Origin of the sequence: Pseudomonas monsensis (genome assembly GCF_014268495.2) — a bacterium.
Taxonomy (GTDB): domain Bacteria; phylum Pseudomonadota; class Gammaproteobacteria; order Pseudomonadales; family Pseudomonadaceae; genus Aquipseudomonas; species Aquipseudomonas monsensis.
This window is the reverse complement of sequence record NZ_CP077087.1, coordinates 4944165-5174850: the sequence shown is the minus strand read 5'-3', so window position 1 is coordinate 5174850 and position 230686 is coordinate 4944165. Positions and strand designations below refer to the sequence as shown.

The 230686-nt window shown below is 59.8% G+C and carries 192 protein-coding genes, 6 tRNA genes, 7 pseudogenes and 1 riboswitch (2 of these 206 only partly in view); of the genes and pseudogenes, 115 read left to right on the top strand and 90 right to left on the bottom strand.

Annotation, left to right across the window (positions count from 1 at the left end; translation table 11 throughout):
- The 4 genes from HV782_RS22785 to HV782_RS22770 all read right to left on the bottom strand — a co-directional run.
- Positions 1–2475, bottom strand: the 5' portion of a protein-coding gene (locus HV782_RS22785; RefSeq protein ID WP_217890329.1) for an RHS repeat-associated core domain-containing protein. Its footprint begins 246 nt before the window's first position; only the first 2475 of its 2721 coding nucleotides appear in the window; its start codon is at positions 2473–2475; the stop codon falls past the left edge of the window.
- A gap of 25 nt (positions 2476–2500) precedes the next feature.
- Entirely contained in the window at positions 2501–5197 is a 2697-nt protein-coding gene (locus tag HV782_RS22780) for an RHS repeat-associated core domain-containing protein (RefSeq protein ID WP_367616126.1), read from the bottom strand.
- A gap of 68 nt (positions 5198–5265) precedes the next feature.
- Positions 5266–9777 (bottom strand): SpvB/TcaC N-terminal domain-containing protein, encoded by a 4512-nt coding sequence (locus tag HV782_RS22775; protein WP_186746808.1) that lies wholly within the window; start codon positions 9775–9777, stop codon positions 5266–5268.
- A gap of 200 nt (positions 9778–9977) precedes the next feature.
- Entirely contained in the window at positions 9978–11501 is a 1524-nt protein-coding gene (locus HV782_RS22770) for a fumarate hydratase (RefSeq protein WP_085689500.1), read from the bottom strand.
- 586 nt (positions 11502–12087) lie between these two features.
- Here HV782_RS22770 and HV782_RS22765 point away from each other — a divergent pair.
- From HV782_RS22765 to HV782_RS22755, 3 genes are all read left to right on the top strand, one after another.
- The gene (locus HV782_RS22765) at positions 12088–13194 is read left to right on the top strand and encodes a GGDEF domain-containing protein (protein ID WP_123467290.1); all 1107 of its coding nucleotides are present in this window, start codon (positions 12088–12090) and stop codon (positions 13192–13194) included.
- Complete coding sequence (locus HV782_RS22760) at positions 13187–14122, top strand: iron-sulfur-binding ferredoxin reductase (RefSeq protein ID WP_128613704.1); 936 nt, start codon at positions 13187–13189, stop codon at positions 14120–14122. The genes HV782_RS22765 and HV782_RS22760 overlap by 8 nt, the downstream gene beginning before the upstream one ends.
- A gap of 206 nt (positions 14123–14328) precedes the next feature.
- Positions 14329–15078, top strand: coding sequence for an enoyl-CoA hydratase-related protein (locus HV782_RS22755; RefSeq protein WP_128613705.1), 750 nt, complete (start codon positions 14329–14331; stop codon positions 15076–15078).
- Positions 15079–15174: 96 nt separating this feature from the next.
- Here HV782_RS22755 and HV782_RS22750 read toward each other — a convergent pair whose 3' ends face one another.
- From HV782_RS22750 to pyk, 3 genes are all read right to left on the bottom strand, one after another.
- Complete coding sequence (locus HV782_RS22750) at positions 15175–16497, bottom strand: NHL repeat-containing protein (protein ID WP_186746811.1); 1323 nt, start codon at positions 16495–16497, stop codon at positions 15175–15177.
- A 31-nt stretch (positions 16498–16528) separates the two neighbouring features.
- Positions 16529–17812 (bottom strand): hypothetical protein, encoded by a 1284-nt coding sequence (locus HV782_RS22745; protein ID WP_186746813.1) that lies wholly within the window; start codon positions 17810–17812, stop codon positions 16529–16531.
- 241 nt (positions 17813–18053) lie between these two features.
- Positions 18054–19505: a pyruvate kinase gene (pyk, locus tag HV782_RS22740; protein ID WP_123467280.1), complete on the bottom strand. Its 1452-nt coding sequence runs from the start codon at positions 19503–19505 to the stop codon at positions 18054–18056.
- A gap of 173 nt (positions 19506–19678) precedes the next feature.
- On the opposite strand from pyk, the gene HV782_RS22735 reads away from it, so the two are divergent.
- The gene (locus HV782_RS22735; protein WP_123467278.1) at positions 19679–20065 is read left to right on the top strand and encodes a tetratricopeptide repeat protein; all 387 of its coding nucleotides are present in this window, start codon (positions 19679–19681) and stop codon (positions 20063–20065) included.
- A 233-nt stretch (positions 20066–20298) separates the two neighbouring features.
- The gene (locus HV782_RS22730; RefSeq protein ID WP_186746815.1) at positions 20299–20658 is read left to right on the top strand and encodes a PilZ domain-containing protein; all 360 of its coding nucleotides are present in this window, start codon (positions 20299–20301) and stop codon (positions 20656–20658) included.
- A 146-nt stretch (positions 20659–20804) separates the two neighbouring features.
- On the opposite strand, the gene HV782_RS22725 is transcribed toward HV782_RS22730, so the two are convergent.
- Positions 20805–21173 (bottom strand): DUF6124 family protein, encoded by a 369-nt coding sequence (locus HV782_RS22725; RefSeq protein WP_123467276.1) that lies wholly within the window; start codon positions 21171–21173, stop codon positions 20805–20807.
- Between the two features lie 455 nt (positions 21174–21628).
- On the opposite strand from HV782_RS22725, the gene HV782_RS22720 reads away from it, so the two are divergent.
- From HV782_RS22720 to HV782_RS22700, 5 genes are all read left to right on the top strand, one after another.
- A complete protein-coding gene (locus HV782_RS22720; RefSeq protein WP_225931033.1) occupies positions 21629–24763 on the top strand; it encodes a hypothetical protein in 3135 nt (1044 codons plus the stop codon).
- Positions 24764–24913: 150 nt separating this feature from the next.
- On the top strand, positions 24914–28570 hold the full coding sequence (locus HV782_RS22715; protein WP_186748180.1) for a Tc toxin subunit A: 3657 nt from the start codon (positions 24914–24916) through the stop codon (positions 28568–28570).
- 49 nt (positions 28571–28619) lie between these two features.
- Positions 28620–32699: a Tc toxin subunit A-related protein gene (locus tag HV782_RS22710; protein WP_186748181.1), complete on the top strand. Its 4080-nt coding sequence runs from the start codon at positions 28620–28622 to the stop codon at positions 32697–32699.
- Positions 32692–36417 carry an Ig-like domain-containing protein gene (locus HV782_RS22705; protein WP_186748182.1) on the top strand — a complete coding sequence of 1242 codons (3726 nt, stop codon included), beginning with the start codon at positions 32692–32694 and terminating at the stop codon, positions 36415–36417. The genes HV782_RS22710 and HV782_RS22705 overlap by 8 nt, the downstream gene beginning before the upstream one ends.
- Entirely contained in the window at positions 36418–36714 is a 297-nt protein-coding gene (locus HV782_RS22700) for a hypothetical protein (protein ID WP_148050917.1), read from the top strand. It begins immediately after the preceding gene.
- Positions 36715–36731: 17 nt separating this feature from the next.
- Here HV782_RS22700 and HV782_RS22695 read toward each other — a convergent pair whose 3' ends face one another.
- Genes HV782_RS22695 through HV782_RS22670 form a run of 6 tightly spaced genes read right to left on the bottom strand, consistent with a single transcriptional unit; the run spans position 36732 to position 43451 of the window.
- Positions 36732–38063, bottom strand: coding sequence for a DUF58 domain-containing protein (locus tag HV782_RS22695; RefSeq protein ID WP_186748183.1), 1332 nt, complete (start codon positions 38061–38063; stop codon positions 36732–36734).
- The gene (locus tag HV782_RS22690; RefSeq protein ID WP_186748184.1) at positions 38060–39061 is read right to left on the bottom strand and encodes an AAA family ATPase; all 1002 of its coding nucleotides are present in this window, start codon (positions 39059–39061) and stop codon (positions 38060–38062) included. The genes HV782_RS22695 and HV782_RS22690 overlap by 4 nt, the downstream gene beginning before the upstream one ends.
- Positions 39058–40221, bottom strand: coding sequence for a DUF4350 domain-containing protein (locus HV782_RS22685; protein WP_186748185.1), 1164 nt, complete (start codon positions 40219–40221; stop codon positions 39058–39060). The genes HV782_RS22690 and HV782_RS22685 overlap by 4 nt, the downstream gene beginning before the upstream one ends.
- Positions 40218–41765, bottom strand: a complete 1548-nt coding sequence (locus HV782_RS22680) for a DUF4129 domain-containing protein (protein WP_186748186.1) — start codon at positions 41763–41765, stop codon at positions 40218–40220. The genes HV782_RS22685 and HV782_RS22680 overlap by 4 nt, the downstream gene beginning before the upstream one ends.
- A complete protein-coding gene (locus tag HV782_RS22675; RefSeq protein WP_186748187.1) occupies positions 41752–42729 on the bottom strand; it encodes a stage II sporulation protein M in 978 nt (325 codons plus the stop codon). The genes HV782_RS22680 and HV782_RS22675 overlap by 14 nt, the downstream gene beginning before the upstream one ends.
- Positions 42726–43451 carry an RDD family protein gene (locus tag HV782_RS22670; protein WP_123467256.1) on the bottom strand — a complete coding sequence of 242 codons (726 nt, stop codon included), beginning with the start codon at positions 43449–43451 and terminating at the stop codon, positions 42726–42728. Before HV782_RS22670 ends, HV782_RS22675 begins: the two co-directional genes overlap by 4 nt.
- Before the next feature lie 181 nt (positions 43452–43632).
- Between HV782_RS22670 and sbcB the strand changes: the two genes are divergently transcribed.
- Positions 43633–45063, top strand: a complete 1431-nt coding sequence (gene sbcB, locus HV782_RS22665) for an exodeoxyribonuclease I (RefSeq protein ID WP_186748188.1) — start codon at positions 43633–43635, stop codon at positions 45061–45063.
- Between the two features lie 97 nt (positions 45064–45160).
- Here sbcB and mvaT read toward each other — a convergent pair whose 3' ends face one another.
- Entirely contained in the window at positions 45161–45538 is a 378-nt protein-coding gene (gene mvaT / locus HV782_RS22660) for a histone-like nucleoid-structuring protein MvaT (protein WP_038366705.1), read from the bottom strand.
- A 336-nt stretch (positions 45539–45874) separates the two neighbouring features.
- Between mvaT and purU the strand changes: the two genes are divergently transcribed.
- Together purU and HV782_RS22650 are read left to right on the top strand one after the other, a co-directional pair.
- Positions 45875–46723 carry a formyltetrahydrofolate deformylase gene (purU, locus tag HV782_RS22655; RefSeq protein WP_123467252.1) on the top strand — a complete coding sequence of 283 codons (849 nt, stop codon included), beginning with the start codon at positions 45875–45877 and terminating at the stop codon, positions 46721–46723.
- Positions 46724–46825: 102 nt separating this feature from the next.
- Positions 46826–47002: a hypothetical protein gene (locus tag HV782_RS22650; protein ID WP_186748189.1), complete on the top strand. Its 177-nt coding sequence runs from the start codon at positions 46826–46828 to the stop codon at positions 47000–47002.
- Positions 47003–47031: 29 nt separating this feature from the next.
- Here HV782_RS22650 and gpgF read toward each other — a convergent pair whose 3' ends face one another.
- The 5 genes and pseudogenes from gpgF to HV782_RS29060 all read right to left on the bottom strand — a co-directional run.
- A complete protein-coding gene (gpgF, locus tag HV782_RS22645) occupies positions 47032–48027 on the bottom strand; it encodes a glucosaminyl phosphatidylglycerol flippase (RefSeq protein WP_123467250.1) in 996 nt (331 codons plus the stop codon).
- The gene (gpgD, locus tag HV782_RS22640; RefSeq protein ID WP_186748190.1) at positions 48024–48800 is read right to left on the bottom strand and encodes an N-acetylglucosaminyl phosphatidylglycerol deacetylase; all 777 of its coding nucleotides are present in this window, start codon (positions 48798–48800) and stop codon (positions 48024–48026) included. The genes gpgF and gpgD overlap by 4 nt, the downstream gene beginning before the upstream one ends.
- Complete coding sequence (gene gpgS / locus HV782_RS22635) at positions 48793–49905, bottom strand: N-acetylglucosaminyl phosphatidylglycerol synthase (RefSeq protein ID WP_437180144.1); 1113 nt, start codon at positions 49903–49905, stop codon at positions 48793–48795. Before gpgS ends, gpgD begins: the two co-directional genes overlap by 8 nt.
- A gap of 207 nt (positions 49906–50112) precedes the next feature.
- Complete coding sequence (locus HV782_RS29065) at positions 50113–50877, bottom strand: methyl-accepting chemotaxis protein (protein WP_371043227.1); 765 nt, start codon at positions 50875–50877, stop codon at positions 50113–50115.
- A 93-nt stretch (positions 50878–50970) separates the two neighbouring features.
- A pseudogene (locus HV782_RS29060) lies at positions 50971–52002 on the bottom strand (HAMP domain-containing protein); the annotation flags it as partial.
- Between the two features lie 188 nt (positions 52003–52190).
- Between HV782_RS29060 and HV782_RS22625 the strand changes: the two are divergent.
- Positions 52191–53678, top strand: a complete 1488-nt coding sequence (locus HV782_RS22625) for a helicase HerA-like domain-containing protein (protein WP_128614081.1) — start codon at positions 52191–52193, stop codon at positions 53676–53678.
- A gap of 76 nt (positions 53679–53754) precedes the next feature.
- On the opposite strand, the gene HV782_RS22620 is transcribed toward HV782_RS22625, so the two are convergent.
- On the bottom strand, positions 53755–54210 hold the full coding sequence (locus HV782_RS22620) for a DUF721 domain-containing protein (RefSeq protein WP_123467243.1): 456 nt from the start codon (positions 54208–54210) through the stop codon (positions 53755–53757).
- A 309-nt stretch (positions 54211–54519) separates the two neighbouring features.
- Between HV782_RS22620 and secA the strand changes: the two genes are divergently transcribed.
- The 4 genes from secA to HV782_RS22600 all read left to right on the top strand — a co-directional run bounded on the left by secA (position 54520) and on the right by HV782_RS22600 (position 60354).
- Complete coding sequence (secA, locus tag HV782_RS22615; protein ID WP_128614080.1) at positions 54520–57258, top strand: preprotein translocase subunit SecA; 2739 nt, start codon at positions 54520–54522, stop codon at positions 57256–57258.
- Positions 57259–57380: 122 nt separating this feature from the next.
- A complete protein-coding gene (gene argJ / locus HV782_RS22610; RefSeq protein ID WP_123467239.1) occupies positions 57381–58598 on the top strand; it encodes a bifunctional glutamate N-acetyltransferase/amino-acid acetyltransferase ArgJ in 1218 nt (405 codons plus the stop codon).
- 179 nt (positions 58599–58777) lie between these two features.
- Positions 58778–59410 carry a glutathione S-transferase family protein gene (locus HV782_RS22605; RefSeq protein WP_128614078.1) on the top strand — a complete coding sequence of 211 codons (633 nt, stop codon included), beginning with the start codon at positions 58778–58780 and terminating at the stop codon, positions 59408–59410.
- A complete protein-coding gene (locus HV782_RS22600) occupies positions 59407–60354 on the top strand; it encodes a Nudix family hydrolase (protein WP_186748192.1) in 948 nt (315 codons plus the stop codon). Before HV782_RS22605 ends, HV782_RS22600 begins: the two co-directional genes overlap by 4 nt.
- A 113-nt stretch (positions 60355–60467) precedes the next feature.
- On the opposite strand, the gene HV782_RS22595 is transcribed toward HV782_RS22600, so the two are convergent.
- Genes HV782_RS22595 through HV782_RS22585 form a run of 3 tightly spaced genes read right to left on the bottom strand, consistent with a single transcriptional unit; the run spans position 60468 to position 64055 of the window.
- Positions 60468–61052, bottom strand: coding sequence for a cob(I)yrinic acid a,c-diamide adenosyltransferase (locus tag HV782_RS22595; RefSeq protein WP_186748193.1), 585 nt, complete (start codon positions 61050–61052; stop codon positions 60468–60470).
- 3 nt (positions 61053–61055) lie between these two features.
- Positions 61056–63092, bottom strand: a complete 2037-nt coding sequence (locus HV782_RS22590) for a sensor histidine kinase (protein WP_123467230.1) — start codon at positions 63090–63092, stop codon at positions 61056–61058.
- Positions 63093–63137: 45 nt separating this feature from the next.
- Positions 63138–64055, bottom strand: coding sequence for a putative 2-dehydropantoate 2-reductase (locus HV782_RS22585; protein WP_186748194.1), 918 nt, complete (start codon positions 64053–64055; stop codon positions 63138–63140).
- A gap of 140 nt (positions 64056–64195) precedes the next feature.
- Here HV782_RS22585 and HV782_RS22580 point away from each other — a divergent pair, with 140 nt between their 5' ends.
- Positions 64196–64681, top strand: coding sequence for a YajQ family cyclic di-GMP-binding protein (locus tag HV782_RS22580; RefSeq protein ID WP_003227548.1), 486 nt, complete (start codon positions 64196–64198; stop codon positions 64679–64681).
- A 139-nt stretch (positions 64682–64820) separates the two neighbouring features.
- Positions 64821–65663, top strand: coding sequence for a mechanosensitive ion channel family protein (locus tag HV782_RS22575; RefSeq protein WP_123467226.1), 843 nt, complete (start codon positions 64821–64823; stop codon positions 65661–65663).
- Positions 65664–65781: 118 nt separating this feature from the next.
- Here HV782_RS22575 and HV782_RS22570 read toward each other — a convergent pair whose 3' ends face one another.
- A complete protein-coding gene (locus HV782_RS22570; protein ID WP_186748195.1) occupies positions 65782–67131 on the bottom strand; it encodes an OprD family porin in 1350 nt (449 codons plus the stop codon).
- An 892-nt stretch (positions 67132–68023) separates the two neighbouring features.
- Here HV782_RS22570 and HV782_RS22565 point away from each other — a divergent pair.
- Positions 68024–68449: an HIT family protein gene (locus HV782_RS22565; RefSeq protein WP_123467222.1), complete on the top strand. Its 426-nt coding sequence runs from the start codon at positions 68024–68026 to the stop codon at positions 68447–68449.
- Positions 68450–68452: 3 nt separating this feature from the next.
- Positions 68453–68659 carry a SlyX family protein gene (locus tag HV782_RS22560; RefSeq protein WP_123467221.1) on the top strand — a complete coding sequence of 69 codons (207 nt, stop codon included), beginning with the start codon at positions 68453–68455 and terminating at the stop codon, positions 68657–68659.
- 72 nt (positions 68660–68731) lie between these two features.
- Here HV782_RS22560 and HV782_RS28785 read toward each other — a convergent pair whose 3' ends face one another.
- Positions 68732–69334: a cold-shock protein gene (locus tag HV782_RS28785; RefSeq protein WP_123467219.1), complete on the bottom strand. Its 603-nt coding sequence runs from the start codon at positions 69332–69334 to the stop codon at positions 68732–68734.
- A gap of 313 nt (positions 69335–69647) precedes the next feature.
- Here HV782_RS28785 and HV782_RS22550 point away from each other — a divergent pair, with 313 nt between their 5' ends.
- The 19 genes from HV782_RS22550 to nadA all read left to right on the top strand — a co-directional run bounded on the left by HV782_RS22550 (position 69648) and on the right by nadA (position 84713).
- Positions 69648–70118, top strand: a complete 471-nt coding sequence (locus HV782_RS22550; RefSeq protein ID WP_123467217.1) for a Dps family protein — start codon at positions 69648–69650, stop codon at positions 70116–70118.
- A 186-nt stretch (positions 70119–70304) separates the two neighbouring features.
- Positions 70305–70643: a ribbon-helix-helix domain-containing protein gene (locus HV782_RS22545; RefSeq protein WP_186748196.1), complete on the top strand. Its 339-nt coding sequence runs from the start codon at positions 70305–70307 to the stop codon at positions 70641–70643.
- Between the two features lie 132 nt (positions 70644–70775).
- Complete coding sequence (locus tag HV782_RS22540; RefSeq protein WP_025112785.1) at positions 70776–70997, top strand: FmdB family zinc ribbon protein; 222 nt, start codon at positions 70776–70778, stop codon at positions 70995–70997.
- 108 nt (positions 70998–71105) lie between these two features.
- The gene (gene aspS, locus HV782_RS22535; RefSeq protein WP_186748197.1) at positions 71106–72881 is read left to right on the top strand and encodes an aspartate--tRNA ligase; all 1776 of its coding nucleotides are present in this window, start codon (positions 71106–71108) and stop codon (positions 72879–72881) included.
- A 131-nt stretch (positions 72882–73012) separates the two neighbouring features.
- The gene (locus tag HV782_RS22530; RefSeq protein ID WP_186748198.1) at positions 73013–73759 is read left to right on the top strand and encodes a YebC/PmpR family DNA-binding transcriptional regulator; all 747 of its coding nucleotides are present in this window, start codon (positions 73013–73015) and stop codon (positions 73757–73759) included.
- Positions 73760–73899: 140 nt separating this feature from the next.
- Complete coding sequence (gene ruvC / locus HV782_RS22525) at positions 73900–74427, top strand: crossover junction endodeoxyribonuclease RuvC (protein ID WP_123467209.1); 528 nt, start codon at positions 73900–73902, stop codon at positions 74425–74427.
- Between the two features lie 114 nt (positions 74428–74541).
- Entirely contained in the window at positions 74542–75150 is a 609-nt protein-coding gene (gene ruvA, locus HV782_RS22520; protein WP_123467207.1) for a Holliday junction branch migration protein RuvA, read from the top strand.
- The gene (ruvB, locus tag HV782_RS22515; RefSeq protein WP_123467205.1) at positions 75151–76212 is read left to right on the top strand and encodes a Holliday junction branch migration DNA helicase RuvB; all 1062 of its coding nucleotides are present in this window, start codon (positions 75151–75153) and stop codon (positions 76210–76212) included. It begins immediately after the preceding gene.
- A 127-nt stretch (positions 76213–76339) separates the two neighbouring features.
- Positions 76340–76807 carry a tol-pal system-associated acyl-CoA thioesterase gene (gene ybgC / locus HV782_RS22510; RefSeq protein ID WP_123467202.1) on the top strand — a complete coding sequence of 156 codons (468 nt, stop codon included), beginning with the start codon at positions 76340–76342 and terminating at the stop codon, positions 76805–76807.
- Positions 76797–77492 (top strand): protein TolQ, encoded by a 696-nt coding sequence (gene tolQ / locus HV782_RS22505; RefSeq protein ID WP_007912733.1) that lies wholly within the window; start codon positions 76797–76799, stop codon positions 77490–77492. Before ybgC ends, tolQ begins: the two co-directional genes overlap by 11 nt.
- Positions 77493–77515: 23 nt before the next feature.
- Positions 77516–77968, top strand: a complete 453-nt coding sequence (gene tolR / locus HV782_RS22500) for a protein TolR (RefSeq protein ID WP_161794900.1) — start codon at positions 77516–77518, stop codon at positions 77966–77968.
- Entirely contained in the window at positions 77968–79044 is a 1077-nt protein-coding gene (gene tolA, locus HV782_RS22495; protein ID WP_123467200.1) for a cell envelope integrity protein TolA, read from the top strand. The genes tolR and tolA overlap by 1 nt, the downstream gene beginning before the upstream one ends.
- A gap of 17 nt (positions 79045–79061) precedes the next feature.
- Complete coding sequence (gene tolB / locus HV782_RS22490; RefSeq protein WP_171057245.1) at positions 79062–80342, top strand: Tol-Pal system beta propeller repeat protein TolB; 1281 nt, start codon at positions 79062–79064, stop codon at positions 80340–80342.
- A 52-nt stretch (positions 80343–80394) separates the two neighbouring features.
- Complete coding sequence (pal, locus tag HV782_RS22485) at positions 80395–80892, top strand: peptidoglycan-associated lipoprotein Pal (RefSeq protein ID WP_003178634.1); 498 nt, start codon at positions 80395–80397, stop codon at positions 80890–80892.
- Between the two features lie 6 nt (positions 80893–80898).
- Positions 80899–81738 carry a tol-pal system protein YbgF gene (gene ybgF / locus HV782_RS22480; protein ID WP_123467198.1) on the top strand — a complete coding sequence of 280 codons (840 nt, stop codon included), beginning with the start codon at positions 80899–80901 and terminating at the stop codon, positions 81736–81738.
- A gap of 166 nt (positions 81739–81904) precedes the next feature.
- Positions 81905–82552: a 7-carboxy-7-deazaguanine synthase QueE gene (queE, locus tag HV782_RS22475; RefSeq protein WP_186748199.1), complete on the top strand. Its 648-nt coding sequence runs from the start codon at positions 81905–81907 to the stop codon at positions 82550–82552.
- Position 82553: 1 nt separating this feature from the next.
- On the top strand, positions 82554–83246 hold the full coding sequence (queC, locus tag HV782_RS22470) for a 7-cyano-7-deazaguanine synthase QueC (protein ID WP_186748200.1): 693 nt from the start codon (positions 82554–82556) through the stop codon (positions 83244–83246).
- A gap of 62 nt (positions 83247–83308) precedes the next feature.
- Positions 83309–83384 (top strand) — tRNA-Lys (locus tag HV782_RS22465).
- 270 nt (positions 83385–83654) lie between these two features.
- Positions 83655–84713 carry a quinolinate synthase NadA gene (gene nadA / locus HV782_RS22460; RefSeq protein WP_003227499.1) on the top strand — a complete coding sequence of 353 codons (1059 nt, stop codon included), beginning with the start codon at positions 83655–83657 and terminating at the stop codon, positions 84711–84713.
- A 134-nt stretch (positions 84714–84847) separates the two neighbouring features.
- On the opposite strand, the gene HV782_RS22455 is transcribed toward nadA, so the two are convergent.
- The 12 genes from HV782_RS22455 to arcD (HV782_RS22400) all read right to left on the bottom strand — a co-directional run bounded on the left by HV782_RS22455 (position 84848) and on the right by arcD (HV782_RS22400) (position 99868).
- Complete coding sequence (locus HV782_RS22455) at positions 84848–85336, bottom strand: RDD family protein (RefSeq protein WP_186748201.1); 489 nt, start codon at positions 85334–85336, stop codon at positions 84848–84850.
- 96 nt (positions 85337–85432) lie between these two features.
- Positions 85433–85645, bottom strand: coding sequence for a cold-shock protein (locus HV782_RS22450; protein ID WP_003175786.1), 213 nt, complete (start codon positions 85643–85645; stop codon positions 85433–85435).
- 403 nt (positions 85646–86048) lie between these two features.
- On the bottom strand, positions 86049–87173 hold the full coding sequence (gcvT, locus tag HV782_RS22445) for a glycine cleavage system aminomethyltransferase GcvT (RefSeq protein WP_186748202.1): 1125 nt from the start codon (positions 87171–87173) through the stop codon (positions 86049–86051).
- 161 nt (positions 87174–87334) lie between these two features.
- On the bottom strand, positions 87335–88711 hold the full coding sequence (locus HV782_RS22440; protein WP_186748203.1) for an L-serine ammonia-lyase: 1377 nt from the start codon (positions 88709–88711) through the stop codon (positions 87335–87337).
- Between the two features lie 180 nt (positions 88712–88891).
- Positions 88892–91744 (bottom strand): aminomethyl-transferring glycine dehydrogenase, encoded by a 2853-nt coding sequence (gcvP, locus tag HV782_RS22435; RefSeq protein ID WP_186748204.1) that lies wholly within the window; start codon positions 91742–91744, stop codon positions 88892–88894.
- Positions 91745–91755: 11 nt separating this feature from the next.
- Positions 91756–92139, bottom strand: coding sequence for a glycine cleavage system protein GcvH (gcvH, locus tag HV782_RS22430; RefSeq protein ID WP_186748205.1), 384 nt, complete (start codon positions 92137–92139; stop codon positions 91756–91758).
- A gap of 364 nt (positions 92140–92503) precedes the next feature.
- The gene (gcsR, locus tag HV782_RS22425; protein WP_186748206.1) at positions 92504–94012 is read right to left on the bottom strand and encodes a transcriptional regulator GcsR; all 1509 of its coding nucleotides are present in this window, start codon (positions 94010–94012) and stop codon (positions 92504–92506) included.
- 542 nt (positions 94013–94554) lie between these two features.
- Entirely contained in the window at positions 94555–94917 is a 363-nt protein-coding gene (locus HV782_RS22420) for a DUF5064 family protein (RefSeq protein ID WP_123467181.1), read from the bottom strand.
- 62 nt (positions 94918–94979) lie between these two features.
- Positions 94980–95909, bottom strand: coding sequence for a carbamate kinase (arcC, locus tag HV782_RS22415; RefSeq protein WP_186748764.1), 930 nt, complete (start codon positions 95907–95909; stop codon positions 94980–94982).
- A 160-nt stretch (positions 95910–96069) separates the two neighbouring features.
- Complete coding sequence (locus HV782_RS22410) at positions 96070–97080, bottom strand: ornithine carbamoyltransferase (protein WP_128614871.1); 1011 nt, start codon at positions 97078–97080, stop codon at positions 96070–96072.
- A 69-nt stretch (positions 97081–97149) separates the two neighbouring features.
- Entirely contained in the window at positions 97150–98406 is a 1257-nt protein-coding gene (gene arcA, locus HV782_RS22405; RefSeq protein ID WP_186748765.1) for an arginine deiminase, read from the bottom strand.
- Positions 98407–98440: 34 nt separating this feature from the next.
- Positions 98441–99868: an arginine-ornithine antiporter gene (gene arcD / locus HV782_RS22400; protein ID WP_128614332.1), complete on the bottom strand. Its 1428-nt coding sequence runs from the start codon at positions 99866–99868 to the stop codon at positions 98441–98443.
- Positions 99869–100459: 591 nt separating this feature from the next.
- On the opposite strand from arcD (HV782_RS22400), the gene arcD (HV782_RS22395) reads away from it, so the two are divergent.
- Both arcD (HV782_RS22395) and HV782_RS22390 read left to right on the top strand, forming a co-directional pair.
- Complete coding sequence (gene arcD / locus HV782_RS22395) at positions 100460–101887, top strand: arginine-ornithine antiporter (protein ID WP_186746688.1); 1428 nt, start codon at positions 100460–100462, stop codon at positions 101885–101887.
- Positions 101884–102780, top strand: a complete 897-nt coding sequence (locus HV782_RS22390) for a DNA-3-methyladenine glycosylase family protein (protein WP_186746686.1) — start codon at positions 101884–101886, stop codon at positions 102778–102780. Before arcD (HV782_RS22395) ends, HV782_RS22390 begins: the two co-directional genes overlap by 4 nt.
- Positions 102781–102923: 143 nt before the next feature.
- Here the strand turns inward: HV782_RS22390 and HV782_RS22385 are convergent, their stop codons facing one another.
- From HV782_RS22385 to gap, 9 genes and pseudogenes are all read right to left on the bottom strand, one after another.
- On the bottom strand, positions 102924–104273 hold the full coding sequence (locus HV782_RS22385; protein ID WP_186746684.1) for a CoA transferase: 1350 nt from the start codon (positions 104271–104273) through the stop codon (positions 102924–102926).
- A gap of 191 nt (positions 104274–104464) precedes the next feature.
- A pseudogene (locus HV782_RS29055) lies at positions 104465–104992 on the bottom strand (methyl-accepting chemotaxis protein); the annotation flags it as partial.
- 330 nt (positions 104993–105322) lie between these two features.
- Positions 105323–106330, bottom strand: a pseudogene (locus tag HV782_RS29050) (methyl-accepting chemotaxis protein); the annotation flags it as partial.
- 519 nt (positions 106331–106849) lie between these two features.
- The gene (locus HV782_RS22375) at positions 106850–107239 is read right to left on the bottom strand and encodes a YbaN family protein (RefSeq protein ID WP_123467163.1); all 390 of its coding nucleotides are present in this window, start codon (positions 107237–107239) and stop codon (positions 106850–106852) included.
- A 163-nt stretch (positions 107240–107402) separates the two neighbouring features.
- Positions 107403–107999, bottom strand: coding sequence for a biliverdin-producing heme oxygenase (locus tag HV782_RS22370; RefSeq protein ID WP_186746679.1), 597 nt, complete (start codon positions 107997–107999; stop codon positions 107403–107405).
- A 111-nt stretch (positions 108000–108110) separates the two neighbouring features.
- Positions 108111–110696 (bottom strand): TonB-dependent receptor, encoded by a 2586-nt coding sequence (locus HV782_RS22365; RefSeq protein ID WP_186746676.1) that lies wholly within the window; start codon positions 110694–110696, stop codon positions 108111–108113.
- A 122-nt stretch (positions 110697–110818) separates the two neighbouring features.
- Positions 110819–111784, bottom strand: coding sequence for a FecR family protein (locus tag HV782_RS22360; protein WP_123467158.1), 966 nt, complete (start codon positions 111782–111784; stop codon positions 110819–110821).
- Positions 111785–111884: 100 nt separating this feature from the next.
- Positions 111885–112412 (bottom strand): RNA polymerase sigma factor, encoded by a 528-nt coding sequence (locus HV782_RS22355; protein WP_186746674.1) that lies wholly within the window; start codon positions 112410–112412, stop codon positions 111885–111887.
- A gap of 200 nt (positions 112413–112612) precedes the next feature.
- Complete coding sequence (gene gap / locus HV782_RS22350; RefSeq protein WP_123467154.1) at positions 112613–113614, bottom strand: type I glyceraldehyde-3-phosphate dehydrogenase; 1002 nt, start codon at positions 113612–113614, stop codon at positions 112613–112615.
- Between the two features lie 220 nt (positions 113615–113834).
- On the opposite strand from gap, the gene edd reads away from it, so the two are divergent.
- The 11 genes from edd to HV782_RS22295 all read left to right on the top strand — a co-directional run bounded on the left by edd (position 113835) and on the right by HV782_RS22295 (position 128003).
- Positions 113835–115661, top strand: coding sequence for a phosphogluconate dehydratase (gene edd / locus HV782_RS22345; protein ID WP_123467152.1), 1827 nt, complete (start codon positions 113835–113837; stop codon positions 115659–115661).
- Positions 115658–116617 carry a glucokinase gene (locus HV782_RS22340; protein ID WP_186746672.1) on the top strand — a complete coding sequence of 320 codons (960 nt, stop codon included), beginning with the start codon at positions 115658–115660 and terminating at the stop codon, positions 116615–116617. Before edd ends, HV782_RS22340 begins: the two co-directional genes overlap by 4 nt.
- 180 nt (positions 116618–116797) lie before the next feature.
- Positions 116798–117529: a response regulator gene (locus HV782_RS22335; RefSeq protein WP_123467146.1), complete on the top strand. Its 732-nt coding sequence runs from the start codon at positions 116798–116800 to the stop codon at positions 117527–117529.
- Entirely contained in the window at positions 117519–118988 is a 1470-nt protein-coding gene (locus tag HV782_RS22330) for an ATP-binding protein (protein WP_123467144.1), read from the top strand. Before HV782_RS22335 ends, HV782_RS22330 begins: the two co-directional genes overlap by 11 nt.
- Positions 118989–119690: 702 nt before the next feature.
- On the top strand, positions 119691–120950 hold the full coding sequence (locus tag HV782_RS22325) for a D-mannose isomerase (protein WP_186746669.1): 1260 nt from the start codon (positions 119691–119693) through the stop codon (positions 120948–120950).
- 118 nt (positions 120951–121068) lie between these two features.
- Positions 121069–122370 carry an ABC transporter substrate-binding protein gene (locus tag HV782_RS22320; protein WP_186746667.1) on the top strand — a complete coding sequence of 434 codons (1302 nt, stop codon included), beginning with the start codon at positions 121069–121071 and terminating at the stop codon, positions 122368–122370.
- Positions 122371–122523: 153 nt separating this feature from the next.
- Positions 122524–123432, top strand: coding sequence for a carbohydrate ABC transporter permease (locus tag HV782_RS22315; RefSeq protein WP_123467138.1), 909 nt, complete (start codon positions 122524–122526; stop codon positions 123430–123432).
- Positions 123425–124270 carry a carbohydrate ABC transporter permease gene (locus tag HV782_RS22310; protein ID WP_042607262.1) on the top strand — a complete coding sequence of 282 codons (846 nt, stop codon included), beginning with the start codon at positions 123425–123427 and terminating at the stop codon, positions 124268–124270. Before HV782_RS22315 ends, HV782_RS22310 begins: the two co-directional genes overlap by 8 nt.
- 2 nt (positions 124271–124272) lie before the next feature.
- A complete protein-coding gene (locus HV782_RS22305; protein ID WP_123467136.1) occupies positions 124273–125433 on the top strand; it encodes an ABC transporter ATP-binding protein in 1161 nt (386 codons plus the stop codon).
- A 193-nt stretch (positions 125434–125626) separates the two neighbouring features.
- Positions 125627–126976: a carbohydrate porin gene (locus tag HV782_RS22300; RefSeq protein ID WP_123467134.1), complete on the top strand. Its 1350-nt coding sequence runs from the start codon at positions 125627–125629 to the stop codon at positions 126974–126976.
- A gap of 172 nt (positions 126977–127148) precedes the next feature.
- The gene (locus tag HV782_RS22295; protein WP_123467132.1) at positions 127149–128003 is read left to right on the top strand and encodes a D-hexose-6-phosphate mutarotase; all 855 of its coding nucleotides are present in this window, start codon (positions 127149–127151) and stop codon (positions 128001–128003) included.
- A 709-nt stretch (positions 128004–128712) separates the two neighbouring features.
- Here HV782_RS22295 and HV782_RS22290 read toward each other — a convergent pair.
- Positions 128713–129573 carry a MurR/RpiR family transcriptional regulator gene (locus HV782_RS22290; protein WP_169842436.1) on the bottom strand — a complete coding sequence of 287 codons (861 nt, stop codon included), beginning with the start codon at positions 129571–129573 and terminating at the stop codon, positions 128713–128715.
- Positions 129574–129799: 226 nt separating this feature from the next.
- On the opposite strand from HV782_RS22290, the gene zwf reads away from it, so the two are divergent.
- The 4 genes from zwf to HV782_RS22270 all read left to right on the top strand — a co-directional run bounded on the left by zwf (position 129800) and on the right by HV782_RS22270 (position 133556).
- Positions 129800–131266, top strand: coding sequence for a glucose-6-phosphate dehydrogenase (gene zwf, locus HV782_RS22285; protein ID WP_186746665.1), 1467 nt, complete (start codon positions 129800–129802; stop codon positions 131264–131266).
- The gene (gene pgl / locus HV782_RS22280) at positions 131253–131966 is read left to right on the top strand and encodes a 6-phosphogluconolactonase (RefSeq protein ID WP_123467128.1); all 714 of its coding nucleotides are present in this window, start codon (positions 131253–131255) and stop codon (positions 131964–131966) included. Before zwf ends, pgl begins: the two co-directional genes overlap by 14 nt.
- 17 nt (positions 131967–131983) lie before the next feature.
- Positions 131984–132649, top strand: a complete 666-nt coding sequence (locus tag HV782_RS22275; RefSeq protein WP_007969324.1) for a bifunctional 4-hydroxy-2-oxoglutarate aldolase/2-dehydro-3-deoxy-phosphogluconate aldolase — start codon at positions 131984–131986, stop codon at positions 132647–132649.
- A gap of 196 nt (positions 132650–132845) precedes the next feature.
- Positions 132846–133556 (top strand): peptidase associated/transthyretin-like domain-containing protein, encoded by a 711-nt coding sequence (locus tag HV782_RS22270; protein WP_128614328.1) that lies wholly within the window; start codon positions 132846–132848, stop codon positions 133554–133556.
- A gap of 4 nt (positions 133557–133560) precedes the next feature.
- Here HV782_RS22270 and HV782_RS22265 read toward each other — a convergent pair whose 3' ends face one another.
- Both HV782_RS22265 and HV782_RS22260 read right to left on the bottom strand, forming a co-directional pair.
- A complete protein-coding gene (locus HV782_RS22265) occupies positions 133561–134742 on the bottom strand; it encodes an aminotransferase class V-fold PLP-dependent enzyme (protein WP_128614327.1) in 1182 nt (393 codons plus the stop codon).
- Positions 134743–134771: 29 nt separating this feature from the next.
- Positions 134772–135008 (bottom strand): DUF3820 family protein, encoded by a 237-nt coding sequence (locus HV782_RS22260; RefSeq protein ID WP_123467122.1) that lies wholly within the window; start codon positions 135006–135008, stop codon positions 134772–134774.
- Positions 135009–135214: 206 nt separating this feature from the next.
- Here HV782_RS22260 and HV782_RS22255 point away from each other — a divergent pair, with 206 nt between their 5' ends.
- The gene (locus tag HV782_RS22255; protein WP_123467120.1) at positions 135215–135682 is read left to right on the top strand and encodes a ferritin-like domain-containing protein; all 468 of its coding nucleotides are present in this window, start codon (positions 135215–135217) and stop codon (positions 135680–135682) included.
- 259 nt (positions 135683–135941) lie between these two features.
- Here HV782_RS22255 and HV782_RS22250 read toward each other — a convergent pair whose 3' ends face one another.
- Positions 135942–136412, bottom strand: coding sequence for a MaoC family dehydratase (locus HV782_RS22250; protein WP_186746663.1), 471 nt, complete (start codon positions 136410–136412; stop codon positions 135942–135944).
- A 41-nt stretch (positions 136413–136453) separates the two neighbouring features.
- A complete protein-coding gene (locus tag HV782_RS22245) occupies positions 136454–137398 on the bottom strand; it encodes an alpha/beta hydrolase (protein ID WP_186746661.1) in 945 nt (314 codons plus the stop codon).
- Between the two features lie 213 nt (positions 137399–137611).
- On the opposite strand from HV782_RS22245, the gene fadD2 reads away from it, so the two are divergent.
- Both fadD2 and fadD1 read left to right on the top strand, forming a co-directional pair.
- The gene (fadD2, locus tag HV782_RS22240; protein ID WP_186746659.1) at positions 137612–139300 is read left to right on the top strand and encodes a long-chain-fatty-acid--CoA ligase FadD2; all 1689 of its coding nucleotides are present in this window, start codon (positions 137612–137614) and stop codon (positions 139298–139300) included.
- Positions 139301–139664: 364 nt separating this feature from the next.
- Complete coding sequence (gene fadD1, locus HV782_RS22235; protein ID WP_123467114.1) at positions 139665–141362, top strand: long-chain-fatty-acid--CoA ligase FadD1; 1698 nt, start codon at positions 139665–139667, stop codon at positions 141360–141362.
- 216 nt (positions 141363–141578) lie between these two features.
- Here fadD1 and HV782_RS22230 read toward each other — a convergent pair whose 3' ends face one another.
- Positions 141579–141956, bottom strand: a complete 378-nt coding sequence (locus HV782_RS22230) for a hypothetical protein (RefSeq protein ID WP_041068691.1) — start codon at positions 141954–141956, stop codon at positions 141579–141581.
- 196 nt (positions 141957–142152) lie between these two features.
- Between HV782_RS22230 and HV782_RS22225 the strand changes: the two genes are divergently transcribed.
- From HV782_RS22225 to def, 3 genes are all read left to right on the top strand, one after another.
- Positions 142153–142344: a CsbD family protein gene (locus tag HV782_RS22225; protein WP_025112838.1), complete on the top strand. Its 192-nt coding sequence runs from the start codon at positions 142153–142155 to the stop codon at positions 142342–142344.
- A gap of 164 nt (positions 142345–142508) precedes the next feature.
- On the top strand, positions 142509–143459 hold the full coding sequence (locus HV782_RS22220) for a YihY/virulence factor BrkB family protein (protein ID WP_128615762.1): 951 nt from the start codon (positions 142509–142511) through the stop codon (positions 143457–143459).
- Between the two features lie 2 nt (positions 143460–143461).
- The gene (gene def / locus HV782_RS22215; RefSeq protein ID WP_103522058.1) at positions 143462–144001 is read left to right on the top strand and encodes a peptide deformylase; all 540 of its coding nucleotides are present in this window, start codon (positions 143462–143464) and stop codon (positions 143999–144001) included.
- A 36-nt stretch (positions 144002–144037) separates the two neighbouring features.
- On the opposite strand, the gene HV782_RS22210 is transcribed toward def, so the two are convergent.
- Complete coding sequence (locus tag HV782_RS22210; RefSeq protein WP_128615763.1) at positions 144038–144451, bottom strand: GNAT family N-acetyltransferase; 414 nt, start codon at positions 144449–144451, stop codon at positions 144038–144040.
- Between the two features lie 326 nt (positions 144452–144777).
- On the opposite strand from HV782_RS22210, the gene HV782_RS22205 reads away from it, so the two are divergent.
- The 6 genes and pseudogenes from HV782_RS22205 (at position 144778) to HV782_RS29040 (ending at position 150187) form a co-directional block, all read left to right on the top strand.
- Positions 144778–145719, top strand: coding sequence for a fatty acid desaturase (locus tag HV782_RS22205; RefSeq protein WP_186746656.1), 942 nt, complete (start codon positions 144778–144780; stop codon positions 145717–145719).
- A 52-nt stretch (positions 145720–145771) separates the two neighbouring features.
- Positions 145772–146563, top strand: a complete 792-nt coding sequence (locus HV782_RS22200) for a phosphate/phosphite/phosphonate ABC transporter substrate-binding protein (protein WP_186746654.1) — start codon at positions 145772–145774, stop codon at positions 146561–146563.
- Between the two features lie 184 nt (positions 146564–146747).
- Entirely contained in the window at positions 146748–147275 is a 528-nt protein-coding gene (locus HV782_RS22195; RefSeq protein WP_186746652.1) for a sigma-70 family RNA polymerase sigma factor, read from the top strand.
- Complete coding sequence (locus tag HV782_RS22190; RefSeq protein ID WP_186746650.1) at positions 147272–148285, top strand: ABC transporter substrate-binding protein; 1014 nt, start codon at positions 147272–147274, stop codon at positions 148283–148285. The genes HV782_RS22195 and HV782_RS22190 overlap by 4 nt, the downstream gene beginning before the upstream one ends.
- 582 nt (positions 148286–148867) lie before the next feature.
- Positions 148868–149644, top strand: a pseudogene (locus tag HV782_RS29045) (PAS domain-containing protein); the annotation flags it as partial.
- 3 nt (positions 149645–149647) lie between these two features.
- Positions 149648–150187 (top strand): methyl-accepting chemotaxis protein, encoded by a 540-nt coding sequence (locus HV782_RS29040; RefSeq protein WP_225931099.1) that lies wholly within the window; start codon positions 149648–149650, stop codon positions 150185–150187.
- Between the two features lie 127 nt (positions 150188–150314).
- On the opposite strand, the gene HV782_RS22180 is transcribed toward HV782_RS29040, so the two are convergent.
- From HV782_RS22180 to HV782_RS22170, 3 genes are all read right to left on the bottom strand, one after another.
- Positions 150315–150866, bottom strand: coding sequence for a hypothetical protein (locus tag HV782_RS22180; protein ID WP_123467106.1), 552 nt, complete (start codon positions 150864–150866; stop codon positions 150315–150317).
- A gap of 154 nt (positions 150867–151020) precedes the next feature.
- Complete coding sequence (locus HV782_RS22175) at positions 151021–152445, bottom strand: MFS transporter (RefSeq protein ID WP_186746645.1); 1425 nt, start codon at positions 152443–152445, stop codon at positions 151021–151023.
- A gap of 125 nt (positions 152446–152570) precedes the next feature.
- The gene (locus HV782_RS22170) at positions 152571–153011 is read right to left on the bottom strand and encodes a PACE efflux transporter (protein WP_186746643.1); all 441 of its coding nucleotides are present in this window, start codon (positions 153009–153011) and stop codon (positions 152571–152573) included.
- A 122-nt stretch (positions 153012–153133) separates the two neighbouring features.
- On the opposite strand from HV782_RS22170, the gene HV782_RS22165 reads away from it, so the two are divergent.
- Entirely contained in the window at positions 153134–154006 is an 873-nt protein-coding gene (locus HV782_RS22165; protein ID WP_123467099.1) for a LysR family transcriptional regulator, read from the top strand.
- Positions 154007–154168: 162 nt separating this feature from the next.
- On the opposite strand, the gene gntR is transcribed toward HV782_RS22165, so the two are convergent.
- Positions 154169–155200: an HTH-type transcriptional regulator GntR gene (gntR, locus tag HV782_RS22160; protein ID WP_128613974.1), complete on the bottom strand. Its 1032-nt coding sequence runs from the start codon at positions 155198–155200 to the stop codon at positions 154169–154171.
- A 216-nt stretch (positions 155201–155416) separates the two neighbouring features.
- Here gntR and HV782_RS22155 point away from each other — a divergent pair, with 216 nt between their 5' ends.
- Positions 155417–155950: a gluconokinase gene (locus tag HV782_RS22155; RefSeq protein WP_123467095.1), complete on the top strand. Its 534-nt coding sequence runs from the start codon at positions 155417–155419 to the stop codon at positions 155948–155950.
- 82 nt (positions 155951–156032) lie between these two features.
- Complete coding sequence (locus HV782_RS22150; RefSeq protein ID WP_128613975.1) at positions 156033–157388, top strand: GntP family permease; 1356 nt, start codon at positions 156033–156035, stop codon at positions 157386–157388.
- 181 nt (positions 157389–157569) lie between these two features.
- On the opposite strand, the gene alaC is transcribed toward HV782_RS22150, so the two are convergent.
- A complete protein-coding gene (gene alaC / locus HV782_RS22145) occupies positions 157570–158787 on the bottom strand; it encodes an alanine transaminase (protein WP_128613976.1) in 1218 nt (405 codons plus the stop codon).
- A 153-nt stretch (positions 158788–158940) separates the two neighbouring features.
- Between alaC and HV782_RS22140 the strand changes: the two genes are divergently transcribed.
- From HV782_RS22140 to HV782_RS22130, 3 genes are all read left to right on the top strand, one after another.
- Positions 158941–159603, top strand: coding sequence for a LysE family translocator (locus HV782_RS22140; protein ID WP_123467091.1), 663 nt, complete (start codon positions 158941–158943; stop codon positions 159601–159603).
- 68 nt (positions 159604–159671) lie between these two features.
- Complete coding sequence (locus HV782_RS22135) at positions 159672–160166, top strand: GyrI-like domain-containing protein (RefSeq protein WP_123467089.1); 495 nt, start codon at positions 159672–159674, stop codon at positions 160164–160166.
- Positions 160167–160490: 324 nt separating this feature from the next.
- On the top strand, positions 160491–160979 hold the full coding sequence (locus HV782_RS22130; RefSeq protein WP_128613978.1) for a GNAT family N-acetyltransferase: 489 nt from the start codon (positions 160491–160493) through the stop codon (positions 160977–160979).
- A 134-nt stretch (positions 160980–161113) separates the two neighbouring features.
- Here the strand turns inward: HV782_RS22130 and HV782_RS22125 are convergent, their stop codons facing one another.
- Together HV782_RS22125 and HV782_RS22120 are read right to left on the bottom strand one after the other, a co-directional pair.
- Positions 161114–161719 carry a pyridoxamine 5'-phosphate oxidase family protein gene (locus HV782_RS22125; protein WP_123467085.1) on the bottom strand — a complete coding sequence of 202 codons (606 nt, stop codon included), beginning with the start codon at positions 161717–161719 and terminating at the stop codon, positions 161114–161116.
- Positions 161720–161737: 18 nt separating this feature from the next.
- Positions 161738–162223, bottom strand: coding sequence for a GNAT family N-acetyltransferase (locus HV782_RS22120; protein ID WP_123467083.1), 486 nt, complete (start codon positions 162221–162223; stop codon positions 161738–161740).
- Between the two features lie 139 nt (positions 162224–162362).
- On the opposite strand from HV782_RS22120, the gene HV782_RS22115 reads away from it, so the two are divergent.
- The 3 genes from HV782_RS22115 to HV782_RS22105 are packed head-to-tail and all read left to right on the top strand — an operon-like array spanning position 162363 to position 164395.
- Complete coding sequence (locus HV782_RS22115; protein ID WP_186746641.1) at positions 162363–162788, top strand: YybH family protein; 426 nt, start codon at positions 162363–162365, stop codon at positions 162786–162788.
- Between the two features lie 40 nt (positions 162789–162828).
- Positions 162829–163173 (top strand): YciI family protein, encoded by a 345-nt coding sequence (locus HV782_RS22110; protein WP_007969364.1) that lies wholly within the window; start codon positions 162829–162831, stop codon positions 163171–163173.
- Entirely contained in the window at positions 163166–164395 is a 1230-nt protein-coding gene (locus HV782_RS22105; RefSeq protein WP_186746639.1) for an RNA polymerase sigma factor, read from the top strand. Before HV782_RS22110 ends, HV782_RS22105 begins: the two co-directional genes overlap by 8 nt.
- Before the next feature lie 151 nt (positions 164396–164546).
- Here the strand turns inward: HV782_RS22105 and HV782_RS22100 are convergent, their stop codons facing one another.
- On the bottom strand, positions 164547–165401 hold the full coding sequence (locus HV782_RS22100; RefSeq protein ID WP_186746637.1) for a LysR family transcriptional regulator: 855 nt from the start codon (positions 165399–165401) through the stop codon (positions 164547–164549).
- Positions 165402–165489: 88 nt separating this feature from the next.
- Between HV782_RS22100 and HV782_RS22095 the strand changes: the two genes are divergently transcribed.
- Positions 165490–165921 (top strand): multidrug/biocide efflux PACE transporter, encoded by a 432-nt coding sequence (locus HV782_RS22095; protein WP_128616035.1) that lies wholly within the window; start codon positions 165490–165492, stop codon positions 165919–165921.
- Between the two features lie 69 nt (positions 165922–165990).
- On the opposite strand, the gene HV782_RS22090 is transcribed toward HV782_RS22095, so the two are convergent.
- Positions 165991–166749 (bottom strand): SDR family NAD(P)-dependent oxidoreductase, encoded by a 759-nt coding sequence (locus HV782_RS22090; protein ID WP_186746635.1) that lies wholly within the window; start codon positions 166747–166749, stop codon positions 165991–165993.
- A gap of 120 nt (positions 166750–166869) precedes the next feature.
- Between HV782_RS22090 and HV782_RS22085 the strand changes: the two genes are divergently transcribed.
- Positions 166870–167766 carry a LysR family transcriptional regulator gene (locus tag HV782_RS22085; protein ID WP_186746633.1) on the top strand — a complete coding sequence of 299 codons (897 nt, stop codon included), beginning with the start codon at positions 166870–166872 and terminating at the stop codon, positions 167764–167766.
- Positions 167767–167886: 120 nt separating this feature from the next.
- On the opposite strand, the gene HV782_RS22080 is transcribed toward HV782_RS22085, so the two are convergent.
- Positions 167887–169500 (bottom strand): inorganic phosphate transporter, encoded by a 1614-nt coding sequence (locus HV782_RS22080; RefSeq protein WP_123467069.1) that lies wholly within the window; start codon positions 169498–169500, stop codon positions 167887–167889.
- Positions 169501–169750: 250 nt separating this feature from the next.
- The gene (locus tag HV782_RS22075; RefSeq protein WP_123467067.1) at positions 169751–170773 is read right to left on the bottom strand and encodes a transporter; all 1023 of its coding nucleotides are present in this window, start codon (positions 170771–170773) and stop codon (positions 169751–169753) included.
- Between the two features lie 276 nt (positions 170774–171049).
- On the opposite strand from HV782_RS22075, the pseudogene HV782_RS29035 reads away from it, so the two are divergent.
- From HV782_RS29035 to HV782_RS22065, 3 genes and pseudogenes are all read left to right on the top strand, one after another.
- Positions 171050–171739 (top strand): annotated as a pseudogene (locus HV782_RS29035) (methyl-accepting chemotaxis protein); the annotation flags it as partial.
- Between the two features lie 165 nt (positions 171740–171904).
- A complete protein-coding gene (locus HV782_RS29030) occupies positions 171905–172672 on the top strand; it encodes a methyl-accepting chemotaxis protein (RefSeq protein WP_437180224.1) in 768 nt (255 codons plus the stop codon).
- Positions 172673–172781: 109 nt separating this feature from the next.
- Positions 172782–173222 (top strand): hypothetical protein, encoded by a 441-nt coding sequence (locus tag HV782_RS22065; RefSeq protein ID WP_123467063.1) that lies wholly within the window; start codon positions 172782–172784, stop codon positions 173220–173222.
- A gap of 289 nt (positions 173223–173511) precedes the next feature.
- Here the strand turns inward: HV782_RS22065 and HV782_RS22060 are convergent, their stop codons facing one another.
- Entirely contained in the window at positions 173512–173817 is a 306-nt protein-coding gene (locus tag HV782_RS22060; RefSeq protein WP_064588817.1) for a PepSY domain-containing protein, read from the bottom strand.
- Between the two features lie 148 nt (positions 173818–173965).
- Positions 173966–175093: a glycerophosphodiester phosphodiesterase gene (locus HV782_RS22055; protein WP_123467061.1), complete on the bottom strand. Its 1128-nt coding sequence runs from the start codon at positions 175091–175093 to the stop codon at positions 173966–173968.
- A 221-nt stretch (positions 175094–175314) separates the two neighbouring features.
- Here HV782_RS22055 and HV782_RS22050 point away from each other — a divergent pair, with 221 nt between their 5' ends.
- Positions 175315–175641 (top strand): DUF2025 family protein, encoded by a 327-nt coding sequence (locus tag HV782_RS22050; protein WP_186746629.1) that lies wholly within the window; start codon positions 175315–175317, stop codon positions 175639–175641.
- A gap of 116 nt (positions 175642–175757) precedes the next feature.
- Here HV782_RS22050 and HV782_RS22045 read toward each other — a convergent pair whose 3' ends face one another.
- Positions 175758–176072, bottom strand: a complete 315-nt coding sequence (locus HV782_RS22045) for an antibiotic biosynthesis monooxygenase family protein (protein ID WP_186746626.1) — start codon at positions 176070–176072, stop codon at positions 175758–175760.
- Positions 176069–176776 carry a CTP synthase C-terminal region-related (seleno)protein gene (locus tag HV782_RS22040; RefSeq protein WP_186746624.1) on the bottom strand — a complete coding sequence of 236 codons (708 nt, stop codon included), beginning with the start codon at positions 176774–176776 and terminating at the stop codon, positions 176069–176071. The genes HV782_RS22045 and HV782_RS22040 overlap by 4 nt, the downstream gene beginning before the upstream one ends.
- A 15-nt stretch (positions 176777–176791) precedes the next feature.
- Here HV782_RS22040 and HV782_RS22035 point away from each other — a divergent pair, with 15 nt between their 5' ends.
- The gene (locus HV782_RS22035) at positions 176792–177733 is read left to right on the top strand and encodes a LysR family transcriptional regulator (protein ID WP_186746622.1); all 942 of its coding nucleotides are present in this window, start codon (positions 176792–176794) and stop codon (positions 177731–177733) included.
- Here HV782_RS22035 and HV782_RS22030 read toward each other — a convergent pair whose 3' ends face one another.
- The 5 genes and pseudogenes from HV782_RS22030 to HV782_RS22015 all read right to left on the bottom strand — a co-directional run bounded on the left by HV782_RS22030 (position 177734) and on the right by HV782_RS22015 (position 181775).
- Positions 177734–178267 carry a DUF1003 domain-containing protein gene (locus tag HV782_RS22030; RefSeq protein WP_186746619.1) on the bottom strand — a complete coding sequence of 178 codons (534 nt, stop codon included), beginning with the start codon at positions 178265–178267 and terminating at the stop codon, positions 177734–177736. It lies immediately after the preceding gene.
- A gap of 161 nt (positions 178268–178428) precedes the next feature.
- Positions 178429–178866: pseudogene (locus HV782_RS29025) on the bottom strand (methyl-accepting chemotaxis protein); the annotation flags it as partial.
- A gap of 108 nt (positions 178867–178974) precedes the next feature.
- Positions 178975–179658: pseudogene (locus HV782_RS29020) on the bottom strand (PAS domain-containing protein); the annotation flags it as partial.
- A gap of 275 nt (positions 179659–179933) precedes the next feature.
- Positions 179934–181031, bottom strand: coding sequence for a diguanylate cyclase (locus HV782_RS22020; RefSeq protein ID WP_437180140.1), 1098 nt, complete (start codon positions 181029–181031; stop codon positions 179934–179936).
- A 135-nt stretch (positions 181032–181166) separates the two neighbouring features.
- Entirely contained in the window at positions 181167–181775 is a 609-nt protein-coding gene (locus HV782_RS22015; RefSeq protein WP_186746615.1) for a TetR/AcrR family transcriptional regulator, read from the bottom strand.
- Between the two features lie 214 nt (positions 181776–181989).
- Between HV782_RS22015 and HV782_RS22010 the strand changes: the two genes are divergently transcribed.
- Entirely contained in the window at positions 181990–183045 is a 1056-nt protein-coding gene (locus tag HV782_RS22010) for an MBL fold metallo-hydrolase (RefSeq protein ID WP_123467046.1), read from the top strand.
- 129 nt (positions 183046–183174) lie between these two features.
- Here the strand turns inward: HV782_RS22010 and HV782_RS22005 are convergent, their stop codons facing one another.
- A complete protein-coding gene (locus HV782_RS22005) occupies positions 183175–183489 on the bottom strand; it encodes a helix-turn-helix domain-containing protein (protein WP_186746613.1) in 315 nt (104 codons plus the stop codon).
- 93 nt (positions 183490–183582) lie between these two features.
- Positions 183583–184350, bottom strand: coding sequence for an AraC family transcriptional regulator (locus tag HV782_RS22000; RefSeq protein ID WP_186746611.1), 768 nt, complete (start codon positions 184348–184350; stop codon positions 183583–183585).
- A 112-nt stretch (positions 184351–184462) separates the two neighbouring features.
- Here HV782_RS22000 and HV782_RS21995 point away from each other — a divergent pair, with 112 nt between their 5' ends.
- Positions 184463–185278: a sulfite exporter TauE/SafE family protein gene (locus tag HV782_RS21995; RefSeq protein WP_186746609.1), complete on the top strand. Its 816-nt coding sequence runs from the start codon at positions 184463–184465 to the stop codon at positions 185276–185278.
- Between the two features lie 63 nt (positions 185279–185341).
- A complete protein-coding gene (locus HV782_RS21990; protein ID WP_186746606.1) occupies positions 185342–186487 on the top strand; it encodes a hypothetical protein in 1146 nt (381 codons plus the stop codon).
- Between the two features lie 3 nt (positions 186488–186490).
- On the opposite strand, the gene HV782_RS21985 is transcribed toward HV782_RS21990, so the two are convergent.
- The 8 genes from HV782_RS21985 to HV782_RS21950 all read right to left on the bottom strand — a co-directional run bounded on the left by HV782_RS21985 (position 186491) and on the right by HV782_RS21950 (position 194230).
- Entirely contained in the window at positions 186491–187474 is a 984-nt protein-coding gene (locus tag HV782_RS21985) for a hypothetical protein (protein ID WP_186746604.1), read from the bottom strand.
- Positions 187475–187765: 291 nt separating this feature from the next.
- Positions 187766–187996 carry a DUF7683 domain-containing protein gene (locus HV782_RS21980; RefSeq protein ID WP_128614976.1) on the bottom strand — a complete coding sequence of 77 codons (231 nt, stop codon included), beginning with the start codon at positions 187994–187996 and terminating at the stop codon, positions 187766–187768.
- A gap of 42 nt (positions 187997–188038) precedes the next feature.
- Complete coding sequence (locus HV782_RS21975) at positions 188039–188272, bottom strand: DUF7683 domain-containing protein (protein ID WP_128614975.1); 234 nt, start codon at positions 188270–188272, stop codon at positions 188039–188041.
- Positions 188269–189462, bottom strand: a complete 1194-nt coding sequence (locus HV782_RS21970) for an S-type pyocin domain-containing protein (protein WP_128614974.1) — start codon at positions 189460–189462, stop codon at positions 188269–188271. Before HV782_RS21970 ends, HV782_RS21975 begins: the two co-directional genes overlap by 4 nt.
- A gap of 178 nt (positions 189463–189640) precedes the next feature.
- Positions 189641–190354 carry an HNH endonuclease gene (locus HV782_RS21965; RefSeq protein WP_186746602.1) on the bottom strand — a complete coding sequence of 238 codons (714 nt, stop codon included), beginning with the start codon at positions 190352–190354 and terminating at the stop codon, positions 189641–189643.
- A gap of 769 nt (positions 190355–191123) precedes the next feature.
- Positions 191124–192098, bottom strand: coding sequence for a DUF4062 domain-containing protein (locus HV782_RS21960; RefSeq protein WP_186746600.1), 975 nt, complete (start codon positions 192096–192098; stop codon positions 191124–191126).
- A gap of 69 nt (positions 192099–192167) precedes the next feature.
- The gene (locus tag HV782_RS21955; RefSeq protein ID WP_095126160.1) at positions 192168–193418 is read right to left on the bottom strand and encodes a ribonucleotide-diphosphate reductase subunit beta; all 1251 of its coding nucleotides are present in this window, start codon (positions 193416–193418) and stop codon (positions 192168–192170) included.
- Positions 193419–193969: 551 nt separating this feature from the next.
- The gene (locus HV782_RS21950) at positions 193970–194230 is read right to left on the bottom strand and encodes a DUF2790 domain-containing protein (RefSeq protein ID WP_027612631.1); all 261 of its coding nucleotides are present in this window, start codon (positions 194228–194230) and stop codon (positions 193970–193972) included.
- Between the two features lie 475 nt (positions 194231–194705).
- Here HV782_RS21950 and acs point away from each other — a divergent pair, with 475 nt between their 5' ends.
- From acs to argR, 7 genes are all read left to right on the top strand, one after another.
- Entirely contained in the window at positions 194706–196661 is a 1956-nt protein-coding gene (acs, locus tag HV782_RS21945) for an acetate--CoA ligase (RefSeq protein ID WP_123467028.1), read from the top strand.
- Between the two features lie 719 nt (positions 196662–197380).
- Positions 197381–198154 (top strand): ABC transporter substrate-binding protein, encoded by a 774-nt coding sequence (locus tag HV782_RS21940; protein ID WP_123467024.1) that lies wholly within the window; start codon positions 197381–197383, stop codon positions 198152–198154.
- Positions 198155–198245: 91 nt separating this feature from the next.
- Positions 198246–198935 carry an ABC transporter permease gene (locus HV782_RS21935; protein ID WP_128614309.1) on the top strand — a complete coding sequence of 230 codons (690 nt, stop codon included), beginning with the start codon at positions 198246–198248 and terminating at the stop codon, positions 198933–198935.
- Complete coding sequence (locus tag HV782_RS21930; protein WP_123467020.1) at positions 198932–199630, top strand: ABC transporter permease; 699 nt, start codon at positions 198932–198934, stop codon at positions 199628–199630. The genes HV782_RS21935 and HV782_RS21930 overlap by 4 nt, the downstream gene beginning before the upstream one ends.
- A 1-nt stretch (position 199631) precedes the next feature.
- Positions 199632–200744: a M14 family metallopeptidase gene (locus tag HV782_RS21925; RefSeq protein WP_123467018.1), complete on the top strand. Its 1113-nt coding sequence runs from the start codon at positions 199632–199634 to the stop codon at positions 200742–200744.
- Between the two features lie 27 nt (positions 200745–200771).
- Positions 200772–201536, top strand: coding sequence for an ABC transporter ATP-binding protein (locus HV782_RS21920; protein WP_003227281.1), 765 nt, complete (start codon positions 200772–200774; stop codon positions 201534–201536).
- 244 nt (positions 201537–201780) lie between these two features.
- Positions 201781–202761 (top strand): transcriptional regulator ArgR, encoded by a 981-nt coding sequence (gene argR / locus HV782_RS21915; RefSeq protein WP_123467017.1) that lies wholly within the window; start codon positions 201781–201783, stop codon positions 202759–202761.
- Positions 202762–202771: 10 nt separating this feature from the next.
- Here argR and HV782_RS21910 read toward each other — a convergent pair whose 3' ends face one another.
- A complete protein-coding gene (locus tag HV782_RS21910) occupies positions 202772–210568 on the bottom strand; it encodes a dermonecrotic toxin domain-containing protein (RefSeq protein ID WP_186746598.1) in 7797 nt (2598 codons plus the stop codon).
- A 305-nt stretch (positions 210569–210873) separates the two neighbouring features.
- Between HV782_RS21910 and HV782_RS21905 the strand changes: the two genes are divergently transcribed.
- The 7 genes from HV782_RS21905 (at position 210874) to astE (ending at position 218745) form a co-directional block, all read left to right on the top strand.
- Positions 210874–212094, top strand: a complete 1221-nt coding sequence (locus HV782_RS21905) for an aspartate aminotransferase family protein (RefSeq protein WP_123467013.1) — start codon at positions 210874–210876, stop codon at positions 212092–212094.
- Between the two features lie 204 nt (positions 212095–212298).
- Positions 212299–213318, top strand: a complete 1020-nt coding sequence (aruF, locus tag HV782_RS21900; protein WP_007951057.1) for an arginine/ornithine succinyltransferase subunit alpha — start codon at positions 212299–212301, stop codon at positions 213316–213318.
- Between the two features lie 51 nt (positions 213319–213369).
- Positions 213370–214395, top strand: coding sequence for an arginine N-succinyltransferase (astA, locus tag HV782_RS21895; RefSeq protein WP_123467011.1), 1026 nt, complete (start codon positions 213370–213372; stop codon positions 214393–214395).
- The gene (gene astD / locus HV782_RS21890) at positions 214392–215861 is read left to right on the top strand and encodes a succinylglutamate-semialdehyde dehydrogenase (RefSeq protein ID WP_185015815.1); all 1470 of its coding nucleotides are present in this window, start codon (positions 214392–214394) and stop codon (positions 215859–215861) included. Before astA ends, astD begins: the two co-directional genes overlap by 4 nt.
- Positions 215862–216027: 166 nt before the next feature.
- Positions 216028–217374 (top strand): N-succinylarginine dihydrolase, encoded by a 1347-nt coding sequence (gene astB / locus HV782_RS21885; RefSeq protein ID WP_123467006.1) that lies wholly within the window; start codon positions 216028–216030, stop codon positions 217372–217374.
- A 57-nt stretch (positions 217375–217431) separates the two neighbouring features.
- The gene (locus tag HV782_RS21880; RefSeq protein ID WP_123467004.1) at positions 217432–217722 is read left to right on the top strand and encodes a topoisomerase II; all 291 of its coding nucleotides are present in this window, start codon (positions 217432–217434) and stop codon (positions 217720–217722) included.
- A gap of 12 nt (positions 217723–217734) precedes the next feature.
- Positions 217735–218745, top strand: coding sequence for a succinylglutamate desuccinylase (astE, locus tag HV782_RS21875; RefSeq protein WP_186746597.1), 1011 nt, complete (start codon positions 217735–217737; stop codon positions 218743–218745).
- A 67-nt stretch (positions 218746–218812) separates the two neighbouring features.
- Here astE and HV782_RS21870 read toward each other — a convergent pair whose 3' ends face one another.
- A complete protein-coding gene (locus HV782_RS21870; RefSeq protein ID WP_123467000.1) occupies positions 218813–219322 on the bottom strand; it encodes a 6,7-dimethyl-8-ribityllumazine synthase in 510 nt (169 codons plus the stop codon).
- A gap of 103 nt (positions 219323–219425) precedes the next feature.
- Positions 219426–219597, bottom strand: a riboswitch (FMN riboswitch).
- Between the two features lie 198 nt (positions 219598–219795).
- Between HV782_RS21870 and ltaE the strand changes: the two genes are divergently transcribed.
- From ltaE to HV782_RS21830, 8 genes are all read left to right on the top strand, one after another.
- Positions 219796–220800, top strand: a complete 1005-nt coding sequence (gene ltaE, locus HV782_RS21865) for a low-specificity L-threonine aldolase (protein ID WP_186746596.1) — start codon at positions 219796–219798, stop codon at positions 220798–220800.
- Between the two features lie 146 nt (positions 220801–220946).
- Complete coding sequence (alaS, locus tag HV782_RS21860) at positions 220947–223565, top strand: alanine--tRNA ligase (RefSeq protein ID WP_186746595.1); 2619 nt, start codon at positions 220947–220949, stop codon at positions 223563–223565.
- A 90-nt stretch (positions 223566–223655) separates the two neighbouring features.
- Complete coding sequence (locus tag HV782_RS21855) at positions 223656–224897, top strand: aspartate kinase (protein ID WP_123466994.1); 1242 nt, start codon at positions 223656–223658, stop codon at positions 224895–224897.
- Positions 224898–225083: 186 nt separating this feature from the next.
- A complete protein-coding gene (gene csrA / locus HV782_RS21850; RefSeq protein WP_002554426.1) occupies positions 225084–225272 on the top strand; it encodes a carbon storage regulator CsrA in 189 nt (62 codons plus the stop codon).
- Between the two features lie 62 nt (positions 225273–225334).
- Positions 225335–225425: transfer RNA gene (locus tag HV782_RS21845), tRNA-Ser, on the top strand.
- 107 nt (positions 225426–225532) lie between these two features.
- A tRNA-Arg gene (locus tag HV782_RS21840) sits at positions 225533–225609 on the top strand.
- A 72-nt stretch (positions 225610–225681) separates the two neighbouring features.
- Positions 225682–225758 (top strand) — tRNA-Arg (locus HV782_RS21835).
- A gap of 72 nt (positions 225759–225830) precedes the next feature.
- A tRNA-Arg gene (locus tag HV782_RS21830) sits at positions 225831–225907 on the top strand.
- Positions 225908–225926: 19 nt separating this feature from the next.
- On the opposite strand, the gene HV782_RS21825 is transcribed toward HV782_RS21830, so the two are convergent.
- On the bottom strand, positions 225927–226445 hold the full coding sequence (locus HV782_RS21825; RefSeq protein WP_186748720.1) for a DUF4124 domain-containing protein: 519 nt from the start codon (positions 226443–226445) through the stop codon (positions 225927–225929).
- A 321-nt stretch (positions 226446–226766) separates the two neighbouring features.
- Here HV782_RS21825 and mgtE point away from each other — a divergent pair, with 321 nt between their 5' ends.
- Positions 226767–228209, top strand: coding sequence for a magnesium transporter (gene mgtE, locus HV782_RS21820; protein ID WP_123466990.1), 1443 nt, complete (start codon positions 226767–226769; stop codon positions 228207–228209).
- A 244-nt stretch (positions 228210–228453) separates the two neighbouring features.
- Here the strand turns inward: mgtE and HV782_RS21815 are convergent, their stop codons facing one another.
- The gene (locus HV782_RS21815; protein ID WP_003178899.1) at positions 228454–228780 is read right to left on the bottom strand and encodes an Arc family DNA-binding protein; all 327 of its coding nucleotides are present in this window, start codon (positions 228778–228780) and stop codon (positions 228454–228456) included.
- 390 nt (positions 228781–229170) lie between these two features.
- Here HV782_RS21815 and phnN point away from each other — a divergent pair, with 390 nt between their 5' ends.
- A complete protein-coding gene (gene phnN / locus HV782_RS21810) occupies positions 229171–229740 on the top strand; it encodes a phosphonate metabolism protein/1,5-bisphosphokinase (PRPP-forming) PhnN (protein WP_186748718.1) in 570 nt (189 codons plus the stop codon).
- On the opposite strand, the gene HV782_RS21805 is transcribed toward phnN, so the two are convergent.
- Complete coding sequence (locus tag HV782_RS21805; protein WP_123466986.1) at positions 229715–229894, bottom strand: PA3371 family protein; 180 nt, start codon at positions 229892–229894, stop codon at positions 229715–229717. The genes phnN and HV782_RS21805 overlap by 26 nt on opposite strands.
- 20 nt (positions 229895–229914) lie before the next feature.
- The gene (locus tag HV782_RS21800) at positions 229915–230145 is read right to left on the bottom strand and encodes a hypothetical protein (RefSeq protein WP_123466984.1); all 231 of its coding nucleotides are present in this window, start codon (positions 230143–230145) and stop codon (positions 229915–229917) included.
- Positions 230146–230439: 294 nt separating this feature from the next.
- Between HV782_RS21800 and HV782_RS21795 the strand changes: the two genes are divergently transcribed.
- Both HV782_RS21795 and HV782_RS21790 read left to right on the top strand, forming a co-directional pair.
- Positions 230440–230516: transfer RNA gene (locus HV782_RS21795), tRNA-Arg, on the top strand.
- Positions 230517–230626: 110 nt separating this feature from the next.
- Positions 230627–230686: the 5' portion of a DUF2971 domain-containing protein gene (locus tag HV782_RS21790; protein WP_186748717.1), read on the top strand. Its footprint extends 813 nt past the window's final position; the window shows 60 of its 873 coding nt (coding positions 1–60); it begins with the start codon at positions 230627–230629; its stop codon lies beyond the right edge, outside the window.

Sequence of the window (230686 nt, the reverse complement as noted above, 5' to 3'; positions counted from 1 at the left end):
ATTCAGGAGGTCGATAATCAGGCCGAGACCTCGCTCTAAATCGTCGATGGTCGAGTCTTGCAGGCCCACCACTGCGGCAGCGACATCGCTCCCTGATTGGGCGATTGCCATCAGGTCACTTGCAGCGGGCACGCCCACGTGCCCAAGTGCTGTTGAAGTGACGACTGAAGCGATTTGTTTTCTTCCCTGCCCGCTGCGTGGGTCGTAACCCATGACAAATTTTTTGGCGAATTGCAGCGGTCGGTTCAATACACCCACCGTGGCTTCGGTATGCAGGCTTTCTGGATTGATTTTCCGAGGGTCAGGCAAAATGGGGGTCGAGAAGTTTTTGTAAATACTCAGCTTCTCCACAACTTTACTCACGATAGTACTGGCTATCGTTGGGACAAAAGGCACGTTGGGAGCAATACTGGAAACCAGAGCGGCAGCGCTTGTACTCGCACCCGCTTTTGTCAGGTGATAGGCAGTGTTCACCGCAAAGCGTTTTCCGATACTCGCGTTGCTGAACAGGTTGTTCAGTTGAACATCCATGGCCTGCATCTCGATTCCCAAGGTATCCAGCACTTTTGTGTAGTCTTCGATGTCCTGTCGGTCATTGTCAGGCGTGTCTTTGCTGGTGCCGTCGTTATCAATGAAGACCAGCGGGTTATTGCCGACGAATCCATACAGATTCAACCCGTCGACGGCTCCCGCCGGATCGGCGCTGAGCCAGCGCTGCAGCCATGGCGCGTAGTAGCGCGCACCGTAGTAATACAAACCACTGACATCCATCTCCTTGCCTGAGTAACGCACGGTTTTGTAGTCGATCCCGTCTGCCGGGTACTTGAGCATCCAGGCGGTGGCGCCAAACGGGTAATACCCTTCGTGGCTGATGATCTGTGCCTGCTGATCGAGTTCCATCACGCAGGAGCCGAGATGGTCGTCGAGGCTATAGCGCAGTTGATCGTCGTCGACGCCTTTGGGCTTGTTCTGTGCCCAATGCAGGCAGCGTGCGTTACCGACGCTGATGACGTGCAGTTCTTCGCCATTGTCGCGGGTGCGGATTTCCAGCCCCGGCAGGTAGCGCACTTGATGAAAGTGCTCAGTGTTGGCCGTGTAAGTCTGGTGGCGCTTGAACACGCGCAGGCCCTGGCTGTAGCGGTAATGCTCGGCGTCGTGGCGACCGTCCTCGCGGTGGATCAGGGTGACGCGGGTCAATTCATCGCGCGCGTTCCAGTGCAGGGCTTGCCCCGGTTGCACGGCTTGCTGATTGCCATGGCGGTCGAACAGTGTGTCGAAATCCGGAACCGGTTGCCCCGGCGCCCAGCGCACGCCGCGGTTGCTGTGCGGATCAATGCTCAACTGTTGCGTGTGATTGGCACCGGCCCGGACATGTTTGAGTTCGATGAGGTTGTTACCGGCGTCGTACCGGTAGCTCTGGGTGTAATTGAGGCGGTTGATCGGATCGGTCGGGGTTGGCAGGCCGGGAATGTCGGTGAGCGGGCCATCGTCGTAGCCGCTCGCGCTGGTCAGCCGATACAGCGAGTCGTAGCTGAAATGGCGACGGCCATCGACGCGCTGATTGGCGAAATGACTCGGGGTAAACGCGTGGTCGTCGATGCGGGTGATGTTACCCATGGCGTCGTAAACGTATACGAAATCCTGCAGGGGTGCCTGTGCTTGTTTCTGCGCCGATTGTCTTCGCAGACGGCCATCGGCAGGGTCATAGATCCACTGGCTGATGACATCATTGCCGGCCCGTTGCTCAACGATCTGTGCGGCCGCGTTGTATTGCGCAGCGAGCAGTACCGGTAGCCATGTGGTTTGATTTTTCAGTTGCAGCTGGACCTGTTTGAGTTGTCCGGCCACGCCGTAGCGGGAACGTTGCCGATGACCGCCGGCGTCGGTCTGTTCGAGTAACGTGCCGAGCGGGCTGAGCACCCGGTCATGGGTGAATGCCTGGTCATCGTGAAAGGTACGGCGCTCTTGCAGAGGCTGGCCGCTGAGGGCAAAGCTGCCTGTGTGCAGCGTGCCCGAGCGATCCTTCAGTGTGTGTAACTGGCCGCGCAGGTTGTGTCCGGCGTCAGCCGTAGCGTCGGCATAGATGAATACATCGACATCGGGCTGGTCGTTTTCGGCGAGCGCCAGCACCCGCAGTTGTTCATCGAATGTCGTGCGCCAATGGTCGCCGCGTTCGCTCCAGCGCTGCAGTGGTTCGGCGGCAAGCCCCGGCAAGGTCAGGCGCCAGCCGGCGTCGACGCTGTCTGTTTTCAGCGCCTCGCCGTCGAGGCGGTAAACCGTGGTCAGGCACGGCACAGGCAAGCGCGGATCCCACTGTTTTACCAGGCGCCCGGCAGTGTCGTGCTGGCGGCGAGTGGTCTGGCGCTCAGTGTCATCACCGGCCGCATTGCGCAAGTACGCGACGTCGCTGACCGGTAGCGTTCTGGGGTCATGGGCGCGCAGCGTCGGCGTATGCCAATGCACTGAAGGGGTCATCCTCGCAAGCTCGGACAGTGCCATATCAGGCCGCCTTTTTCTTGTTGGCTCGCGCCTGCTTCAGCAAAAACTGATTGTCCGTGGTGCCCATTTCCTTGTACCAGCCGACCATCGCCTGGGCGCGTGAAATGTGGCGCAAGGCGGCATTGGTTTGTTGGCGCATGCCCGCGCGAGTGATCGGCGCCAACCGTTGCCCGGAGGTCATATGGGTCACGTTGGGCAGCATCTCGGCGGGCAAAATGACGTCAGTGCCCAGCACGTCAAATGCGCTCTCTGCCCAGCCTGCGCGTTGCTCTACTGCGGTTTTCCATTCATTAAGCATGTTCTCGATTTTTTCGATTTTCGCTGGGTCAAGCCGGTTTTTGATGTCCTCGGCATCCTGCGCTTTTTTAAACAGACTCAGAAAGTGCGGGACGATCGATATCGCTGCGCCAAGCACCCTGCCGATGAGGAACTCAGGGTTGAGTACGGCGTTGAGCGCCGGGTTTATCAATTCGCTCTTTATGTCTTTCCACGATTCGATCTCTTTGACAGGGCGGTCAATGCCCAAACTTTTGTCAATGGCGCTGACAGACATTTGCGAGGTCTGCGGAATCAGTGGACCTAAATTGATCCCGACACTTTCCGTCACCGGATCGAGCATTTTCGCTGCGAGATCGCCGGCGGCATTGCCGCCGGAAACTCCCCCGACCGTCGGATAGGCGGCGACTTCAGTCGGAGGCGGAATAATGCCGTCGACAAATCCGCTGCCGAGACTTCCACCCTTTGTGGTGGCTGTATACCAATACCCAGTTTCGACGACCAGGCTCAGTACCATGGTTCTGTTGAGGCCAAGCGGATGGAGGATGTTATGCAGCTGGTCCACTACCTGTGTGGAATAAGCATTGATGACTGAAATAAATTCCGACGTCACCATAATCAGGGTTTCCGCACGCGCGTTGCCGTCAGGATCGATGTAGCGCATCGGGTTATTGCCCACAAACGCATAAAGATTCGGGCCATCTGCCTGCTCTGTGTCCGCACTGACCCAGCGCTGCAACCACGGCGCGTAATAGCGCGCGCCGTAGTAGTACAAACCGCTGACATCCATTTCTTTGCCGGAATAACGGATGAATTTGTAGCTCACCTCGACCTCATGCTCGCCGACCATCCACGCCGTTTCGCCAAAAGGGTAATAGCCCTCGTGGTTGATCAGCCCGGCCTGTTGATCGAGTTCCATGACACAGGAACCGAGGTGATCGTCGAGGCTGTAACGCAGTTGGTCGGCGTCGGCGTCTTTGGGCTTTTTCTGCGCCCAGTGCAGGCAGCGCGCGTGAACGAGACTGATGACGTGCAACTCTTCACCGTTGTCTCTGGTGCGGATTTCCAGCCCTGGCAGGTAGCGCACCTGCTGAAAGTGTTCGGCGGTTGCGGTGAAAGTCTCGTGGTATTTGAGCACCCGCGCGCCCTGACTGTAGGTGTAGTGCTCAGCGTCACTGCGCTGGTTTTCGCGGGGGATCAGGATCACCTGTTGCAGTTCGTCGCGAACATTCCATTGCAGGTTCTGGCCGGGCTGCACGGCTTGTTGATTGCCATGGCCGTCGAACAGCCTATCGAACACCGGCTCCGGATCGCCCGGTTTCCAGCGCACCCCGCGATTGCTCTGTGGGTCGATGCGCATCGTCCGGGTGTAGGCATTCGTGGCCCGCGCATGGCGCAGTTCGATGAGGTTGCCGCCGCAGTCATACTGGTACGTCTGGGTGTAGTTGAGGCGATTGTTCGGATCGCCCGGCTGTGGCAGACCGGGAATGTCTGAGGGCGGGGCGTCGTCGTACCCCGTGGCGCGAGTCAACCGATAGAGCGAGTCGTAGCTGAAATCACGGTGGCCATTGACGAGCTGGTTGGCGAAGTAAACGGGCTGGAACGCGTGATCTTCGATGCGGCTGATATTGCCGACCCGGTCGTGAAAGTATTCGAAGTCCTGTAGAACCTCGCCGGCCTCCTTGCGGCTCGACTGAGTGTGCAGACGCCCGTCCGCCAAGGCGTAGGTCCAGCGGCTGCGCACCCGGTTGCCGGCCAGTTGCTCGATGATCTGCGTGGCAGCGTTGTACTGCATATCCAGCAACACCGGCTGCCAGTCAGTCTTGCCGCTGACACGCAGATGCACTTGTTTGAGCTGTCCGGCCAGGCCGTAGCTTGAGCGTTGCCGATGGCCGCCGGCATCGGTCTGCTCCAGTAGCGCACCGAGCGGGCTGAACCGCCATTGACTGGTGAAGGTTTCGCCATCCTCGAAGGTCCGGGTCTGCGTCAGCGCCTGGCGGGTGAGGGCGAAGCTGTCCGTGCTTAGCGTGCCCGAGCGATCTTTTTGTGTCAGCAGCTGGCCGCGCCGATTGTGAGCAGCATCGGCGCTGGCATCGGCGTAGGTAAACACATCGACATCAGCCTCGTCGTTTTCGCTGAGTGCGATCACCCGTAGTTGCTCATCGAAGGTCGTGCGCCAACGCGTACCGCGCTCGTCCCAGCGTTGCAACGGCTCGCCGGCCAGACCGGGCAGGTGAAGGCGCCAGCCGGCGTCGACGCTGTCGGACTTGAGCGCTGAGCCGTCGAGGCCGGGAACCGAAACCCGACAGGGCACTGAAAGGCGCGGATCCCATTGCTCGATCAGCCGTCCTGCGGGGTCGTGATGCTGGCGGCTGGCCAAGGCTGCGGGCGTGTCATCCACCACCGTGCGCAGGTAGGCCACCTGTCGCACCGGCAGGCCGCGAGCATCGTTCACGGCCAGCGCCGGCGTGCGTCGATGCACATTGGCAGTCATGAGCGTGGCGACCTGGCGGGCGGTGACGGCTCGGCGGTGTCGTTGAAGTCTTCGCTGGCGCGGTACCAGGGGTGGTAGGTTTCGCGGGAAAAGTCGCCACGCGCATTGATCAGCTTGATGGACCGGCCCAACGGGTCATAGAACAGTTGATCGAAATAGCCGAGCTCTCGCAGTGACTGGTCATTGACGTAGCCATGGGTGTCGGCGAAAAACGGCCGGAACTGACGCACCGGCAAGCCCTTGTTGTTGTATTCGACACGCTCGCTGATACGCCAGCGCGGGTCGGCGTCGACTTCCACGAACTGGCCATCCTCGACGATCAGCGCGCCGTCGGCGTCGACCGCATACGCCTTGCCCGGATCGACCCGTTGCTGGGTTTGCAGGGCCCGGCCGAAGCCGTCGACGCAGGCTTTGATGATCTGGATCTGTGCCGGAATTTCGTCGTCAGGGTAGCGATCGGCGCTGAGCATCACGCTGTGCACCGGTTCGCGGTGAGCACTGGCGATGACTTCGCGCAACGCCTGTTCCGCAGCGGTCAGCACCGTGCGCTGCGCCAGTTGCCGGCGAGCACTGGCACGAATATGCCCGCTGGGCAGCACGTATCCCCGGGCGACCCATTCGGGGAGTGCAACTGCGCCCGCCGGCACTTGGCCCATCCAGCTGAACAAGTCCTTGCGCAGCGTGCTCGCGGCTTTTTGCACCGCGTCTTCGGGGGCTTCAATGGCCGGGTCCGGGCGATGATCTTCTGGCCGGATAAATTCGCTCAGGGACTTGAAACCTGCGGCGACGCCGCGCTCGGTGCCGTGAAAACTGCTGGCCAGCGGCTGTCCGGAAGGCTCGTAAATCACTTCTTCAATATTTTCATTGGCGTCGACGATGCGCTGCGGCAGCAGGGCGTGGTAGTCGTACTCGATGTGCGTGGTGCAGTGATCCGGCAGCTCGACGCGGATGATCGCCAGGTTGAAGTCGTCGTATTCGGCTTGGGTCGCGCCATGGCTGAGCGTTTCGCGGTAGCTGCGCACTTTGTAGAAACCGCTGAGGTCGGCATAAGTGGCGTAGCCGAAGTGCGCCGACCAGAGGTCTTGTTCGGCATCGATGGGCGGCTCGATCTCAAACAACAGCGGCATCGCGGTGTAACCGATTCTCTTCAGTTCGTCGCGGATATCGAAGGGCGGCGGTAAAACGTCGTAAGCCTGCAGCGCGGTCTTGTCCAACTGCGCCAGCTCCAGTGGCCCGGCAAGTGCGACAAAATCGGCCTGCCCGTCATCGAGCAGCGTCCCATCGGGCTTCACGTAACGTTGCACTGACTGCGTTGTCAGTACCCGCTGTTCATCCCAGTAGGCCGAATCCTGATGCGCGATCATGTCCTCATAACTGACCTGTTGCGCTGTCAAACCTTGCGGTAGCGAGCCTTTGGGCAACACCAGTGCATTGCTGCGCTGTTGCCACGGCAAACCGAGCCGCCACTGCTGCGGCTGGTCAGTCAGGTCAATGAACGTCGAGCGTGTTTCGCTCAGATAGAAGGATTGCTGCGCTGCATCGTGTGCATCGCGCCACCACTGTTGCTCATCCACATCGGTGAACGGCGGTGTGTCCGATTCGGTCAGGCGCCGCGCGTAGTTGACGGTCAGTGCATGGGTGGACAAACCGTGGGCGTCCCAGCGCAGATTGAGGTCGTGGCGGCACAGCGGATCGTCGATGAATGTGTCGTACTGGTAGCTGATGCTTTCCAGCACCAGCGGCAGCATTACCGCTGAGGCGTATTGGCCTCGGGCGCGGACTTCGCGCACCAGGTAGCGGTTCTCCTGCACCGCATAAGGGCTGGCAATGCCCGGGGCATCGAAGCCGTCCTCGGCGTAGGTTTCGCTGCGAATGACCGACCCCACCAGTGCCCGAGCGATTTCGTACTCGGTGTCGGCATCATGCGGCGTGATGGTTTCATCGCATTCGTCGGTGACGTGATAGCGGCTGAACAGGGTGTTGCCCAGCGGCCATGCCTGGTGATCACCATTGAAATAGGGCGCACGCGAACGATCCATGGATTGTCCGGTGTGAAACCAGGTACAGACCCGTACCGGCGCCGTAAAACCGCTCTCGTCATCGGCGCCGGCACGTTCGCTGTCGGTCTGTTGCAACTGGCCGAACCCGCGGAACTCACGCTCTCTGGCATCGTAGACGCCCTCGCGATAAAGGAAGTTCTGGGTCAGGCAATTGCCGGTGATTTCATCCAGTTGCCGTTGCTGTTTGACCACGGCCACGGCAAACGGCAAATGACAGATCGGCAGTTGTTTGAGTGCCAGTGTGCGTTGTTTCTCATCCAGCCACTCTTGCGCCGAACTGCGATAAACCACGCTGGCGCTACACCCCATGTTGTTGTTGCTCGCGGTCAGCAGATAGGGTTTGGCGGCGACGAAATCGTAGCGCCAGTGCTGCGGCGTGATGTGTGGCACCGTCAGGATCAGGCTTGCGCAGCCAAGCCCTTGCAGGTCGGCGAAACTGACCTGGTTTGAACGGTCGTAGCGCACGCCTTCAGGCCATGGCACGCTGATCGGCGTTTGTTCCAGCCCGTTCCCGCCACGGTTGCGGTAGATCTCGAACCCCTGCGATTGCAGATAAATCAGCGCAGGGGCGCCGCTGCCATCGAGGTCGGCGATGCGTACCCGCGCTGCATCGAACGTTTCGTACTCAAAGGGCAGGGCGCTGATCACCCGGCCTTCGCCAAACCTGCCGTGCCCCAGGTTCGGCCAGCATTTGATTTCGTCATGACGGATACGGCACAGCTCAGGCATGTCGCTGCCGAGCAGGTTGCCCAGCAGCACCAGTTCAGTGGGCGAGTTGCTGAACAACGGCAGGTGGTCATCAACGGGCACATGCAGCACTTCTTCGCCGGGGGCGAAGCCTTCCTCACGTCGGTTGGCATAGAGACGCACCGAGGTCGGCCCGATCAACCCCAGTGAACTGAGCCCGTCACCGCTCAGATCACCGAGTTGCGACAGCGTGTGGAAAAACTCCAGTGGAAATGCATTGAACGGGACGAAGTCGGCGAATTCACGCTGTGCATTGAGTGCGCGAAACGCACTGATACCCGGTTGCGCGCTGATCCAGTCGAGGCGGCCATCGCCGGTCAGGTCCGTCAGCAGTTGTTGCACCGGGCGCTTGCGATCGCCCAACGGAATGTTGTCCAGCGCCTGCCATGGCCCGTAGCCGATTTCATCGGTGCCTGAGGTTTGGCGCAGTGGCTCACGGTAATACCAGCACTGATCATAGCGACACAAAAAACCCGGCACGCCTTCGCCATAAAGGTCAACGCACTGGTAGAAACCGCCGTCTTCCACACCGGGTTGGTTATCGGTTTCGAGCAGGCGTGTGGGGGTGCGATTGATGTCGAACGTTGAATATTCGAACTCCACGGGCGGGCTGTTTTCGACGCCGCCACTGGCATCATAAGACTGATAGTGGGCGGCGCTGATCTGGCTGAAAGACCAGTCGCTGGAAGGCGTCGAATATTCCAGCAACAGGCGACGCACCAGCGCTGGCCTGATCGCCGGGTCATCGCTGAAACGATGAAACATCAGGACTTGCCGGCACAGCCGGCGGGTCGCCAGTTCAAAGCCTCGGCCGTAGGTCGAAAACGGGTCCTGGCGCGTGAGCCAGGGTTGCACCGTTGCGCCATCGTAGTCCGGTACATCGGCCAGCGCGGTGCTGCGCTCGCCGTAATCGAACAGCAACTGAAAGTGCCAGTCGAGTTCGGCGGGATTGTCGATCGTCCAGCTGTACAGATGGCTGCTGGCGGTGAAGTTGCCGTAGCACACACGGCGCAGATAGCGCTGGGCACGGTAGTCATGCACCGGGTCGGGATCCTGATCATCGGCCTTGTATTCAAAACAGATGTGTTCGCCACGGGCGTTCATGCTTTCGCACAGCAACCAGCTGGCGATTCGCCCTGGGGCCTCAGGATCGGCGAGCCGTGTGGCTTCGGTCTTGCCGTAAAGGTGTAGCGAGCCGTCGGCGCCGTGTATCAACCAGAATACCGGTGGATCTGCTTCTCGGGTCTGGCGCTGCCAGCGCTCGCGCAAGGCAAAATCGCTTTCGACTCGAGGCCAGTAGCGCACCACCCTGTGCGGGCCGATGTTGACGCCGTTGTAGGTGCTTTCTTCACGGAATTTGAGCTCGCCATCCTCGTCCAGCTCTGGCATCCACACTTCCCCATCGACGCCGATGATCTCGTCGTGATCGGTGTAACGCGGCACACCTTTATGGGTTCGGCGGCTGATCTGACCCACGCCGCCCAAGTGCCAGGACAGACCGAACGGACCGTTGCCGCTCTGACTGTTGTAGCTCAGCGAAAACTGTGGATCCCAGCCCCGGCCGGGGGAGGTCGGGATCGGCAGCTCGAACGATGCCGCGCCAGTCGGCCCCACGGCGCCCCAGCTTTTACCGATGGTCGCGAGCGATGCGCTTTTGGCGATGGCAGGTGTGGTGATGCTCAGTTCTTGTCGGTCAGGCATGCTCGAATCCATTGCGCACGGGGTTGGCGTGAATGGATTGACGCTATCAAGAATGGCATTGGAATTAACCTGTCAGATCTGACAGGTGCGCAAGAACATTTTGTATGCTTTGGCAGGTTTTTTATCGCATTGGGTTTGCACATGCAAAAACGGCCGGTCATCCCTGGGGATGAGCCGGCCGTTTTCATAGGGCGAAGCGCTTACTGCACTTCGACCGCCAGGCTTTCGCTGATCTTCTGTTGCCAGATCGCAGGACCGGTGATGTGCACCGATTCACCTTTGCTGTCCACCGCAACGGTGACCGGCATGTCCTTGACCTCGAACTCGTAGATCGCTTCCATGCCGAGCTCGGCGAATGCCAGCACCTTGGACTTCTTGATGGCCTGAGCCACCAGGTACGCGGCGCCACCGACGGCCATCAGGTACACGGCCTTGTTGTCCTTGATCGCGTCGATCGCGGTCGGGCCGCGCTCGGACTTGCCGATCATGCCCAACAGGCCGGTTTGCTCGAGGATCTGCCGGGTGAACTTGTCCATCCGCGTTGCGGTGGTCGGGCCAGCCGGACCAACCACTTCGTCACCGACCGGGTCAACCGGGCCGACGTAGTAGATGAAGCGACCTTTGAGGTCTACCGGCAGGGTTTCACCCTTGTTCAGCATCTCGACCATGCGTTTGTGCGCAGCGTCGCGACCGGTGAGCATTTTGCCGTTGAGCAGGACGGTTTCGCCCGGCTTCCAGCTCTGCACGTCTTCCGGGGTCAGGGTGTCGAGGTTGACGCGGCGAGCCGACGGGCCGGCTTCCCAGACGATTTCCGGGTAGGCGTCCAGCGGTGGCGCTTCCAGCGAGGCTGGACCTGTACCGTCGAGCACGAAGTGCGCGTGACGGGTGGCGGCGCAGTTCGGGATCATGCACACCGGCAGGGAAGCGGCGTGAGTCGGGTAGTCCATGATCTTCACGTCGAGCACGGTGGTCAGGCCACCAAGGCCCTGGGCGCCGATGCCCAGCTGGTTGACCTTCTCGAACAGCTCCAGGCGCATTTCTTCAATGCGGTTCTGCGGGCCACGGGCCTTCAGCTCGTGAATGTCGATGGATTCCATCAACACTTCCTTGGCCATCACCGCGGCTTTCTCGGCGGTGCCGCCGATGCCGATGCCCAGCATGCCCGGTGGGCACCAGCCGGCGCCCATGGTCGGAACGGTCTTGAGTACCCAGTCGACGATCGAGTCGGACGGGTTGAGCATGGCCATTTTCGACTTGTTCTCGGAACCGCCGCCCTTGGCCGCCACGTCCACTTCCACGGTGTTGCCCGGGACGATGGAGTAGTGGATGACTGCCGGGGTGTTGTCCTTGGTGTTTTTACGAGCGCCCGCCGGGTCGGCGAGGATCGAGGCACGCAGGACGTTTTCCGGCAGGTTGTAGGCGCGGCGCACGCCTTCGTTGATCATGTCGTCCAGGCTCATGGTGGCGCCATCCCAACGTACGTCCATGCCCACACGCACGAACACGGTGACGATGCCGGTATCCTGGCAGATCGGCCGGTGGCCGGTGGCGCACATGCGCGAGTTGATCAGGATCTGCGCCATCGAGTCACGGGCCGCTGGCGATTCTTCGCGCAGGTAGGCCTCGTGCATCGCCTGGATGAAATCCACGGGGTGGTAGTAGGAAATGAACTGCAGGGCGTCGGCAACGCTCTGAATCAGGTCGTCTTGCTTGATCACGGTCATGAGTCGCGCTCCTCTAAAAAACGGTGGGGCAGCTACAAGCTTCTAGCTTCGAGCGGCAAGTTAAAGCAGTACGCGGACAGCTTGAGCTTGAGCTTGCCGCTTGAAGCTTGCGGCTCGTAGCTGTCCCTCTGTGGCGCGACGCTAAAAAGGCGCGGCAGTATACCGCGCCTCGATGGGGCGTACACGCGCCGGCAGTCATTCGTTGGTCGCATGGGTGGGCGAATATCGGACAGCGGGTTTGCACTTCAAGAGCTATCCCCTCACCCGAGTCCTCTCCCCAGGGGCGAGGGGGCCGATCTTCACACTGTTCAAACCTGAGTTCGACTCAGGGAAGGGTCCGATCTTCATGCTGTTCAAACCTGAGTTCGGCGCGATGTTTCAGGTCGGCGTACCTCGGATAAACCACTCGGTCAGTCCCCTCTCCCTCCGGGAGAGGGTTAGGGTGAGGGGCTTTTCAGGTCATGCATTTGACGTCAATTTTCGAGCCCGAAAATCGGTGGTCATTTATCGACTACGCCACTAAAGTGGCAGCCGGTCTGTAGAGTAGGACACTCGGTCAGCCTCTTATCGCACGGTGAGTCAACGATTGACCCATAACGCCATTCAACGTCTTTTGCTCAAACGCTTCGCCCTTGCTGCGGCCACCTATGGATTGGCTTTGCTGCTGCTGTGGCTGACGTTTTTCACCGGTCATTACGACCAGTCCCTGAGCTCCGTGGCCACTGGCAGCGCGCTGGTGGTGATCAGTCAGGCGACGCTGTTCGCGCTGTTCTGGAGCGGACGCAACCAGCGCTTTTCCGACCCCAGCCTGACCGAAGCGCAGGTGCTGCTCGGGCTCGGCTGGCAGACCTGGCTGATGGCGCATCTGGATGAAGCCCGCGGCGCGTTTCTGGTGTTTTACGTGCTGATCCTGTTGTTCGGCCTGTTTCACCTCAGTCGGCAGGCGTTCATCCGCTGTGCGCTGTTGGTGTTCTTCAGTTTTTGCACGATCACGCTGTGGGACGCCTATCAGTTTCGTCTGCGCGAGCCGGCACTCGCCGCGTTGCAGGTGTGCATTCTGGCCATGGTGCTGGCGTGGCTGGTGCTGTACGCGCGCTTCGTTCAAGTCTCGCGCCAACGCATGCGTCAGCGCCGGTTTGCCTTGCAGGCGCATCAGGACACCCTGCGCGGGATGATGCGTCAGCTCGAAGACCTGGTTGCCACCGACGAGCTGACCGGGTTGTTCAACCGCCGGCACTTTCTGCGCCTGGCCTCGCGCGAACTCAATACGATGGACAGCGATGTCGTGCACGGCCTGGCGCTGATCGATCTCGATCATTTCAAACGCATTAATGACCTGCACGGCCATGCCGCCGGCGATCAGGTGTTGCAGGCATTCGCCGGTGTCGCTCAGGCCTGTCTGCGCGACGGCGATGTGCTGGCGCGTTATGGTGGTGAGGAATTTGTGCTGCTGCTGCCCGATTGCGACGCCGAACGCCTGACCGCCTGCTGCGAGCGCTTGCGCATCGCCTTCACCGATGTCGAACTGGTCGGTCTGAATGTGGGCTCGCTCAGCCTGTCGGCGGGCATGACCTTGCTCGGCCTGGGTGACGATCTCGACGACGCCTTGCAACGTGCCGATCAAGCGCTCTACCGGGCCAAGCGTGACGGGCGCAATCGCTGTGCGGCGGCCTGGGAGAATGTCGATGCCTGAACTTCGCGTCGGTGAACGACAGTGGTCGGTGGCGGCGGGCAGCAACCTGCTCGACGCCCTTAATCAGAACGGTGTCGCCGTGCCTTACAGCTGCCGCGCCGGCAGTTGCCATGCCTGTCTGGTGCAATGTGTGCAAGGCCTGCCGGCGGACAATCGCCCGGACGCCTTGAGCGCCGAGCAACGCCAGCAGGGCTGGCGGCTGGCCTGTCAGTGTCAGGTGGTCGAAGACTTGCAGGTGCACACCTTCGATCCGCTCACCGACGGACGCCCCGCCGAAGTCGAGGCGCTGGACTGGCTCAGTGACAGCGTGCTGCGCCTGCGCCTGACCCCGCAACGTCCGTTGCGCTACAGCGCCGGACAACACCTGGTGCTGTGGCTCGATCACATCGCCCGGCCGTATTCGCTGGCGAGTCTGCCGGAAGAAGACCGCTTTCTCGAATTTCACCTCGACTGCCGCCAGCCCGGCGAATTCAGCGATGCCGCTCGACGGCTGCAGATCGGCGACCCGGTGCGCCTCGGCGAACTGCGCGGCGGCGCGTTGCATTACGACCCGGACTGGCACAGCCGGCCGCTATGGCTGCTGGCCGCCGGCACTGGCCTGGGCCCATTGTTCGGGGTGTTGCGCGAAGCCTTGCGTCAGGATCACCAGGGCGCGATTCGCATCATTCATGTGGCCCATGAGGCGAGCGAACACTATCTGGCCAAACCCTTGATGGCACTGGCCGCGCAGCGCGAAAACCTCAGTGTCGAGCTGTGGACGGCGGCCGAGTCAGCCGCCGCTTTGGCGCAACTGCGCCTTGTATCCCGGCAAACCCTGGCCTTAGTCTGCGGCTCAACCGCCAGTGTCGATGCCTTTGCAAAGCGTCTGTATCTGGCCGGACTGCCGCGCAATCAACTGCTGGCCGATGTGTTTCTGTCCCGCGGTTAAGCGCTGATATTCATGGGTTCGAAGAGCCTCTGATGAGGGGGCCTGTGTTGTGGAAGTGTCTGTGGCGAGAGAATTTATCCCCGCCTGGCTGCGCAGTGGCCCCATGATTTTGTGAGCGCTGCGCACTCAAACGGCGATAAACCCCCTCGCCACAGCCTCCCTTCACCCTCACTGACCTTCGCAACCCGGCACTGTTGAGAGATGCCATGACCGAAGCCATCCTGCTGGAGCGCGAACGCGGTTTACTGACCCTGCGCTTCAACCGTCCGGACAAGAAAAACGCCCTGACCCGCGCCATGTACAGCCGGCTCGCCGAGGCGCTGAAACAGGCCGACAGCGATCCTGCGATCACCGCCGTGCTGATCACCGGCAGTGCCGAGTGCTTCACCGCCGGCAACGACATTGCCGACTTCATCCAGCAACCGCCGAGCGACCTCGATAGCCCGGTGTTTCACTTCATGCTCAACCTGCTCGAATGCCGCAAACCGGTGATCGCGGCCGTGGCGGGGGCCGCGGTGGGCATCGGCACGACGCTGTTGCTGCATTGCGATCTGGTCTACGTCAGCCGCGACGCACGACTGCGCATGCCGTTCGTCAATCTTGGCCTGTGCCCCGAGTTTGCGTCCAGCCTGATTCTGCCGCGCCTGCTCGGTCAGGCCAGGGCGGCGCAGTTGTTGCTGCTCGGCGAAGGGTTTACCGGCGAGCAAGCGGCGGCGTGGGGCATTGCCAGTGAGGCGTTGGGCAGTGGCGCTGCGGCTTTGGCCAAGGCCCGGGAAATGGCGCTGCGCTTCGATGAATTGCCACCGCAAGCGGTACGGATCAGCAAGCAACTGATGAAGGCGCCGGATCGTGAATTGATCCGCCAGGTGATCGAGGAGGAGGGCGCGCTGTTCACCCAGCGGCTGCGTTCGCCGGAAGCGCTGGCGGCGTTGACCGGGTTTATCAAGCGGCAGTGAAAGATCGCCGCCTTCGACAGCAACGGCCGCGGGTGTGTGTTGACCCGACAGCGCTGGCGAAGGTGGCGAGCTATGGGTTCTTCAGAGTTCGCTCAGTCATGCTTGCGGGGCGATAAGCCCCCTGGCAACCCCCAACTGGTGATGATTATTGACGCGGACTGCTGCAAAAAACAGCACCGTGCGATCCGTGATCAAGGCGGACGCCATCCCGAAGGGGTCGGCATCGAACTGCAGCCAGCCCGTGCCCGCACCAAAGTTTTTGTCCAGGATGCCGGCGTCGGTGAATCGGGCCACGACGACCTGCGCGGGCTTATAAATGTGGCCATACACCAGAATGCTTCCGTCCTTCTGGACCGCCGCGTGATGCCAGTAAGTGTCACGGTCGTCCAGACTGGTCAGCAGCGGCTTGCCGCGATTGAACTGGATGTTGGTACTGCCATCGGATTCACGACTGACCAACAAACCGCATTCTGCGTCATCCAGCGTGTAACCGATGCCAAGCAAGCGTTGGTTCGTCTGCGCAACAAGACTTTCTAACAGAAAACTCATTGAAGCTTCCTGCGGTTCAATCAACCGATAGCCATCGTCCCCGAATGAGACGTCAGTTGCGCCAGTGGCAAGCAATCTCGTGAAGAGCGCACGGGATCCTTCATTAGCCAGGTTCCGGCAATAACCACTGAATACGTATTTGCCGTCAGCGCTGACCAGAACGTCGGTGAGGTGGGTATGCGCAAAATCGGCAAAGGCAATCCGGACGATGCCCGTCTGGTTGAAGTCGGGATCGAGCGCACCGTCCGGTGTCAGGCGAATGATCGCCGTTTGGGTTTCTTCCACGCCGTCATATACAGGCTCATGCAGCAGGATTTTGCCGTCAGGCAGAATCACACTGTTACCCGCGGCTGCGATGCCGGAGGAGGTCGACGGCGCTTGAAAACTGTGCGCCTGAATCTCGCCGATGCTGCCAAGTGCAATCAGCACTGTGCCGTTATTGCCGAATGTCGAGTCCGGAGTGCCATCGGGATGCAGACGGATCAGGCCTTTCCAGGTGTTGAAGGTGCCATCGTAATAGTGGCCGATCAGTAAGATTTTTCTATCGCTGAGTTCAACCACCTCGCTGATCTGCGAGTAGGAGCGCCCGCCACCGTTTTCGACAAACGCCGCGATGACATAACCGTCCTTGCCAAATGTCGGGTCGATCATCCCGTTTGCCGTCAGCCTCACGCAGTAGTAATCAACCCGCTGACGCTTGAGCTGCACATCGCCGACCACATACAGTCGACCGTCAGCATCAACGCCCATGCCTTTGGGGTTAACGCTGCCTTCGGGAGCGCCGGGAGCATTCAACAAGACCAGGCCGCCGTCACCAAAGGCGGGGTCGAGCTGTCCTTCATTGCGCAAAACCTTTGAATCAATGCTCATGTTCATCTCCTTGAAATAGCCCGCCCCTTGTTCAGTCACGCCCGTGGTAACGCAGGACCCATCCTTGATTCGTCGAGTCTTTGAGGTAGGTTCCGGCCACTACGATTTTTCCATCCGCCTGGAGCGCGAGGCTGTCGAAAGAAAGCGCCCCGGTAAATGGCGTGCCCACCCAGCCGGCGTTGCCGAATGTTGAATCGAACGAGCCGTCGCTCAACATTCTGCCGATGACGGCGGGGGACGGTTGGTCGGACTGCTGGTATTTACCGACCAGCACGATCTTGCCGTCCGGTTGCATGACCCCGCTGCTCCAGTAGGTGGATGCATACTCCAATCGGGTCAGCAGAGGCTTGCCGCGATTGAACTGGATATTGTATTCACCATCCGGTTCCATGCTGATCAGGAGACCTTCAGTGCCGGTTTTGCCGATGCCCAGCAGCCGCTTGTTCGGTTGCTGGATCACGCACTCAAGAACCGGAGACCCCGACATCGGCTCAATGACAAACCCGTTGTTGCCGAACTGCGGATCGAGGCTGCCGTCGCGCAGGTAGCGTGCAAACAGGGCGGCGGATGTGCCGGAGCGGGGTGCCAGTGCGCCGCAGATGACGAGCTTGCCATCCTGATCGATCAAGCCGTTGCGCACCTTTACATCGGCAGGCGCCGCACCCGGGTAGAGGACCTGAACATAGCCTTTGTTATTGAAGGAGGTGTCCAGAGAACCATCGCTGTTGAGCAAGTACAGGAACGCCTGTGTGTCCTCTCCGTGCGTAATGGCGTAGGTGTACACCACGAGGATTTTTCCGTCGTTCAGCGACACGATGCTGCCCGATGAAGCCTGTTCGCTACCACTGGCTGCCTTCGCGGTCTGTTCGTCAGCACCTGCGGGCAACCGGAGGATGACGTAGCCCTGGTCTCCAAACGTGCTATCCAGCACACCTGCGGATGTAAAGCGCGCCAGTGCAGGTCTGCTTTCAGCGACGATGCCCAGAAGCAGCTTCTTGCCGTCGCTCAGGCAGATGACCGATTTCCCCTTGGACTCGGTTCTGACGGTAAAAGCACCACTGGCAATGCCCTCGTTTCCAAAGGTCGGGTCCAGTTTGCCGTCCAGCGTCAGGCAGCCCAGAACGTAAGCCTGATCAGCGACCCCGGAGCCTGCCTGACCTGCGAAATACAAGCGTGTCGAGGCGCTGTCCGAACTGATCCCCCCCACATGGCTTTGCCGTCCTAGGGCCGGCAGCGTCAGCCGGAAAACGCCAGCGTCGGCAAAGTCTTCATCCAGCGTTCCTGCTTTTGGTGCCTGTCGGTTCGAGTGATTCATGGCGTTCTCCTTGAGTAGAGGATTCTCGACTCAAGTAACTGCCCGAATGCTTGCCCCGTCTACTGTCAGATCTGACAGTTGACACAGTGCTTGCCACAAAATTACAGCTGCGGCCACGCTTGAAAGGACCCCGCCAATCACGTGCAGGTGCTGCACAAGGCTGCGATTTTTTGATGGGCCGGAAAACAAAAAAGCCCCGCCGTTCACACGGCGGGGCTTTGGTTTTTCAGCAACCGGTCACTCAGACCTGCGGGTCGCCCACGTGCAGGATCTTCATGCCGTTGGTGCCGCCGGTGGTGTGGTAGCTGTCGCCCTTGGTCAGGATGACCCAGTCGCCTTTTTCCACTACGCCGCGCTTGACCAGTTCGTCGATCGCCTTCTGGCTGACTTCGTGCGGTTCCAGCGAAGCCGGGTCGAACGGAATGGTGTACACGCCACGGAACATCGCCGCACGCGCCTGGGTCTCGCGGTGTGGCGAGTAGGCGTAGATCGGCACCGAGGAGCGGATGCGCGACATGATCAGCGGGGTGTAACCACTTTCGGTCAGGGCGATGATCGCCTTGACGCCCGGGAAGTGGTTGGCGGTGTACATGGTCGCCAGCGCGATGCTTTCGTCGCAGCGGGTGAATTCCTTGCCGATACGGTGGCTGGAGGTCTTGCCGGTCGGGTGCTTTTCCGCGCCGACGCAGATACGCGCCATCGCCTGCACGGCTTCCAGCGGGTACTGGCCAGCGGCGGATTCGGCCGAGAGCATCACGGCGTCGGTGTAGTCGAGCACGGCGTTGGCCACGTCGGACACTTCGGCGCGGGTTGGCATCGGGTTCTGGATCATCGACTCCATCATCTGGGTCGCGACGATCACCGCCTTGTTGTGGCGGCGTGCATGCAGAATGATTTTCTTCTGAATGCCCACCAGCTCGGCGTCGCCGATTTCCACACCCAAGTCACCACGGGCAACCATCACCGCGTCGGACGCCTTGATCAGACCGTCGAGGGTTTCGTCGTCGGCCACGGCTTCGGCGCGTTCGATTTTCGCCACCAGCCAGGCGGTGCCGCCGGCCTCGTCGCGCAGTTGACGGGCGTATTCCATGTCGGCCGCGTCACGCGGGAAGGACACCGCGAGGTAGTCGACTTCCATTTCCGCTGCGAGCTTGATGTCGGCCTTGTCTTTTTCAGTCAGGGCCGGCGCGGTCAGGCCGCCGCCGCGACGGTTGATGCCTTTGTGGTCGGACAGCGGGCCGCCGATGGTCACCACGCAGTTGAGTTCGGTGGCGGTGGCGGTTTCAACGCGCATCACCACGCGGCCGTCGTCGAGCAGCAGCTCGTCGCCCACGCCGCAGTCCTTGACCAGGTCCGGGTAGTCGATGCCGACCACTTGCTGGTTGCCTTCGGTCAACGGATGGCTGGTGGAGAAGGTGAACTTGTCACCGATCTTCAGCTCGATCTTTTTGTTGGCGAATTTGGCGATACGGATTTTCGGGCCTTGCAGGTCACCGAGCAGGGCGACGAAGCGGCCGTGCTTGGCAGCGAGGTCACGCACCAGTTTTGCGCGAGCCTTGTGCTCGTCGGGGGTGCCATGGGAGAAGTTCAGACGGGCGACGTCCAGGCCAGCCAGAATCAGCTGTTCGAGAACTTCCGGCGAGTTACTGGCCGGGCCAAGGGTAGCGACGATTTTGGTACGACGGACGGACATGCAAAGACTCCTCAGGTTCAAGCGCCAGCGAAGGCTACTATGCTCTTTGGGTGTAGTCATTGTTCGTTTGCACTACTTATCATTTTCTTTATTGAACGCGGCAACTTTGGGACAAACGCGCCTGAAGATTTCCGACCATGGGTCGATACAGAGCTCAAGACAGGAGAACCCCCATGCGATTGTTGCCCATTGCCGCCCTTGCCCTCAGCGTCCTCGCCGTCACGGGCTGCACCCGTTGGTCGATGAACCATCATTTGAACAACGCTTACAGTGCCTATGACCGTGGCAATTGCGAGCAGGTGATGCTCGAACTGTCCAAGGTCGAACGCGCCAGCCGTGCCCGCCCGTATGTGTGGCCGGAAGTGTCGATGATGCGCGGCCAGTGCCTGGAGCGGCAGAAGATGTTTGTCGATGCGGCGCAAACCTATCAGTTCATCATCGCCTCGTACCCCAACAGCGAATACGCCTTCCGCGCCCGCGCCCGTCTGGAAACCCTGCAGAGCCTGGGCCATTACCCGACCCGCAGCGCAGCAGCGGTGGTGCGCCCGACGGGCTCTTGATGACAGTTGTCATACAAAAGCTGGCCGGTTGTACAGGCTGAGCTATAGTCGAATGAATCGGGTCGCCGGTGAATCCGCGATGACCCGTGCAACACCTGCGACTGGCAGTTGTAAGGTGATGGCGTATTAGCGACCGTCACACCGGAAGCGGGGAGAGCGTGCCTGCGACACAGGCGCGTTCCGAAGCAAGGGTGCGGCTCTGTGAGGGAGCCTTGCAGGACGAACTGCGCATCATGTTTACCGACCGCCGGATCGAACGGCATCAGCTGCCGTACTTCCTCAGAGTGTTCAACAGCGTCACCGACAAACCCATCGGTTTTCTGGGCAATGTGTCCGAAGACGGGCTGATGCTGATCAGCCAGTTGCCGATGATGGTCGGTGCGGATTTCCATCTGCGCCTGAAAATTCCCTGCGGTGACGGTTGCCAGCAGGTGATCGACCTGGCCGCGTCATGCCTGTGGTGCCACGAGGATGCGACGCCGCTGCATTACGACGCCGGTTTCAGTCTGCTGCGAGCGCCGCCCGAATTCGGGCAGTTGGTCGAGGCGTTGCGTCAGTACTTCAGCTTTCAGCCGTTGCCGGCCTCGGCCTGAGTGCGGCGGCGCCTTCATTATTGTTATCGCTGGCAAGCCAGCTCCCACAGGGTTTTCGTCGCGCTCGGAGGGTGTGTCCGCGCGCAGAACCTGTGGCAGCGGGCTTGCCCGCGATGGCGTCAGTGCAGGCGCCGCAGGGTTAACGGTCAGGTCACGGCAATCGCCCGCTCACGGTCGAGCGTCTTCTCCGCCAGCAACAGGCCCATTTCGCTCAATTGATAGATTGCCATCGCCAGATGGCGCGGCTTGTCGTCCAGGCTGTCGGCCAGGTCGAGCAGCAGAATGCTGACCGAGGAAAAGGTTTCGTAAGTCTGGATGGCCACGGCTTCGGGGTTGAGGTCGGGGCTGACCATGAACATCTGCATGCCGCGATCCACGGAGTTGCGCGATGGGGGTTCGGGTTTGAGGTAGTGGTCGAGGGCGCGCTCGGCGGCCTCGTTGAGTTTTTTTGAATCGGCTGAGGTGTAGGGGGAAACCGGGTCGGTTGCCGGGGGATTCGGTGTGTCTTTGAACATGGTCATTTCTCCGGTATGTGCTGCCAACCGCTCGCGACTAAACGAGTGGGTGGCGGCTGGACGCAGGTTAGTCGACCGGTGGAGAAATGAATCCCGGCGCGCCCGGAGGCGCCCTGCGAACAGCCACCATCGAGTGCGGGGATAGGGAATACCCGACTTGATGACACTTACACGCATCATTTCAACCACCGGGCGACTAAACCCGACCACTGATTGGCAGCGGCACGGACCAAGTTACGGGGCATCACCAAAGCGCACAAGTCGGCGGATTCTGAGGGATGTGTAGGCAACGGCGCAAGGCACTGTAGCCATGTGCGTATGGCTGAAGGACGTTGCCAGCCTGCGTTGTAGGAAAAGCTACCGTCTGTCGGGACTGTCAGATTTTACAGGTAGGCAGCCGGTTATCCGGCGGCGTACACATACCTCTCGGACATAGCGACGATGAGGGCAGAGTCATGTCAAAGGATACGGATCTGGAAGGTGCACCCGGCGAGGCCGACGTGTTTGGCGCCAATCAAGAACCACCGCTTCTCTCGGATGGGGTGAGTCCGGACGGACTGTATGTCGGGCCTTTGCAAATTCGGGATTGGGAGTTTACCGAAACCGTCGATACCAACAGTTCGATCATCTTCAATGTCCCGCAGTCTGACGGAGAGCATCAGGTCTGGATTGATTACTACGGCCCCAACGGATATTACGTGAAATTGCTTGAGGGGGTCTGGTACAAGGGCCGCCAATGGAACGAATGCCTTGCTATTGGACTTCCGGAGGGTTATGGCGAGTATTCCACGGTATGGAAATACAAAACCGATTGGTCCGAGACAAGAAACAAACCGGTATTCGTCAGAAAGCTACCTGTTATCACCGGTAAAGATGAACTGACAGCAACAGTCTTCGGCACGGGTGTTACGAGTGGCTATCTTGACATCGTCGAAGACAGCACTAACGCCTCCATGAGTCCGGCGATTCTCGGCAACCAGGCCAACTGGACCCTCAAAGTGCGCGAGGGTTTAAAGCCCTGGACTTACAGCATCAAGGTCAGGCATTCGCAAACTGGACATGTTACTCGTTACTCGACGCCGATCAGTTTCAATTATTATGGCGTCCCAACCATCCGTGAGCCGAAACAGGATGATGTCGTAAGGGAAAGCAGACCCAGGGTTGAAGGCCAAGGGTTTCCGTCTGCAACCGTCAAAATTTATCAATCAGGCTCGGGCATCATTACCTATGGTGAGGCCCAGGTTGGCGATGACGGGGTCTGGTCGACGTACTTGCAGCACGACTTGCCCTATGGATCCTTTACGTTTATCGCTCAACAGTCGAAGGACAATTCTGTATTGCCCGGCTGGTCGAGTCTGGTGACGGTCGATGCCAAATTTCCGCCCGGTACCCCTGCAATAAATTCCATGGTTCCTGTCACGGAGCAGGATCAGAGTTTTACCCTGACTGGATCGAATGGCGGGGTCGGGGGGATTGTTCGAATTTTCATCGACGGGACGTCAACCCCGGTCGGTGAAAGCGCCGTGCTGACGCAGGCAAACTGGAGTGCCCAGGTTCAAGTGCCTGTAGGGCCCGCCTCGTTGGTGGCCATAAACGTGCGGGACGAATACGAATCCGGGCGCAGCGGTCCCCGCGCCTTCAAGATCCGCCCCCCGGCGCTGCTGGAACCACAAATGACCGTTCTCGCGGATGGCAGCATTCGGTTTTCAGGCAGCGGCCACTCCAGTGCAACGGTCGAATTCACTCTGCTCTCAGACTCGGGAGTCACTGCACCGCCGTCTGTTGTAGTCAGAGACGGCTTCTGGCAAACAACCGCGACAGGCTGGCCATTCGGCACTTATAAGCTCAAGGTCATTCAAAAGGTTCGGGACGGAGCCAATGGCTGGATCGAGTCAGTCAAATTGGAGTACACGGTCGACAAGCAAATGCCTGATGTATATGAGACGGACTTCTCAAGGGAGTACCAACCCACCTTCAGCGGCAAAGGTTACAACGGCGCCACTGTCAGGCTCTACCATCCCGGCGGCATACATCTGGCCGCCCCCGATGTCGTCGTGAAGGGCGGGGAATGGTCCAGCATGGCCATCGAGCAATGGGGGCCGTCGGACGAACGGGAAGTTCATATCAAGCAGTTCATCGGCGTAGACTGGTCGCCGACCTGGGTGGCACTGAAGGTCACGATCCCGCCACGGGCTCCCGGCCTGGATGATCCGCTCGAGGATGGCCTCTCACCCGTGTTCCGTGGCACATGCTGGCCGGGAGCAGACGTCAACATCCGCTTCAGCGACGAAGAGCACGTTGTGTACCCGGGCATTGTCAGTGACGGCACCTGGCAATTTCGGCGTGACAAGGCGTTTGCCGCGGACGTGGCACATACCGTGACCGTGACTCAATTCGTCGACGAGCAACCCTCGGATCCGGCATCGAAAAGCTTTACCGTCCATCTACCCATGCTGGTGCCGGTGATCACTCAGCCCGAAGGCGACGCGAAAGTCGGCCGCGTCACGACGGTCGCAGGCCACAACGGTATGCAAGGCGCCACGTTGCAGTTGCGTGACTTCCTTTCCGAGAGACCTCTGGGGGCGCCAAAAAAACTGGATCAGGACGGTGACTGGTCGATCGATCTGAGCGATCTGGAATTCAGGCGCTACACCATCGATGCTCGGCAGACACTGGCCGGACGGCACTCTGAGTACAGTGACCGGCGCTCGTTCGAGGTGGTACTGCTGCCTCCGTTCATCACTCAGCCGACGATGAACGGCAAGCTGCCACGTACTGCGATGCTGGAGGGGACGGGGATGGCGAATGCCCTGGTCGATGTGTTTCTGCAAGGTCTCTCCGAGCCTTGGCTCAAGGATGTGGCGGTGAACCAGGAGGGCTACTGGAAAGCCGAAGTGACCTTGCCGGTGGGCCACAAAACCATCTGGGCCCGGCAATGGTTCATGGATGACACCGGCAAGCGGCGCGAGTCGGACAATACCGAACCTGTGAACTATCAGGTCGTCCCGGCCGCCCCGTTCATCGAAACCCCGGTCGAGGGCGACGTCATCGGACGGCGGGTGGTGGTGTCGGGATTCGGTGTACCCGGCGATACCGTCAGTGTGACGTTGGCCGGGGCTACGCGGGCAGTGCTGGCAAGCGCCATCGTGCAGGACGATCGCACCTGGTCGGTGGCGAGCGATGTCGGCCCCCTCACCGGGGGGCATTACCGGTTGCAAGCGGTCGCGTCACTGCAGGAGTTCGAATCGGTCGAGGCACTGCGACCGGTCATGCTGGGTGCGTTTTTGCCCAGCCTCGAGCGGCCGGCGGCGGGCAAGTGGGTCCGCCAGCCGGTGCAGTTTTCCGGTCGCGGCCGGGAGGGCATGGGCGTCGCCGTCAGTTGGTACAACCCGGATGTGCAGTGGGCGCAATTGCCCGTTACCGGCCAGCAGTGGGACGCAGAGGCGACGCAGACATTGCCCGAGGCGGGTCACTGGTACCGATTCCGGCAGACCCTGACTGACGGCGCGGACGACGCAACGATGTCTGATTGGGTCGACAGTGCGCGTTTTGAAGTGGAGTCCGCGCGCCCGCTCCGGAAGGATTCCTGAGGTCTCTTTCCGACTAACGGTCTGTGCACCTGTCAGATCTGACAGTAGACGGCGCTGCTGTCGAAGCGCTCAATCTTCCTCATCGAATGTGCAACCTGACACCAAGTGTCAGGTTGCCCGGACCTTCTGTCGCCTCAAGGAACCCTGATCATGGCTGATTCGCGCCGTCCTGCCGTGCAACTGTTCGAGCAGTTGTTTGGCGAAGAAAAACAATCCCGGGATGCTGGGCTGGAAAGTCTCAGGCAGTACCTTGAGGAGGGAGGCTCGATTTTTCCACTGGTGGAAAAAGGCGTTCAGGGCCTGGTGCTGGAGCACACGCTGGGTGCGGAGGATGCCCGGCAAATTCTGCGCCGGTTGAACAGCATGGCCACCTACGTGCGTCGCCAGTTCATTCAGCGGACCCTCAGCGGCGATAAAGGGGCGCAGGCAGCGCGGTCGAGCGGGATTCTGGCGATGGTCGATGGTCCGAGTTATGAACGCCTGTTCCCCACCTCTTTTGATTCGCTGTGCCCACCGGATGGCCTGGAGTCGATCACCTCGCCGGTGGCGTATCTGATCGATCTGTTGCGCTGGATCCGCGACCGTATCGAACTTTACGGCGTCGAGACAGAAAAGTTTCCGCTGCATGATCGACGCAAGGATCTGAAGCGGCTGTCGGTCGATTTCAATGCGGTGTACCGCTCGGTATCGTCGGTCGACATCATTGTCGCGGTGCTGGAAACGTTCATCTCCGAACACCAACCCGGCGTGCCACTGGAAGATGCGTTGCTCGCGGCGCGTTACCCCAACGGTCTGCCCTATTACCAGCACTGGGTCACGATCGACACGGTCGCCCGTCACCACGGATTGTCGGTCGGTGATTTTTCCCGACGGGTTGATCTGATCTATCCCTATTTTTTGTCGCCGCTCCCCGGCGATACCGATGCTGCGCGTGCTGCCATGATCCATGCATCGCGGCTGGGGCCCAAACAGCGGCAATTGCTGACTGAGCCGGCCGCAGTGGTGGGCGAACGTAACGATTTTTACCGGGACAACTATGGCGCCGACGTGCTGGATTGGCAGAACCTCAACCAGGTGACGTTCTTCGGTGGACGGACAAAGCTCGATACCCGGGCAATCGAAAGCCTGTTGTCGGTGCGCACCTTTGCTCCGGTGCGTTCGGCCAATGTGAAATTCACCCCTGAAGTACCGCCCAATGAGGCGGAAAGCGGTCATTCCGGTTCGATTTACATCAACAAGAACCAGCATTCGGCGATCGGACTCACCGAAGACAGTTCAGCCCCGTCAATTCTGCACAAATTGACAGCAAATCCCAGCGACGCCGCAGGGCTGAACGGCTATGACCGAATGAACCGAATGGTGCGTCTGGCCAACTGGCTGGAGTTGCCGTTCGATCAGGTGGACGCGCTTCTGGCGGCTGCCATGCGCGCTGAAAGTCGCGGCACCGAAACGGCGAACAATTGGGAAATTACCGAAGGCGTGGTGCGGGCTCTCGGCCTTTACCAGAGCCTGCGCGAGCGCTACCAATGCACGCCGGCGGACTTTGCGGTGTTTATTGACGAATTGGCGGTTTACGGTCGCGCCGAGGTGCTGTCACCGTTTGATCAGGTCTTCAATCATCAGGGCGACTACCGCCAACCGTTCAAGCTCGATGGCGCGACGTTTCCGCTGATGCCGCTACCGGGCGTCTCGGACCTGACCATCAGCCAACTGTGCGAGGGTCTGGCGATCGACCTGCAGACTTATCATTACCTGGCGTTAGCGGTGGCCTCTGCACACGGGCTCTCCCAAGACCTGACGCGCACCGCGGCGATCGTTTCCAGTTTTTATCGGCTGGTGAAGTTGCCTCGGCTGTTGAACATTACACCGATGGAAGGTTTGCTGATGCTGACATTGCTCGGTGGCGAGCACGAGCAATGGCTTCCTGCTCTCGCAGGCGAGCCGGCCATCCACGCGCCCAATTCGGGCACACCGGATGTGTTGAACCTGATCGAGGCCATGTCCAGCTGTGTGCAATGGTGCGAGGACAGCGGGCTGTCGGTGTCGTGGATGCTGCAACACGTGGCACCGGTGCAGCCCATGAGCGAGGCGTCGGAGTCGGATCGGCAGTTTTTCGAGCAGATTCGCAATCTGCTGTCGACGGCGCTGTTGAGCAACGGCGCCTTGTTGATGGCCGGCGTACCCTCTGCAGGCGCGGCCAACTGGCTGGACTTTCTCACCAGTCACGCGGACAACCTCGACCCTGTCGTGGATGCTGACGGCCTGGTATTGGCCCCAGTGGGAACAGCAGACGCTTATTTGAGCTTCCTGCGTGCCAAGTTGGCGTGGGCGGTTGAAAGTGCTCTGGGTGACATCGGCACGCCGCAGCGCGATTCGATTGTCGAAACCATGCTCAGTGTGGTCTTGCAGGCGCGGGACGCTCAGGTGTCGTTGGTCAGGGAGACCCTGGCTGTCTATGCAGGCGTTCCGGTCGATCGGTCCATTGCCCTGCTCGATTGGTCAAACGCTACGGTCTACCAATTACTGCGACAGGTGATCGAACACGTCGGTCTCGATGTGCAGGAAACATTACGCGGGCGCAACGAAGAACCGGATCCGTTACTGACGCTGTTGGGCGAGGTGCGCCGGCGGGCGGAGGTGACGACGACGCTGGGGTTGAGCGCCACGCTGTTGCAGGACTATCTGGATTACGGTCATCTGGCCTGGCTCAATCAGGCGGACAAATATGCGTTCACCGTGCGTACGCTTTATTACCTCACCACGCTCACACGGGCGTTCAGCCTGAGTGAACAGCCAGAGCAGGCGCTTCTGGACTATCTGCGTCAGGTCAATGCACTGCCGAAAGTCACCGGCCATGCTGCGCGTCTGGCGCAACAGGCCGCCGCGATCAAACTGGCCGGGTTCTTCGGCTGGAGCGTGCAGGAAGTCAATGAGTGTGTCAGCCGCGTTGACGAGTCAGAGCTCAAAGTGTTGAAGGACCTGACACAACTGGATCTGTTGATGCGCGTGCGTGTGCTGTCAGCCGACAGCGGCATGGATGCGCTGACGATTTTTCTGATGGGCCGGTTGCCCGCGACGCTCGACAAAGGGGCCTACGCCGAAGCGGCGGAACTGGCCTTGCTGAGCGAGACTCGGGCGCGAGTGCCGGTTATCCAGGCGCAGGGCGACCTGAAACAACTGGTCACGATCACGTGCAACGTCGACAACTCGACCGTTGTAGCCAACAAGTCCGATTCGAAAGCCACCTACACCGTGACCCTCACGGATGCTGAGGGGCAGGCGTTGAAGTTCGTTACGGTTTATTGGCGTGCGACGCTCGGCACGGTTGAAACTAAACAAACCGATGTAAACGGCGTGCTTCAAACCGATTTTGTTCCGGGCAAGGTCATGGGAACGGACACGCCGCAATACTGGCTGGATTTGTTTGAGCCCGAGAACGCTCCGCCCATCCAGGTGATGGCCGATTTCGACTCGCTGAGTTTTTCGGAGAGGGACAAATCCCCAGTGCCCCTGGAAACCGTGCCGCGGGGCCAAGAGGTCGAGCTCTACGCCAGGCTGCGGGATAACTATGGAAATCTTGGCCAAAACCTGCTCGTGGACTGGAGTTACAGAGTTGTCAATTTAAATAAAGAACAGAGTGCGAGCATCCGGCCTGCGCAAGGCTTCACCAATCAGGAAGGGCTGACGCGTGTCTTTGTCTCCAGCGCTACTGGCGGGACATTCGTGTTCAGTGTCCTCAGTCAAACCGGCAACACCTCTGCCAATTTTGAGGCCATCACCTTTGAAGGCGATGAGGTGCCGGCATGAGCCTGCGCAACAGTTTCACCCCGAGTGATACCCCCAGGGAGCAAAGATCATGGCATTGAGCAATATTGGCGGGCTGTTGGAAAAACGTCGTTTGGCGCTGCTTGAATACTGCATCGGACAGTTCGGCGCACAGACTTATGATTTTCTGGAAACACCGGATGACCTGTTTGAACTACTGCGCATGGACCCGCTGGACACCTACCCGGTGCAGAGCTCCTGGGTGGCCGAAGCGACCAGTTGCGCGCAGCAGTACATCCATGCCGTTTATCGCAAACTCGAGCCAGGTTATACCACGCACCAGTTCGACCCGCGCCATCTGGCCGAGTGGGAACTCACCAACAATTACCCGGACTGGGCCGCCGTGCAGTTGATCGCGTGCTACCCGGAAAACTTCATCAATCCTTTTGTACGGCAGCGCAAGACCAGCCTGTTCAAAACCCTGGAGAGCGCTCTCACTCAGAGCCGCTTGAGCAACGATTCGGCACAGGCGGCGCTGCGTGATTACCTGCAAACGTTCGAGCAGACCTGCAATCTGGATGTCATCAGCGGCTACATGAACGGCAAGACCCCGGCCCGCGCCGATTATTACTTTGTCGGGCGTCAGCGCGAGCAGCCGTTCCAGTATTTCTGGCGCAAGGTCGAGGTTGAACTCACTTCCATGGATAAGGCCATCAATCCGGCGGCCTGGAGCGAATGGCAGGCGGTGGACATCCCGGCGGGTAATCGCGTGCTGGATATTCGCCCGGTGTTCTGGAATGGCCGCTTGTGTCTGGTCTGGGCAGAGTGGCGCGACCGGGTGCCCCTTAAGAAGGCGGACGAATACATTCCCTACAAACTGGAGATCAACCTGGCATTCATGACGCAGAACGGCCAATGGTCGGCGCCGTTGGCTGTGCACAGTGCGGAGTATGAAGAGGATCTCAGTGCCGGTGCGCGGCTGATTGCGACGGTGCGCGAGAACTATCTGCACCCCAAGGGCAAGCTGGGTGTGTTGATCACCAACGACGAGACGGGTGACAAAAAGAAGCTGAGCGCGCAGGTCGTCCGTGATGTGCTGATGCAGCCTGTCACTGACGATGGTGGTGCCTGGCTGGAATTGGCGCTGCAGAATCGTTTTGTCAGCGCCGAGACGGTGCAGCACCCAATCGGCAGTCAGGTAACGGTGGTCTCTCGCGTAACGACGCTGGGCGCCATGACGCCCTATCTGGATGTGCAATTCACGGCGTTGCGTGTGGATGGCAAAGATGTGCTGACGGTTCAGGGTTTTTGCCGGCCAACGGGACTGGGCGACGGCGATGCGACCATGAAACTGGCCTTGAACTTCAGAACCGAGGATGACCCTGCGGATGTTGTTCAAACCTTTTCAATAGCGGGCGGCTGGACAACTGATGTGCTGACCTACTCGCGAAGAGCCGGTAGCTGGGGGGCAACCACCTTCTCCTTCGGCGATGCTGCCGGCAAACTTGGAGGCAAGGCATTTGACCTGACCATTGTCGATCTCATGGATTTCTCCGCGCCGACACTGGTAAAAAACAGCATCGACGCCGCGCAATTTCTGTCTCTCAATCAGCCCGGCCTGGCGCTGAAATTCTCCCGTCTGAATTCACTGTTCGCTCCGGAACTGGTACAGCGCGCCGGTATTTCCGTGGATGCGGTACTGGATTGGGATACCCAGTTTCTGTCCGAACCACCGCCTACCGGCGTCGTATTCACCGAGCCCAACGGTGCTTTCGACGGTGCCAACGGTCTGTTCTTCTGGGAGTTGTTTTTTCATCTGCCGCACTTGATGGCCACGCGTATGCGCGACGAGGAGCGCTTTGGCGAAGCGCAGGTCTGGCTGCATTACCTGTTTGATCCGCAAGCCGTCGCCGATCCACAAACGCCGGCGAAGCTTGTCAATCCGAAACCGCGGTATTGGCGCTGCCGTCCACTGGCGGACCTGGGCAATCCGGGGTTTGAGGCCATGGCCCCCACCGACCCGGATGCCATCGGTTATGCAGCACCGGAACACTTCAAGGTTCTGGTGTTCAGCGACTACGTGAGAAACCTGATGGCATGGGGCGACTGGTATTACCGGCAACTGACCCGTGACAGTCTGGTGGCGGCCAAGTTGTGCTATGTGCAGGCCGGGTTTCTGATGGGCAAGGCACCGACGGCACGCACCGTGACCCGTTGGCAAACCGCGACGGTTGAGAGCTTGCTGACCCAGTGCGGCGCGCGCACGGCGCTGGATGAGTTCGAGCAAACGCTGGATTACAGCCTGGCGGATCTTCCTGCCGCTTCCGATACCCCGCCCATTCTCGGGGTGGTGGGTTGCGGGCCTTTTGAAATACCGATCAATCAGTCACTGCTGGACCTGTTCGCGGCACCGCAACAGCGTCTGGATAACCTGCGCAACAATCTCACCCTCGATGGCAAACCACTGGATATCCCGTTGTTCAGCCCGCCCACCGATCCCAATCAATTACTGCGTGATCTGGCGGCGGGCGGTGTCGCCGGGCCGCGGCCGATGGGCGGGCGGTTGGTCGTCAACGCATTCCGCTGGCGGGTGATATTCGAGGTCGCGTTGCGTGCGGTGCAGTCGCTGCAGGATTACGGCAGCCAGGTGCTGAACCTGCTGGAACGCAGGGATCGTGCCGAGCAGGAAGAGACGCAGCAAAGCCATATCGTCGAATTGGGCGCTTACGCCCGGTCCATGCAGGAGCAATCCATCGCCCAACTGGAGGCGAATGTGACCGCGTTGGAGCAAAGCAGCCTGGTGGCCAGCGAGCGCGCCGAAGCCTACAACAAACGCTATGTCGAAAATATTTCGCAATACGAATATGAGGTCATGGACAACCTGGCCACAGCGAAAGTCCTGGCGGTGACGTCCTCCAGTATCAAGCCCGCTGCGGCGTTGATGGCGGCGCTGCCGAATATTTTCGGCTTCGCCAATGGCGGGCACCGCGCCGACCAGGTGCTTGAAGCCGTCAGCTTCGGATTGGGCATCGCCTCGAACATGAAGCAGCTGGATGCCGACAGGCAAGCCACCACCGAAGCGTATCGCCGTCGTCGCAACGAATGGGCGCTGCAACGTGATCAGGCCTTGGCGGAAGTGCGGGCCATCGACGCGCAAATCGTGGCGCAGGGTTACGCCATCACGGCGGCCCGATTGAATCTTGAGCAAACCCTCAGGGCCAACGATCAGGCATTGACGGTTTACAACTTTCTGAAAAAACGCGCGAGCAATGCCGAGCTGTACGGCTGGCTGTTGGGCCAGCTCAAGGCCTTGCACTATCAGGCTTACGATGCCGTCATCAGCCTGTGCCTCAACGCCCAGGCATCCCTGAGCGCCGAGACCGGTGATTACGATGCGCAGATTCCCCTGCCCAATGTCTGGCTTGATCATCGGCATGGTCTGACGGCCGGCGAGCACCTGCGTGGGCATTTGCTGCGTATGGAGCGTGAATACCTGCAGCGCCACGAGCGGCGGCTGGAACTGGTGAAGACCGTCTCCCTGCGGCAGTTGTTCGAGGACCGGGTGGACTTGCAAACCGGCGCTGACGGCTGGGCCAGTGCGCTCAAAATATTGCGCGAGAGCGGCACGCTGGAATTCAAACTGACGCAGCTATTGTTTGATCGTGATCATCCGGGGCACTACTGCCGCCAGATCAGTGGGGTAGAAGTCGATCTGCCGGTGTTGACCGGGCCCTACGAGGACGTGCGAGCCACTTTGCTGCAGATCGGCAGCATGACGGCGACCCGAGCCACGGCGCAGTCGGTGGCCTATTTGCACAAACCGACAGGCACGGCGCCTTCGGATGTGTTGTTCAACCTGCGTAGCGGTCAGCAGATTGCCTTGTCCACAGGCGTTGCCGACAACGGTCTGACGGCGATGAAACCCGACGAGGGTTTGCTCAATCCTTTTGAAAATACCGGGGTGGTTTCCAGTTGGAAAATCAGTTTTCCCTGGCCGTTGAAAAGCCCGCAAGCGGCCACGCTGAACTCGCTGACGGACATCATCTTGCGTGTTCGCTACACCGCAAAGGCCGGCGAGCGGACCTTTGCCCGAACGGTCGAAGACATGGTGACCAAAGCTGAACGTACCGGTCAAAACACAATGCTCAAGGGAGTGCGCAATCATGAATGAACCGGTGATTCAAGCGAACGAGAGTCTGGTGCGCAACGGCGAATTTACCGATCTGGAGCACTGGAGCAGAAGTGGCCTGGTCGGCACCGGCAGTGAAATGTATGAGGGTAACGTCACCTCCTTTCTGCAAGCCGTGGACGGAGGCTGGGTGAGACAAGAGATGACCTTGCCCAAAGACCCCGGCGTCGACGCGCATTACACCCTGACTTTCCTCTGTGAGATACGGCACGAGGAATCAGGCTGGCTGCGCCTCTGGAGAGATACGCAGTTGTTATTGGAGATTGAACTCAAGCCTGGAGACTCGCGCAACAGCGAGCAAGACCGGGCCCGACTGGCAGCGGGACAACCGCTGGAGTTCAGGCCGATTAAATACGAACAGGCGCTGGAACTGCCGATTGCGCGTGGCGACATACTTCGTCTTGAAATTACCAGCCCTCTGAATGAAGCGCATATTGAGGCTTCGAGACTGCGTATCACCCACGTCGACATCCAATTGCGTCTGGCGCCGCTGGCGTTGCAGGCGTTGCAGATAGACCAAGAGACCCTGGCGCCAGGCCGTACGTTGCACCTGTGCATTGGCGCGACAGACACCGATTCTCACCGATTGACCTTTGTGCCTGAGCCGGACAATAGCTGGCGTGAAACCAAGGCTGCACTGATCATCCAAGGCAATCCGCAAGACGCAATTCTGGCGACACCCGACTGGCAGGTTGATCAGCCGCTGCAAGACCAATGGTTGCTCGACTGCCCCTTCCTCGGCGATGACCAAGAGCATGAGTTGACGCTGAACCTGCTCAACCAGTACCGCGCCGAGGCTTACACCATTCCCGTATCGCTGGGGCATCACCGTTTGGCTTTCGGGGCGGAAAAGGACGCGGCTTACTACCCGATTTTCGAATACGGGCAACAGGTGCAATTGGGTGTTCGAGTGGTGTCGTTTTACACCGCGCAGGCCATCAGCGGGCGCACCGTGACCTGGGCGCAAGCGGGTGCAGGCGTCAAAGGCGCCGCTGTTTCCGGTGACGATGGTTGGGCGTATTTCGATTACCAGCCAACGCAGGCCGGTGAGTTCGTCATCGAAGCGTCGGTTGTCAGCCCTTATTACGCTGGCGGTGTGGTTTCACGCCGCTTCGATGTCCGCGTACTGGCCACGGACCCGTGGCGTGAGCTGTCGGTGATTGTCGACGAAAACGCGACGGGCTGGGAGGCGACCGGTTATCCGAATCGTGGCAGTGCCCATCCCTTGCAGATCCGCGTGCCTGTCGACAGTCCTTTGTTGGACTCTGAACTGTCGCTGCATTGGCGCGGCGATAGCCAGACGCAATTGGGCGTCGTGGTCAGCCCGGCGCTTGAACAACCCGTGCCGGTCGACAGCGTCGACACGGTCTGGACGCTGACCAGCGACGACAGCAGTGACGGCCGGTTTGTATTGTCACTGGTCTGCTCGAAGCTGCTGTTGCCGTCACCGGATAAACCCATGTCACTGGCGCGCAACCGGGTCAAGGTCGGCGAGGTGCGCGGCGCCAATAAGTTTCCGATTGTCGATGAGCAAGAAAGCGTGTTGCTGCGCGTGCAGGTATTACACGACGTGACCCTGGGGGATGGCGATCCGGTGACCAATGCGTTGGTCGACTGGGAGACACCCGAGGACGACATCGTGCGCACTGTCACCGGGGCCGGTGGCTGGGCCAGTTTGCTCTACACGCCAAAAAGCGCCGGAGCCAGGACGGTCACGGCCAGCGTCAAGGCACATGCCGAGGCCAGTGCGATCGAGCAGTCGTTCGATGTCACAGCTGTCGCGACCAGTCCGTGGAATAACCAGGTCAACATTTTTCTGGACGGGGTGGAAGTCGAGCGCAATACGCTGGGCGTGCTGTGCCGTCGCGGGCAGATCCATACGCTGCGAGTCGAACCGGTTAGCGGCAGCCCGTGGACCGATAAAAACATCAGTTTGCACTGGCGAGGTGAGGCGCCCGCGATCGGCTTGCAACCTGCCGATCTGGACATCCCCAAGCCATTGGTACAGGCAGGGGTGCAATGGCAACTCGCCTCAACGGCGGAGTCCAGCATCAGCAGCCTGTTCGATCTGGTGTTGCGCCTTGAAAGCGTTGAACTGCCACGGGAATTGTCCGGGCGTCTGATCGCCGCAGACCTGACTGAAGAGTTGAGTCTGGTGCTCGATCAAATCCACGCTGAGCTGGATTCTCGCAGCCTTTTTCCGTGCCTGGGCGCGCGGCACCGCTTCAACGTTTTGCCCAATGCATTGAGCCCGTTGGTGGGTTTGCAGGCATGGCTGGTATGGTCGGGTACCTCCGCCGAAGCATTGGCCGCGACAGTGCAGCCAGCACTGAATGCCGGGCAACCGTTGAGTGATGGCGGGGCGCTGTGGACATTGGATTTTTCCGCCAGCGAGCAACCTGGCCAGTTTTCATTGTCGCTGGCGCTCCCTCAGCTGGACTTTGCTGCCACGCCCAAACCCATGGACCTGGCGCACAACAAAGTACGCATCGAAGCGTGGCGTGAATCGCCGATCGAGCCCGTAGTGAACGAGGATTCGGCGTGGATGTGGGTCCAGGTGGTTTCGCATTTCACCGACCGTGCCGTCGATCAGGCCCCCGTCAGCTGGGTGGCGGAGGAAAAAACCCACGAAATGAATACCGCCGCCGATGGCTGGAGCGGGTTCCCGTTTGTGCCCACCTCTGCCGGGCAGAAAACGGTGCAGGCATCGCTGTTCAGCCCCTATGACGGCTATCGGGATTCGCAGTCAATGACCGTCGAAGCGCTGGAGGTCGATCCGTGGAAGGGCGTGACGGTCAGTTTCGATGGTCAGCCAGCGCAGCCCTGGGGGGAGGTAACCTGCTTCCCGCGCCGCCGCGCTCAGCACACCATCCATGTGATGGCTGCGCAAAACAGCCCCTTGTTCGATCATCAACTGACCCTGGGGATGAGCGGGGCAGGGCCTGCCGAGTCTGGGATCCGTTTCGAATATCCCGGCCTTGGAACGCCTATATCTTTCAGCAACGCGGGTTTTCCTTACACCTTCGTGACCGGCGATCTGAAGGACGCCAGCTTTGCCCTGCGCCTGGCCTCATCGAAACTGGCCAGGCTGTCCCCGGCCAATGCAATGTCATTGGGGTCGGGAACTCAAGTGCTGAAAATCCTTGCCAGTCAGCGAGCCACGCAGACGCTGCTGTGGGGCGAGGCGGTGTCTGAACAGATCAGCGTGGTCTCGTCTGTCAGTGGCAGGCCGATGGCGGGCCTGACGGTAACCTGGCGCAGCCCGGAGCTGGGCGTGGTTACCACGGTGACGAACTTCTACGGGGTTGCGAAGATCCGTTTTGTGCCCACTACGCCGGGGGCCATTGAGCTGACGGCAACGGTGGGCGATGCGCAGTATTCGGAATCGGTTTCGTTTGCGTTTTTCCTTGATGAACCTCGTCAAATAAAGTCGCTGTTCAGCGTCGATTCACCGGGGCAGCAAGTCCATGCGGGTGCGACTGTTGTTTCGGCCTTGACGGGGAAACCTCTGCCGGATGTGTGGGTGAAGTGGACATTTGAAAACGTCTCGCTCTTACAGAGCAAAACGAATGAAGACGGGATCGCAATGGTCATCTTCGAACGTCCCTTTATCAGGCAGGGTTTTTTACAAGCCTTGGTCAAGGGCGGCCTTGCCGGCTGGGAAATACAATCTCTAGCGGTGCCAATTGATGTTCCCTAGGTGAAGCGACTGACTGTACCGGGAAATCAAGTGATTCAGGTGGGAGAATTGACACTCATCTCTGCGCTGATCTTTTCTGCTGTCAGTCAAGCGCCCCTTGAGAGCGTGGAGGTAGTCTGGATCAAGAACGGCGTCGAGCAAGAGTTGCGAACTAAAACCAATATTCGAGGCGAGGCGTATGAAAACTTCAGGGCCAGTGCAGCGGGAAGCATGACCATCCAGGCACAAATTCGTGACCCCAAAGGAAAGCCTTTCGACAGTAAGCAATTTGTATTCACCGTGGTCGAGCGGCCCTGAGGCTGGGAGCGAAGACGCTACAGGTTTCCCGCTCGTTTCCACTGCAGATACTGCGTCACCAACTCGGCCCCTAACTCCGGGGGCCGAACATCCACCACCGGAACGCCATGCGCACTCAAGCGCTCATGGAGTTCTGCCCGCTCATTCAAGTAATTCACCGTCCCGCAATAAGCCAACGCCTCAGGCAGCGTTTGCACCGTGGTCTGGCGTAACGTATCCAGCGTCTCTTCACGCAGGCTGGCCACCAGCACCCGATGTTGCGTGCTCAGGCGTTTGACCGCGTTGAGCAGTTCATCATCGTCTTCATCGCGCAGGTTGGTCACGAGAATGACCAGCGCCCGGCGCTTGTGCCGAAGCAGTAGCTGATTGACTGCAGCCTGATAGTCGGCAGGGCGTTGCGTGCTGTCGAGATCGTAGACGCTGTTGAGCAACACATTGAGCTGGCCGCTGCCTTTGACAGGCGCCAGATGGCGCGGTTGATCGCCGGCGAAGGTGCTCAGCCCCACCGCATCGCCCTGACGCAATGCCACATGACTGAGCAGCAGGCAGGCATTGAGTGCGTGATCGAAATGCGACAGCTCATCGTCCTGGCTGCGCATCCGTCGACCACAGTCGAGCATGAAGATGATTTGCTGATCGCGCTCGTCCTGATACTCCCGGGCAATCGGCGTGCGCTGGCGGGCGGTGGCTTTCCAGTCGATCTGACGCAGGCTGTCGCCTTCGCGGAATTCGCGCAGCTGATGAAACTCCAGACCCTGACCGCGACGCTGCCGCTGGCGTACGCCGAGCTGGCTGAGCCAGTTGTCCACGGCCAACAGTTCGCCACCGTAGAGTCGGGCGAAATCCGGGTAGACGCGGGTGTTGTCGACGACGCTGAGCAGGCGCTTGCCTGACCATAATCCCAGTGGGCTCGGCAGGTTGATCTCGCAATGTTCGAAGCTGAAGTGACCGCGTTTGAGCGGGCGCAGGCGATAGCCGATCAGGCTGCGCTGGCCGGGTTGCAATTCGACCGACAGCGGCAAGTGCTCGAAACTCAAACCCTCGGGGACGTGATCGAACACTTGAACCTGCAACGGCTCGGTAAATTCATGCGCGACCTCCAGACTTACCTCGCTCCAGCGACCGAGCGCCAGGCTGCCGGGAATCTGTCGACTGATGCGCACTGCGGGCAGGCGTTTGAGGCGCATTGCATCGAGCGTCGCCAAGGCGAGCAAGGCCAGTAGCAATCCCCAGTTGATCGACAGCAGGCTCGCCGGGACATTGATCTCCAGTGCTTGCAAGGTGCCCAGCACGATGCCGATGGCCGCCAGGATCAGCAGCCAGATCAGCAGCAGGCGCGAGGGTTTCACAGGCGCGGCGCCGGGACTTGATCGAGCAATTGCTGCAACACCTGATCGACTTGCAAGCCTTCGATATCCAGCTCCGGGGCGAGGCGCACACGATGGCGCAGCACGGCCAGGGCGCACCCCTTGATGTCGTCGGGAATCACGAATTCACCGCCACGCAACAAGGCACGGGCACGTGCGCAACGTGCCAGTGCAATCGAGGCGCGCGGCCCGGCGCCAAGGCTCAGGCCCGGCCAGGTGCGGGTGCTGCGTGCGAGTCTGACAGCATAGTCGAGCACCTGATCGTCCAGCGGCAAATCGCTGGCGATGCGCTGCAGTGCCTGCACATCCTTGGCCTGCAAGACCGTGCGCAGCGGCTGCACGTCGAGCATGTCGGCGCGGGTCGAACGGCTGACCTGACGCACCATGTTCAACTCTTGATCGGCATCGGGATAGTCCATGCGCACCTTGAGCATGAAGCGGTCGAGCTCGGCTTCCGGCAACGGATAAGTGCCTTCCTGTTCGATCGGGTTTTGCGTGGCGAGGACCATGAACGGTTGAGCGATCGGCAGGGCCCGGCCTTCGAGGGTGACCTGACGCTCCTGCATCGCTTCCAGCAACGCCGCCTGGGTTTTCGCCGGGGCGCGGTTGATCTCGTCGGCCAGCAGCAGGTTGGTGAACAGCGGGCCTTTGCGCAGCTTGAACTGTTCGCTCTGCAGGTCGTACACGGCGTGGCCGGTGACGTCGCTGGGCATCAGGTCCGGGGTGAACTGGATGCGCGCAAACTCGCCGCCAAAGCAGCGTGCCAGTGCCCGCACCAGCAACGTCTTGCCGAGCCCCGGCACGCCTTCGAGCAAGACGTGGCCACCGGCAATCAGCGCGGTCAACACGTCGTCGATCACGGCGTTCTGGCCAATCAGTGCCTTCTGCAATTCGCCGCGCACGGCCTGCGCCAACTGACTGGCGCGCTGGCGCTGCTGGGCGGCGTGGCTGGCGCTGCCGGGCTCGATCTGTTCAGTCATAACGTGTTCCTCAAGGTTTGCAGATGGGCGACCTGACGGCAGAAGTCAGCACTGGACAGGCGCCGCTTCGACACCGGGCTCAGGGCCTGGCTGATGGCGCGGGTGGGTTGCCGGGTCAGGCGTGACAGTGCCAGCCATTGCTCGGCGACGTTCAGTTGAGCGAAACCGGGATGTCGGCGGCGGGCGCGGCGCAGGACGTCCTGTTGCAAGGCCTGCAACAATGCCTGCTGGCCCGAGTGGCGCAGGGTGAAGTCGGCACTCGCGCGCAGGTGCTCCTGCAACTGTCGGCGCCCCTTCGGCGCCGGCGCCTGCAGCGGACCATGACGTACGCCGGCCTGCCACAACCACAGGCCAATCAGCGCGAGCAGGGCGACGATGGCCTGGGGGAAATAGCGCCAGAGCAAGGTCAACAGGCCGTCGTGCACGGTGTTGTAAATCAGTGTGACGTCGGTGTCGGCGCTCAGATACCAGAGCAGCCAGGCGTTGTCGTACTGGCTGATGGCGGTGGTTTTCCAAAGGTCGGCATCGGTGACCACGGTGATCGAGCCGAGGCTGTAGGGCAGTTGCATCATGTGCGTGGCCTTGGCGCTGTTGGCCCAGGCCTGTGCGAGGTTCTTCGGGTCATCGAGATGGAAGTCGGTGTCGAACCCGGCGTAGGCCGGTGCGTCCTCATCTTCCAGGTACAGTCTGGTCAGTTTCGGGAAGCGCTCTGATTCCTGAACAGGCGGGGAGTCTTTCAGATCCTTGCTCAAGGACTGATGCAGTTGCACCTGGTCGAGCAGCAGGTCGTTGCTCTGCTTGGTCTGCTCGTCCCATATCGACTCCGCCACGAACACCAGACGTCCGCCAGCGCGCGCCCAGTTCAATACCTGATCGACCTGACGCGGCGTCATCCGTGAACGGTCGTTGAACAGCAGAAGCGTGTGTCGACGCGGGTCGATCTGCGGCAATACGGTAAGGCTTTCAGCGTGGCTGACATTGATGCCGCGCTCACGCAGAAACATCTCAGCTGCCAGATAGGGATTGGCTTGCGCCGCCGGCGATGGGCCGTGATCGACCACTTCCTGATAAGGCCTGGCCTTGAGATACATAAATACGCTCAATACGCCGAGCAGCATGACGATCAGTGCGCCAAGCCACCACACCGTACGCCGGCTCAACGCGCAGTTCCGTGGTCGAACAACGCGCGCCAGCCATCGCACAATTGTTGTTGCAGATGCGCCGCCGGCAGGCGATGCCCATAGGCCATGTTTTGCCAGTGCGTGGTCAGGGTGCGGCTGAAGGCGAGCAGTTCCGGGCGCTGCAGTTGTTCGATCCGGGCGAGTACCTGATGTTCGGTGTCGGCGGATTTCAGCGGCAGATCGAAGTCATGGAGCAGTTGGCTGAGCAGCCCGCGATAGAGCAGGCTCAACGCTGCACGGGGCTGGCTGTGCCAGAGTTGTTCGGCACTGCCGGCGATATCGTCAGGCAGGGTGTCCCGGTTCAGATCCAGACCGAACGCCTGCGCTGGCAGGGCTCGTGCAGGCTTGGCCGGCAGTGTCGGGCGGCGACTGACAAAAGCTTGCAGAAACTCGCGATAGCGCCAGATCAACCCGCCGAGCAAGGCGATGACAATGCCCCACAGCAGTACTTCAATAAACTTGGCGAGGGTGTTGAGGTGCTGACCGTCGAGCCAGCCCAACAGGGTTTTCAGCCACTGTGGCAATTCATCGGGTGTTTGCTCTTTGGCCGGGGCTGCCGGGTCATCGCCGAAGCGGTAACGAGTAACGCTTTCTTTGTTCTTGAACGGCGGTTGTTCAAGCAGGGCCTTGATGCTGTCGCGCGACGCCTGACTGGTCAGGGGCTGATTCAGCAGCCGTGGGGCGTCGGGGCCGGTGTCGGGTTCATCAGCCCGGACTGACGGTACATTCGGCAACACCAGACAGACCGCCAGGATCAGCCCCAACACACTGTGGTTCAGACGCTGGCGCAAGCGGCGGAACACCAGTTCGATGTCCCAGGCTTCGAGTTGCGTGCGGCGGTTCAGATACAGGCTGAAACCGCAGGCGACATATATCGGTTCCCACACCACGAGCACCAGCGCATACAAGGCATTGGTCAGGTGTTCGAGCCAGCGCCAGTCGTGATCCGCCGCGAGGATCAGCGACTGCCAGTCCCAGTCGGTTTCGATCTGCTGCGGCAAGAGCATGTAGAACAGCACCATCAGGCCGATCCACAGTGCGGTTTCCAGATGCACGCCGATGATGGTCAGCCATTGCGCGGCGCCGGCGTTGCGCTGCAGCAGTACGTGCAGACGTTGCTGCCTGGCATTGCCGTCCAGCCCTTCGAGTTGCATCACCGGCATCAGAAAACTGCGGCTGACACTCAGGCGTCGCCAGGTCAGACTGGCCAGCAGTTGTGGCCTGAGCAGACGCGGCCATTCGCGCAAGGCTTGTCCGAGTGTCGGCGTTTCCCCGAACAGCGCCCTGGACAGGATGTACAGCGGCAGTCGTTCATACGCCGGCTTCAGCCACCAGAAGATAAACACCGCCAGTGACGGCGAGTCCCACAACACCACCGTGAGCAAGGCGAACAGCGGCAGGGTGACGATCGCCCAACTGGTCATCAACAAACGTCGATGTTGCTGACACATGAGCACGCCCAGATCCATGGCTTCCCAGGTCGTGCGCGGACGGATCACCACGGTGGCGTCACTCAGGCGCATGGCGTGTCCTTCCGGCGAACAGCAAATAAGCGGCGACCCCTAACCACAGTCCCGCACCCACCAGATATTTGGTGTGCGGTGCAACGCTGGTTCTGGATGACCAGTACGCCTCGATGAACGCCGCAATAAGCAGGAACAGCATCACGCCGCAGACCAGCAACACGCTTTTGCGCGCCGCCCGTTTCAACGCCTCGGCGCGAGTCAGGCGGCCGGGGGCGATCAAGGCCCAGCCGAGTTCAAGACCGGCTGCGCCGGCAAGCGCAATCGCGGTCAGTTCAAAGGCACCATGGGCGATCACGAACGACCAGAAGGTCTGGCCGAAACCGATTTCGGTGAGGTGCCCGGCCACCGCGCCGATCACCAGACCGTTGTAGAACAGGAAAAACGCACTGCCCACGCCCATCAGCAAACCGCTGGCAAAGGTCTGAAAGGCGATGCCGATGTTGTGCATCACGTAGTAACCGAACATGACCCAGTCTTCACTGGCGGCACGTTCGACGGGGCGCCCGAGGTGACCGGCCACCGGGTCGTACATGCCTTGCATCTCACGCACCTGGTCGGCCGGGATCAGGTTGTAGACCAGTTCGGGAAAGGCATACACCAGCACGCCAACGCCGATCAGGCTCCCGAAAAACAGCAGGCCGGCGACCAGTACGAAGCGCCATTCGGCGCGCACCAGCCTGGGGAAGTCGGCAAGAATGAAACTCAAAAGGTTGGCGCCCAAACGGCTGCGATGCCGGTATAGCTGTTGATGCCCGCGCAGTACCTGCTGTTGCAGCGAGTCGATGAGGAAACTGCTGTAACCGCGTTCCCGGGCCAGTGCCAGGTGGTGGCAGAGGCTGCGATAGGCTTTGGGGAAACCGGCGACTTGCGAGGTGTCCTTGCCGCGCTCGAGACGTTCGAGGGTCAGCGCAAAACGCTCCCATTCGGCCTTGTGACGACTTTCGAAAAGGCTTTGCTTCATGTCGGCCCCAACAAGCCACGGGCGATGCCATTGAGTTCCGCGACTGCCTTCGGCGCGGAGATATGCAGTGGCTGGGCCAGCAATGCTGCCAGTTCATTGACCCGCGACACTGACAACTCGCCCTGACGTTCGGCAAAACCGAGGATGGCGCGTTGTTCGTTGAGGCTGAGGGCAATGGGCGATCGACGAGGTTCGGCGCTCGGCAATGGCGGGCGAGTCAGTGGCCGCTCGCTGTAGACCACCAGCGTGCCCGCTGCCATATCGCCAAGCCGTTTGAAGGTCGGGTGTTGCAGGCAACTGATGGCGCCGAGGAAGTAGCCGAACGGCAGCAGATCGACGAAGCGCAGCAGGTTGCGCAGCAGCGAAGCCGACCAGCCGACGGGCGTACCGTCGTCGTGCACCACGCGCAGGCCCATCCACTGTTTGCCCGGTGAGCGGCCCTGACGCAACACTTCGAACAGCACCATGTACCACCAGCTGATCGCAAACAGTAGCAGCGAGCCCAGACCCATGCCGAGCTTGCCGAGAAACGCCAGAGCGATAAACAGCACGGCCATGATCGCGCCGCGAATGCCCAGATCGATCGTGAAGGCCACGGCCCGCACCATCAACCCGGCCGGGCGCAATGGCAGGTCGATGCCTTCCGGCGTTTCGACCTGATACCGCGTATCCAGCGGCGGGGTCAGCGGTGCTTTCCTTGGCAGTGCTGTAGGCTCGAGCATGGGCTACCTGATGTTCGCCTGTTCGGGGTGCGAGTGAGTCCGATGCTAGCAGTCTCTCGGGGGAAAACGACATAACTATGTATTGCACATCGTGTGTCGCAGGGTGCCTGAATGACGCGAGGCTGGCCGCGACCGCAGTTGAACGCCTAGACTTCGCCGATCTTCAGTTCAGGAACCGCCCGTGACTTCTATCTTCTGGTACGACTACGAAACCACTGGCATCAATCCCCGTAGCGATCGCCCGTTGCAGGTGGCGGGGATTCGCACTGACCACGCGCTCAACGAAATCGACGAGCCGGTCAACCTCTACTGCCAGCCCAGCGAAGACATCCTGCCGCATCCGGCCGCCTGTGCCATCACCGGTATCACCCCGAGCCAGCTCGCCGAACAGGGCTTGAGCGAAGCCGATTTCATGACCCGCGTGCACGCGCAGCTTGCTGCGCCAGGCACGTGTGGCGCGGGTTACAACACCCTGCGTTTCGATGATGAGATGACGCGTTACAGTCTGTATCGCAATTTCTTCGACCCCTATGCCCGCGAGTGGCAGGGCGGGAACAGTCGCTGGGATCTGATTGATGTGGTGCGTGCGGCCTATGCCTTGCGCCCCGACGGTCTGGTCTGGCCGACCGATGACGAAGGCCGGGTGACCCTCAAGCTCGAACGCCTGACCGCCGCCAATCACATTGATCACGGGCATGCCCACGAAGCGTTGTCCGACGTGCGCGCGACCATCGCCCTAGCGCGCTTGATCCGTGAGAAGCAGCCAAAACTCTATGACTGGCTGTTTCAGTTGCGCAGCAAGCAGAAGGTGATGGATCAGATTCGCCTGTTACAGCCTTTGGTGCATGTGTCCGGGCGCTTCTCGGCGGCGCGCAGTTACGTCGGTGTGGTGCTGCCACTGGCCTGGCACCCGAAGAATCGCAATGCCTTGATCGTCTGCGATCTGCACCTCGATCCGCAGGGCTTGCTCGATCTTGACGCGCAGACCCTGCGCCAGCGGCTGTACACCCGTCGTGACGATTTGCCCGAAGGCCAACTGCCGGTGCCGCTCAAGCTGATTCACATCAATCGTTGCCCGGTGGTCGCGCCCCTGGCGGTGTTGCGTGGCGAAGATCAGCAGCGTCTGGGGCTGGACATGGCGTTGTATCAGGCACGAGCACTGCGACTAACTGACGCACAACAAGTTTGGAAAGATAAAGTCGCGGCCATTTATGCCAGCGAAGATTTCATCCCCAGCGAAGATCCGGAGCAACAGTTGTACGACGGATTTATCGGTGACCGCGATCGACGTCTATGTGAGCAAGTCAGAAGCGCTGACCCTGCTCAACTAGCGCAAGAGCAATGGCCTTTCGATGATGAACGTTTGCCCGAATTGCTCTTTCGATATCGAGCGCGCAACTTTCCCGATACGTTGAATTCTGAAGAGCAAGAACGCTGGCGGATATTTTGTCAGCAGCGTTTGTCTGCGCCGGAATGGGGCGCTCCGAATACCTTGGCATCTTTTACAGAGGCGGCCGACGAATGGATGCATAGTGCGACGGCGAGTCAGAAAGAGGTGCTCAATCAATGGCAGAATTATGTCCAGGCATTACGCAAACGTTTGGATCTTTGAAAACGAACATGACCGGCTCTGAAAAACGCACATAAAAAAACGCCAGCATTCGCTGGCGTTATTTTTTTCGCGGATTGCTCTGCGAAGGCATTGCGGCTTAGCCCAGCAGGGTAGCCCAACCTTCAACCACGTCGCCGCCCCACTTGGCTTTCCACTCTTTCAGAGTTTTGTGGTTGCCACCTTTGGTTTCGATGACTTCGCCATTGTGCGGGTTTTTGTATTGTTTAACTTTGCGTGCACGCTTGGTGCCAGTAGTTTTTACTGCACCGCCACGTGGTGCCTTGGTTTTTGCATCCGGATCCAGCAGTGCGATGATGTCGCGCAGGGATTTGGAGTATTCGCCCATCAGGGTGCGCAGTTTGCCTTCGAATTCCAGCTCGGCTTGCAGTTTGTCGTCTTGCGACAGGTTCTTCAAACGGGCTTGCAGCTCTTTGATTGCTTCTTCGGTGGCGCGATATTCGTTGATCAAGGACATGATTACTACCTTAGTAGAGTGCTGAATGACAGGGGACAGTGCGGCAATAATAGTCAGGCTGTTTCATCAAGTAAACATTTAACCGGACTTTTTATTTAATTTAGTTACAAGAGTTAGCGATAAATTGAATGCCCCGTTAAATAGTGTGATGCAGTCATCACAGATATTCACAGTTGCCTGATCAACCAGGCCATCGGTGCGCCACTGTCCTGACGAATCATTCCGTCAAAAAGCCGTAATTCGGAGCGGCAGCCACGGTAACGGTCATCAATACTGCAGTTTTCCTGCGCAGTCGCTAGAATGGCGGCCTTTGCGAAGTTCTGGAGTTTCCCCCTCATGCGCACCTATCGGCTGGTGATCTCTTGCCCGGACCGCGTTGGCATCGTTGCCAAAGTCAGTAACTTTCTGGCGTCCCACAACGGCTGGATCACTGAAGCGAGCCACCACTCCGACAATCAGATCGGCTGGTTTTTCATGCGTCACGAAATTCGTGCCGATTCGCTGCCCTTCGGTATTGAAGTATTGCGCGAGAAGTTTGCGCCAATCGCCGAAGAGTTCTCGATGGACTGGCGCATCACCGACACCGAGCAGAAAAAGCGCGTGGTGCTCATGGCCAGCCGCGAATCCCACTGCCTGGCCGACCTGCTGCATCGCTGGCACAGCGATGAACTGGATTGCGAAATCTCTTGCGTGATTTCCAACCACGACGACTTGCGCAGCATGGTCGAGTGGCACGGCATTCCTTATTACCATGTCCCGGTCAATCCGCAGGACAAGCAACCGGCGTTCGCCGAAGTGTCGCGCCTGGTCAAACAGCACGATGCCGAGGTGGTGGTGCTGGCGCGCTACATGCAGATTCTGCCGCCGGAACTGTGCCGCGAATATGCGCACAAGGTGATCAACATTCACCACAGCTTCCTGCCATCGTTCGTCGGTGCCAAGCCGTACCACCAGGCTTCCCTGCGTGGGGTGAAACTGATCGGTGCGACCTGCCACTACGTGACCGAAGAGCTGGATGCCGGCCCGATCATCGAGCAGGACGTGGTCCGCGTCAGCCACAGCGACAGCATCGAAGACATGGTGCGTTTCGGTCGCGATGTCGAGAAGATGGTGCTGGCCCGTGGCTTGCGTTATCACCTCGAAGATCGCGTGCTGGTGCACGGCAACAAGACCGTGGTGTTCTGATCGAACGCACGTGCGCTTGAATTCTGAAGGGCCTGGGCGTTCAATCGCTCAGGCCCTTCTTCATTCAGGCCCCTTCGCCGTTTCCGACCCGAGGACATGCTGATGAGCGATCCACTGGACAAAGCCACTTCCAAAGCGCCCGCCACATTGGGCGAAGGTTGTCTGAGCCGCTATGACCCGGAGGATATGAGCCCGGAGGATGGTACGGAGTTTCCCGGGGCTGCCGAGTTGTGGGAGCAGTTAAAGGAAGAATCCGACGATTCAGATTCCAGACGCTGAAAAGAGCGCTGCCGGAGTCTGTGATCTTTTTACGTCTGCGACACCTTCATCAACTTGCGCAACAGCGGCCGCCCCAACATCAACAGAAACACCGGCCCACCCACCAGCAAATAGAAGTAATACGTCACCACCCGCCAGATCAGGATCGCTGCCGCGGCGGTGGATTTGCCGACCATGGGCGTCAACAGTGCCGCCGAGGTCAACTCCGCAGCGCCCGCGCCGCCGGGTAACAGGCTGAACTGCCCGGCACCCAGCGACAGCATCTGTACCAGAAAACTCCACGCCCACTGCAGGTCCGCGCCCAGCCCGCGCAGGGCCAGATACAGCACGCTGTAGCGCAGCAGCCAATGCACGCAGGTCAGGGCGAAAACCTTGATCAAGGTCTGTGTCGGCAGTTTCAGCGTGTCGATGAACGCCGCGAGAAAGTGCAGGAGTTTGCGCGCCCAGCGCCGGCGTGTTCGGTGCTGGACATTCATGCCGGCGAGCAGGCGTCCGCTCAGGCGAATCAAGCGGCGATGGTAGCGCGCCAGGACGACGCAACTGAGCAGGCCGCCGAACAGGGAAACCGCGCTGACGATCAGCAGCCACTCCAGGCGATCGCTGAGGTGCTGAAACAACGCGTAGATCAGAATCGCGCTCAGGGCGCAGAGAAAGAACAGCAAGTCGCTCAACTGATCCATCGCAAACACCGCGCTGCCACGGGCCGGGCGTACCCCGCAGCGGGCCAGCAGCGCCATGATCGTCAGCGGTCCGCCGCTGCCGCCGGGGGTGGCGCAGTAGGCGAATTCGGCGGCCATCACCACCCCCAGACTCTTCAGCGGTGTGACGCGCTCCCGTTGATCGCCGAGCAACAGCCTCAGGCGCAGGGTGTTGATCCCCCAGCACAGCAGAATCATGCCGAACATGATCAGCAACCAGTTCAGCGGAAAGCTTTGCAGGCGCGCCCAGGTGTCGCTGCCGCCAAGCACGACAGGGATCAGCAGCGCCGCGAGCAAGCCGATCAACAACAGAATGCCGCGGCTCATGCGGCGTGCTCCAGGCACTGGCGCTGTTGCGTCAGCCAGTCGATCTTGGTCATTGGCACTCGTCCTTCAGCCAGCAGTCGTTCAAGGGTGTGCAGCCAGTAATCCCGAGAGAAGGGGTGGCGCATGTCCACCGGGTGCAAGCCTAGACGAATCACCGGTGCCTGGCGCCAGCGCTGTTCGCGCTGGGCACTGACTATTTTTGACACGCCCCGACGCCAGGCACTGCGCGCGCTCCAGACCAGCCCCGGGGCAGCGATGGGGGTGAAATCCGGCAACCGATAGAGATGTTGCGGATCACTGGTGTAGCTCAGCGGCAATTCGCGCAAGGCCTGACGGGTGCCGTCGCTCATCAGCCACGCCGGGGCGACAAAACCGTGCAGCGGCCAATCGTGGCGTTGGAACGTTGCAATGCCGGCACGCAGGCGGGCGAGGGCGGCCTCGTGTGGCAACTGATAGAACTCGCCCTCATGGGTGTAGAGACGACGCATGAACCAGTCGCGCGGCGTGCTCGGGCCGGGTTCCTGGTCGTCATGGAAATAGCCGTGCAGGGCCAGTTCATCGCCACGGGCAACGCGTTCGCTGAGCAAGCGACAAAACCCCGGATGGGCGTCGAGCGCGTTACGGCGGTGAAAATCCGGCACGACCAGCCAAGTCATCGGCACGTCGCCCATGGCGTCGACGGCTTCGACAAACGCTTGGTAATCCGCCCATGTTTGCGGTGCCACGTCGTGCAGCACCAGTAACACGGCGGGACGATTCAGTGGCTCAGCCATTGGCAACCTTGGGCAGCGCGTGGCCGAGCACGGCGTGATAGTGCCCGAGCAGGCTGTCGACCACCGTGTCCCAGGCGTAATGCCGCTCTACATGCTGGCGTGCCTGCTGACCGAGCTTTTCAGCGCCGCGACTGAACAGCTCGCGCACGGCATTGGCCATGGCTTGCGGGTTATTCGGTGCACAGAGCAGGCCGCAGGATTCGCTGACGATCTCTGTGAAAGCGCCGGCCGCCACGGCCACCACCGGAATGCCACAGGCCATGGCTTCAAGGATCACCAGACCGAAGGTTTCCTGATCGCCGGCATGCAACAGCGCATCGGCGCTGGCCATCAGGCGCGCGACGGTCGCCGCCGGGCAGAAACTGTCGATCACGCTGACGTTGTCTGGCACCCCGGCGGGCATTGACGAGCCGACCAGCAACAAGTGATAGCGTGGGCCCAGGCGCTGCATGCATTTGAGCAGGATCGGCAGGTTTTTTTCTTTCGAGCCGCGCCCGGCGAAGATCAACAGGCGTGTGTCCTCACCGATGCCCAGTTCTGCGCGCAGTCCGGGGTCGCGGGCGTCAGGATGGAAGGTTTGCAAATCGACGCCCAGCGGTTGCACGAACACATTGCGCACCCCAAGGCCGATGAGTTTGTCGGCCATCACCTGACTCGGCGCCAGGACCCGGTCGAAGTTGCCATAGAGCCGGGTGACATAGGCTTCGATATTCGGCGTGACCCAATGGCCCATGCGGTTGCTGACCAGCAGTGGCAGGTCCGAGTGATAAAAGCCGATCACCGGCACATCCAGTTGCCGCCGCGCATCCAGGGCAGCCCAGGCGGTCAGATACGGATCGCCCACTTCGATCAGATCGGGCTGCAAATCCTGCAGGACGTCGCGCCACGGCGCGAGCCGCACCGGGAAACGATAGCCTTTGCCAAAGGGCAGAGCGGGGGCGGGAACCGTGTAAACACCATCGTGTTCACTGAAGTGGGCGCCAGGGATCAGCAGGCTGTGGCGAGTTGCAGGTTTAACGCCCAGCCGGCGGTGTTTGGCATCCAGATAAGTTCGCACGCCGCCGCTGGCCGGGGCGTAGAACATGGTGATGTCGGCGATGTGCACGGTGACTGTCCCTCCGCTGCGTGGTACTCCCTTGGTTGACCTTTATCAAGAATAGATGTTCGGTCGGGATTGCGCGGTGGGGCGGTTAGTGAAGTTTTGCCGTGTTTTGCGGTCCGTAATCGCTGGCAGGCGGGTTTCCACAGGGATTTGCGATAACGCAGATCCCATGTGTGAGCCAGCCTGCTGGCGATGAGGGGCGTGCAGACGCTAGATGCGGAAACTGCCGACCAGTTGCTTCAACCGCGAAGCCTGTTGTTCCAGATCGGAACAGGCGCGCAACGTTGCCTGCAGGTTTTCCACGCCTTCCTGGTTCAGCGTGTTGATCTCGGTGATGTCGACGTTGATCGACTCCACCACCGCCGTCTGCTCCTCGGTCGCCGTGGCCACCGACTGGTTCATCCCGTCGATCTCGCCAATGCGCTGAGTCACGCTGTTCAGTCGCTCCCCGGCGAGGTTGGCAATCTCGACGCTGTCCTGACTGTGGCGCTGGCTGTCGCTCATGGTGCTCACTGATTCGCGGGCACCGACTTGCAGCTCCTCGATCATGGTCTGCACCTGTTGCGCCGATTCCTGGGTGCGGTGCGCCAGGTTGCGCACTTCATCCGCCACCACGGCAAAGCCACGGCCGGCCTCACCGGCACGCGCCGCTTCGATCGCGGCGTTGAGCGCCAGCAGGTTGGTTTGCTGGGAAATGCTGGTGATCACTTCGAGAATCTGGCCGATGTTCACGGTTTTGCTGTTCAGCGACTCGATGTTGCTGCTCGACGCGCTGAGCATGCTCGACAGCTGATTCATTGCCTTGATGCTGCGATCGACCACTTGTTGGCCGTCTTCGGCGAGGCCACGGGCGTCGCTGGCCTGGTTCGAGGCTTGCGCGGCGTTGCGGGCGATTTCCTGGGCGGCGGCGCCGAGCTGGTTGATCGCGGCGGCCACGCTGCTGGTGCGCGAAGCCTGTTGATCGGAGTTGTACATCGACGAATTCGACGCCGCGACCACGCGCAACGCGACCTCGTTGACCTGTCCGGTGGCCGACGACACTTCGCGGATCGAGCCATGAATACGCTCGACGAAACGGTTGAACGCCGTACCCAGCACACCGAATTCATCGTGATTGACGATGGTCAGCCGTTTGGTCAGGTCGCCTTCGCCGTCGGCGATGTCTTCCATGGCGCGGGTCATGACGTGCAGCGGCTGGATCAGCAGGCGGATCAGCATGCCGAGCAGGGCGATGATGATCGCCACCGCAATGATGGTCGCAATCACTGCCGAGGTGCGGAACTGGCTGAGCATGGCGAAGGCCTTGTCCTTGTCCACCGACAGGCCGATGTACCAGTTCACCGACGGCAGGCCTTTGATTGGCGCGAAGGTCACGATACGGGTCTTGCCATCGACGGTGACTTCACTGAAATCGCCGCTGATGCGCGGGGTGTCCTGGGGATAGGCTTCCTTCAGTGATTTCATCACCAGTGCCTTGTCCGGGTGCACGAGGATCTTGCCGTCCGAGCTGACCAGGAACACATAACCCATGCCGTCGAAATCCCGCGCGGCGAGGGTGTCGACCAGCGATTGCAGGCTCAGATCGCCGCCGACCACGCCAACGCTCTGGCCGGCCTTCTTCGAGGCGGTGGCGATGGAAATGATCAACTGGCCGGTGGCCGCGTCGATGTATGGTTCGGTCAGGGTCGAGGTGCTGCTGCTCTCGGCGCCCTTGTACCAGGGACGAACCCGAGGGTCGAAACCGTCCGGCATCTTCGTATCCGGGCGAATGGTGAAGTGACCGGTGGCGTCACCCAGATAGGTGGCCATGAACGTCGACGTCAGGGTTTTCTGTTCCAGCAGGCTGGCGACGTTGGCGGACTCGGGGTTGATGGCGATGTTCTGGGCGGCGTTTTCGATCAGCAGGATGCGGCCGTTGAGCCAGGTCTGGATATTGCCGGCAGTGACTTCGCCCATCTCGTTGAGATAGTTCTTCAGGTCATCGCGGATCGCGTTGCGCTGGAGCCAGTCGTTGTACAGCGTGAACGAGGCGAAGGCGGCGATGACGATGAGGGCGGCGGCAAGCAAAATTTTATGGCTGAAGCGCAGATTTTTGTTCATGGCTTGGGGTTCCGCTAAGGTCTTAATGTCCAGGGCGTGCTTTTATAGAAGCGCGCGTAATGGGCAAGGGTGAAAGTAAGCTGATATTTCCGTCTCTCCTTAGGGAAATGTCCGGCCCGACTTGTGATCGGGCTCTCACCTCTGTTTATCGGCCATGCAGAATCAAAGATTAACCATTGGGTGACAAAATGCCTGACTCCTCGCAACTCGTAATCGGTGCCGATCTCACAGGACAGCAGGTGGGGCAGGCCATGCGCCTGGCGAACCGCCACGGGCTCGTCGCCGGCGCCACCGGTACGGGTAAAACCGTCACCTTGCAGCGCCTTGCCGAAGCGTTCAGCGACGCCGGCGTGGCGGTGTTTGCCGCCGACATCAAGGGTGATCTGTGCGGCCTTGGCGCCGCTGGCAACCCTCAGGGCAAGGTCGCCGAGCGTATTGCCGGCATGCCGTGGCTCAATTACCAGCCCAAGGCTTACCCGGTGACGTTGTGGGACATCCACGGCGAGTCCGGTCATCCGTTGCGCACCACGCTGAGCGAAATGGGCCCGCTGTTGATCGGCAGCCTGCTGGAACTCACCGACAGCCAGCAGTCGGCGCTGTATGCCGCGTTCAAGGTCGCAGACCGCGAAGGGCTGTTGCTGCTGGACTTGAAGGACCTCAAGGCCCTGCTTAACCACCTCAAGGACAATCCGCAGTTGCTTGGCGAAGACGCGGCGCTGATGACCACCGGTTCCAGTCAGGCGCTGTTGCGGCGACTGGCGATCCTCGAACAGCAGGGCGCCGAGGCGCTGTTTGGCGAGCCGGCGCTGCAACTCGAAGACATTCTGCAACCGACCGCCGACGGCCGTGGACGCATTCATCTACTGGACGCCAGTCGTCTGGTGCATGAAGCACCGAAGGTCTACGCGACCTTCCTGTTGTGGTTGCTGGCCGAGCTGTTCGAGCAGTTGCCGGAGCGCGGCGATGCCGATAAACCCCTGCTGGCCTTGTTCTTCGATGAGGCGCACTTGCTGTTCGGTGACACGCCCAAGGCCTTGCAGGAGCGCCTGGAGCAAGTGGTGCGGCTGATTCGTTCGAAAGGCGTCGGCGTGTACTTTGTGACCCAGTCGCCGGCGGACTTGCCGGATGACGTGTTGGCGCAGCTGGGTCTGCGCGTTCAGCACGGTTTACGTGCGTTCACCGCCAAGGAGCAGAAATCCCTGCGGGCAGTGGCCGATGGCTTCCGGCCGAACCCGGCGTTCGACAGCCTGGCGGTGTTGACGGAGCTTGGCATCGGCGAGGCGCTGGTCGGCACGCTGACAGAAAAAGGTACGCCGGAAATGGTCCAGCGCGTCCTGGTGGCGCCGCCGCAGTCGCGGATCGGGCCGCTGAGCGAAACCGAACGCACGGTATTGATCGCCGGGTCGCCGTTCAAGGGCCGGTATGACAAACCGATCGACCGCGAGTCGGCGTATGAAATTCTGATGGGGCGCAAGGGGCTGGCGCCAGAAACTGAGGTCCCGGCAGGTAAGCCCGTGCCCGAAGAGCCGAGTCTTGCCGACAGGGCCGGGGAGTTTCTCGGGACGGCGGCCGGGCAGGCGTTGAAATCCGCCATGCGCCAGGCGGCCAATAATTTGGGTAAACAACTGGTGCGCGGCTTGATGGGCTCTTTGCTTGGAGGCAGCAAACGCCGCTGACCATTCTTTGCCGGCGAGCTAAATGTGGGAGCGAGGCTGCTCCCACATTGGATCTGCGCCCACGTTCAGATAGATTTCAGGACTTGTCTTTAGCGTGCGCCGCCAGCCGTTCCAGTGCCGCCCGCAGCCCCGGATCACTGATCCCGTCGGCCGTGGCCTGAATGGTCGCCGCCGCATCCGTCGACAAATCCATCGTATGTCCGGTCGCCCCGCGCTGCACGGTAGGCGGCTGCACCTTGAACAGAATGCGCGTCAGGCTGGCGAACTCGTCGAACATCTGCAATTGCCGCTGCAAGCGTTTCTGCTGATAACGCAGACGGGTGGCCCAATGGCCGTCGGTGACAATCAGCAACAGACTGCCTTCACGCCAGGACGCCACATGACAATGTTCGCGGGCGGCGGGTTGCAGTTGGCTTTCGAGCAAGCGTTGCAGATGCCCCAGACGTTGGGCATGGCCGAGAATGGCTTTGAGCGGCTTGGCTTCGCGCAGCAGAACGGCGGGTGCTCTGGCCGTAAGAGGGCGGAATGCCATGATCGAACACCTGAAGTAACAGAAACGCCATGGTAGCAGAAAGCGGCAAAATCACTCGCCCATTGCTTTTGTCCCTGCTTTACCCATTAAATCAACGACTAACTTCTTTCCTGTACGGGTTGAAGTTGAGCAAAACGCCCCTATCTTAAGTGAGCCCCGTCAAAGCGCAGTGCCAGCATCGTGGAACATCGCCACTTTCCTCACTTCCGTTTCCGGGTAGAATGCTCGTTCGCATGCGGCCATGAGGGCTGCACGGGCGACGCTCACGGGGCCGCCCTCCATCCCTTTAGTGTGGAAGATCCTGCCGATATGTTTGCGCCTTTGTTAAAGAAACTTTTTGGAAGCAAGAACGAGCGTGAAGTCAAACGCATGCTCAAGACGGTGCAGCTCGTCAATGCCTTCGAAGAGCAAATGGTGGCCCTTTCGGACGATCAATTGCGTGCCAAGACCGCCGAGTTCAAGGCCCGCATCGCCAAAGGGGAAACCCTCGACAAGCTGCTGCCAGAAGCCTTTGCGGTCGCCCGCGAAGCCGGCAAGCGCGTCATGGGCATGCGCCACTTCGACGTACAGCTCGTCGGTGGCATGACCCTGCACGAAGGCAAAATTGCCGAAATGCGTACCGGTGAGGGTAAAACCCTCGTGGCGACCCTGGGTGTTTACCTCAACGCGCTGTCCGGCAAGGGCGTGCACGTGGTGACGGTGAACGACTACCTGGCCCGTCGTGACGCCAACTGGATGCGTCCGCTGTATGAATTCCTCGGCCTGACCGTCGGCGTCGTGACGCCGTTCCAGCCGCCGGAAGAGAAGCGCGCCGCCTACGCCGCCGACATCACCTACGGCACCAACAACGAATTCGGGTTCGACTACCTGCGCGACAACATGGCGTTCAGCATGGAAGAAAAATTCCAGCGCGAACTCAATTTTGCCGTGATCGACGAAGTCGACTCCATCCTCATCGACGAAGCGCGTACCCCGCTGATCATCTCCGGTCAGGCCGAGGACAGCTCCAAGCTGTACATGGAGATCAATAAACTGATCCCGCAGCTGGAACTGCACGTCGAAGAAGTAGAAGGCGAAGTCACCAAGGCCGGCCACTACACCGTTGACGAGAAGACCCGTCAGGTCGAGCTCAACGAAGCCGGTCACCAGTTCATCGAAGACATGCTCACCCGCGTCGGCCTGCTGGCTGAAGGCGAAAGCCTGTACTCGGCACACAACCTGGGCCTGCTGACCCACGTGTATGCCGGTCTGCGTGCGCACAAGCTGTTCAACCGCAACATTGAATACATCGTGCAGGACGGTCAGGTCGTGCTGGTCGACGAACACACCGGTCGTACCATGCCGGGCCGTCGTCTGTCCGAAGGCCTGCACCAGGCTATCGAAGCCAAGGAAGGTCTGAACATCCAGGCCGAGAGCCAGACCCTGGCCTCGACTACGTTCCAGAACTACTTCCGTCTGTACACCAAGCTGTCCGGCATGACCGGTACCGCTGACACCGAAGCGTTCGAATTCCACCAGATCTATGGTCTGGAGGTGATGGTCATTCCGCCGAACAAGCCGTTGGCGCGTAAGGACTTCAACGACCTGGTGTTCCTGACTGCCGAAGAGAAGTACGCGGCAATCGTTACCGACATCAAGGAAAGCATGGCCGCCGGTCGTCCGGTGCTGGTGGGTACTGCCACCATCGAAACCTCCGAGCACATGTCCGCATTGCTCGTGAAGGAAGGCATCGAACACAAGGTTCTGAACGCCAAGTTCCACGAAAAAGAAGCCGAGATCATCGCGCAGGCCGGTCGTCCGGGCGCCCTGACCATCGCCACCAACATGGCCGGTCGTGGTACCGACATCCTGTTGGGCGGTAACTGGGAAGTGGAAGTCGCGTCGCTGGAGAACCCGACCCCCGAGCAGATCGCGCAGATCAAGGCCGACTGGCAGAAGCGCCACCAGCAAGTGCTGGAATCCGGCGGTCTGCAGGTGATCGCGTCCGAGCGCCACGAATCCCGTCGTATCGACAACCAGCTGCGTGGCCGTGCCGGCCGTCAGGGCGATGCCGGTTCCAGCCGCTTCTACCTGTCGCTGGAAGACAGCCTGATGCGCATCTTCGCCTCTGACCGGGTGAAGAACTTCATGAAAGCCCTGGGCATGCAGCCGGGCGAAGCGATCGAGCACCGCATGGTGACCAACGCGATCGAGAAGGCGCAGCGCAAGGTTGAAGGCCGCAACTTCGACATCCGCAAGCAACTGCTCGAGTTCGACGACGTCAACAACGAACAGCGTAAAGTGATCTATCACATGCGTAACACGTTGCTGGCCGCTGACAACATCGGTGAAACCATCGCCGATTTCCGTCAGGACGTGCTCAACGCCACCGTCAGTGCCCACATTCCGCCGCAATCGCTGCCAGAGCAGTGGGACGTCGCCGGTCTGGAAGCCTCGATTGCCAGCGATTTCGGCGTGAAACTGCCGATCCAGCAGTGGCTTGACGAAGACGATCACCTGTACGAAGAAACCCTGCGCGAGAAGCTGATGCAGGAGTTGATCGCCGCGTACAACGAGAAAGAAGACCAGGCCGGTGCCGACGCACTGCGCTCCTTCGAGAAACAAATCGTTCTGCGCGTACTGGACGATCTGTGGAAAGACCACCTGTCGACCATGGATCACCTGCGTCACGGCATCCACCTGCGTGGCTACGCCCAGAAGAACCCGAAGCAGGAATACAAGCGCGAGTCGTTCACGCTGTTCTCCGAGCTGCTGGATTCGATCAAGCGCGACTCGATCCGTGTGTTGTCGCACGTTCAGGTCCGCCGCGAAGATCCGGAAGCCGAAGAACAACGCCTGCGTGAGGAGGCCGAAGCACTGGCCGCCCGCATGCAGTTCGAACACGCCGAAGCCCCGGGCCTGGACCAGCCGGAAGCCCTGGTCGGTGAAGAGGTCGATGTCGCCCTCGCCACCGCCCCGGTTCGCAACGAGCAGAAGCTGGGCCGCAACGAACTGTGCTACTGCGGTTCGGGCAAGAAATTCAAGCATTGCCACGGGCAGATCCAGTAAAACCCGTTTCAATCGCTGAAATACCCGCGCCGCGACCGGCTCCTGCCGTCGCGGCGTTTTGCCATTCAAGCCACCGTCCCTACGATTGGCGGTGCTGACATCATTGAGTAAGGAGCGCATTCATGGCTGTTGGTCTTGGTCCTTTGCCAACGTTGCACCCGGTTGCCGGTTTTGAACTCGGTATCGCCTCGGCCGGCATCAAGCGCCCGGGGCGCAAGGATGTGGTGGTGATGCGTTGCGCCGAAGGCTCTACGGTGGCGGGCGTGTTCACCCTGAACGCCTTTTGTGCGGCGCCGGTGATCCTGGCGAAACAACGTGTGCACAACGCTGTGCGCTACCTGCTGACCAACACCGGCAACGCCAATGCTGGTACCGGTGAGCCGGGCCTGGCTGCGGCCGAGCGCACCACGGCGAAGCTCGCCGAGCTGACCGGTGTCGATGCCAGCCAGATCCTGCCGTACTCCACCGGTGTAATCGGCGAGCCACTGCCGGTCGAGAAGATCGAAGGCGCCCTGCAAGCGGCGCTGGACGACCTGTCGGAAAACAACTGGGAAGCCGCAGCCACGGGCATCATGACCACCGACACCCTGCCCAAGGGTGCCAGCCGCCAGTTCCAGCATGATGGCGTGACCATCACCGTGACCGGTATCAGCAAAGGTGCGGGCATGATCCGCCCGAACATGGCGACCATGCTCGGCTACATCGCCACCGACGCCAAAGTCTCCCGTGATGTATTGCACAACCTGATGCTCGACGGCGCCAACAAGTCGTTCAACCGCATCACCATCGACGGCGACACCTCGACCAACGACTGCTGCATGCTGATTGCCACCGGCAAGGCTGCGCTGCCGGAAATCACTCGCGCTGAAGGCGAGCTGTTCACCAAGTTGAAGCAAGCGGTGTTCGAAGTGTGCATGGACGTGGCCCAGGCCATCGTGCGTGACGGCGAAGGCGCGACCAAGTTCGTCACTGTTGAAGTCAACGGCGGCGGCAATCACCAGGAATGCCTGGACGTCGGCTACACCGTGGCGCATTCGCCGCTGATCAAGACCGCACTGTTCGCCTCCGACCCGAACTGGGGCCGTATCCTGGCCGCTGTCGGCCGTGCCGGTGTGCCGGACCTGGACGTGAGCAAGATCGACGTGTTCCTCGGTGACGTGTGCATCGCCAGCCGTGGCGCCCGCGCAAGCACCTACACTGAGGCGCAGGGTTCGGCGGTGATGCAGCAGGAAGAAATCACCATCCGCATCGAGCTGGGTCGCGGTGATTGCAGCGAAACCATCTGGACCACCGACCTGTCGCATGAATACGTGAAGATCAACGCCGAGTACCGCACTTGATCTAAAAGGTGGGGGCGGGCTGTCGGCCTCTTCGCGAGCAAGCTCGCTCCCACAGTGGTTTCGGCCGTTCACACATGCTGTGTACACCCAAGAACCTGTGGGAGCGAGCTTGCTCGCGAAAGCGATGGTTCAGACTCGACAAGTTTAGAAGCTTCCTCTGACGAAAAGGCGCCACACCCATGTCCCTGCACCTGATCATCGGCGACAAACTGCTTTCCTCCTGGTCCCTGCGCGCGGCACTGGCCGTCGAGCTGACCGGCGCACCCTACACCGAAGAGTTGATCAGACTCGGCAAACCCGACACCCGTGAGCGTCTGCTCAAGCATTCGCCAACCGCCAAGGTCCCGTTGTTGAAAACCTCACGGGGCACCATCGCCGATTCGCTGGCCATCGCCGAATACCTCGCCGAACAGTTTCCGTCCGAACAGCTCTGGCCGAGCGATCTGTTCGCCCGCGCCCAGGCACGATCCGCCTGCGCGCAGATGCACAGTGGCTTCTTCGCCATGCGCAATCACATGCCGTTCAACCTCAACCATGACGCGCCGCTGAACCCGGTGCCGCCAGAAGTGAAGGTCGACATCGAGCGCATGCTCGCGCTGTGGGCCGAATGCCGTGCTGCTGCCACCGAGAGCGGGCCGTACCTGTTTGGTCGGGTGAGTCTGGCCGATGCCTTCTTCGCGCCGATTGCCGTGCGCCTGCGCACCTATCAGGTCAAGCTGCCAGCGGCCGACGAAGCCTATGTTGAAACCGTCTACCAATGGCCGGCCTTCAAGGCATGGCAGAAGGCTGGACTGGAGGAGTTGAATCCGTGAAACGCGTACACGTCGCCGCCGCCGTCATTCGTGACGACAGCGGCAAAGTTCTCATCGCCCGCCGTGCCGACACCCAGCATCAGGGTGGCTTGTGGGAGTTTCCCGGCGGCAAGGTCGAGGCCGACGAGTCGGTGGAAACCGCGCTGGCCCGTGAGCTGCACGAAGAGTTGGGCATTGTCGTCGGTGCTGCCCGTCCACTGATCAAGGTTCACCACGACTACCCCGACAAACAGGTGTTGCTGGATGTCTGGGAAGTGTCGAGCTTCAGCGGCGAACCCCACGGTGCCGAAGGTCAGCCGCTGGCCTGGGTCACCGCGAAGGAACTGGTGGACTATGAGTTTCCCGCCGCCAATCAGCCGATCGTCGCGGCGGCGCGTTTACCGGGCGACTATTTGATCACTCCGGAAGACCTGGAAGCCCCGGCCTTGTTACGCGGCATCCAGAAAGCGATTGCCGGCGGTATCAAGTTGATCCAGTTGCGCGCACCGAACGGCTATGACCCCAAGTATCGCGATCTGGCGGTGGACGCGGCCGGTCTGTGTGCCGGCAAGGCGCAGTTGATGATCAAGGGGCCGTTCGAGTGGCTCGGCGATTTCCCGTCCGCCGGTTGGCACATCACGGCCGCGCAATTGCGTAAATACGCGGCGGCGGGGCGGCCGTTGCCGGCGGAGCGCTGGCTGGCGGCGTCGTGTCACAACGCTGAAGAACTGGCACTGGCCGAGCAGATGGGCGTGGACTTCGTCACGTTGTCGCCGGTGCAGCCGACCTTGACCCATCCGGATGCGCAGCCATTGGGCTGGGAGCAGGCGTCGAGGTTGATCGACGGCTTCAGCAAACCGGTGTTTCTGTTGGGTGGAGTTGGCCCGGCGGAGCGCGAGAAGGCCTGGGGCGTTGGGGCTCAGGGTGTGGCGGGGATTCGGGCGTTCTGGCCGGATTCTCTGTAACGGCTGCTGGCCTCTTCGCGAGCAAGCTCGCTCCCACATTTGACTGCATTCCAACTGGATGAACCGAATCAACTGTGGGAGCGAGCTTGCTCGCGAAGGCGGCCTGTCAGACGCTACTTTTCTGCAGGTTTTACCGCCGGCTGCCACAAAATCTCCGCAATCCCCTGCCGCCGCGCAATCAACCTGGCCGCGACGAACAACAAATCCGACAACCGATTGATATACGCCAGGCCGACCCCGGCCAACGGCTCAAGCGCATTCAAATGCTGACAACGGCGCTCGGCACTGCGCGCCAGGCTCCGGCACACATGCGCCTGAGCAATCAGCAGCGAACCGCCGGGCAGTATGAAGTTCTCCAGCGGCCCCAATTCTTCATTCCACACATCAATCGCTGCTTCCAGACGCTGGATTTCCACCGTATTCAACGCCTGATATTCCGGCATCGCCAGCTCGCCGCCGAGATCGAACAGCCGGTGCTGACAAGGCGCCAACACGTCGATCAGCTCGTTCAGCCCCGGACAGGCCTCGCGCTCGGCCAACAACCCCGCCAGCAGCACGCCGACCTGACTGTTCAGCGTATCGACTTCGCCAATCGCCTCGATCCGCGGATGATCCTTGGGCACGCGACGTCCATCGCCCAGGCCAGTTTCGCCTGTGTCGCCGGTGCGGGTGTAAATCTTCGACAAGCGAAAGCCCATGCTTTACCTCGGTAGTTGATTGTTTTCGGCCGCTATCGGCGCAGGTTGCGTCAGCGGCAGGCGCAGGGTGAAGCAGGTGCCCTGGCCGGGCGCCGATTGCACTTCCATCTGGCCTTTGTGGTTGTTGGTGATGATGAAATACGACACCGACAAACCCAGCCCCGTGCCTTGGCCGATTTCCTTGGTGGTGAAGAACGGCTCGAACGTGCGTTTGCGCACGCTCTCGCTCATGCCGATACCGTTGTCTTCGACCTGAATCTCGGCCCACGGCGGATTGAGCCGGGTGCGCAGGATGATCCGCCCGGGCTCGCTGTCATCTTCGCGCTGGTGAATGGCCTGCGCGGCGTTTTTCAGCAGGTTGAGCAACACTTGCTCCAGCTCGTTGGCGGTGCCTGGCACCGGACCGAGGGCCGGGTCGAATTGACGGATGATCGCCTGCCCCTTGAAGTCGAAGCCGATGGCCAGGTCGAAGTCGTTGCCGGCGATTTCCACGGCCTGATCAATCAGCGCCGGCAGATCGCATGGCGCCATTTGCCGGGTGCTGCGACGGCTGAAGCTGAGCATATGGGTGACGATCTTCGCGGCCCGTGCGCCGGCCTGTTGAATGCCGTCGAGCAACTGCGGGACCTCCCGGCCCTGCAAGTAACGGTTGACCGTGTCCAGATCGATGCCCAGTTGCTCGGCGGTTTCGAGGTTCTTCGGCAGGTCCGCCGACAGCCGCCGACGAATGTTCTGCACGTTGTGCAGGATCGCCCCCAGCGGGTTGTTGATTTCGTGAGCCATGCCAGCGGCAAGTCCGCCGACCGAAAGCATTTTTTCCGACTGCACCATCATCTCTTCCAGCGACAGGCGCTGGGTGATGTCGTCGATACGGATCACCACGCCACGCCCGGCGCCGCCCATCAATGGGTAGAAGGTCAGGGCGTAATGCTTGGGTTCGTCGTCCTTGAACCAGGTCACCCGCTCGATTTTCGCCACGGTGTGTTCTTCCACAGTCTGCTTGAGTTGTGGCAGAAATGGCTTGAGTGGCTCGAACGCGAGGAAGATCGGCTGGTTCAGCGCTTCGTCCAGGCGCGTACCGGAAAGCGCACTGGCCTCCTGGTTCCACTGGGTGACATAAAGCTGTTCGTCGAGGGCGATCAGTGCCGAGGGCATCGAGTCGATGATGCTGTTGAGGTAATTCTGGAAGCCGGTGAGCTTCTTCTCGATCTTGCTGCGCACCTGGACTTCCAGTTCCAGTTTGCGGTTGGTGTGGCGGGTTTCCTCTGCAAGCCCCTGCGCCTGATCGTAGGCGGCTTGCGAGTCATCGCGCGCACGCTTGAGCTGTTGCTCACGGGCTTCGATGCGCGACAGCATGGTGTTGAACGCTTCCGCGAGGCTGCCGATTTCGTCGTGGTTGCCCCGTGAGGCGCGCAGGGCATAGTTTTCCTCGCGGGTCACCTGGCGCGACAACTCTTCAAGTTGATGAATCGGATGGGTGATCAGGCGTTTGATCTGCCGGGCAATCACCAGCCACAGCAGCACACTGAAGATCAGGATGCCGAGGCTCGCAGTCAACGTGCCAGTGTAGAACGCCATCGGCAGCTCGCTGCTCGCGACCAGTAGCAAATGGCCCGGTGCGGTACCGGGGCGGGGCAGGGTGATCAACTGGTTACTGCGAAACTCGGTGAGTTGCCAGGCTTCGATGTGCCGGTAACGTTCCGGCAAGTTGAGTTTGTCGCCGCGTTGCATCTGCGCGAGCCGTTCGCCTTTGCCGTCATACAGCGCGGCGGCGCGCAGTGGAGAATAGCTGTCGAGTTCCTTGAGCAGGCGCTCGGCACTTTGCGGCGATTCCAGGGCTTGTGACACCAGGCTGGGGTTGGAAATCAGCCGGCCGATGGTCTGCAGTGCCTGCGGCGCCATGCTTTCCTGGGAGATGTAGTAGGCGGCACTGATGAACGTCAGGTTGGCAACCAGCAGGACAGTGGTCAACAGCACCAGCAGGGCGGCCAGCAGTTTCTGGCCGACCGGCAGGTTTTCAAGGCGCTGGCGCAATGGCATCAGAGTAATCGCAGCAAAGGAACAAGCGGTCAGCGTAGCGGGTGCTCAGTCGCTGGGCAATCCAAGGCTGTGCAGATGAGCGACCAGGCGCACTTGCAACTGATTGAGATGGGGCAAGTGCAGTTGATGGCGCGTGGCAACTTTGCAGGCGTGGCCCAATAGATAACTGATTTCGGTACGGCGTCGGCTGGCCACGTCCTGATACATCGAAGAGTAATTGGCCGCGGTGGCCAGGATCACCCGCTCGACTTCCTGTTGCAGGTTGTCTGCCGCTGCCGGTTGGCCGCAGCGCTGCAGTAACTCGGTCAGTTCCGCGCACAGGATAGCGACTTCACAGTGATGCGCCTGCAATCCACCGTTACGGCAGTCATGCAGCACGGTCAGCGGGTTGATCGCACAGTTGAGCGCCAGCTTGCGCCACAGCCGGGTGAGGATATCGGTGCTCCACTCATGAGGGATTTTCGCCGCGTCCAGATCATCCAGCCAGATCGGCGACACCGCATGCGCGACGTCGCCGAGCCAGGTGTAGCCGTGACCGGCAAACACCACCCGCCAGTCGCCGTCGCGAAAGGCGCCTTCGGTGCTCGAGGCGCTGATGCAGCGTGCCTGCGGGACGCGGTTGGCGACGGCGTCCTGACTGCCGAGGCCGTTTTGCAGCAAGATCAGTTCAGCGTCGGCTGTCAGGCGTGAAGCGAGGCCGGCGACGGCGTTTTCGGCGTCGTATGCCTTGCACGCCACGAGCAGGCGGCGGATCGGCTCTGGGTCGTCGGTCGTTTGCGCGGGGACGGCATAGGTGTTGGCTTCGCCGTGTTCGACCAGCGTCAGGCCGCCGGCTGCGTTATAGCTGCGCAAACGCTCGGCATCACGCACGATCAGCCGCACCGCCAGCCCCGCCCGGGCCAGGCGGGTGGCCCATAGCGTGCCGAGGCTGCCGGCGCCGAGAACGTGCCAGGGGGTGGACATCAGTTTTTCACTCGGTAAGGTACTGGCATGCAAGGCTCGCCGTATCGGTGGGAAAAGACCCGTTATAATGAGCCCGATTTTAACCGCAAGCCAAGCGCGCTCCATCCACATCGGGCGCGCCTTTTTATTGGAGAGATTACATGCCGTCGTTCGACGTGGTATCCGAACTGGACAAACACGAGCTGACCAACGCGGTCGAGAACGCCGTGAAGGAACTCGATCGTCGTTATGACCTGAAAGGCAAAGGCAGCTTCGAGTTCAAGGAAAAGGACCTGACCGTCAACCTGACCGCTGAAGCCGGGTTCCAGCTGGAAGCGATGATCGAGATCCTGAAGCTGGCCCTGACCAAGCGCAAGATTGATGTGCAGTGCCTGGAAGTCAAAGACGCTTACGCCTCGGGCAAGCTGATGAAGCAGGACGCCATCCTCAAGGAAGGCATCGACAAGGAGCTGGCGAAGAAGATCGTCGCGCACATCAAGGACGCCAAGCTCAAGGTCCAGGCCGCCATCCAGGGCGAGCAGGTGCGTGTTACCGGCAAGAAGCGCGACGACCTGCAGGAAGCCATCGCGGCCCTGCGTGCCAAGGAATTCGGCATGCCACTGCAATTCAACAATTTCCGCGACTAAGCTTTCCGGTCGGGGAACCTCTCGGCGTTTTCAACGTCCGAGGGCCCAGCAGCGGCAGAAACGATTGAGCCCCAACAGGTTCAGTCTTTCTGCCGTTGATTTTTTTCAGGCCGGGTAGCCGGAAATCAGGAGATAGAAGATGGATTTGAATGCTGAGGTAGACAACCTGGTCAAGGCATCCCAAGCGTGGATTCCGATGATCATGGAATACGGCAGCCGCGTGTTGCTGGCGGTGATTACCCTGGCGATCGGCTGGTGGTTGATCAACAAGGTCACGCAAAAGCTCGGCGGTCTGCTGGCCCTGCGCAATGCTGACTTGGCGCTGCAAGGCTTCATCAGCAGCCTGGCGAACATCATTCTCAAGGTGTTGCTGATCGTCAGCGTGGCCTCGATGATCGGTGTTGAAACCACCTCGTTCGTTGCCGCGATTGGTGCGGCGGGCCTGGCCATCGGTCTGGCATTGCAAGGCAGCCTGGCGAACTTCGCCGGCGGCGTGCTGATTCTGCTGTTCCGCCCGTTCCGCATCGGTGACTGGATCGAAGCGCAGGGCGTGTCGGGTACGGTCGACAGCATCCAGATTTTCCACACCGTGCTGCGTACCGGCGACAACAAGACCATCATCGTGCCGAATGGCAACCTGTCGAACGGCATCATCACCAACACCAATCGTCAGCCAACCCGCAAAGTGGTGTTCGATGTGGGTGTCGATTACGAAGCCGATCTGCAAAAGGCCCGTCAGGTGCTGCTGGATCTGGCCAAAGATGAGCGTGTGCTGCAGGATCCTGCGCCGCAAGCCGTGATTTCGACACTGGGTGACAGTTCGATCACTGTATCCCTGCGTGTCTGGGTGAAAACCGCAGACTACTGGGATGTGCTGTTCATGTTTAACGAACAGTCGCGTGATCGTTTAAAGACTGCCGGCATTGATATTCCTTTTCCGCAACGCGTGATCCGCGTGGTACAGGAATCGGCAACACAATGATAGGTTGCTAATTAATTGCCTGACTTATCGGTCAGGCAACTATGACAAGTGACAGGCAATAAAAAAGGCCCATCGCAAGATGGGCCTTTTTTTATGCTTCCAAACTAACCACTGACAATTACAGGATGTTCAGTGGGTATTCGGTGATCAGGCGGAACTCTTTGACATCACCTTCGCCTTCATCAGCGTTAGCAACGTGCCAGGCTTGACGGATGCGGAACGACAGATCTTTCGCTGGGCCAGACTGAACAACGTACTTGGCTTCGAAGTTGGTTTCGTGGTGTTTGCCGTCTTCACCGTAAAGACCGGTGTAAGCGCTACCCGCTGGGGTGTGGGTACCGTCGATATCCCAACCTTTAACGTAACGAACCATGAAGCTCAGACCAGGAACGCCGTACTCGGCCATTTTCAGGTCGTAACGAGCTTGCAGGGATTTCTCGCCTGGAGCGTTGAAGTCAGAGTACTGGATAGAGTTGGCGAGGAAGATCGAGTCGCCACCACGGTTGTTCTTGCCCACACCGACGTAGTCGAACGGGGTGTCGCCGTTGACCTTCTGGAAGCCCAGGGTGAAGGTATGTGCCTTCAGGAACGACAGGGCGGTTGCCAGCGAGAAGGCGGTGTTGCTGATGTCGCCCGCTTTGGCGCTGCCGGTGTCGGTGGTGCGGTAGATGTTGAAGTCAGTGTTCAGCGAAGTGTCACCACCGAATGGCGTGGTGAGGTTCACGTTCGCGTAGTACTGGTTCCAGATGTCTTCCAGCTTGGCGCCGTAGAGCGAAGCAGTCAGGTTTTCAGTGATGCCGTACTTGCCGCCAAAGTAGTCGATGGACTTGGCTTCAACGCCAGCGTAGTTAGCGTACAAGCCGCCGTTACGGGCGTTTTTGTCCTGGCTGGTCGCCGAGTAGAAGTGACCGGCTTCGAGGTCAAGGTCTTTGACTTCGCTGCTCTGCAACTGGAAGCCACTGGCAGATTGCGGAATAACACGCGAGCCGCCAACTGCGAACACAGGAGCCGTGCTTGGCTGCTGGTCGCCGATTTTCAACTCGGTTTTGGAAATACGGAATTTAACGGCTGCGCCGGCTTTGCCTTGGCTGTCGTTAACGTCGTGCGCATAACCGTTGGCCTTGACGGTGTCGCTACGGCTCATGTTGCCGGTGCCGGAAGTACCATCACCGCCATCCAGTTTGACCGCCAGGTAACCGAATGCATCGATACCGACGCCTACGGTGCCTTGGGTGTAGCCGGAAGTGAAATTGCCGAGGAAGCCCTGGGTCCAGTCTTTCTGATCGTGGCCACCGTTCTTGTTGTCGCGGTTGAAGTAGTAGTTCTTCAACGTCTCGGTGAGTTTCGCGTCTTCAACGAAACCTTTGGCTTCTGCCTGGTCACTAACAAACGGGGCGGCCGTAGCCACTTGAGTACTGGCTGCTGCTGCAACTGCCAGTGCGATCATGCTCCACTTCATCACGCGCATCGTGATTTGCTCCTTTGGTTTTAGAAGAGTACTGCCGTCCCACCTGTTTTATTATCTGGGCGGCTCTTTCTTTTTGTGTCGGCGCAAACTTATATCACGCCGACAATGTTGGCGATACTTGCTGATCCAACCTTTCAGCATCTTTACGACGTTGTCGCAGATGGCGTGGTGGATGTCGCAAATTCACAGTACCTACGCAGCCGGACTGACAACTTTCTCGCTGTTTTTTTGCCTTCAGCATCGGTAAAAAAGAGTCCCTGGCAAAACACTTGAATCTCCATCGGGCAACCCTGCCACTGTTCTTATGGGGCTTAAGGCATCCACTTCCAGTGGTGCGCTTATAGTCCATATGGGTATGAATGCAACAAGCGTGCACAAACCGCAATTTTGCTGCGGTTATTTTTCTGAACACCCGCTTGAGTATGTGAAAACCTTGTGAAACCTAGGCTTCAAGCCCGATTTTTTCAGTGCTTGACGCCTTTGCTTCTATGGTGTTGCCGCACCGTAAAGTGCGCGTGACAACCAAAAACGTTACCGGTTCACCCCGCCAGTGAGTATTTGGCGGATACCCGACGCACTCAGCGTAGACGCACTGTGCGGTTTTGGTGCAAAAAATTTTACAGCTGTTCCGGATTCATACAGTTGAGATCGGGCTGGAGGCTGAGCGCATCAGGGGTTTTCAGCCATTTCCTTGCTTCTGAAACCGATATGGGTGCTGTACTGGTGCGCGGTCTCGATAAATGTTCCATGCCGGGGCGGGCGCAGCGCTCGCGATCACAGCCTTCGTGAAGGTCGGCGCATTCGCAGGTATGCTGCCGTCCTGTCGCTTGGTGCGTCTTTCGCGAGAAGGGCCGCTAAGCTGAATAATGTCGATCAGCCGGGAGTGCGCGCAGTGTTTGCTTTAGATTCACGACTTCAACAGGACACGCTGGTCATCGGTGACTTTCCGCTGTGCCGGCTGCTGCTGTCCAATGACGCCAACTACCCGTGGTTCATCCTGGTGCCTCGTCGCGACGATATCAGCGAGTTGTTTCAGTTGGATGTCGCCGACCAGCAGCAGCTGTGGCAGGAAACCACCACGCTGGCCGAGTTGCTCAAGGATTCGTTCGACGCCGACAAGCTGAACGTGGCGACCCTGGGGAACGTCGTCAGTCAGTTGCACATGCATGTGATTGTGCGTAAGCGCGACGACGCCGCATGGCCGGCGCCGGTCTGGGGCAAGCACCCGGCCAGACCTTACAGCGCCGGGCAGGTGGCCGCGATTCGCGAGCGCCTGCGCCTGGTGCTGACCGAAGATTTCACGTTTCTGGAGGGCTGAATCATGAGCCTGGAACAACGCGTTACCGATCTGGAAAGCCGTCTGGCCTTTCAGGATGACACCATTCAGGCGTTGAACGACGTCCTGGTGGCACAGCAGCGGGTAGTCGAGCGGCTGCAATTGCAGATGGCCGCATTGCTCAAGCGTCAGGAGGAGATGGTCGGGCAGTTCGAATCGTTCGAGGAAGAGGCGCCGCCGCCACACTATTGAGCCGGGAGCTTTTCTCCAGGCATAAAAAAAACCGCGCACAGCTCAGGCTGTTCGCGGTTTTTTTGCTTTGGATCAGCGACGCGGCAGAGCGGCGATCACGTCTTCGGCTTGCAGACCCTTGTCCCGGTTCATCACCGAGAACTCCACGCGCTGGCCTTCGACCAGAACGCGGTGGCCTTCGCCACGGATGGCGCGAAAGTGCACGAAAATATCATCGCCGGAATCCCGGGAGATAAAGCCGAAGCCTTTGGAAGTGTTGAACCACTTGACGGTGCCGGTATCGCGGTTGCTCATGTCGTAGCTGGTTGGCGCGGCGGCAGGTGAAGACTTATAGAAGCTGACGGCCAGGTGCAGGATCACGGCCACCAGGGCAATCGCCAGGCTGAACAGCACGGCTGGCTGGCCGGCGATGACAGGCATCGGCGCGATCAGGGTCAGCGTTTGCAGGACGACGGTCAGGATCAGAAGCGCGCTGACCAGGTTTTGCAGATGCTGACGCGGGCCCTTGTTCCAGTACGGGATCACTGGGGCGAGAAGCAGGTTCAGCAGGCCGAAAAAGGCCAGGTAAAGTGCATCGGGTTGTTGCAGGTAGGGAACAGCTTCGGATTTCAAGCTAGGGATGAACGACAGCAGCAATGCCGCTGCGCCCATTAGCAGGTGGACGATTTTCAACATTTTGATTGGCTCACGTTTTATGACGGCTCACAAGGAAGAGCTGAAGGCGCACGGTTCGCTTCGAACAAAATAAAGAGGCGGTAGGCACGTACACGGCATCAGCCTATGCGCCACGCCCCGAAAAATGGGGCGTGGCGACACACTGCCTATTTAACAGCAAAGCCTGCGGCTACTCAAATCAGCCCGGCCAGCGGCATGGCGACGGTCGATTTGTCGCAGGCTGTGCACCCGATCAGGGCTGCGGGCTGTCAATAGCCTTGCTAGAGTGGGTCTGCACCTGTTGGATGAATTCAATCGCCGTTAGGAGGTAAACATGGCAATCGATATCGGTATCAGTGAAGAGGATCGCAAGTCCATCGTTGAGGGGCTGTCGCGTCTGCTGTCGGACACCTACGTGCTGTATCTGAAAACCCATAACTTCCACTGGAACGTGACCGGTCCCATGTTCCGTACGCTGCATTTGATGTTCGAAGAGCAATACAACGAACTGGCGCTGGCCGTGGACTTGATCGCCGAGCGTATCCGGGCCCTGGGGTTCCCGGCGCCGGGCGCCTATGCCACTTACGCACGTCTTTCTTCTATCAAGGAGGAGGAGGGGGTCCCGAGCGCGGAGGCCATGATCAAACAACTGGTCGAGGGGCAGGAAGCCGTGACCCGTACCGCGCGTGGCATTTTCCCGCTGCTGGACAAGGTCAGCGACGAGCCGACGGCCGACTTGTTGACCCAGCGTATGCAAGTGCATGAGAAAACTGCATGGATGTTGCGCGCCTTGCTCGAGGCCTGACCGACGGCGCGCGCGGGCAGGCCTGAGGGTTGCTCGCGCGCTGTCCGCAATCTTACTGCTGTCGTTGGCTTATCCTACGTTGATGGTCAATAAGTCATCTGGATATAACTTTGCGTCTGCGCTTTTATGAGGGCCACAGGGAGTGACTTTCACAACAGGCAGAGATGACAAAGGAGTGTCACCGATATGTTAGATGGAGACAGGCGAGGCGACAGCCATACTGGCGTGCCTCATGCGTTGAGAGTCGATTCGTTCGTCAATGAATTCGACATGTCATTGATCCGGCCGTTATCCCGGTCCGTTCGTTTGAATGGTTATGCGACCTGCCTGAGACTGGAGCAGGTCTACTGGAACATCCTCGGCCAGATGGCCGCCGACAATCGTTGTTCGGTCAGTTCACTGTTGTCCCGCGTCGATCGCGAAGTGCAATTGCGTCACGGGGGGGTGAAAAACTTCAGTGCACTGGTTCGGGTCGTGTGCGTGATGAACGGCGCCAAGGAGAAGGCGCCCGCCATTGCGCTTTGAAAACGGCGGTCGTCAGTAAGGTCGCGGCCTGTGCAGTCTTACGGCTGCACAGGCCGCATTTAATGGATATAATCCCGCTCTTTCGCCGCAAAGCCCTGCGCGCGGTGGCAATCTGATCGCCGAGACACCCCCATGCCGATGTACGATTACCAATGTGCTTCCTGTGGTCATCAGTTGGAAGCCATTCAAAAGATCAGCGAGGCACCGCTGGTCGACTGCCCTGCCTGCCAGGCGCCAGAGCTCCGGAAACAGCTGTCCATGCCAGGCTTTCGCCTCAGCGGCAGCGGTTGGTACGAAACCGATTTCAAGACCGGCGCCAAGAAGAATCTGGCCGGTGGCGACAAATCTGACTAGGGTTCAGGCCCAGGTCGAACGACACGCGTGAGTTTCTACATGTCGCACAATGCTTGAGTGCGGCGGGATCTCCACCGAATTTCGAATTACGAGAAGCGAACCACTACCATGATGCGCAGCCACTATTGCGGCCAACTGAATGAAAGCCTGGAAGGCCAGGAAATTACCCTTTGCGGATGGGTTCACCGTCGCCGCGACCACGGCGGGGTGATTTTCCTCGATATCCGTGACCGTGATGGTCTGGCTCAGGTGGTGTTTGACCCGGATCGCGCCGAGAGCTTCGCCGCCGCTGACCGTGTGCGCAGCGAGTACGTGGTGAAGATCACCGGTAAAGTGCGTCTGCGTCCGGCCGGCGCGACCAACGCCAACATGGCGTCGGGCATGATCGAAGTGCTGGGTTACGAGCTGGAAGTGCTGAACGAGTCGGAAACCCCGCCGTTCCCGCTCAACGAATACTCCGACGTCGGCGAAGAAACCCGCCTGCGCTATCGCTTCCTCGACCTGCGTCGTCCGGAAATGGCCGAGAAGCTGCGTCTGCGTTCGCGCATGACCACCAGCATTCGTCGCTACCTCGACGAGAACGGCTTCCTTGACGTGGAAACGCCGATCCTGACTCGCGCAACGCCAGAAGGCGCCCGTGACTATCTGGTGCCAAGCCGTACTCACGCCGGTTCGTTCTTCGCCCTGCCGCAATCGCCGCAGCTGTTCAAGCAACTGCTGATGGTCGCCGGCTTCGACCGTTACTACCAGATCGCCAAGTGCTTCCGCGACGAAGACCTGCGTGCCGACCGTCAGCCTGAGTTCACTCAGATCGACATCGAGACCAGCTTCCTCGACGAAAAAGACATCATGGGCCTGACCGAAGGCATGATCCGCAACCTGTTCAAGGAAGTGCTGGATCTGGAATTCGGCGAATTCCCGCACATGACCTTCGAAGAAGCCATGCGTCGTTACGGCTCCGACAAGCCGGACCTGCGTAACCCGCTGGAACTGGTCGATGTTGCCGATCAACTCAAAGAAGTTGAATTCAAGGTCTTCAGCGGCCCGGCCAACGATCCGAAATGCCGTATCGCCGCACTGCGCGTTACAGGCGGCGCGAGCATGCCGCGCAAGCAGATCGACGACTACACCAAGTTCGTCGGCATCTACGGTGCCAAGGGCCTGGCGTATATCAAGGTCAACGAGCGTGCTGCCGGTGTTGAAGGCCTGCAGTCGCCGATCGTGAAGAACATCCCTGAAGACAAGCTGAACGTGATCCTCGATCGCGTCGGTGCTGTCGATGGCGACATCGTGTTCTTCGGCGCCGACAAGGCCAAGATCGTCAGCGAAGCCCTGGGCGCGCTGCGGATCAAGCTCGGTCACGATCTGGACCTGCTGACCTGCAAGTGGGCACCGATGTGGGTCGTTGACTTCCCGATGTTCGAAGAAAACGACGACGGCAGCTTCTCGGCCCTGCACCACCCGTTCACTGCGCCGAAGTGCTCTCCTGAAGAACTGGAAGCCAATCCGGCCGGCGCACTGTCCCGTGCGTACGACATGGTTTTGAACGGCACTGAACTGGGTGGCGGTTCGATCCGTATCCACCGCAAGGAAATGCAGCAAGCGGTGTTCCGTCTGCTGGGTATCAATGAAGCAGAACAGGAAGAGAAATTCGGCTTCCTGCTCGACGCGCTGAAGTACGGTGCACCGCCGCACGGTGGTCTGGCCTTCGGTCTGGACCGTCTGGTGATGCTGATGACCGGCGCCCAGTCGATCCGTGAAGTGATCGCCTTCCCGAAAACCCAGAGCGCTGCCGACGTCATGACGCAAGCACCGGGTGTGGTGGATGCCAAGGCGCTGCGCGAACTGCACATCCGTTTGCGCGAAACGCCAAAGGCTGAGTAAGACGGGCCTGAAGGCGCATCTTCGGATGCGCCTTTTTTCTTTCCAGAGAGAGCAGGTCGAGATTTTTTTGTTTGCCGGCCAGCGCAGTTTCGCGCGGCGGGCAACGTTTCAAAGAGAATTCGGAGCGAGTTATGGCAGGTCATTCCAAGTGGGCGAACATCAAGCACCGCAAAGAACGTCAGGATGCCAAGAGAGGCAAGATTTTCACCAAGTGGATCCGTGAACTGACCGTTGCCGCCCGTCAGGGCGGCGGCGATCCGGGTTCCAACCCGCGTCTGCGTCTGGCCCTGGACAAGGCGCTGGGTGCAAACATGAGCCGCGACATCATCGACCGCGCCGTGGCCCGTGGCGCCGGCGCGACCGAAGCGGACAACGTCGAGGAGCTGACCTACGAAGGGTACGGCCCGGGCGGTGTGGCGGTGATGGTCGAGTGCATGACCGACAACCGCAACCGTACTGCCGCCGCCGTGCGCCATGCGTTCAGCAAATGCGGGGGCAACCTTGGCACCGACGGTTCGGTGGCCTACCTGTTCGAACGCAAGGGCCAGATCAGCTTCGCGCCGGGCGTTGACGAGGACGCCTTGACCGAAGCGGCGCTGGAAGCCGATGCCGACGACGTGCTGACCCACGACGACGGTTCGATCGACGTGTTCACCTCGTTCACCAGCTTCTACGCCGTGCGCAACGCGCTGGAAGCGGCCGGGTTCAAGGGTGATGACGCGGAAATCGTGATGCAGCCGACCACCAGTGCCGAGCTGGATCTGGAAGGCGCGGAGAAGGTGCTCAAGATGATCGACATGCTTGAGGACCTCGATGATGTGCAGAACGTCTATTCCAATGCGGACATTCCGGAAGACGTGGCCGCTCAGCTCGGTTAAGAGCGACTAGGCTTGAATGTGGGAGCTGGCTTGCCAGCGATGGCGTCGACCCATCAGGTAATGATGGCGCTTGACACTCCGTCATCGCTGGCAAGCCAGCTCCCACATTTGTTTTTGTGTTATTTCGAACCAGCAGGCCTATGACTTTAATTCTTGGTATCGACCCCGGCTCGCGCATCACCGGTTACGGGATTGTTCGCGATACCGGGCGCGGTGGCTGTATCTACGTGGCCTCGGGCTGTATCCGCACCGGCGCCGGCGAACTGCATGAGCGTCTGCAGATCGTCTATCGCGGCGTGCGTGAAATCATTCAGACCTACGGTCCGGTGACCATGGGCATCGAAAAAGTGTTCATGGCAAAAAATGCCGATTCAGCGCTGAAGCTGGGACAGGCCCGCGGGGCTGCTATTGTGGCGGGCGCTGAAGAGTGCCTGGAGATTGCCGAGTACACTGCAACACAGGTCAAGCAAGCCGTGGTCGGCACCGGGGCGGCTAATAAAGAACAAGTGCAGATGATGGTCATGCACATGCTGAAACTGACCAGCAAACCGCAGATCGATGCCTCGGATGCCCTGGCGATCGCCATTTGTCACGCGCACACCCGCTCCAGTCTGTTGCCTCACGGTCTGGGCGCCGCACGCAGTCGTGGCGGGCGCTTGCGTCTCTGATAGCATCAGCATCAATTTTTCCGGAATGCGGACGGCGCCCCTGGGTTGTCGGCGCGCAACCCGCATTTCAACAGTCGCCAGCCCCCGGCTGGCCAGTGCTCAAGGATCTGAAACGTGATTGGACGCTTGCGCGGTACTCTGGCTGAGAAGCAGCCGCCGCACCTGATTCTGGATGTAAACGGCCTTGGGTATGAGCTGGAAGTGCCCATGACCACCCTTTATCGCCTGCCGTCGGTCGGTGAACCGCTGACCCTGCATACCCATTTGGTCGTACGCGAAGACGCGCAGTTACTCTATGGTTTTGCCGGCAAGCGTGAGCGAGACTTTTTTCGCGAGTTGATCCGTCTCAATGGTGTCGGGCCGAAGCTGGCGCTGGCACTGATGTCGAGCCTGGAAGTCGACGAGCTGATTCGCTGCGTGCAGTCGCAAGACACCTCGGCGTTGACCAAGGTGCCGGGGGTTGGCAAGAAGACTGCCGAACGTTTGCTGGTCGAACTCAAGGATCGCTTCAAGGCCTGGGAAACCTCGCCGGCGATGTTTGCTCTGGTGCCGAACCAGCCTGACGGCCCGGCGCCGGTCAATACCGCCGAAAACGACGCGGTCAGCGCGCTGATTTCCCTGGGTTACAAGCCGCAGGAAGCGAGCAAGGCGATTTCCGCGATCAAGGACAAGAATTTGAGCAGTGAAGACATGATCCGCCGCGCCCTGAAGGGAATGATTTAAGTGATTGAAGCTGATCGTCTGATCGCCGCCGCGCACAGTCCGCGCGAGCGCGAAGAAGTCCAGGACCGGGCCATCCGCCCGGTCAGTCTGGCCGACTATATAGGCCAGCCGACGGTACGCGAGCAGATGGAGCTGTTCATTCAGGCTGCCCGTGGCCGAAACGAATCCCTCGACCATACGTTGATTTTCGGCCCGCCGGGGCTGGGCAAGACCACGCTGGCCAACATCATCGCCCAGGAAATGGGCGTGTCGATCAAAAGCACGTCGGGCCCGGTGCTCGAGCGTCCCGGCGATCTCGCCGCGCTGCTGACCAACCTTGAACCGCACGACGTGTTGTTCATCGACGAAATCCATCGCCTGTCGCCGATCGTTGAAGAGGTGCTGTACCCGGCGATGGAAGACTTCCAGCTCGATATCATGATCGGTGAAGGACCGGCGGCGCGTTCGATCAAACTCGATTTGCCACCGTTTACGCTGGTGGGTGCAACCACCCGGGCCGGCATGCTGACCAATCCGTTGCGTGACCGTTTCGGTATCGTCCAGCGTCTTGAGTTCTACAGCACCGCTGACCTGTCGACCATTGTCAGTCGCTCGGCGAACATTCTCGGCTTGCCGCTCGATCCGGACGGCGCCTTTGAAGTGGCACGCCGGGCTCGCGGGACGCCGCGAATCGCCAACCGGCTGTTGCGCCGGGTGCGCGATTTCGCCGAAGTGCGGGCCAAGGGGCATATCACCAAAGCAGTGGCGGACCTGGCGTTGAACCTGCTGGATGTCGACGAACATGGTTTCGATCATCAGGACCGGCGTCTGTTGCTGACCATGATCGAGAAGTTCGATGGCGGTCCGGTGGGGGTCGACAGCCTCGCCGCTGCCATCAGCGAAGAGCGCCACACCATCGAAGATGTGCTGGAGCCGTATCTGATTCAGCAGGGCTACATCATGCGCACGCCGCGGGGCCGGGTGGTGACGCGACATGCCTATCTGCACTTCGGTTTAAACATTCCGTCACGAATGGGCGAAATGCCCGTGGCAGACGAGTTTCTCGATGCCGTCGACGACTGATACACATTTTTTGGCGATTTATTCAGGGTTTGTACTGTCAGAGGACGGTACTTTTGCGGTAAAGCCGCGAATCAATGAAAAACAGTTGTCTGGCCGGATTGGCAACCTGAGGAGTAAGCACTAGAGTATGCGCGCGCAAAACGGGCTTGAGCCGTTCGCACATCGTTGTCGCGTTTATTACGAGGACACCGATGCGGGCGGCATCGTGTATTACGTTAATTACCTCAAGTTTATGGAACGGGCTCGAACCGAGCGGCTCCGCGAGCTGGGCTTTGCCCAATCGCAGCTGGCAGGGGAGGACCTGTTGTTCGTCGTGCATTCCAGCGAAGCGCGTTATCACGCGCCGGCGCGACTGGACGATGAACTGCTGGTAAGCGCTGATGTAATCGAATTGAACCGTGCCAGCCTGCGCTTCAAACAGCAGGTCAGGCGGGCAACGGATAATGTGCTGCTCTGTGAAGGGCAGTTTTTGGTGGCCTGTGTGCGCACTAACAGTTTGAAACCCCGGGCCCTTCCCGATGATCTGCGTGCGGCCTTCGCCGACGCGGTCGGTCCGGGTACACACTCTAAGCAGGAGATAAAGCGTGGAAGCTAACGTCGTCGACCATTCCTCCATGTGGAGCCTGGTCAGCAATGCCAGCATCGTGGTGCAGTTGGTAATGTTGACTCTGGTGGCCGCATCGGTGACCTCATGGATCATGATCTTTCAGCGCAGCAACCTGCTGCGTGCCGGTCGACGCGCCCTGGAGAGCTTCGAGGAGCGCTTCTGGTCGGGCATCGACCTGTCCAAGCTGTACCGTCAGGCGGGCAGCAACCCGGACCCGGATTCGGGTGTGGAGCAGATCTTCCGTGCCGGTTTCAAGGAATTCTCCCGTCTGCGTCAGCAGCCTGGCGTCGATCCTGAAGCGGTGATGGAAGGCGTGGCCCGAGCCATGCGCGTCGCCATCTCCCGCGAAGAAGAGAAACTGGAACAGAGCCTGCCGTTCCTCGCCACTGTCGGCTCGGTCAGCCCGTACATCGGTCTGTTCGGTACTGTATGGGGCATCATGAACTCCTTCCGCGGTCTGGCCAGCGCCCAGCAAGCGACCCTGGCCACCGTGGCTCCGGGTATCGCCGAAGCCCTGATCGCCACGGCGATCGGCCTGTTTGCCGCGATCCCGGCCGTTATCGCTTACAACCGTTTCTCTGCCCGCAGCGAAACCTTGCTGAGCCGCTACTACACCTTCGCCGATGAATTCCAGGCGATCCTGCACCGCAAAGTGCACACCAGCGAAGAATAAGCAGGTATTTCCCGATGGCTTTAATCGCTCGAGCCCGAAACAAGCGCAAGCCGGTCGCCGAGATGAACGTAGTGCCTTACATCGACGTGATGCTGGTACTGCTGGTCATCTTCATGGTGACCGCGCCGATGCTCAATCAGGGCGTGAAAGTGGATCTGCCCAAGGTTTCCAGCGAAGCCTTGCCGCAGGACAACAACACTCAGGTGCTGACGATTTCGATCAAGGCTGACAAGACCTATTACTGGAACCTTGGCAGCGAAGTCGATACCGAGAAGCAGCAGGACAGGGCCATGACCCTGCCGCAGATGACCGACGCGGTGACCAAGATCATTCGTGCCGGCACCGAAGGCGGCAAGCGTACCCAGGTCTTTATCCGCGGCGACAAATCCGTCGATTACGGCGCCGTCATGGGCGCCATGGGCGGGTTGCAGAAAGCCGGGGTCGGTAATGTTGGTTTGATTACCGAGGCCCCCTGATGCAGCAACAGCGAGAGCCGTCCGCCTCGGAAAGCTACTTCTGGCCTAGTGTTCTGGCGATTGTCCTGCACGTGCTGGTGTTCGGCATGCTGTTCGTCAGTTTCGCCTTCACACCAGAACTGCCGCCGGCCAAGCCGATTGTCCAGGCGACCCTGTATCAACTGAAATCGAAAAGTCAGGCAACCACCCAGACCAATCAGAAGATTGCGGGTGAGGCGAAGAAATCCGCCGCGCGCCAGACTGAAGTCGAGCAGATGGAGCAGAAAAAGGTCGAGCAGGAAGCGGTGAAGGCTGCGGAACAAAAGAAAGAAGAAGCGGCTCAAAAGGCCGAGGAAGCCAAGAAGGCCGACGAGGCGAAGAAAGCGGACGAAGCGAAGAAGGCTGATGAAGCCAAGAAAGCCGACGACGCGAAGAAAGCCGAGGCCAAGAAGGCAGAAGAGAAACAATTGGCTGATATAGCCAAGAAGAAAGCCGAAGAAGAAGCCAAAAAGGCAGCTGAAGAAGAGGCCAAGAAAGCGGCCGCTGAAGAAGCCAAGAAGAAAATCGTCGAAGACGCGAAGAAGAAAGCCGCCGAAGACGCCAAGAAGAAAGCTGAAGCTGAAGAGGCGAAGAAGAAAGTCGCCGACGAAGCGAAGAAGAAAGCTGCTGCCGATGCTGCGAAGAAGAAATCGCAGGAAGCGGCACGTAAATCCGCCGAAGAGAAAAAGGCTCAGGCCCTGGCTGATTTGCTTTCCGACACGCCGCAGCGTCAGCAGGCCTTGGCCGATGAGCAGGGTGACGAAGTCGCGGGCAGTTTCGATGACTTGATTCGTGCACGGGCAGCAGAAGGTTGGGCTCGTCCTCCTTCGGCACGCAAAGGCATGACGGTCGTGCTGCAGATTGGCATGTTGCCGGACGGTACGGTGACTTCGGTCAGCGTGGCCAAGTCCAGTGGCGACGGTCCGTTCGATGCCTCGGCAGTGGCGGCGGTGAAGAATATTGGACGTTTGACAGAAATGCAGGGAATGAAGGCGAGCGATTTCGCTCCATATCGTTCATTCAAGATGACATTCACACCTGAGGACTTAGCCTTGTGAGAAACCTTCTTCGAGGAATGCTGGTCGTGATCTGCTGCATGGCAGGGATCGCGATGGCTGATGAAAAGAACATTCTGGTCACCAGCGGCAGCGATCGGGCTACTCCGATCGCCGTTGTACCGTTCGGTTTCCAGGGCGGTGCCGTCCTGCCGGATGACATGGCTGAAATCATTGGTAACGATTTGCGCAACTCGGGCTATTACTCGCCGATTCCAAAGCAAAACATGATCAGCCAGCCAAGCCAGCCGAGCGAAATCATCTTCCGTGACTGGAAGGCGGTGGGTGCTCAATACATGATGGTCGGCAGCATCGTTCCAGCGGGCGGTCGCCTGCAGGTGCAATGGGCGCTGTTCAACGTGGCCACCGAGCAGAAAGTGGCTGACGGCAGCGTTTCCGGTACCACCGAGCAACTGCGTGACATGGCGCACTACATCTCCGACCAGTCGTTCGAGAAACTCACCGGTATCAAAGGTGCGTTCTCGACCCGTCTGCTGTACGTCACAGCCGAGCGTTTTTCCGAGAAGAACACTCGCTACACCCTGCAGCGTTCGGACTACGACGGTGCCCGCGCGGTGACCCTGCTGCAATCGCGCGAGCCGATCCTGTCGCCGCGTTTCGCGCCGGATGGCAAACGCATTGCCTATGTGTCGTTCGAGCAGAAGCGTCCGCGCATCTTCATGCAGAACATCGACACCGGTCGCCGTGAGCAGATCACCAACTTCGAAGGCCTGAACGGTGCGCCTGCCTGGTCGCCGGATGGCAATCGCCTGGCGTTCGTGCTGTCGAAAGACGGTAACCCGGACATCTACGTGATGAACCTCGGTTCGCGTCAGATCACTCGCGTCACTGCGGGCCCTGGCATCAACACCGAACCGTACTGGGGCAAGGATGGCTCGACCATCTACTTCACCTCGGACCGTGGCGGCAAGCCACAGATCTACAAAACCAGCGCCAGTGGCGGTGGTGCCGAGCGTGTGACCTTCATCGGTAACTACAACGCCAACCCGAAACTTTCGGCTGACGAAAAGACCCTGGTGATGATCCATCGTCAGGACGGTTTCACCAATTTCAAAGTGGCGGCTCAGGATTTGCAGCGCGGAAGTGTAAAAATCCTAACTGATAGCACTCTGGACGAGTCGCCTACTGTTGCGCCCAACGGCACCATGGTAATCTACGCCACCCGCCAGCAGGGCCGGGGAGTCTTGATGCTCGTGTCCATTAATGGACGCGTGAGGCTCCCGCTTCCTACCGCTCAAGGCGAAGTCAGAGAACCGTCCTGGTCCCCTTACCTGAACTGACGCGGCGCTTTACGTTTTACTTAACACACTGGGGTTCATTAGGAGTTTCACGATGGAAATGCTGAAGTTTGGTAAATTTGCTGCGCTGGCTCTGGCCATGGCTGTAGCTGTAGGTTGCTCGTCCAAAGGCGGCGACAACGCCGGTGAAGGCGCTGTTGATCCAAACGCTGGTTACGGCGCAAACACTGGTGCCGTTGACGGTTCCCTGAGCGAAGAAGCTGCTCTGCGCGCAATCACCACCTTCTACTTCGAATACGACAGCTCGGACCTGAAGCCAGAAGCCATGCGCGCTCTGGACGTTCACGCCAAAGACCTGAAAGCAAACGGCGCTCGCGTTGTTCTGGAAGGCAACACCGACGAACGTGGTACTCGTGAGTACAACATGGCACTGGGCGAGCGTCGTGCGAAAGCCGTTCAACGCTACCTGGTACTGCAAGGTGTTTCCCCAGCTCAGCTGGAACTGGTTTCCTACGGCGAAGAGCGTCCAGTTGCTACCGGCAACGACGAGCAGTCCTGGGCTCAAAACCGTCGCGTCGAACTGCGTAAGTAATTCGATATGCGAACGTGCCGTCGTGCTGTAACTGTTCTGGCTCTCAGCCTCGCGCCGCTTGCGGCGTGGGCTGCGGTTCCTGTGGTCGATGACAACTCCGGTTATAACAATAGCGGGAGCAGTTATCCGCCTGCGGGTTACGGTACGAACGGCGCCTATGCCGGGGGAGCGGCTTCGGCCCCTGCCTCGGCACAAGGCATGCTGTTCAACCAACTGCAACAGATGCAGGATCAGATTTCTCGCCAGCAAGGCGTGATCGAAGAACTGCAGAATCAGGTTGCGCGCATGAAGCAAGAATCCCTGGAGCGATACCAGGATCTTGATCGGCGCATAGGATCCGGTGTTGCACCAGCCGCGACTCCTGAGAATTCTTCTGCCGGTGGCGACGCAAGTGCTGCTGCCGGTGCTGCTGCCGGTGCCGGGGCTGCTGCTGCGGCCCAAGCGCCTGCCGCGAGCAGTGAACCGGGTGATCCGGCCAAGGAAAAGCTGTATTACGATGCCGCTTTCGACTTGATCAAAGCCAAGGATTTCGACAAGGCCAGTCAGGCTTTTGCCGCTTTCCTGCGCAAATACCCGAACAGCCAATACGCGGGCAATGCCCAGTACTGGTTGGGTGAGGTGAACCTGGCGAAGGGTGATCTGCAAGGCGCAGGTCAGGCGTTCGCCAAGGTTTCGCAGTTGTATCCGAAGCACGCCAAAGTGCCGGATTCGCTGTACAAGCTGGCTGACGTAGAGCGCCGCCTCGGTCACACCGACAAGGTCAAGGGCATTCTGCAGCAGGTGGTTTCCCAATATCCGGGTACCTCCGCCGCTCAGTTGGCCCAGCGCGATCTGCAGCGCATGTAATTCAGCTTCACCCGTTTGGAAGAAACCCGCGCTTGTCGCGGGTTTTTTCGTTAGAATTCACGCCCTTTTTCTGAAACACGCTTCTGGTGATCTACGCGATGGCGGGGTTGCCTGAGGTGCCTGACGGAGGCGGACAGCCTGTTTAGCTGTTACGCCCGTGGCGACTATGCAAGACACATTGAGAATCACCGAAGTTTTCTACTCGTTGCAGGGGGAAACGCGGACTGCCGGGCTGCCCACGGTTTTTGTGCGCCTGACCGGTTGCCCATTGCGTTGCCAATACTGCGACAGCGCCTATGCGTTCAGCGGCGGTACGATCCGCACTCTCGACGACATCCTCGAGCAAGTGGCTGGCTATCGTCCGCGCTATGTCTGTGTCACCGGCGGCGAGCCGCTGGCGCAGCCGAACGCTATCCCTTTACTCAAGCGTTTGTGTGATGCCGGTTACGAAGTGTCACTGGAAACCAGTGGTGCGCTCGATATCACGGCAGTCGATTCGCGCGTCAGTCGTGTTGTCGACTTGAAGACGCCGGACTCGAAAGAGGCCCATCGCAACCGTTACGAGAACATCGAGCTGCTGACCGCCAACGATCAGGTGAAGTTTGTCATCTGCTCGCGGGAAGACTATGACTGGGCGGTGTCCAAGCTGATTCAGTACGGTCTCGAGCGACGTGCAGGCGAAGTGCTGTTTTCCCCAAGTCACCATGACCTGAATGCTCGAGATCTGGCGGACTGGGTGGTGGCGGATAACCTGCCGGTGCGCCTGCAACTGCAGCTGCATAAATATCTTTGGAATGATGAGCCGGGGCGCTGAGATGACTGAACCACTGAACACTGGCGAAAAGCGTGCAGTCATTCTGCTGTCCGGTGGCCTGGACTCGGCCACAGTCGTGGCGATGGCCCGGGCTGAAGGCTATGCCTGCTACACCATGAGTTTCGATTACGGACAGCGTTCGCATGCAGAGTTGCATGCCGCCGCGCGCGTTGCTCGCGACCTCGGTGTGGTCGAGCACAAAGTGATCGGCTTGAACCTGAACGGCATGGGCGGCTCGGCGCTCACCGATACCAGCATTGATATCCCTGAAGCGCTGGGCGAGGGCATTCCGGTGACGTACGTGCCGGCGCGCAACACCGTGTTCCTGTCGCTGGCCTTGGGCTGGGCTGAAGTGCTCGGCGCCCGTGACATCTTTATCGGGGTCAATGCCGTGGATTATTCCGGTTACCCGGATTGCCGTCCTGAGTTCATTGAGTCGTTCGAGCGCATGGCCAATCTGGCGACCAAGGCGGGCGTGGAGGGCAATGGCTTCCGTATTCAGGCGCCGCTGCAGAACCTGAGCAAGGCGCAGATCGTCCAGGCAGGTGTGAAGCTGGGTGTCGATTACAGCCTGACCGTTTCCTGCTATCAGGCCGATGATGATGGCCGTGCCTGCGGCAAATGCGACAGCTGCCGCCTGCGTGCGGAAGGCTTCGCGGCAGCCGGTGTAAGCGATCCAACACCTTATTTTTGATTTTTTTCAAAAAGGTGTTGAATAGTCCTTAAAAATCAGTATTATACGCGCCACCACACAGCGGGTCGTTAGCTCAGTTGGTAGAGCAGTTGGCTTTTAACCAATTGGTCGTAGGTTCGAATCCCACACGACCCACCATATTTGGCGGTTTAGAAAATCCGGAAGGCCCACGAAAGTGAGGATTTCCGGGTTTTTTTTTGCCTGCGATTCGGGGGTGTGTTCTTTCCCGGTGTCCGCGCTGACGCAGGTCAGAATCATCTTTTGCATCTACGGGATATTCTGTAGCCTTGCGCAGCTTCAATGTTGTCCGTGCCTGATAATACTCACTCTCCCGGCGGTACCCTCAAGCGGTCCGGAGCCGGGTGTATACTCGACTTTCGCGCGAACGCGCCTGCAGGTCTTGCGAACATGACGCAGATTTCCGAACGCCTACTGGTTCAAGCCCACCTCGACGCCAAACAGCCCAAACCGCTGACTGCCGAGGAAGAGGCTTATTACCGTTCCGCCATCGCCGCCGAGCTCAAGGCTCAGGACGCGGTGCTGGTGGCTCACTTTTATTGCGATCCGGTGATTCAGGCCCTGGCCGAAGAAACCGGTGGCTGTGTTTCCGACTCCCTGGAAATGGCTCGCTTCGGCAATGCCCACCCGGCCAAGACCGTGGTGGTCGCCGGCGTTAAATTCATGGGTGAGACCGCGAAGATCCTCAATCCGGAAAAACGCGTACTGATGCCGACCCTGGACGCCACCTGCTCGCTGGACCTGGGGTGCCCGGTCGACGAGTTCTCGGCGTTCTGCGATCAGCACCCGGAGCGTACGGTGGTGGTTTACGCCAACACCTCGGCAGCGGTCAAAGCCCGGGCTGACTGGGTCGTGACGTCGAGCTGCGCACTCGAGATCGTCGAAAGCCTGATGGACAACGGCGAGACCATCATCTGGGGCCCGGACAAGCACCTGGGCACTTACATTCAGCGCAAGACCGGTGCCGACATGCTGCTGTGGGACGGTGCCTGCATCGTCCACGAAGAGTTCAAGTCCAAGCAGCTTGAAGACATGAAGGCGCTGTACCCGGATGCCGCGATTCTGGTTCACCCGGAATCGCCGACCTCGGTGATCGAACTGGCCGACGCCGTCGGTTCGACCAGTCAGTTGATCGCCGCCGCTCAATCGCTGCCGAACAAGACCCTGATCGTCGCCACCGACCGTGGCATCTTCTACAAGATGCAGCAGCTGTGCCCGGACAAGGTCTTCATCGAGGCGCCTACCGCCGGTAACGGCGCTGCGTGCCGCAGTTGCGCACATTGCCCGTGGATGGCCATGAACACCCTTGAGCGCACGCTCAAGAGCCTGAAAGAAGGGACGAACGAGATCTTTGTTGATCCGGCGTTGATTCCGCAGGCGATCCGACCGCTCAAGCGCATGCTGGATTTCACCCAGGCGGCACGGATGAAACTGGCCGGCAACGCTTAAGCTCAAAGGCATTACACAAAACCTGTGGGAGCGAGCTTGCTCGCGAAGGCGTCGTATCAGTCGATTCCATTGGTGACTGACACACCGCTTACGCGAGCAAGCTCGCTCCCACAGTGGTATGGGGTGTCACGAAGTTATTTGGTCTTTTTCGGAATTCGCACGAGGCGGGTATCGGAATAGATGTCATGCCACGTGCGCTTCTGCTTGTCGTACAGCGACCAGAAGAATCCCAACCCCACGCACAGCCACGACGCAATCGACACCATAAACCGCAACAGCGCCTGCCACAGGCTGATCGCGCTGCCGTCGGCGTTCTGCACACGAATCCCCCACACTTGCATGCCCAGCGTCTGCCCGCCGTGGGTCCAGAACTTGGCGAAGAACGCGAACAGCACCAGCAGCAGCACCGTGGAGTACAGCGGATCACCGTCCAGTTGCCCGGCGTCCGTCATCACCCGCAGGCGTTCTTCACCGATGATTGCCGCCTGAATCAGCTTGTAAACGAATCCGGTGACGATCAGCAGGGCGGTGCACAGCAGGAAGTCATAGAACATCGCGGCCAGGCGACGGCCAAGGCCAACGGCAGGGAAGTCGCCCTGTGGGATGAGCAAGGTTTTCGACATGGCAGCCTCTGGACGCAAAATGAAGCGCCATTTTACGGATTCGCGCGCACAAAAAAGCCCCTGATATCAATATCAGGGGCTTTTTCGTAACAGAAATCAGGCTTCTGCTTGTACTTCGTCAGCCTGCATGCCTTTCTGGCCTTGCACAGCAACGAAAGTCACTTTCTGGCCTTCTTTCAGGCTTTTGAAGCCGTTGCCCTGAATAGCGCGGAAATGCACGAACAGATCCGGACCGCTTTCTGGAGTGATAAAACCAAAACCTTTCTCGTCGTTAAACCACTTGACGGTACCGCTCTGACGTTGGGACATTTCTTATTTCCTTTGACGCAAAAATTGATGACAGTCTCTTCCTCATGAAAGAGTACTGGGGCTGGTTGCAGGAGAGTAAGAAGACGTCGAACGGGATGTAGCTAACTTGTAGGCTACTGCCCAGGTCACGATTCCAAGCTGACCCATGCAAACACAGTGGACAAACTCTACGCCAACTACGGGATAAAAAACAAGCCCCGCGAAGGCCCCGGTTTTCCTGCACTTGCTGGCAGTTAGTCAATTCACTAGTGCGGCTTAGACGATTAGCTCGTTCAATTGTTTTCGAACGTTATAAGCAAAGTTCATATTCGAATCAGATGTTAGAAAATGCACTTTTTTGTGGCGATTGCGTTACACATTAGTGCACGCATAACGCAATCGCGTTACTTATAGAAACAGTCAATCAGCCACGATAGTAGCGTTGTGGAACAAATGGCATTTTACTTACAAGCATTGGCACCTTTTTCCCACGGACGATTGCCCAAACGGTGGTGTCGAGGGTGACATAAGCGCTGTCGAGGTATCCCATCGCCAGAGGGCCGCCCAGGGTCGGCCCGAAGCCGCCGCTGCACACGCTGCCGATGATCTCGCCCGCCTCGTTGACGATTTCCGCGCCTTCACGCACCGGGGTGCGTTCCTGCGGCAACAGGCCGACGCGTTTGCGTGCGACACCATTCTGCTGTTGGGCAAATACCTGTTCCGCCCCCGGGAAACCGCCGGCTCGCGCGCCGTCGGCACGGCGTGTCTTCGAGATCGCCCACAACAGGCTGGCCTCGATCGGCGTGGTCTCGGTGTTCATGTCGTGGCCGTAAAGGCACAGGCCGGCTTCCAGACGCAGTGAATCGCGGGCGCCGAGGCCGATGGCCTGGACTTCCGGTTCAGCCAGCAGGGCGCGGGCGAGTTTTTCCGCATCGGCGGCTGGCACCGAGATTTCGAAACCGTCTTCACCGGTGTAACCCGAACGGCTGACGAAGCAATCGACGCCCAGCAGTTGCACGCGGTTGAACTGCATGAAGGTCATTTTCGCCACGTCCGGCGCCAGCCGCGCGAGCACGGTGACGGCTGCCGGACCTTGCAGAGCGAGCAGGGCGCGCGCTTCGAACAGCTCCGTTATGGTGCACTGATCGCCGATGTGTTTTTGCAGATGCGCCAGGTCCTGATCCTTGCACGCGGCGTTGACCACCAGGAACAGCTCGTCGTTACCGAGGTTGGCGACCATCAGGTCGTCGAGGATGCCACCGTTGTCGTTGGTGAACATCGCATAACGCTGCATGCCCACCGGCAGGTCGATGATGTCCACCGGCACCAGGGTTTCCAGGGCTTTGGCGGCATTGGCACTGGTCAGGCGGATCTGGCCCATGTGCGAGACATCGAACAGGCCCGCGTGCTCACGGGTGTGTTGATGTTCCTTCATCACGCCCAGCGGGTATTGCACCGGCATGTCGTAGCCGGCGAACGGCACCATACGGGCACCAAGTTCGAGGTGCAGAGCGTGCAGCGGGGTTTTCGACAGTTGTTCGGTGGACATGCGTGGCTCCTTGAAAATGTGATTCGGGATCGGGGGCAAGATCAAAAGCCCCTCACCCCGGCCCTCTCCCGGAGGGAGAGGGAGCTAGTTACGTTTGTCTCCCGGAGGGAGAGGGTGCCAAGTACGATCGTCTCCCTGAGGGAGGCGGAGTTAAATAAGGTTCAGCATTCGATAATGTTGACCGCCAGACCGCCGCGGGCGGTCTCCTTGTATTTGCTTTTCATGTCGGCGCCGGTCTGGCGCATGGTGCGGATGACCTTGTCGAGGGAGACGAAGTGTTGGCCGTCTCCGCGCATGGCCATGCGTACCGCGTTGATCGCTTTCACCGAGCCCATCGCATTGCGTTCGATGCACGGCACCTGCACCAGTCCGCCAATCGGGTCGCAGGTCAGGCCGAGGTTGTGTTCCATGCCGATTTCCGCAGCGTTTTCTACTTGCTGCACGCTGCCGCCAAGGACTTCGCACAACGCACCGGCGGCCATCGAACAGGCGACACCGACTTCGCCCTGACAGCCGACTTCGGCGCCGGAGATCGAGGCGTTTTCCTTGTACAGAATGCCGATGGCGGCAGCGGTCAGCAGAAAGCGCACGACGCCGTCATCGTTGGCTCCGGGAATAAAGCGCATGTAGTAATGCAGCACTGCGGGGATGATTCCCGCCGCGCCATTGGTGGGGGCGGTGACCACGCGTCCGCCATTGGCGTTTTCTTCGTTGACCGCCAGCGCATACAGGTTGACCCAGTCGAGCACCGACAGCGGATCGCGCAGTGCCGACTCCGGGTTCTTGCACAGTTGCCGATGCAGCGCCGCCGCCCGGCGCTTGACCTTCAGCCCGCCCGGCAGGATGCCTTCGTTTCGGCATCCGGCGGCGACGCAGTCCTGCATCACTTGCCAGATGTTCAGCAGGCCGGCGCGGGTTTCCGCCTCCGGACGCCAGGCGCTCTCGTTGGTCAGCATCACCTGACTGATCGACAGCCCATAAGTGGCGCAATGGCCGAGCAAATCCTTGGCGCTTTTGAACGGGAAGGTCAGCGGCGTAGCATCTTCGACAATCCGGTCGGCGCCGGCAGCGTCTTCGTCGACGACAAAACCACCGCCAACCGAGTAGTACTCGCGGCTGCGGATCTGAATGCCGGCGGCGTCGAATGCGCGAAAGATCATGCCGTTGGGGTGATAGGCCAATGGCTTGCGGATCATCGCCAGATGTTCTTTCTCGTTGAACGCAATGCTGTGTTCGCCGAGCAGGTTCAGCTGGCCATTACCGCGAATGGCTTGCAGGCGGGCGGCGACGGTTTCGGTGTCGACGGTGTCCGGGTGTTCACCCTCAAGGCCGAGCAGCACGGCCTTGTCACTGCCGTGACCTTTGCCGGTAGCGCCCAGCGAGCCATACAACTCGACGCGCACACTGGCGGTTACGCTGAGCAGGTTTTCCCGGCGCAGGCCTTCGGCGAAGCGCGCAGCGGCACGCATCGGGCCGACGGTGTGGGAACTGGAAGGGCCGATGCCAATCTTGAACAGGTCGAACACGCTTAACGACATGAGTGGTTCTCCTGCGGAGCAGTTGTGAGCTTCAAGTTGCAAGCTACAAGTGAAAGCGGATCGGGTTTTTCCTTGCGGCTTCTATAAGGCCGCAGTGCATGCAGCGAGACACAAGCCGCAAGTAAAAAGCAGATCAGCCCTTACTTGCAGCTTGTAGCTCAAAGCTCGCAGCTGCTTTCCTTAAGCGTAGCTTTCGATCGACGGGCAGGCGCACACCAGGTTGCGGTCGCCGAACACGTTGTCGACGCGGCCGACCGGCGGCCAGTATTTGCCTTCAACCAGCGACGCCACCGGATACACCGCTTGCTCGCGGCTGTACGGGTGGGTCCACTCACCGACCAGCTCCGCCGCAGTGTGCGGGGCGTTCTTCAGCGGGTTGTCGTCCTTGTCCAGCGTGCCGTTTTCCACTGCGCGGATTTCTTCGCGGATGCGGATCATGGCGTCGCAGAAGCGATCCAGTTCTTCCTTGGATTCGCTCTCGGTCGGCTCGATCATCAGCGTGCCGGCGACCGGGAACGACATGGTCGGCGCGTGGAAGCCGAAGTCGATCAGGCGCTTGGCAACGTCATCGACGCTGATGCCGCTGCTGTCTTTCAGCGGACGCAGGTCGAGGATGCACTCGTGCGCCACCAGGCCGTTGCTGCCGGTGTACAGCACTGGGTAGTGCTCTTCCAGACGACGGGAAATGTAGTTGGCGTTGAGGATCGCCAGTTGCGAAGCGCGCTTCAGACCGGCGCCACCCATCATGCGAATGTACATCCAGGTGATCGGCAGAATGCTCGCGCTGCCGAACGGTGCCGCGCAGACCGCGCCTTCCTTGCGCTCCATCTGGGCGTGGCCCGGCATAAACGGTGCGAGGTGTGACTTGACGCCAATCGGGCCGACGCCCGGGCCGCCACCGCCGTGTGGAATGCAGAACGTCTTGTGCAGGTTCAGGTGCGAAACATCGCCGCCGAACTTGCCCGGCGCGCAGAGGCCGACCATCGCGTTCATGTTGGCGCCGTCGATGTACACCTGGCCGCCGTTGTCGTGAATGATCCCGCAGATTTCGCGGATACCTTCTTCGAACACGCCGTGGGTCGACGGGTAGGTGATCATCAGTGCAGCGAGGTGTTCGCGGTGCTCGATCGCTTTGGCACGCAGGTCTTCGATGTCGACGTTGCCGCGCGCGTCGCACGCGGTCACAACCACGCGCATGCCGGCCATGTTGGCGGTGGCCGGGTTGGTGCCGTGGGCGGACGACGGGATCAGGCAGATGTCGCGGCGCTCATCGCCACGGCTCTGGTGGTAAGCGCGAATCGCCAGCAGGCCAGCGTATTCACCCTGCGAACCGGCGTTCGGTTGCAGCGAGATCGCGTCGTAACCGGTAGCGGCGCAGAGCATCGCTTCCAGTTCGTCGGTCAGTTGCTGGTAGCCGGCGCTCTGTGCGGCGGGAGCGAACGGGTGCAGTGCGCCGAATTCGGCCCAGGTCACCGGGATCATTTCGCTGGCGGCATTGAGTTTCATGGTGCACGAGCCCAGCGGGATCATGGTGCGATCCAGTGCCAGATCCTTGTCCGCCAGTTTGCGCAGGTAGCGCATCAGCTCGGTTTCCGAGTGATAGCGGTTGAACACCGGGTGGCTGAGGATCGGCGACTGACGCACCAGCGCAGCCGGGATGGTGCTTTGCACCGAGGCGGCCAGTGCCGCGAAGTCCGGCAGGGTCTTGCCGTCGGCGAACAGACTCCACAGGGTTTCAATATCAGCCTGAGTGGTGGTTTCGTCCACCGACAGGCCCAGACGCTGAGCGTCGATCACCCGCAGGTTGATCTGCGCAGCGTGCGCCTTGTCGTGCAGTGCGGCGGTTTGCGCGCCGGTCGCGAGGGTCAGGGTGTCGAAGAAGCTGTCCTGCTCGACGTTGGCGCCCAGTGCGTTCAGGCCCTTGGCCAGAATCGCGGTCAGGTGATGCACGCGGTTGGCGATCTGGGTCAGGCCTTTCGGGCCGTGGTACACGGCGTACATGCTGGCGATATTGGCCAGCAGCACCTGCGCGGTGCAGATGTTCGACGTGGCCTTCTCGCGGCGAATGTGTTGCTCGCGGGTCTGCATCGCCAGGCGTAGGGCCGGCTTGCCGAAACGGTCAACCGAGACACCGACCAGACGGCCCGGCATGTCGCGCTTGAACGCATCCTTGGTGGAGAAGTACGCGGCGTGCGGGCCGCCGAAGCCCAGCGGCACGCCGAAGCGTTGCGCCGAGCCGATGGCGACGTCCGCGCCGAACTCGCCCGGGGCGGTCAGCAAGGTCAGGGCCAGCAGGTCGGCAGCCACAGCGACCAGCGCGTTGGCGGCGTGGAAGCGTTCGGTCAGTTCGCGGTAGTCGAACAGGTCACCGTTGCTGGCCGGGTATTGCAGCAGTGCGCCGAAGAACGGCGACACGTCAGTCAGTTCACGCTCGTCACCGACGACCACGTCGATACCCAGCGGCTCGGCACGGGTGCGCAGCACGTCGAGGGTTTGCGGGTGGCTGTGGATCGAGGCGAAGAATTGGTGGCTGCCCTTGTTCTTGCTCAGGCGTTTGCAGAAGGTCATGGCTTCGGCAGCGGCGGTGGCTTCGTCGAGCAAGGAGGCGTTGGCGATCGGCAGGCCGGTGAGGTCGCTGATCAGGGTCTGGAAGTTCAGCAGCGCTTCAAGACGGCCCTGGGAGATTTCTGGCTGGTACGGGGTGTACGCGGTGTACCAGGCCGGATTTTCCAGGAGGTTGCGCAGGATCGGCGACGGCGTGTGGCAGTTGTAGTAGCCCTGGCCGATGTAGGTCTTGAACAGCTGGTTCTTGCCGGCGATGGATTTGATCATCGCCAGGGCGTCGGCTTCGCTGAGGCCGTCGTCCATGCCGAGCACGCTGGTGCCCTTGATGCTTTCCGGGATCACGCTGGCGCTCAGGGCTTCGAGGGAATCGAAGCCGAGGCTGTTGAGCATGGCTTGCTCGTCAGCGGCGCGCGGGCCGATGTGACGGGCGATGAATTCGTTGGCAGTGCCGAGGTTTACTTGGGTCATGTCGCTACTCCTCAGGCTTCGGCTTGGGCTTTGATCAAACGGTCGTAGGCGTCTTGATCCAGCAGTTTCGCCACAGCCGAGGCGTCGCTTGGCTGGAAGCGGAAGAACCAGCCTTCGCCCAGCGGATCTTCGTTGACCAGTTCCGGTGCGTCTTCCAGTGCCGGGTTGATTTCCAGTACCTCGCCATCGAGGGGCATGTACACGCCGCTGGCGGCTTTCACCGATTCCACGGTGGCGGCTTCGGCGCCTTTTTCGTAAGCCTGCAGCTCAGGCAGTTGCACGAACACCACGTCGCCCAGGGCGTTCTGCGCGAAAGCGGTGATGCCGACAGTAACGCTGCCGTCAGCTTCAGTGCGCAGCCATTCGTGATCTTCAGTAAAACGCAACTCGCTCATGGAAACTCCTAAGGGGGCCAGACTCGTCTGGTGGACGCGGTGGAAGGCTCGGGCGGCAAAGCCCTGATTTTATGAACGGTTACTTAGCAAGAACGCGGCCATCTTGAATTTATCGTTATAAATCAATTGGATAGCTATTTATGGCGATGCCGCAGATTGCGTGCGTGTAGCGAAATCGCTACAGCTTGGGGCGGGGAAAAAAGCTGAACGGGATCAAAGCCTTGCACTGTGGTCGCCGGAGGAGGGTGTAGCGATATCGTTCCGCTGTAGCGCTTTCAGTACAGATGGAGGTCGCTTTTGAACGGATTTCGAATCCGTCACCAATCATTGTAGGAGTGAGCCTGCCAGGGGATATGCGGCGTGATCAGGGCTTGTTGGGAATGCCGTACTTGCGCAGGCGATGGGCGATGGCGGTGTGCGAGGTTTGCAAGCGGCTCGCCAGTTGCCGGGTCGAGGGGTAGCTGACGTAGAGCTGTTCCAGCAGCGATTTTTCGAAGGACTCGACGGCTTGTTCGAGGCTGTCGACATCGCTGTCGGTCTGGCGCGCCACGGAGGTGCCGGCGATGTCGAGATCGCCGATATCGACCAGGCTGCTTTCGCAGATCGCGGCGGCGCGGAAGATCACGTTCTGCAGTTGCCGCACGTTGCCCGGCCAACGATTACCGAGTAGCGCCGGATAGGTGCCGGGGGCGAGGCGGCAGACCGGGCGCTGGATCTGCGCGCAAGCCTGCTGCATGAAATAGCGCGCCAGCAGCAGGATGTCCTGACCGCGTTCGCGCAGCGGCGGCACTTCAACGTTGAGCACGTTGAGGCGGTAGAACAGGTCTTCGCGGAACAGGCCTTCGCTGACCATTTTTTCCAGGTCGCGGTGGGTGGCGCTGAGGATCCGCACGTTGACCTTCACTTCGCGATCACCGCCGACCCGACGGAAGCTGCCGTCATTGAGAAAGCGCAACAGCTTGGCCTGCAAGTACGGCGACATCTCGCCGATTTCGTCGAGAAACACCGTGCCCTGGTTCGCCAGCTCCATCAGCCCCGGTTTGCCACCACGCGCCGCGCCAGTGAAGGCGCCGGGGGCGTAGCCGAACAGTTCGCTCTCGGCGAGGTTCTCCGGCAGCGCCGCGCAGTTCAGGGCGAGAAACGGCGCACTGTGTCGCGCACTGATGGCATGGCAGGCGCGAGCCACCAGTTCTTTACCGGTGCCGGTTTCGCCCTGAATCAGCAGCGGCGCGTCGAGGGCCGCGACCCGTTGCGCGCGCGCCTTGAGGGTGCGGATCGCCGGGGATTCGCCGAGCAATGCATCGAAACCTTCGGCGTGGTCGTGGTGCAGTGCCGACAATTGTTCGCCGATGCGGTTGGGTTGATAGAGCGTGAGCAAGGCGCCGGCATCGGTGATCGGTGTGGCGTCGAGCAACAGGGTCTGGCCGTTGACGGTGATCTCGCGCAGCGGCAGGCGGAAGCCTTGCTCGAGCAGGGTGTCCAGCAGGCCGGGATCGTTGAACAGCTCGGAGACGCTTTCCCCCGCCGGTTCACGCCCGTACAGCGCGATCAAGGCCGGGTTGGCCAGCAACACCTTGCCGGCGCTGTCGAGGGCCAGCACCGGGTCGGTCATCGCCGCGAGCAAGGCATCGAGCTGCAGGTGCCGACGCTGGCCGGGGAGGATGTCGACGACCGTCACCGCTTCCACGCCGCGCACGCGAAACAGTGCATCTTTCAGCTCTTCAAGCACTTGCGGGCTCAGGGTCGGGGCGTCGATGTAGACGTTGGGTGGAATCATCTCCACCGCATCCAGATTGAGATTGCGCCCACCGAGGATAGCCAGGACTTCCTGGGTGATGCCGACGCGGTCGATGAAGCTGACGTGGATACGCATGGGGCGGTTCAGTGATCTGCAGTGCGAAGGGTGGCAAGTATGCCTTAAATCAAAAACACCCTCACCCCAGCCCTCTCCCGGAGGGAGAGGGGGCCGATAGTGGAATGCTCACGAGGTACGCTGACCTGAAAATACGGCTGTGAATCCAGAATCGACCCGGTCTTTCAGGTCGAAGCCTGTCCTCAGACACTTCGGTCAGCCCGTCTCCCTTCGGGAGAGGGGGCCGATAGCGGAATGCTCACGAGGTACGTCGACCTGAAAAATACGGCTGTGAATCCAGAATCGACTCGGTCTTTCAGGTCGAAGCCTGTCCTCAGACACTTCGGTCAGCCCGTCTCCCTTCGGGAGAGGGGGCCGATAGCGGAATGCTCACGAGGTACGCCGACCTGAAAATACGGCTGTGAATCACGAGGTACGTCGACCTGAAAAATACGGCTATGAATCCATAATCGACTCGGTCTTTCAGGTCGATGTCTGTCCTCAGACACATCGGTCAGTCCCCTCTCCCTTTGGGAGAGGGCTAGGGTGAGGGGCTTTTGAGGTTATTCGAAGTGCTCGAGATTGACCGGGTCGCCGGATTTCATATCGAGCTGCTTACGGATGTCTTCGAACATCAGATCGTAATGCTTGTGCACCGAGCCGATCTGGCTGTGGGTCCTGGGGATGCCGTATTTCTCGGCGATTCGCGTCACATTGTTGGCAAAGTTGTAAGCCTCTTCCTTGGGCAGGAAGAAGGTCTCTTTCATGTCCTTTCCCTGAAGGCTGCCATGCATCGTGAACTGGATGCCTTTGCCTTTTTGCGGATCGGTGAACACTTCATAGTCGAGGCACACGTTGTAACTGACGTCATCTGGCGTCAATGCGTGCCGCTCGATATGCAAATGACCAGGTTCGAATTGGGCCATGGGTTTCTCCTTTCAAGGCATGGGAGAAGGGCAGACCCTGGGTCTGCCCCCGGAGTTTCTATTTATCGATAACGGATGCCCGGCTTCGCGGTGCTGACGCGAGTACCGGCGGTGCCCTGGACGATCGCTTCGATGTCCGCGAGTGAGCCGATCACCGCGACCTTGCCAGTATGGCGTGCGAATTCGCAGGCTGCCTGCACCTTCGGTCCCATGGAACCGGCGGCGAAGCCCAGCCGTTCCAGTTCATCCGGATGCGCCTCGGCGATGGCTTTCTGCGTTGGCTTGCCGTAGTCGATGAACGCCGCGTTGACGTCGGTGGCGATCACCAGCAAATCGGCTTCCAGCTGTTCAGCGAGCAGCGACGAGCACAGGTCCTTGTCGATCACCGCCTCGATGCCCTTGAGGTGGCGATTCTCGTCGTACATGGTCGGAATCCCGCCACCACCGGCGCAGATGACGATGCTGCCCTTGTCCAGCAGCCACTTGATCGGACGGATTTCAAAGATGCGTTTCGGCCGTGGGCTGGCGACCACGCGGCGGAACTTGTCACCGTCCGGGGCGATGGCCCAGCCTTTCTCGGCGGCGAGTTTTTCCGCTTCGGCCTTGTCGTAGACCGGGCCGATCGGTTTGCTCGGGTTCTGGAAGGCCGGGTCCTTGGCGTCGACTTCAACCTGGGTCAGCAGGGTGGCGAATGGCACCTCGAAGTCCAGCAGGTTGCCCAGTTCCTGTTCGATGATGTAGCCGATCATGCCTTCGGTTTCGGCACCGAGCACGTCCAGCGGGTAAGGGGTGACGGAGGTGTACGCCGCCGCCTGCAGCGACAGCAGGCCGACTTGCGGGCCATTGCCGTGGGCGATGACCAACTGGTTGCCGGGATGGATTTTGGCGATTTGCTCGGTGGCGATGCGGATGTTGGCGCGCTGGTTGTCAGCGGTCATCGGTTCACCACGGCGGAGCAGGGCGTTACCGCCCAGAGCTACGACGATACGCATGGTGCATGTCCTTCTAGAAAACAGTGAGTTCGTGCAGGACGAATACGATCCCTGTGGGAGCCGGGCTTGCCCGCGATGGCGGTGTATCAGTCAGCATTGCTGTCGGCTGACACACCGCTATCGCTGGCAAGCCAGCTCCCACAGTGACCGTGTCGATCAATTACAGATCCGCCAGGGTCGAGACCAGAATCGCCTTGATCGTGTGCATGCGGTTTTCCGCTTGCTCGAAGGCGATGCAGGCGGGCGACTCGAACACGTCGTCGGTCACTTCGATGCCGTTGGCCAGGTGCGGATACTGTTCGGCGATCTGTTTGCCGACCTTGGTATCGCTGTTGTGGAAGGCCGGCAGGCAGTGCATGAACTTGGTGCGCGGGTTGCCGGTGGCTTTCATCAGTTCGGCGTTGACCTGGTACGGCAGCAGTTGCTGGATACGTTCGGCCCAGGCTTCCACCGGTTCACCCATCGACACCCAGACGTCGGTGTGGATGAAGTCGACGCCCTTGACGGCGGCTTTCGGGTCTTCGGTCAGGGTGATGCGTGCACCGCTTTCTTCCGCGTACTTGTTGCAGCGCTCGACCAGATCGTCATGCGGCCACAGGGCTTTCGGTGCGCAGATGCGCACGTCCATGCCGAGTTTGGCGCCAACCAGCAGCAGCGAGTTGCCCATGTTGTTGCGGGCGTCGCCGAGGTAGGCGTAGCTGATTTCATGGATCGGCTTGTCGGCGTGCTCACGCATGGTCAGCACGTCGGCGATCATTTGCGTCGGGTGATATTCGTCGGTCAGGCCGTTGAACACCGGCACCCCGGCGAACTTCGCCAGCTCTTCGACGATTTCCTGTTTGAAGCCACGGTACTCGATGGCGTCGTACATTCGACCCAGCACGCGGGCCGTGTCTTTCATGCTTTCCTTGTGGCCGATTTGCGAGGAATTCGGGTCGATGTAGGTGACGTTGGCGCCCTGGTCATAGGCCGCCACTTCGAACGCGCAGCGGGTGCGGGTCGAGGTTTTTTCGAAGATCAGGGCGATGTTGTTGCCCTTCAGGTGTTGCTGCTCGGTGCCGGTGTACTTGGCGCGTTTCAGATCGCGGGACAGGTCGAGCAGGTAACGCAGCTCACGTGGGGTGTGGTGTTCCAGGCTGAGCAGGTTACGGTTGTGAATGTTAAAAGCCATGATGGATCTCCTTCGGTGTCGGTTATCCCCCTGGCCGCACTTTATAAGTGCCGGCCAGGGCTCAGAGGTTTAGTAATCGATCGGGTCGCGGATGATCGGGCAGGTCATGCAGTGGCCGCCGCCACGGCCGCGACCGAGTTCGCCGGCGCTGATGGTGATGACCTCCACGCCCGCCTTGCGCAGCAGGGTGTTGGTGTAGGTGTTGCGGTCGTAGCCGATGACCACGCCCGGTTCCACGGCCACCACGTTGTTGCCGTCGTCCCATTGCTCGCGTTCGGCGGCGAAGCTGTTGCCGCCGGTTTCCACCACGCGCAGCTTCGGCAGGTTGAGGGCTTTGGCCACGGTGTCGAGGAAGTTGGTTTCTTCGCGGCGAATGTCGATGCCGCCCTGTTTGCTTTCGTCAGGGCGCAGGGTGAACGCGACGATCTGGTTGACCACTTCCGGGAAGATCGTCACCAGGTCGCGGTCGCAGAAGCTGAACACGGTGTCCAGGTGCATCGCGGCGCGGGACTTCGGCAGGCCGGCGACGATGACTTTCTCCACGGCTTTGTTCTTGAACAGGTTCAGCGCCAGTTGGCCGATGGCCTGGCGAGAAGAACGTTCGCCCATGCCGATCAACACCACACCGTTGCCGATCGGCATCACGTCGCCGCCCTCAAGGGTGGCGCTGCCGTGATCCTTGTCCGGGTCGCCGTACCAGATCTCGAAATCGGCGTTGGTGAACTGCGGGTGGAATTTGTAGATGGCGGTGGCCAGCAGGGTTTCCTGACGGCGCGCCGGCCAATACATCGGGTTCAGCGTCACGCCGCCGTAGATCCAGCAGGTAGTGTCGCGGGTGAACTGGGTGTTCGGCAGCGGCGGTAGAATGAAGCTGGAGTGGCCGAGGAAGTCGCGGAACATCTGGATGGTCTTGCCACCGAAGCTGTCTGGCAGATCATCGGCCGACACGCCACCGATCAGGAACTCGGCGATGTGCCGTGGCTCTAGGCTTTTCAGCCAGGATTTGACTTCGCTGATCAGGCCCAGGCCCACCGAGTCGGCGGTGACCTTGCGGTCGAGAATCCAGTCCAGCGCTTCAGGGATGGCGACGATGTCGGTCAGCAGGTTGTGCATTTCCAGCACGTCGATCCCGCGTTCACGCATCTTGGTCACGAAGTCGAAGTGGTCGCGCTTGGCCTGGGCGACCCACAGCACGTCGTCGAACAGCAGTTCATCGCAGTTGTTCGGGGTCAGCCGCTGGTGGGCCAGACCTGGGGAGCAAACCATGACTTTGCGCAGTTTGCCGGCTTCGGAATGGACGCCGTACTTAACTTTTTCCGTGGTCATTGCAGTGATCCTCCAGAGATAAAATTTTGGGCAATTACAGAGTCAGGAAGCCGTCGTAGAGACCGTAGGCAGCCACCAGGGCACCGACGACCACCGCGGCGAAAATCAGCTTCTCGACGTTGGTGAAAACCGCTTGTTTGAGTTCGAGCTTGGCCTTGGCGAACAGGATCGCGCCGGGGGCATACAGCAGGGCCGAGAGCAGCAGGTACTTGACGCCGCCGGCGTACAGCAGCCAGACCGCGTAGATCAGGGCGATGCCGCCGATGATCAGGTCCTTGCGCCGCTCGGCCGCGAAGCCTTCGTAGGTTTCGCCACGCACCGCGATCAGCAGGGCGTAGGCCGCCGACCACAGGTACGGCACCAGAATCATCGAGGTGGCGAGGTAGATCAGCGACAGGTAAGTGCTGGCCGAGAACAGAGTGATGATCAGGAAAATCTGCACCATCGCATTGGTCAGCCACAGGGCGTTGACCGGTACGTGGTTAGCGTTTTCCTTACGCAGGAACTCCGGCATGGTGTGGTCTTTGGCGGCGGCGAACATGATCTCCGCGCACAGCAGCACCCACGACAGCAGCGCCCCCAGCAGCGAGATGATCAGCCCGACGCTGATCAGCACCGCGCCCCAGTGACCGACTACGTGCTCGAGCACGGCGGCCATCGACGGGTTCTGCAACTTGGCCAGTTCTGGCTGAGTCATGATGCCCAGCGACAGCACGTTCACCAGCACCAGGAACAGCAGCACGGTGATGAAGCCGATTACAGTGGCCTTACCCACGTCGGAGCGTTTTTCCGCACGCGCCGAGAAGATGCTCGCGCCCTCGATGCCGATGAACACCCACACGGTGACCAGCATCATGTTGCGCACCTGGTTCATCACGCTGCCCAGGTCGGGGTTTTTCAGGCCCCAGATGTCAGCGGTGAAGATGTCCAGTTTGAACGCGAAGACCGCGATCAGGACGAACAGCAGCAGCGGCACGACTTTGGCGACGGTGGTCACCAGGTTGATGAACGCCGCCTCCTTGATCCCGCGCAACACCAGAAAGTGCACAGCCCACAGCAGCACCGAGGCGCCGATCACCGCAGCAACGGTGTTGCCCTCGCCGAAGACCGGAAAGAAATACCCGAGGGTGCTGAACAGCAGAACAAAGTAACCGACGTTGCCCAGCCAGGCACTGATCCAGTAACCCCAGGCGGACGAGAAACCCATGTAATCGCCAAATCCGGCCTTGGCGTAGGCGTAGACGCCGCCGTCCAGGTCAGGCTTGCGATTGGCGAGGGTTTGGAAAACAAAAGCGAGGGTGAGCATGCCGACTGCGGTGATGGCCCATCCGATCAGGACCGCGCCGACGTCGGCGCTGGCGGCCATGTTTTGTGGTAACGAAAATATCCCGCCACCGATCATTGAACCGACTACCAATGCAACGAGTGCACCGAGTCGTAGTTTTCCGGGAGCTTCAGACATTGCATAACTCCATTGCAGGAGAGAAGAGTTCACAGCGTAGTGCTGTTATCTGTACAAACAGCTGACTTGGATCAGTTCATGGTCACATTCCATTGTTAATGAATGACTTATGAAAAGACTGATGGCATAAAGCTGCTGCCTGAAGAGCCCTGTTCCAGAGGCTTTCGGCAGATGTGGTTGGGAATTGCTCCTATTACTTTCGAATTATCACGCTAGTTGCTTTTCAGCTTTTGGCAAATTTTTGGCATCTGTTTTCAATACAGAATCGATTAATCAGGATTCGTGCCCAAAACGGATTAACCGTGTTATGCGTTAGCGTTGTTGGCTATATATAAAAGGCGTTAATTGGCGTTATTCAATAAACGTACTTACGCTTATCCGTTTAGTTAATACCCAGAAATAGTCACACCTTGTGGCGAGGGGATTTATCCCCGATGGGTGGCGTAGCCGCTCCAGATCCATTCAGCGCGGTGCATCAGGCAGAACGAGTTCTCAGGTTTTGGGGCGGCTTTGCCACCCATCGGGGATAAATCCCCTCGCCACAGGTATAAACAGGTTTCGAGAACCTTTGTCAGGAAGAGGGAGACTGGAATGTCGCAACCGACGCAAAAGCTGCGACTGGGGGCGTTGATCGCCTTGGTAGTGGGTTCGATGATTGGCGGGGGGATTTTTTCCCTGCCGCAGAACATGGCGGCCCGCGCCGATGCCGGGGCGATCCTGATTGGCTGGGGCATCACCGCCATCGGCATGCTGACCCTGGCGTTCGTGTTCCAGACCCTGGCCAATCGCAAACCCGAACTGGACTCCGGTGTCTACGCTTACGCCAAGGCCGGGTTTGGCGACTACATGGGGTTCTCGTCGGCGTGGGGTTACTGGATCAGCGCCTGGCTGGGCAACGTCGGTTATTTCGTCCTGCTGTTCAGCACCCTCGGCTACTTCTTTCCGGTTTTCGGTCAGGGCAACACCCCGGTCGCCATTGCCTGCGCGTCGGTGTTGTTGTGGGCCGTGCATTTTCTGGTGATGCGCGGGATCAAGGAGGCGGCGCTGATCAACCAGTTGACCACCATGGCCAAGGTCGTGCCGTTGATCATGTTCATCGTCATCGCGGCGCTGGCGTTCAAGGCAGATATTTTTACCCGTGACATCTGGGGCCACAGCAACCCGAATTTTGGCGGGGTGATGGATCAGGTGCGCAACATGATGCTGGTCACGGTGTTCGTGTTCATCGGCATCGAAGGCGCCAGCGTCTACTCGGCGCGAGCAGAGAAACGCAGCGACGTCGGCCGCGCCACGGTGATTGGTTTCATCGGGGTGCTGGCGCTGCTGGTGCTGGTCAACGTGCTGTCGCTGGGGATCATGAGCCAGCCGGAACTGGCGACCTTGCAGAACCCTTCGCTGGCGGCGGTGCTCGAGCATATCGTCGGGCCGTGGGGCGCGTTGTTGATCAGCGTCGGCCTGGCGATTTCCCTGCTCGGTGCGTTGCTGTCGTGGGCATTGCTGTGCGCGGAAATCCTCTTCGCCACGGCCAAGGACAAGACCATGCCGGCGTTCCTGAAAAAGGAAAACAAGAACCACGTGCCGGTCAACGCACTGTGGCTGACCAACGTGATGATCCAGATTTTCCTGTTGATCACGCTGTTCTCCGCAGGCACCTACACCAGCCTGATTTACCTGGCCTCGTCGATGATTCTGGTGCCGTATTTGTGGTCGGCGGCGTACGCGGTGCTGTTGAGCGGTCGCGGCGAAACCTATGAGCACGCGTCGGCCGAGCGCACCAAGGACCTGCTGATCGGCGGCATCGCCCTGTGCTACGCGGTGTGGTTGTTGTACGCCGGCGGAGTGAAGTATCTGCTGCTGTCGGCGTTGTTGTATGCGCCGGGGGTGTTGCTGTTCGCCAAGGCCAAGCGTGAGCAGGGCGAGCCGTTGTTCACCCATGTCGAGAAGGCGATTTTCACCTGCGTGATCATCGGCGCCGGGCTGGCGGCGTACGGTTTGTACAGTGGTGTGCTGTCGCTGTGAGGTTGATGCTGGCCTATCGGCCACCCTATGACTGGACGGCGATGCTGGGCTTTCTCGCTGCACGGTCAGTGGTCGGCATGGAAACCGTGGTGGACGGCGTGTACTCGCGCAGCATCGGCGTGAACGGTGTCCACGGCTCGCTGTCGGTCTGGCCGGGGAGGGGCGATGCGCTGGAGGTCGAGCTGGATTTTCCCGATCCGGCAGCACTGCCCGAGATTGTTGTGAGGCTGCGGCGGCTATTTGATCTGGATGCCGATCTGCCGTCGATGCACCGGCATCTGGCTGACGACCCGTTACTGGCGTGGTTGATTGCCGAACGTCCGGGGCTGCGAGTGCCGGGGGCGTGGGACGGTCTGGAACTGGCCTTTCGTGCGGTACTCGGGCAGCAGATTACCGTGGTCGCGGCGATCCGGCTGGCGGGGAAACTGGTGGCGCAGTATGGTGCGCCGTTGTGCTCGGCGGTACCGGGTTTGACTCGAGTATTTCCCGATGTCCAGGTGCTGGCGGCGGCTGATCTGGCGGCGCTGGGCATGCCGAAAAGTCGTGGACGGACGCTTTCGGGCATGGCGCAGGCGCTGCTGGAAGATCCGCTGTTGTTCGAACCGGGGCGCGAGAGTGGCGTGGCGCGTTTGCTGGCATTGCACGGGGTCGGCGAGTGGACGGCGCAGTACATCGCGTTGCGCCAGTTGCGCGATATGGACGGGTTTCCCCATGGCGATGTCGGGTTGCTGCGGGCGCTGGAGGTGCTGGAAGGTGTGCGACCCGCGGCGCGGGAACTGGCTGATCGGGCTGAGGCCTGGCGACCCTGTCGCGGGTATGCGGCGCAGGTGTTGTGGACGTCTTTGAGCGCTGTGCCCGCAGCCCAGCCGTCTCCTGGAGGGAGAGGGGGCTGACCGCGGTGTCTTTCGTGAGACATCGACCTGAAATATCGAGTCGATTATGGATTCAACTTCGATCTTTCAGGTCGGTGAGCCACTTCAATATCCCCCAATCAGTCCCCGCGCCTCGGGGAGAGGGTCAGGGTGAGGGGCTGTTGTTAAAACCACTGTGGGCGATGCGCACCCAATTCGCTGGCCGGCAACGCCCACTGCAGCGGCGCTCCGCTGATCTTCAGCGGTGCCAGCAAGCGGTGCGCCGGCCCCCAGGGTGTCTGCTCCAACACTGAGTTTTGATCCTGCGCATCTTCGGCGCGCAACGCCTCGCTCGTCCCCGGCCCATGCTCAATCAACAACTTCGCCGTGCGCGCCAGTGACAGACGCGCCGCGCCACCCCGACCAGTCTTTAAACGTTCAGTCAAAAGGCGCATCGCACTCGCCGCCAGCAGATACCCGGTCGCATGGTCCAGCGCCTGCACCGGCAGTGGCGTTGGCTTGTCAGCGGTTTTCCAACGCTGCCCGGCCTCGGCGATGCCGCTGCTCATCTGCACCAGGCTGTCGAAGCCGCGACGGTTCTGCCACGGGCCGCTCCAGCCGTAGGCGTTGAGGCAGACGTCGATCAGCGCCGGGGCCAGTTGTCGGCGGCGCTCGGCGCCGAAACCGAGGTGTTCCAGCGCGTCGGCGCGGTAGCCGTGCAACAGGATGTCGGCGTCCTTGAGCAGGTTTTCAAACACCGCACGATCTGCCGGAACATGCAGATCCAGCCGAGCGCAGCGTTTGCCAAGGGTGACTTCCGGGACCACGCCTGGTTCGGTCCAGCCTGGTGGGTCGATTCGCAGCACGTTCGCGCCGAGGCCCGCAAGAAAACGGCTGGCGGTGGGGCCGGCGAGTACGCGGGTCAGGTCCAGCACCTTGAGGCCGGCCAGCGGTTGCGCCGCCGAGCCTTGCCACACACTGACGTTTCCAGCCTGCGAATGGATGACATGCACCAGCGGTTCGGCATTCACCGCCATTCCCTGCGGATGCTGCTGCCACTGCGCCCAACTGCGCATTTCGGCGGCGCAGCCCTTGGCCTCGACCAGTGCTTGCTCCAGATCGGCACTGGTCCACTGCGCGACTTTTGCTGCCATCGCGGCACGGTCGGCGCAGGCGCCGAGCACACGTTCAGCGGCGGCGCGGTGGTGCGGGGCGTTAGTGTGCAGGCGGATCCAGCCGTCCCGGGTTGCGTAGTCACCGGCCACCGCATCCCACAGTGGTGGGACTTCCCAGCCCATCGGACGCAACGAGGTGGCGAACCAGAACGAGGCCAGTCTTCGGTCGACTTCGACGGCGGGCAAGTGTCCGGTTTGTTGCTGGAGCAGTTCGCTGACGGCCTGACCGGCCGCGGCGATGCTCGCGCAGGCCAGGTCGGTGACGGCGAATGCCGAGGGCAGGGCGCCCTGTGCGGTGAAGGGAATCGGCGTGTGCGGCAAGCCGAGTGCGGCTTGAATGGACGTGAGCAGATCAGTCATCGAAGGCCCTCCGGAAGAGAGAGCGATGATAGTGCAAAACAATCTCGAGTCAGATGAAAACGCCAGCGGGTGAACACTCACCACTGTGGGAGCGAGCTTGCTCGCGAAGAGGTCATCACATTCAACATCATCATTGAATGGCAGACCGCATTCGCGAGCAAGCTCGCTCCCACAGGGTTCAACGGTGTGGCTTATACGCGGAACTGATCCATCAATTTCATCTGCTGACTGGCCAGTGCATTGAGCTGGCTGCTGATCGCCGCCGACTCAGTGGCTTGCTCGGTCAGTGTCTCGGTGACGGTGCGAATCGCCGAGACATTGCGGTTGACCTCTTCGGCCACCGCGCTCTGCTGCTCGGCGGCGCTGGCGATCTGCAGGTTCATGTCGCTGATCACCGTCACCGCATCGCTGATCTTGCCCAGTGCGTCCACCGCCTGACGGATCTGCCCGGCGTTGTTGTGGGCCTGGGTCTGGCTCGAATGCATGGTCGCGACCACGCCACGGGTGCCAGTCTGGATGCGCTCGATGACGATGCGGATTTCTTCCACCGAATCCTGGGTGCGTTTGGCGAGGTTGCGCACTTCATCGGCCACCACCGCGAAACCACGGCCGCTCTCACCGGCGCGGGCCGCTTCGATGGCGGCGTTCAGGGCCAGCAGGTTGGTCTGTTCGGCGATGCTGCGGATCACTTCCAGCACCGAGCCGATTTGCTCGCTGTTGACCGCCAGCGCTTCGACTTCGGTCACCGCTTTGCTGACTTCGTCGGCCAGTTGATTGATGTCGCGGGTGCTGCGTTCGATGATCGACATGCCGTCCCTGGCCGATTGATCGGCACCCTTGGCCGCGTTGGCGGCGTTCGAGGCGCTGTTGGCGACGTCGTGGGCGGTGGCGCTCATTTCGTTGGACGCGGTGGCGACCTGATCGATTTCGCGGAACTGCACCTGCATGCCTTCACTGGTCTGGCGCGCAATTTCCGAAGACTGATCGGCGGTGCCCCGGGCCTCGGTGATGCTCTGCTTGATCTGGGCGATGGTCGGTTGCAGCTTGTCGAGGAAGCGGTTGAACCAGTTCACCAGCTCGCCCAGTTCGTCCTTTTTGCTGTAGTTCAGACGCTGGGTCAGATCGCCTTCACCGCTGGCAATGTTCTTCAGCATTTCAGCAACGCTGTTGATTGGCCGGGTGACGCCGGACGCGGTCAGCCAGATCAGCAGCAGACCAATCAGGCCGGCGACCACAGCGACCAGCAGCGCGGTGATCACACCGGTTTCCTGGGCGTCGTTGAGCACAGCTTGCAGCTTGACCGAGTCGGCCAGCAGCACCTGTTTCGGCAGGTCGATGACCACGCCCCAGGCCCGCGAGTTGCCAATCGGGTCGACCGGATACACGGCGCGAATCAGCTCGCCCTGTTCGAGAATCTTCGGTGTGCCGCTGTTGATCAGTTGCAGCAGGTCCTTGCCGTCGGCGCCGAGGGTGTCAGTGATTTTCTTGCCGACCTTGGTTGCGTCGGAACTGTCGGCACCGAGCACGCCGCTGCCGGAGACGATCAGCATGTGCCCGGCGTTGTTGAACAGGTTGCGCTGGGAATCCACGGCGGCCGCTTGCAGGGCGTCGAGGGCGATGTCGACCCCGACCACGCCAATAGCCTTGCCGTCGACGATCAGCGGCACGGAAATGGTCGTCATGAGCATTTCCTTGCCACCGACGGTGTCGGCGTACGGGTCAAGCAGGCAGGTACGTTTGTTGTCGCGAGGGCAGGTATACCAGCTGTTGTACGGCGTGCCGCTGAGGCTGAGGGTGGTCTTGGTCATGTCTTCTTCGACCATGATCGTGTTCAGCGCCGAGCCGGCAGCGCGGCTCCAATACGTCGCGAAACGCCCGGCCTCGTTGGACTGACGTGCGGCGTCATTGACGAACTCACTGTCCTTGCCGTCGAGGCCGTTGGGTTCGAAGGCGAGCCAGATGCCGAGCACTTTGTCGTTGCGCTCGAAGGCGGTCTTCAGGCTCAGGTTCAGCTCTTCGCGCAGGGCTCCGGCGTCCAGCGAACGCTTGGCGGCCATCACCCGCATGTCCTTGATCTGGTCGGCCAGGGCGGTGATCACCGTCAGGCTTTCGCCGAAGGTTTTCTGCACCCGCACTGCTTGTTCCGCAGCCTTGGCCTGCAACAGGTTCTGCACGCTGGCGGTGAGCAACTTGTTGCTGGAGTCGCTGACCAGTTCGTCGTTCTGGTTGGTCTGGTAAATGTTCATGCCGACGATCAACGCGACCACACCGAGCAGGCACAGACCGGAGAGCAGGACGATTTTCAGGCGAATGGAGAGAGAGTCGAACATGGGGCGATCTCGTGAATGAATAAACGGGTGGCTTCGGGTACGCACGACCCGTTTCGCCAAATCCATTCAGCGCCATGCCATGCACATCGGCGCCTGGCGCAGGTGCATGAGGACGTTGCCGACGAACGGTCAGCGCTAAACGTTTGCGCAGGGGATTGTGCTGAAAAGGCGATTAATTACAGGGAAGTTTCAGGCTGATGAACGCCGGAGTGTTTTTGTGCTGATGAGGCTTTTGTGGCGAGGGAATCAGGCAGGGATAGATTCCGGGCGCGACCAGATCCACAGATTGCCCAGGCTCATCCCGGCAATCGCCAGGTAAACCGGCCAGCCGTGATCGAGCATGATCAGCATCAGTGTCGCGCACAGCAGCATGCTGACCGTGGCGCTGACCTTGGCTTTACGCGCGATGATCTTGCCGTTGCGCCAGTTACTCAGGATCGGCCCGAACAGCCGATGGTTTTCCAGCCAGGCACTCAGGCGCGGCGAGCTGCGGGTCGCGGCCCAGGCGGCGAGCAGGATGAACTCGGTGGTCGGCAGGCCGGGCACGACGATGGCAATCAGGCCAATGCCGAGGCTGACGTAGGCCAGCAGGCCGAACAGCAGGCGGGCGAGTTTCGAGGAGGCGGGTTGCGGCATGGGCTCGGGATTGCAGTGAGGCGAAACGGAGATTCTACAGGCTTGCAGAGATCCCTGTGGGAGCTGGCTTACCAGCGATAGCGGTGGGACAGTCGACATCGTATTGACTGATCTATCGCCATCGCTGGTAAGCCAGCTCCCACAGGGTCTTGTGTTGTGTCAGTCAGGCCGGTTCTGCTTCGGTGGCGTAAGCCTGTTCCAGCAGCACGGTGAAGCGGTTGAACGCATCCAGTGCACCTTGCTCGACTTCAGCCTCTTCTTCAGCGCTGAACTGCAGCGAATCGAGCGTACGCACAAAGCGCTTCCAGCCTTCGGCACGGCCGCCTTCTGGCTCGCCGAGGTGACGGGCACCGAAGGTTTCGCTCAGCTCCAGCGCGACGGCGCGCTTGATCAGGAACGCCGCGCCGAGCTTCGACCCTTCGGAAACAAACAGCCAGCCCAGGGCGCGGGCCTTGCTCGGGTTGGCCACGGCACCCGCCACTGGCGCCGGGACTTCGGTGTCCAGATCAGCGAGATCAGCCTTGGCCGCTTCCGCGCGGCAACGGGCCGGCAGATCCGGGACGATGGCGCTCAGTTCAGCGTCGTTGTAGAGGTCGACCAGTTCCGACTGGAACAGGTACTGCGCCACCACAAAACGGGCGAAGCTGGCGCGGGTCTCGAACGGCGCGTGGGCTTTGACCAGGGCGTCGAGCTTGCTGTGCGGCTCGTGGGTGATCTGGTTCAGGCGTTGTGAACGCAGGGCTTTTTCCGAAATGGTCATGACATGTCCTTGATAAAAGAGGCGCTTGATAACGAGACGAACAAGGCAACGTGCAAGCGTAAAAAAACCTCACGGCGCGGTGCCTGAACACACGCCGTGAGGTTGACCGGATCAGATGTCCCAGATCAGGTTGATCGCGAAGTTGCGGCCCGGTTGGGTCAGGCGATCGAGGTTGGCCGGTTGCGTTACCGAAGCCTCGCCGACGCTGTCGTAACCGCGCACGTCATCCCACAGCCAGTACTTCTTGTCGGTCAGGTTGTAGATGCCGCCGCTGACGGTGACGTCGTCGGTGACTTTGTAGTACCCGGCCAGATCAAGGATGCCGAAGCCCGGGGTTTTGAACTGGCTGCTGACGCCATCCGGCGACTTGAAGTTGCTGTCGTCGACGCGATCCTTTTTCTTCACCACGGTCCAGCTCAGCAGGCCGCCGTAGTGGTCCTGGTCGTAACCCAGGCCGAACACGCCGGTCAGCGGATTGACGCTGTTGAGTGGCTCGCCGTTGTCGTTGTTGCGACCGTAGGCGTAGGCGATCGAGCCTTGGGTGTAGAGGCCTTGCGGGGCACCAAACGCATCCAGATTCAAGCGACCTTTGACTTCCGCGCCCTTGATGGTGGCGTGCTTGATGTTGGCCGACTGGAAGGTCAGTTCGTTGCGACCCGGGGTCACAGCGTCTTCGTTGATGAAATCGCGGTACTTGTTATAGAACACCGCCACATCGAACGAGCCTTGTTCGAATTGGCCGCGCAGACCGGTTTCGTAGCTTTTGCTTTTTTCCGGTTCGAGGTCCGGGTTAGGCGCCACGCTATAACCGGTGGTGGTGTTTTCGAAGCGGCCGTACAGGGCTTTCGCGGTCGGCGTGCGGAAACCTTCGGCGTACTGACCGTACCAGGTGTAGTGGTCGGTCAGGGCGTAGGTCAGGCCGAATTTTGGCGAGACTTTGTGCCAGGTCTTGTTCTCGTCGCTGACCGTGCCTTGGCCATCAGCCGCCACGGTATTGAGGAATTCCTGGGTGATGTGCGGTTTGAGCTGGGTGTAGTCGTAGCGCAGGCCCGGCAGAAAGGTCCAGTTGTTCCAGCTGATCTGATCCTGAGCGAACACGCTGTAGGTGTTGATGGTCGGGTCCGGGAAGTCGGTGGCCTTGGCCAGCACGTCAGCGCTACTGGTCGCACCAATGGCGGTGCAGCCACGACCGACGGCCAGGCACGTGCCGTTGCCGCTGCGCGAGCCGGTGACTTTCTGTTGCTTGATGGTGGTGCCGTAAGTCAGGACGTGATCGGTCTCGCCGATGGCGAAGGCCTTGTCCAGCTGAGCGTCGAACACCCACTGCTTTTCTTCGTAAAGGGTGTCACGGGTGCGCAGCACTTTACGGGTGATCGGGTAGTAGAACTCGGTGGTGCTCTGGTCGGTCTTGGCGGTCTGGTGGTTGAGGCTCCACTTCACGTTGTCGACCAGCAGGCTGTCGAGGGCGAACGAGTGTTCGATGCCGAAACGCTCACGGGTGATGGTGTCGTTGCCGGTACGCCACTGATACATGCCGCCGGGCAGTACGCTGTTCGGAATGGTCGGTGCGCCATTGAAGTACGGCCCGCCATAAGCACTTTTCTGATCGGTGTCGCGATCATCCTTGTACTTTTCGTAGGTCAGGCCCAGACGCGCATCTTCGTTGTAGTTCCAGCCGATCTTGGCCAGTACGTTGTAGGCGTTGACGTCTTCCGGGTTGGCGGCGGTGCGTTGCAGACCGGTGCCGTTGTTGCTGCCGTAGGAGTCGGTTTCATGGCCGTCGCGCTGGCTGTAGTGCAGCAAGCCGTCGAACTGCTCGGCGCGGCCGGCGACGGTGGCGGATTTCAGCCAACTGTCATCGGCCGAGCTGTAGCCGGTTTTCAGGCGCGCGCCGACGTCCTTGCCGGGCTTGATGATGTCGTCCGGGTCGAGGGTGTAGTAGCTGACGGCGCCGCCGATGGCGTTGCTGCCGTACAGCACCGAGGCCGGGCCGCGAAGGATTTCCACGCGTTTGACGATTTCCGGGTCGACGTAATTGCGCTGGGTCTTGGCGTACGGGCCGTTGAAGAAACCGTCCGGCACTTCGACACCGTCGACTTGGGTCAGGATGCGGTCGCCGTCGATACCACGGATGTTGTAGCCGCTGATGCCGCCGCGCTGGCCGGCACCGCCGACGGACACGCCCGGCTCGTAGCGCACCAGATCCTTGATGGTGTTGACGTTGTTGCGATCCAGATCCTGGCGGGTCTGCACGGTGACGGTGGCCGGCACGCTGTTGACCGACTGCTCCTGACGGGTGGCGCTGATGGTCACCTGATCGAGATTGAGCGTGCCGCTGGCGTTGCGTTTTTCCAGTACGACGTTGTTGTTGCTGATTTTGCGGAAGCTCAGATTGGTCCCCACCAACAGACGCTCCAGGGCTTTTTCCGGTGGCAGCGAGCCACGCACGCCCGGCGAGGACACGCCCTGACCCAGTTCTGCCGGCAAGCCGACCTGCCAACCGGTCACGGCGGTGAAGGCATTGAGCGCCGACACCAGCGGTTGCTGGCCGATCGAGAACGAATAATCACCCATGTTGCGCGCCGGTTGTTCGGTGGCAGCCATCAGCGGTGCAGTGCCGGCCATGAGGATGGCGGCCGTCAGCAGCGACAATACGCGGGAAGGGGAAGCAGTCTGGCGGGTAAGGCGAGAGGACATCGATAGCGCTCCGTGTCGCACGAATCTTTATAGGTGCTGATCCGCATCAGAAGATGCGAATCAATTGCATTGGCTATAACGAGACGAACGGACTTTCGCTATCGAGTAAAAATAATTCTCATTTAGTTCAGGATCACCAGCGCCGGGAATTCCTGCAGGCGCGCCGATGTGATGTGGGCGAGGGAGCGCACTGCGTCCAGTGGCTGGTCGAGGCGATAGTTACCGGTGACGTTGACGTCGGCCAGCTCCTCGTTGGTGTTGATGATCCAGCCCGGGTAGTAGCGGCGCAGTTCCGCCAGGACCTGATTCAACGGGCAGTTCTCGAACACCAGCCGGCCCTGGACCCAGGCCAGGTCGGTGGTGGCATCGAGCTTGGCCGGGCGATCAAAACCGTTGGGGCCGATGCGGATGCTCTCCCCGGCGGACAACCGCACCCGTGCATCGTTGTGGGTGGCGCGCAGATCGACATCGCCGCGTTGCACATTGACCTGCGCCACGCCGTCCAGATAACGCACGGCGAACGCGGTGTCGCGCACGCTGGCCTGTACCGGGCCGGCGTCGATTTCCAGTGGCTGAGCACGGTTGGCGGCGACCTCGAAAAACGCTTCGCCCTGATACAGCCGTGCTACTCGCTGGCGCTCGTTGATGGTGCTGGAAAATGCGGAGTTGGTGTTGAGCAGCACCTTGGAGCCATCCTCCAGTTGCAGGCGCTGACGCTCGCCGACCACGGTCAGGTGATCGGCCTGGAGGCGCATCGGCAGGTTGCTGAAACTGAACAGGCCGAGGATCAGCACGGCGGCGGTGGCCAATGGTTTCCAGTGCGGACGCAGACGTTTGAGGACAGTGATTTTTGCAGGCTGCGCAGCGAGACTCTGCGCGCATTGCACCACTTGCGGGCCATCCCAGATCGCCTGAGCCTTGGCGAACGCCTCGGCATTCAACGGATCGGCCGCCAGCCAGGCGTGGAACTGCCGGGTCTGCTCCTCGTCCGGGCTGCCGAGCACGATGAGCCAGTCCAGAGCCTGGTCCATTGCACGGGCGGCGTCCTGCGCCGTTGCGGGCGAAGGCGGGCGGTGGGTGTCCGTCACGGTGTGTCCTCGAGCTTTTGCAAAGCAGTTTCAAGTTTCAAGCCGCAAGCTGCAAGTCAGATGCGTGTACTGCTTTTGGTTTTTACTTGGGGCCTGAAGCTTACAGCTTGCAGCTGCTGTCGTGTCGTTCAGCGACACCGATGCAGATCGACATGATCAGCTTGAGTTCCTTCTGCACGGTGCTGAGGGACACGTTCAACTCGTCGGCGATTTCCTGATAGCTGTGCCCGTGCAGGCGGCTGAGGATGAAAATCTGTTGCTGGCGGGGGCTGAGTTGACTGAGGCTCACGTTCAGGCGCTCCAGCAATTGTTCGGCGTGGGCGGCGTCTTCGGCGCTGCTGGCGGGGGCCGCGACGCTGTGCACGACATCCTGCGGCACGTCGTCGACCATGGTTCGCGAGTGAATCTTGCGCGCACGCAAATGATCCAGCGCCAGATTGCGTGCAGTCTGGAAGACAAAGGGTTCGAGGTGATCGACGGCCCGCTCGCTCAACGCCCGCGTCACGCGCAGGTAGGTTTCCTGCAGCAGGTCTTCGGCGGTGCTGTGGTTGTTGACCATCCGTTCCAGCGTACGCAGCAGCGAAGTGCGCTGCGTGAGGAAGACGTGGTGGAAGTGCGACTGACTCACGGGAGGACCTGATCGATTTCAAGCGAATGATAATGCTTATCATCTAGTTGAATGGTCAAGTGTTGATTTCAAATTGAAATCGAAACCCTGTGGGAGCGAGCTTGCTCGCGAAAGCGGTGGGTCAGTCGCTAGTTGAATTGGCTGACACTACGCCTTCGCGAGCAAGCTCGCTCCCACAGGGATAGGGGGATTACTTGAGATTACTCGGCGTTGCACAGCGCCAGGCAGTTATCCAGCATACGGTTGGAGAAGCCCCACTCGTTGTCATACCACGCCAGCACCTTCAGCAGTTTGCCGCTGGCTTTGGTGTGGTTGGCGTCGAAGATCGACGACAGCGGGTTGTGGTTGAAGTCGCTGGAAACCAGCGGCAACGTGTTGTAACCCAAAATTTTCGAGTGCTGGCTGGCCGCCTTCATCAGCGCGTTGACTTCGTCGGCGCTGGCTTCCTTTTTCAGCTGCACGGTCAGGTCCACCAGCGATACGTTGATCACCGGTACACGCACGGCCATGCCGGTCAGTTTGCCCGCCAGTTCCGGCAGCACCAGGCCCACCGCTTCAGCGGCGCCGGTCTTGCTCGGGATCATGTTCTGCGTGGCCGAACGTGCGCGGTACGGGTCGGTGTGGTAGACGTCGGTCAGGTTCTGGTCGTTGGTGTAGGCATGAATGGTGGTCATCAGACCGCTTTCGATGCCCAGCTCGCGGTGCAGCACCTGCGCCACGGGCGCCAGGCAGTTGGTGGTGCACGATGCATTGGAGATGATCTGGTGCGACTGGCGCAGAATGTCGTGGTTCACACCATAAACGACGGTGGCGTCGGCGCCTTTGGCCGGGGCCGAGATGATCACTTTGCGTGCGCCGGCCGTAATATGCGCGGCCGCTTTGGCGCGATCGGTAAAGAGACCGGTGCATTCGAACACCACATCAATCTTTTCCGCCGCCCATGGCAGTTCGGCCGGGTTGCGGATCGCGCTGACCGCAATGCGGTCGCCGTTGACGGTCAGACTTTCATTGTCATGCTCGACTTGCGCGTCGAACGTGCCGTGAACGGTGTCGTATTTGAGCAGATGGGCATTGATCGAGCTGTCGCCCAGATCGTTGATGGCGACGATCTGCAAATCCTGTCGATAGCCTTGGGTATACAGTGCGCGCAGGACATTACGGCCGATGCGGCCAAAACCATTGATTGCGATTCGAAGAGTCATTGAACAGCGCCGCCGTCGTTTTGTTGTTGGAATTACAAGATTATTCGCATAAAAATAGAAAACAAGCCTTTTTAGTGGCAATATTTTGTTTTATCTACAACGAGTGACCTGAATCAACTGGTCCGAATGGTCAAAAAAGCCGTCTGTCATTCCAACAACAACGGCGTTTGATCAGCATAGACAATCAGGTCGCCACATCCGTTAGCCTGGAGTTCTACACATGCATCCCCGCGTCCTTGAGGTCACCGAACGGCTTATCGCCCGCAGCCGCGCCACGCGTCAGGCTTACCTTGCACTGATTCGCGGCGCCGCCACTGACGGGCCGATGCGCGGCAAGCTGCAATGCGCCAACTTCGCCCACGGCGTGGCCGGGTGCGGCAGCGAAGACAAGCACAGCCTGCGGATGATGAACTCGGCGAACATCGCCATTGTTTCGTCGTATAACGACATGCTCTCGGCGCACCAGCCATACGAAGTGTTTCCGCAACAGATCAAAAATGCCCTGCGCGAAATCGGGTCGGTCGGCCAGTTCGCCGGCGGCACGCCCGCCATGTGCGATGGCGTGACCCAGGGTGAGCCGGGCATGGAGCTGAGCCTGCCGAGCCGCGAAGTGATCGCCATGTCCACGGCGGTGGCGCTGTCGCACAACATGTTCGATGGCGCGCTGATGCTCGGCATCTGCGACAAGATCGTCCCGGGCCTGATGATGGGCTCGCTGCGTTTCGGTCATCTGCCAACGATCTTCGTCCCGGGCGGACCGATGGTCTCGGGGATTTCCAACAAGGAAAAAGCCGACGTGCGGCAGAAGTACGCCGAAGGCAAGGCGACCCGTGAAGAGCTGCTGGAATCGGAGATGAAGTCCTACCACAGCCCGGGCACCTGCACCTTCTACGGCACCGCCAACACCAACCAGTTGCTGATGGAAGTCATGGGCCTGCACTTGCCGGGCGCTTCGTTCGTCAACCCGAACACGCCGCTGCGCGATGCCCTGACCCGCGAAGCCGCGCATCAGGTCACGCGCCTGACCAAGCAGAACGGCAACTTTATGCCGATCGGCGAAATCGTCGACGAGAAGGCGCTGGTCAACTCGATCGTCGCATTGCACGCCACTGGCGGCTCGACCAACCACACCCTGCACATGCCGGCCATCGCCATGGCCGCGGGTATTCAACTCACCTGGCAGGACATGGCCGACCTCTCCGAAGTCGTGCCGACCCTGAGCCACGTCTACCCGAACGGCAAAGCCGACATCAATCACTTCCAGGCGGCGGGCGGCATGTCGTTCCTGATCCGCGAACTGCTCGAAGCCGGCCTGCTGCACGAAGACGTCAACACCGTGCTCGGCCACGGCCTGAGCCAGTACACCAAGGAGCCGTTCCTCGATAACGGCCAGTTGGTATGGCGTGAAGGCCCGACCGAAAGCCTCGACGAAAACATCCTGCGGCCGGTCGCTCGCGCATTCTCGCCAGAGGGTGGCTTGCGGGTGATGGAAGGCAACCTTGGCCGCGGGGTGATGAAAGTCTCCGCCGTCGCGCTGGAAAACCAGATCGTCGAGGCGCCAGCGATGGTGTTCCAGGATCAACAGGATCTGGCAGACGCGTTCAAGGCCGGTTTGCTGGAGAAGGATTTTGTCGCGGTGATGCGCTTCCAGGGCCCGCGCTCCAACGGCATGCCCGAGTTGCACAAGATGACGCCGTTCCTTGGCGTGCTGCAGGATCGCGGCTTCAAAGTGGCGTTGGTGACTGACGGGCGCATGTCCGGCGCGTCGGGGAAAATCCCGGCGGCGATTCACGTCAGCCCCGAGGCTTATGTCGGTGGTGCTTTGGCGCGGGTGCAAGAGGGCGATATCATCCGCGTCGATGGCGTCAAAGGTACTTTGGAACTCAAGGTCGACGCCGCCGAATTCGCAGCGCGCGAACCCGCCAAAGGCCTGTTGGGCAACAACATCGGCAGCGGCCGCGAACTGTTTGGCTTCATGCGTTTGGCCTTCAGCTCGGCGGAGCAGGGCGCCAGCGCCTTTACTTCTGCCCTGGAGACGCTTAATTGAAACTGGCTTTGGTCGGTGACATCGGAGGCACCAACGCGCGGTTCGCGTTGTGGAAAAACCAGCAACTGGAATCGGTTCAAGTGCTGGCCACGGCCGACCATGCCAGCCCGGAGGAGGCCATCAGCCTCTATCTGAGCGGCCTCGGTCTGGCGCCGGGTTCGATCGGTTCGGTGTGCCTGTCGGTGGCCGGTCCGGTCAGTGGCGATGAATTCAAGTTCACCAACAACCACTGGCGCCTGAGCCGTACGGCGTTCTGCCAGACCTTGCAGGTCGAGCAGTTGTTGCTGGTCAACGACTTCTCGGCGATGGCGCTGGGCATGACCCGCTTGCAGCCGGGCGAATTCCGCGTGGTTTGCGAAGGCACGCCGGAGCCGTTGCGTCCGGCGGTGGTGATCGGTCCGGGCACTGGCCTTGGCGTCGGTACGTTGCTGGATCTCGGTGAAGGTCGTTTCGCAGCGTTGCCGGGGGAGGGCGGTCACGTCGATCTGCCGTTGAGCAGCCCGCGTGAAACTCAACTCTGGCAGCACATCCACAACGAAATCGGCCATGTCAGCGCGGAAACCGCGTTGAGCGGTGGCGGCTTGCCGCGGGTGTACCGGGCGATCTGCGCGGTGGATGGCCACGAGCCCGTACTCGACACGCCGGAAGCGATTACGGCAGCTGGCCTTGCGGGTGATCCGATTGCGCTGGAAGTGCTGGAGCAGTTCTGCTGCTGGCTCGGACGCGTCGCGGGTAACAACGTGTTGACCACGGGGGCACGTGGCGGGGTGTACATCGTTGGCGGTGTGATTCCACGCTTTGCCGATTTCTTCCTCGAAAGCGGTTTCGCCCGCAGCTTTGCTGACAAGGGGTGCATGAGTGATTACTTCAAAGGCATTCCGGTGTGGCTGGTGACAGCGCCGTATTCCGGCCTCGTTGGTGCCGGTGTGGCCCTGGACCAATCAATCCCAACCTGAAATGCAATCCCCCCTGTGGGAGCGAGCTTGCTCGCGAAGGCGTCATTACATTCAACATTTGGGTTGACTGATACTCCGCATTCGCGAGCAAGCTCGCTCCCACAGTGGTTCTGTGGTGTTTGTTAGTTTGATGCTTAAGGCATAATCCGCCCCAATTCCAACAACAAGGATGCCTTCGAAGTGAGCTCAGTCAACAAGTCGATATTGTTGGTCGATGACGACCAGGAAATACGCGAGTTGCTGGAAACCTACCTGACCCGTGCCGGGTTCCAGGTACGGGCCACCGCCGACGGTGCCAGTTTCCGCCAGGCCCTCAACGAGGCGCCGAGCGACCTGGTGATCCTCGATGTCATGCTGCCCGACGAAGACGGCTTCAGCCTCTGCCGCTGGGTGCGCCAGCATCCGCGTCAGGCGCAGGTGCCGATCATCATGCTCACTGCCAGTTCCGACGAGGCCGACCGGGTGATCGGGCTGGAGCTCGGCGCTGACGACTACCTCGGCAAACCGTTCAGCCCTCGTGAACTGCAAGCACGCATCAAGGCGTTGCTGCGTCGCGCGCAGTTCGCCCACGAACGCAGCGGCAGTGAAGTGCTGGCCTTCGACGAGTGGCGGCTGGACATGGTCAGCCATCGGCTGTTCCACACCGACGGTGAGGAAGTGATTCTTTCCGGCGCCGACTTCGCCCTGCTCAAGCTGTTTCTCGACCACCCGCAGGAAATCCTCGACCGCGACACCATCGGTAACGCCACCCGTGGCCGCGACCTGATGCCGCTCGATCGCATCGTCGACATGGCCGTCAGCCGGTTACGCCAACGCCTGCGCGACACGGAAAAACCGCCACGACTGATTCGCACCGTACGCGGCAGCGGCTACCAACTGGCAGCCAACGTGGTTGCCGGCAATGGTCACTGAGTCGCTGCGCAAACTTGCTGCCAGGGTGCCGGTGCCGCGTTCGCTGCTCGGGCGGATGTTGCTGCTGACCTTGCTCGCCGTGTTGTTTGCACAGACGTTGTCCAGTGTGATCTGGGTCTCGCAACTGCGCGCCACGCAGCTTGAAGGGCTGGTCACCAGCGCCCGCAGCCTCGCCCATTCGATGACCGCCAGCGTCAGTTACTTCCGCTCGTTACCGGTGGCTTATCGGCCTCTGGTGCTGGATCAATTGCGCAGCATGGGCGGCACGCGGTTCGTGGTGACGCTTAACGACAAACCGCTGGGCATGGATGTGCTGCCGGTCACCCCGCGCAAGGCCGCGGTGATGAAAGCGGTCGATGAAGTGCTGCGCCAGTCGCTGGGCAATGACACCGATATCTCGGTGACCTTCGTCAGTCCTGAAGATCTGCGCATCTTCAATGCCGGCCTGAAGCTCGACGAACTGCCGCGCTCCTGGGCGCATTACGCGCTGACCCTGGAACCGGTGAACCCGCCAGTGCTGGTCACGCAGATCCAGATGGCGCCGGGCGAATGGCTGTACATCGCCTCGCTGTTGCCTGAGCCCTACACCAGTCTTGAAGAACAAGGTCTGCCGGCGCAGCAGGTATGGTTCATCGTGCTCACCAGCGGCTTTTTGCTGTTGTTCATTGGTCTGCTGGTGCACTGGCAGAGCCGGCCGCTCAAGCGCCTGGCGCGGGCGGCGCGGGATCTGTCGCTGGGCGCCGACGTCGAACCGGTGGCCGAGGGCGGCGGCAGCGAAGTGGTGGAAGTGGGCCGTGCGTTCAACACCATGCGCGAACGTATCAGCCGCTACCTGACCGAACGCAGCCAGTTGTTCAGTGCGATTTCCCATGATCTGCGCACGCCGATCACCCGCCTGCGCTTGCGCGTCGAGCTGCTGGAGGACGAGCAACTGCAAGCCAAGTTCGGCCGCGATCTGGATGAGCTGGAGTTGCTGGTCAAAGGCGCATTGCAGTGCGTGAAAGACACCGATATCCACGAAAACATCGAGCCGGTGGACCTGAACCATGTGCTCGACTGCCTGGTGGAGCCATATCTGGCGCCCAACGGCAATGGCCGCGTGACGCAGCAAGGCAAGGCGCTGGCGGCGTATCCGGGCAAGCCTCTGGCGCTGAAACGCTGCATCGGTAACCTGATCGACAACGCGTTGAAATACGGGCAGAACGCTCATCTGCACATCGACGACGATGAGCGCGCGTTTGTCCTGCACGTCGACGATGAAGGCCCGGGTGTGCCGGAGCAGCGGCTGGAGCAGGTGTTCGAGCCACACTTTCGTCTGGCGGGGCAGCAGCAGGGTTATGGTCTGGGTTTGGGCATTGCGCGCAACATCGCCCATAGCCATGGCGGTGAGGTGACGTTGCAGAACCTGCGTGAGGGTGGGTTGCGCGTGACCCTGCAACTGCCGCGCTCGGTGGATTAGCTCAAAAGAGCCCCTCACCCTAGCCCTCTCCCGGGGGGAGAGGGGACTGATCGGGGGATGCTGCAGAGATACGCCGACCTGACCGTACAACGCCGAATCCTTAATCGACTCGGTATTTCAAGTCGGCGGAAAGCTTATTACACGCCGGTTGGCTGCCTCTCCCTCCTCCCAAAGGGAAAGGGGACTGATCGGGGGATGCTGCAGAGATACGCCGACCTGACCGTACAACGCCGAATTCATAATCGGCTCGGTATTTCAGGTTGGCGGAAAGCTTATTACACCTCGGTTGGCTCCCTCTCCCTCCTCCCAAAGGGAGAGGGGACTGATCGGGGGGGCTGCAGAGATACGCCGACCTGACCGTACAACGCCGAATCCATAATCGGCTCGGTATTTCAAGTCGGCGGAAGCTTACTACACCTCGGTTGGCTGCCTCTCCCAAGGTGGGGTGAGGGGGCTGAGCGCGTTGTTCATTCGAATTGCGCCGACCTGATGCATTGAGTCGATTGTGGATTCGGTACAGCACTTTCAGGTCGACGTAACTCTTCAGTATCGTGCGGTCGGCCCCCTCTCCCTCCGGGAGAGGGCTGGGGTGAGGGCTGCTCTTTGTCACGGATCAGTGACAAAAACCGCCCCCTTCGTTACAAGCCCATCCCGACCCGTTGTTTAGACTGCCCGCAGTCATAACAACAAAAAAGGCCACCCATGGATCTCTTCCACCCAGGCTTCAGCAGTTGGCTGAACGCCCCTGCCCACCAGCAATGGCTCGCCGACGAAGGTCTGCGCCTGCTGGCATTCGCCAAGGCTTCAAAGCTGCCCGAAGGTTTCGGCAATCTCGACGAACGCGGCCGTCTGCCAGCGCACGCGCAAGCCGAAACCATGAACACCGCGCGCATGACCCACAGCTTCGCCATGGCCCACATTCAGGGCCTGCCGGGTTTCGCCGAACTGGTCGATCACGGCATCGCGGCCCTGCGCGGCCCGTTGCGTGATGCACTGCACGGCGGCTGGTTTGCGGTCGCCGAACACCGCGACGGCAATACCGGCAAGAACGCTTATCTGCATGCCTTCGTCGCGCTCGCGGCCAGCTCTGCAGTGGTCGCACAGCGTCCCGGCGCCCAGGCCTTACTGGATGACGCCATCGACATCATCGACACGTATTTCTGGAGCGAAGAAGAGGGCGCCATGCGCGAATACTTCAATCGCGACTGGAGCGAAGAAGAAGCCTATCGCGGTGCCAACAGCAACATGCACGCGACTGAAGCGTTCCTTGCATTGGCCGATGTCACCGAGGATCCGCGCTGGCTGATCCGTGCACAACGCATCGTCGAGCGGGTGATCCACGGTCATGCTGCCGCCAACGGTTACATGGTCATCGAGCACTTCGATCGCGATTGGCAACCGCTGCGCGAATACAACCTCGACAATCCCGCTGACGGTTTCCGCCCTTACGGCACCACGCCGGGTCACGGTTTCGAATGGGCGCGGCTGTTGCTGCACCTCGAAGCGGCGCGGGTTCAGGCCGGCATGCTCACACCCGGCTGGCTTGCCACTGATGCGGCAAAACTGTTCGAGAACAACTGCCGCCACGGCTGGGACGTCGATGGCGCGCCGGGGATCGTCTACACCCTCGACTGGGACAATAAATCCGTGGTGCGCCATCGCCTGCACTGGACGCACGCAGAAGCCAGCGCCGCCGCCAGCGCGTTGCTCAAACGCACCGGCGATGCGCAATACGAAGCCTGGTACCGACTGTTCTGGGAATTCTGCGAAAACCATTTCATCGACCGCTGCGACGGCAGCTGGCACCACGAACTCAATCCGCAAAACCTGCCAAGTGCCGATATCTGGCCGGGCAAACCCGATCTGTACCACGCCTGGCAAGCCGTACTGATCCCTCGTCTACCCTTGTCGCCGAGCATGGCGACTGCGCTGGCGCAGTTGTCCCAGAGCTGTCCTGTGTAACCATGTGGTGACATTCGCGCGTCCCTTCGTTACCTGCGAAGGGAAACGTCCTGTTTAAACTCCTGTGCAGCGCAAGCACCAGACTTGCATGCATAACAACAAGAAAGGTACATCTCAGATGAATGCGATTTCTCGCCTCGCTACTGTCATTTCTGTCGCCTCCCTGTTCCCGCTCGCAATTCTGCCTCTCAGTGTTTCCGCTGCCGAATCCAAAGGTTCGGTGGAAGTCGTGCACTGGTGGACGTCCGGTGGCGAAAAAGCTGCCGTTGATGTGCTCAAGGCCCAAGTCGAAAAAGACGGTTTCACCTGGAAAGACGGCGCTGTCGCCGGCGGTGGCGGTGCCACGGCCATGACCGTGCTGAAAAGCCGTGCCGTGGCTGGCAACCCGCCGGGCGTCGCCCAGATCAAAGGCCCGGACATCCAGGAATGGGCGTCGACCGGCCTGCTTGACACCGACGTGCTCAAAGACGTCGCCAAGTCGGAAAAGTGGGACAGCCTGCTCGACAAGAAAGTCTCCGATACCGTGAAGTACGACGGTGATTACGTGGCCGTGCCGGTGAACATTCATCGCGTCAACTGGCTGTGGATCAACCCGGAAGTATTCAAGAAAGCCGGTATCGCCAAAGCCCCGACCACCCTCGAAGAATTCTACGCCGCCGGCGACAAGCTGAAGGCTGCGGGCTTCATTCCGCTGGCTCACGGCGGTCAGCCTTGGCAGGACAGCACCGTGTTCGAAGCCGTTGTGCTGTCGGTCATGGGCGTTGATGGCTACAAGAAAGCCCTGGTCGATCTGGACAACAAGGCGCTGACCGGCCCGGAAATGGTCAAGGCGCTGACCGAGCTGAAGAAAGTCGCGACCTACATGGACGTCGACGGCAAAGGCCAGGACTGGAACCTGGAAGCGGCCAAAGTCATCAACGGCAAGGCCGGCATGCAGATCATGGGGGACTGGGCCAAGTCCGAATGGACCGCTGCCAAGAAAGTCGCCGGCAAGGACTACGAGTGCGTAGCGTTCCCGGGCACCGACAAGGCGTTCACCTACAACATCGACTCCCTGGCGGTGTTCAAGCAGAAAGACAAAGGCACTGCGGCTGGTCAGCAGGACATCGCCAAAGTCGTGCTGGGTGAAAACTTCCAGAAAGTCTTCAGCATCAACAAAGGCTCGATCCCGGTGCGTAACGACATGTTGAACAACATGGAGAAACTCGGTTTCGACTCCTGCGCGCAGACCGCTGCCAAGGACTTCCTGGCGGACGCCAAGTCCGGCGGCCTGCAACCAAGCATGGCGCACAACATGGCGACCACGCTGGCGGTGCAGGGCGCGTTCTTTGACGTAGTCACCAACTACATCAACGACCCGAAAGCCGACCCGGCCGATGCGGCCAAGAAACTGGGCGCGGCGGTTCAGTCGGCTAAATAAGCACCAGCACCTTAGCCCCTGTGGGAGCGAGCTTGCTCGCGAAAGCGGAGAGTCAGGCAATCGAACTATCAACTGACAGGACGCCTTCGCGAGCAAGCTCGCTCCCACAAGGGGAAAGCGTGTGAATTTTCTACCTTCGTACTGGATTTCCCCATGAGTTCTGTTGCTGTGTTCAGCAAAGCCTCGCCGTTCGATGCACTGCAGCGCTGGCTACCGAAACTGGTGCTGGCGCCGAGCATGGTCATCGTGCTGGTTGGCTTCTATGGCTACATCCTGTGGACGTTCGTGCTGTCGTTCACCACCTCGACGTTCCTGCCGAACTACAAGTGGGCCGGCCTGGCGCAATACGCCCGGCTGTTCGACAACGACCGCTGGTGGGTGGCGAGCAAGAACCTCGCGGTGTTCGGTGGCATGTTCATCGGCATCACGTTGGTGATTGGTGTGCTGCTGGCGGTGTTCCTCGACCAGCGTATCCGTCGCGAAGGCTTTATCCGCACCATTTACCTGTACCCGATGGCGCTCTCGATGATCGTCACCGGTACCGCGTGGAAATGGCTGCTCAACCCGGGCATGGGCCTGGACAAATTGTTGCGTGACTGGGGCTGGGAAGGCTTCCGTCTGGACTGGCTGATCGACCCGGATCGCGTGGTGTACTGCCTGGTGATCGCCGCAGTGTGGCAAGCCTCGGGTTTCATCATGGCGATGTTTCTCGCCGGCCTGCGCGGTGTCGATCAGTCGATCATTCGTGCTGCACAGATCGACGGCGCGAGCATGCCGACCATCTACTGGAAAGTGGTGCTGCCCAGCCTGCGTCCGGTGTTCTTCAGTGCGGTGATGATCCTCGCCCACATCGCGATCAAGAGCTTCGACCTGGTCGCGGCGATGACCGCAGGGGGGCCGGGTTATTCCTCCGACCTGCCGGCGATGTTCATGTATTCCTTCACCTTCAGTCGCGGCCAGATGGGCATGGGCTCGGCCAGTGCGATTCTGATGCTCGGTGCGATCCTCGCGATCATCGTGCCTTACCTGTACTCCGAGCTGAGGACCAAGCGTCATGACTAGTCTCGCTGCCAAACCTGCCATCAGCCTGAGTCGCATCGCGATCTACGCGGTGCTGATTTTCGCCGTGTTCCTGTACCTGGTGCCGCTGGTAGTCATGCTGCTGACCAGCTTCAAGACCCCGGAAGACATCAGCACCGGCAACCTGCTGAGCTGGCCGACCGTGGTCAGCGGTATCGGCTGGGTCAAGGCCTGGGCCACGGTTGATGGCTACTTCTGGAACTCGATCAAGATCACCGTGCCGGCCGTAATCATCTCCACCGCCATCGGTGCGTTGAACGGTTACGTGCTGTCGATGTGGCGCTTCCGTGGTTCGCAGTTGTTCTTCGGTCTGCTGTTGTTCGGCTGCTTCCTGCCGTTCCAGACCGTGCTGCTGCCGGCCTCGTTTACCCTCGGCAAGATGGGCCTGGCGAGCACCACCACCGGTCTGGTGTTTGTTCACGTGGTTTACGGCCTGGCGTTCACCACGCTGTTCTTCCGTAACTACTACGTGAGCATTCCCGATGCGCTGGTGAAGGCTGCACGTCTGGATGGCGCGGGTTTCTTCACGATCTTCCGCCGCATCATTCTGCCGATGTCGACGCCGATCATCATGGTCTGCCTGATCTGGCAGTTCACCCAGATCTGGAACGACTTCCTGTTTGGTGTGGTGTTCTCCAGCGGTGATTCGCAGCCGATCACGGTGGCGCTGAACAACCTGGTCAACACCAGCACCGGGGCCAAGGAATACAACGTTGATATGGCAGCGGCGATGATCGCCGGGCTGCCGACCCTGCTGGTCTATGTGGTCGCAGGCAAGTATTTCGTGCGCGGGCTGACGGCCGGCGCAGTCAAGGGGTAATCATGGCAACGCTCGAACTTCGCAACGTCAACAAGACCTACGGTGCCGGCCTGCCGGACACCCTGAAGAACATCGAACTGTCGATCAAGGACGGTGAGTTCCTGATCCTGGTCGGCCCGTCGGGCTGCGGCAAGTCGACCCTGATGAACTGCATCGCCGGTCTGGAAACCATCAGCGGCGGCGCGATCATGATCGGCGATCAGGACGTCAGCGGCATGAGCCCGAAAGATCGCGACATCGCCATGGTCTTCCAGTCCTACGCGCTGTACCCGACCATGAGCGTGCGCGAGAACATCGAGTTCGGTCTGAAGATCCGCAAGATGCCGCAGGCGGCAATCGACGAAGAAGTCGCGCGCGTGGCCAAGCTGTTGCAGATCGAACACCTGCTGAATCGCAAGCCGGGTCAACTTTCCGGTGGTCAGCAGCAGCGTGTGGCGATGGGCCGTGCATTGGCGCGGCGGCCGAAGATCTATCTGTTCGACGAACCGCTGTCCAACCTCGATGCCAAGCTGCGGGTTGAGATGCGCACCGAAATGAAACTGATGCACCAGCGCCTGAAAACCACCACGGTCTACGTGACCCACGACCAGATCGAAGCGATGACCCTGGGCGACAAAGTGGCGGTGATGAAGGACGGGATCATCCAGCAATTCGGCACGCCGAAAGAGATCTACAACGACCCGGCCAACCTGTTTGTGGCGAGCTTCATCGGTTCGCCGCCGATGAACTTCATTCCGCTGCGCCTGCAGCGCAAGGACGGTCGCCTGCTGGCGCTGCTCGACAGCGGCCAGGCCCGTTGCGAGTTGCCGATGGGCATGCAGGACGCCGGGCTTGAAGATCGCGAAGTGATACTCGGCTTGCGTCCGGAGCAGATCGTGCTGGCGAATGGCGAAGGCAATGGTTTGCCGAGCATCAAGGCTGAAGTGCAAGTCACCGAACCGACCGGTCCGGACACCCTGGTGTTCGTCAACCTCAATGACACCAAGGTCTGCTGCCGTCTGGCACCGGACGTGGCACCGCAGGTGGGCGAAAGCCTGACGCTGCAATTCGATCCGTCGAAAGTGCTGTTGTTCGATGCCAAGACTGGCGAGCGTCTGGGCGTTGCGGGCCAGGCGCAGGCCGAAGCGCGGTCGGCGAACGTCGCGCAATTCAAGGGGCGCTGAGGACCAAATGTTGGAGCGAGCTTGCTCGCGAAAGCGGTGTGTCATGCAACACATGTATCAACTGACATAAAGCCTTCGCTAGCAAGCTCGCTCCCACAAAGGAGCACGCGGTGGATGGCCTGTTATCCATCGCACTTTATGTAAACCGCGTTAGATAAAAACAGTTAATAACAATAAAGACGAGGATGTAGGGATGAAAAAGAAACACGTCAATGCCCGCTTGATCTGCCAAGTGTCAGCGGCAGCAGCACTGGTGCTGGCCGGCAATGCAATGGCGGCCGATGCGTTCAGCTCCGATTCCAAGTGGATGACCGGCGACTGGGGTGGCGAGCGGACCAAGCTGATCGAGCAAGGTATCGACATCAAGGCGGACTACGTCGGGGAAGTCGGTGGCAACCTGCACGGCGGCTACAACGACGACAAGACGGCGCGTTACGCTGACCAGTTCGGTCTGGGCGTGGCACTGGATCTGCAAAAACTCTGGGGCTGGGACAACACCCAGGCGAAGATCCAGCTGACCAACCGTAACGGCTACAACATCTCTAACGATCGCGTGGGCGATCCGCGTGCCGGCACCTTGTCTTCCTCGCAGGAAGTCTACGGTCGTGGCCACATGGTGCGTCTGACCCAGTTGTGGATTCAGCACCAGTTCTTCGACAACAAGCTCGACGTCAAGGCCGGTTACTTCGGTGAAGGCGAAGACTTCAACACCTTCCCGTGCGACTTCCAGAACCTGGCGTTCTGCGGTTCGCAAGTGGGTAACTGGGCGACCAACATCTGGTACAACTGGCCCGTCAGCCAGGCTGCGATCCGCGTGAAGTACAACATCAACGACGAGCTCTACGCGCAGATCGGTGCATACAACCAGAACCCGTCGCAGCTGGAACACGGCAACGGCTTCAAACTCAGCGGCAGCGGCACCAAAGGTACCGTTCTTCCTGTCGAGCTGGTCTGGTCGCCGAAGGTCAACAGCCTGCCGGGCGAATACCGCGTCGGTTACTACAAGAGCACTGCTGATGCCAGCGACGTTCGTGAAGACGTCAACGGTTTCGACGCTGCTACTACTCGCGACGCGTACAAAACCCACAGCAGCAAAAGCGGCTACTGGTTCGTGGCGCAACAGCAACTCACCAGCCACAACGGCGACGCTTCCCGTGGTCTGAACATCGCCGCCAACGCCACTTTCCACGACAAGGACACCAACTTCATCGACAACTATCAGTCGGTGATGTTTGTTTACAAAGGCCCGTTCGACGCCCGTCCGAAGGATGACGTCGGTATCGGCGCGGCGCGTATCCACGTCAACGATGACGTGAAGAAAAACGCTGAACTGCTGAACGTTTCCAACGGTGTGTCGGATTACGACAATCCGGTGTTCTCGCCAATTCGCGAAACCGAATACAACTACGAGATCAACTACGGCTTCCACGTCACCAACTGGCTGACCGTACGTCCTAACCTGCAGTACATCACTCACCCGGGTGGTGTGGATGAAGTGGACAACGCTTTGGTCGCCGGCCTGAAAATTCAGTCTACGTTCTGACGCGTCTGCGATAAGCTCCTCTCTATGTGCGCATATTTGCGGACAGCGGGGGGGCGTTCTCAATTGTTTTGCCCGGCGCGGTGGGAAAAACAATTGAGAACGCCCCCTAGGCTGTCCGCTTTTTTTTGAGGGCTGGCGCAGCCCGTAACAGATGAATTCGGAACCGTGGCCAATGCATGAGCATCCGCTGCAACGCTTCTTCAAATCCCTGCGTGAACAACCGGTGTTCGCCTGGGAGCGCTATCAGATGCGCGACGTGTTGGTGATTGATCATCCGCTGTGTCAGGCGGTGTTCAGTCGTCAGGGCGCGCAGTTGCTGCACTTTCAGCCGCGCGGGCAGAAACCGTGGTTGTGGTGTGCGGCGAAGTGGCCGCACGTTGGCGCCATCCGTGGCGGCGTGCCGGTGTGCTGGCCGTGGTATGGCCGCCATCCGAGCGAAAACGCCTGGCCCTCCCATGGCTGGGCGCGGCTGCTTGACTGGAAACTGCTCGATAGCAGCAGCGCCGAGGATGGCGTGCGCCTGCACTGGCAATTGCAATTGTGCGACTGGCAGGTCGACCTGCACGCGCACCTCGGAGAACGCATGGAGTTACGCCTGAGCACTGAGCATCAGGACGACATGCCGTGCCAGTTGAGCCAGGCGTTGCACGCTTACTGGCGTATTGGCGATGTCGGTGAGATAGCGCTGTCTGGCCTCGAAGGCGCGCAGGGTTATGACCAGTTGAGTCGCCAGTCTTGTCAGCAGGAAGGCGAGTTACGCGTCGATGGCGGCTGCCAGCGGGTGTTCCAGCACGACGGCGAATTACAGCTCAAGGATCACGCCTGGCAGCGCGAGTTGTGCATTGATACCGGTGACAGCGGCGACACGGTGGTCTGGCATCCTGGAGCGCGGCCGTTGTTGGGCGTGACGTGGGATGAGATTTCCGAGTTTGTCTGTGTTGAAGCGGCGGCGGGTGGGACTGACAGCTTGCATCTGGCGCCGGGGGAGAAGGCGCATTTGAGTTTGCAGGCGTGGGCGGCGGCTTGAGTGTGTCAGTCACATCGTAGCCCCCTCACCCTAGCCCTCTCCCAGGGGAGAGGGGACCGAATGGGGGATGCTTAAGCGTTACGCCGACGTGAAAGTGCATCGCTGAATCCATAATCGACTCTATTTTTCAGGTCGATGTATAGCGCAAGACACCTCGGTCGGCTCCCTCTCCCCCGGGAGAGGGGCGAATGGGGGATATTCGAGAGATGCACCGACCTGAACGGATGACGTTGAATCCATAGTCGACTCAGTGTTTCAGGTCGATGTATAGCGCAAGACACCCTCTCCCCCCGGAGAGGGGCGAATGGGGGATATTCGAGAGATGCACCGACCTGAACGAATGTCGGTGAATCCATAATCGACTCGGTGTTTCAGGTCGATGTATAGCGCAGGACACCTCGGTCGGCTCCCTCTCCCCCCGGGAGAGGGGGCGAATGGGGGATATTCGAGAGATGCACCGACCGGAACGAATGTCGGTGAATCCATAATCGACTCGGTGTTTCAGGTCGATGTATAGCGCAAGACACCTCGGTCGGCCCCCTCTCCCCCCGGGAGAGGGGGCGAATGGGGGATATTCGAGAGATGCACCGGCCTGAACTGACGTTGAATCCATAATCGACTCGGTGTTTCAGGTCGATGTATAGCGCAAGACACCTCGGTCGGCTCCCTCTCTCTCAGGGAGAGGGCTGGGGTGAGGGGCTTTTGATCTTTAGTTGAATTCATCCCCAACCGGATACCGGCTGGCATTCAAGCTCTCTTTGATCTTGCGCAAATGCGGCTGGAAATCCACCCCGCGCCGCAAGGTCATGCCGGTCGCCAGCACATCCAGCACGGTCAACTGAATGATCCGCGAGGTCATCGGCATATAGATGTCGGTGTCTTCCGGCAACGGAATATTCAGGCTCAAGGTACTCGCCTTGGCCAACGGCGAATTCTCCGCCGTCAGACCCAGCACCGAAGCACCGTTCTCCCGAGCAATGCGCGCCACTTCCACCAGCTCGCGGGTGCGCCCGGTGTAGGAAATGATCACGAACAACTCACCGGTGTGCGCCACCGAAGCAATCATCCGCTGCATCAGCACATCGGCATGCGCGGTGACCGCCAGGTTGAAGCGGAAGAACTTGTGCTGCGCATCCAGCGCCACCGGTGCCGAGGCGCCGAGGCCGAAGAAGTGGATCTGCCGCGCCTGAATCAACAGGTCGACGGCGCGGCTGATCAGGTTCGGGTCCAACGCCTGGCAAGCGCTGTCCAGCGAGGCGATGGCACTGCCGAAAATCTTCTGCGTGTACGCCTCGGGATTGTCATCGGCTTCCACCGCACGGCTGACATACGCTGCGCCACTGGCCAGGCTCTGCGCCAGTTGCAGCTTGAGTTCAGGATAGCCGCTGACACCGAACGAACGGCAGAAACGGTTGACCGTCGGCTCGCTCACCGACGCCGCCTGGGCGAGGGCGGCGATGCTGAAGCGGGTGGCCTGCTGCGGGTTGAGCAGGATCACCTCGGCGACTTTGCGTTCGGCCTTGTTCAGCTCTTCAAGGCGACTCTGGATCTGTTCCAGTAAATTTCGCACGCGGTCCATATGAAATTCCTAATTCACCTGCGCAAAGGTGCGCCGGGCTATGCAAATTGGGCCTTTGATATGGCCCGTAACGGTGGCCTATCCTACTGATGGCTCCGACCGACCACCACTCGGAATCTGTATTTTGCGAAAATGTTGTGTTTATTACTACATTTTCCCTTGAGTGATGCCTTGAAAAAAGGTATTTGTAGCTTAACTTGATAAAAGAACAAACATCATGCCTTCGATTACGGTTGAACCGTGCACCTTTGCCTTGTTCGGCGCTCTTGGCGATCTGGCCCTGCGCAAGCTGTTTCCTGCCCTTTACCACCTCGATGGCGCTGACCTGTTGCACGAGGACACGCGGATCATCGCGCTGGCCCGTGAAGCCGGTAGCGAACAGCAGCACCTGGCGTTCATCGCCGCCGAATTGCGTCGGTATGTCGGCAAAGAGCTGGACGAAGCCGTGGCCGAGCGCTTTCTGGCGCGCCTGACTTATCTGCACGTCGACTTCCTCAAGTCTGAAGACTATGTGGCGCTGGCCGAACTGGCTGGCAGCGCGCAACGCATGATTGCCTACTTCGCCACACCGGCGGCGGTGTACGGCGCGATCTGCGAGAACCTGGCGAAAGTCGGTCTGGCGGAAAATACTCGCGTGGTCCTGGAAAAGCCGATCGGCTCCGACCTTGAGTCCTCACGCAAAGTGAACGACGCCGTGGCGCAGTTTTTCCCGGAAAACCGCACCTACCGCATCGACCACTATCTGGGCAAAGAGACCGTCCAGAACCTGATCGCCCTGCGTTTCGCCAACAGCCTGTTCGAAACCCAGTGGAACCAGAATTACATCTCCCACGTGGAAATCACCGTGGCCGAGAAGGTCGGCATCGAAGGCCGTTGGGGCTACTTCGACAAGGCCGGCCAACTGCGCGACATGATCCAGAACCACCTGTTGCAGCTGCTGTGCCTGATCGCCATGGACCCGCCGGCCGACCTGTCGGCTGACAGCATCCGTGACGAAAAGGTAAAAGTGCTCAAGGCCCTGGCGCCGATCAGTCCGGAAGGCCTGACCACTCAGGTGGTGCGCGGCCAATACATCGCCGGCCACAGCGAAGGCAAGTCCGTACCGGGCTATCTGGAAGAACCGAATTCCAACACCCAGAGCGACACCGAAACCTTCGTCGCTTTGCGTGCCGACATCCGCAACTGGCGCTGGGCCGGAGTGCCGTTCTACCTGCGGACTGGCAAGCGCATGCCGCAAAAGTTGTCGCAGATCGTCATCCACTTCAAGGAACCGTCGCACTACATTTTCGCGCCGGAACAACGCCTGCAGATCAGCAACAAACTGATCATCCGTCTGCAACCGGACGAAGGCATTTCCCTGCGCGTGATGACCAAAGAGCAGGGCCTCGACAAAGGCATGCAACTGCGCAGCGGCCCGCTGCAACTGAATTTCTCCGACACCTGGCGCAGTGCGCGGATCCCCGACGCCTACGAGCGGTTGTTGCTGGAAGTGATGAACGGCAATCAGAACCTGTTTGTCCGTAAAGATGAAATCGAAGCCGCGTGGAAGTGGTGTGACCAGTTGATCGCCGGCTGGAAAAAGTCCGGTGACGCGCCCAAGCCGTATGCGGCCGGGTCGTGGGGGCCGATGAGCTCGATTGCACTGATCACGCGGGACGGGAGGTCGTGGTATGGCGATATCTGATGTGCAACTGCCTGCGGGCGTGAATGCCCACGAGTTCAAGAGCCCGGTGCTGTTGGCCGAAGGTCTGGCGCTGAATGTGGCCAAGCAATTGAGCGAGGCCATTGCTGCACGCGGCAACGCGGTGCTGGTGGTGTCCGGCGGTCGCAGCCCGGTGGCGTTCTTTCAGCACCTGGCCAAGCAGGCGCTGGACTGGTCGAAAGTCGTCGTGACCCTGGCCGATGAACGCTGGGTCCCGGTTGAGCACGCCGACAGCAATGCCGGTCTGCTCAAGCAGTACCTGCTCAAAGGCCCGGCGGCCAAGGCGCAGTTCCTCAGCCTCTACAGCGCTGCGGCGAACGTTGAGCAAGCTGCCGAACACGCCGATCGCCTGCTCGCCGAATTGCCACCGATTGACGTGCTGGTGCTGGGCATGGGCGATGACGGTCACACCGCATCGCTGTTCCCCGACAGCCCGAACCTCGCCGAAGCGTTGCAGGCCGATGGCAGCCGTCGCTGCTGGCCGATGCTGGCGCCGAGCGTGCCGCGTCAGCGCCTGACCATGAGTCGCGCGCTGCTGGCGTCGGCCAGGCACAAGATTCTGTCGATTTCCGGTCAGTCGAAACTGACCACCCTGAATGCCGCACTGGCATCCGACGACGTCGCGGCCATGCCGGTGCGCGCGTTTCTGCAACCTACGTTAGAGATTTACTGGTGCCCATGAGCCAAGGAACAGCCGCTATGACAACCCCATCCCCGACCGTTTCCATGGCGGACAAAGTTGCCCTGATCGACAGCCTCTGCGCCAAGGCGCGGATTCTGCCGGTGATCACCATCGCCCGTGAGCAGGACGTACTGCCGCTGGCCGACGCCCTGGCCGCTGGTGGCCTGACGGCGCTGGAAGTGACCCTGCGTTCGCAGTTCGGTCTCAAGGCAATCCAGATCCTGCGCGAGCAACGCCCGGAGCTGGTAACCGGTGCTGGCACCGTGCTCGATCGCAACATGCTCGCGGCGGCTGAAGCGGCGGGTTCGCAATTCATCGTCACCCCGGGCATCACCCGTGATCTGCTCGAAGCCAGCGTCGACAGCCCGATTCCGCTGTTGCCGGGCATCAGCAACGCCTCCGGCATCATGGAAGGCTACGGTTTGGGTTATCGCCGCTTCAAGCTGTTCCCGGCGGAAGTCAGCGGCGGTGTGGCGGCGATCAAGGCGCTCGGCGGCCCGTTCGGCGAAGTTAAATTCTGCCCGACCGGCGGCGTTGGCCCGGCCAACATCAAGAGCTACATGGCGCTGAAAAACGTCATGTGCGTGGGCGGTAGCTGGATGCTCGATCCGGAGTGGATCAAGAACGGCGACTGGGCGCGCATTCAGGAATGCACCGCTGAAGCCCTGGCGCTGCTGGATTAACAGTTTTACCTGACACTTCGTTGTGTGTTCTACGGCTTTACGGTGCGCTTGGTCGGTGCACCGTTTTTTTTGCCCGGCAAAAACCTGTTCCGGCCAGCGCTGCCACAATTGAAGTTACGCGGCGATACATAGTTACCGCACACAGGTTTTTCCACGGCGCTAATCTGCGTTCATCTTATGGATGAGAGAACGTGTCATGGACCCAGACTTCGCAATCCCCGTACCCTGTCCGGTGTATCAACTGGCCCCCGAGCAGATCGCCGGGCCGTTTTTCCGTAATCCGAAACTGCTGCGTCGCAATATCAGCGAAGGTGCGGATGGTTTGCCACTGTTGCTGCGCCTGACCATTGTCGATGCCATGACCGCAGAGCCAGTGGTTGGCGCGAGGGTGGATATCTGGCATTGCAACGCGCGGGGCGCGAACGCGGGCGGGTGTCCGGTCAATCAGGGCCTCGATGCCAGGACCGCAATCACCGGCGACGATGACACCTACCTGCGCGGCAGCCAGTTCTGCGATGCCCGGGGCAGGGTGCGCTTCACCACGATTTATCCAGATTCCCATGCCGGCCGGGCGCTGCATCTTCATGTGGCGGTGCGCATGGTTGTCGGCGACGAATATCCCGCCGAGCACGATGTCGCCTGGACCGGCGAGCTGCAGCTCCCGGAAATCATCTCGCGCCCGACACACCACGCCAAAGCCTGGGGCGGGCGCACTTCGATGCGGTTGAACAATGCTTCGGACAGTTTGCCACCCGGCATGGGCCGCGAAGCCTCGACCCTGTATGTATGGCCGATCGGCCGTGACTCCCACGAGGACGGTTACTTCGGGCACCTCACGATCGGCATCGACACCTTTGCGGTGTCGTCGCAGATCAAACCCGAGGACTTCGACAAATACACGCTTTAGCGCATCAGCGCAGTTCGTTCAGCGCGCGAGTCAGCCGTTGCATGTCGCCTGCGGTGGTGGTCAGTCCCGGCGTGATGCGAATGCACGGCCCGCAGGCGGCACCATTGCGGACCACGGTGAACAGGTTGAAGTCATTGAGCAGGCGGTCGGCCATGGCCTTCTGGTCAGCATGTCGGCTAAAGCGCAGTGCGGTGATGCCACAATAAAGCTGCGGATCGTCCGGTGTCATGACCTCGATACCTGGCAGATGACGCACCGCGCTGACCCACAGGTTGCGCAGGTAATTGAGGCGTGCGCCTTTTGCCGGTGCACCGCCGATGGAGCGGTGTTCTTCAAAGACCAGCGGCAAGCTCATCAGCGCCGGAATGTTCGGCGTGCTGTACGGCGTGCGGGCGCGGATGTCGCTGACCGGGTAGTGCATCTCGCCCATGTCCGGGTCGATGTCGGCCAGACGCTGGGGTGCGATATACATGAAACCGAGTGTCAGCGGCGCGCCGATCCATTTGTGCAGGTTGTAGCCGGCGAAGGCGACGCCGAGGGCTTCGAGGTCGAACTCGATCTGGCCGAGGGCATGGGCACCATCAAGGATGATGTCGATGCCATGCTCTTTGGCCAGCGCCGCGATGGCCTGCACCGGCATCACCAGTCCCGTACGATGGGTGACATGGGTCAACGCCATCAGTTTGAGTTTCGGGTGGCGGACGAAGGTTTCGCGATAGGTCTCCAGCAGGCTGTCGAAACTGGCCGGGTGCGAGTGCGCAATCTCGATGACGTCGACGCCGCGATGCTCGCCCAGCCAGCGCATCGCGCCTTTGACCGTGTCGTACTCGAGGTCGCAGATCAGCACCTGATCCCCCGGTTGCAGGCGGTTGTAGTTGCGGATCAGCGATTGCAGGCCTTCGGTTGCATTGCGGGTGAACGCCACACTCTGCGCGCGTACGCCGATCAACTCGGCCAGTTGCGCGCGAATGTCGAGGTGGTCGCGTTGTTCGAATTGCTGGCGCACGTACACCGAGTTGCTGGTGTTGATCAGCTCTATGTTGCGCTGATACTCCTCGATCACCGTGCGTGACATCCGTCCGAAGTAACCGTTTTCCAGGTTCACGGGGCCTGGTTGAACATCGTAACGGTCGGCGAACGTCTGCCAGAAGGCTTCGTCACGGGCGCGGCGGGTGTTATCGGGCATGGTCGGCAAGCTCAGTAGAGGAGGGCGTTTCAGTGGCGCGGGGCGGGTTTGCCGTGTTTGGCGCGCAGGGGTTCGAGCAGATCCGACAAACCGTTGTGATCGATTTCCTGCATCAAGGCCAGCAGTCCGCCGAGCTCGCCGTTCGGGAAACCTTCACGGGCGAACCAGTTCAGGTAGGGGCCGGGCAGGTCGGCAATGATCCGGCCCTTGTATTTGCCGAAAGGCATTTCGCGGGTGATCAGCAGTTCGAGTTTTTCGGGATTCATCAATGCATTCGTCTGGCTTGAAATCAAACTGGAAAATACAGGCATTCTGCATGCAGGCCAAATGACAGATCATGCAAATAGCCGTGATACAGATAGTTCAATCGTATTTAAATTATTGAAAAATAACGATTTTTTATACAAATAAAAACTGGCACGCACACTGCAATATCCCTTGCATCTTCAACCAACCGCAAGGAATTTGAAAAATGACTGACATGAATAAAGAAGCCATCTCTGTACTCAACGACCTGATCGAAACCAGCAAAGACGGTCAGGAAGGGTTCAAGACTTGCGCCGAAGATATCAAGCACCCGGAACTGAAAGCACTGTTCGCCAAGCGCTCGGCCGATTGCGCCACCGCCGCTGCCGAACTGCAAGCCACCGTGCGTTCGATGGGCGGTGATCCGGAAACCTCTACCAGCGTCAGCGGTGACCTGCACCGTCGCTGGGTCGACGTCAAAGCCATGTTCACCGGCAAAGACGAAGAGGCTGTGCTTAACGAAGCCGAGCGCGGTGAAGACCACGCGCTGAAGGCTTATCGTGAAGCCATCGAGAAAATCAACAAGCACAATCTGGTTGGCATTCGTGATCTGGTTGAACGCCAGTATCACGGCGTACAGCGTAACCACGACCAAGTGAAAGCCCTGCGTAACGAGGCTCGTGCCCGTTCTTAAGCGCTTGTCGGTTATAAAAAACGCCAGCTAGTCTGGCGTTTTTTTATGGGGTTGGGAAAAGCAGAAGCCCCTCACCCTGGCCCTCTCCCGGAGGGAGAGGGGACTGACCGAGGTGGATGTTGGAGATGCACCGACTTGAGCGACCTGAGGTGAACTCAGGTTTTGAAAAACATCAAGATCAGCTCCCTTTCCCCCTCGCCCCCTGGGGGAGAGGGCTGGGGTGAGGGGGAAAAGCTCTCACTGACACCCCACCAATCAATCAGCCGATGCTGATCGCCGGCAAAGTCGGCAACGTCACCGTCTGCTGCTTGCGCGGCGCCAGAATCTCCGCTTCACCATCCACTACCAATTCATCATGCTGATTGAATACGCGAGTGGCGATGCGCACACGAAACTTCGGCAGCTTCTCGAGAATTTCCAGGCGCACGGTCAGGGTGTCGCCAATCTTCACCGGCTTCTGAAAGCTCATTTGCTGACCGATATAAATAGTGCCCGGCCCAGGCAGTTCGCAAGCCACCGCAGCACTGATCAGCGCACCGCTGAACATACCGTGGGCGATGCGTTCCTTGAACATGCTGGCGGCGGCGAACTCGGCGTCCAGGTGCACCGGGTTGTGGTCGCCCGACATCGCGGCAAACAGCTGAATGTCGCGCTCTTCGACCGTCTTGCTGTAGCTCGCGGTCTGGCCGACTTCGAGGGCTTCATAAGGGATGTTGGTAACCTGGGTCATCGGTCTTGATTCCTGTGACGGATTAAATGAATCCACAAAAATTATTCGCTGCGATGCGGGCGCGGATGGCTCAGCGCCTGGTCGATCCAGGCCAGCACATCGGCGATCACTTCGTCGCGATTGGTTTCGTTGAACAATTCGTGCCGGGCCTGCGGGTAAATCTTCAATTGCAGGTTCTGGCTGCCGGCGTTGCGCAGTGCATTGGCCAGATCTGTCAGACGTTTGCCTTCACTCACCGGATCACATTCACCGCCGATCACCAGCAGAGGCAGGCCCGGGTCGATCTGCGCGAGAGTGGACGCTTTGCTGATTTGCTGCAAGCCGCCGAGCAGGTCGATCCACAACTGGTTGGTGCAGCGAAAGCCGCACAGCGGGTCGGCCACGTATTTGGCGACTGCGGCCGGATCGCGGCTGAGCCAGTCGAACGGTGTGCTCACCGGTTTGAAGGTGTTGTTGAATGAACCAAACGACAACCATTCGATCAGCGCACTGCGGCCCTTGCCACCCTGACGCAGTTTTTCCACGCGGGCAATTTGCCGGGCGGCGCGATAGAGGGCCGGGGGCTGGAAATTCGAACCACTGAGAATCGCCCCGTGCAGGCTGGCGCTGTGGTGCAGCAGATAACCTTGAGCGAGGTAACTGCCCATGCTGTGCCCGAGCAGAATGATTGGCACGCCGGGGTGTTGCTGGCCGATGTATTGATTGAGGCTGGCGAGGTCGCCGACAACCTTGCACCAGCCGTCGTCATCGGCGAAATGGCCGAGGGTGCCGTTCTCGGCGGTCTGGCCATGACCGCGCAGATCCGGGGCGTAGACACCGTATCCTTTGTCGCAAAACGTTTCCGCCAACTGTTGATAACGCCCGCTGTGTTCCGCCATGCCGTGGGCAATCAGGACCACCGCTTTCAATGGTGCGGCCGGCAGCCACTGATTGACGAAAAGCCGGCTGCGGTCATTCGCATCAAGCCATAGGGTGTGGTGGATCATGGCGATTCCTTTGCTCAGGGTCGAAACATTGTATAGCGCATCCGCCAGGTTAAGTCTGATCAGCCCACGCCACGGCAGGAAGATTCACGCGATCAATGACGAGATGGCCCATATTTGCCTGAATGGCCATAGCTGCTAGTGTCCGGGAAGCACCGCTTTTTCAGAAATGACAGAGAGCGGCCCGGATCAGCTCAGGTAAAGAGGACAAAAACAATGCAACCTGATTTCTGGAATGACAAACGCCCGGCCGGCGTACCGCTGGACATCGACATGGGGGAGTTCAAGTCGGTGATCGAGGTGTTTGAACGTTCCTGCAAGAAATTCGCTGATCGCCCGGCCTTCAGCAACATGGGCGTGACCCTGACGTATGCCGAGCTGGAGCGCCAGAGCGCGGCCTTCGCCGGTTACCTGCAAGCCCATACTGATCTGGTCCCGGGGGATCGCATCGCGGTGCAGATGCCCAACGTTCTGCATTATCCGATTGCTGTGTTCGGGGCGCTGCGCGCCGGGCTGATCGTGGTCAACACCAATCCGTTGTACACCGCGCGGGAGATGCGTCACCAGTTCAAGGACTCCGGGGCGCGGGCGCTGGTGTACCTGAACATGTTCGGGCAGAAAGTCCAGGAAGTGCTGGCCGACACCGATATTCAATACCTGATCGAAGCGAAGATGGGCGACCTGATGCCCACTGCCAAGGGCTGGCTGGTCAATACTGTGGTCAGCCAAGTGAAGAAGATGGTCCCGGCGTACTCGCTGCCCCAGGCGATCTCTTTCAAAAGTGCGCTGCGCAGGGGCCGTGGCCTGGGCATCAAGCCCTTGAAGGTCAGCCTCGACGATATCGCCGTGCTGCAATACACCGGCGGCACCACCGGACTGGCCAAAGGCGCGATGCTCACCCACGGCAATCTGGTGGCGAACATGCAGCAGGTTCGCGCCTGTCTCGCGCAACTCGGCCCGGATGGCCAGCCCCTGCTGCGTGAAGGTCAGGAGGTGATGGTCGCGCCGCTGCCGCTTTATCATATCTATGCCTTTACGGCGAATTGCATGTGCATGATGGTTTCCGGCAATCACAACGTGCTGATCACCAACCCGCGGGACATTGCCGGGTTCATCAAGGAACTGAAAAACTGGCGTTTTTCGGCCTTGCTGGGGCTGAACACGCTGTTCGTCGCGCTGATGGATCATCCGGATTTCAAGACCCTCGACTTCTCCAGCCTGAAGCTCACCAACTCCGGCGGCACCGCGCTGGTCAAAGCCACCGCCGAGCGTTGGGAACAGCTCACCGGTTGCCGCATCACTGAAGGTTACGGCCTGACCGAAACCTCGCCGGTGGCCTGCACCAACCCGTATGGCTATCAGTCGCGCCTGGGCACAGTCGGCTTGCCGGTACCGGGCACATTGCTCAAAGTCATCAACGATGACGGTGTCGAACAACCGATGGGCGAGCGTGGCGAGTTGTGCATCAAGGGCCCGCAGATCATGAAGGGCTACTGGCAGAAACCCGAAGCCACCGCCGAAGTGCTGGATGCCGAAGGCTGGTTCAAGTCCGGAGATATTGCGGTGATCGATCCGGACGGCTTCGTGCGCATCGTCGACCGCAAGAAGGACATGATCATCGTCTCCGGTTTCAACGTGTACCCGAACGAAATCGAAGACGTGGTCATGGCCCATCCGAAAGTCGCCAACTGCGCGGTGATCGGCGTGCCGGACGAGCGTTCCGGGGAGGCGGTGAAGCTGTTTGTGGTGGCGCGGGAAACCGGCGTGAGCCTCGAAGAGCTGAAGGCGTACTGCAAAGAGAATTTCACCGCGTACAAGGTGCCGAAGCACATTGTGTTGCGTGATTCGTTGCCGATGACGCCGGTTGGCAAGATTCTGCGGCGGGAGTTGCGCGATATCGCCTGATCGGTGAATGGCCGCGCTGTGCGCGGATCGCGGGCAAGCCACGCTCCCACAGGGATTTTCATCAACCTTGTGGGAGCGGGCTTGCCCGTGATGCTTTTTGGGGGGGGCAAAGGCCCGGAAAACCGGGACTTCCACAGGTTTCTAGGATTTTTGCTCTAAAATGACTATTAGAAAGTCTTGAGTCATCAATGTGACTGTGTGGGCCGCTTTTGGCTCTAGTCGGCACTTGGCAAAGCTGCTACTCTCGGCGCGCTTTGTGACTTCTCGGCCTATATAAAAGCCAGATTCACCAATACAAAACACACACCAATAATAATCGCATCAAATGCGGTGAAGAATTCGCGTTGCTGAGGAGTGGGCTTCCATGATCGAAGACTTTTGGAAGGATAAATACCCGGCTGGAATTGCTGCCGACATCAATCCAGACGAGTATCCGAACATTCAGGCAGTGTTGAAGCAATCCTGCCAACGCTTCGCCAACAAACCGGCTTTCAGCAACCTGGGCAAGACAATCACCTACGGTGAACTGTACGAATTGTCCGGTGCCTTTGCCGCGTATCTGCAACAGCATACCGATTTGCAGCCCGGTGATCGAATCGCCGTGCAACTGCCCAACGTTCTGCAGTACCCGGTGGCCGTCTTCGGTGCGATCCGCGCCGGGCTGATCGTGGTCAACACCAACCCGCTGTACACCGCGCGGGAAATGGAACACCAATTCAACGACTCCGGTGCCAAGGCCCTCGTCTGCCTGGCCAACATGGCTCACCTGGCGGAAGCCGTGGTGCCGAAAACCGGGGTCAAGCACGTCATCGTCACTGAAGTGGCCGACCTGCTGCCGCCGCTCAAGCGTCTGCTGATCAACAGCGTCATCAAGTACGTGAAGAAGATGGTGCCGGCGTATCACTTGCCCAAAGCCGTCAAGTTCAACGACGTACTGAGCAAGGGCCAGGGCCAGCCTGTGGCCGAAGCCAATCCGCACAGCGGCGATGTCGCGGTGCTGCAATACACCGGCGGCACCACCGGCGTGGCCAAGGGCGCGATGCTGACTCACCGCAACCTCGTCGCCAATATGCTGCAGTGCAAGGCGCTGATGGGCTCCAACCTCAATGAAGGTTGCGAGATCCTGATCACGCCGCTGCCGCTGTACCACATCTATGCGTTCACCTTTCATTGCATGGCGATGATGCTGATCGGCAACCACAACATCCTGATCAGCAACCCGCGCGACCTGCCGGCGATGGTCAAGGAGCTGTCGAAGTGGAAGTTCAGCGGCTTTGTCGGCCTGAACACGCTGTTCGTCGCACTGTGCAATAACGAAGGTTTCCGCAAGCTGGACTTCTCCAATCTGAAAGTCACCCTGTCCGGTGGCATGGCCTTGCAACTGGCCGCTGCCGAGCGCTGGAAAGCGGTGACCGGTTGCTCGATCTGCGAAGGTTACGGCATGACCGAAACCAGCCCGGTGGCCACGGTCAACCCGATCCAGCACATCCAGATCGGCACCATCGGCATTCCGGTGCCGTCGACCCTGTGCAAAGTCATCGACGATGCCGGTGTCGAGCAACCGCTGGGCGAAATCGGTGAACTGTGCGTCAAGGGCCCGCAAGTGATGAAGGGCTACTGGCAGCGCCAGGAAGCCACCGACGAAATCCTCGACAGCGAAGGCTGGCTGAAGACCGGTGACATCGCGCTGATCCAGCCGGACGGCTACATGCGCATTGTCGATCGCAAGAAAGACATGATTCTGGTCTCCGGTTTCAACGTCTATCCGAACGAACTGGAAGATGTGCTGGCTACCCTGCCGGGCGTGTTGCAGTGCGCCGCCATCGGCGTGCCGGACGAGAAGTCGGGCGAGGCGATCAAGATTTTCATCGTCGCCAAACCGGGCGTGACCCTGACCAAGGAAACCGTGATGGAGCACATGCGCGCCAACGTCACCGGTTACAAGGTCCCGCGTTCGGTGGAGTTCCGCGATGCGCTGCCGACCACCAACGTCGGCAAGATCCTGCGCCGCGAGTTGCGTGACGAAGAGCTGAAGAAGATCAAGGCGAAGAACGCCGCATAAAACAAAAAGCCCCGCAGATGCGGGGCTTTTTGTTGGGGCGTAGCAGGGCTGGGATTTTGTGTTGAGCCTGCCCCTCACTTGGCTGGGGTGAGGGGGCCTTTCATAACCTGAGTTCAACTCGATATCTCAGGTCGATGTAGCTTATCCAAACACCTCGGTCAGTTCCCTCTCCCTTGGGAGAGGGCTAGGGTGAGGGGAAGGGCGGCGGCACAAATCCTACTGACGGAACGGCGCAAAATTCACGTTGGTCCCCGCCGGCCGCATGTCCTGCAGGTACGAATCCTTGTCCGCACTCAACTCCAGGCTCAACGCGGCCTTGCGCTTGCCTTCGTTGCGAATCACCAGGCCTTCGAGTTTTTCCCGCAGGAACACCGTCGGCACTTTCAGGTGCAGCAGTTCGTCGGTCGCCGGGGTGTGCATCAGCAGGTGAATCCACTCGTACTGACCGACGGCCAGGCGCGACACCGGCAGGTCGAACCACCAGATGTTGCGGTTGCGGTTCAGTTCGGCGAAGTGGCAGTTGTTGGTGCCGAGCACCGCGCCGCCCAGTTCCTGGTTGCGACGGGCAATGGCCTGCTTTTTATCGAGTTTCATAACATTCCTGCGGGATCTGATCGTTGGCGCACCGCGCCCATAGCTGCGCATTCTCGGGGCTTGGGGGGCAAACATAAAGCCCAACCTGCATTGCCCGACGAAAAGAGGAGCAAAAATAAATGAAACTCGTGGCAAACCGCGCCAGTCAATCATTACGTACTGACTTTTCCCCTTCAATGCACCAAGGAGAAACACCATGAGTAGCACTGGCGATAAAGTAAAAGGCATGGCCAACGAAGCGGTCGGCAACATCAAGCAAGGCGTCGGTAAAGCCACTGACAACACCAAGCTGCAAGCCGAAGGCAAGGTTCAAGAGAAAAAAGGCGAAGCCCAGCAAGCAGTCGGCAAAGCCAAAGACGCAGTGAAGAAGACCATCGACAAGGCGTAATCCGGCCTTGAACGAAACACACGAACGGCCATCCAAGGATGGCCGTTTTTGTGTCAAAGCCCGACAGTCATCCACGAAGGTCGCCAAGTAGGCTACCGTGATGTAAAAAACGGCCCCTGAGTCGCCACGACTTCAACCTGTTTCTGCGGCGAAAGGAGACGCGAATGATTTTTCCGGACATGAAAGGTCTGCCCTTGCACCGGGTGATGGTGCGCACGGTCACTGAGTTCGTTGACGACGAGATGTCGACCTACGCTTCGGCACTGGCCTACCAGATGCTGTTCTCGCTGTTCCCGTTCATTCTGTTCCTGATTGCCCTGATCGGTTTCCTGCACCTGCCGGATTTCTTCACCTGGCTGCGCCTGCAATCGGAACTGGTCCTGCCACCGCAGGCGCTGGAGCAGGTCAACCCGGTGATCGACCAGTTGCAGCAATCCAAGGGCGGTCTGCTCTCGGTCGGTATCGTTATTGCCCTGTACACCGCGTCTGCCGGTGTGCGCCTGATGATGAGTGCGATGAACGCCGCCTACGACGTGGTCGAGGGCCGGCCGATCTGGAAGCGTTTTCCGCTGTCGGTGTTCTACACCATCGGCATCGCCGGCATGCTCCTGGTCGCCGCCGCGCTGATGGTGCTCGGGCCGCAAGTCATGGGCTGGATCGCCGCGCAGGTGGGGCTGGAAGACTTCATCGTCACCGTGTGGACAATTGCGCGCTGGCCGGTGATCGTGATTCTGATGATGGTCGCCGTGGCCCTGATTTACTACGTGATGCCAGACGTCAAACAGGAATTCCGCTTTATCACCCCGGGCTCGGTACTGGCCGTGGTGGTATGGATCATCGCCTCGTTGGGTTTTGCGTTTTACGTCAAGACGTTCGCCAACTACAACGCGATGTATGGCAGCATCGGGGCGATCATCGTGCTGTTGCTGTATTTCTATATTTCCTCGGCGGTGCTGCTGCTCGGCGCCGAGATGAATGCGGTGATTGAACACATGTCCAGCGAGGGCAAGGACTCGGGTGAGAAAGTCCCCGGTGAACTCGATGCACACCCCAAACAACATGTCTCGGGCCTGGGGCGCGATCACTCGCTCAAGCCGGACACTGACGAAGCCTGATCATGATTCGTGAAATCCTCAAAATGGGCGACGAACGCCTGCTGCGCATTGCCCCGCCCGTGCCGCCGGAAATGTTCGACAGCCCCGAACTGTGGCAACTGATCGACGACATGTTCCAGACCATGGAAAGCGTCGGCGGTGTTGGCCTGGCCGCGCCGCAGATCGGCGTCGACCTGCAACTGGTGATCTTTGGCTTCGAGCACAGCGAACGTTATCCGGACGCTGAAGCGGTGCCGCAGACGATCCTGATCAATCCGCTGATCACACCGTTGAGTCCGCTGACCGAGGAAGGTTTTGAAGGCTGTCTGTCGGTGCCGGGATTGCGTGGCGCGGTGGATCGCTATCAGCAGATTCGTTATGAAGGTTTTGATCCGAAGGGCGAGCCGATCGTGCGCGTGGCGTCAGGTTTTCACGCACGGGTGGTACAGCATGAATGCGATCATCTGATCGGCCGCCTGTATCCCTCGCGCATCACCGATTTCAGCAAGTTCGGCTTTACCGAAGTGATGTTCCCGGATCTCGATCCAGCCGCCGACGACTAATCCGGGTCAAACGCAATTCTCCCCTGCAGGAGTGAGTCACGAACGATCCAGCCCCATCGCAATCATCGGCTTGCTCCGCGCATACCGGCTCAACCGTTCGGTCATCGCCTGGGGCAGGGCCGGGTCGAAGCTGAACCCGCGCCGCTCATAAAAACCGCGCAAATCCGGATGACAGAACAACCACACCGGTTCCGTCACATCCTTGACGGCCGCCGCGATCAACTGCGCGGCAATCCCTTGTTCGCGGCACTGTGGATCAACAAACAAACCGGTCAACCAACGCCCGCCCGCGACCGGCCGCAAACACAGTGCGGCAACGATTTCCTCGCGCCGCGCCACCCACAATTGCGCATCGCGCACGGCTTTCATCGACGATTGGTGGCTGCGGTAGAACTTGTTCATCAACGGCCACAACGGCTCGTCGAGCAGGACGTACTGGGTATCGGGCATGGGATCGGACTGTCGGCGGGCAAAGCGGCGATTATAAAAGAACGCGCGAGGCGCGATAGGTGTATACCTGAGCCTACATCCCCTGTGAGTGGAGTACGCATCATGTCCAAAGGTATGGATTCAAAGAAAGCCGCGAAGAAGAAGCCGGCCAAGACCGCGATTGAAAAGCGTGCGGAGAAGAAAGCCAAGAAAGTCGACATCTTCGGTCATTGATCACGCCTTTCCGGAGCCCGGTTCTCGGGCTCCTGCCTGCACCCGGAAAATAATCTGCAAGATTTATCAATGTTGTTGCACAGAAGGGGAAAATTCCCGTTCCGAGCAACGCCATGCCCCATTACTTCGACGCCGCTCATCGCCAGCACATCGAAACCCTGCGCCAACGCTGGACCGCCCGCACCGAATGGCCGACCTGGCTGTTGCTGATCGGTGTCTATGTCGGGTGGTTTGCCATTGTCCTCAATAGCCAGTGGTTGGGGCGCGGCGTCAGCACATTGCTGTTGATTCCGCTGCTGGTGCTGTGGCTGTCGCTGCAACACGAATTGCTGCATGGGCATCCGACACGCTCGACTCGGGTGAACAAAATCCTCGGCTACGCGCCCTTCGCGGTGTGGTACCCGTACACGCTGTATCGCGACAGCCATTTGTTGCATCACCGCGATGAGCACCTGACGGTTCCCGGCGTCGATCCGGAAAGCCGCTACCTCAGCGCCGCGCGCTGGCACGGCAGTTCTCTGTTCGAGCGCAGCCTGCACTGGCTGAACAAAACCGTACTCGGGCGTTTCGTCATGGGCGCGCCGCTAGCACTGCTTGCCCTGGCCACTGAAGAACTGCAACGCCTGAAACACGGCGAGCGCCAGGCTTGGCAGATGTGGCTGACCCACAGCGCTTTCACCCTGCTGATGCTGTGGTTCCTCGTCCGTTACAGTGTGTTGCCGGTGTGGCATTACCTGCTGTTGATCAGCGTGCCGGCGCTGTCGATCGCGATGATCCGCTCCTACTATGAGCATCGCCCTCATGCGCAACCGGAGCAACGCACCGTGCTCAACGAAGCTGCCTGGCCCTGGCGCTGGTTGTTTCTGAACCTGAATTTTCATCTGGTGCATCACGACTTGCCGGGCCTGGCATGGTACGACTTGCCCCGGGTTTACCGAAGGCATCGCGAGCAATGGGTGGCGCGCAGTGGCGGATTTCTGGTGCAGGGCTATGGGCAGTTGTGGCGGCAGAACGGGTTAAGGCCGATCGACAGTCCGCAGCATCCCTTTCACTGACACGACCTGGCCCTTGTGATAGCTGGAATTTTTTTGTCTGGAAAGTAAGTGTATGACCCGACACTACGTTGAACTGCAGATGTACACCGCCCCTGAGCCCATTCGAGCGGCCAACGAACACTGGATCACGCGCATCCTCGAACGCCTCGGCCTCTCGCGCCTCAATGCCGAGGGACTATCACTGCCCGAACTGTGGCTTTCGCCGGCTCTGCTGCTGACCCAGACCTGCGGCTATCCCTTGATGACCCTACTGCGCGGTCGGGTGCGCATCATTGGTCGACCACGCTACGAACTGTCCGACGCCAGCGCCGGCAGGCATTGCAGCCTGATTCTTTGCCGCGCTGATGACCCGCGCAAAAACCTCGCGGAGTTTCGCGGCAGTCGTGGGGTGATCAACAGCGAGGACTCCAACAGCGGCATGAACCTGCTACGCCAGCGTCTGGCGCCGCTACATCACAACGGCCGGTTTTTCGCCACGGTTGGCCTCAGCGGAGCGCACCGCGAGAGTCTGCGCTGGCTGCGTGAAGAACGCGGCGACCTGGCAGCCATCGACAGTGTCACCTATGCGTACCTTGCGCATTACGCGCCGGCTGAGGTCAGCGGTTTGCGGGTCGTGGCGCGCAGCGCGTTCAGTCCGACGTTGCCCTTTATCACCGCCGCTTCTGCCACTGACGAGCAGATCGAACACGTGCGCGCGGTGATGAATCAGGCATTGCGTGAACTGCCTGATGTGGCGCAGATCCTCGGCTTGCCTGAAGTGTTGCCCGCCAGCGAAAGCGATTATCAGATCGTGCTCGACTATCAGCGTGAAGCTGAAGAGCTGGGCTATGGCGGTTTGCATTAGACGCTCGCAGCCTGCGTGGATCGCGTACCCCTGTAAGTGCTGCCGGAGACCGCGATTTTGGGTTTTAATATTCCAAAATAGAATATAAAAATAAAATATAAGTATTTTTAATGCATAAGGCGCCTTGCTACGATCGCGCCACCGGAACACCGGACATTCAGCGACCCCTCACCCAGGAGCCCCTATGTCCGGCGCCGATCTATCCCATCGCGACACCGTTGGCGGCCTGTTCCGCGCTCACTACCCCTGGCTGTGCACCTGGCTGCGCCGTCAACTGCACGACGCGGCGAGCGCCGAAGACCTCGCGGCGGAAACCTTTGCGCAGTTGCTTGAAGCTCCTGCACTCACCGCCATCCGCGAACCCCGCGCCTTGCTCACTACGATTGCGCAACGCCTGCTCTATCAGCATTGGCGCCGCGCTGATCTGGCGCGGCGCCATGTGCAGCAGGTCGATGTCGGGGTCGCCACTTCACCGGAAGAACTGACGCAACTGAGACAAACCCTGAGCCGTCTCGACCACAGCCTGCAGCGCTTGCCGGGCAAGGTTCGCTCGACCTTTCTGCTGGCGCGTGTCGATGGCCTGACCTACCCGCAAATCGCTGCCGAACTGGGCATCTCGCAACGTTCGGTCAGCGTCTACATGACCCGTTCGCAAGCACTGTGCGATCGCCACAGCGCCAACCAATCCCTACCCGACAAGAGGTCCGCATGAGATCAATCAAAACCCTGCTCGGCCGTTCGCTGCTGGCGCTGAGCCTGAGCATTGGCGCTGTTTCGGCTAGCGAGAAAACCGCGCCGATCCACTTCGGCGACATCACCTGGGAAAGTGGCAGTTTCATCACCGAAGTGCTGCGCCTGATCGTCGAAAAGGGCTATGGCTATCCGACCGACACGCTGCCCGGAAGCACCGTCAGCCTGGAGGCGGCGCTGGCGAAAAACGATATTCAGGTGATCGGCGAGGAGTGGGCCGGGCGCAGTCCAGCGTGGGTCAAGGCCGCCGCCGAGGGCAAGGTGTTTGGTCTGGGCGATACGGTCAAAGGCGCGACCGAAGGCTGGTGGGTGCCGGAATACGTGATCAAGGGTGATCCCGAGCGCGGGATCAAACCGTTGGCGCCGGAGCTGAAATCGGTGGCCGATCTGCCGCGTTACAAGGAGGTGTTCCGCGACCCCGAAGATCCGTCCCGCGGGCGCTTCCTCAACAGCCCGACCGGCTGGACCTCGGAGATCGTCAACAGCCAGAAACTCAAGGCCTACGCCCTGAGTGACAGCTTCGTCAACTTCCGCACCGGCTCCGGCGCGGCGCTGGATGCTGAGGTCGCGTCGTCGATCAAACGCGGCAAACCGGTGCTGTTCTACTACTGGTCGCCGACCCCGCTGCTGGGGCGCTTCAAACTGGTAAAACTGGAAGAGCCGCCATTCGATGCCGAGGCCTGGAAAACCCTGGCCGATGCCAATAACCCGAATCCCAGGGGCAGCCGTTCGATGCCGGCCAGTCTTGCAATTGGCGTGTCGGCAGCGTTCAAGGCGCAGTATCCGGAACTGGTGACGTTCTTCGAGAAAGTCGACTTGCCGATTGATCTGCTGAACCAGACCCTGGCGGCCATGAGCGAAAAGCGCCAACAGCCGAGAGTGGTGGCCGAGGCGTTCCTGCGTGATCAGCCGCAGGTGTGGAAGTCTTGGCTGCCTGCGGATGTAGCTACCAAAGTGACTGGAAGTCTGTAGGTCATTTCTGTTGTTTCTGTAGTGCTTGTAATGGCCTCAGCACTGGCAAGCCAGATCCCACAAGACCTGCGCTGATTTGATCCAGCGCAGCCCCTGTGGGAGCTGGCTTGCCAGCGAAAGCGTCAGACCCGCCAACACCTGCCACCGCGCTGAACCGATTCTTGTGCAAAAAGTGCCAGATACTGGCCGACTAGTGGCCTTGCGCACGGCTTCGCGCTGTCTATGCTGACCTTTAACTGACTATGTCGACCGTCATGTCAATCCACGAGGGTCGTACACAGTTGGTCCGTGACTTCATGCTGCCAGAGTGCGCAATTAAAGGCACCGACACTGAACCGACAAGGAGCATCGTTTTACATGGAAGTTCTTCAACGCGTTAGGGCTGGCCCGCGTGCGGGCTATCAAGAGAAGGATGTCTTGATTAGAGCGTCGCTGCATGGACTCTCCGATTAACATCATTTATCACCTGACAACTTCCTCCCGTGGAGGAGTGCGTGTGCCTGTTCTATGGAACGTAGTGGTGGATCTTGAAAGACCTGAACTTTCATCAAATCAAAAGACCGCGCGGAAGGTGATACAACCATGTTCAACCTACATCACAAGGCTGACCTGCAGGAAATCGAGCGTTTCAGCTGCGCCTTGACCGAAGCCAATGCCAAACTCGAAGCGATCAACCGCTCGATGGCAATGATCGAATTCACGCCTGAAGGCATTGTTCTGGATGCCAACGAAAACTTCTGCAAGACCATGGGTTACAGCGCCGAGGAAGTGCGCGGCAAACATCACCGGGTATTTTGCGAAGAGGTGTATTACCGCAGCGAGGACTACGCCAGGTTGTGGCGTGACCTGGCCCGGGGCGAGCCGATCAGCGGCACGTTTCTGCGCTTGAACAAAAGCGGCAAGGAGATCTGGCTCGAAGCCAGTTACATGCCGGTGTACGGCGCGGACAAACAAGTCAAAAGTGTGATCAAAGTGGCGGCGGACATCACCGCACGGGTCAATAAAGAACACGAAGAAGAAAGCATGCTGGCGGCGATCAGCCGTTCGATGGCGGTGATCGAGTTCACTCCGGAAGGCAACGTGATTACCGCCAACGACAACTTTCTCAGAACGATGCAGTACTCGCTCAATGAAATCGTCGGTCACCACCACAGCCTGTTTTGTCACCGTTCCGAATCCGAGTCGGCGCAGTACAAGGCGTTCTGGGCATCACTCAATCGCGGCGAATACCACTCGCACCGTTTCGAGCGCAAGAACAAGTCCGGGCAAATGGTTTATCTCGAAGCCTCGTACAACCCGTTGTTCGATACCAAGGGCCGTTTGTACAAAGTGGTGAAGTTCGCCAGCGACATCACCCAGCAAATGACCACTTTGCAGAACGCGGCGGAATCGGCTCACAGCACCTCGGTACAAAACGACGCCTGCGCGCAAAAAGGCTCACAGGTCGTGCAGCAAACGGTGCAGATCATTCAGGACATTTCCCGCGACCTCAACGAAGCGGCGCGAAGCATCGACGCGGTCAACAAGCAGTCGGACATCATCGGCACCATCGTGCAGACCATTCGCGGGATTGCCGACCAGACCAACCTGCTGGCACTGAACGCCGCCATCGAGGCGGCGCGGGCCGGTGAACACGGGCGTGGTTTTGCGGTGGTGGCGGATGAGGTGCGAAGTCTGGCGGCGCGCACCAGTCAGGCGACGCTGGAAATTGTCGACGTGGTGCGCAAGAACCACGATCTGTCGCTGAGTGCGGTGTCGAGCATGCAGTCGAGCCTGAGCCGCACCGGGCTCGGGGTAGAACTGGCGAATGAAGCGGGGGAGGTGATCCTGGAAATTCAGCAGGGCTCACGGCATGTGGTGGATGCCATCGGGCAGTTCAATGCGACGCTGCAACTGAACTAGCCACCCATAAACAACTGTAGAAGTGAGCCTGCTCGCGATTGCGGTGTGTCAGTCACCGGGTAAGTAACTGATGTACCGTTATCGCGAGCAGGCTCACTCCTGCATTGGGTTTCATGCAACTTTCAGATCAAAGCGCAGCGAGAAACTTGTCCGCCAGTTTGTCACTGTCCTTGACGTCGTTGACGTTCTCTTTCTCCGATTGCGCCAGTTGCATCTTGTCCTGCAGGCGCTGGGCGATCTCTTTGGCCACCGCCAGTTGTTTCTCCGGCGGCAGGTTGGCGATGTCTTCTTCGGTCAGGCCCATGTCCTTGAGGATACTGTCGCGCAGCCGTTGTTCCGGCGTCTTGCTCATGTAGTCCTTGAACTCGTCGGTGGCGCTTTTGCCGGTGCCGCCGGTGGCATCGGTCGATTGCAGATTGACGCGGGTCTTGGCGAACGCTTCATCGACATTGTCGCTGATGCGCGAGGCTGCACTGACCTGTTGGGTCGCATTCTGGGTGGCCGAGTCCTGCACCTTGGCCGTGGCTTCCGTGCTTTGCGTCTGCACCTGGTTCTGCAGGGCTTGCAGCATCGCGCCGTGGAGGCCGCCTTGCAGACCTGCCGCCGCGGTGGCGGTGGCGTCTTCAGCCAGCCGCTTGGGCAGCGGGAGCGTTTCCATGTGTTTTGCACTGACCAACATGATGAATTGACCTGTAGGTAATGGCTGACCGCCGTACAGGAGCAATTACCGTGCCCGTTGTATAAGTTGTTGTGTTTCAGGGGGTTGGCGTGTCAGCCAAGCGAAGAGGCGGTCAGCCGTTGCCGTCTCGCGGCAGAGGATGACCGCTCGGCTGTCAGCGATGGGCAATGTTCTCCAGCGCCAGATTGCGGGTGCGCGGGCCGAAATAGCCAATGGTCAGCATCACGATGAGCATGCTGCTGACGATGAACGCCAGCACCCCGGGTGTCCCGAAGTGATCGAGAAACACCCCGATCAACAGGCTGCTGAACACGGTCGACAATCGACTGAACGAATAGCAGAACCCCACCGCCCGGGCGCGGATGTTGGTGGGGAACAATTCACTTTGGTAAGAGTGATAACTGAAGCTCAGCCAGGCGTTGCAGAACGTGATCATCACCCCGCAGACAATCAGGCCGAACGCACTGGTCTGCCAGGCGAACAGGGTGCCGAAGGTCATCGAACCCAGGGCCGAACCGACGATCTGCCACTTGTTTTCGAACCGGTTGGCAAACTTCACGAACAGCAACGGCCCGAGCGGGTAGGCGAGGGTGATGATGAACGCATACATCAGGCTATGGGTGACGCTGACGCCCTGACCGGAAAGCAGCGCCGGCAACCAGTTGCCGAAACCGAAGAAGCCGATGGCCTGAAAGATGTGGAAAACGATCAGCATCAACGCGCGCCGACGATACGGCGGTTGCCAGATATCAGCGAAACGCCCCTTGCCTTCGACATCGACCGGCACAGTTTCGGGCTGATCCAGTGGCTGGCGATGATCCTTTTCGCAGCGCGCCTCGATGTCATCGAGGATACGGTGGGCTTCGTCGAAGCGGCCATGTTGCGCGAGCCAGCGCGGCGACTCCGGCAAGCGCTTGCGCAACCACCAGATAAACAGCGCGAACACCGCGCTGGCCAGCACCACCCAGCGCCAGCCGCTGATCCCGAACGGCGCCTGCGGCACCAGCCACCACGACATCAGCGCCACCGCTGGCACCGAGAGAAACTGCACGAAAAAGGCGAAGGCGAACGCCGAACTGCGCATGCGCTTGGGCACCAGTTCCGAGAGGTAGGCGTCGATGGTCACCAACTCGATACCCAGGCCAATACCCACCAGAAAACGCATGCAGATAATGCCCAGCGCCGAGCTTTGAATGCCCATCAGTACCGTGGCCACCGTGTACCAGACCAGCGCAAAGGTGAAGATCGCCCGCCGGCCGAAACGATCGGCCAATGGGCTGAGCAGGCTGGCGCCGAGGAACAGGCCAAGGAACGTCGCCGAGGCAAACGCGGCCTGATCGGAGAAGCCGAACACGCCCTGATTGCCGGTGGCGAAGAGGCCGTCGCGGATCAAGCCGGGGCTGATGTAGGCGGTCTGGAACAGATCGTAGAGTTCGAAGAAACCGCCGATCGACAACAGCGCCACCAGTCGCCAGATCGTGGCGACGGCAGGGAGGCGGTCGATGCGGGCGGAAATCTCGGCGGCGCGTATCGGGTCGATGCCATCGCGTTGCGCGGTGGCCAGGGCGTGAGCAGTCATCGGCTGATCCATTTTTTATTGATGGAAAAGCTTAGCCTGCTATCGGAGTTCACGGATTGTGAATATCGGCGGTTTACCCGGAAAAGCCGCCGATTTCTTGCAATAACTGGTTACCAATTAACGATTTATGCCGCGGCGGGCGAATCGGGCAGCGCCGACGCCGGCAAGCCGAAGACGCGATCGAACAGCCAGTTGAAGGCGAACGTGTAGCACGGGATGAAGATGATCAACGCCAGATCCAGCAGGAATGCCTGCACCAGACTGATGTTCATCCACCACGCGATCAGCGGAATCAGGAACACGATCAGCGTCAGTTGAAAACCGACCGCGTGGGCGATCCGCCGTTTGACCGTGCGCGTGCGCGATGGCTGATGGCTTTCCCAATGCTCGAACAGCGAGGTGTAGATGAAATTCCAGGTCACGGCGATGGTGGTGATGATCACCGCGAGGGGGCCGGTGCTGCCCGGTGAGGTGCCGGAGAGCAGCGCCAGACCGAGGGCGGAGAAGGTCATGCCGATCACTTCATAGAGCGACACGTAGACCAGTTTGCGTTTGACGCCTTGCATGGGGTTTTGCCTCTTTCTTGCAGCGTGTTGGCCAGCGGGGCTGGCGAAGGCGACGAAAGATAGCTTCAATAGGCGTGACAGAAAAAGTCAGAAGCTTTCAGTTTCATTGATAGGTGGGCGGAGTGAATTTCAACAGTGACAGCATCGAACTGTTCCTCGCGGTGATTGAGCGCGGTTCGTTTTCCGCCGCCGCCCGGGCCTTGGGCAAAGTCCCCTCGGCGGTGAGCATGGGCATCGGCAACCTTGAGGCGGAACTCGGCTATTCGCTGTTCGACCGCAGCCATCGCGAGCCGAAACCGACGGCCATGGCCCTGTCGCTGGTGCCTCACGCACGGCTGATCGCCGAGCAGCTCAAGCAGTTGCAAGTCCACGCGGTGGAACTGTCGTTGGGGCTGGAGAGCAAGTTGTCGATTGGCGTGGTTGCCGATATCGACCGTCGGCGTTTACTGGCCGCGATCAAGGTGATTGCCGAGCGCCATCCGCTGCTCGACATCGAAGTGCTGACTGCGCCGCAGGATGACGTGCTGGCGATGTTGCACAGCGGCCGGGTCAGCGTGTGCCTGGCGTTTGCCGGGTTGAGCATGAACGTGCTGGAGCGCTTTCAGTTCGTCGGCAGCGAACGGATGATCGCCACGCTGGCGGCGGACAGTCCGTTGTTGCAGGGGCAGGATCTGTTTCTCGAAGACCTGGTGCACGTGCGGCAGATCTTCGTCGCCAGTCGTGATTTGCCGATCAGCGAAACCCGACCGCTGGTGGCCGAATCGCACTGGCGCACCGACACCCTGGAGGCGGCGCTGGAGATGGTCGAGGCGGGACTGGGCTGGGGCAATTTCCCGTTGTCGGTGGTGCAGCCGTGGCTGGACAGCGGGCGTTTGAAGCGGCTGAATTTCCGCAACATCGAAAACGGTCTGGTGCTGCCGGTGCATGCGGTGTGGCTCAAGAGCCAGCCGTTACAGAAGGGCGCGTTGGCGCTGGTCGAACTCCTGGGCGATTGACCCCGCGCAAATCCCACAGGGATTGCGGTTAAACCTCGGATTTGAGAACGCCACAAAAAACTGTGGGAGCTGGCTTGCCAGCGATAGCAGTGGGTCAGTCAACAATTTATCGACTGACTTGACGCCATCGCTGGCAAGCCAGCTCCCACAGGGATTTCGGGGTCAGGTACTTTCGCGGATTTTCAGTTCGAAGCCCATGTCTTCGACCGGCCGCGCCACGTTGTTGCCGGCCATCAACGTCAACATCTGCTCCGCCGCGCGCCGGCCAATCGCCTCGCGCGGGGTGTTGATACTGCTCAGGCGCGGCACCATGTGCTGGGACATCGGCAAGTCGTTGAAGCCAAGAATCGCCACCTGCTCGGGGATCTTGATGCCGTTGCGCAACGCTTCCAGCAAGGCACCCTGCGCGAGGTCGTCGTTGCCGAAGAAGATCGCATCGACATCTGGATGCGCCGCCAGCAGTTGCAGGAACAACTCGCCGCCCAGGCCCACCGACGATGATCGCGGGGTCAGCACTTCCAGATCCGGGTCATACCGCCCGGCCTTCTGCAACGCTTTGCGGAAACCTTCGCCGCGCAACAACGTGCGCTGGTCGAGTTGCGCGCCAATGTAAGCCAGACGCTTGCGCCCACGAGACAGCAAATGTTCGGCCGCTGTTTCGCCGGCACTGAGTTGCGAGAAACCCACGCAATTCACGCCGGCGGCGCTGTCCAGTTCCATCATGTAGACGCAGGGAATGTTGCTGGCCTCGATCATCCGTCGCGAACTTTCCGTGCGATCAAACCCGGTCAGCAGCAAACCACGGGGCTGATAGGCCATGTAGTTGCGCAGCAGGTTTTCTTCTTCATCGCGCGAATAGTGGAAGTTGCCGATCAGCACTTCAAAGCCCTTGGGCGTCAGCACGCGATGAATGGCTTCCAGCGTATCAATGAACAACAGGTTGGACAGCGATGGCACCAACACCACCACCGAGTGGCTCTGCGCCGAGGCCAGGGCACGGGCGGCAGGGTTGACCACGTAGTTGAGTTCAAGGGCGGCTTTCTGGACTTTTTCCACCAGTTCAGTGGCCACGGTGCTGACCCCGCGCAGGGCGCGGGAGGCGGTAATCGGGCTCACCCCGGCGAGGCGGGCAACTTCGTTAAGGGTGGGACGGCCGGTGGTGCGAGTGTTTTTATCGTTTTTAGGGGTGGTCATCGGGCGGCTTGCCAAACAAAAATCAAGGCACTAAGGTAGCGCTGTCCTGATGCAGCTGCAAATGCGTGAGCGAGGTCCTGCCTGATCCTCGCTTTTTGGCGTTGGACGAAAACCTGCTGCAACCCAAAAAAACGACAAGAAGGCGTCGGCAACTTCTGCCTGTGCACTAGAGTCATAGCTAGCAAAGGTAGCGCTGTCTGCGCGCTGAGGTGTTATATGAGTCATCCCATCACCGCCCTGGTCATCATGGGCGTTGCCGGTTGCGGCAAGACGTGCGTCAGCGAGGCCCTGTGCCAATTGAGCGGCGCCACTGCCATTGAAGGCGATACTTTCCATCCGGCCGCGAACATCGAAAAGATGAGCGCGGGGATCCCCCTGAACGACGACGACCGTGCCGGCTGGCTCGACAGCCTGTGCGATGAGTTGCGTCGTGTCGATGCGCTGGGCGAGCGCCCGGTGCTGACCTGCTCGGCCCTTAAACACAGTTATCGCGAAGTGCTGCGCAGTGCCTTGCCGGGCCTGGGCTTCGTGTTCCTTGAGCTGACCCCTGAAGTGGCCGCCGAGCGTGTGTCCCACCGCCCGGGTCATTTCATGCCGGCCACGTTGATCGAAAGCCAGTTCGCCACGCTCGAATCGCCGAAAGGCGAGCCGTTGACCCTGGCGCTGAATGCCTCGATTCACAGTGTTGAAGAACTGGCGGCGCAGGCTCATGTCTGGTGGCAGGCCCACGGTCTGAAACAGGCGGTATGAGTGTGTTGAAAGAGATAGCGCTGTCCCCCCGACTTCTGTTTAACCCGCTTTAATAACAACAACAATCCAGGAGACACCCCCAATGTTTGGCATGTCCCACGACGCCTACCTGCTGCTCGATGCAGTGGTCACGGTAATCGGCCTGATTATCCTGATCACCAAATTCAAGATTCACCCGTTCATTTCCCTGACCATCGCGGCCGCGTTCCTCGGCCTGACGTCCGGCATGCCGATCGGCACCATCATCAAGGCGTTCCAGGACGGCTTCGGTGGCGTGCTCGGTTTCGTCGGTATCATCCTGGCGCTGGGCACCATGCTCGGCAAAATGATGGCCGAATCCGGCGGTGCCGACCAGATCGCCCAGACCCTGATCCGCGCCTTCGGCAAAGACAAGGTCCAGTGGGCGATGATGTTCGCCGCGTTTCTGGTAGGCATTCCGCTGTTCTTCGAAATCGGCTTTGTGCTGCTGATTCCGCTGGTGTTCATCGTCGCCCGACGCACTGGCGTGTCGATCATCAAGATCGGTATCCCGCTGCTCGCCGGTCTGTCCGCCGTACACGGTCTGGTGCCACCGCACCCGGGGCCGCTGCTGGCCATCGGCGTATTCGGTGCTGACATCGGCAAGACCATTCTTTACGGTCTGATCGTTGCGCTGCCGACGGCAATCATTGCCGGTCCGATCTTCGGTACGTTTATCGCCAAGCACATTCCGGGTCACCCGAATCAGGAACTGGTCGATCAACTGGCCCGCGAAAATGACGACTCGACAACGCTGCCTAGCTTCAGCATCACCCTGATCACCGTGCTGCTGCCGGTGTTCCTGATGCTGCTGAAAACCTTCGCGGACGTGGCGCTGCCGGACGGTCATTTCTTCCGCACCTGGATGGACATGATCGGTCACCCGATCTCGGCACTGCTGCTGGCCTTACTGCTGTCGCTTTACACCTTCGGGCACAAGCAGGGCATCGGTTCCCAGCAGATGCTCAAGTGGCTCGACGCGAGCCTGGCGCCGACCGCTGCGATCATCCTGATCATCGGCGCCGGCGGTGGCTTCAAGCAGATGCTGGTGACCAGTGGTGTAGGTGACGTGATCGGCCACATGGCGGTGAGCGCACAGATCTCGCCGATCCTGCTGGCGTGGCTGGTGGCGGCGGTGATTCGTGTCGCTACCGGTTCGGCAACTGTGGCGACCATTACCGGCGCGGGGATTGTCGTGCCGGTGGTCGGGATGATCCCGGGGGTCAACCGTGAGCTGCTGGTACTCGCGACTGGCGCGGGCTCGTTGATCCTGTCCCACGTTAACGACGCCGGTTTCTGGCTGGTGAAGCAGTACTTCAACATGACCGTGGCCGAGACGTTCAAGACCTGGACGGCGATGGAAACCATCCTGTCCATCGTCGCCTTGGGCTTTATCCTGCTGTTGTCGCTGTTCGTTTAAGCGGCTTCTTGCAGGCACAAAAAAACCGCAGCGATGCGGTTTTTTTGTGGGTGATGATTTCTTCGCTACAGACAAAGCCAATGTGGGAGCGAGCCTGCTCGCGAAAGCGGTGGCTCAGTCAGCATTGATGTAGCTGACACGACGCCTTCGCGAGCAAGCTCGCTCCCACAGGGGATAGGTGTCAGGCGGAAGTTTTTGGACTCAGGCCATCGGCCCGGAACATCCCGCGAATCCCGCGCACTGCCTGACGAATCCGGTCCTGGTTTTCGATCAGCGCGAAGCGCACGTGATCATCGCCATACTCACCAAAACCCACCCCCGGCGAGACGCAGACCTTGGCCTCGGCCAGCAACTTCTTGGCGAACTCCAGCGAACCCAGATGCGCGTACTGCTCAGGAATCTTCGCCCAGACATACATCGAAGCCTTCGGATTCTCGACCATCCAGCCCAGTTCATGCAGGCCTTTGACCAGCACATTGCGGCGCTGGCGGTATTGCTCGGCGATGTCGCGCACGCACTGCTGATCACCTTCCAGCGCGGCAATCGCCGCCACTTGCAGCGGGGTGAAGGTGCCGTAGTCGTGGTAGCTCTTGATCCGCGCCAGCGCATTGACCAGCTCCGGGTTGCCGACCATGAAACCGATCCGCCAGCCGGCCATGTTGTAGCTCTTGGACAGGGTGAAAAACTCCACCGCGATGTCCTTGGCGCCCGGCACCTGCATGATCGACGGGGCTTTCCAGCCGTCGTAGACGATGTCGGCGTACGCCAGGTCGTGAATCACCAGCACGTCGTACTGCTTGGCGAGGGCGATCACCCGTTCGAAGAAATCCAGCTCCACGCACTGTGCGGTGGGGTTGGACGGGAAGCCGAGGATCATCATCTTCGGCTTCGGGATCGAGCCGCGAATCGCGCGCTCCAGTTCAGCGAAGAAGTCCACGCCCGGCACCAATGGCACCGAACGTACCTGGGCGCCGGCAATCACTGCGCCGTAGATGTGAATCGGGTAACTCGGGTTCGGCACCAGTACGGTGTCGCCCTGATCCAGGGTCGCCAGCATCAGGTGCGCCAGGCCTTCCTTGGAGCCGATGGTGACAATGGCTTCGCTTTCCGGGTCGATGTCGACCGCGTAGCGTTCCTTGTACCAGTTGGAAATCGCCCGACGCAGGCGCGGAATGCCCTTGGACGTGGAGTAACCGTGGGTGTCTTCGCGCTGCGCGACCTGCACCAGTTTTTCGACAATGTGCGGCGGCGTGGCCCCGTCGGGGTTGCCCATGCTCAGGTCGATGATGTCTTCACCACGCCGCCTGGCGGCCATCTTCAGTTCGGCGGTGATGTTGAAAACGTAAGGGGGGAGTCGATCTATGCGCGCAAAGCGGCGCGGCGAACCTTGTTCAGCCATTGTTGCCTCGGATAACGTAAGCGCCCGGAACCGTCCGAGCGACGCTGGTCACTGCGGTGACCTGTTGGCGAAGATAAGGGCTGTGATGGCAGACTGTCCAGCCCCCCGGTGTTCAAACAATCGTTAAACAAATTTTTCCAAGGAAATCGGTAGATGGAATTCACCAGCGGCTTCTTGCTGAGCCTCTCGCTGTGCCTGGACATCGGCGTGGCCAACATCGCGATGATTACCCTGGCGATGCAGCGCGGTTACTTCCAGGGCTTCGCGCTGGGCCTCGGTACCTGCGTCGGTGATCTGATCTACGCGGTGCTGGCGCTGGCCGGGATGACCGTGCTGCTGCAATACGAAACGGTGCGCTGGGTCCTGTGGATCGGCGGTTCGGCGCTGCTGATCTATTTCGCGGCGAAGATGATCTACTCGGCGATTCACCACGAGGCGCAACTGGCGGCGACCGCAGAAGTGGGGCAGAACTCGCACCGCAAGGAGTTCTTTCGCGGGATCTTCCTTGCCATGTCCTCGCCAAGCGCGATTCTGTGGTTCGCGGCAGTGGGCGGCACCTTGATCGCGCGTTCCGGCGGTGGTGGTCCGGTCAGTTCGGCGCTGTTCCTCGGCGGGTTTCTCTGCGCCGGGCTGCTGTGGTCGGCCGGTTTGTGCTTTGCCGCGAGCCACGGCGGCAAGTTGCTCGGCGACAAGCTGTTGCGCTACTCCTACATGGCATCGGCGGCGATCTTCTGCTATTTCGCGGTTTACGTGATCGTATCCGGTTATAACGAGTTCGTTGGCTCCGGGGCGGCCGACCAGTTGCACGCCTTGTAACATTGCGAATCGGGTTTGGCTTCTATACTCACCTGCCGAACCCCTTTTTTTGTTCCAGGAGTCGAGTCATGGATGAGCAAAAACGCGTCGAAGTGTCAGAACCTCGCTTCGAACATGGACACTTCCTGCTGATTGCAGGATTTCGTGGACGATTTACCCAGGACAGCGCCAAGGACATTCCCGCACTGTGGGAAAAGTTCTTGCCGCACCTGGGAAAGATACAGGGACAAAAAAACGAAGTGACCTACGGCGTCTGCAGTAACTTCGATGGCCAGGGCGGCTTCGATTACATCGCCGGGGTGGAAATCAGCAAGCTCGATGACCTTGACCAGAAGGTCTACCAGTGGATCGAAGTGTTGCCCAGGCAGTATGCGGTGTTCGAGCACAAGGGACCGCTCGATCAGTTGCCGCAGACTCTGCAGTACATCTACAAGACCTGGCTGCCGACGTCCCATTACGTGGAGCTCAACGCGCCGGAAATCGAGCGTTACAGCGCCGATTTCAATCCGCGGCTGCACACCGGCAAACTGGAAATCTGCGTACCGGTCGACACCCGGGCCTGAGCGCATAAGCATGAGGCGGATCAATGATCCGCCTCATGTTGTTCAACCGCGTTTACCTTTGCCCACCCGTCGCGCACGCAACAGGTCGATGCCCAGGGTGATAAAGCCGAACGTACTGATGCCCAACACCATCAACAGGCCGATTTCCACGCTGCTCATAAGCGGTTTCCCCCAAGGGTGATCAGAGACACGCCTCAGAAATAGCTCGCCGCCGGCACGAAGAAAAGCGCTTATACGCAGGCTTTACGCGCCCTGCGCAGATCGATATGGGCACCTTATTCCTTTATGCTTTGCGCACTTTTCTCCGCTGATTTTCGAGCTGCCATGAACACCCTCATCCGCAACGTCACCGCTGCCGACCTGGACCGCTGCTACGCCATCGAAACCGTTGCCTATGAAGGCGATGAAGCCGCCACCCGCGAGAAGATCGCCACCCGCATCGCCACCTGGCCGCAAGGCTTCATCGTCGCCGAGGTGGACGGGGTGGTCGCCGGTTTCGTCAACTCCGGTGCGGCGTTTGATGTGCAGATGTCGGACGAGGCGTTCAAGGAGCTGATCGGCCACGATCCGCAAGGGCCGAACGTGGTGATCATGTCGGTGGTGGTGCACCCGGACTACCAGGGGCAGGGCCTGGCCAAGCGCCTGATGGCCGAGTTCATCGAACGCATGCGCGGGATGGATAAAGCGACGATTCATCTGATGTGCAAGGAGAAGCACATCCCGCTTTATGCCGGGTTTGGCTTTGCCTACATCAAGCCGTCAGAGTCCGATCATGGCGGGATGGCGTGGCACGAGATGATCCTCACTGTGTAAGACATCACTCATAACCTGTGGGAGCTGGCTTGCCAGCGATAGCGGTGGGTCAGTCGACATCAACGTCTGATGTGCCGACGCCATCGCTGGCAAGCCAGCTCCCACAGGGTCTAGCGGTGTTTGCAATTCCCCGTTCAGTAGAGAGTGTCGCTTACTCTTTTCGGTGCTTCCCGGTCGTAGGTCTCGGCATCAAACTGCCCGTCATTCAGGCGCTTGTGAAAGGCGCCGGCGGAGGGCAGGGCCGAGCGCGGCAGGTGGGTTTGCGGGTTCCACGCATCCGAACGCACAAACGCTTTCGAACAGTGGAAAAATGCCGCCTCCACCGTCACCAGCAACACCGTTTTCGCCGGTTTGCCATTCACCGCAAAGCTTTCCAGCAGTTCGGGATCTGCACTGATGGTCGCGGTGCCATTGACCCGCAGCGTCTCGCCAATCCCCGGAATGATAAACAGCAGCGACACTCGCGGATCGTGCAGCACATTGCGCAGGGTGTCGATGCGGTTGTTGCCCGGGCGATCCGGCAGGGCCAGGGTGTTTTGATCAATGATCCGCACAAATCCTGGCGCATCGCCCCGCGGCGAATTGTCGAGACCGTCGGCGCCCACCGAACTGACGATCACCAGCGGCGACAGGCGCACCATCGCCTGATAGTCCTCGTTGAGAAAGCCGATCTGCTTGCGCACCGCGCGCTCGTGGGGCAATCCGTATATCGCTTCCAGTGCTTCGATTGATTCGATCATCGTGCAATCCTTGCTGACTCAGAAAAACAGCCCCATGCGCCGCTCGTAACCGATCCGGCCCTTGTACGCTTCGCCGCTGTCGACGAAGCCGTATTTGGCGTACAGCGCGATCGCTGCGTCGTTATCCGCATCCACCGACAGCTCCAGGCCCTTGATCTCCGGCCATGCTTCACGCGCCACGGCGGGCAACGCTTGCAGACAGGCCTTGCCGTAACCCTTGCCCTGCGCCCGATGGTCGACCTGCAAAGCGTGCAGGGTGGCGCTGTGTGCATCGGCCCAGTCCGGCAGCACGGGCGGGCGCTTGAGCAGCAGGAACGCCACCGGTACTTCCTCCGCCAGCAGCGCGAAGCCCTTCACGCCGGGGCCGGGTCTGGACAGCAGCGTGTGCAGCGCGCCGTGGATGTCGCCGGAAAACTTGATCTGCTCGGGATGGATTTCAATCGCCTCGACTTGCTGACGCTGCAAAGGGCTCAGGCTGTCGTACGGCACAAGTTGGGCTGACACGGGAATTTCCTTTTTCCTACAAAGATAAGCCTCGGATTCTAGCGATTTTGTCTTCGGCGGAAATTTTTTGTTTCGTCTGTCGATCCGTTCGATGGCTGAACGACTAAGGGTGTCTTCACCACAAAAACCGGAGAACACCATGAGCGCACACGCTGACATCCAGAGCCTGATCAATACTTACCGCGAGGCGGTGATGAGCAAAAACGTCGAGCAAGTCATGGCGTTGTACGCCGACGACATCGTCTCGTTCGATGCGATCAAGGCCCTGCAATTCAAGGGCAAGGCGGCCTACCGCGCACACTGGGAAGCCTGCATGGAAATGTGTGCCGGCCCGCACGTTTTCGAGTTCCACGAGCTCGCCATCGAGACCGCCGACAACCTCGCCTTCGCCCACTGGGTCGCGCATTGCGGCGGGACCAACGACAAGGGCGAAACCCAGAGCTGCTGGATGCGCGCCACCGCGTGTTATCGGCAGGTGGGCGGGACGTGGAAGATTGCCCACGAGCATTGGTCGGCCCCGTTCGATCCGATGAGCGGCGCCACGCTGTTCGACGTGCAGCCCTGATCTTCAGCCATAGTTGATCCGTTCGAATCAGGAGAAAGCCATGAAGTATCTATGCCTGGTCTACAGCGATGAGCGCCTGCTGCACACGTCGCCCGACAGCCCGGAAGACGCCGAATGCTGGGCGTATGCCGAGTCGATTCAGGGCAGCGGCCGCATGGTTGCCGCCGAAGCGTTGGAGTCGGTGCAGACCGCGACCACGGTGCGCATGCGCAACGGCAAGCTGTCGATCACCGATGGCCCGTTCGCGGAAACCAAGGAGCAACTGGCCGGTTTCTACCTGATCGACGCCAAGGACCTCAACGAAGCGATTCAAGTCGCCGGCAACATTCCGGCGGCCCGGGTCGGCAGCGTCGAAGTGCGCCCGGTGCGGCAGCTGAATGTCTGACGTCCGGGCGCGGGTCGAGCAGGTCTATCGCGAGGATTCGCGGCGGATCCTCGCGACGCTGATTCGCCTGCTCGGCGATTTCGACCTCGCCGAAGAAGCCTTGCACGAGGCGTTCTTCGTCGCGGTCGAGCGCTGGCAGCGCGACGGTGTGCCGGACAATCCGCGCACCTGGCTGGTGTCCACCGGGCGCTTCAAGGCCATCGACGTGCTGCGCCGACGTGCGCGTTTCAAAGCCTCGCAGCCATTGCTGCTGGCGCAACTTGAAGAACTGGAACAGGCCGACTGGAGTGGCGAAGATGTGGAAGACGATCGCCTGCGGTTGATCTTCACCTGCTGTCACCCGGCGCTGGCGGCGGATGCGCAAGTGCCGCTGACCTTGCGCGAAGTCTGCGACCTCACCACTGAAGAAATTGCCCGCGCCTTTCTCTCGGCGCCGGCGGCCATCGCCCAGCGCATCGTGCGGGCCAAAGCCAAGATCCGTGACGCGAAAATCCCCTATCAAGTCCCCGGCCTGAGCGAACTGCCCGAACGCCTCGACAGCGTGTTGCGGGTGATCTATCTGGTGTTTAACGAAGGCTATTCGGCGTCGATGGGGGCTGAACTGATCCGTGAAGACCTGACCCGCGAGGCGATCAGGCTCGGGCGTTTGCTGATGGAGCTGCTGCCGGAACCGGAGGTGATGGGGCTGTTGGCGTTGATGCTGCTGCACGAGTCGCGGCGGCCGGCGCGTACCTCGCCGGACGGCGAGTTGGTACTGCTGGATGACCAGGACCGCTCGCGCTGGGATGCCGGGCTGATTGTCGAAGGTTGCGCACTGGTGGAGCGGGCGCTGACCACGCGGCGATTCGGTCCGTATTGCCTGCAAGCGGCGATTGCTGCGGTGCATGCCGAGGCGCCTTCAGCGGCGCAAACGGATTGGCAGCAGATCGTCGGGCTGTATGACGTATTGCTCCGAGCGATGCCATCGCCGGTGATCGAACTGAACCGCGCGGTGGCGGTGGCCAAACGGGATGGGGCGTTGGCCGGGTTGACGCTGATCGAGGGGATCCTGGATCGCGGCGAATTGCAGGATTACCACCTGGCGCATTCGGCGCGGGCGGAGTTCTGTCGGCAGTTGGGGCGGGTGGAGCAGGCGCGGCTGGCGTATCGGCGAGCGCTGGAGCTGACGCGGCAGGAGCCGGAGCGGCGGTTTATCGAGGGGCGGCTGAGCGAGCTGGATTGACCCGAGACCTTCAGTGGCAGTGTCGGCCTCTTCGCGAGCAAGCTCGCTCCCACAGGTGATCGCATTCCAAATGTGGGAGCGAGCTTGCTCGCGAAGAGGTCAGTAAGGCCAGTATCAATTAACCAGGCCTGCTCGCGAATGGGCGCGCCACCTATTCCAGCATCTTGCTCAACAACCAGCTCCCCGCCGGCCCTGGCGGATAAATCCGCGACCACAACGCATCGACGTACACCGGTCGTGGCCAGCCGCGCACGGTCAGTTCCACCAGCGAGCCATTACCGAAGCGCCCCACCAGCCAGCGCGGCAGCGCCGCCCAGCCAAAGCCCATCTCGGCCATTTCCATCAGCATCAGGTAACTCGGTGCGGACCACACCCGGCCCTTCGCCCGGCTGTCGTAGGGATTGACGATGGTCGCCAGCCGCAACTCGCGATGCTGCTGCAGAACCGCCTGGTCGATATTTTCGACGCCGGTCAGGTTGTGGTCGTCCTTCACGAACAGGGCAATGTCTGTGCGCTCGGCCACCGTCGAGGTCACCAGGTCCGGCGGATAGCTGTCCTGCATTTCGGCAAACGCCAGATGTGCGCGACCACGCTGGACCAGTTCGATGAGGTCGTCGCACTCGGCGATCAGGCATTCCAGCTCCAGATCGGGATAACGCTGCTCGAACTCGACCAGCGCCGCTTCGAAGCGCGCCGATTGGTAGGTATCGGAAAGCGCCACGGTCAGCTTCGGCTCGACGCCTTCGGCCAGTTGCCGCGCCGTCATTTCCATGCGACTGCTGGCCGCCAGAATCGCTTCGGCCCGTTGCAGCATCACATGGCCGGCCGGGGTCAGGCTCGGTTTGCGGCTGGTGCGATCGAACAGTTGCAGATCGAGGTCGATCTCCAGGCTGGCCACTGCCGCGCTGATGGTCGACTGACTGCGCCCCAGTTTGCGCGCCGCCGCCGAGAACGAACCTTCGGTCGCCGCCTGGACGAACGCCAGCAGCACTTCCTGCGAAATCATCAACTATCGCCTTGGTAGATGGTTATTGGTTATGAAGTATCGGTATCCAGGTGGATCATGGCAACCATCTTCACAGAGGAATCAGGCCATGACTGCCAATAAATCCATCGTTGAACGAATTTGCCAAGCCATCGGTTTCGAACTGCTGGCGATCCTGATCTGTACCCCGTTGCTGGCGTGGATCATGGATAAACCGCTGCTCGACATGGGCGCGGTAACCGTGCTGATCGCGTTGTTGGCACTGGCGTGGAACGTGGTGTTCAACCGCTTCTTCGACCGCATGCTTGCGCGCCTGAACGTCGCCCACACCGCTTGGGTGCGCGTGATCCATGCGCTGCTGTTCGAAGGGGGCTTGATTGTGATGGGCGTGCCGCTGATTGCCTGGTGGCTGTCGGTCAGCCTGTGGCAGGCGTTCCTGCTGGACATCGGCGTGCTGTTGTTCTTCCTGCCGTACACCTACGTGTATCACTGGGGCTATGACGTGGTGCGGGAGCGCTTCTTGATGTCGCGTGCGGTTTAAATCCGCACTACAACCTGTGGCGAGGAGCGCTTGCTCCCTCGCCACAATGTGTGTTCGCGGATTTCAGTGTCAGAGGAACATCCCGCCCGACGCTTCAACCCGCTGGCCATTGATCCACTGGCCACCCGGCGACAGCAGCAACGCCAGCGCGCCACCAATGTCGTCCGGCTGCCCGGCACGGCCCAGTGCGGTGTTGCTGGCGACCATCGCATTGATGGCCGAGTTGTCGCGCACCGCACCGCCACCGAAGTCAGTCTCGATTGCCCCCGGCGCCAGAATGTTCACGCCGATCTGCCGTGCACCGAGTTCCTTGGCCTGATAGCGGGTCAGCACCTCCATTGCCCCTTTCATTGCCGCGTAGGCGCCGTAGCCCGGCAGGCTGAAGCGGGTCAGGCCGCTGGAGATGTTGATGATGCGCCCGCCGTCGTTGATCAGCGGCAGCAATTGCTGGGTCAGAAAGAACGGCCCTTTGAGCTGGATGTTCATCAGCAGGTCGAACTGCTCTGGCGTGGTCTCGGCGAACAGCGCGTGCACACCGATCCCGGCGTTGTTGATCAGGAAATCGAAGCGCGAACGTCCGAAGGTCTCTTGCAACGCCTGCTCAATCCGTACGCCGAAATCGGCGAAGCTGTCGCTGCGGCCGACGTCCAGTTGCAGCATCACGGCTTTGGCGCCGCGTTGTTCCAGTTCAGTCACCAGCGCCTGGGCTTCATCGGCGCGGCTGTGGTAAGTGCCAATGATGTCGATGCCCTGGGCGGCGAGGTGCAGTGCGGCGTTTTTGCCCAGGCCACGACTGGCACCGGTGATCAATGCGATTTTGCGATTCATGTGAAATTCTCGATTGCAGTGAGTGGTGTTGAGCAAAGTTTATTTATCCGCCATGAGGTGATAAACAGACTGAAACCGGAATCACTGGTCGGATCTGCCGAACAATTAACGGGTGTCCTCATGAACAAACTGGAACTGCTGCGCACCTTCGTCCGGGTCAGCGAACTGTCGAGTTTCACCCTCGCCGGCGAAAGCCTGGGGCTGCCGCGCTCGACGGTGTCCGAGCATGTGCAGGCGCTGGAAGCCCTGCTCGGTACACGCCTGCTGCAACGCACCACGCGCAAGGTGCAGGCGACGCAGGACGGTCTGGTGCTGTACGAGCGCAGCAAGGATCTGCTGTCGCATATGGACGAGATCGAGGGCTTGTTTCGTCAGGATCCGGCCTCGCTGAGCGGTCGGATTCGCGTCGACATGCCGAACATTCTGTCGCGACGCCTGATCATGCCGCGGCTGCCCGGGTTCATGGCGCGTCACCCGAATCTTGAATTGGAGATCAGCAGCACCGACCGCCGCGTTGATCTGCTCAGCGAAGGTTTCGATTGCGTGGTGCGCATCGGCGCGCAGCCGGATCAGTCAGTGGTGGCGCGGCACCTCGGTGACTTCCCGATGATCAACTGCGCCAGCCCAGCGTACCTCGAACGTTACGGCGTGCCGCAGACGCTGGAGGATCTGGCGCAGCATCGACTGGTGCATTACGTGGGCGTGCTCGGTTCGCGCTCGGAAGGGTTTGTGTATGAACAGGACGGGCAGGTACGGCGCCTGCCGATGGCTGGCAGTGTCACGGTCAACAGCACCGATGCCTACGAGTCGGCCTGTCTGGGCGGCTTCGGCCTGATTCAGGTGCCGCGCACCGGCATGCAGCCGCACCTGGACACCGGTGAACTGGTGATTGTGCTGCCGCAGTTCACCGCGCCGGCGATGGGGATTTCAATCCTGTATGCGCGGCAACGACATTTGCCGTTGCGGGTGCGGGTGTTCATGGATTGGTTGGGCGAGGTGATTCGTTCGACGCTCTGACTCACACCGCAGATCAACTGTAGCGAGCCTGCTCGCGATGGCGTCCTGTCAGTCGATGCAGAGGTGACAGATGTACCGCTATCGCGAGCAGGCGAAGGCCTACAAGGGAACCCGTGTTGTTCAGAAGAACCGGGTAAACAGCCAATACAGGCTACCCGACAGCAGAATCGCCGCCGGCAGCGTCAGCACCCACGCCATCAGCAGATTGCGGATGGTCTTCATCTGCAAACCACCGCCATTGGCGACCATGGTCCCGGCCACGCCCGATGACAGCACATGGGTGGTCGACACCGGCAAACCGAACATGTCCGCTGCGCCGATGGTCAGCATCGCCACGGTTTCCGCCGAGGCGCCCTGGGCGTAGGTCAGGTGGGTCTTGCCGATTTTCTCGCCGACCGTCACCACAATCCGTTTCCAGCCGACCATGGTCCCCAGCCCCAAAGCGATGGCCACGGCGATCTTCACCCACAACGGAATGAACCGCGTAGCGTTGTCGATCTGCTGCTTGAACAGTTGCAGTTTGTCAGTGGTGTCGGCGTCGAAGTTGCCGACCTTGTTCTTGTCCATCAGGCGAATACTTTCGCTGGCCAGGTACATGTCGTTGCGCACGTTGCCCATGGCTTCGGCCGGGACTTTCGACAGCGAGCCATAGCCTTTGACCTCTTCGCCAATGTGCCCGGTCAGAGCGGCGAGGGCGGGGATCAGTTGCGGCGTCGCTTGCTTGCTGCGCACGTAATCGGAGAGCACCGGACGCGGATCGGCCGGGGCCGGCAGCGGGGTGTTTTTTATCAGCGCCTGCTGGGTGACCTCGGCCACCGCGGCGAACTGCAACGCCTGATCGGCGGGCATGGTGCGGTTAAGCGCATAGGCCATCGGCAAGGTGCCGACCAGAATCAGCATGATCAGGCCCATGCCTTTCTGCCCGTCGTTGGAGCCGTGGGCGAAGGACACGCCGGTGCAGGTGACGATCAACAAACCACGAATCCACCACGGTGGCGGGGTGTTGCCTTCCGGGGCCTTGTACAGCGCACGGTTCTTCACGAACGCGCGCAGGGCCAGCAGCAACAGCGCCGCGCAACCGAAACCCACCAGCGGCGACAGCAGCAAGGCGTAACCAATCTTGGTCGCCTGCGCCCAGTCCACACCGCTGGTGCCGTCGCGCCCGTGCATCAAGGCATTGGCCACGCCGACGCCGATGATCGAACCGATCAGGGTGTGCGACGACGAGGCAGGCAGGCCCAGCCACCAAGTGCCGAGGTTCCACAGGATCGCCGCGATCAACAGGGCGAAGATCATCGCGAAACCGGCGGACGAACCGACCTGCAGAATCAACTCCACTGGCAGCAAAGCGATGATGCCGAACGCCACCGCGCCGCTGGACAGCAGCACCCCGAGAAAATTGAAGAACCCCGACCAGACCACCGCCACGTTCGGCGGCAGCGAGTGGGTGTAGATCACCGTTGCGACCGCGTTGGCGGTGTCGTGGAACCCGTTGACGAACTCAAAGCCCAGCGCAATCAGCAGCGCCACGCCGAGCAGCAGAAACGGCGTCCAGGTGGTGACGGTGGTGCCCAGCTCGTGCATGTCATGCATCAGGCTGTAGGCGGTGAACAGCATCCCCATGGCCAGCACTGCGAAAAAAATCACGTAGGTGAACGGGCTGGCTTTATTGTCGAGGGCGGGTCTGCCGCTGGGGGCGGACGCCTGGCGGGCGGTCAGGGAAGGAGTAGCCATGAGCGGACAATCCTGAGCGAGGTAAGGAGTGTCGCCCATGATCGTTGCTAAATATTACAGAGAAGCTGCGTCAGATCAGTGTTTGCGGGATTAGTCTGACCATTGATCCCAAGGTAATAAACAGCCGCTGCAGGCGTGAGCCTGCTCGCGATGAGGTTGGCACATTCAACACAGAGGTGCCTGCCACACCGCTATCGCGAGCAGGCTCACGCCTGCAAGGGATCTGTGCTGGGGCAGAGTATTTAGCGGGTTAGTAGTCCCCACGCTTGCGAAATGCCCAGCGCCCGGCAATCACGGTGAACGTCGCCACCAGTGCCACCAGAATCCAGAACCCCTCCGGATCTGTCGCCAGCGGTACACCGCCAACGTTCATGCCGAAGAAACCGGCGATGATGTTGATCGGCAGCGCCAGCACCGTGACCACGGTGAGGGTGAACAGCGTGCGGTTGCTCTGTTCGTTGAGGTTGGCGGCGATCTCTTCCTGGAGCAACTTGATCCGCTCGCCGAGGGCGGTGAGGTCGTTGATGATCAGCGCAAACTCCTCGGTGGACTTGCGCAACTCCTTGACGTCCTCCTTTTGCAGCCACGGCGGCGGCCGGTTGAGCAGGCGCAGCAACGAGCCCGGTTCCAGCGCCAGCAGCCGTTGCAGGCGCACCAGTACGCGACGATTGGCGCCCAGTTCGGCGCGGTTGGTCGACAGGCGCGAGGAAAGCAATTCGTCCTCGACCTGGTCGACGCTCATGCTGGTCTTGCGCACGATCTGTGTCAGCACTTCGCCCTGATCGCGCAGCAGGTGCACGAGCAATTCCGACGGCGAACGAAAACGCTCGCCGGCCTTCACCGACGAGCGCAGTTTGTCCACCGAGTGCAGCGGTTGCAGGCGTGCACTGACGATCAGTTTGCTGCGCACGCAGACCCAAAGTGTCGACACGTCCGAGGACACCATGCTGCTGAGGTTGAACACCACGTCGTTGACCACCGCCAGCAACGCCGAATCGACGTGCTCGATGCGCGTCGAACGCGAACCTTCGTGCAGCGCTTCGAAAAACTCTTCGGGCAATTGCAGATGGCTTTTCATCCAGCGCTCACACGCGGCGTGGGCCAGGTTCAGGTGCAGCCAGAGAAATTCACCGCTGTCGCCGTCTTCTTGCAGACAGCGCAGGGCGGTGGCCGAATCGACTTCGCGGCCCTTTTCACCGGGCAGGAAACGAAAGCCGTAGAGCAAACCGAACAAGTCAGGATCACGATGACTGAGGTCGAGGCTGTGGTTCATGGAGGCTCGCTGCGAGGAGGGCGTCCGGGGCGGAATTCCCGGATTCACCTGAGCCGCATCATCGCAATGTCACATGACGCTTGTGTGACAGCAAAATGACGTCAAATCAGCGACTTACCGGCGGTCGGAATTTCTTCAAGAAGCGCTCTGGCACGCCGATCACGCTTAGGTTACGTTGCGCGCGCTTGGCCAAGAGCCAAGGCTCGCCGACATGGATGTCCGGCAAAATCCCACGCCTTATCGGGCGTGCCTCATCCCTGTCCTGAGTATCTTGCGATGCTGCAAAAATCCCTGAGAGCGCAAATTCTCGCCCTGCTGAGCGGCAGCCTGCTGGCAATGCTGTTGATCGCGCTGGCCTGCTTTCACTTCCTGTCCAACGGCGTACAGAACTACAGCCAGTTGATCGCCGGTCCGTTGCACACCTCGCAACTGATCGACGAAGCCAACCTGCAATTCAAGGTGCAGGTGCAGGAATGGAAAAACGTCCTGCTGCGCGGCAAGCAACCGGCGGATCTGAGCAAATACTGGAGCCAGTTCGAAGATCGCCAGCGCGATGTACAGAACATCCTTGGCGAACTGGCCGGCCAGAAAGGCATCGAGCCGGCGCTGAAAACCCGCATCGAACGCCTGCGTGAAGAACACCGCCTGCTCGGCGCTGCCTACCAGAAGGGGCGCGATGCCTACGTGGCTGCCGGTGCCGATCCAACGGCTGGCGATGCCGCCGTCAAAGGCGTGGACCGTGCCGCCAGCGAGCAGATGAGCGCGTTGGTGGCCGAACTGCGCAAGCAGGGTGACGAGCAATCGCTGCAAATCAACGACAGTGCCAACAACACCGTGATGCTGGGTATTCTGGTGATGCTCGGCTCCGGTCTGCTGATCGGTCTGTTGAGCCTGTGGCTGGTCAACCGCAACCTGATCGAACCGATCCGCAAGCTGATCGATTACGTCACCCAGTTGAGCCGCGGGCGCCTCGCTGAGCGTGTCGCCAACGACCGTCAGGACGAGTTGGGCAACCTCGCGGCAGCCGCCAATACCCTGCGTGATTTCCTTGCTGAAACCTTCACTCATCTGCAACGCAGCGCCAGTGATCTGGACAGCGCCAGCGGCGAGTTGAATGCGATCGCCACGACCATGGCCGGCGGCACCAACGAGCAGTTCAACCGCACCGATCAGGTGGCCACGGCGATGAACGAAATGTCCGCCACCGCCCAGGAAGTGGCGCGCCATGCCGCCGATGCCGCGCGCGCCGCCGATGATGCCGACCAGTCCGCTCAACAGGGCGAAAAGGTCATGCAGAGCACCATCCATTCCATCACCCAGATGCGCGGTGAAATCGCCAACACCGCCACGGTGATCCGTCGTCTGGAAGCCGACAGCGGCCGTATCGGCAAGGTGCTGGAAGTGATTCGCGGCATCGCCGAGCAGACCAATCTGCTGGCGTTGAACGCGGCGATTGAAGCGGCGCGGGCCGGTGAGGCCGGGCGTGGTTTTGCCGTGGTCGCCGATGAAGTGCGTAACCTGGCGCAACGCACGGCGGAGTCGATCATCGAGATCAACCAGATCATTCAGAGCGTGCAGACCGGCGCGGTGGACGCGGCCCAAGCCATCGACAGCGGCCAGTCGCGCAGCGATGAGAGCGTCGAGCAAGTGACCCAGGCCGGCGCCATGCTCGAGCGCATCACCCACGCCGTGGAAGCGATCCGCGACATGAACCGGCAGATCGCGACGGCGGCGGAAGAGCAGACTTCGGTGGCCGAAGACATCTCGCGCAACCTCACCGAGATCACTTCGATTGCCAGCACCAACCTCGACAACGTGCAGCGCACCGAAACGGCCAGCCAGAACCTGCATGGCCTGTCCGGGCAACTCAATGAAGTCACCGCTCGCCTGAGCGCGTGAGCCGTTGGCTGTGTACCGGTTCGGATACCGAGTCGGTACACAGTCAATCTCAAATTGCTGCGCACAGGGTCGATGACCGGGTATCTAAAACCGGCATTGGAGCACTCCCATGGTCAGCATCACATCTGTCTCGATCAACCAGACCCTCAGCACCTCGACGAGCAAAACGTCGATCACTGACGCCAGCGAAGACACCTCTGCCAGCGCCACGGCCAGCACCAGCGCCACCACCGACGCCCCGAAAGCTGCCGGCGGTGCAGCCCCGTCCGGCGACAGCAGTTCCAGCAGCAGCGAAGAATCGGATTCGGTGAAGGAACTGCGCAAGCAGATTGCCGAACTGCAGAAGCAATTGCAGGAGGAACAGCAGGCGCTGCAAGCGGCGCAGGCGAAGCAGGACAACTCGGATGCCAAGGCGGCTGAAGTGGCAGCGGCTCAGGCGCAGGTCACCGCCACCTCGGCGTCCCTCTCAACCGCTACCGCATCACTGTTGCAGGCGTTGCAGGATTCCGACTCGAGCACTTCGGGGTCGTTGGTCAGCACCTCGGTGTGATGCCTTTTCCCCTCACCCTAGCCCTCTCCCAAGGGAGAGGGAACTGACCGCGGTGACTATTCGAGCTACGCCGACCTGAAATATCGAAGCGCACTCAGGTCCTTGTTGTTTTCCTGATCCGCTTCAAGATTGCGAGTCGAACTCAGGCTTTGAAAGCCCCCGATCGGCTCCCCCTTGGGGGAGAGGGCTGGGGTGAGGGGGAGAAAATCTCACTGACAACACATCAAAAAAGCCGAACACAAAAAAGCCGCACGATTTCTCAATCGTGCGGCTTTGCGTATTCGCTGTATCAAGTGTCTTGCTTGTTGCTCAGCACCTTGCCGGTGGTGGCGTCGAAATCGACGTCGAACTCTTTGCCGTCAGCGGTTTTCAGCTCAACTTCATACTCGTAACCGTTGAAGTGGTTATCCAGGTCGGTGTCGGTGATGGTCGCACCCGGATGCAGTTTCAGCGCTTCGGCATTCATCGACTCCAGCGACTTGATCTTGCCGTCTTTAACCAGTTGCGGAATCTGATCGACGCGCACATCAGCCTGGGCCAGGCCAGCGGTGAGGGTCAGGGCAGCGGCGGTAAACAGGGCAGTCAAAGTTTTCATGAGTTCGTTCCTTGCTTGTTTAAGTGCGTGTTCTGTTGAAGTGAGTTCAGATTAATCACTGCAACTTAATTCACCCTTAAAACAACGCATCGCGCGCAGGACTCGTAGGCGCGAGCCTGCTCGCGATGCGGACAACCGGGTTTATCTATCAGAACCCGTTGTTCTTCAACACCTGATCAACACTGGCACTGGCCGGGCGCTTGTAGAACTTCAACAGCTCACTGGCGCGGTTGGTGAAAATGCCGTCGACACCGGCGGCCATGACTTTCTCGAAGTCCACCGGCTCATCGACGGTGTACACGTGCACCAGCATGCCTTGATCGTGGGTGTACTTATTCATCCACGGTTGCACCAGGTCCGAATAACTCTGGTCGCCGCCCTTGGTCAGCTTCGCCGAAGGGCCGGTGCCGATCGCCCCTTGCGCCTTGGCGTAATCGACCCACTGCTTGAACTCGGCTTCGGACTTCGGTTCCTGCTTGCCGTAAAACACGTTCTTGTCCTTCTCGCCGGAGTCGGCGAAAGACACTTTCGATTTTGGTTCGATGCTGCCTTCACCGACCCACAACAGCAGGATCTTCGGCACTTGCGGCATTTCCTTTTGCAGCAGTTCGAGGCTGTTTTTCTCGAAGGTCTGCAGGATCACCTTGCCTTTGCCCTGGCCGACGCCGAGCTCGCTCTTGGCCAGTTTCGAACCGGCCTGGCTCAACCAGCCGCGGTCCTGCAGCTTCTCCTTGAGGTCATGCTCGATGCCGGGAAACAGCTGCGGTTCTTTGGTTTCGATGTACAGGCCCGGCTTGTGTTTCGGGTTGGCCTGGGCGATGTCGATAATCTCGTCCAGGGTCAGGATTTTCAGGCCGGCGTAGGTCGGACGCGCGCGATCCGGGTAGGCCGTGTTGTACCAACTGCCGGCGTCGAGGGTTTTCAATTCGGCCATGGTGAAGGCATTGGCCGGGCTGTCCTTGCGCTCCGGGAACTTGCTGGCGACGTCAGTGGTGCGTTGCAGGTTGTTGTCGTGCAGGGCGAACAGCACGCCGTCCTTGCTGCGCTGCAAGTCCATTTCCAGGTAATCGGCGCCAAGGTCGCGGGCCAGTTTGTAGGACGCGGCGGTGGACTCCGGTGCATCGAAGGACGCGCCACGGTGGGCGATCACCGCCGGGTGCGGGATACCGTGTGCCGCAGCGACGGCCTCGGGATCGGTCTGGCTGGCGGCCTGCGCCTGACCGAGAGCGAGCAGCAGGCTCAGCATGAGGGCGCTTTTGGTGAAAGTGGCGGGCATGTTCGAGTTCCTTTCGCAGGGCATTTTCAAAGACGTACCTTTTAACAACTGAATCGGTTGCGTGCTATCGCCAGACCGACATAAACGTATTAAAAGCGATTTTTCCTGCACTTTTGTGGCGCGGTTTGCAGTACGCTTGCCCTCGGCAGACGTCCCGGCAGAGGGCGCGCCGTTCCGTTGCCCTGCGTGTAAACCATCGAACACTTTTCGTGAGGTTTACCATGCGCATCACCTCCCAACTCATCTGCCAGGCGGCCGACGACCTCAAGGGCTTTGTCGGCCTCAACCGCAAAACCGGTCAGTACATCGTGCGATTCAGCGAAGATTCGTTCGGCATGGACGTGGCCGATGACGGCATCATTCCCACCAGTGAATTTGTCTGGGCGGCGGCCTCTGAGACGACCATGACCTTGAAGCGCGAGCTGATTCAGTTACTGCTGGATCAGAACATCCATGACCGGATCAACATCACCGAGCCGTTGCGGGTGTACATGAGCAAGGTTGAGGTGCCGGAGATCGTGGCGGTGCGCAGTCTGGTGAAGGGCTGAGATTTTGCGCAGTCTGTAAAGGCCTCTTCGCGAGCAAGCTCGTTCCCACAGTTGATCGCATTCCTCCTGTGGGAGCGAGCTTGCTCGCGAAGAGGCCAATCAGTGCGCCGCTGCACTCACTGCCCAAACCGATACTCGCGCTCCACCCGACACACCTGCGTGTGGAATTTCGAATACCACTGCGCGCGCCCACGCGCCTGAATCACCCGGTGCTCAGGATGCTCGCGCCAGGCCAGAATCGCCGCCTCGCTCGCCCAGTACGAAATGGTGATCCCGACCCCGTCCTCGCCCCGGATCGAATCCACGCCGAGGAACCCCGGCTGCTGCACAACCAACTCCATCATCCGCTCGGATGCCGCCGCGTAACCGTTGTCGCCCTCGGTGCGGGTCGAGGTGAAAATCACCGCGAAGCACGGCTCGTTGGGCTTCATTGGCGTTGCTCCGCGCACGCTTCGACGAACGCCCGAACCAGCGGCGGAACGAGCCCCTTGAGCGCCGCACGTTCCGGCTGAAACAGCGTCGCGACAAAGAACACATGGTCGTTCAATTCGATCGCGCGTAAATCGCCCGCCGAATCATGGCCCACGGCGTGTAGCCGATGGGTCAGCAACTCTCGCTCGAACTGCGGATTCACACCGAACCTGCAGCGATAGCCCTCCCGAATCTCCGATGTTTCGTACGCCTTGGCGATCAACGAGCCTGCGACCAGATGAATGCTGTCCACGGCTTCCACCAATGAACAGGACAGCGGCGTGAGCACCGCTCGCTGCGAATCGGGTGACGTCTCGCCATGTTCGGCATCGGCCCAGCCCAGCACGTTGCGGGAAAATTCCAGCACCGCATGCTGAAAGCCACCGCAGGTGCCGAGGAAAGGGCGCTGTTGTTCGCGGGCAAAACGGATGGCGCGCAAGGCACCAGCTTCGCTTTTGTAGGGGCTGGCCGGTACGCACCAGAAACCGTCGAAATCTTGCAGTGGTGTATCGACGTGGATGCTCTCGGTGGGCAGCCATTGGAATTGCACCTCGCGGCTGGTCTGCTCGGCGAGCATGCCGAGCGCAACGGGGATCGCCTGGTGGGCGGTGACTTGCGGGTCGTAATCGCCGATCAGGGCGATGCGGATGGCGCGGTTTTCCATGAGTGTTCTCTGCGCTTGTTGATTGATGGGGCTCACTATAGATTGGCGTTCACGCACTCAATATTGGCGTTTTCCCAAGTGATCAATGCAGCGACGCACTATCGACTCGGCTACCCGGATCTGGCGCTGATTCTCGCTCTGGTGCGCGGCGGCTCGCTGGCCCGGGCTGCGCAGTTGCTCAGGGTAGACGTGTCGACGGTGTTTCGCGCCGTGCGTCGTCTGGAGTCGGCGCTGGGTCAGCAACTATTCGAAAAGAGCCGTGCCGGTTACCTGCCCACCACGCTCGCGCAGACCCTGGCCGAACAGGCTGAGCGCGCCGAGCAGGCGCTGGAAGCGGCGCGCATTGGTGTGGAGCAGGGCGGGGAAGTCGTCAGCGGCACGGTGCGCCTGACCTGTACCGATTCGGTATTGCAGGGTTTGCTGTTGCCAGCGCTGGCGCAGTTCATGCCGAACTACCCGGCACTGACCCTTGAGCTGAGCACCTCCAACGATTTCGCCAACCTCAGCCGGCGCGATGCGGACATTGCGCTGCGTTTGACGCGGACACCACCGGAGCATCTGGTCGGACGGCAACTGGCGAAGATTTCCTACCGGGTCTGTGCCAGTAGGCGCTATCTGCAAAACATTGACGCAACGGATCTGGCGGCGCTGACCTGGATCGCCCCGGACGAGTTTTTGCCGGATCACCCGACCGTCGCCTGGCGCCGCCAGCAGTTGCCCGGCGTGACCCCGGCTTATCGCTGCAACAGCATGCTGTCGGTGACTGAACTGGTGCGTGGCGGACTCGGTGTGGCGGCATTGCCGGACTTTTTGATCACCGAGGGTTTGCAGGCCCTCAGCGAACCGCTGCACGGCTACGACACCGCGCTGTGGCTGCTGACCCGCCCGGACTGCCGGGCCTTGCGTTCGGTGGTCACGCTGTTCGATGAGCTGGGGCGGGCGCTGCGGCTGCCGTGATCAGCGTTTCGGGTTCTGGCAGATGTGCTCATGCAGTTCGCGGGTCAGGCCTTCGATGCGTTCAGTCAGGCTCTTGGTCATTTCGGTGAGTCGGGTGTTCTGCTCCAGCAGTTCGAGCAGTTGCGCGGTGGTTTGCGCGGCCTGCGCCTGGCGCTCGGTGTTGGCCACCGCCAACGCTTCACGGTGCTGTGCGTCGGCGTCCGACTGCGCCTTGTCCCGTGCGGCCTGACGGGTCTGCGCCAGCAGGATCAACGGTGCGGCGTACGCAGCTTGCAGGCTGAACGCGAGGTTGAGCAGGATGAACGGGTAGACGTCGAACTGCGTCACGCCCGACACGTTGAGGCCGATCCACACCGCGACGATCGCGGTTTGCGCGCCAAGAAACAGCGGTGTGCCGAAGAACCGCGCAAAGGCCTCGGCACGCAGTGCAAACTTGTCGTTGCCGAACGTGGTGTTGAGGTGGGCGTGAGGGCGATGGAAGCGCAGGTGATCGACGGGGGCGGTGGCGGGGGAGGCAGGTTTTTCGGTGGTCATGATGGGCTCGGCAGGCTTCAGGGCTATTGTTCACTATAGCCTTGTGCCGAGGCTGACGGCCTCTTCGCGAGCAAGCTCGCTCCCACATTGGAATGCGTTTCCCTGTGGGAGCGAGCTTGCTCGCGAAGGCCGCGACGCGTTCTACAGACCCAGTACATCGATCACCCAGGTGCGCGCTCATTGGCAAACATGCTCACCGCCTGCACCGCTTCACTGGCGCCATCGCGGATCTGCAGAATCACGCTGCCGGCCTGATCCGCCAGTTCAACGCCTTGCGCCGCTCGGCCACGGGTGCCTTCCATGCTCTTGATCGCCTGACGGGTTTCGCTCTGGATCAATCCGATCATGTTGGAAATCTCCGCCGTGGAGCCGCTGGTGCGCGCCGCCAGTTGCCGCACCTCGTCCGCCACCACGGCAAACCCGCGACCTTGATCCCCGGCCCGCGCCGCTTCAATCGCCGCGTTGAGCGCCAGCAGATTGGTCTGGTCGGCAATTGCGCGGATGGTGTTGACGATCGCGGTGATCTGCTCCGAGCGTTCGCCGAGCTGCGCGATCAATGTCGAAGACTGCGCGATGTCATCAGCGATTTCGCGCATTTCGCTGGCCGCTTGCTGGATCACCTGAGTGCCTTGCTCGGCGACTTTGCGGGTTTCCACGGAGATGTGATAAGCCGCGCTGGCGCTGCGGGCATCCTGCTCATGCTGCTCGACGCGGGCGGTGACGTCCGTGGCGAACTTCACCACTTTGCACAACCGCCCGGACGCGTCGTACACCGGGTTGTAGTTGGCTTCCAGCCACACGGTTTGGCCGCGCTTGTCGACGCGCTCGAACTGGCCCTGAAACAACTCACCCTGGTTCAGCCGCCGCCAGAAGTCCTCATAGGCGCTGCTGTTGACCAGATCCGCGCGGCAGAACAAACGATGATGTTTACCCTTGAGTTCAGCGAGCGTGTAACCCATGCGTGTCAGAAAATTCTTGTTGGCCGTGAGAATGCCGCCGTCGAGGTCGAATTCGATCACCGCCATCGCCCGGTCGATCGCCTGCAGCTTGGCGTTGGCCTCGCTTTCCTGCTGAACCTTGGTCGTCACGTCCATGGCGTACTTGACCACTTTCACCACACGCCCCGACGCATCCTTGATCGGGTTGTAGTTGGCTTCCAGCCAGATCGGCTGGCCCTGGCTGTTGACCCGCTCGAACGTGCCGGACTGGAACTGGCCGTTTTTCAGACGCGACCACAACTCGGTGTATTGCGCGCTGCGGCCAAACTCCGGGGTGCAGAACAGACGATGAGGCTGGCCGATCACCTGATCAGCGCGGTAGCCCGTGGTTTTCAGGAAGTTGTCGTTGGCCGTCAACACCACGCCATCGAGGTCGAACTCGATCACGGCCATGGAGCGGTCGATGGCTTCGAGCAGGCCGTTCTGTTCGGTGATGGTGTGTTGAAGGTCGTTGAGGGCGGACTGATGGCGTTTGAAAAACATAGGGGCAGTACCTGGAAGTAGGGAAAGACGAGGTTTTTGTCCCTGTTTCCGCGCTGGCAGAGCAAATGCCGGGTGAGCACTTGTCATTGACTGCAAAGTGCCAGCATCCAGGCTGACGAGGCGATCTTATACAAACTGTTTGTCGTTGTACAAGAAAATGCGTATCAGCATGACTACCGGTGTTTTCAAAGACTGATGGAGTTGGCGTCGTTGGTGCGCGGCTGGCTCAGCGCCACGCTGATCGTGTTGCGTCCCGTGTGTTTGGCGGTGTACAGCGCTTTGTCAGCGTCATCCAGCCAGGCCAGTGCGTCGCGGTACGACGGCTGAAACCGCGCCAGACCGATACTCAGGCTGACCCGCAGTTCCGGCACATCCGGGTGACGGTATTGATCCAGCGCCTGACGCAATCGTTCCATTTGCAGTTCGGCTTTTTTCAGTGGCTGGTCGGGCAGGATCAGGCAAAACTCGTCGCCGCCGTAGCGGCCGGCCCGTTCGCTTTTGCTCACCATGCCTTTGAGTTCGCCGCTCAGTTGGCTCAGTACCGCATCGCCGATGATGTGGCCATAGTTGTCGTTGATGGACTTGAAGTGGTCGATGTCGATCAGCGCCAGAATGTCCTGGGTGTGATTTTGCCGGCACAGCTCGAATCTGGCGTGCAGCTGATCCTTCCAGGCGCCGTGGTTGAGTAGTCCGGTGAGGCTGTCGGTGCGGCTCAGGTCGCGCAGCGTGCGTTTGTGCTGCGCGAGTTTGATCGCCAGTTGGTAACAGACCATGCCCAAGGCCAGTGGATACAGGGTCAGCATCGGCAGGCAGGCCCAGGCTTCAATTTGAGTCATGGTCGGACTGAATTTGAAGCCGAAGATCGAGCCGCCCAACAGTACACCGACGCACTGCGCGACGGCGCCGAGCAGGAACAGGCGTCGGCCACCGGCGGCGACGTTGTTCATGGTCATCATCGACAGGATGGTCACGCTGGTCAGCGGATTGAACTGAAAACACGCGGTCCAGAAGCCGCCGCATAACGAGTCGTACAACAGATTGCGACGCTCGGCGCGGTAGGGGAAGGTTGCGCGGGTTGATACCTGATAAGCCAGATGCGGCCAGACAAATCCGTTGAACACCAGCAGCGCCCAGAGCCATGCCGGCATGTTCAACGGATACAGCGCTGCCGCGACGCTGAAAAAGCCGACGCCCAGACCAATAGTCCTAGGCAGATAGATGCGTCTGGCGAATGACAAGCCTTTGCCGCGTGGGTTTTCCATGATGTCCTGCGCCAGATTCATCCTGAAATACTTTGCCGTATTTTTTTCAGGTAGACCATTCGTCGGTCAATTGTCGGACATTGTCATTTATTCCAGCGCGAATAATCAGTGTCCTTCCGAGCCATTTAATCGACGGATCGCGCGCAGAGGCACGGTTTAGAGCTGGTAACGCGCCAGAAACATCTCCAGTGCCGATTCGGCCACGGCTTTTTGGGTGGCGGCATCCAATGGCGGCAGGCCCATGGAAATCTGCGGCCAGAAGCCGAACGACTTCAGCAGCCCTTGCAGCTGCTGCCCGGCGAATGTCGCGTCCACGGGTTTTAGCCGACCGTCCGCCTGAGCGGCGCGAATCCACACGGTCAGGCCTTCTTCGCGCTCGCCCATGCGCGCCACCATATCTTGTGCGCGCTCCGGGGAGTGGATGGTGGCAGCAATCGCCACGCGGGCCAGACTGAGAAAGTTGTCATCGGCCATCATCTGCAATTTTGCCCCCAGCATCTGTTGCAGTTGCTCACGCAGCGGCTGATCGGCGCTGTAGGTCACGGTCTGCTCGGCGGTGATGCGTGCCCAGAGTTGGTTGAGAATTTCGGCGAACAGCTCTTCCTTGCTGGGGAAATGGTTGTACACCGTGCGCTTCGACACCCCGGCGGTGGCCGCGATCTTGTCCATGCTGGTGATCTCGAAACCGTTGGCACGGAATTCGGCAATGGCCGCCTGGATAATGGCTTCGCGTTTGCGGTCAGTGAGGCGCTGTGGAGCTGTCATAAGTAAGCTTCGGCAGGAAAAATGGAAATTACACTTGGAAGTTTACTTGTCATGCGCTTTCATGCAACCTAGAAACTACACCGACCAGTGTAATGTTGCGTTAATCCTCGCGACCTAAAAAACAGCAGTTCGGCCTATGCGTGCAGCTCTGGCCATTTATCGTCCCACCGCGAAAAATCGTGAATTGCGCGGTTTTTCTGGAGTCATTTCAGTCATGGCCAATCCAGTTTCCCTCCCGGATAAAATTTCCACGCCTGAAGCCTCTCGACAGGATCAAGGGCTGTTCCGCAACCATGCGCCGGTGCGCCGCGAAGGCTTTCGCAAAATGCTGCGCATCATGTGGAACATGATCTTCCACAAACCGCGCAATACCCGACCCGCCGCCGCTATCCCGGTACAACCGTTGACCCGCGACGACCTCCTGGCAGCGCCCAACCACAGCGTGTTTCGCCTCGGTCATTCGACCCTGTTGCTGAAACTGCAGGACAAATTCTGGATCACCGACCCGGTGTTCGCCGAACGCGCATCGCCCGTGCAATGGGCCGGCCCCAAGCGATTCCACCAGCCACCGATCAGCATCAACGAATTACCGCCGATTGAAGCGGTGATCCTGTCGCACAACCACTACGACCACCTCGACTACGCGGCGGTACTGCGGCTGGCGGCCAAGACCAACCTGTTCCTGACTCCGTTGGGCGTCGGCGATACCCTGATCAAATGGGGCATCGACGCCAACAAAATCCGTCAGTTCGACTGGTGGCAGGGCACCGAAATCGCCGGTATCCGCTTCATCGCCACGCCGTCGCAACACTTCTCCGGCCGTGGCCTGTTCGACAGCAACAGCACCCTGTGGGCCTCGTGGGTGATGATCGACGGCGACACGCGGATCTTCTTCAGCGGCGACAGCGGCTACTTCGACGGCTTCAAACGCATCGGCGAACAATACGGCCCGTTCGACCTGACCCTGATGGAAACCGGCGCCTACAACGTCGAATGGCCGCACGTGCACATGCAACCGGAAGAAACCCTGCAAGCCCACCTCGACCTCAAGGGCCGCTGGCTCTTCCCGATCCACAACGGCACCTTCGATTTGGCGATGCACGCCTGGCATGAACCGTTTGACCGGATTCTGGCGCTGGCGTGGGAGCGCAGTGTTTCGATTACCACGCCGCAGATGGGTGACGCGTTCAATATTGCTCAACCGCATCGTGGCGAAGCGTGGTGGTTGGCGGTTGAAGGGGAGAGTGAGGGTGTGGCGCAGAACGCCTGACGCAAGCTGATATTGATTTGTGGCGAGGGCATTTATCCCCGTTGGGTCGCGATGCGGCCCCCTCTGTTCAATCAGGACAAGGGGTCTGCTGCGCAGTCCAACGGGGATAAATCCCCTCGCCACAGGTCCTTAATCAGCCATTGCATAATCCCCACGCCCCACCGATTTCGATGGCACGCCCATACTCGCACTGCGCCCCGGCGCAAACCCCGGAAAGAACACCAACCCCTGTGCCTCAAACCGATACGCCAACGCCAATCGCGCTGCATCCGCCACGTCCTGCTGCGCTTCAAACCGCTGGATGTCGTCCGCTGCGACCTCCGCCTCGCGCGACAGCTGTTCCACGCTCCAGCCCAGCATTGCTCGGGCCTGGACGCAGTGCGTCGGGGTGAACTGGAAAAGGGCAATGCGTTCGAGGATGTGGTTCATCGCAAGAGAGGCCATGGTGTGCTCCGGGCTCAAGAGTGCTGATTGAAAATGTACTGTGTTTTTGTACAGTTGTTTTCGGCCGGGATCAAACGCATTTTTTGATTTGCCCTAGTTCGCCGCCTCCAACCAGACGGACGGTGCCTGACCGAGCATGCGCCGGAACATCGTCGAGAACGCTGCCGGGCTCTCATAACCGAAGTCCAGGGCGATCCGCGTCACCGCTTCACCGGCTGCCAGCCGTGCCAGTGCCAGCACCACGCAAGCCTGTTGCCGCCATTGGCTGAAGCTCAATCCGGTCTGTTGCCGAAACAATCTGTTGAAGGTACGCAAGCTTATGTGCAACTGCTCGGCCCAGTGTTGCGGCGACTGATGCGCGTTCGGCTGACGCAGAAAGTTCTGACACAACGCCAGGAGTTTTCCGTCAGACGGCAGCGGAATGTGCAGGGGCAGGGGCGCGCTGCGCGCCAGTTCATGCAGCAACAGCTCGATCAGCACGCCATCGCGACCCTCGAGCTCATAGGCCAGCGGCACCTCCACCGCTTCCATCAACAGGTGCCGCATCAACGGCGAAACACTGATCACCTGGCAACGCGGTCCCAAGTCCACCGTCCCCGGCTCGATGTACACGCTGCGCGTGCTCACCCCCAGCATCAACACCTCATGCGCCACCCCCGGCGGAACCCACACCGCCCGCTGTGGCGGCACCACCCAGTTGCCGTCATGAGTGCGGACCTGCATCACTCCGGTCGCGCCATACAACAATTGCGCCCGCCGATGCGTATGAAATGGCAACAGCTGACCGTGGGAATAATCCGTACCAATCGCCACCACCGGGCGCGGCGTGTGATCCAGCAGATTGATCGAAACATTGCGCATCAAGCGTTTTCCGGTAGTTGGCGTAAACGCAAACATTATTGGCTGAGTTGCTGAAGCAGGCCAAGCCGCGTGGCTCTATCGTCGGCCGCTCGCCCTCATCGGATAACGCGCCATGTTCTACATTCTGCTGACCCTGTTCGGCTGCCTGACCGGCATCACCGCCGTCCTGTTCGGCTTCGGCGGCGGCTTCGTCGTCGTGCCGCTGCTGTATCGCCTGCTCAGCGCCAGCCACGGCGCCGACGACCCCATCGGCCAGTCGGCGATGCACATCGCCGTCGCCACCTCGACCTGCGTGATGATCGTCAACGCCCTGATCGCCACCGACAAACACCGCCGCGCCGGCAACCTGATCCGCCATTATTTGTGGCCGCTCGGCAGCTTCATCGCCTTCGGTGCGATCCTCGGAGCGATCGCGGCGGTGTGGGTCAGCGGCGAGGTCATTCGCTACGCCTTCATCGCCTACCTCGGCGTGACCATCATCGACTGCCTGCTCAGACGCGGCTTTCTCACCCGCAACGAAGGCGTCATCCCGCGCCGACTCAGCAGGACAGAAACGTCCGGCGGCGGTGTAGGCATCGGCGCCATCGCCACGTTTCTCGGCGTAGGAGGAAGCGTCATGACCGTACCGCTTCTGCGCCGTTGTGGATTGAGCATGTCGCAAGCCACGTCCATGGCTAACCCGTTGAGCGTGCCGGTGGCAGTGGCCGGGACGCTGACGTACATGGCGCTGGCCAGGTTCAGTCAGGCAGAGCTGGGGGCGTGGTTTGTCGGGTATGTGGATTTGCTGGCGTTCGCGGTGCTGACGCTGGGATCGTTGGTCGGGATTCGGTTAGCCACGCCGTGGATCGGGCGGATAGCGGATCGGGTGCATGCGTGGGTGTACATCGCTCTGCTGATCGTCGTCATGCTGGGCATGCTGCTTAAGTAGAGCCTCGATTCCTGCACGCATCCTCTGCATACTCCACAGCCTCATTCATTCAGGGATCGATCCATGCTCAAGGGACTGCTGCGCCTGGCGCCATACGCTGCGGCGCTGTTCACACTGATTTCCACTGCCCATGCTGAAGACGGCCGGCGCGTGTTCACCGGTACGCTGGGCAAGATGCCGATTGTGGTTGAGCTCAACACCACGCAGCAGGACGAAGTCACCGGTCGCTACTTCTATGAGAAGTATCACCGCGACCTGGAACTCAGCGGTTCGCTGCAAGACAGCACGTTGAGCCTGGTTGAAGGCAACAACCGCTATGGCGACGACAAACCGCTGCCGACTCTGAAGCTGAAAACCACCGCCAACGGTTGGCAGGGCGAATGGCAAAATCCCAAGGGTAAGAAGCTGCCGGTGCAACTGACCGAAGCCAAACTTCCTGCGCCAACTGCTACAACGCTGCCCTTTATTGCCACGTTGCCGAAGGACGATCCCTACGAGTATTTGCGCTTACAGGGGCTCAAGCTCAAGCCGGAGAAAAAAGAAACCTTCATGGGCTACGACCTGCAATGGTGGACGGAGCCTGAGTCGAAGGTTTCGTTGTTCAGTGTCGAGTCTGGCTACACGAAAGAAGAGCAACAGCGGATCAATCAACAATTGCTGGGACGACTTTGGAGTGAGGTCGTCAGTTATCACGCTTGCATGCTGCAAGGTGGAGAAAACGCCGAGCTATGGCAAAGCGTCGCGCCCACTTTCCTGTCGTCCGACGTAGTCAGCCTGAATATCAACACCGGTTACGATTGCGGCGGCGCGCACCCTGATGTCGGCAACTCACCGATCAATCTCAATGTTCATACTGGCGAAGCAATAAAGCTGGAAGACGTGCTTGGAGTCGGGCACGAAGGCTCTTCGGCCGGAGCCGGCGATGGCAGCCAGAGAGACGTGTTTGTGCAATGGTTGATAAACCAATTCACCTCGCTGTATCCCAACGAAATGAAGAAACCGGCCGAAGGTGATGAGGACAGTTGCGACTATACCGATGAAAACGTCTGGGTCGTTTCCAATTGGTACTTCACCGCGAAGGGTATTTATCTCGGGCCATATTTCCCTCGCGTACAACGCGGTTGCGATGAGCCCGAATGGTCGATCCTGCCGTACTCCGTCGTCAAACAACATCCGGGCGCGGTCGAACTGCAACTGCCCAAAGACTAACCGTCACGCCAACCCCGGCGCTTCCCGCACAATGAAGTGATCCAGGTTCTCGATGTTGGCACTGAACACCCCGAACGTCTGTTCGGGGTTCTTTTTGCTCGGCACCTGCTTCAACTCCGGCGTCACGCCATAGAAGAAACAGAACAACTCCTTGTCACTGTCGATCGCGTGCTTGATCTCTTCCAGAAACGCCTTGCGCTTGCGGTAGTTGTCGATCAGCTTCTTGCTCAAGTACACGTTCACCGAATAAGGCTTCTTCTTCGCCTCATCTGCCTGCTTGAACCAGACCTTCTGCTCGAAGTCGATGCGAAAACTCTGGGTGTAATCCTTGATCTCCTTGATCTTGCCCCAGTAAATCAGCCCCTTGTTGTCCGTCAGATACTCAATCTTCTTGAAGAACGAGCCATAAGGCGCTGTGTGCTCGCCGATCTTCAACGGCATGCGCTTGAGCAACTCCTTGTCGGCGAAGTTCGACACAAAACACTCCACCGGATGCGCAAACACACTGGTCTTGTCCGGAGCCGTCTCACGCCCCGGCGACTCTCTACCAATGTCCGCCGCCGCCCGAACCGGATCATCCCGCAACACATCCGCCGCCCCCGCGGGCGCAGCAGGCTTGCGCACATACGCACGCCGCGTCAGCAACAACTCTGATGGGAAATGCTCCTCCCGCCCGTCATCCGTTTCGCCATCCGCCGTCTCAACGCCAGACGCCGAAGCCTTCAAACTCACATAGGGACAACCCGCCACATGTTGCGTCGTGGGCAAGTTCTTGAAGTGCGGCGTGCGCACGTAATTCACGTTCTTGGCGTTGAACGTACCCAACTCGTTAGATGCATCGAACGCCGAGCGACAGGCATCGTTGGGGCACTGGAAATGCTCCTTGGCCGAGTCGAACGCCACCGTCTCATCAAAATTGAGATCGCGAACGTCATAGATCGACAACTTGTCGTCGAGGCTGAGGCAGTAGGCGAGATCGAATTTCATGGCAGGGCTCGGATCCTTGAGTGGGGGAGGGGTATTAATAGCGGGAGGTGGCGCGGCTTGCACTGATTGTTTTCAGGATGATGCTGGATTTGTGGGAGCCAGCCTGCTGGCGATTGGTGGCATCAACTCAATTTAGAATCCAGACACCCACCCAGCAGCAACACATTAAATTGTGGTGAGGGGATTTATCCCCGATGGGCAGCGAAGCTGCCCCAAACCCGGCAAACGCGAATTTTTAGCGCTGTAGGTTACTTGTTTGGCGACTGCATTTACCGGCGTCAGAACCATCGGTTACACATTGCAGCTGAGCTGAAATTTATAAGCAGGGTTATAAATTTCCTTCCCCAATAGCCTTTCCAAGGCTCCAAGCTGTCCGTGCGAGAGATCGTATCCCTCCCATCCTTCCTGCTCCTCCGTCCAACCCATGATGGTTTTTATCGTCTGGTCTGATCCACTTGGGAGTTCTATTTCAAATGCCAGGAAACCGCTTCCTCTATCAAATGCCTCGATTAGATAGATCATAGATCTACTGTTCTCGTGCCTTCGCTGAGCGGCCCTGAACTTTTAATTTCCATAGCTGGCGAGTTGGTAATCGTATTGAGGATCGTAGAAAGATTTTCCGGTTAACGTTTCCAATTGTGCTAGCTGCTGAAAATCAAGATCGTAACCGTAGAGTTCGTCTTCTGCGTCATTCCATTTCATGATGACTCGCAGCTGCTCGATATTCTCTGCCGAGATAGGCACTTCGAAAATCAGAGCTTCGGTGGAACGATCAAACGCATAAATTACGTGAGTCATGGTTCTATCCTTCTTTTTGGATCGGCCGGTTTGTTCTGCTCACCAGTGTCAGCATCGAATTCGCCCAGATGCCGACCGCGTTTGTCGTACATCTCTACAGCTCCATGTTGATAATCCCATTCCAGAATCAGCCCATCCTTGGTTTTCCAACGCATACGAGTACCTCGTCCTTTGACCCTGGTCTTCTGTTTTGCTGGTGTTGCGTCGGGAAACGCACTTAATCCTTTGGGTACCGGATGATATTTGTGATCAGAAAGACTCACCACAATATAAACCGGCCTTACCCCCGAACTCTCCGGAAACACCAGGATGAAATCCTTGTACTCCGGTGGGTAAACCGGATTAATAAGGATGTCGTTCGCCGCTTTCGTTGGCGGGTAAACCCAGATATGCGGTGCCTGCGGGGCGGCTTCCAGAGCAGGAATGCCAAGGATGTCGGAGCCGTCTGCGGCGGGTGTCCAGATCAGCTCGACGCCGTCACCCAGATTGGCGACGTACTGGCTGTCGCGAGTTTCCAGCTTCACGACATCGACCATTTCCCATTCGCGATTCTTGCCGGTGTAGAAGGCATAACCTTTGAGCGCGCCGTTGGTTTGTTGCTCGATGCGCAGGCGAACACGGGTGCGGGCCTGTTTGAGGACGCGCAATTGTTCTTCGGTGTAGAGAGCGCTGTCACCCAGGCTGGGCGTCCAGAGCAAAGCGACCATGCCGGTCATGAGTGCGGCACCGGTAGCGCCGATGGCTGCTCCGAGACCTACCGTTGGCGTGGCGAGTGTCGGGCTGCGAAGAGCAAGGCGCCCAAGGCCGAGTGAAACGGTATTGCCGCTGATGGTTTGCAGATTTTGCAGCCCGGCATCATCGGCCCCACGGGTACCGAGCAAGGCGAATTCGCCGTAATCCCTCAGGCTGTCGGTCGGCACCATCCCGGAGGGATTAGAGTAATCAATGATCGCGTCCGGCAGCTTGCAAGACTTCGCGAAAACGCATCCGGCCCGGACCGCCTCGTCTTTTTTGACAGCGGCCTGCCGACTGCGCTCAAACGCATCCTGCCGGGCCAGCATGGCCTCATAAGCGTTCTGCCTGGCTTCGCGCTCTGCCAGTTCGGTCGCGTTCATGAACCGGTAGGTGACGTGATGCCCGTCGCCTGAAGGTGGGTTCCTGACCCGGGGAATATCCTTTTTGCCAGCCACTGATCATCCTTTCGTTCATTTTTCGGTCCGCCGGAAAGAAGCCGGGCGACGTTAACGAAGGTGATGAATTGAGGCTGTAGGACGGGTCTTGGATGAGGTTGGGAGTTTTCGCTGTTTGATTTGGGTGTCAGTGCAGAGCCTTTAGGATGCTGGGATTCCTCGGCACAAGTTTGATCCTCTATTCAGGCCTCAACCGCTCGACTTTCTTATAAAACTCAGCGGTGAACTCTTTTTTATCGCTGGAATGGTGGCAACGACGATGGCAGTTCGGGCACAGCGCGACCGTGTTGCATATGCGGTCGGTTCCGCCATCAATAAGGTGCTTAACATGATGGACTTCAAGAAAGGGGCGGCCGTTTGCGCTAACGAATGGTGCGGTTTGCCCGCAACCTTCACAAATGCCTCGGGAGTGCTGGAGTACCCATTTTTTTACGCTCTGGGCGCGGGCAAGTCTCACGACAGTGGAGGTCGTCTCTTTAGGGTTTAGAACACCCACTGGCACTTCATTTTTTTGAGGCGCATTGACCTCGACCAACTGAAGAGGAGTAAATGTAATGGCCCGCTGTTCGCCTTTTCGTAATGCGTGGATGCCCTTCTTCGCGAGGAATTCCTTGATCCGTTTACTAACGCCAGAACCAAGGTTCTTTGCCGAAACGTAGCCAGTAATTCGCTGCTGCCCCAATTGCTCCATCACCGCAGAGATGTTCTGCATGCGGTACTCGACGGAGGAGGCACTGCGTTTGTTTAGCGGGCCTTCACGCAATAGACGGTTTTCGTCTGCCTTTTTGAATGGTTGGTTTTGCTGCTCAAGAGTCAACATCTTCAGATAAGCGTCTACCGAAGCCTCTAGCTCCTCATCGCTCCAGCCAGTCTTTTCTTTCGAGGTATCCATACAATTGCCGAGGCTCATAAACCTCTAACGATACTGAGTGCGGATTACCCCTGTCTAGGAAAATTCCTACAATAAATAAAGATGAATCCTGCTATGAATCTTACACGCGTATCGCTTAGCTATCGCCGTGGAGTAAATCGTCTGAGCGAGATCCTACGATTTCAAGGTTTTCTCTCGTTGTTTGCCTTGAGAGTGATTAGTTTTATTGTGTTTCAACTGCTTTATGGGGTGCCTGAAATAGCCAATTTACAAAGCTCGGCGCTGATCCTTGTCTAGTTTTTGACTATGTGCTTGTTCATATGACCAATACCATGTACGCAGAAAACGTGACGGGTTTAGAGAAGAGGCCATGGAAGAGAGGGGGAGTGACATTGATTGCAGACTTGCCATTGTCAGGAGCAAGTTGGTGGTACGCTTGGAATCGATTGGTTTATATGTGGGGGAGAAAGCTTTGGGTGCTGGTATGAATCTTTCTAGCATATACAGTGGTGAGTGAATTATATTTGACTTGCGGGTATATATCATGGGTTTGTTTTGATTTGGTAATGTTGGAGATTTCGTGAGGTGGTGGTTTCTCTCGGTTAGGATAGTTGGGGGAGGGCGTTCTTGATATGTCATTCTGATATTTTAGGGGGGGCTGAAATTATATCGTGCGCAGTGTGTCCTGGTTTTATTTATTTATTTATTTTCTTTTGATTGAATAGTTAAAATATGCCCCTCGTTTTTTAAAAAAAAGGGGCGTGGCAAATCTTGAATTGATTGGTCTTCTTTAAAAAGGAATGTCCGACTCGTCATCCTCATCAGGTGGGATGTGGTCCACTATTTTAACTAGAGATTCATTCCACTGGTCTGGAGTTAGTATTTTTAATTTGTTCTCGTCGTCGAACAGGGACTTACTTATTTTTAATAATTGATTTGGCGAGGTTTTCGAGTTGATCCACTCGCAGTACTCTGGTTCATCCCAGTATTCAGAGGGCACTGAAATAAAAGATCTCGCCTTGAGTAGTTCGTCGAGCTCCTTTTTGTTACAGAAAAAAACTCGATATGTTATTCCCAGTTGTGATCGTATTTCACTGAATGCAGGGTGGTTGGCTAACAGAATTTCCTTGAATGCTTGATCGCCATTTTTTCGTTCTTCTATTAAAAAATTTACTAACTGATTTAGAGTCTTGGATGTTGATTTTATTTCGTCGAGCGCAGTGATTTCCCGCTGTTTAGAATGCTCTGTTAGCAGTCTCTGAAATAATCCGGCCCATTGCTCCTTTAGGTACTCGGTTATATCCGAGCTTGTCTCAAAATTTGCAATAGGGTTGTTGATTGGTAAGCTTTGTATTTCCTCGATGAAATTGAATATTCTTCTATCATCCACAGAGGCGTATGATATTTCTTTGTGTTCTTTGTTTCTTTCGTAGGTTCTGAATTCGCTGTGAACGTTTTTATCAATAAAAATGTAGACTTGTTTTCCTAGTTCGATTGCAACTCTTAGTTCTGTATTGGATATAGAGTGTGAGTCGGATTTTGATTGCGAGCCAAACCTTCCTCCAATTATTGAAATTAAGATGTCGCTAAGCTGGATTTCTTTATAGCAATACTCTTCTAGCTTCTCTTTATTGCCGTATGGTATATGACCCCTTTCATTTAATATAGGGTCATATCCCTGGCTCTTGACGAAACGTTCGAGGTCAGCTCTAACGTTCTTCAAGTCAAAGTAAGTGGAGCTGATAAAAATCCTAGGTTTAGCCATAATAATCCCTATAAAAATCCCCGCTTATAGCGGGGATTTTGGTTTGCGGCATTAGTGTATAGTTTTCAATTAATCCCAGCTCAACGCCCCACCAGTCTGATACTCAATAACCCGAGTCTCAAAGAAATTCTTCTCTTTCTTCAAGTCCATAATCTCGCTCATCCAAGGGAACGGGTTAGTCGTCCCTGGGTACTCTTCTTTCAAACCGATCTGCGACAAACGACGGTTAGCGATGAACTTCAGGTAGTCCTCCATCATCGCCGCGTTCATGCCCAGTACGCCGCGAGGCATGGTGTCACGGGCGTATTCGATTTCCAGCTGCGTGCCCTGCAGGATCATTTGGGTCGCTTCTTCCTTCATTTCGGCATCCCACAGGTGTGGGTTTTCGATTTTGATCTGGTTGATCACGTCGATGCCGAAGTTCAGGTGCATGGATTCGTCGCGCAGGATGTACTGGAACTGCTCGGCGACGCCGGTCATTTTGTTGCGGCGGCCCATGGAGAGGATTTGGGTGAAGCCGCAGTAGAAGAAGATGCCTTCCAGCACGCAGTAGTAGGCGATCAGGTTGCGCAGCAACTCTTTGTCGGTGTCCGGGGTGCCGGTTTCGAACTTTGGATCGGAGATCGAACGGGTGTATTTCAGGCCCCAGGCTGCCTTTTTGGCGACCGATGGGATCTCGTGGTACATGTTGAAGATTTCGCCTTCATCCATGGCCAGCGATTCGATGCAGTACTGGTAAGCGTGGGTGTGGATCGCCTCTTCGAAGGCCTGGCGCAGGATGTACTGGCGGCATTCCGGGTTGGTGATCAGGCGGTACACGGCCAGGACCAGGTTGTTGGCAACCAGGGAGTCGGCGGTGGAGAAGAAGCCGAGGTTGCGCATCACGATGCGGCGCTCGTCGTCGGTCAGGCCTTCCGGGTTTTTCCAGAGGGCGATGTCGGCGGTCATGTTGACTTCTTGCGGCATCCAGTGGTTTGCGCAGCCGTCCAGGTACTTCTGCCAGGCCCAGTCGTACTTGAATGGCACGAGTTGGTTGAGGTCGGCGCGGCAGTTGATCATGCGCTTTTCGTCAACGGCGACACGGGCGGAGGCGCCTTCGAGTTCGGCGAGGCCTTCGGCGACGTCGAGGGAGTTCAGTGCAGCCTTGGCGCGGGCCACGGCGGCCGAGTCGTCGGCGGTCACGGCGCGGGCTTCGAGCGCGGCGGCGCCGCCGGCGTTGTCGAGGCGGTCCATGTTGGCTTCAGAAGCGTGGCCGGCGTTGGCGCCTTTCACTGCTGCTACTTCACTGTCTTCTTTGTCGAATTCGTCCCAGCTCAGCATGACGTGTCGTCTCCTGCGTGAGGGCCTGTCGCCCCGTGTGAAACCTGATGGTTGGTTGTTCACACGGTCGTACAGACCGCGTTGGATCTTAAGGAATCGTTTTTTGCAGCAGCTAAGGCAGGCAATAAAACAGAATTTTGTTCGGGGTTCCGAGAGCCTCTGACGGGCGCAGATCAGCGTTGACGCTGCTGCGGGGCTTCAGAATGGCTTTGATCCCTGTAAGGGAATATTGCTGACCCGATTAGGGCGGCATTATAGGGAAAAAAACACGGCTGTGCTGAGGCGAATCCGCGCATGGCGCGGTCGAGGAGGCTGGTTTTTCGATGAGAGTGCGGGTTTACAGGGCTTTGCCGGGGATAGATTTTTTTTCGTAAAAATCTCGGCAATGTGAATTTGCTCAAAAAACGAACAAAAAAAGCGGTTTTTCACTACATCTAGTGTTTTGCAAGCATTTTTGACGACCCCAGACACAACTGAGCCCGACCGAAGTCGGGCTGGAATCGACCCTCAAATGAGGCGCTGAGTGATCCGATTCGGTGCAGTCTCAATCATCAATTGGTGCAGCCGTTACCCATGACGCTGTAACGCAGGATGTGACGCTGACCTTTGGAGTCGTCGTATTCCATTTTGGCCGGAACCACTTCGCAAACATTCGGCACTTCGCTCATGGAGACAACTTTGGCGATGTCCAGGTGAGTGGAGTAAGTGTATTCCTCGATAACCGGTTGTTGCTGCGCGACATCAGTCGGAACCTCGTCTGCCATGGCGGTTGCGCACAGACTGCTGAGGGCCAGAACCAATAAAGCTTTCATTTCAAATTTACCTTCTTGAGGTCGAGTGGGGTCACGCAACCTTTTTAGGGTTGCGTGTGGAACTTCATCGTTTGCAGTTATTACTTGAGAGCTGGATTAACGGCCTTCGTGGGGGCTGTAACGTTGTTAATCGCGTTTGCCTTGTCGGCGAGGTGGATTTTAGGGAGGTGGAGTGGGGGTAAACAGGTGGGGTTTTGATAAACACTTTTGGCAGATTTGGTAACAATCGGTCGAAATCGTCTGCAACCGGGTTTGCTGGTGATGGGGTTTGCCTGAATAACCGAGTCGTCGGAATCGCTGGCAAGCCAGCTCCCACAGGGGTTGTGGGGTGTTGGAGCAAGCAGCGCAGGGCTTGCGTCAGGGGTAACTGGATGTTTTGTAGGGGCTTGTTACTACCATCGTCGAATGGTTCTATGGGGCCGGCCCGGCTACAACGGGGTCATACAAAAACAACTATTACACCGAGGTAGGAAAGATGAGTGCGGCTTCTCTGTATCCCGTTCGTCCCGAGGTTCTGGCTAATACGCTGACTGACGAGGCGACCTACAAAGCCATGTACCAGCAGTCGGTCGTCAACCCTGACGGCTTCTGGCGCGAGCAAGCCAAGCGTCTCGACTGGATCAAGCCTTTCACCACGGTGAAGCAGACGTCGTTCGACGATCACCATGTCGACATCAAGTGGTTCGCCGACGGCACCCTGAACGTTTCCTATAACTGCCTCGACCGCCATCTGGCCGAGCGCGGCGATCAAGTCGCCATCATCTGGGAAGGCGACGATCCTTCCGAAAGCCGCAACATCACTTACCGCGAACTGCACGAACAAGTGTGCAAACTGGCCAACGCCCTGCGTGGTCAGGACGTGCACCGTGGTGACGTGGTGACCATTTATATGCCGATGATCCCCGAAGCCGTGGTCGCCATGCTGGCCTGCACCCGGATCGGCGCGATTCACTCGGTGGTGTTCGGCGGTTTCTCGCCGGAGGCCCTGGCCGGTCGGATCATCGACTGCAAATCCAAAGTAGTGATCACCGCTGACGAAGGCATTCGTGCCGGCAAGAAGATTCCGCTGAAGGCCAACGTCGACGACGCGCTGACCAACCCGGAAACCAGCAGCATCCAGAAAGTCATCGTGTGCAAGCGTACCGGTGGCGACATCAAGTGGAACCAGCATCGCGACATCTGGTACGAAGACCTGATGAAAGTGGCGGGCACCGTGTGTGCGCCGAAAGAGATGGGCGCTGAAGAAGCGTTGTTCATCCTTTATACCTCCGGCTCGACCGGCAAGCCGAAGGGTGTGCAGCACACCACCGGCGGTTATCTGCTGTATGCGGCGATGACTCACGAGCGTGTGTTCGACTACCGTCCGGGCGAAATCTACTGGTGCACCGCCGACGTCGGCTGGGTCACCGGCCACAGTTACATCGTCTACGGCCCGCTGGCCAATGGCGCGACCACGCTGCTGTTCGAAGGCGTGCCGAACTACCCGGACATCACTCGGGTGGCGAAGATCGTCGACAAGCACAAGGTCAACATCCTCTACACCGCACCGACCGCGATCCGCGCAATGATGGCGTCGGGCACCGCCGCTGTTGAAGGCGCTGACGGCAGCAGCCTGCGTCTGCTCGGTTCGGTGGGCGAGCCGATCAACCCGGAAGCCTGGGACTGGTACTACAAGAATGTCGGCAAGTCGCGTTGCCCGATCGTTGATACCTGGTGGCAGACCGAAACCGGCGGCAACATGATGAGCCCGCTGCCGGGTGCGCACGCGCTGAAGCCGGGTTCGGCGGCGCGTCCGTTCTTCGGTGTGGTGCCGGCGCTGGTCGACAACCTCGGTAACATCATCGAGGGCGAGGCCGAGGGCAATCTGGTGATTCTCGATTCGTGGCCAGGTCAGGCGCGCACGCTGTATGGCGACCACGACCGCTTCGTCGATACCTACTTCAAGACCTTCCGTGGCATGTACTTCACCGGTGACGGTGCGCGTCGTGACGCCGACGGTTACTACTGGATCACCGGGCGTGTCGACGACGTGCTCAACGTGTCCGGCCACCGCATGGGCACGGCCGAGATCGAGAGCGCGATGGTCGCCCACCCGAAAGTCGCCGAAGCGGCGGTGGTTGGCGTGCCGCACGACATCAAGGGGCAGGGCATTTATGTCTACGTCACCTTGAAGAATGGCGAGGAGCCGAGCGAGCAACTGCGCCTGGAACTGAAGAACTGGGTACGCAAGGAGATCGGCCCGATTGCTTCACCGGACGTGATTCAGTGGGCGCCGGGGCTGCCGAAGACCCGTTCGGGCAAGATCATGCGCCGGATACTGCGCAAGATTGCGACCGCTGAATATGACGGGTTGGGTGATATCTCGACCTTGGCCGATCCGGGTGTGGTGCAGCATTTGATTGATACGCACAAAACGATGAATGTGGCTTAAGCGTTAGCTTCATGGAAGCCCTGTCCGGTTTTGCCGGGCGGGGCTTTTTTGTGTCTGGAGGTTTTGTGGTGACAGGCTGGCCTCTTCGCGAGCAAGCTCGCTCCCACAGTTTGACCGAGTACCTTCAGACAAAATGCAGATCCCTGTGGGAGCGAGCTTGCTCGCGAAGGCAATTTGTCAGACGCCCGTGTAGTCCCTCGTCGGAACGCGGACTCACCCAACCAATAATTATCGATCTCCCCAGCAAGACATTTCCCGTTGTTACCCGCCACCCTCGGCGTAACCATATGTGTAACCGTCCGCCCCGTAGCGGGGCAAAGGGAAACGCAACGCTCCGTTTTAGAGCCTCAAAACCCCCGGTGAAAAATAAGACACAACGCTGCGCTTGCCGGATTAGAAGGGTTTGCGAATAATAGGCCCGCAATTTGCAGCATAGATCGGTTCACTGTCTTTCGCTCTTGCATGATTTTGCAAGGCTGTCAATGTGCTCAAGCGGGTTTCTCTGTGCATCTGTAATTAGTTGTCGCATTGAAGAAATATCGGCTTCGGGCCTGTCGTTAGAATGCCGATCACTCGCTCATCGTGGCTGACGTTGAAACCTTCGACGGTTTCAATGGGAAATTTCCCACAGATGCTGCACCGATTTCCCGATTCACCCATTCGCATATTGGGCTGTCGCTCACTCTGCCGTTTTTGCCCTTTACCGATGGAGTCCCAAGATGAAGAAACTTGTGCTGCTTGGCGCCCTGGCACTGTCCGTGCTGTCGCTGAATTCCTTCGCTGATGAAAAACCTCTGAAGATCGGTATCGAAGCGGCTTACCCTCCGTTCGCTTCCAAAGCCCCGGACGGCAGCATCGTCGGTTTCGACTACGACATCGGCAACGCTCTGTGCGAGCAGATGCAGGTCAAGTGCGTGTGGGTCGAGCAAGAGTTCGACGGTCTGATCCCGGCACTGAAAGTGCGCAAGATCGACGCGATCCTGTCGTCCATGTCGATCACTGAAGATCGCAAGAAGTCGGTCGACTTCACCAACAAGTACTACAACACCCCGGCACGTCTGGTCATGAAGGCCGGTACTCAGGTCAGCGAAGGTCTGGCTGAACTGAAGGGCAAGAACATCGGCGTACAACGTGGTTCGATCCACGAGCGTTTCGCCCGCGAAGTCCTGGCCCCGCTGGGTGCCGAGATCAAGCCGTACGGCTCGCAGAACGAAATCTACCTCGACGTGGCCGCCGGTCGCCTCGACGGTACCGTGGCTGACGCTACTCTGCTGCAAGACGGCTTCCTCAACACCGACGCCGGCAAAGGCTTTGCGTTTGCAGGTCCGGCGTTCACCGACGTCAAATACTTTGGTGACGGCGTAGGTATCGCTGTGCGCAAGGGCGACGCGCTGAAAGACAAGATCAACGCTGCCATCGCGGCCATCCGCGAAAACGGCAAATACAAGGCAATCCAGGACAAGTACTTCGCCTTCGATATCTACGGCAAGTAACACGTTTCTGCGACAAGTCCGAAATGGCGCAAGCAACAGGATCTCTGCGGTTTGCGCCATTTTTTCATCCCAACTTTCGAGGACCTGAATCATGTTGAAAGGCTACGGGGCTGTCATCCTCGATGGCGCATGGCTGACGCTTCAGCTCGCCTTGTCGTCCATGGCCCTGGCCATCGTTCTCGGGCTGATCGGTGTCGCGTTGCGCCTGTCGCCGGTGCGCTGGCTGGCCTGGCTGGGCGATCTGTATTCCACGGTGATCCGCGGGATTCCCGATCTGGTGCTGATCCTGCTGATCTTCTACGGCGGTCAGGATCTGCTCAACCGCGTTGCGCCGATGCTTGGCTATAACGATTACATCGACCTGAACCCGCTGGCCGCCGGTATCGGCACCCTTGGTTTCATCTTCGGTGCCTACCTGTCGGAAACCTTCCGTGGCGCGTTCATGGCGATTCCCAAAGGGCAGGCCGAGGCCGGTCTGGCGTATGGCATGAGCAGTTTTCAGGTGTTCTTCCGGGTGATGGTGCCGCAGATGATTCGCCTGGCGATTCCCGGCTTCACCAACAACTGGCTGGTTCTGACCAAGGCCACCGCATTGATTTCTGTGGTCGGTCTGCAAGACATGATGTTCAAGGCCAAGCAGGCGGCGGATGCCACTCGCGAGCCTTTTACCTTCTTCCTCGCAGTGGCGGCGATGTACCTGGTGATCACCAGTGTTTCGTTGCTGGCGTTGCGTCAACTTGAGAAGCGCTACTCGGTAGGCGTAAGGGCGGCTGATCTATGATCTTCGACTACAACGTCATTTGGGAGTCCATGCCGCTGTACCTCGGCGGCCTGCTGACCACCCTCAAACTGCTCGCGCTGTCGCTGTTTTTCGGTCTGTTGGCAGCCCTGCCGCTGGGCTTGATGCGCGTGTCCAAGAATGCCGCGGTCAACGGCATTGCGTGGCTGTATACCTACGTGATTCGCGGCACGCCGATGCTGGTGCAGCTGTTTTTGATCTACTACGGTCTGGCCCAGTTCGAAGCGGTGCGTGAAAGCTTCATGTGGCCGTGGCTGTCTAGCGCAACGTTCTGTGCGTGCCTGGCGTTCGCGATCAACACCAGCGCTTACACTGCAGAAATCATCGCCGGCAGCCTCAAGGCCACGCCGAACGGTGAGATCGAGGCGGCCAAGGCGATGGGCATGTCGCGCTTCAAGATGTACAAGCGCATCCTGTTGCCATCGGCCCTGCGCCGGGCGCTGCCGCAGTACAGCAACGAAGTGATCATGATGCTGCAGACCACCAGTCTGGCGTCCATCGTGACCCTGATCGACATCACTGGCGCGGCCCGTACCGTCAACGCGCAGTTCTACCTGCCGTTCGAGGCGTACATCACCGCCGGCGTGTTCTACCTGTGCCTGACCTTCATTCTGGTGAAGCTGTTCAAGCTGGCCGAGCGTCGCTGGTTGAGCTACCTGGCCCCGCGGAAGCACTGATATGGAACGTATCGACCACGTATTGCCGTGGAGCCATCTGGGCAGCGAGCGCAAGATCTCGGTGTTCCGGTTTGGGAGCGGCGAGCGCAAGGCCTACATCCAGGCCAGCCTGCACGCTGACGAACTGCCGGGCATGCGCACCGCCTGGGAGCTGAAAAAGCGCCTTGGCGAACTCGAAGCCCAAGGTCTGCTCAACGGCGTGATCGAGCTGGTGCCGGTCGCCAACCCGCTGGGCCTCGGCCAGTTGCTGCAAGGCAATCATCAGGGGCGTTTCGAAGCCGGCAGCGGCAAGAACTTCAACCGCGATTTCGTCGAGCTGAGCGCGCCGGTTGCGGCGGCGCTGGCCGACCGTCTCGGTGACGATCCGCACGCCAACATTCGCCTGATCCGTCAGGCGATGGCTGATCATCTGGCGGCATTGCCGGAGGCGAGCAGCCAGTTGCAAGGCATGCAGCGCGTTTTGCTCAGCCATGCCTGCACCGCCGACGTGGTGCTGGATTTGCACTGCGACGCTGAAGCCGCGCTGCACATGTATGCGCTGCCGCAGCACTGGCCGCAGTGGCGTTCGCTGGCCGCGCACCTGGATGTGAAGGTCGGGTTGCTGGCGGAAGATTCTGGTGGCAGCTCCTTTGATGAAGCGTGCTCGTTGCCGTGGCTGCGCCTGTCGCGGCAGTTCCCGGACGCGCAGATTCCGCTGGCGTGCCTGGCGACCACCGTTGAGCTGGGCGGTCAGGCCAATACTGACCGCGCGGATGCGCTGGCGTGGGCCGAAGGCATTCTGGCGTTCCTCGCCGAGCAGGGCCTGATCACTGGCGAGTGGCCGAAACCGGCGCACGAAGCCTGCGAAGGCATGCCGTTCGAAGGCACTGAATTGCTGTTGGCACCGCACCCCGGTGTGGTGAGCTTTTTGCGTAAACCCGGCGAGTGGGTCGAAGCCGGGGATGAGATTTTCGAAGTGATCGATCCTGTGTCCGATCGGGTCAGCACGGTGTGTGCTGGTACCTCCGGGGTGCTGTTTGCCATTGAACGGCTGCGCTATGCCCAACCCGGTTTCTGGCTGGCCAAGGTGGCGGGGCGCGAAGCGCTGCGTCACGGGCGCTTGCTCAACGACTGACTGACTGTTTTTGTGAGAACCGACCGCATGTACAAACTTGAAGTCCAAGACCTGCATAAACGCTATGGCAGTCACGAAGTGCTCAAGGGCGTGTCCCTGAAAGCGGCAGCCGGCGATGTGATCAGCATCATCGGCTCCAGTGGCTCCGGCAAAAGTACTTTCCTGCGCTGCATCAACCTGCTCGAGCAGCCGCACGCGGGCAAGATTCTGCTCAACAACGAAGAGCTGAAACTGGTGGCGAACAAGGACGGCGCGCTGAAAGCCGCTGATCCGAAACAGCTGCAACGCATGCGTTCGCGCCTGTCGATGGTGTTCCAGCATTTCAACCTGTGGTCGCACATGACCGCGCTGGAAAACATCATGGAAGCGCCGGTGCACGTGCTGGGCGTGTCCAAGGCCGAAGCCCGCGAGAAAGCCGAGCACTACCTGAACAAGGTTGGCGTGGCCCATCGTAAAGACGCGTTCCCGGGGCACATGTCCGGTGGCGAGCAGCAGCGTGTGGCGATCGCCCGTGCGCTGGCCATGGAGCCGGAAGTGATGCTGTTCGACGAACCGACCTCGGCCCTCGACCCGGAACTGGTTGGCGACGTGCTGAAAGTCATGCAGGCCCTTGCTCAGGAAGGCCGCACCATGGTCGTGGTGACCCACGAAATGGGCTTTGCCCGTGAAGTGTCGAACCAGTTGGTGTTCCTGCACAAAGGCGTTGTTGAAGAGAGCGGCAACCCGCGCGAAGTGCTGGTCAATCCGCAATCGGAGCGTCTGCAGCAGTTCCTGTCGGGTAGTCTCAAGTAATCGCTGCCGTTATGCACCAAATTAGGTCATGCTTCGCGACCTAGAGATTGGCGCGGATCCCTGTGGGAGCGAGCTTGCTCGCGAAAGCGGTAGTTCAGATAGCAACGATGTTGACTGATACACCGCCTTCGCGAGCAAGCTCGCTCCCACAATGAATCTCGGTTGGTTTCGAGATTTGCGTTCATTTACGGGCTAGCATTGGCCCATGCCTTCATCACCGTTGTTCGTTCCGGATTGCCCGCCCATGACTGCCCATCGAATTGGTTTCCTGATTTGGCCCAGCACTAAAGCTCTGACGCTGGCGCTGGCGGAGGAGGCCTTGCGTGTCGCTCAGCGGGTTCACCCGGACGTGGTTTACGAGTTGTCCTTCCTGCACGCCGAGCCACCGGCCGAAGGCGCCTGGCAATTGCCGGGGGAGGCCTGGACCGGCAAGCTGGAAAACTTCCAGAAACTGTTCCTGCTCGCTGACGAGCCGCCGACCACTCTGGCCCCGGCGCTCAGCAGCGCGCTCAAGCAACTGGTGCGCGCCGGTTGTGTGATCGGGGGGTTGTCGGCCGGTGTCTATCCGTTGGCGCAACTCGGTCTGCTCGACGGTTACCGCGCTGCCGTGCACTGGCGCTGGCAGGACGATTTCGCCGAGCGCTTCCCGAAAGTCATCGCCACCAGTCATCTGTTCGACTGGGATCGCGATCGCCTGACCGCGTGTGGCGGCATGTCGGTGCTCGACTTGCTGCTGGCGGTGCTGGCCCGCGATCACGGTGCGGAACTGGCCGGTGCCGTCTCTGAAGAACTGGTGGTCGAGCGCATCCGTGAGGGCGGCGAGCGTCAGCGCATTCCGTTGCAGAACCGCCTCGGTTCCAGCCATCCGAAACTCACCCAGGCGGTGCTGCTGATGGAAGCCAACATCGAAGAGCCGCTGACCACCGACGAAATCGCCCAGCACGTGTGCGTGTCCCGTCGGCAGCTGGAGCGGATCTTCAAGCAGTACCTCAACCGCGTGCCGAGCCAGTACTACCTGGAATTGCGCCTGAACAAGGCCCGGCAGATGTTGATGCAAACCAGCAAGTCGATCATCCAGATCGGCCTGTCGTGTGGCTTCTCCTCGGGGCCGCACTTCTCCAGCGCCTACCGCAACTTCTTCGGTGCCACGCCGCGGGAAGATCGCAACCAGCGGCGCAGCAGCAGCCCGTTCGAATTGTCGTCAGTGCCGTCCGAGCGTAGCTGAACGCGACCTGTCAGAGTGACGATCCCGAGAGTCCGCTTGAGGTGGAGGACTGACCGCTGCCATAGGGTAAGTTCGGGTTTGTAACGTTTTGGAGTTGCTGCTGCTGTCGTTTTTGTTCGGCCAGTGCATTTGCCCTTGCCAGACGCTGGATTTCGACGTGGTGCAGGCTTTCCCCCGAGAGCGGGTTGTCGCTGAAAATAAAGTCGGCGCTATTGATGCTCGCCAACTCGGCAGGCAAATCGGTGAAGGCATTGCCGGACAGGTCGGCGTACACCAGGTGCGGACGGTTGAACAACCCTGACGGGATTCGGCTGAGCCCTGTGTTGCCCAGATCCAGCCAGACCAGTGCGGTCATCTGACTGAGGTCGGGCGTCAGGCCCAGGGAGTTGTTGCGCAATTCAAGGCGACTCAGGTTATTCATGACGCTCAATGCATCGACGTTGGCGGGCGTCAGGGTAACGTTGCATTCGGGCAGGTTGAGTTCAGCCAAATCCTCCATGGTCAGCACCGCGTCGGGAATGTTCCCCAGTTGATATCCCTGGATCGTCAGACTGCGCACCTTGGGAAAACCATTCAGGAACTGGCCGAGTTGAGGGGCCGCGCCGCCTGTTCGAGTCAGTTTCAGGGTGCGGATATGTCCGAAGTCCGCCGACAGGGTCGGCAGTTCGCCAGTGAGCGGAACGCTGGATGAGAATTCAAACTCCGAGGTATCGTCCGGGGTGATTCGGCGCCAGCAATGTTCGAGCTGTTCCTTGAATTTCATCCGGTTGGTGCGTTCCTGCAGCAGGGCGTCGTCTGTCAGGGGGACCCGAGTGACAGGGTCGAGCGGAACGGTATTGGCCCATGATTGCAGATCGCTGGACAGGGTGGCGATTTCAGTCTGGCGCCGCACAAGTTCCAGGCGCCCTTCGGCGAGTGTCCCCGGCAGGCTGTAGACGATCTTGCTCAGGCGCTCTCCGGTGACGTCAGGGTAGAGCGTACGTCCCAGTTCGATATCCTCGGGTTCGACCCACACATTGAAGTCGCTTCCCGTGCGTTGGTGGTAGATCTTTATCCGTTCCCGTGTCGTCAATGACAACGGATTGTTGCTCAGGTCAAATCCGTCGCTGACGTTGGCCGGGACCCGGAAAAGGGCCTCCGGAAGTTCGCTGATACGATTTTCGCTGAGTATTGCGTATGTGAGTCTGGAGCGTTCCAGCAGCCCGATGGGGATCTGGTCGATTCCGGTGCTGGCCAGGTCGATGACATTGAGTTCCGGCAGAGCAGAAAGAACCGGGGTGCGGCCCAGAGGATTGTCGTACAGGTCCAGCGATTGCAGTTTGCTCAGGGACGACAGGAGCGTCTGCGCGGGTTCGTCGAAAACGATGTCACAGCGACTCAGTACCAGCGTTTCGAGATCGGACATGGTGGCGACAGCTTCAGGGAATTTGCCCAGTGTGAAGTCGCGCATTGCCAGGGTTTTCAATCCGGTAAAGCACCGCAGGAAACCTTCAGCGGAGGTCAAATCCTTGTTGCCCAACAGGGAGAGCTGAACGATGTGGCTGAAGTCAGCCGTCAGCGCTGGCAAGTCACCGAAAAAAGTCAGATCGGCGATAAAACCATTGGATCCGGGCTTTGACCGGGAGACGTGCCGGTTACGCCAGAACTGCTCGACTTTCTTGCCGAACGCACGCCTGTTCAGGCGCTGCGTTGCCCTGTCCGCAGCGCCCATGACCTGGGCGGGGACGCGATTCGACCATGCCTCGAGATCGCTGAGCATTTTGCCGATTTCCGTTTCCCAGTTCGCCAATTGCGCAGTGCCATCGGCCAATGTCCCGGGCAAACGATAAAACACGTCTGCGGCCTCTTTAATATTCAGGGTTGGAAACAGGTTCCGTGTACGGCTGATGTCGGCCTGGTCCGGCAGCACGCCAAAGTTGGCCTCGTGTTGCGTGTAATAAACCTTGATGCGCTCGCGGGCTGCCCGGGACAGAGGGTTGGCGGACAGTTTTGTCGCACGGGCCAGTTTGATGTCGAGCTCAAAAAAGGCTTCGGGCAGGTCGGTAATCGCGTTGTTGTCGAGGTGCGCTTCACGCAGGTTCGGGTGTGTGCCAATACCGTCCGGGACTGCGGTAATTTCGGTGCTGGACAGGCGAAGGTCACTGAGTGCCGGCATGTTCGTGATGTCCGGCGCCCGCGTCAGCGGATTGTGGCGCAGATCCAGGCTCTCAAGATCGGGCAGTGACTCCAGTACTGTCTGGCCGTTGTCGGTGAGGGTCAGGTTGCAGTTGGCCAGCGTGACGTCTATGAGTTCCGTCGTGCGAGTCAGGGACGCGGGTATTTCGCCCAGGGAGAAATCGTGGAGTTCAAGAATCTGCAGGTTGCCGAACTGCTCAATGAACGGGCCTGTGCCACTGATCGCAGGGTTGCCCCGAAGATTAAGTTTCAAGACGTGGCTGAAATCGGCGGTCAGAACCGGCATGTCGCCCTGGAAGGTCGGGTTAGCCGTGAAAGCGTCCATGCGTATGCCGGAGGTCTCTGAGCGTGTTCGCCAGAGTTGCTCGAATTGGTCGGCGAATTCCCTTCGGGAGGTGGTGTTGATGAATCGTTCGGCGGCGCTGATCGCTTCGCCAGTCACGGGATCCTGCTTCGGTACCTGGGTTGCCCAGGCCGTGAGATCGGCCAGCAGGGTAGTCAGTTCGGCCTGCCAGATGTTGAGCCGGGTCCGGCTGTCGGCCAGTGTTCCGGGCAGGTCATAGATGATCCCGCTGGCGTCTTCCTGGTCAAGGGACGGGAACAGTGATTGCATCAGTTCGATGTCCTCGGGAGCAGCCAGAACATTGAAGTCTTGCCCGGTTTTGCGGTAATAGGTTTTTATCCGCTCGCGAGTCACCGACGACAATGGGTTGTCGGCAAAGATCATACCGTCGGTGCGAATGGCGGGCAGGTCAAGCAACTCGACGGGGAGTTCTCTGATCCTGTTGCCGCTGAAAACAGCGATGACGAGGTTGGCGTGATCGGCCAGTCCGGGAGGCACCTGCGACAGGTGGGTGTTGGCCAGATCGAGACGGTTCAGTTCTGGCAGAAAAGTCAGGTCGGGAAACGTGCCCAGCGGGTTGTCGCTCAAGTCCAGCATTTGCAACTGCGGCATCGAGACAAGCTTTGCCTGGTTTTCCGGGGTCATCACTACACCGCAATCCTGGAGTTGCAGTGTCTGCAGGTCGGGCAGGTCAACAGCTGCCAGCGAGTTCGGGTCGAAGTCGAAAACACTCAGCTCCAGTGACGTCAGCTTCTGGAAGCGTCGCAAGAACGGTTCTACGCCGGTCACCCCTTTGTTGCCATTGAGCGTCAGGTGGGCAACATGGTTGAAATCGCTATCGATCACCGGCATATCGCCCAGGAATCCGAGGGTCAGCTCCAACTGACTGCCGTGGTGCTCGGGAACGAAGGGTGATTGGTTACGCCAGAAATTCTCCAGCCTCTGGCTGAAGTCCAGCCTGGCGAGACGATCGCGGGTTCGTTCGCTGAGCGTCAACGGCTCTTGGGTAGCGGGAGAGCGTCGGGGGGTATCGTTGCTCCATCTCGCGAGCTCGACTTGCAGCCGTCCAAACTCTGCCTCCCAGGCTGTGAGTCTGGCGTGGCCGTCCACCAGCGTTCCGGGTAATTGATAAATCAGATCCACGGCTCGATCAGCGGTGACGGCGGGAAAGAGCCGGGTGGCCAGTTCGATATCGGCGAGGTCAGGCACTACGCCGAAGTGCTTGCGTGTCTTTTGGTAGTAAAGCTTCACTCTTTCCCGGCTGGCTGCGGACAGCCGCGGGTTGGCGCCGAAGAGGAATCTGTCACTGAGTGCGCTGGCGAGATTGAAGAACTCATCGGGAATTTCAGCGATCGGATTACCGGCGAACCGTCCGGAGACCAGGTTTGGATGAACAAGCATGCCCGCCGGCACCGTCGAAATGCCGGTGTTATCGAGGTTGAGATAACTCAATGCGGGCATCGTGCGCACGTCAACCGGTTCACCCAGCGGATTGTTTGAAAGATCCAGGACTGAGACCTGCGGCAGGGACGTCAGTGTCGCCCGGTTCGCCTGGGTCATGGTGATGCCGCAGTTGCGCATGGTCAGTCGCTGCAGGCCCGGCATTGAGGTCAGGGCCTGGGGCAGGGTCGGCAGGTCGAGGTTCTGCACGTCCAGGGAATGCAGTCCCGGGAATTGTCGCAAAAACGGTTCCAGGCCACGGGTACTGGCATTGCCGTTCAGGATCAGCAATCTGACATGATTGAAGTCGCCGCTCAAGGTCGGTAGATCGCCCATTATCGGATCCGTGATCTGCAACAGGTACCCGGCCGATTCCTGTGTTTCCCGGCGCCAGCAGCGTTCGATAGCATTGCTGAACTCCCGGCGGCTTTGTTGTGCCGCGCGACGTTGAGTGTCAGTCAGCGCGATTGCGCTACGCGGGTCTCTCGTCGGAACCCGGGTTTCCCACACACGCAGGTTGTCGCGCAACAGGGTGAGCTCGTCACTCAGGCGGGCGAGCTCATTGGCGATGCGTCTTGGGTTGTTCGCAAACCTCGCGGCAAAGGCGCGTGCGTCTCTGGCGTTGTAACCGCGATAGATCACGCGAATCCTGTCCAGAGGCGGCTGATTTACCTCCTGGCGCCGTGTTGCAAGGAGTTCTGACACGGGAGACAGTCTTTCACGGCTCCGGAAGCCGACCAGGCGCAGGGGGTCGACTTCCGGGTGACGGACCGGCGCCAGCGAAACGGCTACACGAAAATCGCTGCGATCGAGGGGCCGTGCACGGATGGCGGTCTTGAGTTTTTCTGCCTGACCGATATGGATATCCATGGCCTGACGCTCGGCGTCCGGCAACGCATAGAGGATGCTTGAGTACACGTCGGTGGCCCCGTGCAACTCATGCCCGCGGTCATCGAAGGGCTGATAAGTGCCATCGGGTTTGCGCACCAGAACCTTTTGTTCCGGCGCATCAGCGCGGCCGGTGCTGTCGAGCATCGGACCGGCATAGGTGCCGTCGCGGATTTCCAGGCGTACCTCGCCGCTCCAGCCGGGCACGTACCGCAGGCTGTGCAGAACCAGGGTGTCGGTGTCCGGATTGGTCACCGAGTCCAGTTCCAGCCCTTCGAATGCGCGGGTGACGCGGACTTCTTCGCTGGCCACCTGCATGAGCTCCTGCTGTCGCTGGGGCAGTTGGCCTTCGCTGATTTGCAGCAGCTCATCACTGCGGGTGGTGTTGAGCAGTTCCTGGGTGACACGCGGTGGCAGGGGCGGTTCGAATTGCGCAAGGGTGGTGTGCAGCGGGTCGTCGACGCTCTCGAGGGCTCGGTAACGCGACTCGAACAGGCTGCTGCGTTGCGCCTTGGCCAATTGCAGCAGTTGTTTGCGCAACTCGCGGGCGCGGATGTCCAGCGGCAGGTCCGGGCCACCAAACGGCTCGTCGAGCAAGGCCTTGGCCTCTTGTTCGCTGAGGTCCTGCAGCAGTGATGTGAGCACATCATTGTCGATCAGACTGGTCTGGCGCAGATCGGTCAGTGGCAAGGTTTCGTCGCTCGACGACTGCCAGCTGACCTCTCCTTGTCCGTTCAGCAAGCGCAGGCGTTTACCCGCAGGCCAGCGTCCGTGTTCGGTGAGCAATTGCAGTTGCGTCTGCGGATCGGCGCGGCGGTATTGTTCGGGCAGGTCGCTGGCCAGTTGGTCGATGAACACTTGCAGGTCCTGGTCGATCCGGAAGCGGCTGATGCTGTCGGCCAGCAGTGGCGGCACTGACGCCTGCTCGGCGTGCATATTGCGCAACGCGTCTTCGTCGTAGCCGCTGACTTGCAGAATGCGTTCACGCCGTTCCGGTGTGAACCCTTGCATCTCATGACCGATGCGGCGCAACGCGGTCGCATTGTCCCATTCCAGCGGTTGCTCGAGCTCGGTGTGCCAGGCGCCATCGCCGTTGTGGCGCACGACGGGTTGGTAGGCGTCGGGGCGGGTTGGGTGTTCGATACGGTACTGGCCGGGGATCGCGGATTCGCTGACGGCAAAGTGCGCGTCTTCCAGCGGCAGAATCTGTTTGCCCTGATGCTCGTGCAGACCCAGTGGGGAGGGTTTGGAATCGGCTGCCGGCAGGGATTTCTGCTGATAGCGGGTCAGGTCCTGATCCCAGTAGCGGGTATTGCCGTTCGCCAGCTTCACCGGTTTGAAACGCTCGATGAACGCGATGACTTCCTTGGGCAGGACTTTACGAAACTCACCCACTGCAATCGAACCGCCGACGGCAAACAGGCCCAGTTGAATCGCCGCGTCCACCATCCCCACCAGATGCGTGAGCGCTTCGGTGATCTGGCCTTGCGCCCATTCGACGATGCCCTCGAACACTTCGTCGAGAAACTGATAGGCCATGTAGGCCATCATCAGTTCGCCCAGCCCCGGCACGAATGGCGCGATGATGAACACGGCGGTCTGCAAAATGGCCGAGGCGATACCGACGAAGGAATCCCACAGCGCCCAGCGGGCATTCGAGTCGACCGTGGCGGTGGCGACCGCGATGACCTGGCCGTCATTGAGAATCTTGTTGAGTTTTTTCTGGTACTGGTGCTGCCACAGATCACCGAGGATCACTGTAGCGGCCAGTTGCAGATCAGGCTTCTCGAGCGGCTCGCTGCGCCAGATCGGGTCCTGACTGCCGTGCACCGCTTCATGCCACTTCACCTGGCTCAGGCGAGTGTTCAGGCTGGAGAAGAAAACGCCGCGCTGTTCGTGGTTGACGAAGCGGCTGAAGAATTTCTGATAGTCCTGCGCGCGCAGCTGACGGGTCAGTTCCTTTTCCAGCTCCGCCGAAGAGGCGTACTCCTTGATTGGATGCTCCGGGTCATCCGGGACGTAGGCGACCACCCGCGCTATTGTGTGGACTTCATCGGCCTGGGGGGCGAACACCAGGATACCGGTGAGCGGCGCGCCCATCATGGTCAGCGCCTGAGTTTGCAGGTGCTGCCCGTCGATGCGCAGGTGCCGCACGCCGTCGATCAGTGCAACGATCGTGCGACAGTAACGGTCGCTGATATCGCCCGTCAGACGGGCGAATTGCAGGGCGGCCTTGAGCGCGGCTTTTTCGCTCTTGTCGACATGTTTGCGTAACGTTGCGCCTTTTTTCGCGTCGGTCATGCCGAGGTGGTCTTCGAGGTACGTCTTGTACTGCGCACCAATGTCCAGCTCCCGGCACATTTTGGTGAACGCCGGGATGCTCATTTTTTCCTTGAGCCAGGGCAGGGTGTCGAACTGTGCGGTGGCCGAGAGCGGCGTGTCGGACTGCGCGGAAGGCAAGGACTGCATGATGTACGTCGACGCGGCGTCATAGGCATCGTCCTGCGTCTCCTTTTCTTCGAAGTTATGCAGCGCCGCCGCCAGCAGCGACACCGTCCACGTGCGTGCGCCGGTCTTGATGCCGAACAGCGGCGTGGTGGCAGGGATATACAGACGCAGCTGGATGTTGCTGACATCCAGTTCCAGGTCGAAGTGGGCCTTGATCGCGGCCTTGAGCAGCGGTTCGGCAAAGGCATTGATGTCCCTGAATTGCTCCAGTTGGCGGTCGACATCGTTTTGGGCGGACCAGTGGGCGGAATTGAGCGCCTTGAGCGCCTGATGCTCGGTCGCCGAACGCGCTAGAAGTTGAAGGGGCATCGCTGGCAGGGTGTTTTTCAATGCCTCGCGTCTGGACGCTGAAGCATTGCCGAGCCATGTGGGCAGGCTGGCTTGCAGGTGCAGATAGTGAGTGTCGGGTTGTGCCCCGAAAGGGGTGTCGTTGGGGTGTTCAGTCGTTTGCATCGGGCCAATCCTTGGCATCTGGAAAGCACCAAGCAAATCAGAACGATGCATGGGGGGTGCGGTACATATTTATAGCTGTGCCGCGCCGTTCAGTTGATATCCTCCCGGGCCTGCCGCAAATCGGCAGCGACAGTTTAAACTGCGCCTTTGCGACGCTATATGTCGCATTGCCGTAAACCCGGGAAAATTCAGGGTTTGCGCTATAAGAAGTTGTCGCTTGGCGACAAGGCCGGGCTGAAAACTGTCCTTACAATCCTCACCAAGCTCGCCAGTTTCAGGCGGGTGTTCCTCTTCAGGAGACTCCGATGTCCGTTGATCACGCTGCGGTAGAACGCGCCGATTTCGACCAGGTAATGGTTCCCAACTACGCGCCTGCCGCTTTCATTCCGGTGCGTGGCGCCGGTTCCCGCGTCTGGGACCAGAGCGGCCGCGAGCTGATCGACTTCGCCGGCGGGATTGCCGTAAACGTATTGGGCCACGCGCACCCGGCGCTGGTCGGTGCGCTGACCGAGCAAGCGAACAAGCTGTGGCACGTGTCCAACGTGTTCACCAACGAGCCTGCCCTGCGCCTGGCGCACAAGCTGATCGACGCCACGTTCGCCGAGCGCGTGTTCTTCTGCAACTCCGGCGCTGAAGCCAACGAGGCCGCGTTCAAGCTGGCCCGTCGTGTGGCGTTCGACCGTTTCGGCAGCGAGAAGTACGAAATCATCGCCGCGCTCAACAGCTTCCACGGCCGTACTCTGTTCACCGTCAACGTCGGTGGCCAGTCGAAGTACTCCGACGGTTTCGGTCCGAAAATCACCGGCATCACCCACGTCCCTTACAACGACCTGGCCGCGCTGAAAGCGGCGGTGTCCGACAAGACCTGCGCGGTCGTGCTGGAACCGATCCAGGGCGAGGGCGGCGTACTGCCGGCCGAACTGGCTTACCTGCAAGGTGCCCGTGAACTGTGCGACGCACACAACGCGCTGCTGGTGTTCGACGAAGTGCAAACCGGCATGGGCCGTACCGGCCACCTGTTCGCCTACCAGCATTACGGCGTGACCCCGGACATCCTGACCAGCGCCAAGAGCCTGGGCGGTGGTTTCCCGATCGCGGCGATGCTGACCACCGAAGCACTGGCCAAACATCTGGTCGTCGGCACCCACGGCACCACTTACGGCGGCAACCCGCTGGCGTGCGCGGTAGCCGAAGCGGTGATTGACGTGATCAACACCCCTGAGGTGCTGAACGGCGTCAACGCCAAGCACGACAAATTCAAGACCCGTCTGCAGCAGATCGGCGAGAAGTACGGCCTGTTCACTCAGGTGCGTGGCCTCGGTCTGTTGATCGGTTGCGTACTGAGCGATGCCTGGAAAGGCAAGGCCAAGGACATCTTCAACGCCGCTGAAAAAGAAGGCCTGATGATTCTGCAGGCCGGCCCGGACGTGATTCGTTTCGCTCCGAGCCTGGTGGTCGAAGATGCCGATATCGACGCTGGTCTGGACCGCTTCGAACGCGCCGCAGCAAAACTGACGCAAGCCTGATAGACCCTTCGACGCCTGGAGTTTTTTCAGGCGTCGATCAAATTTTCTAATACCGAGCACTATCAATGTGGGAGCGAGCTTGCTCGCGAAGAAGGAGTGTCAGTCGCCATCTAAGCTGACTGATATACCGCTTTCGCGAGCAAGCTCGCTCCCACAGTGTCCGGTGTTTTTTCTGTGAATTGATAAGAGAAAAGGAGTGACACCATGCTGGTGATGCGCCCTGCGCAAATGGCTGATCTGGGCGAGGTACAGCGTCTGGCTGCGGACAGTCCGATTGGTGTCACTTCCTTGCCGGATGACGTGGAACGTCTGAGCGACAAGATCGCCGCAAGCGAAGCCTCGTTTGCCGCCGAAGTCAGCTTCAACGGTGAAGAGAGTTACTTCTTCGTCCTCGAAGACACCGCCACCGGCAAACTGGTCGGCTGTTCGGCCATCGTTGCTTCGGCCGGTTATTCGGAGCCGTTCTACAGCTTCCGCAACGAGACCTTCGTCCACGCCTCGCGCGAGCTGAAGATCCACAACAAGATCCACGTGCTCTCGCAATGCCACGACCTGACCGGCAACAGCCTGCTGACCAGTTTCTACGTGCAGCGCGAGCTGGTGGGGTCGCCGTGGTCCGAGCTCAACTCCCGTGGCCGTCTGCTGTTCGTCGCCAGCCACCCGGAGCGTTTCGCTGATTCGGTGGTGACCGAGATCGTCGGCTACAGCGACGAGAACGGCGACTCGCCGTTCTGGGACGCGATCGGTCGCAACTTCTTCGACCTCAACTACGCCGAGGCCGAGCGCCTGTGTGGCCTGAAGAGCCGCACGTTCCTCGCCGAGCTGATGCCGCATTACCCGATCTACGTGCCGCTGCTGCCGGATTCTGCTCAAGAAGCGATGGGCCAGGTGCACCCGCGTGCGCAGATCACCTTCGACATCCTGATGCGCGAAGGCTTCGAGACCGATCACTACATCGACATCTTCGACGGTGGCCCGACCCTGCATGCGCGGGTTTCGGGGATCCGTTCGATCGCCCAGAGCCGCGTGGTGCCGGTGAAGATCGGTGAGCCGGTCAAAGGTGCCGGGCGCCAGTATCTGGTGGCCAACGCGCAGTTGCAGGATTACCGCGCGGTGTTGCTGGAGCTGGACTACGCGCCGGGCAAACCGGTGACCCTGGATCTGGAAGCGGCCGAAGCCCTGGGCGTCGGTGAAGGTGCCAGCGTGCGCCTGGTGGCGGTTTAACGCCTTAGCGAGTTTCACGGGTGGCGAAGGCGGCCCGTTTGAGGAGATAGCATGATTGTTCGTCCCGTACGCAGCAGCGATTTATCCGCGCTGATCGACCTGGCCCGCAGCACCGGCACCGGCCTGACTACTTTGCCAGCCAACGAAGAACGCCTGACCCACCGGGTCGGCTGGGCCGAGAAGACTTTTCGCGGCGAAGCCGGCCGTGGTGATGCGGACTACCTGTTCGTGCTCGAAGACGACAACGGTCGCGTGGTGGGGATTTCCGCCATTGCCGGCGCGGTCGGGATGCGTGAGCCGTGGTACAACTTCCGTGTCGGCCTGACCGTAAGCGCCTCGCAGGAGCTGAACATCTATCGCGAGATCCCGACGCTGTTCCTCGCCAACGACCTGACCGGCAACTCCGAGCTGTGCTCGCTGTTCCTGCACGCCGATTACCGCACCGGCCTCAATGGCCGCATGTTGTCCAAGGCACGCATGCTGTTCATTGCCGAGTTCCCGGAGCTGTTCGGCAACAAGATCATCGCCGAGATGCGCGGTGTCTCCGACGAAGCCGGGCGTTCGCCGTTCTGGGAAAGCCTGGGTCGGCACTTCTTCAAAATGGAATTCAGTCAGGCCGATTACCTGACCGGTGTCGGCAACAAGGCGTTCATCGCCGAACTGATGCCGAAATTCCCGCTGTATACCTGCTTCCTTTCGCCGGATGCGCGCAACGTCATCGGCCAGGTGCACCCGGACACCGAGCCCGCGCTGGCGATGCTCAAGGGCGAAGGCTTCAGTTATCAGGGGTACGTCGATATCTTCGACGCCGGCCCTGCCATCGAGTGCGAAACCAGCAAGATCCGCGCCGTGCGTGACAGCGAAGCGCTGGTGCTGGCGATCGGTACGCCGGGCGATGATGCTACGCCGTTCATCATCCATAACCGCAAACGCGAAGATTGCCGCATCACCGCTGCCCCGGCCCGTCTGGCTGCCGGCACGCTGGTGGTCGATCCGCTGACCGCCAAACGTCTTCAACTCAACGCCGGCGATCAAGTGCGCGCCGTGGCGTTGTCTGCTGCCCGGGAGTCGAAATAATGAATTCGCTATACATCGCAGGTGAATGGCTGGCCGGTCAGGGCGAAGCCTTTCAGTCGCTGAACCCGGTGACCCAGCAAGTGCTGTGGTCGGGGGAGGGCGCCACCGCCGCTCAGGTCGAGTCCGCCGTGCAGGCCGCGCGTCAGGCATTCCCGGGCTGGGCGCGCCGTTCGCTCGACGAGCGCATCAGCGTGCTCGAGGCCTTTGCCGCTGCCCTGAAAAACCACAGCGACGAACTGGCCCGCACCATCGGTGAGGAAACCGGCAAGCCGCTGTGGGAAGCCGCGACCGAAGTCACCAGCATGGTCAACAAGATCGCGATTTCGGTGCAAAGCTACCGCGAACGCACCGGCGAGAAGAGCGGCCCGTTGGGCGACGCCACCGCCGTGCTGCGCCACAAGCCACACGGAGTGGTCGCGGTGTTCGGCCCTTACAACTTCCCGGGCCACTTGCCGAACGGGCACATCGTACCGGCGCTGCTGGCCGGTAACAGCGTGCTGTTCAAGCCCAGCGAACTGACGCCGAAAGTCGCCGAGCTGACGGTCAAGTGCTGGATCGAAGCCGGTCTGCCGGCCGGCGTGTTGAACCTGCTGCAAGGCGCTCGTGAAACCGGCATCGCGCTGGCGGCGAACCCGGGCATCGACGGTCTGTTCTTCACCGGTTCGAGCCGCACCGGCAATCACCTGCATCAGCAGTTCGCCGGACGTCCGGACAAGATCCTCGCGCTGGAAATGGGCGGCAATAACCCGCTGGTGGTCGATCAGGTGGCTGATCTGGACGCCGCGGTGTACACGATCATTCAGTCGGCGTTCATTTCTGCAGGCCAGCGCTGCACCTGCGCCCGTCGTCTGCTGGTGCCGCAAGGTGCGTGGGGCGACAGCCTGCTCAAGCGTCTGGTTGAAGTCAGCTCGACGATTGAGGTGGGTGCGTTCGATCAGCAACCGGCGCCGTTCATGGGGTCGGTGATTTCCCTTGGCGCGGCCAAAGCGCTGATGGATGCCCAGCAACATCTGCTGGCCAATGGTGCCGTGTCGCTGCTGGCAATGACTCAGCCACAGGCGCAATCGGCCTTGCTGACCCCGGGCATTCTTGATGTGACCGCAGTCGCCGAGCGTCCGGACGAAGAACTGTTCGGCCCGTTGCTGCAAGTGATCCGCTACACCGATTTTGCTGCAGCGATCGCTGAAGCTAATGACACCGCGTATGGCCTGGCGGCAGGTTTGTTGTCCGATTCCGAAGCGCGTTATCAGCAGTTCTGGCTGGAAAGCCGCGCCGGTATCGTCAACTGGAACAAACAGCTGACCGGCGCCGCGAGCAGCGCGCCGTTCGGCGGTGTCGGCGCTTCGGGCAACCATCGCGCCAGCGCCTACTACGCGGCAGATTACTGCGCGTACCCGGTGGCCTCGCTGGAAACCCCGAGCCTGGTGTTGCCGGCGGCCCTGACGCCTGGCGTGAAAATGGTCTGATGCCTATCGCTGGCAAGCCAGCTCCCACAGGGATTGAGTCGTACACAGAGTCTGTGAACACTGCTAATCCTGTGGGAGCTGGCTTGCCAGCGATGGCCGCGACGCGGTCGCACTGAACAGTTAGTTACTGAAGCCTATAACAACAGATTCTCGTGGAGCCTCGCTGATGAAATCCTATGAAGTCAATTTTGACGGTCTAGTGGGGCCGACCCATAACTACGGCGGTCTGTCCTACGGCAACGTTGCGTCCCAGAGCAACAGCCAGCAATCCTCGAATCCGAAGGAAGCGGCGCTGCAAGGTCTGGCGAAAATGAAAGCGCTGATGGACATGGGCTTTCAGCAAGGCGTGCTGGCGCCGCAGGAGCGTCCGGACGTGGCTGCGTTGCGCCGTCTGGGTTTCAGTGGCACCGACGCGCAAGTGATCGAGCGCGCGGCCAAAGAGGCCATGCCGCTGCTGGTCGCCAGTTGCTCGGCGTCGAGCATGTGGGTGGCCAACGCCGCCACCGTCAGCCCGAGCGCCGACACTGCTGACGGTCGCGTGCATTTCACCGCCGCCAACCTCAACTGCAAATACCACCGCAGCATCGAGCACCCGACCACCAGTCGCGTGTTGGGGGCGATGTTCGCCGATCAGCAGCACTTCGCCCACCACGCCGCCTTGCCGGCGGTGGCGCAGTTCGGTGACGAAGGCGCCGCCAACCACACGCGTTTCTGCCGTGAATACGGCGAGGCCGGTGTCGAGTTCTTCGTGTTCGGTCGCAGTGCATTTGACACCCGTTACCCGGCGCCGCAGAAATACCCGGCGCGCCAGACTCTGGAAGCGTCGCAAGCCGTAGCGCGTCTGCACGGTCTGCGGGACGAGGGTGTGGTTTACGCTCAGCAGAACCCGAACGTGATTGATCAGGGCGTGTTCCACAACGACGTGATCGCGGTGGGCAACGGCGAGGTGCTGTTCTATCACGAGGACGCGTTCCTTGAGACCGAGCACATGTTGGCCGAACTGCAAGGCAAGCTCGCCAACGTCGGCGGCAAGTTCCAGTCCATCTGCGTGCCGCGTTCGGCGGTCAGCGTCGATGATGCCGTGCGCTCGTACCTGTTCAACAGCCAGTTGTTGTCGCGCCCTGACGGTTCGATGTTGTTGATCGTGCCGCAGGAATGCCAGGCCAACGAGCGCGTGTGGGCTTACCTGCAAAGTCTGACCAGCTCCGGCGGCCTGATCCGCGAAGTGAAAGTCTTCGACCTCAAACAAAGCATGCAGAACGGTGGTGGCCCGGCGTGCCTGCGTCTGCGTGTCGCGCTCAACGAAACCGAACTGGCGGCGGTCAACCCAGGGGTTATCATGACCGCGCCGTTGTACGGTTCATTGACCGCATGGGTTGAAAAGCACTATCGCGACCGCCTGAGCGAGAGCGATCTGGCGGACCCGCAATTGCTGCTTGAATGCCGGACGGCACTGGATGAACTGACGCAAATCCTTAAACTGGGCGCGGTTTATCCATTCCAGATCAATTGATGGCCGGCGCGTCGCCTGAATGCGGCGCGCGGCTTGTCTCCCCAAGAGAGTAAAAACATGAGCGATTCCCTGCAGCTGATCCTTGAAGACACCGACGGCACACAACGGCAAACCTCGTGCACCCGCGTCGCGGTCATGTGGCAAGGCAAAGAGCTGTGGATCCAGCAGGATGGCCGTGGCCAACTGCTGATTGGCGTGGACGTCGAGGAAGGTGACGAAGAGTACGCCAACCTGCTGCTGCGCCCATTGGCGACTAATCTGGTAAGTCTGCAACTGGAAATGGAACCGGCTGACCTCGGCGCTGACGAGGATCACGTGCACGGCCCGGATTGCAACCACGATCACTAAGGAAACCGCTCTATGCTCGCCCTCGGCAAACTGCTTGAACTGACCCTCGCCGGCCGCGAACCGGCGGAGAAGACTCAACTGACTGTCGAAGGCGTGCGCATGCGCTGGTTGAGCGAGGGTGCGCTGGAAGTACGGCCACCCGAAGCGCGTGACAATGGCCTGGACCTGCTGCTGTCGGCAGGCATCCACGGCAATGAAACCGCGCCGATCGAGTTACTCGATCGGCTGCTGCATGACATCGCTCGCGGCGACCTGAAGCCGCGCGCACGCATTCTGTTTCTGTTCGGCAACCCGGAAGCGATTCGTAAAGGCGAGCGCTTCGTCGAGCAGGACGTCAATCGGCTGTTCAACGGCCGTCATGAACAAACCAGTGGTTCCGAAGCGCTGCGCGCCTGTGAGCTGGAGCGACTGGCGGCAAGTTTCTTCAGCCTGCCGGATCGTGATCGCCTGCATTACGACCTGCACACGGCGATTCGTGGCTCGAAGATCGAGCAGTTCGCCCTGTATCCGTGGAAGGACGGTCGCCAGCATTCGCGCCGCGAACTGGCGCGCCTGCGTGCCGCCGGTATGGAGGCGGTGCTGCTGCAGAACAAGCCGTCGATCGTGTTCAGCTCCTACACCTACGACAAGCTCGGTGCCGAGGCCTTTACTCTGGAACTGGGCAAGGCGCGGCCGTTCGGGCAAAACGAAGGGGTCGACGTTTCGCGCCTGGAAACCCGGCTGAAGCAGATCATCGAAGGCAATGAGCCGGGTCTGGTCGAAGACGGCCTGGACGGTTTGCAGCTGTTCAGCGTGGCCCGGGAAATCATCAAGCACAGCGATGCCTTCCGCCTGAATCTGCCGGCGGACATCGAGAACTTTTCCGAGCTGGATGTGGGGTATCTGCTGGCCGAAGACCTGGCCAATACCCGCTGGGTCATCGAGGAAGAGGGCGCACGGATCATCTTCCCTAATCCGAAGGTCAAGAACGGCCTGCGCGCGGGCATCCTGATCGTGCCGACCGGCGACGAAAACCTCGCCTGACGCCAGTTTCGGTTTCGCCATATAACCCTGTGGGAGCGAGTGAGACCAGAGATCTCACTCATCGTGTTTAGACCGCTACAGCATGCGGCTCACTGCGGCGCAGTGCGCGAACCTTGCGCAGCGTATCCGCGCACGTCCGCGCCGCTTCCTGACCCTTGTGCACAAAATGCTCGAAGAAGAACTTCTGATGTTCTTCGCCGGCATGGAAGTGGTGCGGGGTCAGGGACACCGAGAACACCGGCACTTCGGTCTCCAGCTGCACCTGCATCAAGCCGCTGACCACCGACTGGGCGACGAACTCGTGACGGTAGATGCCGCCGTCCACCACCAGGGCTGCAGCGACGATGCCGGCATAACGACCGGTCTTGGCCAGCAACTTGGCGTGCAGGGGCATTTCAAAGGCGCCGCCGACTTCGAAGAAGTCGATGTCCGATTCCTGATAACCCTGGGCCAGCATTTCGGTGATGAAGCCTTTACGGCTCTGGTCGACGATTTCCTTGTGCCAGCAGGCCTGGATGAACGCGACGCGCTCGCCATGTGGGTGTTTGCTTTTGCTGTCGATAGCGGTGGGTTGCATGTTCTGACTCCTGTTTGTGTGAAAAACAGGGCGTTATGAATCGAAAGGGATTCAAGGGTGCGCACGCTCGCACGACTGCTCGCGGACGGCCCTTTGGCGTCAATCCCGTTCTCTCTTCATCCGGACTATGACCGTCGGCCCCGGAATCACACCGGGTCTGCTGACCTTGCCGCCACCCACCGCAAAAACGGTGTGCGTCGCCAAGCGCTCGCGGGCTATGCGCATTGCGCGCAATTACCGCCGGTGGGGAATTGCACCCCGCCCTGAGAACGTTTTTGCCGCCCTTTGTCGGGCGGCGCAGCGTTTTTAACACAGATTGTGCGTCTGTGCATTGCGCCTTTCCGATGATTGCCATCGAATTTTTTGACTGCCCGAAACGACTTTTCCTTGCGCAAGGGTTGATTAATCCGCGCCATGACCGCAGTAATTCACCTTCGTAAAGGGATTTCCCCTGCTGACTTGAGGCCAGGTTCATGAGCGTTATCGATCTTCGCAGCGACACCGTCACCCAACCGACTCCCGCCATGCTCGACGCCATGACGGCGGCGGACACCGGCGACGACGTGTATGGCGAAGATCCGACGGTCAATCATCTTGAAGCCGAACTGGCCAGGCGCCTGGGTTTTGCTGCGGCGCTGTTCGTGCCGACCGGCACCATGAGCAATCTGCTGGGGTTGATGGCGCACTGCGAACGTGGCGACGAATACATCGTCGGCCAGCAGGCACACACCTATAAGTACGAGGGCGGCGGCGCGGCAGTGCTTGGCTCGATCCAGCCACAGCCGCTGGAAGTGCAGGCCGATGGTTCGCTGGATCTGGATCAGGTCGCGGCGGCGATCAAACCGGATGACTTTCATTTCGCCCGCAGCCGTCTGTTGGCGCTGGAAAACACCATGCAAGGCAAGGTGCTGCCGCTGGAGTATCTGGCCCGGGCACGCCAATTTACTCAGGATCATGGCCTGCAACTGCACCTGGATGGCGCGCGGTTGTACAACGCGGCGGTCAAGCTAGGCGTGGATGCCCACGAGATTACCCAATACTTCGATTCGGTCTCGGTGTGCCTGTCCAAGGGCCTCGGTGCGCCGGTCGGCTCGGTGCTGTGCGGCGCCGAGGCATTGATCGGCAAAGCACGCCGCCTGCGCAAAATGGTCGGCGGCGGCATGCGCCAGGCCGGATTGCTCGCAGCAGCGGGGCTGTATGCGCTGGATCACAACGTCGAGCGTCTGGCGGACGACCACGCCAACGCGCTATTTTTGGCCGAAGGTCTGCGCGACGCCGGGTTTAGCGTCGAGCCCGTGCAGACCAACATGGTCTACGTGCAGATGGGCGATAAAGCCGAAGCGATCAAGGCGTTTGCCGCCGGACGCGGGATCAAATTGAGCGCCGCCGCACGTCTGCGCATGGTCACGCACATGGACGTCAATCGCTCGCAAATCGAGCAAGTGATCGCGACATTCGTCGAGTTTTCGCGCAAGTGACAGCGTTAGCCGTCCAATTGACCGTTTCTATCGTATAAACACGCTGTACCCCGCGCGCAGGGCCGATATAATGCGGCCCTTTGCCGTCGCTTCGTCTGTTGACGTTTCGAACAGGCCTTTGGCCGCAGCCTCCGTGGAAGAACCTAATGAAAAGCGCAGAAATCCGTGAAGCCTTCCTTCGCTTCTTCGAAGAGCAAGGCCACACCCGTGTAGCCTCCAGCTCTTTGATTCCGGGCAACGACCCAACCCTGCTGTTCACCAACGCGGGGATGAACCAGTTCAAGGACTGCTTCCTGGGCCAGGAAAAGCGCGCGTACACCCGCGCAACCAGCAGCCAGAAGTGCGTGCGCGCCGGTGGCAAGAACAGCGACCTGGAAAACGTCGGTTATACCGCTCGTCACCACACATTCTTTGAAATGCTCGGTAACTTCAGCTTCGGTGACTATTTCAAGCACGACGCGATTACCTTCGCCTGGACCTTCCTGACCGGCGTTCTGAAACTGCCGAAGGAAAAACTCTGGGTCACCGTCTACGCCTCCGACGACGAAGCGTATGACATCTGGACCAAAGAGATCGGCGTGCCGGTCGAGCGCATGATCCGCATCGGCGACAACAAAGGCGCGCCTTACGCGTCCGACAACTTCTGGACCATGGGCGATACCGGCCCGTGCGGCCCATGCACCGAGATTTTCTACGATCACGGCGACCACATCTGGGGCGGCCCACCGGGCTCGCCGGAAGAAGACGGCGACCGTTACATCGAAATCTGGAACAACGTGTTCATGCAGTTCAACCGCACCGCCGACGGCGTGTTGCATCCGTTGCCAGCGCCGTCGGTCGACACCGGCATGGGCCTGGAGCGGATCAGTGCGGTGATGCAGCACGTCAATTCCAACTATGACATCGACCTGTTCAAGAACCTGCTGAAAGCCTCGGCTGAAGCCATCGGTTGCGAAAATGGCGATCAGTCGTCGCTGAAAGTGGTGTCCGACCACATCCGTTCGTGCGGCTTCCTGATTGCCGACGGCGTGTTGCCGTCCAACGAAGGCCGCGGCTACGTGCTGCGCCGGATCATTCGTCGTGCCTGCCGTCACGGCAACAAGCTGGGCGCCACTGGCAGCTTCTTCTACAAGATCGTGGCTGCGCTGGTCGCCGAGATGGGCGAAGCCTTCCCGGAGCTGAAGAAGCAGCAGAGCAACATCGAGCGCGTACTCAAGGCCGAAGAAGAGCAGTTCTCCAAGACTCTGGAGCACGGCCTGAAGATTCTCGAGCAGGACCTGCTGGAACTCAAAGGCACCGTGGTGCCGGGCGACGTGGTGTTCAAACTCTACGACACCTACGGTTTCCCGATGGACCTGACGGCTGACATCGCTCGTGAGCGCGGCCTGACGGTCGACGAAGTCGGCTTCGAGCGTGAAATGGAAGCCCAGCGTGTTCGTGCGCGTTCGGCCAGCTCGTTCGGCCTGGACTACAACACCCTGGTCAAGGTTGATGTGGCCACCGAGTTCACCGGTTACAAAGACACCAGCGGTTCGGCAAAAATTGTCGCCATCTATAAAGATGGCCAGTCGGTCGACGTCTTGAATGAAGGCGAAGAGGCGGTGATCGTTCTGAATCAGACGCCGTTCTACGCTGAGTCCGGCGGTCAGATCGGCGACTGTGGTTTCCTGCAGGCTGGTAGCGCACGTTTCGACGTTCGCGACACCACCAAGACCGGCGGCGCATTCCTGCACCACGGTGTGCTGGATTCGGGCAGCCTGACCATCGGCGCACCGGTTGAAACCCACGTCGATGCCGAAGTGCGTCACGCGACTTCGCTCAACCACTCCGCCACTCACTTGCTGCACGCCGCGCTGCGTCAGGTCTTGGGCGAGCACGTGCAACAGAAAGGTTCGTTGGTTGATAGCCAGCGTCTGCGCTTCGACTTCAGCCACTTTGAAGCGATCAAGCCAGAGCAAATCAAGGCGCTGGAAGACATCGTCAACGCCGAGATTCGCAAGAATTCCGCCGTTGAAACAGAAGAAACCGACATCGAAACCGCCAAGCAGAAAGGCGCGATGGCGCTGTTCGGCGAGAAATACGGCGACAACGTGCGCGTGCTGAGCATGGGTGGCGATTTCTCCGTCGAACTGTGCGGCGGTATCCACGCCAACCGTACCGGCGACATCGGCCTGCTGAAAATCATCAGCGAAGGCGGTGTGGCATCGGGCGTGCGTCGTATCGAGGCAGTCACCGGTGCTGCGGCACTGGCCTACTTGAACGCGGCAGAAGAACAACTCAAGGAAGCGGCCAACCTGGTCAAGGGCAGCCGCGACAACCTGATCGACAAGCTGTCGGCCGTGCTGGAGCGCAACCGCGCGCTGGAAAAGCAACTCGAGCAGTTGCAAGCCAAGGCTGCCAGTGCCGCGGGCGACGATCTGTCGAACTCGGCAGTGGACGTCAAGGATGTGAAGGTTCTGGCCGCACGTCTGGATGGTCAGGACGGCAAGGCGCTGCTGGCGCTGGTCGATCAGCTGAAAAACAAACTCGGCCGCGCAGTGATCCTGCTCGGCAGTGTCCATGAGGAAAAGGTCGTACTGGTTGCTGGTGTAACCAAGGACCTGACTGGCCAACTCAAAGCCGGTGATTTGATGAAACAGGCTGCTGCGGCAGTGGGCGGGAAGGGCGGTGGTCGTCCGGACATGGCGCAGGGCGGCGGTGTCGACGCCGGCGCACTGGATGGCGCATTGGCGCTGACCGTTCCATTCGTCGAGCAGGGTTTATAAGGCAGTCCGTCCGGCCCGCAGTCTAGTGGCGGGCCTGGCGGCTGTTCGAGTGATTATTGGGCGCCCTTCATGGGCAGAGGCGGCTTTGAAATGGCTTTGATCGTACAGAAATTTGGAGGCACCTCGGTCGGCACTGTCGAGAGAATCGAGCAGGTCGCCGACAAGGTTAAGAAATTCCGCGATGCCGGCGATGACCTGGTGGTTGTGCTGTCTGCAATGAGCGGCGAAACCAACCGTCTGATCGATCTGGCCAAGCAAATCAGTGGCGACACTCAACCGGTTCCGCGTGAACTGGACGTGATCGTTTCCACCGGTGAGCAGGTGACGATTGCCCTGCTGGCGATGGCGCTGATCAAGCGCGGTGTGCCGGCGGTGTCGTACACCGGTAATCAGGTGCGGATTCTGACGGACAGTGCGCACAATAAAGCGCGTATCTTGCAGATTGATGACCAGAAAATTCGTGGTGATCTGAAGGCGGGTCGCGTTGTTGTTGTCGCCGGTTTCCAGGGCGTCGACGAGCACGGCAACATCACCACCCTCGGTCGTGGCGGTTCCGACACCACCGGCGTGGCACTGGCGGCTGCATTGAAGGCCGATGAGTGCCAGATCTACACCGACGTCGATGGTGTCTACACCACCGACCCGCGTGTGGTGCCGGTCGCTCAGCGTCTGGACAAGATCACCTTCGAAGAGATGCTGGAAATGGCCAGCCTTGGTTCCAAGGTGCTGCAGATCCGTGCGGTGGAATTCGCCGGCAAGTACAACGTTCCGCTGCGCGTACTGCACAGCTTCAAGGAGGGTCCGGGCACCCTCATTACTATTGATGAAGAGGAAACCATGGAACAGCCGATCATTTCCGGCATCGCTTTCAACCGCGATGAAGCCAAGCTGACCATCCGTGGCGTGCCAGACACCCCGGGCGTGGCGTTCAAGATTCTCGGCCCGATCAGTGCCGCGAACATCGAAGTCGACATGATCGTGCAGAACGTCGCGCACGATAACACCACCGACTTCACCTTCACCGTGCACCGCAACGACTACCAGGGCGCACAGACCGTGCTGGAAAACACCGCTCGCGAGATCGGTGCCCGTGAAGTCGTAGGCGACACCAAGATTGCCAAGGTCTCGATCGTCGGCGTCGGCATGCGCTCCCACGCAGGCGTGGCCAGCCGCATGTTCGAATCCCTGGCGAAAGAAAGCATCAACATCCAGATGATCTCGACGTCGGAAATCAAGGTTTCCGTGGTGATCGAAGAGAAGTACCTGGAATTGGCCGTGCGCGCTCTGCACACGGCTTTCGAACTGGATGCTCCAGCCCGTCAGGGCGAGTAATTCCGTTTACATGAAGGGCGCGGTCTGACCGCGCCCTTTATTTTTGAATGGCGCGAGCCCCTGATCTGTTCTTTTGCTCGCGCTGGTCAATACTCAGGCATGTAGGGCTACGATCGCTCCGGTTGTAGGTCGGGTGCCTTTTTTTTGCAGACTGTTGTCCCTGAAGAATTGCGTGAGGAGAGAGGTATGCTGATTCTGACTCGTCGGTGCGCAGAAAGCCTGATTATCGGTGATGGCGAAATCACCGTGACCGTGCTCGGCGTCAAAGGAAATCAAGTGCGTATCGGCGTCAACGCCCCGAAAGAGGTAGCCGTGCACCGTGAGGAAATTTACCTGCGTATAAAGAAAGAGAAGGACGAAGAACCAAGCCATTAATTTTTATCGTTTTTTATGTTTGCAAACGGGGAAGAAGGTGGTTAATATACGCCCCGTGTTGCGGAGAGCTGGCCGAGTGGCCGAAGGCGCTCCCCTGCTAAGGGAGTACACCTCAAAAGGGTGTCGGGGGTTCGAATCCCCCGTTCTCCGCCATTATTTGCTTAGTACGTTGTAATCTGGCTTTTTCGGTAAGTTGTTGAAATTACTAGAAAAAGTGGTTGGAATAGAGATTAAACGGGCTATAATGCGGCGCAACAAATGCACTCGTAGCTCAGCTGGATAGAGTACTCGGCTACGAACCGAGCGGTCACAGGTTCGAATCCTGTCGAGTGCACCATTTAAGAGTCAGTTGCAGCAATGTAAATGACTCGGCTTCAACCAGGTGTGATCTGGTCTAACAAACACAAATGCACTCGTAGCTCAGCTGGATAGAGTACTCGGCTACGAACCGAGCGGTCACAGGTTCGAATCCTGTCGAGTGCACCATTTAAGAGTTAGTTGCAGCGATGTAAATAACTTGGCTTCAACCAGTTGTGGTCTGGTCTAAAAACACAAAATGCACTCGTAGCTCAGCTGGATAGAGTACTCGGCTACGAACCGAGCGGTCACAGGTTCGAATCCTGTCGAGTGCACCATATACCGAAAAGCCCGCGTTTAACGCGGGCTTTTTGCTGTCCGGGATTTGGCTTTTCCTTTCACGCATCCCCTCTCATCGAAATCGACTTGAGCACTGCGGCCTCGCTTGAGGTCATAGCGATAGCTGGTTGTCGAAGTCCGGACATTCACCTTGTCCGGTTTGCCCAGTGCGCTTTCAACATCCTCTTGGCTCATGCCGGCAATCACGCGTTGATTGATGATTGCTTCACGACGTTGCCTGGCGCTGATCAGATTGCCGCATTGATCTACTGCCGTGCCGACAACGCCGGGTTCGCGTCTTCTGTTTTTCATACCGGATGTTTCTTCGTGGTCGTGTTCGGGTATCACCGCGATGACCGAGCCTGGCAAGTAGGGGTGAACTTCCTGCACGGATCGCTGCTCGCCGTTGGCGCAGCTCATGCTGGTGAAGGTGACACTGCCGTCGACGGCTTCGCAACGATGAAGCGTGGTGGCGGCCCCGGCGGGCGGCAGGCAGAGCAGGCTGGTCAGGACAAAAATAGAAGTTTTCGATGGCATTCGGCGTCCTCCATGACGATCTACGCTCAAGGGTAGTCGCTACATTTTTTGTCGCCGGTGTGTTTTCTTTTCAGGATGAGTCGTCGCATTTGCAAGGATCAGGACGGCGCTCAGGTTTGTTTCGCAAGCGCTTGTTTCGACCGTGATTTTTTAACGTTTAAAACCGTCAGGCGGTGTATCATTGCGCCCGTCAGCCCCGCCGGGGCTTATGGAAAACCTCCATGGACTTACCCAGTAGTTACTCAGTACCGCGTTTTACCAATCATGAATTGACTGATTGATCCTTCCGGCGTGCCCCGCTGCTGGGAGTGGAGTTCGCCTATGTCCGAAATCGAAGTAAAGAAAACACAGGAAAGCCTGCAGGATCGCCTGGCTCAGGTCGTCGAGCTGCTGCAGCGCCAGCGTGTCGTTGAAGACCTGACTCATCGTCAGGAAGGTCCGCATCACGACCGGGTCGAAAACCTGGTTCACCGGCAAAATCTCGTCGAGTTGCAACGCAAGCTCGATGATTTGCACTCCGCCGACGTCGCTTACATTCTCGAAGCCTTGCCGCTGGACGATCGTCTGACGCTCTGGCAACTGGTCAAGGCCGATCGCGACGGCGACATTCTGCTCGAAGTATCCGATTCCGTTCGAGAAACGCTGATCGCCGACATGGACGATCACGAGCTCCTGGCTGCGGCCAAGGACATGGATGCCGACGAACTTGCTGACCTGGCTTCCGAGCTGCCGCGAGACGTCGTCCATGAGCTGATGGAGAGCCTGGATAACCAGCAGCGCGAACGGGTGCGTTCGGCCCTGTCCTATGACGACGAACAGGTCGGCGCGCTGATGGACTTCGAAATGGTGACCATCCGTGAGGATGTCAGCCTCGAAGTGGTGTTGCGTTATCTGCGCCGTCTCAAAGAGCTTCCCGGTCATACCGACAAGCTGTTCGTGGTCGATTACGACGGTGTGCTCAAGGGTGTGCTGCCGATCAAGCGTTTGCTGGTCAATGATCCGGAGAAACAGGTTTCTGAAGTCATGGCCAGCGATCCGGTGAGTTTCCACCCGGACGAAGACGCCTACGACGCCGCTCAAGCGTTCGAACGTTATGACTTGATCTCGGCCCCGGTGGTCGACAAGAACGGCAAGCTGATTGGCCGTCTGACCATCGACGAAATGGTTGACCTGATTCGTGAGGAGAGCGAAAGCGAAGTCCTCAACATGGCCGGTCTGCGCGAAGAGGAAGATATCTTCGCCTCGGTCTGGAAATCCCTGCGCAACCGTTGGGCGTGGCTGGCCATCAACCTGATCACGGCGTTCGTCGCATCGCGGGTGATCGGTCTTTTCGAAGGTTCGATCGAGAAGCTGGTAGCGCTCGCGGCGCTGATGCCGATCGTGGCGGGTATCGGCGGCAACTCCGGTAACCAGACGATCACCATGATCGTGCGCGCCATGGCGCTTGACCAGGTCAGTACGGGCAACACGTCGCGCCTGATGCGCAAGGAGCTGGCGGTTGGGTTGATCAACGGTCTGGTCTGGGGCGGGGTGATCGGTGTGGTTGCCTATCTGCTCTACGGCAGTTGGTCGTTGGGGGTGGTGATGACCGCTGCGATGACGCTCAACCTGTTGCTCGCGGCGCTGATGGGGGTGCTGATTCCGATGACCCTGGCGAAGATGGGGCGCGATCCAGCGATGGGCGCCAGTGTGATGATCACCGCCATGACCGACAGCGGTGGCTTCTTCATCTTCCTGGGGCTGGCGACAATCTTCCTGCTCTAACCGGCTGCAAAGAAAAGGCCCGCCCAAATGGCGGGCTTTTTTGTGCCTGTTGATGGGTGATTAGTAACCTGTGGCGAGAGGATTTATCCTCGATGGACTGCGCAGCAGTCCCTCTTTTTGGGGCCGCTTCGCAGTCCATCGAGGATAAATCCCCTCACCACGAATGTATGTCAGGCGACTAACGCGTCAAATCGCAGGCAAAAAAAAGCCAGCACTTATGCTGGCTTGAGATGTTCGGTATGGCTCAGGACGCGTCTGCGGCCATCTCAGCGTCGTGAGCGATCAGCGACACCAGAGCGTTCTGTTGGCGGTGAGACAGCTGACGGAAGCGTTGCAGCAGTTCACGCTCGTGCAGCGAAAGCTCCGGGCTGTCCAGGCGCATGCTCAGCTCTTCGCCCAGTGCACCTTCCTGAATAAGACTCTGCTCAAGGCGTGCAATGATTTCGGAGTTCATGCTGCGATGATGATTGCGAGCCACCTCGGCAATGCGTTCACGCATCCCGTCTGGCAGACGTACGACGAACTTGTCAGCCGTACGGCTGGAATAAATTGCCTGTTTCAATGGGCGCATATATTTAACCGGTTAGTTCAGGGGAGCGGTTCTCGGAATTGGCCGCAGGATGTGTGGTAGGACAAGCATCCGCGCCAAATGGTTCAACCTGAATTGTTAAGAGGCCCGCATCATGCCTCAAAATTGCCAGATCATTGGCGTCAATTCTGTGACAAATATTGAGCTGGGTAAAGGCGTAATGCCAGCACCAATTATCAGAAATGCGGACTGGTTGGAAAACTTTGCCTTGGCCCGCATCAATGACCGCTTCCTGATGCACATCAGTTGATGCCCGAAGGCTTCAGAACGTGCATGCTATGCGGCTTTCTATCCTTGTTTCCTTACCTGTACAGGATAGTGGCAATTTGCCGATTTACTAGGGGCAGACACGTTCCGGAGGGTGTTTTCAGGATGGATGGCAGGCTTATTTATCTGATGGGGCCTTCCGGATCGGGCAAGGACAGCCTGATCGAAGCGGCGCGTGAGCCGCTACGGGCAATGAACTGCGAAATCATTCGCCGGGTGATTACCCGATCAGCGGAGTCGGTGGGTGAAGACGCCGTCGGCGTCACGCCGCAAGAGTTCGATCAGCGCGAGCGTGACGGCGATTTTGCCCTCGCCTGGCACGCCAACGGCCTTGCGTATGGCATCCCGATAGAAATGGACGAATGGTTGCGCGCCGGTCGTCATGTGCTGGTGAATGGCTCTCGCGCCAACCTGCGTGACGCGCTGACACACTATCCGACGCTGATCCCGGTGCTGCTGACGGTGAAGGATGAAGTATTGCGTGAGCGCCTGGTGCGGCGCGGTCGAGAGACCTTTGAGCAGATCGATGCGCGGCTTGCGCGTAACGCGTTATTCAAGGACCGGCGAACCAGCGATCTGCCTGTTCATCTGATCGACAATTCAGGTGCTCTGGTGGATGCCGTCAATCAATTACTGGACTTGATCCGGCTCAACGCAACACCGGATCGAACTTGATCCTGCGTCCGGCGACCAGCGCCAGTGCGAACAACACCGCAAACACGCCGCAGCCGACCAGGGGCAGGGTGATTTCGGTTTCCTCGAACAGCGAAAAATGCACGACGCCACTCAATAAGGCGAGGATCAGAAATCCTGCGGCTGATTTGGACATGCTGTACTCCTGAAGATATTTCAAAAAACCAGACGTTCGGTGTCGCGCGCCGGCAGTGCTTGCTCAGGCTCATTGACTGCCTGCGCCGCGAAGTCGCTCTGATCGCTCAACACCGCCCACTGCGGTGCTTTCTGCACCTGCAAGTAATGCGGCATACGCTGAGCCACCGGTTCAGCACTCTCGGGAACAAAATGAAAGCCAACCAAAACCGCGAGAGCGATTGCGTTTGCAAGCAGGAGAGTGCTGTTCATGGGGCGGACTCCGTTTGTTCTGTTATGTGAACAGACAAAGCAGCCGTCGTGCCAACAGTCTAACCGCTGTTAAGTCCTTTAAAAACAAGCATTTGGAAGGGTTTTTCAGCAGGCTCAGGTTGCATTCTGCAATGATGGCTTTTTGCGGCAGTGCAAATTGCACGGTAAATCATCCCGCAAGGTTGCAGGGCGCCTGCCTACACTTAAAAAGCCCACGGACGACATGACAAATAGAGGGCTGGCCGTTAACATGCTCGCCGTCCGTCGCGCCGCATCCGGCCGTGACAACTCAGTGTCTCAGTAGCTCAATTGGATAGAGCATCCCCCTCCTAAGGGGAAGGTTGGCAGTTCGAACCTGCCCTGGGACACCATATAATTCAAGGCCTCCAGCCGATCATCCCTGCCTGGCCAAACGTTCGTGACAGCAGGGTGACAGCAGCGGTAGGAGGAAGGTTGCTGCACTTCCGGAGTACAGCCTCAATTGAGCCTTCTCTACCACTATACGAACCAGCACGGATTGCTTGGGATCTTCTCCTCAAAA

Bases quoted from the DNA above. Each gene is read 5' to 3' on its own strand.
- HV782_RS22775 (WP_186746808.1), bottom strand. From the start codon at position 9,777: ATGCCTGACCGACAAGAACTGAGCATCACCACACCTGCCATCGCCAAA.
- HV782_RS22770 (WP_085689500.1), bottom strand. From the start codon at position 11,501: ATGACCGTGATCAAGCAAGACGACCTGATTCAGAGCGTTGCCGACGCC.
- HV782_RS22760 (WP_128613704.1), top strand. From the start codon at position 13,187: ATGCCTGAACTTCGCGTCGGTGAACGACAGTGGTCGGTGGCGGCGGGC.
- HV782_RS22755 (WP_128613705.1), top strand. From the start codon at position 14,329: ATGACCGAAGCCATCCTGCTGGAGCGCGAACGCGGTTTACTGACCCTG.
- HV782_RS22750 (WP_186746811.1), bottom strand. From the start codon at position 16,497: ATGAGCATTGATTCAAAGGTTTTGCGCAATGAAGGACAGCTCGACCCC.
- HV782_RS22745 (WP_186746813.1), bottom strand. From the start codon at position 17,812: ATGAATCACTCGAACCGACAGGCACCAAAAGCAGGAACGCTGGATGAA.
- pyk (WP_123467280.1), bottom strand. From the start codon at position 19,505: ATGTCCGTCCGTCGTACCAAAATCGTCGCTACCCTTGGCCCGGCCAGT.
- HV782_RS22735 (WP_123467278.1), top strand. From the start codon at position 19,679: ATGCGATTGTTGCCCATTGCCGCCCTTGCCCTCAGCGTCCTCGCCGTC.
- HV782_RS22730 (WP_186746815.1), top strand. From the start codon at position 20,299: ATGTTTACCGACCGCCGGATCGAACGGCATCAGCTGCCGTACTTCCTC.
- HV782_RS22725 (WP_123467276.1), bottom strand. From the start codon at position 21,173: ATGTTCAAAGACACACCGAATCCCCCGGCAACCGACCCGGTTTCCCCC.
- HV782_RS22720 (WP_225931033.1), top strand. From the start codon at position 21,629: ATGTCAAAGGATACGGATCTGGAAGGTGCACCCGGCGAGGCCGACGTG.
- HV782_RS22715 (WP_186748180.1), top strand. From the start codon at position 24,914: ATGGCTGATTCGCGCCGTCCTGCCGTGCAACTGTTCGAGCAGTTGTTT.
- HV782_RS22710 (WP_186748181.1), top strand. From the start codon at position 28,620: ATGGCATTGAGCAATATTGGCGGGCTGTTGGAAAAACGTCGTTTGGCG.
- HV782_RS22705 (WP_186748182.1), top strand. From the start codon at position 32,692: ATGAATGAACCGGTGATTCAAGCGAACGAGAGTCTGGTGCGCAACGGC.
- HV782_RS22690 (WP_186748184.1), bottom strand. From the start codon at position 39,061: ATGACTGAACAGATCGAGCCCGGCAGCGCCAGCCACGCCGCCCAGCAG.
- HV782_RS22680 (WP_186748186.1), bottom strand. From the start codon at position 41,765: ATGCGCCTGAGTGACGCCACCGTGGTGATCCGTCCGCGCACGACCTGG.
- HV782_RS22675 (WP_186748187.1), bottom strand. From the start codon at position 42,729: ATGAAGCAAAGCCTTTTCGAAAGTCGTCACAAGGCCGAATGGGAGCGT.
- HV782_RS22670 (WP_123467256.1), bottom strand. From the start codon at position 43,451: ATGCTCGAGCCTACAGCACTGCCAAGGAAAGCACCGCTGACCCCGCCG.
- mvaT (WP_038366705.1), bottom strand. From the start codon at position 45,538: ATGTCCTTGATCAACGAATATCGCGCCACCGAAGAAGCAATCAAAGAG.
- purU (WP_123467252.1), top strand. From the start codon at position 45,875: ATGCGCACCTATCGGCTGGTGATCTCTTGCCCGGACCGCGTTGGCATC.
- HV782_RS22650 (WP_186748189.1), top strand. From the start codon at position 46,826: ATGAGCGATCCACTGGACAAAGCCACTTCCAAAGCGCCCGCCACATTG.
- gpgF (WP_123467250.1), bottom strand. From the start codon at position 48,027: ATGAGCCGCGGCATTCTGTTGTTGATCGGCTTGCTCGCGGCGCTGCTG.
- gpgD (WP_186748190.1), bottom strand. From the start codon at position 48,800: ATGGCTGAGCCACTGAATCGTCCCGCCGTGTTACTGGTGCTGCACGAC.
- HV782_RS29065 (WP_371043227.1), bottom strand. From the start codon at position 50,877: ATGTACAACTCCGATCAACAGGCTTCGCGCACCAGCAGCGTGGCCGCC.
- HV782_RS22625 (WP_128614081.1), top strand. From the start codon at position 52,191: ATGCCTGACTCCTCGCAACTCGTAATCGGTGCCGATCTCACAGGACAG.
- HV782_RS22620 (WP_123467243.1), bottom strand. From the start codon at position 54,210: ATGGCATTCCGCCCTCTTACGGCCAGAGCACCCGCCGTTCTGCTGCGC.
- secA (WP_128614080.1), top strand. From the start codon at position 54,520: ATGTTTGCGCCTTTGTTAAAGAAACTTTTTGGAAGCAAGAACGAGCGT.
- argJ (WP_123467239.1), top strand. From the start codon at position 57,381: ATGGCTGTTGGTCTTGGTCCTTTGCCAACGTTGCACCCGGTTGCCGGT.
- HV782_RS22605 (WP_128614078.1), top strand. From the start codon at position 58,778: ATGTCCCTGCACCTGATCATCGGCGACAAACTGCTTTCCTCCTGGTCC.
- HV782_RS22595 (WP_186748193.1), bottom strand. From the start codon at position 61,052: ATGGGCTTTCGCTTGTCGAAGATTTACACCCGCACCGGCGACACAGGC.
- HV782_RS22590 (WP_123467230.1), bottom strand. From the start codon at position 63,092: ATGCCATTGCGCCAGCGCCTTGAAAACCTGCCGGTCGGCCAGAAACTG.
- HV782_RS22585 (WP_186748194.1), bottom strand. From the start codon at position 64,055: ATGTCCACCCCCTGGCACGTTCTCGGCGCCGGCAGCCTCGGCACGCTA.
- HV782_RS22580 (WP_003227548.1), top strand. From the start codon at position 64,196: ATGCCGTCGTTCGACGTGGTATCCGAACTGGACAAACACGAGCTGACC.
- HV782_RS22575 (WP_123467226.1), top strand. From the start codon at position 64,821: ATGGATTTGAATGCTGAGGTAGACAACCTGGTCAAGGCATCCCAAGCG.
- HV782_RS22570 (WP_186748195.1), bottom strand. From the start codon at position 67,131: ATGCGCGTGATGAAGTGGAGCATGATCGCACTGGCAGTTGCAGCAGCA.
- HV782_RS22560 (WP_123467221.1), top strand. From the start codon at position 68,453: ATGAGCCTGGAACAACGCGTTACCGATCTGGAAAGCCGTCTGGCCTTT.
- HV782_RS28785 (WP_123467219.1), bottom strand. From the start codon at position 69,334: ATGTTGAAAATCGTCCACCTGCTAATGGGCGCAGCGGCATTGCTGCTG.
- HV782_RS22550 (WP_123467217.1), top strand. From the start codon at position 69,648: ATGGCAATCGATATCGGTATCAGTGAAGAGGATCGCAAGTCCATCGTT.
- HV782_RS22545 (WP_186748196.1), top strand. From the start codon at position 70,305: ATGTTAGATGGAGACAGGCGAGGCGACAGCCATACTGGCGTGCCTCAT.
- HV782_RS22540 (WP_025112785.1), top strand. From the start codon at position 70,776: ATGCCGATGTACGATTACCAATGTGCTTCCTGTGGTCATCAGTTGGAA.
- aspS (WP_186748197.1), top strand. From the start codon at position 71,106: ATGATGCGCAGCCACTATTGCGGCCAACTGAATGAAAGCCTGGAAGGC.
- HV782_RS22530 (WP_186748198.1), top strand. From the start codon at position 73,013: ATGGCAGGTCATTCCAAGTGGGCGAACATCAAGCACCGCAAAGAACGT.
- ruvC (WP_123467209.1), top strand. From the start codon at position 73,900: ATGACTTTAATTCTTGGTATCGACCCCGGCTCGCGCATCACCGGTTAC.
- ybgC (WP_123467202.1), top strand. From the start codon at position 76,340: ATGCGCGCGCAAAACGGGCTTGAGCCGTTCGCACATCGTTGTCGCGTT.
- tolA (WP_123467200.1), top strand. From the start codon at position 77,968: ATGCAGCAACAGCGAGAGCCGTCCGCCTCGGAAAGCTACTTCTGGCCT.
- tolB (WP_171057245.1), top strand. From the start codon at position 79,062: ATGCTGGTCGTGATCTGCTGCATGGCAGGGATCGCGATGGCTGATGAA.
- pal (WP_003178634.1), top strand. From the start codon at position 80,395: ATGGAAATGCTGAAGTTTGGTAAATTTGCTGCGCTGGCTCTGGCCATG.
- ybgF (WP_123467198.1), top strand. From the start codon at position 80,899: ATGCGAACGTGCCGTCGTGCTGTAACTGTTCTGGCTCTCAGCCTCGCG.
- queE (WP_186748199.1), top strand. From the start codon at position 81,905: ATGCAAGACACATTGAGAATCACCGAAGTTTTCTACTCGTTGCAGGGG.
- queC (WP_186748200.1), top strand. From the start codon at position 82,554: ATGACTGAACCACTGAACACTGGCGAAAAGCGTGCAGTCATTCTGCTG.
- nadA (WP_003227499.1), top strand. From the start codon at position 83,655: ATGACGCAGATTTCCGAACGCCTACTGGTTCAAGCCCACCTCGACGCC.
- HV782_RS22455 (WP_186748201.1), bottom strand. From the start codon at position 85,336: ATGTCGAAAACCTTGCTCATCCCACAGGGCGACTTCCCTGCCGTTGGC.
- HV782_RS22450 (WP_003175786.1), bottom strand. From the start codon at position 85,645: ATGTCCCAACGTCAGAGCGGTACCGTCAAGTGGTTTAACGACGAGAAA.
- gcvT (WP_186748202.1), bottom strand. From the start codon at position 87,173: ATGTCCACCGAACAACTGTCGAAAACCCCGCTGCACGCTCTGCACCTC.
- HV782_RS22440 (WP_186748203.1), bottom strand. From the start codon at position 88,711: ATGTCGTTAAGCGTGTTCGACCTGTTCAAGATTGGCATCGGCCCTTCC.
- gcvP (WP_186748204.1), bottom strand. From the start codon at position 91,744: ATGACCCAAGTAAACCTCGGCACTGCCAACGAATTCATCGCCCGTCAC.
- gcvH (WP_186748205.1), bottom strand. From the start codon at position 92,139: ATGAGCGAGTTGCGTTTTACTGAAGATCACGAATGGCTGCGCACTGAA.
- gcsR (WP_186748206.1), bottom strand. From the start codon at position 94,012: ATGCGTATCCACGTCAGCTTCATCGACCGCGTCGGCATCACCCAGGAA.
- HV782_RS22420 (WP_123467181.1), bottom strand. From the start codon at position 94,917: ATGGCCCAATTCGAACCTGGTCATTTGCATATCGAGCGGCACGCATTG.
- arcC (WP_186748764.1), bottom strand. From the start codon at position 95,909: ATGCGTATCGTCGTAGCTCTGGGCGGTAACGCCCTGCTCCGCCGTGGT.
- HV782_RS22410 (WP_128614871.1), bottom strand. From the start codon at position 97,080: ATGGCTTTTAACATTCACAACCGTAACCTGCTCAGCCTGGAACACCAC.
- arcA (WP_186748765.1), bottom strand. From the start codon at position 98,406: ATGACCACGGAAAAAGTTAAGTACGGCGTCCATTCCGAAGCCGGCAAA.
- arcD (WP_128614332.1), bottom strand. From the start codon at position 99,868: ATGTCTGAAGCTCCCGGAAAACTACGACTCGGTGCACTCGTTGCATTG.
- arcD (WP_186746688.1), top strand. From the start codon at position 100,460: ATGTCGCAACCGACGCAAAAGCTGCGACTGGGGGCGTTGATCGCCTTG.
- HV782_RS22385 (WP_186746684.1), bottom strand. From the start codon at position 104,273: ATGACTGATCTGCTCACGTCCATTCAAGCCGCACTCGGCTTGCCGCAC.
- HV782_RS22375 (WP_123467163.1), bottom strand. From the start codon at position 107,239: ATGCCGCAACCCGCCTCCTCGAAACTCGCCCGCCTGCTGTTCGGCCTG.
- HV782_RS22370 (WP_186746679.1), bottom strand. From the start codon at position 107,999: ATGACCATTTCGGAAAAAGCCCTGCGTTCACAACGCCTGAACCAGATC.
- HV782_RS22365 (WP_186746676.1), bottom strand. From the start codon at position 110,696: ATGTCCTCTCGCCTTACCCGCCAGACTGCTTCCCCTTCCCGCGTATTG.
- gap (WP_123467154.1), bottom strand. From the start codon at position 113,614: ATGACTCTTCGAATCGCAATCAATGGTTTTGGCCGCATCGGCCGTAAT.
- edd (WP_123467152.1), top strand. From the start codon at position 113,835: ATGCATCCCCGCGTCCTTGAGGTCACCGAACGGCTTATCGCCCGCAGC.
- HV782_RS22330 (WP_123467144.1), top strand. From the start codon at position 117,519: ATGGTCACTGAGTCGCTGCGCAAACTTGCTGCCAGGGTGCCGGTGCCG.
- HV782_RS22325 (WP_186746669.1), top strand. From the start codon at position 119,691: ATGGATCTCTTCCACCCAGGCTTCAGCAGTTGGCTGAACGCCCCTGCC.
- HV782_RS22320 (WP_186746667.1), top strand. From the start codon at position 121,069: ATGAATGCGATTTCTCGCCTCGCTACTGTCATTTCTGTCGCCTCCCTG.
- HV782_RS22315 (WP_123467138.1), top strand. From the start codon at position 122,524: ATGAGTTCTGTTGCTGTGTTCAGCAAAGCCTCGCCGTTCGATGCACTG.
- HV782_RS22310 (WP_042607262.1), top strand. From the start codon at position 123,425: ATGACTAGTCTCGCTGCCAAACCTGCCATCAGCCTGAGTCGCATCGCG.
- HV782_RS22305 (WP_123467136.1), top strand. From the start codon at position 124,273: ATGGCAACGCTCGAACTTCGCAACGTCAACAAGACCTACGGTGCCGGC.
- HV782_RS22300 (WP_123467134.1), top strand. From the start codon at position 125,627: ATGAAAAAGAAACACGTCAATGCCCGCTTGATCTGCCAAGTGTCAGCG.
- HV782_RS22295 (WP_123467132.1), top strand. From the start codon at position 127,149: ATGCATGAGCATCCGCTGCAACGCTTCTTCAAATCCCTGCGTGAACAA.
- zwf (WP_186746665.1), top strand. From the start codon at position 129,800: ATGCCTTCGATTACGGTTGAACCGTGCACCTTTGCCTTGTTCGGCGCT.
- pgl (WP_123467128.1), top strand. From the start codon at position 131,253: ATGGCGATATCTGATGTGCAACTGCCTGCGGGCGTGAATGCCCACGAG.
- HV782_RS22275 (WP_007969324.1), top strand. From the start codon at position 131,984: ATGACAACCCCATCCCCGACCGTTTCCATGGCGGACAAAGTTGCCCTG.
- HV782_RS22270 (WP_128614328.1), top strand. From the start codon at position 132,846: ATGGACCCAGACTTCGCAATCCCCGTACCCTGTCCGGTGTATCAACTG.
- HV782_RS22265 (WP_128614327.1), bottom strand. From the start codon at position 134,742: ATGCCCGATAACACCCGCCGCGCCCGTGACGAAGCCTTCTGGCAGACG.
- HV782_RS22260 (WP_123467122.1), bottom strand. From the start codon at position 135,008: ATGAATCCCGAAAAACTCGAACTGCTGATCACCCGCGAAATGCCTTTC.
- HV782_RS22255 (WP_123467120.1), top strand. From the start codon at position 135,215: ATGACTGACATGAATAAAGAAGCCATCTCTGTACTCAACGACCTGATC.
- HV782_RS22250 (WP_186746663.1), bottom strand. From the start codon at position 136,412: ATGACCCAGGTTACCAACATCCCTTATGAAGCCCTCGAAGTCGGCCAG.
- HV782_RS22245 (WP_186746661.1), bottom strand. From the start codon at position 137,398: ATGATCCACCACACCCTATGGCTTGATGCGAATGACCGCAGCCGGCTT.
- fadD2 (WP_186746659.1), top strand. From the start codon at position 137,612: ATGCAACCTGATTTCTGGAATGACAAACGCCCGGCCGGCGTACCGCTG.
- fadD1 (WP_123467114.1), top strand. From the start codon at position 139,665: ATGATCGAAGACTTTTGGAAGGATAAATACCCGGCTGGAATTGCTGCC.
- HV782_RS22230 (WP_041068691.1), bottom strand. From the start codon at position 141,956: ATGAAACTCGATAAAAAGCAGGCCATTGCCCGTCGCAACCAGGAACTG.
- HV782_RS22225 (WP_025112838.1), top strand. From the start codon at position 142,153: ATGAGTAGCACTGGCGATAAAGTAAAAGGCATGGCCAACGAAGCGGTC.
- HV782_RS22220 (WP_128615762.1), top strand. From the start codon at position 142,509: ATGATTTTTCCGGACATGAAAGGTCTGCCCTTGCACCGGGTGATGGTG.
- def (WP_103522058.1), top strand. From the start codon at position 143,462: ATGATTCGTGAAATCCTCAAAATGGGCGACGAACGCCTGCTGCGCATT.
- HV782_RS22210 (WP_128615763.1), bottom strand. From the start codon at position 144,451: ATGCCCGATACCCAGTACGTCCTGCTCGACGAGCCGTTGTGGCCGTTG.
- HV782_RS22205 (WP_186746656.1), top strand. From the start codon at position 144,778: ATGCCCCATTACTTCGACGCCGCTCATCGCCAGCACATCGAAACCCTG.
- HV782_RS22200 (WP_186746654.1), top strand. From the start codon at position 145,772: ATGACCCGACACTACGTTGAACTGCAGATGTACACCGCCCCTGAGCCC.
- HV782_RS22195 (WP_186746652.1), top strand. From the start codon at position 146,748: ATGTCCGGCGCCGATCTATCCCATCGCGACACCGTTGGCGGCCTGTTC.
- HV782_RS22190 (WP_186746650.1), top strand. From the start codon at position 147,272: ATGAGATCAATCAAAACCCTGCTCGGCCGTTCGCTGCTGGCGCTGAGC.
- HV782_RS29040 (WP_225931099.1), top strand. From the start codon at position 149,648: ATGACCACTTTGCAGAACGCGGCGGAATCGGCTCACAGCACCTCGGTA.
- HV782_RS22180 (WP_123467106.1), bottom strand. From the start codon at position 150,866: ATGTTGGTCAGTGCAAAACACATGGAAACGCTCCCGCTGCCCAAGCGG.
- HV782_RS22175 (WP_186746645.1), bottom strand. From the start codon at position 152,445: ATGACTGCTCACGCCCTGGCCACCGCGCAACGCGATGGCATCGACCCG.
- HV782_RS22170 (WP_186746643.1), bottom strand. From the start codon at position 153,011: ATGCAAGGCGTCAAACGCAAACTGGTCTACGTGTCGCTCTATGAAGTG.
- gntR (WP_128613974.1), bottom strand. From the start codon at position 155,200: ATGACCACCCCTAAAAACGATAAAAACACTCGCACCACCGGCCGTCCC.
- HV782_RS22155 (WP_123467095.1), top strand. From the start codon at position 155,417: ATGAGTCATCCCATCACCGCCCTGGTCATCATGGGCGTTGCCGGTTGC.
- HV782_RS22150 (WP_128613975.1), top strand. From the start codon at position 156,033: ATGTTTGGCATGTCCCACGACGCCTACCTGCTGCTCGATGCAGTGGTC.
- alaC (WP_128613976.1), bottom strand. From the start codon at position 158,787: ATGGCTGAACAAGGTTCGCCGCGCCGCTTTGCGCGCATAGATCGACTC.
- HV782_RS22140 (WP_123467091.1), top strand. From the start codon at position 158,941: ATGGAATTCACCAGCGGCTTCTTGCTGAGCCTCTCGCTGTGCCTGGAC.
- HV782_RS22135 (WP_123467089.1), top strand. From the start codon at position 159,672: ATGGATGAGCAAAAACGCGTCGAAGTGTCAGAACCTCGCTTCGAACAT.
- HV782_RS22130 (WP_128613978.1), top strand. From the start codon at position 160,491: ATGAACACCCTCATCCGCAACGTCACCGCTGCCGACCTGGACCGCTGC.
- HV782_RS22125 (WP_123467085.1), bottom strand. From the start codon at position 161,719: ATGATCGAATCAATCGAAGCACTGGAAGCGATATACGGATTGCCCCAC.
- HV782_RS22115 (WP_186746641.1), top strand. From the start codon at position 162,363: ATGAGCGCACACGCTGACATCCAGAGCCTGATCAATACTTACCGCGAG.
- HV782_RS22110 (WP_007969364.1), top strand. From the start codon at position 162,829: ATGAAGTATCTATGCCTGGTCTACAGCGATGAGCGCCTGCTGCACACG.
- HV782_RS22105 (WP_186746639.1), top strand. From the start codon at position 163,166: ATGTCTGACGTCCGGGCGCGGGTCGAGCAGGTCTATCGCGAGGATTCG.
- HV782_RS22100 (WP_186746637.1), bottom strand. From the start codon at position 165,401: ATGATTTCGCAGGAAGTGCTGCTGGCGTTCGTCCAGGCGGCGACCGAA.
- HV782_RS22095 (WP_128616035.1), top strand. From the start codon at position 165,490: ATGACTGCCAATAAATCCATCGTTGAACGAATTTGCCAAGCCATCGGT.
- HV782_RS22090 (WP_186746635.1), bottom strand. From the start codon at position 166,749: ATGAATCGCAAAATCGCATTGATCACCGGTGCCAGTCGTGGCCTGGGC.
- HV782_RS22085 (WP_186746633.1), top strand. From the start codon at position 166,870: ATGAACAAACTGGAACTGCTGCGCACCTTCGTCCGGGTCAGCGAACTG.
- HV782_RS22080 (WP_123467069.1), bottom strand. From the start codon at position 169,500: ATGGCTACTCCTTCCCTGACCGCCCGCCAGGCGTCCGCCCCCAGCGGC.
- HV782_RS22075 (WP_123467067.1), bottom strand. From the start codon at position 170,773: ATGAACCACAGCCTCGACCTCAGTCATCGTGATCCTGACTTGTTCGGT.
- HV782_RS29030 (WP_437180224.1), top strand. From the start codon at position 171,905: ATGGCCGGCGGCACCAACGAGCAGTTCAACCGCACCGATCAGGTGGCC.
- HV782_RS22065 (WP_123467063.1), top strand. From the start codon at position 172,782: ATGGTCAGCATCACATCTGTCTCGATCAACCAGACCCTCAGCACCTCG.
- HV782_RS22060 (WP_064588817.1), bottom strand. From the start codon at position 173,817: ATGAAAACTTTGACTGCCCTGTTTACCGCCGCTGCCCTGACCCTCACC.
- HV782_RS22055 (WP_123467061.1), bottom strand. From the start codon at position 175,093: ATGCCCGCCACTTTCACCAAAAGCGCCCTCATGCTGAGCCTGCTGCTC.
- HV782_RS22050 (WP_186746629.1), top strand. From the start codon at position 175,315: ATGCGCATCACCTCCCAACTCATCTGCCAGGCGGCCGACGACCTCAAG.
- HV782_RS22045 (WP_186746626.1), bottom strand. From the start codon at position 176,072: ATGAAGCCCAACGAGCCGTGCTTCGCGGTGATTTTCACCTCGACCCGC.
- HV782_RS22040 (WP_186746624.1), bottom strand. From the start codon at position 176,776: ATGGAAAACCGCGCCATCCGCATCGCCCTGATCGGCGATTACGACCCG.
- HV782_RS22030 (WP_186746619.1), bottom strand. From the start codon at position 178,267: ATGACCACCGAAAAACCTGCCTCCCCCGCCACCGCCCCCGTCGATCAC.
- HV782_RS22020 (WP_437180140.1), bottom strand. From the start codon at position 181,031: ATGAATCTGGCGCAGGACATCATGGAAAACCCACGCGGCAAAGGCTTG.
- HV782_RS22015 (WP_186746615.1), bottom strand. From the start codon at position 181,775: ATGACAGCTCCACAGCGCCTCACTGACCGCAAACGCGAAGCCATTATC.
- HV782_RS22010 (WP_123467046.1), top strand. From the start codon at position 181,990: ATGGCCAATCCAGTTTCCCTCCCGGATAAAATTTCCACGCCTGAAGCC.
- HV782_RS22005 (WP_186746613.1), bottom strand. From the start codon at position 183,489: ATGGCCTCTCTTGCGATGAACCACATCCTCGAACGCATTGCCCTTTTC.
- HV782_RS22000 (WP_186746611.1), bottom strand. From the start codon at position 184,350: ATGCGCAATGTTTCGATCAATCTGCTGGATCACACGCCGCGCCCGGTG.
- HV782_RS21995 (WP_186746609.1), top strand. From the start codon at position 184,463: ATGTTCTACATTCTGCTGACCCTGTTCGGCTGCCTGACCGGCATCACC.
- HV782_RS21990 (WP_186746606.1), top strand. From the start codon at position 185,342: ATGCTCAAGGGACTGCTGCGCCTGGCGCCATACGCTGCGGCGCTGTTC.
- HV782_RS21985 (WP_186746604.1), bottom strand. From the start codon at position 187,474: ATGAAATTCGATCTCGCCTACTGCCTCAGCCTCGACGACAAGTTGTCG.
- HV782_RS21980 (WP_128614976.1), bottom strand. From the start codon at position 187,996: ATGATCTATCTAATCGAGGCATTTGATAGAGGAAGCGGTTTCCTGGCA.
- HV782_RS21975 (WP_128614975.1), bottom strand. From the start codon at position 188,272: ATGACTCACGTAATTTATGCGTTTGATCGTTCCACCGAAGCTCTGATT.
- HV782_RS21965 (WP_186746602.1), bottom strand. From the start codon at position 190,354: ATGGATACCTCGAAAGAAAAGACTGGCTGGAGCGATGAGGAGCTAGAG.
- HV782_RS21960 (WP_186746600.1), bottom strand. From the start codon at position 192,098: ATGGCTAAACCTAGGATTTTTATCAGCTCCACTTACTTTGACTTGAAG.
- HV782_RS21955 (WP_095126160.1), bottom strand. From the start codon at position 193,418: ATGCTGAGCTGGGACGAATTCGACAAAGAAGACAGTGAAGTAGCAGCA.
- HV782_RS21950 (WP_027612631.1), bottom strand. From the start codon at position 194,230: ATGAAAGCTTTATTGGTTCTGGCCCTCAGCAGTCTGTGCGCAACCGCC.
- acs (WP_123467028.1), top strand. From the start codon at position 194,706: ATGAGTGCGGCTTCTCTGTATCCCGTTCGTCCCGAGGTTCTGGCTAAT.
- HV782_RS21940 (WP_123467024.1), top strand. From the start codon at position 197,381: ATGAAGAAACTTGTGCTGCTTGGCGCCCTGGCACTGTCCGTGCTGTCG.
- HV782_RS21935 (WP_128614309.1), top strand. From the start codon at position 198,246: ATGTTGAAAGGCTACGGGGCTGTCATCCTCGATGGCGCATGGCTGACG.
- HV782_RS21930 (WP_123467020.1), top strand. From the start codon at position 198,932: ATGATCTTCGACTACAACGTCATTTGGGAGTCCATGCCGCTGTACCTC.
- HV782_RS21925 (WP_123467018.1), top strand. From the start codon at position 199,632: ATGGAACGTATCGACCACGTATTGCCGTGGAGCCATCTGGGCAGCGAG.
- HV782_RS21920 (WP_003227281.1), top strand. From the start codon at position 200,772: ATGTACAAACTTGAAGTCCAAGACCTGCATAAACGCTATGGCAGTCAC.
- argR (WP_123467017.1), top strand. From the start codon at position 201,781: ATGACTGCCCATCGAATTGGTTTCCTGATTTGGCCCAGCACTAAAGCT.
- HV782_RS21910 (WP_186746598.1), bottom strand. From the start codon at position 210,568: ATGCAAACGACTGAACACCCCAACGACACCCCTTTCGGGGCACAACCC.
- HV782_RS21905 (WP_123467013.1), top strand. From the start codon at position 210,874: ATGTCCGTTGATCACGCTGCGGTAGAACGCGCCGATTTCGACCAGGTA.
- aruF (WP_007951057.1), top strand. From the start codon at position 212,299: ATGCTGGTGATGCGCCCTGCGCAAATGGCTGATCTGGGCGAGGTACAG.
- astA (WP_123467011.1), top strand. From the start codon at position 213,370: ATGATTGTTCGTCCCGTACGCAGCAGCGATTTATCCGCGCTGATCGAC.
- astB (WP_123467006.1), top strand. From the start codon at position 216,028: ATGAAATCCTATGAAGTCAATTTTGACGGTCTAGTGGGGCCGACCCAT.
- HV782_RS21880 (WP_123467004.1), top strand. From the start codon at position 217,432: ATGAGCGATTCCCTGCAGCTGATCCTTGAAGACACCGACGGCACACAA.
- astE (WP_186746597.1), top strand. From the start codon at position 217,735: ATGCTCGCCCTCGGCAAACTGCTTGAACTGACCCTCGCCGGCCGCGAA.
- HV782_RS21870 (WP_123467000.1), bottom strand. From the start codon at position 219,322: ATGCAACCCACCGCTATCGACAGCAAAAGCAAACACCCACATGGCGAG.
- ltaE (WP_186746596.1), top strand. From the start codon at position 219,796: ATGAGCGTTATCGATCTTCGCAGCGACACCGTCACCCAACCGACTCCC.
- alaS (WP_186746595.1), top strand. From the start codon at position 220,947: ATGAAAAGCGCAGAAATCCGTGAAGCCTTCCTTCGCTTCTTCGAAGAG.
- HV782_RS21855 (WP_123466994.1), top strand. From the start codon at position 223,656: ATGGCTTTGATCGTACAGAAATTTGGAGGCACCTCGGTCGGCACTGTC.
- csrA (WP_002554426.1), top strand. From the start codon at position 225,084: ATGCTGATTCTGACTCGTCGGTGCGCAGAAAGCCTGATTATCGGTGAT.
- HV782_RS21825 (WP_186748720.1), bottom strand. From the start codon at position 226,445: ATGCCATCGAAAACTTCTATTTTTGTCCTGACCAGCCTGCTCTGCCTG.
- mgtE (WP_123466990.1), top strand. From the start codon at position 226,767: ATGTCCGAAATCGAAGTAAAGAAAACACAGGAAAGCCTGCAGGATCGC.
- HV782_RS21815 (WP_003178899.1), bottom strand. From the start codon at position 228,780: ATGCGCCCATTGAAACAGGCAATTTATTCCAGCCGTACGGCTGACAAG.
- phnN (WP_186748718.1), top strand. From the start codon at position 229,171: ATGGATGGCAGGCTTATTTATCTGATGGGGCCTTCCGGATCGGGCAAG.
- HV782_RS21805 (WP_123466986.1), bottom strand. From the start codon at position 229,894: ATGTCCAAATCAGCCGCAGGATTTCTGATCCTCGCCTTATTGAGTGGC.
- HV782_RS21800 (WP_123466984.1), bottom strand. From the start codon at position 230,145: ATGAACAGCACTCTCCTGCTTGCAAACGCAATCGCTCTCGCGGTTTTG.